Raw genomic sequence first — 230,686 nt, 5'->3', positions numbered from 1 at the left:
CCTGGCCTGCGACCTGATCTACGCCTCGGAGAACGCCACGTTCTGGGAGATCTTCGGGCGGATCGGGCTACCCCTCGAGGGTGGCGCCGCCTGGCTGCTGACCAGATCGTTGAGCTTGCCATTGGCGAAGGAGATGGCCTTGCTGGGCGAGCCCCTACCGGCTCGCCAGGCCGAAGCCTGGCGCCTGATCAACCGTTGCGTGCCGTCTGAGGAGCTGGAGGCCACCGTTGCTGAGGTCGCTTCGCGCCTGGCGACCCTCGGGCCGCCCGGGAGGGGGCCGGCCGCCGGCACCCCGGCACGGGATCTGAGCGGTCGGGTGGGCCACATCAAAGGCCAGCTGAACGCCGCGTGGGAGCAGACCATGTGGCAAACGTTTCGGGAGGAAGCCAGCCTGCTCAGCATGCCGGCCGGCGATCCCCCTCCGGGCTCCTGACCCAGCCGGCGCCCGCGCCTCTCCCCTCGGATCTGGCGGCCGCCTGTGGTCGGTCACGTCGCGTCTCCTCGTCACCGCCCCGACTTGACGCTTCCGTCAGCTAGAACGATAAGCTCCTGGCCATGCAGGGGGGCGGCTTGGATCCGAGATCGACAGCGGTGCTTTTCGTCGAGTGCCAAAACGGGCTTCTCGGCGCAGAGACGATCATGAAGACGATCGCGCAGGCGGCCCAACCCATCATCCCGGCTTTGGGGCGCCTCGCCGTAGGGGCCCGGGAGGCCGGGGCTCAGGTGGTCCACCTGACCTACGCACCTGTCGCCGGCAACCGATCCTCCAACCGTCGGCCGCCGCTGTTCGCCCGGCTGCTCGAGCGACAGGCGGCGTGGGGTCCCGGCCATCCGGCGACCCAGCCGATCCCGCAGATCGGTGTGGGGCCCGACGACCTGGTCTTGACCCGCCACACCGGCCTGTCCCCGACCTACGGGACCGAGACGTTCAAGCTGCTGCGCAACATCGGCATCCGCACCCTGGTGATGGCCGGTATCTCGGTCAACGTGGCGTTGCCCGTCGCCGCCACCGAGGCGGTCGACGAGGACTTCGATGTGATAATTCCGAGCGACGCCGTCGCCGGCTCGCCGCCCGAGCACGTCGTCTCGATGCTCCGCCACACTCTCCCGTTCATCGCCACCGTCGCGCCAGTCGACGACATCCTCGCCTGGTGGAAGGCCGGATCCGACGCCACTGCCAAGGCAGGGTCGTGAAGGTCGGTATCCTCGCCGCCAACACCGGGCGCTTCGCCGAGCCCGAGGCCGCGTCCGAGCTTGCCCAGGCGGCTGAGGTGGCCGGCATCGAGTCGCTCTGGACCGCGGAGCACGTCCTCTGGCCTACGGGCTACGCCTCGGCGTACCCCTACGCCGAGGGCGGCAAGATGCCCGGCGACGCCGACACGCGCTTACCGGACCCCTTCGTCTGGCTCACCTGGGTCGGCGCTCGGACCTCTACGATCCGGCTGGCTACCGGCATCACGATCGTGCCCCAGCGCCACCCTGGCGTCATGGCCAAGGAGGTCGCAACCCTTGACTTCCTCTCGGGCGGCCGAGTGCTGCTCGGGGTCGGCGTCGGCTGGCTCGAGGAGGAGTTCAAGGCGCTCGGGGTGCCGTTCGCTGACCGGGGCCGGCGGACCGACGACTACATCGCGGCCATGCGGGTCCTGTGGGCCGAGGACGACGCCTCCTACCACGGTCCCTTCGTCTCGTTCTCGGGGATGAGCTCCAACCCGAAGCCGCCGAGCCGGGCCGTCCCCATCATCGTCGGCGGGCACTCGCCCGCGTCTGCCAGGCGGGCGGGACGCATCGGTGACGGCTTCGTTCCTCTTGGCGGTGACATCCCGGAGCTGGTCAGGCTGATGCGCAAGACCGCTGCGGAGCATGGCCGCGACCCGATGACGCTCGAGGTCACCGCCAGCCACGAGGGGCTAAGACGGGGTGACCCTTCGGCCGCCATCGAGGATCTGGCCGCGTGGGGCGTGGACCGAATCTTGCTTCCGGCGCACCGGCTGGAGCGAGGCGACCTAGCTAAGCGCTGCGCGGAGTGGGTCGACCGCCTCGGCGATGTCCGGCCGGTGGGCGAGCGCGGATGACGACGGACCGGCCCGTCGCCTTGGTGACCGGCGCCGGCAGCGGCATCGGCCTGGCCACCGCCTTGGCTCTCAGCCGGCGCGGCTACCGGGTCGAAGCCACGGTCCGCAGTCTGGCCCGGGCCGACGATCTGCGGGCTGGGGCCCAGGCAGCCGGCGCAACCGATCTAGTCGTATCGGAGCTGGACATCACCAGTGACGAGTCGGTGGACCGCTGCGTCGGGCGGCTCGCTGCGGAGGGGATCGACCTGGTCGTCAACAGCGCCGGAGTGGGGTTCACAGGCTCGCTGGTCGAGTTGGAGCTCAGCCACCTCCAACGGTCCCTCGACGTCAACTTCATCGGCGTGGCCCGGCTCACCAAGGCAGTGCTCCCCGCCATGCGCGCCGCCGGGCACGGCCACATCATCGCTGTCTCCAGCATGGCCGGCGTGTTCGGACAGCCGTTCAACGATGCCTATTGCGCAGCGAAGTGCGCCCTGGAGGGGCTTTACGAGTCCCTGTGGCCCGTCGCTGCGACTTGGGGGGTCCGCCTCAGCCTCGTGGAGCCGGGGCCGGTCCAGGGCCGATTCGTCGAGAAGTCCGGAGGCCGTGCCGGGCGCGCCCCCGACGAGACGCTCCAACCACTCTGGGAGCAGTTCCAACGGGTCACCAGCGCCGGTTACTCGCGGGCGCAGAGCACCGAGGAGGTGGCGGACGTGATCGTCGATGTCGCCGCTCAGCCGTCACCGGTGCTGCGGTACCAGACCAGCAAAGCCTTGTCCCGCCTGATCGGCAAGAAGCTGTCCGACCTGACCGGCGAGACCATCACAGGAATGACCGCCGGCTGGCTGGCTCCGACCGCAGCCCCAGGGAGTGCGACATGAATCCCAACTCGCTCGAGGCGTCGGCGTTCGTGACCGCGGGGCTGCATCCTGTGCCCGTCGCCGTCACCACCATCGACGGGACCCGGACCAACGGGCTCATCACGCTTTCGGGCGGCCCGGCAAGCGTGGTGCCCGAGGCGCCCAGAGTCACAGTCAGCATCACCAAGTACAACTTCAGCCACGACATGGTGCTTCGCAGCGGCGTGTTCACCCTGCACGTGCTTGGTGGCGGCCCCGAACGGCTCGGGGCCTCCCTCGCCATCATCCGGGCCCTGGCGGGGCGCTCCGGGCGCGACGGTGACAAGTTGGGAGCACTGCGCACCCGGACGGGCGTTACCGGCGCGCCTGTCCTCCTCGATGCTTTGGGCTATGTCGAAGCACGCGTGACGGGGAGCCTCGACAACGACGAGAACACCATCTTCGTCGGTGACGTAGTCAGCGCCGAACGTCTCCACCGGGGCAGCAAGCTCCTAATAGGCGAGGCGTGGAGCGCGTTGGGCCGGAAGTGGACCGACGAGTACGAGGACAACCACGAGGCACAGATCAACCACTGCCGCGTCATGCGCGGCCTCGAAGCGACCGCGATCTCGACGGACTGAAGGGGGACACCGATGGGAAATGCTTCAAGAGACGAGATAGAGGGTGCGTTCCGGCACTACTTCATGACCGGACCTGTGTACGAAGACTGGATTGCGTGGTCGCAGCTGTTCACCGATGACGCGGTGTACTTCGATCACCACTACGGCCGGTTCCGCGGGCCGTCGGAGATCCAGATGTTCCTCGAGACCACCATGATGTACGGCCGCCACTGCTACACCGCCCTTGAGTGGTACAACATCGACGGCGACCGCATCGTCTGGAAGGGGATCAACCGAGCGGATCATCCCGACCCGGCCCAGCCTCCCTTCGAGTTCCCCTCACTGCAGATCATCCACTACGCCGGCGACGGGAAGTGGAGTTCGGAGGAAGACTGGTGGATCCTTGCGGAAATGACCCGCTACGCCAAGGGGTACTGGAAAGCGTGCCAGGCGATCGACCCTGACTTTCCTCAGCAGTTGTCCCGTCGACACTGGGGCGACGTCGAATGGGCCCGCCCGGAGGACGGCCACCAGGCTCGCCCTTCATGGTTCGGCCGAGAAGACGAGATACCGGTCATCCGCCGAATCGATGACATGACGTTCGGCGAGCGCGTCTGACCCTCCCTCTTAGCGGGGCGACGCTCAGAGTCGCTACCGCCGGGGGACGTCGACGCGCGAAACCTGGTGGCAGCTCCTCCGCCCTTGGATCCCTCCGGGAGGCTTGTAGCCGCGCCCGTCGAGCGCCCGGGCGATCAGCGTCATCGGGTGGACGGTGGGCACGCCGGCGCCGGCGAGGTGCATGGCGCAGCCCGGGTTGGCGCTGGCCACGACATCGGGCGTGGCCCGGGCGATGCTGGACACCTTGCGGTCCCTGATCCGCCCGGCGATGGCGGGCTGAAGCAGCGAGTAGGCGCCCCCTGCGCCGCAGCACAGCCCCTCGTCGTCCAGCTCGACCAGGTCGCGCACGTAAGGGGCGAGCACCGTACGGGTCGAGTGGTGGACCCGCTGCACGTGGCGCAGGTGGCACGGGTCTTGGACTGCGACGCGAAGCGCCAGCGGGTCGACGTCCGGCAGGCGGTCAAGGTGGCCGGCCAACCACTCGCCCACGTCGTGGACCCGAGCGGCGAAGCGGCGGGCCTCCTCGGTCCCGAGCAGGTTGCCGTAGTCCTTCATCGCCGCGCCGCACCCCGCGGAGTCGACCAGGATGGGAGCGTCGCCCGGAATGGCCGCGATCGCTTGGCTGGCCATGGCACGGGCCGGGTCTCCGAGGCCGGCGTGGACGTGCAGGGCGCCGCAGCACGGCACAGCGTCGCCGGTGGGGTGCACACCGAAGCCGGCCGCCTCGAGCACCTGCTGCGTGTCGCGGTGGACGTCTCGCTGCCACGCGTCCATCACGCAGCCGGTTACGAGATGGACGTCGTATCCCGACGTGCGCAGCGGTTGCGCTCGCAGCGGCAGGCGCGGCAGGCCGAGACGCGCCGGGACCAGTCCCACCCGCTGCGCCGCGGCCAACACCCGGCTGGCAGCCCGCAGCACCCGCGGTCGGCGCAGGACCGTGAACCCCGCCCGCTGCCACCGGGGGGTGACGATGCGGGCGTCGGCGAGCGACTCTCGGGTCAGCTCCATGAGAAGGCCGTAGTGGACCCCGCTCGGGCAGGCGGTCTCGCACCCGCGGCACTGCACGCACGACTCCCAGGCGGCGCGGACTTCGCCGGTCACCGGCGCGCCTCCGTCCTGCACGGCTCGCATGAGGGCGATCCGGCCGCGTGGGGACTGGCTCTCGTCGCCGCTCACCCGGAACGTCGGGCAGTGAGGCAGGCACAGCCCGCATTGGACACACCGGCTGAGCTCATCGGCGGGGATGTGCAGATCCATCAGATCCCGCCGCCGGGATGCCGTCCGGGGTTGAGTCGGCCGGTCGGGTCGAACTCGGCTTTCATGCGCTTCGCCAGCCGGCCAAGCCCGCCAGCCAGCGACCGGAGGGGTGGGGCCTCGGAGGCGAACACGGTGCCGACCCCGATCGACGCTACCCAGTCCCCGGCGATCCGGTCGGGCACGCCGCGCAGTTCACCGGGACGCAGCGACCAGCGGTGCGGGCCAACCTCGGGGGGTCCGCTGGCGGGCTCCCACGACCCGAGCGTCTCGAGGGCGCGGGCCTGCGCGCCGACGTCGTCGGCATGCCCTTCCAGCTGCACCCATGTCCGGACGCCGTCCCACAGGACGGCTCCTGGCTTGTGGAGCGACGCGGCCACGGCGAAGGGATCCGCGTCCGGCGACGACAGCCACTCGGACGCCGGCGGGATCGGGTTGGTGCGGAGGATGACCTCGCCGATCAGCCCCAGCGTGCCGAGGGAGCCGACGAAGAGTCGAGGCAGGTCGAAGCCGGAGACGTTCTTCACCGTCGGTCCGCCTCCGGTCACAACCCGCCCGTCCGCGGAGACGTAGCGGACCTGGAGCAGCGCGTCGCGCACCCGGCCCCGACCGAGGACCGACAGGTCGTCCTCGCCGACCGCCAGCGCCCCGCCGACGGTACCGCCCCGCTCTGGGAGGGCGCTGCGCTGCCCCTTCTCCGCGAGCGCCGAGTGCAGCTCTGCGACGGCTGTACCAGCGCGGACCCGTACGGTCATCTCCTCAGGACGGTGCTCGAGGACGCCCTCCGGGGCCCGCACGAGCCTCGCTCCGGGCTCGGGTGGACCGCCGGCGCTCCAACGGGTGCGGCACCCTTCGACCGCGACCGTCCCGACGGTGCCGACCTCGGCTGCGAAGTCGTCGAGCGCGGCCACTGCTCGGGCGGTCACCCCCACACCCCGGTGGGGACCGAACGAAGAGCTTGGATGTCCGCGCAGCTGTGCGAGCTTGGGATCACCTTGCCCGGGTTAGCGCGACACATCGGGTCGAACGCCCGGCGCAGCCGGTTCTGGTGATCCAGGTCGTCCGGCCCGAACATCAGGTGCATGTAGTCGCGCTTTTCGACGCCGATTCCGTGCTCGCCGGAGAGGACACCGCCGGCGTCGAGCGACGCCGCCACGATCTCGGCTCCCGCAGCGTGGACCCGCTCCAGCACGCCTGGCTCGAGCGGATCGAACAGGATCAGCGGGTGGAGGTTGCCGTCGCCGGCATGGAAGACGTTGACGATGGTCAGCTGGTGGGCTTCGCCGATCGCGTAGACCGACCGCAGCACCGAGGCCAGCGCAGAACGGGGAACGACGGTGTCGTGCAGGTAGTACGACGGGGCGATCTGGGCTACCGCGCCGAAAGCGGTCTTGCGTCCCTTCCAAAGCCGGGCCCGCTCCTCGTCGTCGGCCGCGACCCGCACACTGATAGCGCCGTTGGCCCGGCCGATCGCGGCGATCCGCTCGGCGTCGATGGCGGTACCGGCCTCCATGCCGTCGACCTCAGCCAGCAACACCGCGGCCGCGTCGGGATAGCCGGCGTGCACGAAGTTCTCCACGGCTCGGGTGATGAGCCGGTCCATCACCTCCATCGCGGCGGGCACGATCCCCGCCGCGATGACATCGCTGACCGTGGTGGCTGCTCCCTCGATCGAGTCGAACGCCAGGAGCAGGGTCCGCACCGCCGGCGGGTTGGGCGTGATGCGCACCGCGATCCTGGTGGCGATGCCTAGGGTCCCCTCGCCGCCGACGAACGCGCCGCGCAGGTCGTAGCCGCCGGGCTCGGGGTCGACGCCGCCGAGGGTCACCACGTCGCCGTCGGGTAGGACGACGTCGAGCGCGACGACGTGATGGCTGGTGACCCCGTAGGCCAGGCAGTGAGGTCCGCCGGAGTTGTTGGCCACGTTGCCCCCGATGGTGCACGCCTGCTGGCTGGAGGGGTCGGGTGCGAAGTGGAACCCGAGCGGCCGGAGGTGATTGGACAGGTCGAGGTTGACAACTCCGGGCTCCACCCACGCCACTCGGTCGTCGAGGTCGACCTCCAGGATCCGGTTCATCTTGGTGGTGGACACGACCACCGGCGCGCCGAGAGGGATGGCGCCGCCGGCCAGCCCGGTGCCGGCGCCGCGGGGTACGACGGCCCGGCCGTAAGCGAGGGAGATGCGCATGATCGCCTGCACTTCGGCGGTGGAGGTGGGAAAACAGATCGGTCCGGACAGGCCCCCTTTGAACACCGACGCGTCGCGGGCCAGCAACGACCGTTCGGCGCTGTCGTTGCGTACCCGGTCCGGGCTGAGCGCGCCGGCAAGCGCCGCGACCAGCGCGCCGTCGGGCCCGACCGGCGTACCCCCGGCGCGCCTCAATCGAAAGAGCGATCCCCGCCGGCCGACTGTCGCCATGATGAACGGACTCTACCTTTGAAGGGAGGCGGCAGATACGGCGCGTCGCCCCCCGTTCCTGACAAACTCACCCCGACCGCCCGCCTGGGGCGGGAGGAGCCCACCTATGACGACACCAGCTGATCCTGCCTGGATCCGTCCCCAACGCTCGTTGTCGGACGTTGCGCAGGAGCTGCCGGAGACCCTGGCCTACCGGCTGAAACGCCGGCTCCTCGGGGCTCCCCTCGTGAGCGACTCGCTGGGCGAGCAGCGCCTCGGCAAACCGACGGCGCTCGCAGTCCTCTCCTCCGACGTCATGTCGTCGGCCGCGTACGCCACCGAGTCCATCCTGCTCATCTTGATCCCGGCGGCCGGGTTGGGGGCCTTCGCTCTGGTCACGCCGGTCACCGCCGCGCTGCTGGTCGTGCTCGGCGTCGTGTGCCTCTGCTACCGACAAGTGGTGAGCGCCTATCCGGTGTCGGGCGGGTCCTACGTCGTCAGCCGCGAGAACTTCGGCAACCGCACTGCGCAGATCCCCGGCGCGGCGCTGCTTTGCAGCTACGTCCTCACCGTCGCTGTCTCCATCGCCGCCGGCGTGGCCGCGGTCAGCTCCGCGATCCCGGCCCTTCGCCCCTATCCAGTCGAGCTTTCGGTCCTGTTCGTGCTGCTCCTCGCGTACGGCAACCTCAGAGGGCTGAAGGAGGCCGGGCGGGTCTTTGCGGTGCCGACCTACTGGTTCCTCGCGAGCATGGCTGCTCTGGCTGTCACCGGCGTGGCGCGCGTCGCGGCGCACGGCGGGCTCCCGCACCAGCCGCCTGCCGCCGGGACGCTCCCCCTGCATCCGGGCGGCCCCGGCTTGCTGCTCGGTGCGGGGGCGTTCGTGTTCCTCAAGGGTTTCGCCAACGGCGGCTCGGCCATGACCGGCATGGAGGCCATCTCCAACGCGGTCCCGGTATTCCGCGACCCGCAGGTCAAAAACGCCCGGACCACTTTGGTGCTCATGGCCACCGTGCTCGGGTCGCTGTTCCTGACCGTGTCGATCTTCGCTGCGCTGTCGCATACCGTGCCGTTCCGCTCTGGGACGCCGACGGTCCTTTCCGAGTTGGGCCGCTCGGTGTTCGGGTCCGGCGCCTCCGGGTCGATCGGCTACTACTCGCTGCAGTTCTCGACCGCCCTGATCCTCATCCTCGGCGCCAACACCAGCTTCAACGGCTTCCCTCTGCTCGTCAGCTTCATCGCCGAGGACGCGTACCTGCCGCGGCCGCTGACCAAGCGAGGGCACCGCCTGGCGTACTCCAACGGCATCGGCGTGCTGACCCTGGTCTCGCTGCTGCTGCTCGTGGTCACTCGGGCCAGGGTCGCGAGCCTGATCCCGCTGTACGGGTGCACGGTGTTCGTGGGCTTCACCATGGCCGGCGCCGGGATGACCCGCTACCACATGACCCGCCCAGGCCCGCATCAAAAGCGCAACCTGGCGCTGAACGGGTTGGCGTTCGTGGCCAGCGCGGTGGTCACCGGGATCTTCGTCGTGACCGAGTTCAGCGCCGGCGCGTGGCTGGTCGTCGTGGTCATCCCGCTGCTCGTCCTCACCCTCTCCCGCACCCACCGCCGGTACCAGGGTGAGAAGGAAGTGCTGGCCAGTGGGGCCGCCGCCCGGGTGCAAGAACCGCGGCTGCGCAACCAGGCGGTGGTGGTCCTCGTGGACGGCTTGGACCTGGCCACGACCCGGGCGCTGCGCCTCGCTCGTTCGATCGGGCTCGACAGTGAAGTCCGCGTCGTGCATTTCATGGTCGATCAGGTACGCGCCGACGCGCTGCGGGAGGCGTGGGTGGCGTTCGGGGTGGAGAAGTTCCCGCTGCAGGTCATCGAGTGCCCCGACCGGCGCATCGCCCGCGCGGCCGGCGAGCTGGCGCGGGACCTGGCAGCGGACGGTGAGACGCAGGTGGTCTTCGTGTTGCCGCGGCGGGTCGACCACGGACTGGTCAACCGGGTGCTCCACGACCGCACCGCGGAGCGAATCGTCGACGCCTTGTCGCGCATCCACAACGTGAGCGCCACCGTCGTTCCTTTGGACGTTCAGGCCAGCCTCCGACGTCGGGCCTCGCAGCGCCCCGGGCGTCCGCCTCTGGCCGCTACGGGCGCGGCGGAGCCATCCGCGTCACCCCAGCCGACCGCTGCGCAGCCGGTGGCGCCTGGGCGCAGCGTCGCGGTCCGGCTCCCGGGTACCGTCCCCCTCGGCGAGGTCCGCCATCGGCAGCGGGTCTCGGTCGGGGGCAAAGTGCGCACCGTGCAGGTCCAGCCGTGGGCGGGGGTACCGACCTTCGAGTGCACCATCGTCGACGCCACCGGTGCGTTGACCATCGTCTTCCTAGGGCGGCGTTCGGTGGCGGGCATAAAGCCGGGCATGTACCTGCGGGCCGAGGGCACCGTCGGAGTGCACCGGGACCGCCTGGCGATGCTCAACCCGGTCTACGAGCTGGTCGGCGCCGAGGTGGCGCGCCGCTCGAGCGCGGGCTGAGCGGCTATTCGATGACCCGGAGCACCGGGCGGGCCTGCTCTTCGGGTGCCTCTGGCAGCACGGCGCTCTCCGGTGCCTGAGCGATGAGAGCGGCACCGATCTGATCGGTGAGGGTGAGCGCCACCATGAGAGGGCCCGGGCCGGCCCGCCGGACGTCGACGCCTTGGATCCCGAACCTCCCGATCACCGCGCCCATACCGCGCACCGGGAGGTTGAGATCGATGCGGCCGGAAGCGGGCGCCGCCCCGGCGCGCGGCCGGCCGGATCCGTCCACCGCGGCGAGGACCGCCTCGGGCGTGACCATCCAGGCGCCGGGCAACGGCGGGCCGGCCTGGTACTCGGCGCTGGCCGCGCCGAGCAGCGCGGCCAGTCCGGCGGCTGCAGCCCCGATCACCTCCACTAGCTCCGCGCCGGACGCGACCAGAGCCGCCAGGTCGCGGATGCGGGTCATGTCCTCTCTGCCGGCACCGGGTCTGTGCCGTTGCCGGGCGAGGCGCACCGCCAGGTCGCCGAGGGCCAGGCTGACGGCGACCAGCACCGCCAGGGTGATCACGTCCGGTTCCTTGGAGATCGCCAGGCGGTCGTAGGGGGAGGTGTCGAAGTAAGTGAAGCCGCCGCCGGCGCCGACGGCGGCGGCCGCCACGAGGAGTCGGCTGCCCCGGAGACCGCACAGCGCGGCGCAGAACACCAACAAGAGGGCAACGTCGACGTTGGGGAGGTGGCCGCGCAACGGGGTCCAGGCTGCGGCGACGGCGACAGGGCCGGCGAGGGCAGCCACGAACAACCATCTGCCGTGTCCGAGGACAGCTGACCGGAAGCGGCGCAGGGCCACGAGCCGAGTGTACTGGGCCGTTCCGGCGCCCGGGGCCGGGGTCCGCCCGCACGTCTCGCCTGGGGGCACACGGTACGGTGTGGGCCCTCCCCTCGAGAAGGACGCAGTCGTAGTGAGCCAGGCCACGAGCACGGAGTTGGCGTCGGCGTTGCAGCAGGCGGGCGTGGCGGAAGCCGACGCCAGCCTCCGGCGGCGGGTGGAGTACTCCTCGGACGCGTCCAACTATCGGGTAGTTCCGTCGGTGGTCGCGCTCCCCCGCCACACCGACGACGTCCTGGCCATCTTGGCCGTCGCCCGGGAGCACGAGGCACCGGTCACGGCCCGGGGGGGCGGAACGTCGATCGCCGGCAACGCGGTCGGGCCGGGGGTGGTCATCGACTTCTCCCGCCACCTCAACCGGGTGCGGTCAGTGGACCCGGACCGGCGCGAGGCGGTGGTCGAACCGGGGGCGATCCTCGACTCCATCAGCGCCGCGGCCGCCCCCTACGGCCTGCGCTTCGGGCCTGACCCTTCGACCCACGCTCGGGCGACGATCGGCGGGTCGCTCGGCAACAACGCCTGCGGTTCGCGGGCCCTGCGTTACGGCCGCTGCAGCGACAACGTGGTCGACCTCGACGTGGTGACCGGTACCGGCGAGCGTTTCGTGGCGTCGAGCCTCGCCGCGGCGCCGGCGCAGCTGCGGGCGGCTCTGGCGTCCTACGTCGAAGCCCACCGCGGCGTGATCGGCGAGGAGTTCGGGCGGTTCAGCCGCCAGGGGTCGGGTTACGGTCTCGAGCACCTCCTCGCCGACGATCCTTCGCACCTGGCCCGGTTCTTGGTCGGCACCGAAGGGACGTTGGCGACGACCCTCGGCGCCACCGTCCGCCTGACCCGCCAACCTGCGGTCGAGGCGTTGGTGGTGGTGGGCTACCCCGACCTCCCGTCCGCGGCCGAGGCGGTACCCGGGATCCTCCCCCATCGGCCGGTCGCCCTCGAGGCCGTCGACGCCAGCCTGGTCGAGGTCGTACGCCGGCGCGGTTCGGCCGGGTTGCCGGCGCTGCCGGCCGGCGGGTGCTGGCTGTTCGCGGCGGTCGGCGGCGACGACGAGGCCGCGGCGCGCGCCGCCGGCGCGGAGCTGGCCGCCGCTGCCGGCGGGATCGACACCACGATCGTCACCGGCGCGCTGGCCGCCGCCTTGTGGCGGGTCCGGGAGGACGGCGCCGGTCTGGCTGGGCGGACCTTGGACAACCGCCCGGCGTGGCCGGGCTGGGAGGACGCCGCCGTGCCCCCGGAACGGCTCCCGGGTTACCTGCGGGACTTCCGCCGGCTGATGGACGAGTACCGCCTGGACGGCCTGGTCTACGGGCACTTCGGTGACGGCTGCGTGCACATCAGGATCGATTTCCCCTTCACCCGCACGACGTCGGTGTACACCGATTTCGCCACCGACGCGGCCCGCTTGGTGGCCTCCTACGGGGGCTCCTTGTCGGGGGAGCACGGCGACGGCCGGACCCGCGGCGCTCTCCTCCCGCTGATGTACTCCCCCGCGGCGATCGAGGCGATGGCCGCGCTGAAGGCGGTCTTCGATCCCCGCCGGGCCCTCAACCCGGGGGTGCTGGTCGACCCGGCCCCCATCGACGCGGACCTGCGAGTGCCGTCGGCTCGGCCGCTGCGAGCCGGGCTCGGGTTCGCCTACCCCGACGACGACGGCGACTTGTCGACCGCGGTCCACCGTTGCGTCGGGGTCGGCAAGTGCCGCTCCGACCTGACCGGCGCTGGCGGCGTCATGTGCCCGTCCTACCTGGCCACCCGCGACGAGAAGGACTCGACCCGAGCCCGGGCCCGGGTCCTCCAGGAGCTGGCCAACGGGTCGCTGATCGACGGGTTCCGATCCGATGCCGTCGCCGAGTCTTTGGATCTGTGCCTGGCCTGCAAGGGGTGCTCCACGGACTGCCCCGCGGGGGTGGACATGGCGACCTACAAGGCCGAGGCCCTCTACCAGCGCTACAAGGGGAGGCCCCGGCCGCCCGCCCACTACACCCTCGGGTGGTTGCCGCAGTGGCTGCGGCTCGCGGCGAGGGCCCCCAAGGTGTGGAACGCGCTGACCGGCTCGCCCGCCCTGGCCCGGCTGGGCGCCCGCCTGGGCGGCATCGATCCCCGCCGGCCGCTGCCCCCCGTGGCCGCGGCCACGTTCCGTGACTGGTTCGCGAAGCACCCGGGCCGCCCGGGGGGAACGCCGATCGTGCTGTGGATCGACACGTTCACCGACCATTTCACGCCCCACACCGGGCAGGCCGCCGTGGCGGTCCTGGAGGACGCCGGGTACTCGGTGTCGGTCCCCGACGGGCGGCCCTGCTGCGGCCTCACGTGGGTGTCGACCGGGCAGCTGGACCGGGCCAGGAGGGAGCTGCGCTCCAGCCTGGACTCCCTGGAGGCGCCGTTGGCCGCCGGCACGCCGATCGTCGGCCTCGAGCCGTCCTGCACCGCCCTGCTCCGCCACGACGCCGCCCGGCTCCTGCCCGGTGACGCCCGCGCCGGGCAGGCCCGCACTGGGGTGCGCACCCTCGCCGAGCAGCTGGCTGCCACCGCAGGCTGGGTCCCTCCCCGCCTCGACGACGTGCACGGCGTGGCCCAGCCGCACTGCCATCAGCACGCGGTGATGGGCTGGAACGCCGACGCCGAGCTGCTCGCCGGCGCCGGCGCGTCGGTCACTGCGGTCGGCGGCTGCTGCGGTCTGGCCGGCAACTTCGGCGTGGAGCAGGGCCACTACGACGTTTCGGTGGCGGTGGCCGAGACGGCGCTGTTGCCCGCGGTCGACAAGGCCGGCCCGGACAGCGTGATCCTCGCCGACGGGTTCTCGTGCCGGACCCAGCTCGAGCACCTGGCCGACCGCCACGCCAAGCACCTAGCCGAGGTGCTCGCCGAGCACCTGCCCGCTTACCGCCCGTCGACTTGAACCTAGCCACACCTCCGACTTCACCCGACCTCCGAACTTCACCCGATCGCCGGGTGCACCCGCCAGGCGCCGGGCGGGACCGCTTTTCAGAAGCTGAACGCTCCCTCGTTGCCGCTGCGCCACTCGAGGAGCAGCATCGTGGCGTCGTCGTCGAGCTGACCTTGCTGGTGGTCGAGGAGGGCCCGGGTGACCCGGCGCATGGTCTCGGGGGCGGCCAGGCCGCTGGCCAGGTGGCGGAGGATCAGCTCGGTGAGCCGCTCGACGCCGAAGAACTCGCCGTCGGGTGAGCGGGCCTCGATGGCCCCGTCGGTGTAGAACACCACCCGGTCCCCCGGCTGCAAGTGCTCGGTGCCGATCCTCACGCCGACCTTCGGCGCCACCGTGCTAAGCCCGAACGGCAGCGTCGGGGCCACCACGAGCGGCTTCACGAAGCGCCCTTCCCTGAGCAGCAGCGGCTGGGGGTGACCGGCGCTCAGCCACTGCAGCTCACCGGTGGCCGTGTCGAGCTCAGCGAGGATGCCGGTCGCGAACCCGTCGATGCCGAACACGTCGTTGAGAGCGCCGTCGATGGCGATCGCGGTCTCACCCAACCGGCGGCCACCTCGCCGAGCGTTGCGGTAGGCGGTGACGGCCAGGACAGCCAGCTGCGCGGCCTGCATCCCGTGCCCCATGCCGTCGAAGACCGCGGCGTGCACCAGCCCGCGGTTGATCGCGTAGTCCACGGTGTCACCGGCCACCTCATAGGCCGGCTCGAGGCTGGCGGCGATGGTCACCTCGCGGCTGGCGAAGGTCAGCGGCGGCAGCAGCGACCATTGGATCTCCGCGGCCAAGCCCATCTCCGCGCTGCGCCGCAAAGTGACGGTGGTGTCGCTGTAGAGCGTCTTGGTCACCAGCAGCTCGGCGAAGAGGGAGGCGAGGCGGCGGAGCCGGACCATCAGCGCACCGTCACCGGCGCCCAGAGCGCCACGGTCATGGACCGTGGCAGCCATCACCCCGAGACGGTCGGTGCCGTCGAGAAGCGGGATCCAGACCCGGACCCCTTCTCCGGGGAGGTCCTGCAGGCGTACCTCGAGGCGCTGGAACACCCACCCGGCGAGGGTCGAGTCGACCGACAGGGGTGTGGCCTGCCCGTTGACGTCGCCGTCCACGAACGGCATGAGGGCGTTTTGCTGGAGGTCGGCCAGGAACGCCCGGCCGTCGGAGCAGCCCAGCGCGTCGACGTGACGCTCGAGCAGTCGGGGCAGCTCGTGGGCCGAGGCCAGGTGAGCGTCGTCGATCAGCCGGTCCACCAGAGCCTCCTCGAAGGGCAGCGCGGCCTCGCTCCGCCGGTGCTCGTGGTCAGGACTGGTCTCCACCGCTCTCCCGCTGCCGAACCCGACTCGTCACCGGGGCCCGTAGCCTACTGCAGGCTCCGACTTGCTAGGTTCCCGGACGTGTCCGACCCGAGCGACGCCGGCTCGGCCGCGGCGACAGGTGCGACTCCTCGCGCCATCGAGCATCACTACGACGTCGGCCGGGAGTTCTACCGCCTGTGGCTCGACACCGAGATGGTGTATTCCTGCGCCTTGTGGGACGAGCCTCTCACCGACGATCCCGTCGACGACGCCCTCGAATCAGCCCAACAAGCCAAGCTGGCCTGGCACGCGACCGCGGCGGACGCAGACGACGCCTCGAGGGTGCTCGATGTCGGCTGCGGATGGGGAGCCAACCTCCGCTACCTGACCGGCGCCCGCGGGGTCGCCCACGCCACCGGGTTGACCTTGAGCTCCGATCAGGCCGCGGCGGTCACACCCTCCGAGTCGATCGCGGTCCGACTCGAGGACTGGCGGGATCACCGGCCGTCGGAGCCCTACGACGCGATCATCTCGATCGGGGCATTCGAGCACTTCGCCCGCCAGGACCTCGACGACGCGGCCCGCCAGCAGGTCTACGCCCATTTCTTCGCCATGAGCGCAGGATGGCTGAAGCCCGGCGGAAGGTTGTCGCTGCAGTCCATCGCCTACGAGGACTTCGACCCGTCCTCCGGGCCGGTCTCGTCGTTTTTCACCGAGGACATCTTCCCGGAGTCGTCGCTGCCCCGCCTCGGTCAGATCATCACCGCCGCCGAGCCGTTTTTCCGCCTGGTCGCCTACCGCAGCGACGCGACGCACTACGAGCGCACGCTGCATGTGTGGCAACGCCGGCTGGAAGCCCACTCCGAAGCCGCCATCGCCTTGGTCGGCCGGTCCACCTACCGCCGGTACGTGCGCTACCTGCGGGTGTCGCGGGCCATGTTCGACCGACGCGTCTGCACCCTGTATAGGCTCGCGTTCGAGCGCCGACCCACTGCACCCAAGGCCGAGACCCCGCCGCCGGAGCACCCGTCAAAGGAGCCCTAGTGAGCACGTCGAGCCTGGACGAGGTCTTCGAGGCCACCGCCCGTACGCTGATGGAGCGTCATCTGTCCCGGGCCAAGGAGTGGTTCCCCCACCAGCTGGTGCCGTGGAGCGGCGGGCGGGACTTCGGCCCCGACGACCCCGGGGACGCCGCCAGGCCGTTGCCGGCCGGTGCCGCCAGCGCCTTGTGGGTGGGCTTGCTCACCGAGGACAACCTGCCGCACTACTTCCATGTCATCGCCACTGCGTTCGCGCCCGACTCGGCTATGGGCGAGTGGAGCCGCCGGTGGGCCGCCGAGGAGCAGCGCCACGCCACGGTCATCCGCGACTGGGTCTGTGTCACCCGCTCCCTGGACCTAGTCGCCCTGGAACGGGCCCGGATGCGCCAGCTGAGCACCGGGTTCCGTGCCGGCGCCCGCTCGACGACGATCACCGACGGCCTGGTCTACCTGACCCTCCAGGAGCTGGCGACGCGCATCGCCCACTGGAACACCGGTGAACTCCTAGAGGGCAGCGGCTTGGCGATCATGCGACGGGTGGCCGCCGACGAGAACCTCCATTTCCTGTTCTACCGGGAGATGGTGAGCGCAGCGTTGAGGGCCGACCCCGACGGCACCGTTCAAGCCATCGAACGCCAGGTCGCGGCGTTCGAGATGCCCGGCGCGGGAATCGACGGGTTCTCCCTGCACGCCGCGGCGATCGCCTCCGCCGGGGTCTACGACTTCAAGGTCCACTACGAGCAGGTGCTCCTCCCGGTGGTGCTCAACCACTGGGGAATCGAGACCATCTCCGGGCTCGGCGCCGAAGCGGAGCAGGCCCGCGGCCGGGTCGTGTCGCGCATCGCCCGGCTCAAGCGAGTCGCCGACCGCATCGAAGCCCAGAAGGTGCCCGCCCCCGGCTGATCAACCCGCCGGTCGCTCGTAGCCGGGGACGTCTGCCCCGCCGATGATCCTGGCCGCGAGATCGCGAACCTTCACGTTCTCGCGCTGCGAGGCGCGCCGGAGGATGTCGAACCCCGCCTGGCGGCCTACGCCCTGGCGGCACATCAGCACGCCGACCGCCACGCTGATGGTCTCCCTCGACTCCAGCGCCACTTTCAGGTTGGCCACCGCCCGCGCCCCTGACAGGGCGACCGCGGCGTGCGCCGCGAAGACCGATCCGACCTCGGCCGCCGGGCCGGCGGCGACGAACGCTGCGGGGCGGCGGGAGTACAAGTTGAGCGCGCCCATCGTGTCCCTGGCGGCGAACAGACGAAACGACATCATCGAGCGGACACCCGTCGCGGCCACCGCGGCCCGAGCGAAGTCGGGCCAGCGGGTGTCGAGCGACAGGTCAGGGCTGATCAGCACCGCGTGGTCACGGATGGCGTCGAGGCAGGGTCCCTGGCCGGTCGCGTACTGCAGCCGGTCGACCTCAGTGGAGACCCCGTCGGTGGCGCCGTGGGTGACGATCCGCTGCCGTCCCTCCACCAGCGAGATCCCGGCGTGGTCGCAGCCCGCGATGTGCTCGACGGCCAACGCGCACACCCGAGACAGGGTGGTCTCGACGTCGACTTCCGCCATCAGCAGCCGGGCGATGTCCGCGAACTCCGCGGCCATCGCCACTCCCGGGTCGGTGTCACCCTGATAGTCGCTCGCCCCTGGATGCTGCTCAGGCCCGGCCATGTGGCTGCCTCCATTGGGAGGCTACCGCCTCCCGGCGGCCCGCCCAGCCCCAATAGTCTTCCGGGTCGCCGTGCTCAGCTCCCTCCGCCCCCTGCACCACCGGTCGTTCGCTCTGGTGTGGAGCGCGGCGCTGGTGTCGAACATCGGCTCTTGGATGCAGACCGTAGCGGTCGGGATCTTGGTGACCGCCCGGACCGGCCAGGCCGGCTGGACCGGGTTGGTCGCGGCCGCCGCGTTCCTTCCGATCGGCCTGCTGTCACCGATCGGCGGCCTGATGGCCGACCGAATGGACCGTCGCCGCTGGCTTCTGGCGACCACGACCGGGGAGATGTGCTTCGCTGCCGCGCTTACCGTCGTCGGGACCGCCGCCCGCCCCGACCCGGCGGTGATCACCCTGCTGGTCTTCGGCGGAGGGGCGATGGCCGCGGTCGGGTTCCCGGCGTACCAGGCGATGCTGCCCGACCTGGTGCCCGCCGTCGAGCTGCGGGCGGCGATATCGCTGTCGTCGGCGCAGTTCAACCTGGGCCGGGTGATCGGACCCGCGCTGGCCGGCGCGACGATCGTGGCTGGCGGCTACTCGTGGGCGTTCGCGCTCAACGCCGTGTCGTTCGCAGCGGTGCTGGTGGCGCTGGCGCTGGTGAGGCTCCCCCCACCGCTTCTTACTGCCACCCCCGAGCCGCTGCTACGCCGCCTTGCGGAGGGCGCCAGGGCCACCGCCGCGGATCCTGGCTGCCGCCTAGCGGTGGCGCTCATCTCGGTTGTGGCCCTCACCGCGTCGCCGTTCATCGCCTTGGTGCCGGCGGTCGCCATCAAGGTGTTCCGCTCCGGCTCGTCGGGTACCACGGTGCTCATCACCGCGCAAGGCGTCGGCGCGGTCGTCGGGGCGCTGGCGCTCACGCCGCTGGTTCGCCGTTACGGACAGCGGCGGGTGCTCGTCGCCGACTTGACGGTGCTTTGCTTCGCGCTGGGCGGATACGCCGCCGCTCCCGACCTGGCCGTGGCCGCGGCCGCCATCTTGCTGGTCGGGGGCAGCTACATCGGCGTGCTGGCCGGGTGCAACACCATCATCCAGCTCCGGGCGGCGCCAGCCCTCCGGGGTCGGGTGCTCGGCATCTACATGATGGCGCTCGGGATCCTCTACCCGATCGGCAGCCTGGCGCAGGGCGCCCTCGCTGACGCGGTCGGGCTGAGAGCGGTCACCACGGCCGGCGCCTCCCTGCTGCTGGTCGTGGTGGCCCTAGCCGTCGCCCGGCGCAGCGCGGTTCTCGACGAAGAACACCAGCATCTCCCCACCGTTGGCTAGACATGGGTGTGTGGCGGCTCCCGGGTGGTTCCTAGAGCGAGCCGAGCGGGGCAACCCGGCCACGGTGCTCGGGCGGCGCCACCCGAATGACTCGGGATGGAGCGAAGGCAACCGGGTCACGCCTCTGGTCCACGGGGCCACGTACTTCGCGGTGCTCGCGGCCGCAGTGCAGGCCCAGCGCCGGGGCGACCTGCTGCTGTTCACCGACTGGCGAGGCGACCCAGACGAGTCGCTCGGCGCCGACGGCCTCGACGTGTCGAGCCTGCTGTGCCAGGCCGCCTCCCGGGGGGTGGTGGTGAGGGGGCTGGTGTGGCGCTCGCACATGGACCGGCTCCGCTTCTCAGACCGCGAGAACCGCCACCTCGGCGAGGAGATCGAGGCGGCCGGCGGAGTATGCCTGCTCGACATGCGGGTCCGCCCCGGAGGCTCCCATCACCAAAAGTTCGTGGTGCTGCGCCACCCCGACCGTCCGTCGCTCGACGTCGCGTTCGTCGGCGGGATCGACCTCTGCCACAGCCGGCGCGACACGAGCGACCACTCCGGCGACCCCCAGGCGCAGCCGATGGCCGCCGTCTACGGTCGCCGGCCGCCGTGGCACGACATCCAGCTCGAGGTCCGCGGCCCAGCGGTCGGTGACATCGAGGCCAGCTTCAGGGAACGGTGGGACGACCCGAGCCCGCTGTCGCGCAACCCGCTGCGCCTCCTCCACGACCGCCTCGACGGCTCCGACGGAGGCGACCGGCGGCTCCCGGCGCAGCTCCCCGACCCGGCTCCCGCCGGCGGCCTCGCCGTGCAGGTCCTGCGCACCTACCCGCGCCGGCGGCCCGGGTACCCCTTCGCCCCGAAAGGCGAGCACAGCGTCGCCCGCGGGGTCGCCAAGGCGGTGTCGCGAGCCCGGCAGCTGATCTATCTGGAGGACCAGTTCCTCTGGTCCGAAGAGGTGGCGTCAACGTTTTGCGACGCGCTCGTCGCCCGCCCCGACCTGCGGCTCGTCGCCGTCCTGCCGTTGCACCCCGACCAGGACGGAGCGCTTTCGCTGCCCCCCAACGCGGTCGGCCGCACGAGGGCGTTGCGGGCGCTGCGCGCCGCGGGCGGGGACCGGGTCGGGGTGTTCGGCGTCGAGAACCACGAGGGCACACCCGTGTACGTCCACGCCAAGGTCTGCGTCGTGGACGACACGTGGGCGAGCGTCGGTTCCGACAACATCAACCGCCGGTCCTGGACCTACGACAGCGAGATCTCCTGTGCGGTTACAGGCGACGGCCCCGACGGGCGGTCCTTCGCCCAAGGGCTGCGCCTGCAGCTCGCCCGGGAGCACCTCGACCGAGCGCCCGGAGAAGACCTCGACCTTCTCGACTCGATGTCGGCGTTCGCGGCGTTTAGCGACTCCGCCGCCGCCTTGGACCGCTGGCATCGCTCCGGGGCGCAGGGCCCTCGGCCGCCGGGCCGCTTGCGGGTGTTGCACCAAGCCGGCGGCGGCGAACAGCCCTTGTGGGCCCGGGCGCTGTACGCCGCGGTCTACGACCCCGACGGGCGGTCTTGGCGTCAGCGCCGCTCCAACCGCTTCTGAGGGGGCAGCCCCCTCCAGACGCGGGGCGCGTCAGCGCAGGGTGATGATGCGCTGCGTGAAGCGCAGGTCGCGGCCGGAGCCGGCCAGCGTGTCGTGGTAGCGGCCGACGGCGGCCACCTTCCAACCGTCGGGACCGCCGAGAAGCAGCCCCAGGTCGCAGACCGCGTGCAGGGTTCCCTCATGGGAGCCGTTGCTGACCACGACGTTGGTGACCTGGTGCAGCGTCGGTGTCGGCGTCGACGCCAGCCACGCCCGTATCGCCTCGGGGCCGGCGTGTCGCTCACCGCTGAAGATCACCTGTCCTTCTTCGGTGAAGAGTCCTACCGCGGCGTCGAGGTCCCGATCGTCGACGAGCTGCGAGTAGCGGGCCACCAACCGCCGGACCGCGAGGTCCGCGTCTACCGAGACGTCCTTCATCCGGGTGACACTAGCCACCATGCCGTCCCGGCGCGACCGAACGGACGGCCCGCTCAGCGCCGCACGATGACGACCGTCGCCGCACCTTCGTGCTTCAAGACGCTCTGCCCGACCGAGCGCAGCAGCAGGCCGGTGAAGCCGCCGAGCCCCCGGGAGCCGACCACGAGCATGTCGGCGTCCTTGCTCTGCTCGAGCAGCACCGCGGACGGGTGGCCCTGCACGGCCACGGTCTCGACCGGGACCGGGGCGTCGCCGTCGAGGGCGGTCTTCACGTCGCCCTGCAACGCCTGGAGGGCCAGGGCCCCCATCTCGTCGTTGGTACCAAACTCGCCGGGAGACCAGGCCCGCACGACCCGCACCGAACCGCCCCGCACGGCGGCCTCCTGCACGGCCCACTTCAGGGCGGCGACGGACCCATCCGACCCGTCGGACCCGACGACGATCACGTAGCGCTCGGTCATGTCAGCTCCTCGTGGAAGGCGTGGGACCACGCCCTCCACCACCGAGCCTGGCGCTCCGTCACCGCCGACGGTAGGGCCGAAGGTCCCGGCAGCAGCCGTCGGCTACTCGAAGGACCCGGCCCGACCCCACGCCTTCCACAGCGAGCCGATCTCGTGCGCCGCCTCGACGCCGCCCCCGAGGAAGGCAGCGCCCTTGCCGGAGCGTTCCGGGGCGTCGCCGCCGGCCTCGGGCCGGGCGTCGCCGCCGGCCTCGGGCCGGCCGTCGCCGTCCGCCTTGACCGCCTCGCTCCGCACGCCCGACTCTGTGATCTTCAGTGTCACTGCCGCCTCCGCCGCACCCACCTGATGGTGGAGGGTGACACGGAGAGGGGCCGGCTGCAAGCGAACCGGGCGGTTTTAGCAGCGCCGCTAGCGGCGCCGGCGGGAGGCCGCCAATGCCTCCTCCAACCACGAAACCCTCGCCGAAGCGAGGGTTTCACTGGAGCGGACGACGGGATTCGAACCCGCGACCCTCACCTTGGCAAGGTGATGCTCTACCAGCTGAGCCACGTCCGCAGTGGGGTGAGACAGTAGCACCGAGGCCTCCGAGCCGTCGAGCCGGGACCGGCCGGTTCAGCCCCCGCCGTTGACCACCACGCACAGCTGGTGGGGGTAGCGGACCCCGTTGTAGGCCAGCTGGACGCTGGTGGTCCCAAGCGGGCAGGCCGGCGAGCCGGGCGTTCCCGGCAGGACCTTGACCACCTTTACCAGCGCCCCGACGGCGCTGCAGGACACCGCCTTCGCGCTGTAGCGGGGCTCCCCTCCGACGGTCCCGTCTTGGACCAGGCACTTGCCGATCAGGGCGTGGGCCGCCTTGGTCTCCGCGGCGGCCTGGCCGCCGGAGCCGCGCAGCGCCTGCACCACGCCTATGACGATGACCAGGGCAAGCAGGACCAGCGGGATGATCCGATACGGGCTGCGCCACGGCGGCCGCTCGAGACGGACCGAGGGGGCCGGCCGGGACCGTTCCCACCCCGGCGGGCGGGGCGGCGCGTCGGCGCCCCGGGTGTAGCGGACCCAGCGCCCTTCCTCCGCGTGCCACCAGCGCAGCGCGCCGCTCGATGCCCGCTGCCAGCGCACGCCGCGGTGCACCACGTCGTTGCTCGACGGGCGGGCCGCGGCCGGGTCCGGCGATCCCGCCTCGGGTGACGGCGGGGTGATCACTTGAGCAGCCGGGACAGCCGGCGGTCGGCGAGGGGCTTGCCGCCGGTCTGGCACGTCGGGCAGTACTGGATGGACTTGGTGGCGAAGGCCACCTGGCGGACCGTGTCGCCACATACCGGGCACGCCTCGCCGGCGCGGCCGTGAACGGCCATCCCGCTTCGCTTCTCCCCCTTCAGCCCCTTCGCCGGCAGCCCCGCGGCGCGAGCCAGGGCGTCGGAAAGAACTCCCCTCAACGCTTCGAACAGGCGCTGGTTGTCCTCTGCGGTCAGCTTGCCGGCCGGCTTGAACGGCGACATCCGGGCTCGGTGCAGCGCCTCGTCGGAGTAGGCGTTGCCTACACCGGCGAGCACCGACTGATCGGTGAGGACCGACTTGAGGTTGCCGGAGCGCCCTGCGAGGGCGGTGGCCAAGGCCGCCTGGTCGAACCCGTCGCCGAGAGGGTCGGGACCGAGGCGGGCCACGCCCTCGACGACGGCCGGGTCGGGCACGACCCAGATCGCCAGGCGCTTCTCCGTCCCCTGCTCGGTGATATCGAACCCCGGCCCGGAGGACAACCCGACCCGCAACGCCAGCGGCCCCCGCCCGGGCTTGGCCCGGCCGGCGGGCACGGTGTCGCGCCACTGCACCCAGCCGCCCCGGGCCAGGTGGACGATCAGCCAGCGGGGCTCGGGCACGGCCTCGTCGCGCGTCGAGACGCACAGATACTTGCCTCGCCTGGTCACGCCGTCGATCGTCCGGCCCCGCAGCGACTCGAGCGGCGGGTCGAAGGTCTTCAGTGCAGAGAGGGCTCCCAGCTCGACCCGGGCGATCACCTGACCGCCGGCGCGCTCAGTGAGGAACCGGGCCAGCGCCTCGACCTCGGGCAGCTCCGGCACCGGTCAGGCCCTCCCGGTGTGACCGAACCCGCCGGCGCCTCGCACCGACGCGTCGAGGGCGTCGACCGCGACTAGATCGACGTGGGCGACGGCCTGGATCACCAGCTGCGCGATGCGGTCGCCTCGGGTGATCACGAACGGCTCAGCCGGGTCGGTGTTGAGCATGATCACCTGCAGCTCGTCTCGGTAGCCGGCGTCGATGAGCCCAGGGCTGTTGGCCAGGGTGACACCGTGGCGCAGGGCAATCCCGCTGCGGGGCAGGACCAAGCCGGCGTAGCCGACGGGGATCGCGACGCTGATCCCGGTCGGCACGAGAGCCCGGCCCCCTCCGGGGGCGACCACTGCGCCGACCCGGGCCCGCAGGTCCAATCCGGCGTCGCCGGGGCGGGCGTAGGCAGGGAGGGGCAGGCCCTCGTCGAGGCGGACGACCGGGAGCTCCAGCACGCCTGCAGGGTATCGGCGGCCGGGGCGCAGGTCCGGGAGGCGGGCACTAAGGTCGTCTGATGCTCGCGTGGATGGACCTGGAGATGACCGGCCTGCAGCCGGACCAGCACATCATCGTCGAGATCGCCACGCTGGTCACCGACGACGAGCTCAACGTCATCGCCGAGGGCCCCGACCTGGTCGTGGGGGCAACGGCCGAGCAGCTCGACGCGATGGACGACGTCGTGCGGGCGATGCACACCCGCAGCGGGCTGCTCGACGCCATCAAGGCGTCGGCCACGACGCTGGAAGAGGCCGGCGAGGCCACCCTCGAGTTCCTCCGGTCGCAGATCCCAGAGGCCGGCACCGTGCCGCTCTGCGGCAACAGCATCGGCACCGACCGCCGTTTCCTGGCCGCGCAGCTCCCGAAGGTAGAGGGGTACCTCCACTACCGCTCCGTGGACGTGTCGACGGTCAAGGAGCTGGCCCGCCGGTGGTACCCGGCCGCGGTCAGCGCCGCGCCGCGAAAGCGCGGTTCGCACCGGGCCATGGGCGACATCGTCGAGAGCATCGAGGAGCTTCGCTACTACCGAGGCGCCATCTTCGCCGCTCCTCCCTCTGCCTGAGCAGGCGGGCGCTTCGTTACTTCTCAGTTTCGTGAAGTACGAATACCCTTCCCATATGCGGGTGGGCGTGGCACGATGGGAAAGAAGGAACCCGGTGCAAACCGGACACTCAGGAGGTACCCGCATGAGCAGGACCACCGACGAACTCCCTGACGCTTTCGGTCACCGCAAGCGCAGCCGCCGCCAGGTGCGCCACGCCGCCCGGATGCAACTGCACCAGGTGGCGTTCGACGCCGAGGCGCTGGAGGACGCCGATCTGCGGTGCCCGACCGGTCGTCACGACCTCGGTCGCCACACCTCTCCTCCCCCCGCCAAGACGTCGAAGCCTGGGCGCCGGCCCGGGTTCAAGGTGTGGAAGACCCCGTTTTGGAAGCGGCGTAGGAGCCTGTGGGCCGAACGCAACAATGCGGAGCGCCGTTTGGCTTAAAGGGTTAGGCCTCCGGGACCGTCCTTTCGGGCGGTTCCGGAGCTGCCTGTTCGCCCTTGGATACCGGCGGAATCAAGGCAATAGCCACGAGGGAAGCCGGGGTATTTCCCCTCCGTAACTGCGGGCGAAGCCGCCGTATTCGCTGGTGTTGCCGGTGACGGTCCTGCCACGGGTGTCGTCGGCGTGTCGACCGCTGGCGCCGGCCGGGTCGTAGGCTCGGGGCATGCTCGAAGACAGCGTCCGGTCCCTCGCTAAGGGCAAGAATTTCGCGGCCCTCACCACGCTGCTGCCCAGCGGCCACCCGATGACCCAGGTGATGTGGGTCGACGCCAACGACGAGCACGTGCTGATCAACACCGAGGTCGGCCGGCAGAAGTTCGCCAACGTCAGGCGCGACCCGCGGGTCACGGTGACGGTGATCGATGCCGCCAACCCCTACCACTACGTCGAGGTCCGCGGCCGGGTGGTGGACTCCGTCACCGGGCCCGTCGCCCGGGAGCACATCGACGCGCTCAGCCAGAAGTACACCGGTGCCCCCTATGCCGTGCCGATCCAGACCGAGCGGGTCATCCTCCACATCGCCCCGGATCGGGTCCGGGCCAACGGCTGACCCGGCGCTCGCTCGCTCACTCGGCGGCGGGGCCGGCCGCCACCGGATGGATCTCCGAGGGATCCCAGTACGCCACCGCCGACGTGATCCGCCCGTCTTCGCCGACGGTGAAGATCTCGACGCCGTCGAACGCCACGCCGCCACCTGATCGAGGCCCGGCAACCAGGGTGTAGACCAGCGCCGCCTGGTCGCCGCACACGTGCAACGAGCGCTGCTCGATGCTGAAGCGTTCGGCCATGGCCGCCATGCCGTCCCAGAACGCGCCGATCGCTTGGCGACCGACCGCAGGCTCGGCGGGGACCGGGTCGATGAGTGTCGCGTCGTCGGCGAACAGCGACAGCCAGGCGTCACGGTCCCTGGCTTGGAAGTGGGTCAGGTAGCCGTCGACTGCGGCTGTGACCTGGTCGTGGGTGGCCATCGGGCAACTGTAGGAGGTCACGGAGTGACCCAGGCCATCACCGCCTTCACCTGAGGGTCCCGGCTGGCGGCCAGCTCGGAGAGCGGCCCCTGGCCCACGACCACGCCGTCGTCGATGAGCGCCGCGCTGTCGGCTCGCCACGCCACCGGGTCCGCGGTGCTCGCGGTGACCAGCACCCCCCGCAGCCACGACATCTGCCCGAGCAGCGACGACCAAAACCCCCAGATCACCGGGTCGAGCTCGCCGTCGACTACCAGCACCGGGCGGCGTCGGGCGACCGCTCGGGCCAGCGCCACCCGCCGGCGGGCTCCCACGCCCAGGTTGGCCACCGGCTCGGCTGCCCGTTCGGACAGGCCGACCAGGTCCAAGGCGTCGACCGCGTGGCTGCGCTGGCAGGGCGCCACGTGGCGGGGGGCGTAGACGTTGTCCCAGACGGTGTCGGACAAGAAGACCCCGTCGTTTTGGGGGACCAGCGACAGCACCTCCGGCACCCGGTCCTTGGTCAAGGCGGCACCGAAGGCGTGGCAGCGCTCGAAGCCGTCGCCGAGACCGACCAGGGACCGCACCCACTGGGTCTTGCCTTGGCCGGAGGCGCCCAGCAGGACCACCAGCTCACCGTCTCCGACGGTGAGGGCTCCCCGCTTGCGGTCGCGGACGTCGAGGGGATCCCCCGCCCGGTCCCCGCTCCCCCGGCGCAGCATCAGCCCGCGGCGACGGCGACGGCGGCGCCGAGCACCATCACGCCGGCCACCATGCACGCCGCCGCTCCCCGGCGAAGCACCGACACCCGGTGGGGTACCTGGTGGGTGGCGGTGGTGCGGGGCACCAGCCGATCGCCCTGCCTCCAGCCGTACCGGCCGATCAGCAGGGTGGCGACACCGAGAACCAGCAGAGCGATCACGCTGCCGATCCTCTCGGTCCCGGTCAGGCGCAGCAGCTGGCCCCGCCGGGCGTCGGCCGCTGACGCGGCTTGCAGCCCGGCGGTGACCACAGCGTTGGGGAGGGCGCCGGCCACGATTCCGCTAGCCGCCGGCGGGTGCGGTCCCGGCGCTGGTGCCGGTACCGGACGCGGAGCCGGTCGGGGTGGTACCCGAAGAGGTGGCGGTCCCGGCGGCGGGGCCCACCCCGGCGAGGGTCTCGCCGGTCAGGTTGGGGACCGGGATGGGCGGCGGGGCGTCCGGGTTGAGGGGCTTGTACTTGGCTGCGTACACGATGTGAGCGGACGCGATCTGCTTGCCCAGCCAGCTGTCCCACGCCTGAGCCTGGGCTTGGTCGGTCAGCACCGTCTTGATCGCGGTGGTCGTCGTCGCGTTGAGCGTCGCTGCCGCAGCCGGGTGGACGGCGGTGACGATCCCGACATCCCACGCCCCGGAGCTGTCGTGGACCGGCCCGAAGGGCACGTTGGGCGGTGCGGCGAAGGCCGCGTCGGCGAAAGCGGCTTGGAGGTCGTCTTTGGCGTAGAGACCGAGCTGACCGCCGTTGGCCTTCGTCGCGGTGTCCAGGGACTGGGAGGCGGCGAGCGCAGCGAAGGGTTTCCCGGCCTTCAGCTGGTCGACGATCGACTGGGCGGCGGCCTGGCTGGCGACCACGATATGGCTGATCTGGCGGGTCTCGGGCTCGGCCAGCTGCGCTCGGTGCTGGTTGAAGTAGGCCTGGATCTGGGCCGCGGTGACCGTCGGGCTGCCGATGATCTTGGCGAAGAGCTTCTGGTAGACGAGGTTGTGGCTGATCTCGGCCAGGACCTGGTCCTGGTTGAGGCCGGCGGAGGACAGCGCCGTGGCGAACTTCGTCTGGTCGCCGCCGTACTGGGTGCTGATCGCCTTGCTGAGGCTGTCTTGCGCGGTCTGGGCGGAGACGGTCACCCCCTGCTTGGGGGCCACCTGGTCGAGCAGCATGCTGACCGCTTCGGCCTGGGCCGCGCTGGTCAGGTAGGTGTGGTACTTCGCCTGGTCGGACGCCGCGGGCGGGGTGATCCCATAGAGGGTCTGGCGCACCGAGAGCTCCTTGTTGAAGTCCGCGACCGACACCGCCTTCCCGTTGACGGAGAAGGCGTCGCCGGCCGGGAGACCGCTGCCGGTCCCGGCGGTCGCCAGCACCACTCCCCCGGCGACAGCGGCGGCGGCCACCACCGCAGCTGCCGCCTTCGCCCGCCGGCCGCCCCAGGCCCGGGCCCGGGGTCCTCTCCGGTTTTCTCCGGCCCCGCCGTGGCCGGTTCCGGCGTCGTCGCCCTCGACGGTCGCCTCGGCGGTCACCGGGGCGGTGACGACCGCGTCGGCGCCGGCCACCTCGGCTTCTTTCTCCGACCCTGGCCGTTCCAGCACCGTGGTCGCCGTCCCGCCGTTGGCGGCGGACCCGCCCAGCGCGCTGCGCAGCTGGGCCCAGCCTCCCGGCGTTGCGGCCCTGACCTCGTCGACATCAGCCTGGTGCGGGGCGGGGCCGGAGCCGGTTCCGCTCAGCGCGTCTCGTAGACGGTCCCAGCCGGCGGGGACCGTCGCCGGTGCCGCCTCCTCTGCGGTCGCGGTGCCGAGGGCTCTCGCCAGCTGATCCCACGCACCGCGCGCTGCTCCGTTGGTCATACCAAGATCTCCTGTCTGGCCGGGATCGGCCTGTCGTTGCTCTCCCCGGACGGCACCTGCCGAGGCTGTCTCCACTGGTTGTCGACGCTGACCACGACCCACGCCGCGACCAGGGCCAGGCCGACCGATCCGGCCAGCACGATCCCGAACTGGCGGAGGATCGCCAGGTGGGACAGGCCGAGGACCGCGAAGCCCGACAGGGACGTCGCCCCCGCCCCGATCACCGCCGACCACGGGCGGGAGCGCCCGGCCCGCGACGCGGAGGCGGCCATGACGGTGAACTCCCCGCCGACCGCGGAGGTCAGCGATCCGAGCGACACGGTGAGAGGGGTCAGCGGTGTGTGGGTGAGGCGGAGGAGCGCGAAACCCCACCCGGCGGCCAGCACCGCGGCGAGGACCGCCAGCACCGCGGTGCGGCGCCGGCGAAGGAACACCACCAGGACGGCACCGAAAGCGGCGATGCCACCGGCGTTGGGCAAGAGACGGTCCCCCGAGAGCAGGTCGTAGCTGCGGGCACCGACCGCGGGCAGCCCGGTGATCGACACCGTCGCCCCCGCCGGGGCCGGAGGAAGGATGTGGCGGATCGAGGCGATCAGCGCGGACTCGCTGCCCAGGCTGCCCAGCTGCACGCCGAAGGCCATCACGGCCTGCTTGTGGTCGGTTCGGATCGCCGCGTCGGTCAGGTAGGCGGGGAGCACCTCGTCAGCCGCGGTGATCTGCGCGGGGGTCGGATGGTCGCCCAACCATGAAAGGAGCGTTGCTGGGGACACGATCGGGCGCAGCTGGTCGCCATGCGCCAGCAGCAGCCGGTCCTGGGCCTGCTGATACCACGACAGGAACGCCGGGGTCATGACATCGGCGCCGCGGACGTACACGTCCAGCTCGCCCGACGCGCCGAGCACCGACTGCGCGGCCAGTCCCTGCTCCAGCGCGGGCAGCCCCGCCGCCAAGCGTTCCGGGTCGCTGTTCAGTCCGAGGGTCCCGAGCGCGGCCCACCCGCCGAGCGCGACGACCGCCCCCAGGGCGCCGAGCGCGGCCCACGCCGGCCGGCGACGCGGTCGGCTCGGCGGGTCCTGACGCCCGGCGGAGCACCGGTCGCGCCGGTCCGTTTCCCGGGCCGGCAGCGGCGGGAGGCGGCGGGCGACGGCCACGCCGAGCACCGCGGAGAGGAGCAGGCCGGCGGCCAGGGCGATGCCGAGGTCGCGCACGTAGGGCAGCGGGTTGACCGCGAGGAGAGCCAGGCTGGCGGCGCTGGCGGTCGCGGTGGCCAGGATCAGCCGGGGTCGCCCCTGCCGGAGGGCGTATATCGGGTAGTCGGTGCCGACGCCGAGGATGATCGGCAAGAACGCCAGCAGGCCGAGCGACAGCGACGCCCCCAACCATCCGAACGCCGACATGGTGATCCCGGTGGCGACGAAGCCGATCCCGAGCGGCAGGAGCCGTTCCCACACCGGGCGACGGCGGCGCACCACGAGGAACCCGACGGCCACGACGGCCAGCGAGATCCCGGCCAGGATCGGCAGCTCGGTGGTGATCTCGGTTCCGAACGCCGCGACGATGACCGGTGTGCCGGTGACGACCGACGCGGAGATCGGCAGCTTGGCCGCCTTCACCGCAGCCTTCAGCTCCCGCACCAGCGCCTCGGTCCGGGCCTGGCTGAGCCCGGGCGACGGACGGACCAGGATCGACTCGTGGGTGGCGTCGGGCACCAACCACCGGAACGCCGGCTGGGCCTGCCCGTCAGCGCCGAGAAAGACGGTCTTGCCCAGAGCCGTGTTCTGGATCGACGGCAGGCCGATCCGGAGGCCTTTGGCGAGCAGCGCCCCGTAGCGGAGATCGAACTGCGCCACTGCGGCCTTCCCGGCGGCTTGCTGCGCGGCCGGCGGCTGGCCGGCGGCTTTGGCCGCCTGCTCGGCCTGGGCGATCAGGGCGTCGCGCTTGCCGGAGATGTCCACCAGCACGTTTTGCAGGCTGATGGTGATCTCGTTGAGGGTCGTGCCCGGCCCGTACACCACGGCGACGTCGGGCAGCGACGCCAGCTTGCTCTCCAGGGCGATCTCGTCGCGAAGCGGCGTGCCGGAGAGCAGCCCGACCGGCTGCTTCGAGGTCAAGAGCAGCGCGATCGGGTCGGCGCCGAAAGCGGTCTGCTCGGCGTTGAGGGTGCGCACCGTGCGGTCCCCGCCCGGCAGGAACGACGCGATGGTCGTGTCGAGACGGATCCGGCTCAGCCCGACGCCGGTGGTGCCGAGCACCGCCAGGACCGCCACGGTCACGGCCAGCGCCCGCAGGGTCAGCCGCCTCGGGTCGACTGCGGCGGCCACGCGCCGAGGCGACGGCCGGCGCAGGGCCGGGCGTCGCCTGCGGTTGGGCCGGGAGCGGCGGGTCACGCCTGTAGTTTCGGCTCGGCGGCCCCGGGCTCCTCCCCCCGACTCCCGCTGCGGGGACGGTGGCCCGCACGGCGCGTCCGGTGGCCCGGACGGGTCAGTACTTGAGGCGCTGGACCCGGGTGTAGTTGGGCGGCGCCGGCGCCGGCGACTGCCCGGTGCCGTTGCTGGTGCCCGGGAGGGGGTTGGCGTTGGCGCTGAGCCCGGGGGCCAGGGTCTGCTGGGCTGTCGGGGTCTGCAAGGTGTTGGCGTTAATCAGCGGCTCGGCCAGCGCGGCGGTCGGCTCCTTGCCGGGACCGCAGGTCCCGGGGCCGGTGTCGCAGTGCGCCACTGCCGCCCCGAAGTTGGAGGCGAAGGCGGCGATATCCCGGTTGTAGGGGGCGAGGTAGGCGACCATCGGGTCCAGGTCGGAGAGGGTGTAGGCCAGCGACGGGAGCAGCTGGTCGACCTGGGTGGCGGTGGTCTGCACCGGCCCGAGGGTTGCGGGAGCCTCGACCAGGGAACTGTTGAGCGTCGGCTGGAGGGCGTCGAGCTGGCTGGTCAGCGGCGGCAGGTTGACCAGGTCGTAGTTGAGGTCGCCGGCCGACGATTGCAGGTTGGTGGCGATGGGCTGGAGAGTCGTCGACAGCTGCGTCACGCTGCCGGCAGCGCCGTGGATCGACTGCATCAGCCCGGGGAGCGACTCGATGGTCGCGGCGACCGCGGCCTGCGCGTTGGCGGTGGTCTGGTTGACCTGCTGCGCGGAGGTGACCAGCTGCCCGATCTGGCCCTGGCCCTCGTCGAGCACGCCAACGAGCGTCGCGGTCTGTTTGACCAGCTGCTGCAGGTCGCTCGACTGGTTGGCCAGGATGTCGAACACGGTCTGGCCGTTGCGGCCGACGTCGCCCAGCGCACCGAAGATCTGGTTGAGGTTGTCGCCCTGGCTAGCCGTGGCCTGCTGCAGCTCGGTGATGAGCTGTCCGGTGGCCTGCCTGGTCGGGCCGTTGAAGGTGTTGAGGATGTCGTTGAGGGTGGTCTGGTTGCGCACCGACGCGAGGCCGACCGTGCTGTGGCTCGGCATCGCTGCGCCGTTGCCGTCGGTGATCTGGACGTAGGTCTCGTTGAGCAGGGTCTTCGGGCGGATCTGGACCGTCACCCCGTCGTGGAGGGGCACGTTCTTCGTCAGGTTCATGAGGACGTCGACGTGACCGGCGGCCCGGCTGACCGACAGGACCTTGCCGACGGGAACGCCGGCCATCTCGACGTCGCTGTCGCTGACCAGGTTTTGGACGTTTTGGAACTGGGCGGTCAGCTTGTAGCCCTTGCCGGTGACGCCGGGGATCGAGCCGCCGAACTTGACGTAGAGCACGCCGAAGATGGCGAGCATGCCGACCACGAACACCGCGACCACACCGGTGCGCAGGCCGTTGAGGGTGCGGGCGGAGTAGCGCATCAGCCGTTACCTCCGCAGGCGGCCGGGAGGTAGCTGCTGATCGGCAGCGGGGACTGCGGCAGGGCCTTGACCACCGAGCCGATCGTCGAGATCAGGCTGCTGCCGGAGGGCCCGAGCACCGAGCAGGCGCCGCCGAGGAAGTTGAGGGTCCCAGACCCCGAGCCGACCACGGCCCTGATGACCTGCTGGCGGCCGTTGGGGGTGTTGACCGTGAGGCTGCCGACGCTGGCGGTGTGGAAAAAGAACCCTTGCAGCCACGGGGCGTCGTAGCCGAGGTAGGCGGTGATCGGGTTGAGCAGGGGCGTGACGTGGGTGAGGTTGGCCAGGGCCGGGTTGGCGTCCACCAGCAAGGAGCGGGCCGAGTTGACCACCGGCGTGCCGGTCGTGATCACCGGTCCCAGCTCGTCCACGACCGGCTTGAGCTGGTTGAGGGTGGTGGTCAGCTTGTTCAGCGCTCCGGGCAAGACGCCGTCGGCCGCCCGCAGGTTGTCGAGGAACGGGTTCAGCTGCCCGCTCAAGGCCTGGACCTTGCCGAGCGAGGTGCCCAGAGCATCGGTGGTGCCCGGCAGGGCGGCCAGCGTCTTTTGCAGGTCGGTGTTGTTGGCCGACAGCGTGGTGAGGGTGGTCTGGGCGTGGGTGATCAGCGACGCCAGGCGGGCGTCGTTTCCGCCGATCGCCTGCGCGATCTGGTTCAGGGTGGTGACCAGCTGCTTGATCTCGCTTTGGCGGGTCGCCAGCGCTGCGGCGACGGGCTGCAGCGAGCTCAGGCCGTTGCTGGCCGAGGTGAGGTCCTTCGGGATCGACTGCGACGCGTTGTCCAAAGCGATGTTGGTCTCCGACAGCAAGATGCGCTGAGCGTTTTGTTGGTTGGGCCCGAGGTGCTGGAGGATCTGGTCGATCTCCACCGGCGACTGGGTCTGGGCGACTGGGATCGTCTGGCCGCTTTTGAGCAGCGGGGCGGCGGGCGTGCCTGGGTTGAGGGAGATGTACATCTCGTTGAGCGGGGTCTTGGCCTGCAGGAGAGCGGTGGCGTTGGCGTACACCTTGAGGCTCGAGTCGGTGATCTCCATGCCGACCTTGGCGTCGCCGCCTTTGGTGACCGACGCGTTGCCGATCTGGCCGACGTGCACCCCCGCCACCCGGACCTCTTGGTGCTGGCCGGGGGCGATGGCAGACGCGTCGCTGAACACCGCGTAGATGGTGCGCTCGTGCTGCCAGGGCAGGATCAGCTGCTCCTGGGAGATGATGAACACCGCGACCACCAAGCCGACGACGATGGCAGCGATGATCGTGAACAGGTTGCGCCCCAGCCCCGGCCGTGACCCCAGGTAGGTGCGTATGCCGCGCAGCCGGCCGCCTTTGCGTCGGCCCTCCCTGCGGTGGATGGATATCGTGCTCACGCGTCCACCCTCCTCGTCTGGGCGTCGGTTCCGCTCACTGGTTCGCCGTCGGTCACGGCGTCACCTGGTTGCCGGCGGTCGGGCAGGTCTCGGCGCCGCACCCAGTGCCGGTCTGGTAGGTGCCGTTGGTGCTGCTGCCAACGCCGTTGGTCGAGAATCCCGGGATGCCCTGGGGACCGATCCCGAGGATGACCTCCGGGCCGTGACCGGTGCCGTCGTAGAGGGACGTGACCGAGTCCAAACCGGCGAAGGTGTAGCCCATCTCCTGGTACAAGGTGGCCGGCTTCTGCAGCTCGACGTGCTGCATGGCGGTCAGCTGGGGCAAGAACGCGGGGATCGGCCGGCCGTTGGCGCTGGTGGCGGGCTGATGGTTCGGCCCGACGCCGTTTAGGTGGTCGAGCACCGGGCCCCGGATGTTGTTGACGATGGTGGTCGCGGAGCCCACCGTCGGCACCAGCTGCTGGAGCAGCGGAGTGGTGTCGGCGAGGAACGGGTTGAGCTGGGCCAGGACCGGGGCGGCGTCGACCAGGGTCGGCTGGGACTGGATCAGCAGCTGGGTCAGCTGCTGGGCCGCCGGCCGGGAGACCCCGGCGGTGATGTCCAGTTCGTTGAGGGTGCTGTCCAGCGCCACCAGCCCCAGCTGGGTGTTGTGCTCGTTGACCGGCAGGTTGGCGATGGTCTGCGCCAGCGCCGGGCTTTCCTGGCCGAGGGTGCTGGAGAACGTTCCCAGGCCGTCGACCACCGACTCGATCTGGCCCATCTGTGCGGTGAGGGTGGTGTCGGTCTTGGACAGGCCGGCGATCAGGTTGGTCAGGTCGCCGGGCTGTTCGCCTTGGAGGGCGTTTAGGACCTGCCCGGTCGGCACCAACGCGCCGGGGGCCTTGGCGAACACCGCGGCGGCTGACTGCGTCCCGCCGTTGCGCAGGCTGAGGTCGGTCTGGTTGACGAACTTCTTGATGCCCTGCTGCGCCGGGGGGGTGATCGAGTCCAAGATGTTGTCGAAGTAGACCGGCACCGTGCTGCGAGAGACGGGGATGGTGCCCTGCGGCGAGCCGCTCGAACCGCCCGGCGTCAGCTGCACGAACGTGTTGCCTCCGAGCAGCGTCGTGAGACGGATGGCGGCGGTCGGGGCGGTACCGAGCTTGGCGGCGTTGGATCCGTAGAGCTTCATGGTGACCAGCGCACCGCTCGGGTTGTGGGTGACGCCTGTGACGGTGCCGACGACCACGCCCGCGATCTTGACCTGGGTCAGGTACGGCTTGAGCAGGTACTGGCGGGGGAACTCGGCGCTTACCGTCCGGCCGCTTTTGATGTCGGTCAGGATCCGGTGCTTCTCGAACGCCGCGGTGAACCCCACGAGGACCACCAAGGCGAAGACGATCCCGATCCGGATCGGGTGCCGGCGCCTCGCGCTGGAGGGGCCGCTCTTGCGGCGGACGGCGGGGAGCTTCACGGGCATGCTCCGGTCTTGACGTCCTGGTAGGCCTGGCCGGGAGCCGGGTACGGGTCGCGGCACTGCGTGGCTGCGGAGAGGGCGGCTGGCGAGCCGGCCGCCCCGCCGAGCGCCTCACCCTGCTCGGTCAGGTCGATGCGCAGCCACTTGCCATCGGCGTTGCCCTGCGACAGCGCCGAGGACAGGTTGGAGAACAGCGAGAAGATGTCCACCGAGTACGGCGCCAGGTAGCTGAGCAGCGGCTGCGACTGGTTAATCAGCTGGGCGAGGAACGGCGCCACCGGTCGCTCGAGCTGCGCATTGGTGCCAGCCAGGTCGTTGAACGCCGGGGTGGCTTGCTGCGAGACGCCGGGGACCCGCTCGAGGGGCTGGACCCCGTCGCGTAGCAGTGACCGCAGTGCCGGCGTACCGGCGCCGGCCGCAGCCAGGCCTGGGCGAAGCGTGGTGAGCGCGTTCCCGGTGGCGGCCGCCGCCGAGGTCAGGGCCTGGAGGGCAGGGACCGCGGCGGTCAGCGCAGGGGCGGTACTGGAGAGCGTCTGGCGCAAAGCGGTGGTGTCATTGACGTTGACCGCCTGGAGGGTGGTGTCCATCTGCCCGAGGAGCGCCGCGAGCTGCTGGGTCCGCCCAGCGAAACGGGTCGAGAGGAGGTTGGTGGCGTCGATCAGCCCGGTCAGGTTGGTGGAGGGGTCGGCCAGCGTGGACATCGTCGTGCCCAGGTTGGGCAGGAGGGTGGGCGACGCGCCGATCAGGTCGTTGATGTTCTGTCCTTCACCGGCGACACCGGTGCCGAGGGTCTGGATGGCGGTGCTGAGCGACTGCGACACCTTCGGGTTGAGGATGCTGAGAACCGTGTCGATCTCGACGGGTTCGGTGGTCCGCCCGACGGGGATCCCGCCGGCGGGGGCCGGACCCGCCGACGGCGTCCCCGGGTTGATCTCGACGTATTCGGTCCCGAGCGGCGACACCGCCCCGATGCTGGCCGACGCGTTCTTGTAGATCTTGGTCCCGGGGTTCATCTGGGCGGTCACCACCGCTTGGCCGTTGCGGTAGGCGACCTTTGACACCTGCCCGACGCGTTCGGTGTTGATCCGGACGTCGGAGTGGATCACGACATTGGACGCCGTCTTGTAGTGGATCGTCACGTAGGAGTACGGGTAGAACGGCGGCCCGCTGATAGCGGTGTAGCCGATGTAGGCGGCGAGGACGAACACCGCGACGGCGATCGCCCCGACGAGCTTGGCGTTGATCGGCAGGGGCCTGCGGAACATCTACGAACCTCCCAGCAGGTAGCCGAACAGGTTGGACTCCTGGCCCGACGACAGCCCGGTAGCCGACTGGCTGTTGGCCGCGGTGGTCGGCGTTGTGGTGGTGGGCGAGGACTGCCCGCCGAGCAGGCCGCCGAGCAGGTTCCCCACACCCCTGGTGACCCCGTTCACGACGGAGGTGGCCGGGTTGGCGGCCGGCACGCCCGCCGCGGCCACGCTCGGGACCGACACGGTGGGGGTGGCGGGAGCGGTGGTGGCGGTGCCAGGGAGGGTGGCGAGGGTACCGAGGTTGAAGTCGCCGAAGAAGCGGAAGTAGTGCGACAGGCCGTCGTAGTTCTGGGTGGCCAGCGACCAGTTCTTCACGAAGGCGAAGAGGTTGTCGAGACCGGGGCAGTCGGTGGCGCTGCAGCCCCCGGTGATCCCCTGCTGCACCAGCGGGATCAAAGCCTGGGAGTCGCTCAGGCCCGACGCGGCCGACGTCTGGAGGGTGTTGACGACCGGGCCGGTTTGCTGCAACAGGCTCTGGGCGGCCGGCAGGACCGGCTGCAGGGAGGTGATCGCAGGAGCCGCGGCGGTGGCGAAGTTGTTGAGCTCGTCGCTGACCGCGGACAGGTTGTCGGTTAGCGGCCTGAGCGACTGGAGCGCGGGGGTGGCCTGATCGGAAAGGGTGCCCAGCTGGTCGAACGCCGTGGTCGTCGACCCGAGGAAAGCAGGTAGCACTTGGAGGTCCTTGCCGAGCGACGACGCTTGAGCGGCGGTGGCGTCCAGGGTGGTGTTGGCGGTCGACACCAGGTGGTCGAGGGTCTGACCCTGATGCGTCGCCAACGCCGCGGTGACCGGCGAGAGGTTGTCGAGCAGCGCGGTGAGGGTCTTGTTCTGCTGGTCCAGGAGGTTGGTCAAGGCGGTGGTGTTGTCGAGCGCCGGGCTGAGCGCTTTGAGGGCGTCGGCGGCGTTGCCGCCCTGGCCCGCCATTCCCTGCCCGAGCGAGGTCAGCAAGACGCCGAACGCCGTGGAGGTCGGGTCGTTGAGGGCGTCGAGGACGCTTTGGAAGTTGACGGCGTTGCTGGTGTGGGCGGTGGTGATGGTCGCACCGTTGGCCATCACCGGCGCCGACGGGCTGCCGGGGTGGAGGTCGACGTAGTTCTCGCCGAGGAGGCTGATGGGGCGCACGGTCGCAGTGGCGTCGGTGTGGATCGGCCAGAATCCGCTGTCGATGTGCAGCTTCAGGTAGGCGGTGTTCTTCTTCAACGTGATGCTCTGCACGGTCCCGGCGGTCACCCCGTCGATGTGGACGGTGTTGCCCTTGGTGATGGACTGCGCGTCCGCGAACTGGGCGACGATGGTGTGGCCCGACGAACCACCGAGGCTGCCGGTGGCGAACGCGGCGAGCAGGGCGATCACCGCGGCGAGAACGACGATGCTCAGCAGCTGGCCGCGGTTCTGGCGGGAGAGGACGCTCATTTGATCGGGTTCCCTGCAGCGTCGGTGGAGGTCGAGCAGGTGGTGCAGGGCTGGCCGGCGACGGTGCCGGGGAACGGCGGGCCGTTGGTGGCGGTGGCCGGCAGCGGGACGACTCCGAGGGCGGTGGTGGCCGGCGTGCTGTAGCCGTTCACCCCGGCGACCTCCCCGGCCAGCGCCGAAGCGCCGAGCACGCTGGTGAACGGCCCGAGGTGTCCGTTGCCGTCGTAGGACGCCAGCCAGCTACCCCAGTTGGCGAAGAACCCGGCCAGCTCGGGGGTGTAGGGTCGGGCGAAGTCCAACACGCTCGACGTGATCTGCGTGGTCTGACCGGTCGGGTAGCCGGCGCCGTTGAGGGGGATGTTGCCGTTGGCGTCGGCGACCGGCACCGTCAGCTGCTGGGGCGCGACCAGCGCCGAGGTCGCCTGGGTCAGGCCGGGCACCGTCGCGTTGGCGCTGTTGACCAGGCCGGGGGTGTCGGCTAGGAGGACGTTGAGGGACGCCAGCGTCGGCTGGAGCTGGGCCACGACCGGGGACAGCTGGTCGATCACCGGGCGCAGCTTGGACGCGAACGCCGGCAGCGTGGCTGCGCCGGGCGCCAGGTCGTTGAGGAGGGGGACGACCGCCGCGGTCGTGGCCGGAAGCTTGCCGAGGGTGGTGTCGGCTGCGGTCAGAGTGGAGGGCAGGCCTTGCAGCCCCGTCGTCAGGTTGGCGTCTTGCTGGGAGATGTTGCCCGTTGCGGTGGTGAGACCCGACACCGTGGAGACCAGCGAGTTCTGCCGGTTGACCAGGCGCTTGGACAGGTCGGCCATGCTGCTCACCAGCTGGCGGAGGGCCAGGCCGTTTTGGCCCACGGCGTCGAGGACCTGGGCCAGGGCCTGGACGCTCGGCGCCGCGGCCTGGACGGTCTGGTTGACGTTCGTGGTGTTGCCGAGGGTCTGGGCCAGCTGCGGGATTCCGTCGGCCAGGCGCTGGCGGGTCTGGGGGTCGAGGGCGCTGAGCACTTGGGCCAGCTCGACGCGGTCCTCGCCCCCGGGGAGGATCCCGCCGTTGGGGACGACCGGGTTGGACTTGGGCGCGGGGGCCAGCTCGACGTAGCGCTCGCCTAGCAGCGCCTTGTAGTCGATCTTGGCGGTGGTCCCGCTGTGCAGCGGCGTGTCGGCCGAGTCGAGGCTGACGGTGACCATCGCCTGCCCGTTGCTAACGCCGAGGTGGCTGACCTTGCCGACGCTGAAACCTTGGACCTGCACCAGGCTGCCGTTGTGGAGGTCGGTGGCCTCGGGGAAGACGATCGTGACGTGGTAGCCGCCGCCGCTCGCGGCCCGCCAGACGACGACGCCGGCGACGAGCGCGACGACGATGGCGATCGTCGCCGCGTAGCCGATGCCCCTCCTCGGGGCTGAGAGCGTCGCTGCCACCTTGACCTAGTCCATCCCCAGCGGGCCGGCCGAGTCGCCGGCGAGGAACTGCTTGACGAAGGGCTTCTCCGAGCGGAACGCCTCGTCGGCCTCCCCCCAGTGGACGACCTTGCCCTTCCACAGCAGGCCGATGTACTGCGCCACCTTGCGGGCGCTGCGGATGTCGTGGGTGACGATCAGGTAGGTCCCCCCGTACTTACCGTGGATGTCGAGGATCAAGTCGTTCAGCAGGCTGGTGCGGACCGGGTCCAAGCCGGAGTCCGGCTCGTCGAACATGACGATCTTGGGTTGCATGACCAGTGCGCGGGCGAAGCCGGCCCGCTTGCGCATACCGCCGGAGATCTCTCCGGGCATCTTGTAGATCGCGTTTTGCAGACCGACGTCTTTCATGTTGCTCATGACGATGCGGCGGATCTTGTCCTCAGGGAACTTCGTGTGCTGGCGCAGCGGGAACGCCACGTTGTCGTAGAGGTTCATCGAGCCGAACAGCGCGCCGTCTTGGAACAGAACTCCGAACGACTCCCGGATCTTGAACAGCTCGTCGTCGCTCATCGACAGCAGGCTGCGCCCGAAGACCCTGATGTCGCCCTTGTCCGGGTACATGAGGGCCAGGATGTGCTTGATGAGCACGCTCTTGCCGGTGCCCGACGGGCCGAGCACGGTGGTGATCGTGTCCTCGAGGAAGTCGATGGTCAAGCCATCCATGACCTTGTTGGAACCGAAGGCCTTGTAGCAGTCGTCGACTGCGATCGTGACGTTCTTGTCGCTCATGGGGATCGTTCCTCAGTTACCGATGGGTGAGCGCGGCGCCTGGCCCCAAAACAGCATCGTGCCGAGCATGCCGATCAGGTGGACCATCACCATGTTGGCGATCATGGATTTGGCGGTGTTCTTCCCGACCCCCACCGAACCGCCCCGGGCGGTGTAGCCGTAGTAGCAGCCGATGAGGACGATGACGGTGCTTTCTATGAAGACCTTTGTCAGGGAGAAGAACAGGTCGAGGGGGTTCTGGAACAGCCAGAAGATGAACAGGTAGCCGCCGGAGGAGACCGTGTGCAGCTGGACGACGGTGGAGAGGTATTCGGTGAGGAACATCACTCCGAGCCCGACGGCGTAGAGGAACGGCACCGCGATCCAGATGGCGGCCAGCCTGGTTGCCACTATGAAGCCCATGGGCCGGATGCCCATCACCTCGAGGACGTCGATCTCCTCTGAGATGCGCATCGAGCCGATCTCGGCCACCAGGCCGCAGCCGACCTTCGCGGAGAGGATGTAACCCCACATGTAGGGGGCGCACTCGCGTACCGCGCACCACGAGTCGAACACCCCGGAGTACAGCGGGGCGCCGATCTGCTTGAGGATGTAGCTCCCCTCGGTGCCGCACTCGAGGCCCATGACGCCTTCCATGAGCCAGATGATCAGGCCCGACCCGATGATGAGCAGGGCGGTCTGGCGGAAGACCTCGGTCGGGTACAGCCGCAGCTTGGGGATGGAGCGGATGGCGTCCGCGCTGAAGTGGAGGATCTCGCCGATCTGCTCGAAGAGACTCTTGACCTTGATGCCGACGGTGGCCCACCCGACCTGCGCCGAACCGTCCTCGCCGCCCTCGGGTAGCGGGATGTCCGGGAGGTCCCCCTCGTCGATCTCGACGTCGCGGCCCGGCTCGTAGGAGATCGACATCAGTGGAAGACCTGCGTGGAGGGAGCGAAGCCGAGGAGGGTGTTGGTGAAGACGTAGTTGATGGTCCAGATCAGCGCGAAGGAGATGACCACGGCGGAGTTGACCGCCTTTCCCACCCCCGACGGGCCGCCGGAGGCCCTCATGCCCTTGTAGCAGCAGACGACCCCGACCACCGCTCCGAACAGGAATGTCTTGGCGAAGCTGCCGATCAGGTCGGGCACGTTGGCCTGGGAGAAGAATTGGCTGGTGTAGCCGGCCGTGCTCGCGCCGAGCAGGATGACCGAGGCGATGTAGCCGCCGACGATGCCGACCAGCAGCGCCACGATGTCGAACAGACCGGTGATGATCGCGGTGGAGAGGATCCGGGGCAGGACCAGCTCCCGGATCGGGTCCACTCCGAGGACCTCCATGGCGTCGATCTCTTCTCGTATCCGCCGGGCGCCGATGTCCGCGGTGATGGCTGTGCCGACCACGCCGGCCACGATCATGGCGTCGATCCACGGCGCGAACTCCCGGATCCCGGTGGCCACGATGAACGAGCCCTCCCGCTCCGGGACGCCGAAGATGGTGAACACGTTGCCGCCTTGGAGGCCGGGGGCGCCGATGCCGAAGGCGGTGATGGAGATGATCATCGGCACCCAGCACAGCTTGAGTGCGGAGTAGATCTGCTCCTTGGTCTCATTCCAGTAGCCGGTGGGCCGGGTGATGGCGGACTTGATCACCGCCCCCGATAGCCAGGTCATCTCGCCGGCCTGGGTCAGGCCGCTGGTGAGGGACCGCCCAAGCGCGGCGAGGGGGTTGAATCGTTGGCGGGGCCCGCTGAGCCCGGCCAGCGCCAGGTCCTCGGCGAGCTCCTCGTCGTTGTAGCGGTCCTCGAAGCGGCTGGCGTCGACGGGAGCCCCGCCCCGCCCGGCGCCTCCGATCTCCTCGCCGTCGCTGGCGGCGAGGGCCACCGCCAGCGCCCCGGCGTGCTCCCGGGTCCCGGCCAGCTCGGCGGTGTCGTCGTCGCCTTCGCTCTCGAGCGCTTCGCGGCGGGACCCGTCGCCGGCCGCGGCGCGCTGCGAGCTGTCGCCGGCGAACGCGTCGAGCCCGGCCATCACCGCGTCGTGGATGGCCCGCTCCTGGGCGACGGGAGCAGCCCCCCGCCGGCCGGTGGAGCGCCTGGAGCGCCGGCTCAGTCGGGGCGCGGCCCGCTCCCCGTCGCGGCCGGGCCCGTCGAACATCCGAGCGAGAGCGGCGGACGCGCTGGCGTCGTCTTGCTTGCGGGTCCGGGGGCCGCCACCACTCGGGTCTTGGGGGGCGGTGCTCGGGTTGGAGTCGCGGCCCTCCCCGGGACCTTCCTCGCCGGGGCGGTCAGTTCCGGAGCGGTCGTCAGTCACCCACGCCTCCCCAGGCGCCACGGGGCTTCGTCCCCATTTGTGTGCCTCTCTCTCGCCCAGCCGAGATTGCCGGTCCCCATCCATTGCTCATGACTTGTCCACTATGCCCGCGGTCACACACCGGGTTACCGGCCGGTAGGGCCAGGTGTTGGCCCGTCCGGGCCAAGGTGTCGGGATGGGCGACGGCTGCCGTTTGGTGTAGGGACATTGGGCGCTTCCTTGGAGTGTCCGCACGTGGAGCGGACCGGCAGCCAGGAGATTCGGTGCCGGCAGGCGCGCCTCCTCCCTCGCGGGGCCATCAACCCCGGGTGCTACCGCCCCGAACGGGAGCGCTGCTCGTCGAGGCGGGCCCGCCCGACGATCGATCCGGCCAAGCCGCCTACCACCAACGCGAACGCCAAGGCGACGCCGGTGGCCAGCACCGAGATGGAGGCGGAGTGGACGATGAGGCGCAGCGGGATGGTCAGCGCGTAAGCCGAAGCGGCGGCCAGAGCGCCGTCTCTCGCCGCGAGGCGCACCGACGTCACCGGCGGCTGCACGGCCCGGTTGCCGGCGAGGGCGTAAGCGGCCGCGGCTACGACGTAGAGAATCAGGCCGTTGCCGAGACCGAGGAGTTGGAGGGTCACCAGCTCCCCCACTAGCAGGATCGAGAAACCCCACGACGCCCCTCGGACGATGCTGGGTGTCCCGCCGACGGGCGCGTCCCGCAGCCGGTCGGGACGAGTCCGCCGCTCCGGTCCGGACTGGCGGGACGAACCGGGCTGGCGGGACGAACCGGGCTGGCGGGACGAACCGGGCTGGCGGGACGAACCTGACTGGCGGGACGAACCTGACTGGGCTGGCCGCTTCGGTTCGGGGCGGCCCCCGGCGGAGGAGGTCGGCCCGCCAGAGCCTCCGGTGCGCGCCGGCGGCGGTACCCGACGGCGGGGGGGCTTTCGCTTGGGGGCCAACGGGTCAGCCGTCGAGGTCAGAGCCGCGTCGGGTGCGCAACGCGGACCGGGAACTGCGGCTGTCGGCCATCGGCTGGCCGTCGAGGAGACCCGACCGCCCGGCCAGCGCCGCCATCTCGATACGGGTCCGAACGCCCAGGTGGTCGCGCAGCTCGGCCACCATTCGCTTCGCGGTGCGCTCGGAGACGTAGAGGGCGTCGGCGATGCCGGATATCTCCAGCCCGTCCGCCACCAGCCGCCAGAGGGTCAGCTCTTCGTCGCTGAGCGCGGCGATGAGGTCGGCTCCGGGACGTCGGGCCCGGGCCAGCAGATGATCGACCATCGGGGCGGACAGCACCTGCCATCCCTGCAACACGGCCAGCAGCGGGGCCAGGAGCTGCTCGGGGCGGGCCGCCTTCGACAGGTAGGCCTCCGCTCCCGCCGAGAGCGCCTCGGCGGCCAGCTCGAAGTCCTCGGCTTTGGACAGGGTCAGGATCCGCACCCCCGGGAACTTCTCGCCGGCCCGGCGAATGAGATCGATGCCGCCCGGTGGCGGCAGGTCCAAATCAACCAGGATCAAGTCGGGGTCGCTATCGCCCAGCACCCTCAAGGCCTCGCCGACGGTGCTGGCGGTGCCGACCACCTCTATGCGACCGTCAGACGTCGGGCCGAGGACCATCTCGAGGCTCCGGGCGAACAGCGGCTGCCCGTCGGCGATCACCAGTCTGAGCACCGGGCGGCGCTCGCCGGTATCCGAGCTGCGATCCTGTTGGCCCCCGGCGAGACTCATGACCCAACGGTAGGCGCGCGGGCGGGTTGACCGCCGGTCGACACCGCCGCGACGGGGCGATCTCCGGCGCTCAGCTCCACCGGGGGCGCCACCGGCACCCCGATCGCTACGGTGCGAGGCGTGGCGGGGACGGTGAGCGCGGTGGCAGCAGACTGGTCCGGGGCGCGCACCGGCGAGCAGCGCGCCCTGTGGCTGGCCGAGTGGGATCCCGACCGCACTGCGGTCGTCGCGGTGAGCGGGCGCACCCGGGTCCAGGCCGGAGATCGGATACTCGACCTGGCGGCGGACGCGCCGGAGCTGGTCGCAGGCCTGGACTTCTCCTTCTCGCTGCCGGCGTGGTGGCTGGCTCGCAACGGCATCGCCACCGCCGCGGAGCTTTGGGCAGACAGCACTCGCCTCGAGCGGTGGCTGGCGGAATGCCGACCACCGTTTTGGGGCCGTCCGGGACGGTCCCGGCCGAGACCCCCGGCGGGCGACGAGTGGCGACTCACGGAGCGGGCCGCGCCGCTTCGGCCCGCCTCGACGTTCCAGATCGGTGGGGCCGGCGCGGTGGGCACCGCGTCCCTGCGGGGGATGGCGACCCTGGACCGCCTGCGCAGGGCCGGGATGTGCGTGTGGCCTTTCGAGCGCTGGGCGACCCCGGCAGTGGTCGAGGTCTGGCCTCGCCTGGGCATGGGCCGCACGGTGAAGTCGTCGCCGGCGGCCCGGGCCGCGGCGGTGGAGGCGATGGGCGAGCGGCTGGCGCCGGACGTCGCCGCTGCGGCGAGAGGCTCGGTCGACGCCTTCGACGCGGTGGTCGCGCTGCTCGACTTGGTGCGCCGCACCGACCAGGCGCGGCCGGCGACGACCGACCCAGTCGTGGCCCTCGAGGGCTGGATCGACGGCGTCGCGCTGGACGGGGGTGCGCTCAGCCCGTGGCGGCGGTGAGCGCCAGCTGCTCCTGGCCCGGGCGCAGCAGCCGGCGGGACCCGGCCACGCCATAGGACAGGTTCTCCATGAAGATCCAGCTGCGGCGGTGTATCGCCGTGGGCCCGTACGCCTGCAGGGCCATCTTGTGGCGGGGACAGGGGTAGCCCTTGTTGTACTCGAAGTCGTAGCCGGGATAGTGGGCGGCCTCGCCTCGCATCAGCCGGTCCCTGGTGACCTTGGCCAGGATCGAGGCGGCCGATATCGACAAGCAGGTGGCGTCGCCTTTGACGATGCGGCGGGTGCAGCCCATCCCCACGAAATCCCAATTGCCGTCCACCAGCACCTGATCGGGGCTGAGACCGAGCCCTTCCACCGCCCGGCGGGCGGCCAGCCGCTGGGCGTCGGCCATTCCGAGCCGGTCGCATTCCTCCTGGCTCGCAGCGCCGACCGCCCACGCCCGGCACCAAGAAGCGACCCGGTCGAAGAGCCGTTCGCGCTCAGCCTCGCTCAGCATCTTCGAGTCCCGCACGCCATAGACCCGCCGGTCGGGCGGCAATACCGCGGCGCCGACCATGAGCGGCCCGGCCCACGAGCCTCGCCCGACCTCGTCCACGCCGACCACCACCTCGTGGCCGGCGGCCCACAGGTCCCGCTCGACTCGTAAGGTCGGCGCGACGGCCCTCGCCGGGCGGGCGGACCGCAACGGGCGCCCGGCGCCGCGGGCAACGATGGCCATCCCCCGACGGTACCGGCCCGCCGCGTGGGCGCCGGCGCACCCGACTCTCTAGCGCAGCTCGACCCTCGGCGGACCGACATCGACGGCGCCGACTGCGGTGAACCCGTGTTCATCGACGAGCCGGCCGGCCATCTCGGGGACGACCGATGCCAGCAGCCCGCCGGAGGTCTGCGGGTCGTAGGCCAGAGCCTCGAGCGCCTCGTCGACGTGCGAGGTGACGTGGGCCTCCAGGTGAGCCCGGTTGCGGGGGTCGCCGCCGGTCCTGGTCCCAGCTTGGGCGGCTGCCAGTGCGCCGGCGTAGAGCGGCAACGCGGCGCCGTCGAAGCACAGCGTCACCGCGGAGCGCTCCGCCATCTCCCATCCGTGGCCGAGCAGACCGAACCCGGTGACGTCGGTGACCGCGTGCGGCGCGTCGGGGAGGGCGGCGAGGGCTTCGGCCGCCCCTCGGTTGAGGACCCGCATCCGGGCGATGGCGGAGCGCTTGTCGGCGTCGCTGCCGCCGGCGAGGACGATCCCGGTCCCGAGCGGCTTGGACAGCACCAGCGTGTCGCCGGGGCGGGCCCCGCTTTTGGCCCACACCCGTGCGGGGTGGACCACACCCTGCACGGCCAGACCGAAGATCGGCTCCTCGGAGCGGATGGTGTGGCCGCCGGCGACGGTGCCACCGGCCTCCGCGACGACCTCGGCGGCCGCGGCGAGGATGGCCGCGATGGCCTCGGTGGGCATCCGCTCTGGGAAGGCGGCCACGTTGAGGGCCAGCACCACCCGGCCGCCCATGGCAAACACGTCCGAGCAGGCGTTGGCCGCAGCGATGGCGCCGAAGTCGCCGGGGTCGTCGACGAGGGGGGGAAAGAAGTCGGTAGTGGAGACGAGCGCTACGTCATCGGTGAGCCGGTAGACCGCAGCATCATCGAAGGGCGCCAAACCGACCAGCAAAGAGGCAGCGCCGGTCCCGGCCAGCTCCCTGACCAGCGCGGCGAGGGGCGCCGCGCCCCACTTGGCGGCGCACCCGCCGCATGCCGTCCACTCCGTGAGTTTGATGCCGGTCGAAGTCATTGCCGCCTTTCCTACTGGGCCTGGGGAGCTCCGACGACGTAGCGCCCGAAGAGGGTCCCGTCGTCAGAGCCGAGCAGGTGGGTCCGCTGGAGCCTCACCACCGAGTCGAGGGGGTCGGTGCCGAGCAGCCCGCTGCGTCGCGGCCCGACCAGCACCGGCGAAATGGTCAAGCACAGCTCGTCGAGGAGACCCTGTCGGAGCAGGCGGCCCATGAGGGTCGGGCCGCCTTCGAACAAGATCCGGTGCAATCCCCGCCGGGCCAGCTCGCCGAGCACCGCCCGGTCGTCGATGGCGTCCTCGCCGCAGACCACGACCTCCGCCACCTCGGCGAGGGCGGCCCGGGCCGCGTCCGGCGCGCCCGACGACGTGAGCACCAGCACCGGGACCCCGGCCTCGCGGGACTGGCGGAACAGCTTGGCGTCGGGTGCCAGCTCGGCGCGGGTGGTAACCACCGCCACCGGGACCGCCGGACCCTGACCCCGCTCGGCCCGACCCGCCGCTCCTGTCGCGTCGACCCGGACGACGCCGTAGTCCTCGGCCCGCACCGTCCCCGAGCCGACCAGCACCACGTCGGCGCCGGCCCGCAGGCAGGCGAAGACCTTCCGGTCGTCGGGGCCGCCGAGGGTGCCGCTGCGGCCCTCGACCTCGATCGCGCCGTCGGAGCTGATCGCGAAGTTGGCCCGGACCCACACGCCGTCGGGCCAGCTGTACGCAGCGTCGAGGTCGAAACGGTCCAGTCCGCCGAGGGGTGCCGGCTCCACGCCGAGCGGACGGATCAACGGCTGCACCCGGCGCAGTCGGCGGTCAGGGCCAAGTTCACGGCCGGCACGCTACGAGAACTGCGCTCCTTCCGGCGCCGGCGGCGCGCTGAACAGCGCGTCTCCCCCGCTCCCCGAGGCTGACCACCCGGGGTCCAGGCCCGGCGCGGTCACGATCAGGTCGGCGGGGGCGCCGTCGACGGACCACAGCAGCGCCGGCCGTTCGCCGTGCCAGCGCAGCGCGTACGAGACGACGCCCGCTGCGCTCGGCATGCCGTGGACCTCCAGCGGCTGACCGAGCCAAGCGGCGGGCCAGCCCGGGAGCAGCGCCAGCTTTGCGGGCGCCCCCGCGGTGGGCGCCGTCTCGCGGACCAGCGAGTCGCGAACGACCGACCACAGGCGGGCCGTCACCACCGGGGAGTGGCCGACGGTCCCGTAACCACCGGGCTGCGCGGTGTCGACCAGCTCGGGCCAGGTGGCAGTCGGCGAGCCCGCCCTCACCACCGCAGCCACCCGCTCGTACCACTCCCGGCGCCCGGCCCGTCCGTCCGCGCCCGCCCACAGGAGCGTCCGGGCCGGATCGGCCACCTGGGCCGGCGACGCGGTGGGCGGCCGCGCCGCGTCCGGGACGGGGGCCAACAGCGGGCTTGGAGGCGCCGCGACGGCGGGCCCTAAGCCCAGCGCGGCGCTCAACATGCGGCTGTCGGTGGGGTCGTCACCGAGGCGGAACAGCGCGTCGGCCGCCCATCTTTCGGTCCTTGCGGCGGCCCGCGCCTCCCCAGCTCCCCGGAGGAGCGCGGACGCGCCGGCCAAGCCGGCCGCGGCCCAGCCGGCGTCGAGCGACGAGGCCGGCACCCCCCCTGCTAGCTGCGCCAACCCCTCGGCCAGTTCGGCTACTGCGGGCACCGGCGGCGCCGTGGCGCCGAGCGCCACTAGGCGACCCGCGGCCCAAAGCGCCGCGCCGGCGGCCGAGACGGCGGGACGGCCCCGACGGGCCCTCCCCGACTCGACCGCCGCCTCGACGAGGGCGCCTGCTGCGGTCGCGCCGAAGCCTGCGGTCGCGCCAGCAACGGCGACCTCGGACGCAGCGACGGGCTCCAACGTCGACCCGGCCGCCAGCAAGAGATGGGCCCGCAGAGCGTCGAGCACTGCGGTGACCCGGTCGGCAGGCAGCTCGAGGCGGACCTGGCGCTCCACTTGAGCACGCCACCCGCGGGTCGCGGCATCCACGTCCACCGGACGCGGCCGCGGCTCCTGCCCGCCGGGCTCCCCGCCGGCCGGCGCGACCCCGGATTGGCCGGTCGGAACGCCCCTCGAGAACGACACCAGCCGGCGACGGCCGGGACCCCCGGCGGGCGCGGCGAGCGCGGCGGGCGCGGCGAGCGCCACCCGGTAGGTCCATCGGGCTCGGTGAGCCAGGGGCACGATCGCCACCGCGGAGGCCCGGCCTGCGGGGCAGACCGCGACGCCGTCTGCCGCCAGCGGGGCGTCACCCGATACCACCGTCGTCATCGGGTCAGGGTCGCTCCCAGTGGAGAGCAGCGCCCGCCTGGGTGCCTCAGGCAGCTGGAGCACCGCTTCTCCGTCGACCACGACCGCCGCCCCGGAAAGCTCGACTCGCTGCGCCCATCCCGCGGCCAGCAGGGTGACGGGCCGAACCGCGACCGCCACCGCCACCGGCGCCGCGCTGTCGTTGTGCACCTCCACCAACGCCTCGGACCCGTCGGGGCCAGGCACGACCAGCACCCGCTGGTGGACGTCCCCGCCCGGTACCCGCACCGTCGTCTGCACGACCGGCGCGGCGGCGACCAGCGACTGGCGCACCGCGGCCTCCCGCGTCGGGATGTGCCAGCGGTCGTCAGCGCCGATCCACCAGTCGACGCCCCATGACCGCCCCGGCACCCAGAGGTAGCCACCGGGATCCACGGCAATGCGCTCCGAGCCGGACAGGTCGCCGGCCAAGGTCCACGTCACGGCGCTGTTGTTGCCCGACGCCACCTCGGCAGGGCGGTGCTCGACCCACCACGGTCCGCTCCAACCCTCGGGCCAACCGGGACCGGGGCTGGTGGGGACGGCGGAGGGTGACTGGACCCTGGGGGCTCGCACGGCGTGGCACCGTACCCGCCCGGCCGCAAACGCACCGCAACGGGACCGTCGCGGCCGTAGGATGCGGCCGTGGCCTCCTCCTCGCCGCAGCCCGAGGACAGTCGGGGCGCGGGCTGGCTGGGTCCGGCCGCGGTGCTCATCCCGGTGAAGTCCTTCGCCGAGGCAAAGGTCCGCCTGGCCCCCGCGCTCAGCCCGCAACGACGGGCCCGCTTGGCGCAGGAGATGGCCGAGGGGGTGGTTCGCTCGGCGCGGGGGCTTCCCGTGGCGGTGGTCTGCGATGACCGTCTGGTCGCGGACTGGGCCCGGGGCCTCGGGGCGCTGGTCGTGTGGGCGCCGGGACGAGGCCTCAACCGGGCCGTCCAAGACGGCGTCCGCTACCTGGCTGGCACCGGGGTCCGCTCGGTGATCGTCGCCGCCAGCGACCTCCCCCTCGCTGAGGACCTGGCCGGCCTGGCCGACGCCGACGGCATCACGTTGGTCCCCGATCGCCGGGGCGAGGGGACCAACGTGATTGTCGTTCCGACCGACGCGACGTTCGCCTTCTCCTACGGGCCGGGGAGCTTCGCCCGTCATTGCGCAGAGGCGGCAGCCAGCGGTCATCCCTGGCGAGTCATCCAAAACGCCGCGCTGGCCTGGGACGTCGACCTGCCTGCGGACCTGACCGTGGTGTGCAGGTAGCCCGCTAGACCCAGCTAGGTGCCTCGGCGGGTGCCGGCCACTGGGCCGGCACCCGCGGGACTCAACGCGAGCGGGTGGTGCGCGTTGGCGCCGACTTCTTCGCGGCCGACGCCGTCCTAGCCGACGCCTTCGACGCTCCCGCCTTGCCGGCCTTCGAGACCTTGGCGGCCTTCGCTGCCGGGGCGGCCGTCTTGGCTGTAGTGGCCTTCCCGGCGGTCGTGGCGGCCTTGGCCGGGCCGGTACGTCGAGCCGGAGCCTTGGCTGCCGCCGCCGTCCGTTTGGTCACCGTGGTCGATGCCGTGGCCCTCTTAGCCGGAGCCTTCGACGCGGTGGTCTTCTTCGCCGCGAGCTTCGACGCCCTAGCCGAGGACGGGGTGGCCCTCGAAGCGGTGACCCTGGACGCGGTGACCTTAGAAGCCGCAGCCTTGGCCGCGGTGGCCCTCTTAGCCGGCGCCTTCGACACCGCAGCCTTGGACACCGCAGCCTTAGACGCCGCGGCCCTCTTAGCCGGCGCCTTCGACACCGCAGCCTTAGACGCCGCGGCCTTAGACGCCGCAGCCTTAGACGCCGTGGCCCTCTTAGCCGGCGCCTTCGACACCGCAGCCTTAGACGCCGCGGCCTTAGACGCCGCGGCCTTAGACGCCGCGGCCTTAGACGCCGCGGCCTTAGACGCCGCGGCCTTAGACGCCGCGGCCCTCTTAGCCGGCGCCTTCGACACCGCAGCCTTAGACGCCGCGGCCTTAGACGCCGTGGCCCTCTTAGCCGGCGCCTTCGACAGCCCAGCCTTGGACGCCGGCGGTTTGGACGCCGCCTTGGACGCCGTGGCCTTGGCTGCTCGGGTCGAGGACGCAGTGACCTTCGCTGCCGTGGTCGCGGTCTTCCTCACCGAACCAGCCGTCCGGGCCCCGGTGGACTTCGCCGCTGCCGCGGTTCGCTTGGCTGGAGCGGCGGCCTTCTTGGCCGCCGCTCTCGCCGACCTGGTTGCGCTCGGAGCGCCAGTGGCACCGGCGCGGATTGCCGCCCCCCTAGCCCCGGCCCGCGAACGAGCGGCGCTGGTGGCGGTCTTGGCGGCATCGCGCCTCACCGATCCGGCGCGCCGAGACGCAGTGCGGGCCGACGACTCGACAGCCGACGCCAATTCCTCGGTGACCGATGCCATCTCTTCGGCGGCCTCCGCGACCACCTTGGTGGCCCGGCGGGCGGCGGTCTTCACGGCTGCGGCGGCGCTCTTTTTCAACGCTCCGCCGGTCGATTGCTTCTTGGCGGGGGGCACCGAGCTAGCGCTTCTTGGTGGTCTTGGTCGCTGCCTTCGCCGGAGCCTTCTTTGCGGGCGCTGCAGTCTTCTTGGCCGGAGTGGCCTTCTTGGTGGCTACGGCCTTGACGGCCGGAGCGGCCTTCTTGGCTGCGGCCTTCTTGGCCCCGCCTCGCGTGTTCAGCGTCGTCTTGTACGCGGCCGCCGGCTGGAAGCCCACGGACTTGGACGCGGCGATCTTCACCGGCGCGCCGGTCTGCGGGTTGCGTCCGGTGCGCGCGGCCCGGCTCTTCGGCGTGAAGATGCCGAAACCGAAGATCGACACCTTGTTGCCGGCCTTGGTCTCAGCGATCACCGAGTCCACGAACGCTGCGACTGCAGCCTCGGCTTGCTTCTTCTCGAGTCCAGTCGTCGCTACGACGCTTTCGATCAGCTCTGTGCGGTTCACCGCCACCTCCTGGGTGTGGTTGGGGAAGTTGCAAGCAATGAAAGAGGTTTTCGCGGCCCAGGTCAAGCACTTCCCTTGCAACCCAAGGGGTTTCGCGGCGTCTGAACGAAAAATGCCTTGCAAACACAGGGCTTTGCACCTGACGGCCTTCCGCGGCCGTCAGGTGCAAAAACGTCATGCAACCAGTGCGTGCTCCAGCACCTGGCCGATGTCGGAGGCCAGATGGAACGTCATGACCGCCCGGACGGCCTCGGGGACGTCCTCCAGATCGGGCTCGTTGCGGGCCGGCAGGATGACCTCGGTCAGGCCAGCTTGGTGGGCCGCGAGGACCTTCTGCTTGACCCCGCCGATGGGAAGCACCTTGCCCTGCAGCGTGATCTCGCCGGTCATGCCTACTTCCGATCGCACCGGCCGGCCCGACAGCAGGCTGACCAATGCGGTGGTCATCGTCACACCGGCGGAGGGGCCGTCTTTCGGCACCGCGCCAGCCGGCACGTGCAGATGCAGGCGCCGCTTCTCGAAGGCGCCGTCGCCGACACCGACATCCCCGGCGTGAGAACGCACGTAGGACAAGGCGATCTGCGCCGACTCTTGCATCACGTCACCGAGCTGCCCGGTGACGGTCAGACCCGCGTCTCCGCTCGAAGCGCTGGCCTCGACGAAGAGCACGTCCCCGCCGATCCCAGTAACGGCGAGGCCTGTCGCCACGCCAGGGACCGAGGTGCGTTCTGCTGCTTCGGGCACGAACCGACGCCGGCCCAGCCACGCGCCCACGTCGGCTTCATCGATGCGGAGCGGGGCCGCGTCCGGCTCCGAGACGATGCGGGCCGCGGCCTTCCGGAGCAACCGGCCGAGTTGGCGCTCCAGGGAGCGCACGCCGGCCTCCCTGGTGTAGCCCGACACCACCAGGCGCAGCGCCGCGTCGGTCACCACCACCTCGCCGTCGAGCAGGCCGGCGGCCGCGAGCTGGCGGCCGAGCAGGTGGTCCCGGCCGATCGCCACCTTCTCGTCCTCGGTGTAGCCGTCGAGGCGCACCACTTCCATCCGGTCCAGCAGCGGCAACGGGATCTGGTACACCACGTTCGCGGTAGCGAGGAACAGCACGTCCGAAAGGTCCAGGTCGACATCGAGGTAGTGGTCCCGGAAAGTGTGGTTCTGAGCCGGGTCGAGCACTTCCAACAACGCCGCCGACGGGTCGCCTCGATAGTCGCTGCCGAGCTTGTCGACTTCGTCGAGCAGGATGACGGGGTTCATGGTCCCGGCCTCCTTGATGGCGCGAACGATGCGCCCGGGCAACGCCCCGACATAGGTACGGCGGTGACCGCGGATCTCCGCTTCGTCGCGGACGCCGCCCAAGGCGACCCGCACGAAGGAGCGGTTCATCGATCGAGCGACCGACTCCCCTAGCGAGGTCTTGCCCACGCCGGGGGGACCGACGAGGGCCAGGATCATCCCGCCGGCTCGCCGCCCCCCTACTGACGCGGCCCCGTCGTCGTCGAGACCCCGCTCGGCGCGGAGCTTGCGGACGGCCAGATGTTCGACGATGCGCTCCTTCACCTCGTCCAGGCCGGTGTGGTCGGCGTCGAGGACGGCCCGGGCGCCGGCAACGTCGAGGAGGTCGTCGGAACGCTTCCCCCACGGCAGGTCGAGGATCGTGTCGAGCCAGGTGCGGATCCATCCCTGCTCCGGGCTCTGCTCGCCGGTGCGCTCCAGCTTGTCGATCTCCCTGCTGATGGCGCTGCGTACCGCGTCGCTGACCGACAGGGCCTCCAATCGGCTGCGGTAGTCGTCGCCGCCCTCCTCGTCGCCGTCCTGGCCGAGCTCCTTGCGGATTGCCGCCAGCTGCTGGCGCAGCAGGTACTCGCGTTGCGTGCGCTCCATGCCCTCGGCGACGTCGGTGCGGATCCGGTCTTTCAGCTCCAGCTCCGCCAGGGCCTCGCGGGCCCATCCGAGCACCAGGGTCACCCGCGCCGCGGGGTCGGTGGACTCGAGCAGCTCGACCTTTCGCTCCACCGACAGCTCTGGCCAGTAACCGGCCAGGTCGGCCAGCGCGCCGGGCTCGCTGGCGCCTCGCAAAACGTCGGTGAGCCGCACGCCGCGATGCTCGGCGATGGCCTCGAGGACGGCGCGCAGCTCCCGGGCCGCGGCCCGGGTGTCCTCTGACGCCTCGGGCTCCTCGACCCGCTCGACGTTGACCCACAGGGCAGGGCCGGCCGCTGCGGTGGCGGCGCCGACCGTCGCCCGGTAGCCGCCGGTGACCACAACGGCGGGGGTACCCCCCGGCAGCGCCCCCCTACGGGCAATGCTGGCGACGGTACCGATGCGGGCGTAGTGGCCGCCGGTCGCGTCGGGTCCTTCGCCCCGGCCCAGGCGGGGCACCAACAGCAGCTGGTCACCCGCCCCGGCGGCTGCGTCGACCGCGGCTCGCGCTTCGGGGGTCTCGAGGGCCAGGGTGATGGTCATCCCGGGCAGGACGACACCGGCGTCCAGCGGCAGCAGCGGGAAGGCGGAGGTGGTCAGTGATGCCATTGAGGTGCTCCTTACGGCAGAAGACTGCCTGTAATGAAGTAAGTGCAGGCAGGGTAACGTCGCTTGAGGGAAAGTTGTTCCATTCGTTGTCAGGTACGGTTCGGCAACGATGCGGGGATGGCCGAGCAGCGCGATCCGGAGCGGGTGCGGTTGGCGGAAGCCGACCGTCGGGAGCAGCCCTGGCGCCGGTGGGGTCCGTACCTCTCCGAGCGGGCGTGGGGCACGGTCCGGGAGGACTACTCCGCCGACGGGGACGCCTGGTCGTACCTCTCCTTCGACCAGGCCCCATCGCGGGCGTTTCGTTGGAGCGAGGACGGCATGGCCGGTATCTGCGACGACCAGCAGCTTCTGTGCATGGCCCTGTCCCTCTGGAACGGGCAGGACCCGATCCTCAAGGACCGACCCTTCGGGCTCACCGGCGAGGAGGGCAACCACGGGGAGGACGCGAAGGACTACTGGTGGTACCTGGACGCCACGCCGACGTCGTCGTGGCTGGAGTGGCGGTACCACTACCCCCAAGCCGCCTTCCCCTACGACGATCTCCGGGCCACCAACCGGGCCCGCAGCCGCAGCGATCCGGAGTACGAACTGCTCGACACCGGCGTGTTCGACGGGGACCGCTACTGGGCGGTGACGGTCAGGTGGGCCAAAGCCGGCCCGGAGGACCTGCTGTGGAGCATCGAGGTGCAAAACGCCGGTCCCGACCCGGCGACCATCGACGTGCTCCCGACGATCTGGTACCGGAACCGGTGGCGGTGGTCCCCCGACGTCCCCGAGCCGCGCCTCGCCCTGGCCGGCCCGACGACCATTCGCGCCGGCGGGACCCCCGTCGGTGACTTCGTGCTCGAAGGCGTCGAAGGCGGCGACGCCCTTTTCTGCGACAACGAGACCAACACCGCCAAGTTGTTTGGGACGCCAGGGCCGGCATACCCGAAGGACGGCATCGCCGACCACGTCATCGCCGGTGCGGCGACGGTCGACCCCGAGCACACCGGCACCAAAGCCGCGCTGCGCTACCGCGTCGAGGTCGAGGCGGGTGGGCGCCGGGAGATCCGCCTGCGGTTCCGGCACGCCGACGCCGCGGGACCGCCGGACCTCGACTGTGGCTTCGATGAGGTCATGGCCGCCCGTAGAGCCGACGCCGACGCCTTTTTCTCGTCCGTCAGCCCCCTCGACGCGTCGGAGGAGGAACGCCGGGTCTTGCGCCAAGCCAGCGCCGGCATGCTGTGGTCCAAGCAGTTCTTCCATTACGACGTCGAGCGGTGGCTCGACGGCGACCCCGGGCAGCCCCCGCCGCCGCCCCAACGTCGCAGCGGGCGCAACGCCGAGTGGAAGACCTTCAACGCGAGGGACGTCATCTCCATGCCCGACCCGTGGGAGTACCCGTGGTTCGCGGCGTGGGATCTGGCGTTCCACTGCATCGCGCTGGCCCACCTCGACCCCGAGTTCGCCAAGCGCCAGCTGATCCTGCTCGACCGCGAGTGGTACATGCACCCCAACGGCCAACTGCCCGCCTACGAGTGGAACTTCTCCGACGTCAACCCTCCGGTGCAGGCGTGGGCCGCCCTGCGGGTGTTCTCCATCGACGTAGCCACCCGACGCCGTTTCGACCCCGCGGCGGCGCCTGACTACGACTTCTTGGAGCGGATCTTCCACAAGTTGCTGCTCAACTTCACGTGGTGGGTCAACCGCAAGGACGCCTCCGGGTCCAACGTCTTCGAAGGCGGCTTCCTCGGGCTGGACAACATCGGGCTGTTCGACCGGTCCAAGCCGCTGCCCGTCGCCGGTCGCCTCGAGCAGTCCGACGGGACCGCCTGGATGGCGATGTACTGCCTGGACCTGCTCGGCATCGCGTTGATCCTGGCCCGCACCAACCCCGCGTACGAGGACGTGGCGTCGAAGTTCTTCGAGCACTTCACCTACATCGCGTCGGCGATGGAGGACCAGGGGCTGTGGGACAAAGACGACGGATTCTTCTACGACGTCATCGCGCTGGCCAGCGGCGAACGCATCCCGCTGCGGGTCCGTTCCATGGTCGGAGTCGTGCCCCTGTTCGCGGCCACCATCCTCGACGCGGACGTCGACACCGCGCTGCCGGCTTTCGCGGCCCGCGTCGAGTGGTTCTGCACCAACAAGCCGGCGTACGGCGACCATGTCGCCCACATGCACCAACCCGGTCACGCCGACCGGCGGCTGCTGTCGGTGGTCGACCAGGATCGGCTGGTTCGGGTCCTAGCCCACTGCCTCAACCCCGACGAGCTGCTGTCGGATCACGGGCTGCGCAGCCTGTCGCGCCGCCACAGCGACTATCCCTTCACCATCGACCTGGGCGGCACGACCGCCAGCATCGACTACGAGCCGGCCGAGTCGACCAACTACCTCTTCGGCGGCAACTCCAATTGGAGAGGGCCGGTCTGGATGCCGCTCAACTACCTGGCCATCGAGTCGTTGCGTACCTACGACCGGTACTTCGGACCGTCCTTCACCGTCGAGTACCCCACGGGGTCGGGCACCCGCGCCACCCTCGGGTGGATCGCCGACGACCTGGCCCGCCGGCTGGTCGGGCTGTGGCTGCCCGACGACCGGGGTCGCAGGCCCGCGTTCGGGGGCGTCGACAAGCTGCAGAACGACCCGGCCTGGAAGGACCTTCTCGTGTTCAACGAGTACTTCCACGGCGACAACGGCGCCGGGCTCGGCGCCTCTCACCAGACCGGCTGGACCGGTCTGGTCTTGGACCTCATCGCCGCTAGGCGGCTGCTGCCGTGACCGCCTGATGGCCGGCGCGCCGGCGGTGTGGACCGCGCCGATGTTGGCCACCGCCACCAAGACCCCCGCCGATCTTCCCGGGGACCCGGCGCAGTGGCAGGTCGAGCCCAAGCTCGACGGGCTGCGTTGCGTGGTCGTGCGCAACGGCGACGAGGTGTCGCTCTGGTCGCGCAACCAGCTGTCGTGGACCGGCCGCTTCCCCGCCATCGCCGGCGCCGTGGCCGGGCTGGCGGCCGACTCTTTCGTGCTCGACGGCGAGCTGGTGAGCTACGACGACGCCGGACGGACCAGCTTCGGCCTGCTGCAGTCGGGACGGTCAGGGCCGCCGGTACTCGTCGTGTTCGACGTCATGTCGCTGCTCGGGCGCGACGTCACCGGGCTGGTCATCGAGGAGCGTCGGCGTCTGCTGTCCATGATGGTGGGCACCGCTCCGACCGGGACCGGACCGGCGTCGCCCCCAGGGCCGTCGGCCGACCGGCGGCCGGTGCGCCTCATCGAGGTGCTCGAAGGGACGCCAACCGAGCTGCTCGCCCGGGCCTGCGCGTCGGGCTGGGAGGGCATCGTGGCCAAGCGGCGGGGCTCGCCCTACACCTCCGGGCGGTCACCGGCGTGGCGCAAGCTCAAGTGCAGTGCCAGCCAGGAGCTGGTCATCGGGGGCTGGACCCTCCCCACCGGCGCCCGGCACGGCCTGGGTGCGCTCATGGTCGGCTACTACGACGGGCCTCGGCTCGTGTACGCCGGCAAGGTCGGCACCGGCTTCAGCGAGCGGACGCTGCGGGAGCTGAGCGCCGCTCTCGAGGCGCGGGCGACGGACGATTGCCCCTTCACCCCCGCGCCGAAGGTGCGCGACGCCCGCTGGGCCCGCCCGGAACTGGTGGCCGCGGTGACCTTCACGGAGTGGACCGGCGACGGCCGGCTCCGCCACCCGTCGTTCCAGGGGCTGCGCAGCGACAAGGATCCCCGCCAGGTCGTCCGGGAGCTCCCAGCCCCCCCGGCGGGCGGCTAGGAGGCGATCAGCGCAGGGAGGCGATGTCCTGCACCGGCAGGCATGCCGGATCCGACAGGACCGGCTCCAACGCGACCTCTGCCGCGCCGAGGAGCACCGAGTGACGCCCGAGGGTCGGGGTCACCAGCGCCACGTCGAGGTGTGCGGGGGTGACCAGCCCGGTGCGCATCTGGGCGATCACCGACGGGCCGGCGTGCTCCATGACGTCGGCGAAGAGACCGCCGAGGACCACCATGTCCGGGTTGAAGCAGTTGATCAGGTTGGCCACGCCGATGCCCAACCACCTCGCGACGGTGTTGACCGCCCTGGTCGCGCTGGGCTCGCCGGCGACCACCGCCCGCAGCACCTCTTCCACCACGGCCCGCCCGCCCGGACGCCGCCCGGCCAGGGCGACCAGGGCGTCCTCGCCGACCTCGGTCTCCCAACATCCCCTCGACCCGCACCGGCACGGCGCTCCGTCGGGGTTGACCCGCATGTGCCCAACCTCGCCGCCGTAGCCGGCGGCCCCTTCGAGGAGCGCGCCGTCGACCACGATGCCGCCGCCGACACCGACCTCGGCGTGGAGGTACACCAGGTTGGCGACCCCCGCCCCGATGCCTCGGGCGTGCTCCGCTAGGGCGCCCAAGCCGGCGTCGTTGCGGCACGCGACCGGCACATCCAGCCCCATCCGGCTGCGCATCCGGGTGCGGAGCCGGGCGCCGAGAGGCACGTCACGCCACCCGAGGTTGGGGGCGAAGTGGACCAAACCGTCCTGGCGGCGGACGATGCCGGGCACCGCCACGCCCATCCCGGTCACCATCGTGCCGTGCGGGAGGGCCACCGCCAGCTTCTTGCAGCTGCGGGCGATGGTCGTGAGCACCCGGTCGAAGGACCGGTCCTCGTCGGTGGTGAGGGCGACGTGGTCCTCGGCGAGGATCTCCCCGCCGGGCGCCACGGTGGCGACGGTGACGGTGTCGACACCCAACACCACCGCCAGGACCGCGACGGTGTCGGTCCGGACCGTCACCAGGTAGGAGGGGCGCCCGGGCGTCCGCCGGGCCCGGTCGCTGCGCTCCGCCACCAGCCCCCTGGCCGACAACTCGTCGACCAGGGCGCCGATGGTGCTGCGGTTCAGACCGAGGGTCTGGGTCAGTTCGGCTCGGGAGGTCGGACCGCTGCGGTGGACGTGGCCGATCACCGCGGCCAGGTTGTGCCGGCGCACGACGTCTTGCGTGGCTCCCTTGGCGACGAGGGTCGACCGCCGGCGGGGCCGTTGGGTAGCCCCGTCGGGCGGACGTGCCGCCTCAGACAACCCCGGCGTTCGCCCGGCCTCGGCGGGCGACGGCGTCCACGGCGACCGCAGCGAGAAGGACGAGGGCGGTCACGACGTACTGGGTGCCGGAGCTCAGCCCGAGCAGGCCCATCCCGTTGTAGATCGCCGCAATGACCAAACCCCCGAGCAGCGCGTGCATCGCCTTGCCGCGACCACCAAAGAGGCTCGTGCCGCCGATGACCGCAGCGGCGATGCAGTACAGCACCGCGGTGCCGCCGTCGCTCGAGGTGGACACCGACTCCAGCCGGGAGGCGGCGACGATGCCCGCCACGCCGGCCATCAGGCCGGCGATGCCGAACACGGTGGTGCGGACCACGACCAGGTTGACCCCGGCGCGGCGGGCGGCTTCGGCGTTGCCGCCGACCGCGTACACGTAGCGGCCGAAGCGCAGCTTGGTCAGCACGAAGGTCCACAAGGCCAGGGCCCCGACGATGATCAGCGCCACCCAGGGGATGCCCCGGACCGCGATGGCCGCGCCGCGGTTGCGGTTGCAGATGATGGTCACCACGATCGCCGCCGCAGCCACCAGGCCGATCTTGAACAGCGTCAGCGACCGGGGCGGGACCGCCAGGCCGCTTCGGCGTCGGCGCTCGGCTCCGAAGAGGGTGACGCCGGCGAAGAGCAGGGAGCCGACGATCGCGACGATCCATCCCGCGGTCGGCGTGAGCTCGCCGCCGGCGAAGTCGTTGACGACATGGTTTTGGATCGGCACCGTGCCGCCGTTGCCGAGGATCAGCAGGGCCACGCCCTGCCACCCCAGGTAGCCCGCCAGCGTGACTATGAACGACGGGAGCCCGAGGATGGTGATGAACAGGCCCTGGACGATCCCAATAGCGGTGGTCACCCCGATGCATGCCAGGCAGGCGATCCACCAGCTGTGCGCATGGGGGCCCTTGAGCAGTTCGGCCATGATGATGCCGCCCAGATAGCCGACGAAACCTACCGAGAGGTCGATCTCGCCGAGCAGCAGGACGAAGATGATGCCTAGGGCCAAAAGCATGTACTCGGCGCCCTGCGGGATCAGGTTGGTCAGGTTCCTGGCGGTGAGGAAGTGGTGGTTCTGGCTCTGGAAGATGATGCTCAGGATGATCAGGCCGATGACGACCGGCAGCGAGCCGGTGTCACCGGAACGAACCCGGGTCCACCACCCCCGCGCGTAGTCGGCGAACGAGTCGACCGCGACCGGCGTGGCGGTGAGCGCCGCCAGGCGAGCGATCTCCGCCGGTTCGTCCTCAGCGCCTGGTGAAGTCTGGGTGGTCTGCTCCGTGTCGGCCATCAGGCGTCCTCCCGGCTTGCGGCACTGCTGGTGGGGGCCGGACCGTCCGCTGTCAAGCGATCGGAGCGGCCGGTGGTCATTAGCTCCACGACCGACTGGCTGTCGACGTCGCCTCGGGCGACATCGGCGACCATCTCTCCGAGGCGGAGCACCGCGATGCGGTCGGCCACTTCGAACACGTCGTTGAGGTTGTGCGAGACGATGAGGACCGCCAGGCCCCGCTCACCGAGACGCTTCACCAGGTCCAGGACCTGGCGGGTCTGGCTCACGCCGAGGGCGGCCGTCGGCTCGTCGAGGATCACGAGCTTGGAGTTCCACATGACGGCCTTGGCCACCGCCACGCTCTGGCGCTGCCCGCCGGATAGAGAGGCCACGGGCTGGCGGACCGACCGCACGGTCGTGACCTGCAGGCTGGCGAGGGTCTCCCCGGCGGACTTCTCCATGGAGTCCTCGTCGAGGAGCAGGCCCCGGCGGCGTTCCCGCCCGAGGAACATGTTTTGCACCACGTCGAGGTTGTCGGCCAGCGCCAGGTCCTGGTAGACGACCTCGATCCCGAGGGCCGCGGCGTCCTTCGGGTTGTGGACCGTCACATGACGGCCCTCCCAGAGCATCCGGCCGTCGTCGATCGTGTAGATCCCCGCGACCGCCTTGATCAGGGTCGACTTGCCGGCGCCGTTGTCGCCGACGAGCGCGGTGACCTGGCCGGAGCGCAGAGTGAGGTCCACTCCCCGGAGGACCTCCACCGCGCCGAAGCGTTTGCGTATGCCCTCCAGCTGAAGGAGGGGGGTCCCCGACGGTGCTCCGGCCGGTGCGGTGTCGGATGCGGTCTGCGTCACATGGTCTCCTTCACGGAAAGCGTGCCGAAGGGGCGGCGCCACCCGGCGCCGCCCCTTCACGGTTACGAGTTACTGACGCTCAGCCGCTGATGCCGGCGGCGGAGCACTGGGCGGTGTAGCCCGAGCAGAGGTCACTGGCCTTGACGAATTGGTCCTTGATGACCGTGTCGTTCATATTGGCGGTGGTGACCGACTCCGGGGTCAGCAGGACCGACGGGACCGGGGTGGCGGTCTGGATGTTCGTGGAACCGTTGACCAGCGTCGACGGCGGCTTCTGGCCGGCCCGCAGGTAGAGGGCCACCGCGGCCGCGGCCTGCGCCTCTTCGTAGATCGGCTTGTAGACCGTCATGCACTGGTAGCCCGCGAGGATGTTCTGCAGGCCCTGGAGGCTGGCGTCCTGCCCGGTGGTCGGGATCTTCTTCGGGCCGATGTTCTGCTGCTTCAAGGCGGCGATGACCGACTGGGCCAGGCCGTCATTGGCGGTCAGCACGGCGTTGATGTTCGGGTGAGCCGTGTACTGCTGCTGGAAGATCGTCAGCGCCTGCTGGTTGCTCCAGTCCGGCACCGCCTGCTCGCCGACCTTCTTGTAGGTCCCGGCGGCGTAGAGGGGGTTGAGCACCGAGTTGTAACCCTGGGCGAACTGCGTGGCGTTGTTGTCGGTCGGCGACCCGTCGAGCTCGAAGACCTGCGGGTTGCTGACACCCCACGACGTGATGCACGACTGGAGCCCCTGACCCTGCAGCTCACCCACCTTCACGTTGTTGAAGCTGATGTAGTAGGTCGCCGAACCGTTGAGGTTGACCCGGTCGTAGTCGATCACGGCGACGCCCTTGGCCTGGGCGGTGCGCTCGATGGCCGCGCCGGTTCCGGAGTCCAGGGAATCGAGGACCAAGACGGTGGCGCCGTTGGTGATCGCCTGCGTCGCCTGGGTGGTCTGGGTGGCGGCGCTGCCCTGCGCGTTCTGGATGCTGAACTGCGAGCTGCTCAGACCGGCGGCCTCGAAGGCCTTGGTCAGGTAGGGCTGGTCGAAGCTGACGTAGCGGGCCGACGACTGCGTGTCGGGGAGCAGCACGGCAACGTTGCCCTTGCCGGCGCTGGCCAGGCTCTTCAGCCCGTTCATGGCCGAGAAGTCGTTGCTGAAGGAGCTGATCGTGAGCGGGGCGGCCGCCGGGGCGGCGGTGGTCGCGCTCGACCCGGTCCCTGACGAAGCGGTCGTGTTGGTGGTGTTGCTCGAGCCGCTGCTGCCACACGCAGCGAGCAAGAGGCTCCCTGCGATGGCCGCTGCCATACCGGCGGAGCGCTTGGTTCCCATGGTTTCCCCTTTTGGTGATGACGTGTCGCGGGTTTCGGCACGCCGATGGCGTGGCCCGTGATGAGAGGCAACGACCACCGTCGGGCCGAGACACGACAGCCACCGGCGAGGAGCCGGTCGGATGAAGCGCCGCGGAGCGACAGTAGGACGATCCCCCTACTGACGGTTGCGTGACCCGGAGTTTCCGAGCCGATGAGGACTATATGTTGCCGCCAACAACTTTTCAAGGTTTTCGTTGGCAGCGTGTCATCCGCCCGTAACCGTCCGGACTTGCTGCCGTCGATAAGGCCCGGAACGCTCGAGGGCACAGAATCGCCCCCTTTCCGCACAATGACGGGGAAAGGGGGCCGTAGCGCTCCCCCCGAGAACCTGGTCTCGGCCGGCCCGGCGCAGAGGGCGTCGCGCCCGGTGTTTGTTGTTCGGCTCCGCGTTCGGGACGCAGCGGTCAGCCGCTCAGGGCTAACCCGCCAGGGCCGGGTGGCGGTCGGCCCATGGGACGGCCGCCTCCACCTGGCTGGCCACCCGGACCAGAAGATCCTCGCGGCCCGCGCCGGCCACCAGCTGGACGCCCATCGGCAGGCCCGCCGCGCTGGTATGGAGCGGCAGGGAGACGGCGGGCTGGCCGGTCATGTTCCATTGCGACGTGTACCGGGTGAGGGCCGCTACCCGCGAGCCGCCCATCTCCGGGTCGGTGAGCCAGCCCAGCTCCGGCGGGGGGCCGTTGAGCACCGGGGACAGCAACAGGTCGTAGCCCGACGCCCACCACCCGCCGACCCGGCGGCTCCAGGCATGAAGCCAGTTGATGGTGCCGACGTAGTCGGGTGCGCTGACCTTGCCTCCCATGTGGCGCAGTGCGGCGTTGGCCGGCTCCAGGTCGTCGTCGCTGATCCGCCGGCCGAGGACGGCCTCCCACGCCGCCAGGTCGGCGTTGACGCAGACCGCGAGGACGGTGAGGAAACGTCCCGGGTACTCGGCGTCGCCCAGGGCATGGGGCCATGCCGGCTCGACGTCGTGGCCCGCTTCGCCGAGGAGAGCGGCCGCGGCCGCCACCGCGGCGGCGGCCTCGGGGTCTCCCGCGGCCGGGTCGTCGGGAGGATGGTCGAGCACCCCGATGCGGAGGCGCCCGGGTGGCCGCCCGACCTCGGCCACGAGCGGGCCGGGCAGCGCAGGCGCAGCGTAGGGGTCGCCGATCTCCGGACCGGCCATCACGTCGAGGAGGAGCGCGGTGTCGCGCACGGTCCGACTGACCACCCCCTCCACCCCTCCGCCCATCCACGACTCTCCCCGGTCGGGGGCCTTCGACACCCGACCCCGGGCCGGTTTGAGCCCGACCAGCCCACAGTTGGACGCCGGGATACGGATCGATCCGCCGCCGTCGGTGGCGTGGGCCACGGGGGTCATCCCCGCCGCGACCGCGGCTGCCGAGCCTCCCGACGACCCGCCGGCGGAGTGGCTGAGAGACCACGGGTTGCGGGTCGGGCCGTGGGCGACGGGCTCTGTGGTGATGGTCGTCCCCATCTCGGGCGCGTTGGTGCGCCCGACCACCACGGCCCCAGCGGCCCGCAAGCGGGTCACGACCGCCGCGTCGTGGTCGGAGACCCAGCCGGCGGCAGCCAGCACCCGGAGCCCGTCGTGGCGGGGATCGCCCGCCGAAGGGGCGCCGAGGTCCTTGATCAGGACCGGCACCCCCCGGAGCGGGCCGTCAGGCAGCGGGCCGGCCGCTTCTGACACGGCCCGCTCGAAGCGGCGGTGGATCACCGCGTTGATCGTCGGGTCGAGCCGCTCGATCCGCTCGATCGCGGTCGCCACCAGCTCGGAGGGGCTCACGGTCCCGGCCCGAACCGACGCGGCCATCGCCGTCGCGTCGGCCCACTCCCCCGCGGGCCAGCTGTCCATTTCCTCCGACGCCACTAGTTGACCTTCCGGTCCCGGCCCTCCCAGTAGGGCGAGCGGAGCTTGAACTTCTGCAGCTTGCCGGTGGCGGTGCGGGGCAGCTCGTCGCGCACCTCCACCGACGTCGGGCACTTGTAGTGGGCTAGGAGGGAGCGGCAATGCTCGATGAGCTCCGCCTCGGTGGCGTGCTCGCCGGGGCGCAGCACGACGAGCGCCTTCACCGTCTCACCCCACTTGTCGTCGGGTACCCCGATCACCGCCACCTCGGCCACGGCCGGGTGCTGGTAGAGGCGGTCCTCGACCTCCACGGAGCTGACGTTCTCGCCGCCCGAGATGATCACGTCCTTCTTGCGGTCGGAGATCACGAGGTACTCACCCTCTTCGATGTGGCCCTCGTCGCCGGTGTGGAACCAGCCCTCCGCCAGCGCCTTGGCCGACTCGTCGGGCTGCTCCCAGTACCCGGCGAAGACGTGGTTGGCCCGGGCCAGGACCTCGCCGTCGCTGGCGGTGGCAATCTCCACGCCGAACGCGGGGGTCCCCGCCCTTACCAGGCGCGTCGACCGTTCGGTCGGGGTGAGGGCGTCCCACTCCTGGCGGGTCCGGTTGATGGTTAGCAGCGGGGCTGTCTCGGTGAGCCCGTAGATCTGGATGAACTCCCAGCCCAGCTCGGTCTCGACGCGCTCGATCGCCTTGGACGGCGGCGGGGCGCCGGCGACCACGATCCGCACCCGGTCCCTGCCCGGGATCGGCTGGCCGGCGGCCCTGCAGGCTGCGCCGGCGTCGAGCACTGCCGCGACCACCGCTGGTGCGCCGCAGAGCAGCGTCACGCCGTGGGCGTCGATGCGGCGGAGGATCTCCTCGCCGTCGATCTTGCGCACCACCACCTGCGCGACGCCCATGGCGGTGACCGCGTAGGGCATGCCCCAGCCGTTGCAGTGGAACATCGGCAGGGTGTGCATGAACACGTCCCGGTCGTTGACCGCCACGTGCCAACCGAACACCGACGCGTTGACCCAGCAGTTGCGGTGGGTGAGCTGGACGCCTTTGGGCCGCGCCGTCGTCCCGCTGGTGTAGTTGATGCTGGCGGTGGCGTCCTCGTCGGCGTCCCAGGGCGCGGGCTGCGCGCCGGGCGCGGCCGGAGCGAACAGGTCCCGGTCGTCGCCGGAGCCGTCGAGGACGATCGTGGTCTTGGCCTTGACCCCGGCCAGCTTGTCTGCCGACTCGGGGTCGACGAGCAGCACCGACGTTCCGGAGTGCTCGATGATGTAGCCGATCTCGTCGGCGTTGAGGCGGTAGTTGACCGGCACCAGCACCCTGCCCCACCCGCTCACCCCGAAGTAGGCGGTCTGGAACCGGGCCGCGTTGGGGCTGACGATCGCCACCCGCTCGCCGTGCCCGACGCCCATGGCGTCGAGGGCCAGGGCCATGCCCCGGGCCCGCGCGTCGAACTCGCCGTAGGTGATGCTCCCCCACGACCCGGGGGTGCCCGGCTCGTCGATCACCGCCGTGCGCTCCGCGTACACGGACGCACCCCGGCGGAGGAAGTCTCCGACCGTCATCGGCACCTTCATCGTGTGTTGCCTCCCACGTCTCCCCGACGAACGCCGCCGACGCTAGTGGTTGGCGGCCGTCGCGACCGGATAGCCGTAGAGATCCGCGGGTGTGGGAGGGGCGGGCTCCCGGCCGCGCCTCACCCGGTCGAGGCCGAACAGCCGCTTGGCCCAAACCAGGTACACCAAAACGGCCACGTTGAGGATCAGCGCGACGACCTTGATCGCGCTGATCCCCTTCAGCAGCTCAATGACCTCATAGGGGATGAACCCGACGGTCGCGACGACCGTCAGGTACTCGGCCCAGCGGCGCTCTCGCCACAGCCCGACCGCCTCGACCCCCTCGACGACGAAGTAGGCGACCGCGGCGATGATCACCACGGTGAGCGTGGAGCTGCGGAGGGCGAGGAGACGGTTGCCTTCCTTGATCACGTAGCTGCCTCCGAGGGCGTTGGTCCCGTTTGTGTTGGCGGTGAGCTGCGCCAGCACGTGTCGGACCCAGCTCTTCACCCCGGCCAGCTCGCTTCGCAGGAGAATGGCCAGGACGGCCACGACCAAGAAGAAGACCGAGTGGACGCCCCGCTCGATCGCGATGAGCCGCATGACCACCGCGGAGCGCAGCTCCTTGCCCCGTCGGGGCAGGTGGAGCTCCTCGGGGGCCGGCAGCGCGCCGGCGTGACCGGCCTCCGGCCGGGACACCGGCAGCCAGGCGTCGCAGCGGAGGCAGCGGGCCAGGCGCCAAGACCGTCCGGGTGGCCCGTCGACGTCCACACCGAGCACCAGGTCACGAACCTCGACATCCGCGGTGGTCGCAGCCGGGGTCTCGTGGCCGCGCCAGGCACAAACTGCCGTTTCCAGCTTCCGGTGCTCCCGTTGGCGTTCCATCGCTGCTGACCTACCCGGCCCGGCGGTGCAGGAAGCTGCATGAGATACGGCTCGAAAGGTGCACACGCTAGTCTGGCATGTCGTGCGCAGACGGCAGCTTCCCGACGGCGCCGGGCGGACCGGGGACGACGGCGTGGAGGGGCCGGCTCGACACTCGCGCCGGGTCCTGATCCTTTCGGCGAGCATGGGCGCCGGCCACGACGGGGCCGCCCGGGAACTGGCCGCTCGGCTGGAGGCCGCCGGCCACGACGCCGAGGTCCGCGACTTCCTCGACTCGGGACCTCTCCGGGTGGGCACCGCACTCAAAAGCGGCTACCAGTTCGAGCTGCGTCACGTCCCGTCCGCGTACGACGCCACCTACCGGTTCTGGCATCGAGTGCCGTGGCTGTGCCCGGTCGTGGCCTGGCTGGTGTGCGTCCTCACCAGGCGCCGGGTTCTTCGCTGGATCCGGGAACGACGAGCAGACGTGGTCGTGTCGACCTACCCGCTGGCGACCCTGTGCCTCGGCCGGCTGCGCCAGCTCGGGCGGCTGCAGCTGCCGGCGGTGAACTTCATCACCGACTTCGGGGTCCACCCGCTGTGGGTGCACCGGGGCATCGACCTCAACTTGGCGGTGCACGAAGGACCGGCGATGATGGCCCACCACCGCACCGGGCGTCCTGCGGTGGCCTGTGGGCCGGCCGTCGGTGACCGCTTCGACCCATCCCGGCCTGGTCGGCCGACCCGGGCCGAGGCCCGCTCGTGGCTGGGCCTCGGCGACGCCGACCGGGCGGTTCTGGTGGTCGCCGGCTCGTGGGGTGTTGGTGACATCGAGGACACCATCCGCGCGGTCGCCGGCGGCGGACGGTACGTGCCCGTCGTGGTGTGCGGGCGCGACGAGAAGCTCCAGCGTCGGGTCGCGGACCTGGCCTCGCGGTCAGGGTGGAAGGCCGTGGTCCTCGGCTGGACCGACCGCATGCCCGATCTCATGGCCGCCGTGGACGCCCTGGTCGAAAACGCCGGCGGCCTGACCTCCTTCGAGGCGATGCGGGCCGGGTTGCCGGTCGTCAGCTTCAACCCCATCGCCGGTCACGGCCGGGACAACACGGCGGCCATGGCCGCGGCCGGCGTCAGCATGCTGGCCGCCGATCCGGCCTCCCTCGCCGCCGCCTTGGAGCGGGTGACCGTCGCCGGCGCCGGGCGCGACGCCCAGATCGCCGCCGCCTCTGCGATGTTTCGCGCTGACGCTGCGGTGCTGGCTCTCGACGCCCCCGCCGTGGCGCCGCCCACCGCTCACGCAGCGGCGCGCTTGGTCACCCGGGTGGCGGTGGCCACAGCCGGGCTGGCGGCCATCGTCTGGACCGGCCTGACCGCCGGGGTGGGGGCGGCCGCCGCGGCCGGGGCAGGGGTCGCCCACCCGCAGGCCAGCGCCGGGCCGGTCGCCTACGTCGGGGTCCGTTTGAGCGCCGGCGAGCTGTTCGACCCGGCCATCGTGGGGACCGTGGCGCGCATGCATGCCTCGGTCGTGGTCGACCAGACCACCGCCCAGGCCGACCCGGCCGCGATCCGGACGCTGGTGGCGGACGGGGTGAGCGTGGCTGACGGCGGCGCCGGCGCCCGCTACGACGCCCAAGGGAACTTGGAGCGCCCGGCTCCTTGGAGCCGGGCGCACGGAGATGTGGCCGCCCGGACCGCCCTCCAGCAGCTGACCGGCCAGCCAGTGACGGTCTTCGCGCCGGGCCGGCGGATCACCGCCTTCGACCTCTACGACTGCCGGGGTGCCCATCTCTCGGTGGTCGTCCCCGACTCGGTGCTGCGCGCCGGCGACGTCGACCAGGCCGTCACGCCCCAGTCTTTCAAGGCCCGGGGCATCTACTACCTGAGCGGCCTGGACGCGACGCCAGCCGGGATGGCCTCCCTCTTGGCGCAGGTCAACGGCGCCTTGCAGCAGTCCGGGCTGCAAGCCGCTCCGCTCGCCGAGCTGCGATGACCCGGCGAGGCGCCGGTCCCCTAGCGGCGCTCGGCGGATCCGCGGTGCTGTTCCACGTGGCTCCCGCCGCGGTGGCGTGGCGCCGGATGCGATGCCGGGTGGTTCCGGCCCTGTCCGGGGTGGGCCGGCCAGGGCACGTGGCGTTGACCTTCGACGACGGGCCCGACCCCCGCTCCACGCCGGTGATCCTCGAGGCGCTGGCGAAGCTCGACTGGAAGGCCACGTTCTTCGTGCTCGGCAGCCAGGTCCGGCGAGCACCTGACCTGCTCGACGAGATCCTCGACCAGGGCCACGAGCTCGGGGTGCACGGCGACCACCACGTCAGTCATCTCCGTCGTCCGGCACCCTGGGCGGTCGCCGACGTCCGCCGGGCCCGTGACCTGGTCGAGGACCGCACCGGCCAGGCCATGCGATGGTTCCGCCCCCCGTATGGTGCGCTGGCGGCGTCGTCGGTGGTCGCAGGCCGCCGCAACGGGCTGCAGACCGTCTTGTGGTCGACTTGGGGTCGGGACTGGCGGGAGGAGGCGACGCCTGGCAGCGTGGTCGCGGACGTGACGAGGACGTGGCACGCCGGGCCCACCGTCTTGCTGCACGACTCGGACGTCACCTCCGCCGCCGGCTCGTGGCGGTCCGCGGTCGGTGCGCTACCCCTCCTCGCCGAGGCGTGGGAGCACTACGACGTGGGACCGCTTCGCGACCACGGCCTGCCGCTCAGGGGTCGCGCAGCTCTCGCTTGACCACTTTGCCGGTGGCGTTGCGAGGCAGCTCGTCGAGCACGGTTATGTCCCTCGGCACCTTGTAGCGAGCCAGCTGAGCCTGTACGTAGTGACGGAGGCCGTCTACGTCGATGGTCGCGCCTTCTGTGGGCACCACAAACGCGGCCAGCCGCTGGCCGAACTGGTCGTCGGGGACGCCGATGACCGAGGCGTCGGCCACGTCTGGATGGTCGGAGAGGAGGTCCTCGACCTCTCGCGGGAACACGTTCTCGCCTCCCGAGACGATCATGTCGTCGTCGCGGCCGTCGACGAAGAGCCGCTGGTGCTCGTCGAAGTGCCCGACGTCGCCGCTCGACATGAAGCCGTCGATGATGTCTTTGTTGCCGCCGCCGGTGTAGCCGTCGAAGAGCAACCCGCTGCGCACGAAGATCCGACCGGTCTCCCCCGCGGGCACCTCGCGCCCGTCACCGTCGAGGATGCGTACCTCGGTCCCGAGCGGCACCCGGCCGGCTGTTCCCGGCGCGGCCCGCAGGTCGGCGGGGGTGGCGATCGACGCCCAGCCGATCTCCGTCGACCCGTACAGGTTGTAGACGACGTCACCGAACGCGTCCATGAACCGGGTCGCGAGGTCGCCCGGAAGCGCCGACCCCGACAGCCCGACCACCCGCAGCGACGACGTGTCGTAGCGAGCCCGGGTCTCGGCCGGCAGGGCCATGATCCGCTGGATCATCACCGGGACCGCTACCAGCACCGTGGCGCGGTGCTCCGCCACGAGGCGCAAAGTGTCCTCCGGGTTGAACTTGCGGGGCATCACCAGGCGAGCCCCGAGGACCATGCCCATCGCGGCGTTGACCAGCCCCCACGAGTGGAACATGGGAGCGGCCAGCAGCGTGGTGTCACCGGTACGAAGCGGGATTCGAGACAGGAGGGACACCACCGGCTCGATCTCGCTGCCGAAGTTGCGCTGCGCCCCCTTCGGCGTGCCGGTCGTGCCAGACGTCAGGATTATCTGGCGGGACTGGCGGGTCGCCTTCTTCGGGGCCGGGCGGGGGCCGCCCGCCAGAATGTCGTCGAAGCTGACCCGGCCTCCGAGGCTGGTGCGGTCGTCGACCCACGACACGAACAGCGCCACGTCGGGCCCGAGCTCCTCGGCGAGGGTCAGGAACTCCTGGTCCAAGACCACCGCACGAGCCCCTTCGCGCCTCGCCACGTCCACGAGCTGGGGACCGGCGAAACCGGTGTTGAGGTAGACGGTGTCGGCCCCCAGCTTGCCGAGCGCCACCGTCGCGGCCAGGAAATTGCGGTGGTTGCGGCACAGCAGCGCCACCTCGTCGCCCTCGCCGATCCCGGCATCGGCGAGGGCCGCCGCGATGGTGCTGGTGCGCGACTCCATCTCGGCGAAGGTCGACGCTCCCCTCTCGTCGACGGCCGCGATGTGGTCGGGCCGCAGCGCCGCGCCCAGCGCGTACACCGCGCCGAGGCTGACGCCGTATCGGTGGATGGCCTCCCCGATCGCCGGTATCCGCCAAGGGGCGTACGGGCCGAGGAGCCCCGATCGGCCGACGACGCCGACGGAAGCCCCCAGTGTCTTGACGGTGCGCGCCGGGCGCCGGAGGGGTGACAGGACGGCGGTGACTGGGTTCGGCACGGGCAGCATGCTAACTACCCGGGTCGTGATCCGACCCCCCCGTTCCATTCGCGCCATCGTCGCCGCGGGCGTCGGGTTGGTGACCCTCGCCGCCGGGTGCGGCGGCGGTGGGGCGCCGTCATCAGCTCCGGTGGTCACCGTGGTGACCGCCAACTCGGCGCTCGCGCAGGTGGCGGCCGAGGTCGGCGGCTCGCACGCGACCGTCGTCGACGTGGTGCCCGCCGGCGCCAACCCTCGCACCGCCGCCCTCGACCCGGCCGCAGCCCGCCAGCTGAGGCAGGCGGCGGTGGTGGTGATGGTCGGCGGCGGGTACCAGCCGGCGCTCGAAGCGGCCGCGGCCGGCGCCGCGCATCTGGTGACCCTGGCCCCCACCTATGCGCCGGCGGCGGACGGTCCGTGGCTCGATCCTGAACTGATCGCCAAGTTGGCGCCGGCCCTGGCCGACGCGCTGAGCGCGGCGAACCCCGCGGCTCGAGCGACCTACGCCAACGGAGCGAACGACGTGGTGGCGGAGATGAGCTCCCTGTCGGCCGACTTCCAAAACAGCCTGTCGGATTGCACCCGCCGGGTGATCGTCACGCCCGACAGCGAGTGGTCGGCCATGAGTCGCCGCTACGGGATCACCGATCGGGCGGTCGGCGCCTCCGCCAGCCCGGATCCCGCGGCGGTGGCCGCGGCCGCCGCCGCGGTTCGGGCCGCGGGCGTCAAAACCGTCTTCTCGCAGCCCTGGGTGCCCGACGGGACCGTGACCGCGGCGGCGGCCGCCACCGACACGAAGGTGAAGGTGCTCGATACCCTCGACGGGGTGCCGGCGGGAGGATGGCCGAAGGGCGCCACCTACACCCGACTGATGGAGAACGATCTGAGCGTGATCACCGCGGCTCTGCAGTGCGCGTCGATGGGCACCAATTGATCCTGTCCGACGCGCTCGACACCGTCGCCGGCTGGCCGGTCGCCGCGGCGGTCGGGGTCCGAGACGCCGCCAGGGTGCTGGCGACGACCGGTCCCGACGGCCAGGCCTTCCGGTGGGCGTCGGTGACCAAGATGCTGACCGCCACGGCGGTGCTGGTGGCGGTCGAGGAGGGCATCGTCGACCTTGACGCGCCCGCCGGTCCGCCCGGCTCCACCCTGCGCCATCTCCTGGCCCACGCCTCCGGGCTGTCACGCGACTCCGACCGGGTGCAGGCGCCGCCGGCCACTCGCCGGGTGTACTCAAACCGCGGCATCGAGGTCGCCGCCGAGGCTCTCGAGGCCGCGGCGGGCATGACGTTCGGGGAGTACCTGCGGGCCGGGGTGCTCGAACCCCTCGGCATGTCGGCCACCGTGCTGGAAGGCTCGCCGGCGGCGGGGGCTTCGGGGCCGTTGCGGGACCTGCTCCGCTTCGGCGGGGAGCTGATGGCCCCGACCTTGCTGTCCCCCGCGACCCTGGCGGCCGCCACCTCGGTGGCCTTCCCTGACCTCGACGGGGTACTCCCCGGATTCGGGCACCAGTCGCCGAACGATTGGGGGCTGGGCTTCGAGATCCGATCCCACAAGTCGCCGCACTGGACCGGCGCCGCCAACAGCCCGTCGACGTTTGGCCACTTCGGTCTGTCAGGCGCGTTCTTGTGGGTGGACCCGGCGGCTGGCGTGGCGTGCGCGGGCGTCGCGGCGGAGGACTTCGGTCCGTGGGCGGCCGCGGCGTGGCCGGCCCTGGCCGACGCGGTCCTCTCCGCCTGTCCGCCTGCGTAGAACGCCCGGAGGCGGTCGCGGGTCAGCGTCCCCGGGCGATACATTCGTCTCAGTGCCCCCGGGCGATCCATTCGTCGAGGTGCGGCGCCTCGGCGCCGATGGTGGTGTCGTCACCGTGGCCGGTGTGGACGATCGTGGCTGGGGGGAGCACCAGCAGCCGGTCCCTGATTGACGCCACGATCGTCGGGAAGTCCGACCAGGAGCGTCCGGTGGCCCCCGGGCCGCCCTTGAACAGAGTGTCACCGGAGAACAGCAGCGCCTGGCCCGGCAGGTGCACGCACACCCCTCCGGGGGAGTGGCCTGGGGTGTGCAGCACGTGGAGGTGGTGCCCGGAGAACTCGATGGTCTGCCCGTCGGAGAGGGCCAGGTCCGGCGCCCGCCCGGGGTGCACGCTGCGCCACAGCGCCAGGTCGTCGGGGTGCAAGGCGACCGGGGCGTGCACCTTCGCCGCCAGACCCACCGCCGCGTTGATGTGGTCGTTGTGGCCGTGGGTGGCCAGGATCATCAGCACCCGCCGGCCGCCGACGGCCGCGGCGATGCGGTCCGCGTCATGAGCAGCGTCGATGACGACCACCCGGTCGTCGTCGCCGACGAGCCACACGTTGTTGTCGACGTCGAAGTCCTCCCCGTCGAGGGAGAACACCCCCGAGGTCACGACCCGCTCGACTCGCAGGCTCATCAGGCCCGGCCCATGACCACGACCGAGCGCAGCACGTCGCCGTGCTGCATCCGAGCGAAGGCGTCCTCCACCGCGTCGAGGGGGATGGTCTCGGTGACGAAGCCGTCGAGGTCCAAGCGGCCCGCCAGGTAGAGGTCGATGAGGACCGGGAAGTCCCTGGTGGGCAGGCAGTCGCCGTACCAGGACGACTTGAGGGCGCCGCCGCGACCGAACAACTCGATCATCGGCAGCTCGATTTGCATCTGCGGGTCGGGCACGCCCACCTGCACCAGGGTCCCGGCCAGGTCACGGGCGAAAAACGCCTGCCGGTAGGTGTCCGGGCGTCCGACGGCTTCGATGACGACGTCGGCCCCGAAGCCGTCGGTCAGGGCCTTGACGGCCTCGACGGCGTCGGTGATGCCGGCGTTGACGACGTCGGTGGCACCGAAGCGGCGGGCCCATTCCAGCTTCCGGTCGTCGAGGTCGACCGCGATGATCCGCCGGGCTCCGGCGATGGACGCTCCGGCGATGGCTGCGTCGCCAACCCCGCCGCAGCCGAACACCGCCACCGTGTCGCCTCTGCCCACTGAACCGGTGTTGACCGCGGCGCCGAAGCCGGCCATCACCCCGCAGCCGATCAGGCCGGCGGCCTCCGGGCGGGCTCTTCGGTCGACCTTCACCGCCTGCCCGGCGGCCACCAGGGTCTTCTCGGCGAAGGCCCCGATGCCGAGCGCGGCGCTCAGCGCGGTGCCGTCGGCCAGGGTCATCGGCTGCGTCGCGTTGGCGCTGTCGAAGCAGTACCACGGCCGTCCCCGCAGACACGACCGGCACGTCCCGCACGGCGCCCGCCACGCCAGGACCACGTAATCCCCGGCCGCGACGTTGGTGACGCCTTCGCCGACCGATTCGACGACGCCAGCGGCCTCGTGGCCGAGCAGGAACGGGAAGTCGTCGTTGATGGCGCCCTCCCGGTAGTGGAGGTCGGTGTGGCAGACACCGCAGGCCTGGACGGCCACCACCACCTCGCCGGGTCCCGGGTCGGGTACCACCACGGTCTCGACGGCGACCGGCTGCCCCTTGCCCCGGGCCACCACCCCACGTACCTGTTGGCTCACTGCGGCATCTCCTCGTCGAAGTAATCAGGCCCGGCCGGGCCACCTGCCGCTGCCACTGTACGGGCGCGCCGCGGGCGGGGGATGGCTCCCCCGCCCGCGGACGCCGACTGCCGTTCGAGCGGTCCTAGGCCGCCGACCCGTAGAAGGGGCTCCCGAAGCTGAACACGCCACCGTCCGCCGCGAAGTCGGTGAAGCCACCGTTGGCGAAGTCGGTGCCGGCGGCCACGATCGGGAAGTTCAGGTGGGTGGCGCCGAGCGACCCGATGAAGGGCGCCGCGCCCTCCTGGAACGTCCCGCCGTCGGAGGCGATCAACGTGTAGCCGGTGCCGGTGAGCAGCGGGCTGATCGCCACGATCGGCTTGTTGAGGTGGACGTTACCGGTCGACCCCCAGAACTTGGCGCCTCCAAAGTCGAACACGCCACCGTCGGAAGCCACCAGGTAGTAGCCACCCGAGGCGTAGTCGTAGGCCATACCGACGACCGGCTTGTTCAAGGCGACGTTGCCGGTGGAGCCGAGGAACGGCTCGCCGAAGGGGAACACCCCGCCGTCGGAAGCCACCAGCGTGTAGCCCTGGCTGTTGATGTCGGTGGAGATGCCGACGATCGGCTTGTTGAGGTGGACGTTGCCGGTCGAGCCGAGGAAGGGGGCGTTGAAGTTGAAGATGCCGCCGTCGGAGGCGACCAGCCAGTAGCCGCCGGTGTTGCGGTCCACTGCGATCCCGACGATCGGCTTGTTGAGGTGCACACCGGTCAGCGAGCCGTAGCACGCCGCTCCGCCGAAGGCCGCGACGTCGCCGGCGCGGTCGGTCTCGACGTACCCGGTTCCGTCAGGCAGGTCAGCGCCGGCCACCACTGCGCTCGCGGGCAGAGACGTGCTGCAGGTCCCCGCGGTGGGCGTGGCGGCCGCGACCGACGCCCCCGGGCCGGGTGTGTGGACCGCGCCGCCCGGCAACGTCTGGAACCAGAGGTAGACGTTGGTGTCGATGGACCCGCCGGGGTTGGCGGTGGGGCTGAACGGCTGTTCCTGGGCGACGGTCAGGTTCTTGGCGGTCTCGATGGTGTCGAGCTGAGCCTGGGACGTGACGGGGACCACCTCGACGTTCCACCACTCGGGCTGGTCGCCGTTTCGGGTCCGCACCACGTGGTCGTGGCTCGGCAGCGCCACGTTGGTGAGGCTGGACGCCGACGGCTTGCCGGGGAGGTAGGGGGCCAGCGCCGACAGGTCGACCGTCATCGGGTGATCGATGCAGGTGATCGCCGTCGGGCACTGCGAGTACTTGGGCGTGAAGCCGAGCGGGACGGGGATGTAGAGCGGGTCGATCTGGTCGCTGCCCGACGCCGACTGGACTCCCGGCGCGGAGTTGGCCGCCGTGGGCACGACGCCGTTGCCGCCGACCCCGGGCGGGATGGACCCCGCCGGTGACCCAGCCTCGCACCCGCTCGACGACCCGGCCCGCACACCCGACGACGGGGTGGGGCAGGAGTATTCCTCGCTGTAGAGCAGCTGCGTGTCTTGGCCGGTGCCAACACCCGGCGTGCCCGACACGTACCCGCGGGCGATGCCGATGTTGGAGCAGTTGGCCCCGCCGCCGGCGCAGTCGACCTTCAAGTTGTTGAACGTGGAGCCCGTCTCGCTCTGGTCGGCGGCGGCGGGCGCCGGCGCCGGTCCCGAACTGTTGCCGGGCGGGTAGTTGTCAGCGTTCAGGTTGGCCGGGTTGGTGGCGACCGAGGAGGGGACGGTGCCCGGGAGCACCTGGAAGAACAGGTACATGTTGGAGGGGATGTACCCGCCGGGGTTGCTGGAAGGGTCGAACGGCTGAAGCTGCGAGGCGCTCAGCTGCTTGCTGGTCTCGATGGTCGTCAGCGCGGCCTGCGACGTGACCGGCACGACCTTCACGTTCCACCACTCCGGGTTGCCGTTGTTGCGAGTCGTCACCACGTGATCGTGGGCGGGGACGAACGCGTTGGCGACCGAGCTGGGCGACGGGTTGTTGGGCAGGTACGCGGCGATGCGCGACAGGTCGACGGTGTTGGGGTGGTCGATGCAGGTCACCGTGGACGAGGCGGCCGGGCACTGCGTCGGGCTGCTCGGCGTGAAGCCCAGCGGCACGGGGATGTACAACGTGTCGCCGCTGGTGGTGTTGCCGAGGGATGTCCCGGTGCCTCCCGCCGAGGAGGCGCTCGGCTGGGCCGATGCGGGGGCGCCGACCTCGCAGCCGGAGGACGCCCCGGAGCTGACGTTGGCGTCGCAGTAGTAGTTCTCGCTGTAGACGATCTCGGTGCTGGTCCCGTTGAAGTCCGCGAAGGAGCTGCCGACGTGGCCGCAGGATGGATGGTCGTTGCCGCAGTTGTACTGGAGCGGATCGACGGTGGTGCCGTTGTTTCCGCTCGGTGCCGAGGTCGCCTGGTGGGCGATCACTCCCCTGGCCGGGGTCTGGGCCCCGGCGACGCCGCCCAACCCGAGCACCGCGAAGCCGAGCGCCGTGGCGCCGGCTAGGACGCTGGCGCCTAGCGACGACGACGTCCTCTTCCTACCTACGCGACTAGATAACACGTCTGTTCCCCCCTTGTCGCCGGCACGGGCCGGGCGTTGTCCGCTGCATCTGCGCTCCGCCAGGTGCGAACGCACCTAGCAACACCCTTTGCTTCGGAGCCGTCGCCCAAACCGGATGTAAGAACTTTGTGGAGGTTCCGAGGTGGGGAAATCAGTACGAGAGCGTGGCTCGCGCCGCGGCGAGGATGTCGTCCACCTGCGGGAGGATGGCCTTTTCGAGGCCGGGCTCGTAAGCGACGTGGGTGTCGGCGGCCGCGACCCGACGGACGGGTGCGTCCAGGTCGGAGAAGCAATGTTCGCCGGCCCAGGCGGCGACCTCGGCGCCGAAACCGGATGTCATCACGTCCTCGTGGACGACGACCAGCCGGGATGTGTCGGCCACCGCGTCGGCGACCATCTCCCGGTCCCACGGCGCGAGGGTCCGAAGGTCGATGACCCGGACCGAGACGCCGTCGTCGGCGAGCGCGGCTGCCGCCTGGCGGGACTTCTCGACTGTCGCCCCCCACGTCACGATGGCCAAGTCGTCTCCGTCGACCACCACCCTTCCCTTGCCGAGCGGGATCCGGTAGCCGGGCGACGGGAACGGGTCGCGTGTGTAGGGCTGGCGCAGTAGATGCTTGTGCTCGAGGAACAGCACCGGGTCCTCGCACGCGAATGCGGTCCGCAACAGCCCGGCCGCGTCGGCCGCTCGAGACGGCATCACGACAATGAGCCCTGGGACGTGGGTGAAGATCGACTCCCCGCTCTGCGAATGCCAGATAGCCCCGCCGGTGAGGTACCCGCCGATCGGGACCCGCAGCACCATCGGGCAGGTCCAAGCGCCGTTGGAGCGCCACCGCATGGTGGCCGCCTCGCTCTTGATCTGCTGCATGGCCGGCCAGATGTAATCGAAGAACTGCACCTCCGGGGCCGGCCGAAGACCCCGCACCGCCTGCCCGACCGCGCGCCCGACGATGTTGGCCTCCGCCAACGGTGTGTTGTAGCAGCGGGCCAGCCCGAAGCGCCGCTGCAGACCGTGGGTCGTGCCGAAGACGCCTCCCTTCCCCTCCACGTCAGCCAACACCACCTCGCGAGCGTCGGCGACGTCCTCCCCGAACACCCGGATCCGCTCGTCGGCCGCCATCCGTTCGGCGAGGGTCCTCTTGATCGCCTCGCCAAACGCGACCACCTCGCCTGTCTTGTCGTCTGCGTCCTCGTCCCCGGCGGGGATGACCGGGAGGGCTACCACGTTGTCGGTGACGGTGACCGGGTCGGGCCGGGGTGATGCCAGCGCCCGCCGGGCCGCCGCCATCACCTCCTCGCGCGCCGCGTCCCGCAACGCGCTCAGCTCCGACTCGCTGAGCACGCCCCCGCTCAGCAAAGCGGTCTCGAGGCGTGTGATCGGGTCGTTGGCTGCCTCTTCGGCGAGCTCGGCCGCGGAGCGGTACTTGCTCTGGGTGTCGGCTGCGGAGTGTGAGTAGGGGCGGGTCACCCGGGCGTGGATCAGCGCCGGGCCGACACCTGCCCGCACCGCAGCGACGATCTCTGGGGCTGCGGCGCGCACCGCGAAGTAGTCGGTGCCGTCGAGGGGGTGGACCTGGAGCCCGCGGAAGCCCCTGACCAGCTCGGAGACCGGTGCCGGCGACTGCTCGTCGGAGGGAACGGAGATGGCGTACCCGTTGTCGGCTACCACATAGAGCAGGGGGAGGTGGAGGGTGCACGCCGTGTTGAGGCTCTCCCAGAACTCGCCCTCCGAGGTGGCTCCCTCGCCGAGGGAGACGTAGGTGAGCTCGTCGCCGTGGGCCTCGCAGCCAGGCATACTTCGCCGGGAGATGTAGCGGCTGGCCTCCGCGCAGCCGACCGCGGGCAGGCACTGGCTGCCCGTCGGGCTGGACTGGCTCACCACGTGCAGCGGCCGGTGGCCCCAATGGCAGGGCATCTGCCGTCCGCCGGACGCCGGGTCGGCCGCGGAGCCGACCGCTTGGAGCAAGATCTCCTCCGGGGTCACCCCGAGGCCGAGGAGCAGCGCCCGGTCCCGGTAGTAGGGGAAGAACCAGTCGTACGCGGGGCGCAGATAGCGGGCCAGGCCGAGCAGCAGGCTCTCGTGCCCGGCCCCGGCGATCTGGAAGAAGACCCGGCTCTGCTTCTGCAGGGCGATCTCCCGGTCGTCGAGATAGCGGGAGGTCCACGCCAGGCGCAGGTCCTCCACCGCCTCGTGCACAGGGACTCCTCGGAACGTGCCGCCATCAGTGGCGGGCACCGGCTGCACAGACGACGCCATGCTTGAAGCGTAGGACCTTCCCGGGGGCCGTGGGATGTCTGCTGGACGTCCGACGCTCAGCTGACCGACACTCCATGTTCCTACGGTCCAGCTACCGTCCCCACGGCTTGAGCACCATGTCGATGGCGGCCAGCACGAAGGCCGCGTCACACACCGCAGCGGCGATCGCCAGCCTGGTGGCGGCCGCCTGCAGAGCAGGCACGTCAAGCGCGGGCCCCGGCTCGCTGGTGGGGGTGGCGGAGGCCCCGGCCGCTTGCGGCTCGGCGGCTCGCGGCGCTCCGCTGCGCAGGGCGACGCGCAGCGCCGACCTTGCCGGCCTGGCCATGCCCGCCGCAACGCCGACCGCGACGGCCCACAGCGTCAACGCGATGGCGATCCACGCCTGCCCCAGCCCGCCGCCGGCGGGGTCGGTGGCGACGGCCGCCACGCCGAGGACCGGCACCGCGAGCAACGCCCACTCGCCCATCGAGCGGGCTTGGAAGTAGCGGATCGACTCCTCCATCGCACCGGGACGCTCGATGTGGCGGGCCGTCGACGCGTACACCCCGGACAGGGCAATGGCACCGAAGCCGACCAGGGACGCGGCGACGTGCAAGACCACTAGAACGACGTAGGCCGTGTGGCGGCCGGAGGCGGCGGCGACGATCGGACGATATTGCCCTAAAGCCGCTTGATTCCTCCAGGCGCAGGGTAAAGACACGCCGGAGACCACCGGGGGGTGCGATGACACAGACTGGTTGGACGGCGGGCAGATCCGCCCGGGCGTTGGCCTCCTTGGCGCTGTGCGCGTCGGTGGTGACCGCGTGCGGTTCGGCCAGCGCCGCGGGCCGGCCGGTGGTGCTCAGCTACTACAACGAGCCTGACTCGTCGCCCGCCACCCAGGACGCGGCCAACGCGTGCTCGGCGGCCTCCCACGGTGCGTACCGCATCGTCTACAACAAGCTGCCGAGCGCCGCCGACCTGCAACGCCAGCAGCTGGTGCGCCGGCTCGCGGCCCACGACTCGAGCATCGACATCATGGGCCTGGACGTCACTTGGGAGGCGGAGTTCTCCGAAGCCGGCTGGATCCTTCCCTGGACCGGCTCGGAGGCCCAGCAGGTCGAGGCCGACACGCTCCCCGGCCCGCTGCAGACCGCGATGTGGAACGGAAAGCTGGTGGCGGTGCCCCAGAGCTCCAACACCGAGCTGCTCTGGTACCGGTCGGACCTGGTGCCCAACCCGCCGGCGACGTGGGGGCAGATGATCGCCGACGCGGTGCAACTGGCGAAAGAGGGAAAGCCCCACTACATCGAGATCCAAGGGGCCCAGTACGAGGGGCTCACCGTCTGGTTCAACTCGCTGGTCGCCAGCGCCGGCGGCAGCATCCTCAACGCCAACTCGACGGCTCCGTCGATGGGGGCGCCGGCGCTGAAAGCGATGCAGATCATGAGCCAACTGGCCCACTCCCCCGCCGCCGACCCGTCCCTCTCCGTGCAGCAGGAGGATCAGAACCGTTTGGCGATGGAGGGCGGCACGGCGGCGTTCGAGATCAACTATCCGTTCGTCTATCCGTCGATGAAGTCCGACAACCCGGCCCTTTTCAAGAACTTCAAGTGGACCACCTACCCGCAGGTATCCACCAGCTTGCCGCTGCACTCCACGCTGGGCGGCATCGACTTGACGGTGAGCTCGTACTCCAAGCACGCCGCCCTCGCCCGGCAGGCCGTCTTGTGCCTGCGCGACCCCGCCAACCAGCTCGAGGCGGCGGTCAAGGGCGGCCTGCCGCCGACGCTCACCTCCCTCTACCAGAACCCGGCCCCCGAGTTCGTCGCCATGTACCCGTTCTACAAGGACATCCTCCAGCAGTTGACCACCGCCGCGGTCCGGCCGAAGACCCCCGAGTACCAGGCGGTGTCGATCTACATCTCCCACACGTTGTCGCCTCCCGGCTCCATCTCGCCGGCCTCGAACCTCAGCTCGCTCACCGGGCAGATCCGTGACGCTCTCGACCAGAAGGGGCTGATCCCGTGACCACGACCGTCGACCGGCCGCCGGTGCCCCCCGCCCCCGAACTCGACAGGCGCGACAAGAAGCGGCTCTCGAAAGGCGCCCGGGCCGAGGAGCACCTCGGGTGGCTGCTGTGCCTCCCGGCGGTCATCGTGTTGCTGGCGGTGGCCGGGGCGCCGATGGCCTACGCCATCTACCTCTCCCTGGAACGTTACGACCTGCGTTTCCCCAACCTGCAGAAGTTCATCGGCCTCTCCAACTATGGGACCGTCCTCGGCAACCACTACTGGTGGAGGGCTTTCCTCATCACCGTGATCATCACGGTGGTCTCGGTAGCCATCGAGTTCGTGCTCGGCATGGTGTTCGCGTTGATCATGCACCGCACCCTGGTTGGCAAAGGGCTGGTCCGCACGCTCATCCTCATCCCCTACGGGCTGGTCACCGTGGTCGCGGCGTACGGCTGGCAGTACGCCTGGACGCCCGGCACCGGCTACCTGGCCAACGTGATCACCGGCACCGGTGCTCCCCTGACCCACACCGGGGAGTCGATCGCGGTGATCATCCTGGCGGAAGTGTGGAAGACCACGCCGTTCATGGCGCTGCTGCTGCTGGCGGGCCTGTCGCTGGTCTCCGAGGACCTCCTCAAAGCGGCCCGCATGGACGGCGCCTCCGCGTGGCAGCGCTTCTACAGCATCACGCTGCCGCTCATGAAACCGGCCATCCTCGTGGCGGTGCTGTTCCGCACCCTGGACGCCTTTCGGGTCTTCGACAACATCTACATCCTCACCAAAGGGCAGAACAACACCGGCTCGGTGTCGTTCCTCGCCTACGACAACCTCTTCACCGGTCTCAACCTGGGTCTCGGGTCGACGATCTCGGTGCTCATCTTCGTCACCGTGGCGATCATCGCATTCATCTTCGTCAAACTGTTCGGGGCCGCGGCCCCGGGATCGGACGACTAGGGCATGGCACGCGCAACCGGGACCCGGAGTCGCGACGGGAAACGCTATGCATGGGGCGGCGTCGATCTGGTCGTCGCCATCTGGGTCATCATCCCGCTGCTTTGGATCGTGTCCCTGTCGTTCAAGACGTCGGGCACCATCACCGGCAAAGGCTTCAACCTGATCCCCACTCACTGGACGCTCGGCAACTACCGGACGATCTTCAAGACCTCGGCGTTCCTCGACGCGCTGCGCAACTCGGTCGTGGTGGCCGTCATCGCGACCTTGGTCTCGGTGATCCTGGCCAGCTTCGCGGCCTACGCCATCTCCCGCCTCCGCTTCCGGGGAAAGAAGGTGCTGGTCGGGGCGTCGCTGCTCGTGGCCATGTTCCCCCAGATCTCGCTGGTCACGCCGCTTTTCAACGTGGAGCGCTCCGCCCATCTGTTCAACACCTGGTGGGGTCTGATCATCCCCTACATCGCCTTCTCCCTGCCGCTCGCCATCTACACGCTGTCGGCGTTCTTCCGGGAGATACCCCGCGACCTGGAGCGGGCCGCGCAGATCGACGGCGCCACCCCGACCCAGGCCTTCGTGAGGGTCATCGCTCCGCTCGCCATGCCCGGCATGGTCACGTCGTTCATCCTGGTGTTCCTGTTCTGCTGGAACGATTTCCTCTTCGCCATCTCCTTCACCGCCACGAGTTCTTCGCAGACCGTCCCCGCCGCCATCGCCTTCTTCACCGGCAACTCGTCGTTTGAGAACCCCATCGGCAACATCGCAGCCGCGGCGGTGATCATCACCATCCCCATCCTGTTCTTCGTGCTGTTCTTCCAGCGCCGCATCGTCGCCGGCCTCACCTCCGGCGCTGTGAAGGGCTGAGGAGACAGAAAGGACCCTCCATGGCCGCCATCACCCTCGACCACGTCACCAAGCAGTACGCCGACGGCGCGCTGGCCGTGCGTGACCTCAGCTTGCAGATCGAGGACGGCGAGTTCTGCATCCTCGTCGGGCCCTCCGGATGCGGGAAGTCCACGACTTTGAACATGATCGCCGGCCTCGAGGACATCACCTCCGGGGAGCTGATCATCGACGGGACCGTGGTCAACGACCGGGCGCCTAAGGATCGCGACATCGCGATGGTCTTCCAGAACTACGCCCTGTACCCGCACATGACCGTCCGGCAGAACATGGCGTTCGCGTTGAAGCTGGCCAAGACGCCAAAAGCCGAGATCGACAAGAAGGTCGAGGAGGCCGCCCGCATCCTCGACCTGACCCCGCACCTCGACCGCAAACCGGCCAACTTGTCAGGCGGTCAGCGCCAGCGGGTCGCGATGGGGCGGGCGATCGTCCGCAGCCCCAAGGCGTTCTTGATGGACGAGCCGCTGTCCAACCTCGACGCCAAGCTGAGGGTCCAGATGCGCACCGAGGTGTCGCGCCTCCAAAAGCGGTTGCATGTGACCACGGTCTATGTGACCCACGACCAGACCGAGGCGCTCACCCTCGGCGATCGGGTGGCGGTCATGCGCGGCGGCGTCCTGCAGCAGTACGGATCCCCCCAGCGGCTCTACGACCATCCCGACAACCTGTTCGTGGCCGGATTCATCGGCTCGCCGGCGATGAACTTCGTCGAGGCCGAACTGGCCGAAAGCACCGTCCGCTCCCCCTTCGGCGACATAGCCCTCTCGGACCGTCAGCGCCGCGCGGTGGAGTCGTCGGGCGCGGAACGGAAGGTGATCCTAGGCATCCGTCCCGAGAACTTCGAGGACGCGGCGCTCGTCGGCGAGCACGAGCGCGACCACGGGATGGTGTTCAACGCCGGGATCGACGTCATCGAGTCGCTCGGCTCGGACGTCTTCGCCCACTTCACCCTGGAGGGTGGCCGGGCCAGCTCATCGGAGCTCGACGAGCTCGCCGCCGACTCCGGCAGCGTCGACACCCTCGCCGGTGGACGCGAGGTCGTCGCCCGTCTCGACGCCACCTCACGGGTGAAGGAGGAGGAGCAGGCGTCCCTCTGGGTCGACACCTCCAAGATCCATCTCTTCGACCCTGACACCGGGCTGGCGCTGCTGGCGGTCACCGCCGAGGACACCTGAGGCGCCGGCCGCCCTGATCGACGCTCAGGTGAGCAGCTCGGCGCGTAGCTTGGCGATGACCTCGTCGTTCCAATCATGGGTGCGCATGAGCCGGTAGCGCTCGGCCGCGATGGTCAGGTAGGTCTCGACCTCGGTGCGGTCCTCGATGAGATCCGCGGCGCGCAGCATGCGCACGACCCGCCGATACTCGTCGTCGTACCAGCGCAGCGCCACCTCGGAGCGGCTGAGCAGCCGGCGCTCGGATTGCAGCAGCCGGAACCCCCACGCCTCGACCGTCTCCGCCAGCTCGCACCAGCTCCACGGGTCGTCGACCACCAGCGTCGCCTGGATCCCCGCCGGCAGCGGGACCCGCTCGCGAAACAGCCGCTCGTAGTCCTTCATGACCAGGTCGGCCCGCACCTGCATGTCGCCGGCCGGGACCCGAGTGCGGATCTCGGTCACGTCGGCCTCGATGGTCTTGGAGCCGAGGGCCCGGGCCACCGACACCCGGTGGTGCCCGTCGCGCACGAAGTACACGTCGCCGACCTGGTACAGCGAGATCGGCGGGATCGGCTCGCCCCGGCGTTGGGCGGCGGCGATCCGCTCCCAGCGCTCGCGGGAGCGTCCCGACGTCGGGCGCCACGTCCGGTCGAAGTCCCGGGGCCGGTCGACGCTGCCGACGACCGCGTCGAGGGCCACCACCCGGTGCCCGACGTGGTGCTCGCCGATCACGCCGAGCGCGGAGACCACCTCGTCGTAGGGCAGCACCACGCCGACGTCGTCGGGTTCGCGCCGCAGCCGCCGCCCCAGGTGGGCCAGCACCTGCCGGCGCCGCACCCGCTGGAAGTCGTCGCCGGCGTCGACCCCGGGGAACCCGGTGCTGCGGCGCACGGGTCAGCGCCCTTCCACCGGGGCCGGCCGGGTGGCGGGGTCGGCGGCGGGGACCTGAAGGATCCTGGAGCCGAAGACGTTGACCACCCGGGTCGCGCCGATCCAGTGGTCGCCGCCGCCGGGAGCCGGCGCCACGTGGCCGTGCAGCAGCAGCCGGGGCCGTAACGCCCTGGCCAGGTGGTGCAGCGCGTCGAAACCGACGTGGGGCGCGTCGTCCCCGTCGCCGAGCCCGCGGGGGGCGGCGTGAGCGAGCACCAAGTCGACCGGCTGCCGGCGCAGGTGACCCCATCGGGCCCGGCGCACCAGCCGGCGGCCGCGGCGGCGCTGCTGGGCCTGCGTGTACTGGTTGGGCCCGTCCCGGTAGCGCAAGCAGCCGCCGAGGCCGGCGATACGCAGCCCGCAGGACTCTACGACGCGCCCGTCGGCGTTGACCGCTCCCGCCGGCCACGGAGGGAAGGTGACGAACCCGGCCCTGACGACCAGCCCGGACCGGGTGGGCCGGTAGCCGGACACGTCCGGGTCGTGGTTTCCCGGGACGAAGACCACCGGGGCCCCGGTGGCCTCGCCGAGCCAGCCGAGCAGATCGAAGTCCACGTCGCCGCACCCAACGACCAGATCGGCGACCAGCGGCGGCCCGCCCCCGGTCCAAAGCCGGTCGGCAGCCTCGTCGGAGACGGCCAGGACCCTCACACCTGAACGCTACCCCCGAAGCTCAACTGCCGGTCGGGGCCTGCTCAGTCGCAGCTCGGCGCGCCCGTCGCTGGGGACCCCGGCAGGGCGTAGGTGGTGGTCGTGGTGGCCGGCACCGTGGTGCTGGTGGTGGTCGTGGTAGCGCCGGTACGGGCGGACCCGGCCGGGACGACACCGCTGTAGGACTGGCCGGTGATCAGGTCCAGGGAGGTGCCCAGACCGCTGACCTGCTCCAAGGTGGCGCCCCCGCCGATCCGGGCCTGAAGGGTCGCGGCGGCGGCCTGCTCGCCCGGGCTGTATTGGATGATCGTCGAGGGATGGTTGTAGGAGGAGGCGGTGCCGACGCTCAACACGTCGAAACCAGCGCTGCGCAGTGCACTGGCTGCCGCGCCGGCCTGCCCGCTCACCCCCGACCCGTTGTACACGTGCACGGCCACCGACGACGCCGCCACCGTGGTGGGGGGCAGCGTGGAGGTCGTGGTCGACCCGAGGACCGGCAGGGTGGAGGGAGGCGTCGTCGTCGGGGTCTCCCCGAAGCTGAGGAACTGCTGGATGACGGCCTTGTCCTGCTGGGTTTGGGGCATCAAGACGTCGTTGGGGCCCGGCAGCGTCTCAGGATAGGTAGGGAGGGTCACACCCTGGATCGAGGCCGGGTTGACCGAGCGGAAGGTCTGCGCCAAGTTGAGCATCGCGGTCACCGAAAAAGAGTCGTCGACGGTGAGGTTCTTGGTGATCCCGCCGATGATCGCGTTGAGGGTCAGCGGGTTTCCCAAACCGGTGCGCTCCGCTTTGCCCACCATCTTGCGGATGAACAGCTGCTGGCGCTGGATGCGAGCGAGGTCGCTCTCCCCCTCCTGATGCCAGGACCCGTCGAGGTAGTACTGGTACATCCGGCTGCGGACGAAGGCCAACGCCTCGTCGCCGACGAGGGAAACGCACCCGGCGGCGGGGATCTTGAAGTTGGTCTCCTCCGCGTCGCGCACCGGCGTCGGGAAGTACACGCTGACACCGCCGATGGCGTTGGAGATGTCCTTGAACGACTGGAAGTCGATGTCCACGTAGTGGTTTACGTCGATGCCGAGTTGGGACTGGATGGTGCTGATCAGCAGATCGGGGCTGACGCCCAGCGCGGCGTTGATCTTCTGGTGCCCGAGACCCGCTATCGGCAGCCACAGGTCGCGAGGGATCGACAGCATCTCGATCTGCTTGGTCGCCGGCACCAGCCGGACCAAGATGATCGTGTCCGAGCGGGCGCCGCTGACCTGCGTCGCGGACCCGTACTGGCCCGCCGACGCGGTGCCTTTAAGCGCGGCGCGGCTGTCGCTGCCGACGAGCAGGATCGTCTCCGGGGGCCCGGCCGACGACTTGGCCGTCGCCACCTTGGTGCTCTGGCTGTCGTGGCCCACGGCGGTCAGCGAGTGGATGTGCACCCGGCGGATCTCGTGCAGGCGCCATTCGGCGTACCCGAACGCGGACCCGGCCAGGACCAGGGAGGTGGCCACGACGATGTTGACGCCGAGCAGGACCTTGCGTCCGGTGGTGCGGGCCGGGGCCTTCTTCTTCGTGTGCCGAGCCCGGTATCGGCCGAAACGACCGGCACCCGGATCGTGCGGGTCGACGGGCTTATTCACCCCCGCACCATGTTGCTGTCACCAATGCCGTCTGCTCGCCACGATGCGCAGACGCTAGTCGGCTCCATTCCCGTGGAGATGGCACCCCGTCCCACTGCCAGATGGGTGGATCGGCGAGACTCGGCGGGTGCCCGCCGGACCGACCGCCCTCGCCGCTGCCCTGCTCGCCGTGGCCCTGGCCGCCGGCGGATGCGGCACCTCGACGGGGTCGGGGACCCCCGGCACGGCCACCACCGCGGCCGCCCCCACCACCGCGGCGGCCCCCACGACCAGCGAGGCACCCCCGACTACCAGCGCGGCGACGACCACGACGGTGTTCGCCCCGGTCGCTCCCCAGACCACTCCGGCCGCAGCGGCAGCAGCGCTGGTCTATGAGTGGGTTCAGGGCGACCGGGCCCGAGCCGGGACCGTCGCCGCCCCCTCCGCTGTCGCCGGCCTCTTCGCCGTCCCGTCGAAGGATCTGCAGTTCCGTGGCTGCAGTGACGGCAACCCGCCGGTCACCTGCACCTACGCTGACCGCTCCAGCGCGACCGGCGGTCTCTACGAGCTCAACGCCGTACCCGCGCCGAGCGGGGGATGGTATGTCGCTTCCGTCCAGATCGAGCAGTAGCGCGGTCCGGTCAGGCCGGGAGGCCCAAGTCCCCTCGCCGAGACCGCGGTGAGTCGCCCCGACGGAGCCGGGCGAGTGGCCGATGACCGCCCGGGTACGCCCCGCGGCGGGGGCTCGGCTGGCAAGATGGTGGGGCAATGCCGCTCCAGGGAACCTTCGATGTCCTCGATTTCTCCGAGGTCCTTCGCCTTCTCGCTCGCCAGCAGCTGACCGGCCGGCTCCACGTCAGGAGCCGATCGTTCGCGGCGAACCTCTTCCTCGAAGAGGGCTCGCTGGTGGGCGCCGACCAGTCGGAGCATCAGGCCGCAGCAGCCAGCGGTGATGTCCGCGGCCGGCTCGAGGAGATCTGCTTCGAGATGCTCGACGCGGAGCGGGGCGGCTTCGAGTTCCAGCCCGGCCGGCCCAGCTCGCTGCCCTCGACCACCAGGCTGCGGGTGGACACCGTCTTGTCCCGGGCCCGTAAGCGCCTGCAGGAGTGGCAGGAGCTCCAAGAGCTCATTCCATCGCTCGATCTCCAACCACACCTGGTCGATGACCTGTCTGCTTCCCAGGTCACCATCGACCAGGAGCGTTGGCGGATGCTGACCGTGGTCGACGGCCGCCGGAGCCTGCGGGCCATCAGCCGGACCCTGAACATGTCCGACTTCGACGTGTGCCGGGTCATGAAGTCTCTCCTCGAGGAGGGGATAGTAGAGCTTGACCCCAGGGCGATCGCCCTGGCCTCGGCGGCCAAGGACGCCATCGCGCCGCCGGTCGCGGCGATCGACTCACCGGCGGTCCACGAGGTGGTGCGCGTCACCACCGACGGCGGTGCCGAAGCCGGCCCGGCCGGGTCGCCGGAAGGGCGACCCAAGGGCGGTTCGCGCGCCAGGCCGACCCCGACGCCGTCCGTGAAGCCGGTAGCGCCGCCCTCGCCAGTCCCGGCCACCGCCGCCGGCGGCCCTGACGATCGGGTCGACCCGGAGGAAGACGGGCCCGGTCCGATCGACGCCGCGGACGGCAGCGGGTCGGGGGCGGTGACGACCGAGAGTGGTCCCGTCGCCGGCGCCGGAGTTCCCGCCGCCGGTGACCCTGCCGCCATCGACGTCGGCGTCGAGGCTGCTGGCGGTCCCGCCCGCGGCGGGGACGTCGGACCCGGCGGCGGTGACACCGACCGCAACGCTGACCCCGGCAAGGGCCGACGCCGACGGGTCGTGCGGATCCGCAGCCGCACGAGCCGCGACGGCGAGGGCTGAGCCCGCAGGCCGCCCGGTCAGCCGGCCGAGGCCGGCACCCCGAGCTCGGCCATGGCGGCGGTCCGAAGACCCCGGTAGTCGACCTTGCCGTTGGCGGCGCGCCCGATCGAGCCGACCGTGACCACGTGGCGGGGGCTTTTGTAATCCGCCAGCGTCTCGCGCACCCAAGCCACCAGCTCGTCGCCGGGCGGAGGCGGGGTGCCGTCGGCGGCCGGTCGCCACTCGACCATCGCCACCACCACCTCGTTGAACCGCGGGTCGGGGACTCCGACCACCACCGCGTCGGCCACCGCCGGGTGACGCTTGAGCGCCTCCTCGACCTCCTCCGGAAACACCTTTTCCCCGCCGGTGTTGATGCACACCGACCCTCGGCCCAAGAGCCGGACGGTGCCGTCGGCCTCGATCGTCGCCCAGTCGCCGGGGATGCTCCACCGCTCCCCGTCGATGATCCGGTAGGTCGCGGCGGTCTTGGCTTCGTCTTTGTAGTAGCCGATCGAGCCTCGGCCCCGTAGGGCCACCAGGCCCATCTCGCCGGACCCAGGTCGCACGTCGCTCCCGTCGGGGGCGACGACGCGGGTCTGCTCGCTCAGGCGGAACCCGGCGGTCGAGGGCGCGCCGTCGGTCGACGACCGCGAAGACGCCATACCGATCGCCTCCGACGATCCGAGCGTGTCGACCAGCATCAGCCCCGGGTGGTGGCGCAGTAAACCGGCCCTTACCTCGGCGGACCACATGACCCCTGAGCTGAGGACCAGCCACAGCGACGAAAGGTCCCAGCGGCCCGGGTCAGCGTCGAGCGCGTCGAGGAGGGGGCGGGCAAACGCGTCGCCCACGATGACCAGTTCGGTCACCCGCTCCCGCTCGATGGTGTCGAGCACCTCGGTCGGGGAGAACTTGTGCCCGGGCGGCATCGCCAGGGCGCCGCCCGACGCCAGCGCGGTTATGGCCGAGAACATGCCGGTGCCGTGCATGAGGGGCGGCCCGGGAAGCAAGCGGGGCGGGGTCCGCTTGGGGGGCGCGGCCAGCAGACCGGCGACGTCGTCGATCGTGCCGTCCTCGGGGTAGCGCAACGTCGCGGTCCGGTTGAGGATCGCCCACAGGTCGTCCTGGCGCCACATGACGCCCTTGGGCATGCCGGTGGTTCCCCCGGTGTAGATCAGGATCAGATCGTCGCCGCTGCGGCCCCACGGTCCCTGCACCTGGCGGGGTCCCCCGCCGGTGGCGAGCGCTTCGTAGGAGCGGGCCCACTCCGGCACGGCCGTCTCCGGGGCGGCGCCGTCGACGACCAGCCACAGCTTCACTCGCGGCAGCCGGGCCCGTACCTCCTCCACCCGGCCGACGAAGGCCCGGTCGAAGACCACGGCCTCGACATCGGCGTTGTCCCACAGGTAGACCAGCTCGTCGGCGGTGTAGCGGTAGTTGGTGTTGACCGGGACCATCCCGGCCTTCATCGCCGCGAAGAACGATTCGATGTACTCGGGGCAGTTGTAGAGGTACTGAGCCACCTTGGCTTGATGCCCGAGGCCGGCGTCGAGCAGCGCGGCTGCGATCCCGTCGGCGCGCCGGTCGAGTTCCGCCCATGTCAATCGGCGTGGCCCCTGCACCAGCGCCTCGGCGTCGGGACGGGTCCGGGCGACGGTCTCCCAGGTGTCCGCGTAGTTCCAGTCGGTCATGAGCCGGAGCCTACCGAGGGCGCCGCCAGGTCCTCCGCTCCGGCGTCACGCGACCTCTAGCGTTCGATGATCTGCCAGTGGGACGGCTCACCGATCTGCTCCCTGAGCACCCCCCTGACCTCCAGCGCCCGAAGGTGGGCCAGCGTCTCGCCGACCGCGGCCCGCCGCATGAACCCGGTGATCTGCTCCCACGGCCGCGACCAAGTGAAGCGCCCGGCGATGTCCCACGCGGTGTCGATCCCGTCGGCGATGGCACCCAGCGCCTCCTCGAAACGCTCCTCGTGGTGGGCTTTGAGCGCGGCGACCCGCGCCGGCAGGTCCCGGAACCGGTGCTCGTGGGCGGGAAGGACCTCGTCGGTCAGCAGCTCGTTGACCCGATCGAGAGACCGGAGGAACGCCCCGAGCGGGTCAGGCCCGGCTTGGGGGTGGTAGGAGATGTTCGGGGTGATACGGGGCAGCACGTGATCACCCGAGAGCAGCAAGCGGTGGCCGGGCTCGTAGAAGCACAAGTGCCCCGGCGAGTGGCCCGGCGTCCAAAGCGCCTGGAGGTCCCATCCCGGCACCTCGGGTTTGTCGCCGTCCTCGATCAGGCGGTCCGGGCGCCCCGGTGCGACCCGCGAGATCATCGGCACCGACGCGGCGGTGAGCCCTTCGATCTCGTCGGCGGGCGCTCCGTTGCGCCGCAGCATGGCGTTCACCGCCGCCATCAGGCCGGTCGTGTCCTCGTAGCGCTGCTCGAGGAGGGCCGCGTCGGCGGGGTGGAGGGCCACCCACGCACCCGACGCCTCCCGGACCCTCGGCGCGAGGCCGTAGTGATCAGGATGGATGTGGGTTACGAGGACCCCTTGGACATCGCCGATGTCGAACCCGGCGGCGGCCAGCCCCTGCACGAGGGTCTGCCAGGCGTCGTCGGTGTTCCACCCGGCATCGACGATGTAGGGACCCTTGGCGGACTCGAACGCGTAGACCAGCACGTAACGCAACGGGTTGTCCGGGATGGGAACCGGAATGCTCCATAGACCGGGACGGACCTCCTCCACCGGAGGGAGCGGCTGGGACTGGTCGGCCCGCCCGGACAACGACTGGCTGCTCGGCATCGTCCCAGCTTGCCAGCCCGGCGCTCGCAGGTGGCGACTACGTTCGACCGGATGGCTGGCGCTTGGACGAGACGGCTCCCGACGTGACGACCGGAATCGAGATCCGCCCGGTCCGGCACCTGCCTGGCCGGCGGGTCTTCGTGGCCGTGCCGTTCCGGATCCACGGGGGCGACCCGGGGTGGGTGCCGCCGTTGCGCCTCAGCGTCTACGACCGCATCTCGCCCCGCCATCCGGCGATGGCCCACCAGGAGGTGGCGCTGTGGGTGGCCTACCGTCACGGTCGGCCGGTGGGGCGCATCGCCGCGTGCATCGACCGGGCATTCGACGAGTACCAGGGCGTCAAGTGGGGGTGGGTCGGCTTCTACGACACCTTCGACGACCCCGAAGTCGCCGGCCGGCTCTTCGACACCGCCTGCGGGTGGGCCCGTGACCGCGGCGCCGAGACGTGCGTCGGCCCGGCGAACTTCACCACCAACGACGAGCTCGGCTTGATGGTCGAGGGCTTCGACGAGCCGCCGGCGATACTCACCCTCCAGAATCCTCGGTACTACGAGAAGCTGTGGACCGACGCCGGCTGGGAACCGGCGATGGACCTGTGGGGCTGGCACTTCGAAAAGGTCTCGACCGCCTTATCGGACCGGCAGCGCCGGACGCTGGAGCGGATCCGCGAGCGTTCCGGGGTCAAGGTCCGAAGCATCGACATGGACGACTTCGACAACGAGGTCGGCCGGTTCTTCGACGTGTACAACGCCGCGTGGCAGCACAACTGGGGGTTCGCCCCGATGCCCGAGCCCGAGGTCCGACACCTGGCCAAGCAGCTGAAGTCGATCATCAACCCCAACTGGGCCTTTGGCGCGGAGGCGCCCGACGGGACCGTCGTGGCGGTGTGCCTGGCCCTGCCCGACTTGAACCGGTTGATGCTCAACGTTCGAAGCGGCCGCCTGGCGCCCTTCGGCTGGGTGCCTCTGCTCAGAGGCCGCCGGCGGATGTCCCACGCCAGGGTCTGGGCCCTCGGGATCCGCCCAGAACACCAGAACCTGGCGCTGGGACCGCTTCTCTACCAGGAGATCGTCGATCGCCTGGCCGCCGACCCCCACATCCGCAGCGCGGAAGGGGGCTGGACGCTGGCCACCAACACCCGGATCAACGCTCAGCTGGAAGCGATGGGAGCGACAAGGTCCCGGGTGTGGAGGCTCTACCAGCGGAAGGTCTGACCCGGAGGTCCGGGGGGTGCGGGCCGGCCGCGGGAGGAGGGCCGGCCGCGCAGCGGGAACGGCAGGACCGGCCAAAACCGCGCCTGGCGCGGTTTGTGCTCTGGAGAGCACCAAATCGCGCCAGGGCGCGATTTGGAGCGCGATTTGGAGCGCGATTGGGGCGACTTACCGGAAGATCGTCCTCACTCGGCGCGACGCGCAAAGCGCGGCCGCGGCCCGTCGGGCCGGGCCGCTCCGCGGCGGGAGGCGCCCAGCGCCTCGGCGAGCACGGCCGCGGAGGTTCGCGTCGGTGCCCATCCGAGCAGCTCGCCGGCGCGTGCGCTGTCGAGGGCTAGCGGACCGCCGAGCAGCGCGGCCCGGTCAGCCCCGAAGGGCAGCAGTCGGGCCCTGCGGCCGGCCTCGGACGCGGCGAGCAACAGCCGGCGGGACACGGTGAGGACCCGACCTCCTGACACCGCGGCGATGTCGGACGCCGACAGCCAGTCAGTGGTTGCCGCGTTGAGCACCAGCCCCGAGCCACCAGCCAGCCCCACCCCGCCGCCACCCAACCCTGGCCCGCCGCCACCCAACCCTGGCCCGCCGCCACCCAACACCGCCCGGCCGGCGGCCAGCAGCGCCTCCACCGCGTCCTGCTCGTCGAGGAACTGCACCGCCTGCGCGACGCCCCTCACCGCCGGCACCGCCATGCGGTACCCGGCGACAGAACGAGCCACCGCGGCGTCGGCGTGCGGGCCGAGCACCGCCGCGAGGCGCACCACCACGGTGGGGGCGGCGTCCAAGCAGCGGGTCTCGGCGCCCAGCTTGTGCTGGGCGTAGGGCACCTCAGGGTTGGGCCGCGGCGGATCCTGTTCGCGAAGCGGCACAGGGTTGGCAGGCCACGCGCCGTAGACCGCGGCAGACGAGGCTAGGACGACCGCGCCGGGCCTGGCGGCGAGGACGTTGTCGGTGCCGCGGAGGTTGGCTTCGGCCATCTCAGCCGGAGCACCGGCGGACCAGAGCTGGAAGCCCAGGTGGAAGCAGATGTCGACGCGCTCGAGCGCCCGGCGGGCCTCGGGGGCCCGCAGATCCGCCCTGACGTGGGTGACCCGGCGCCGGTCGGCGCCGCCCGCGGCGGAGACCGCATCCGGGCCGCCACCGGAGAGAGGGTCACCGAGCGGCCCGGCGCCGAGGGGGCGGCGGGCGACGCTGACGACCGACTCCACCTCGGGCCACCCGAGGAGGCGTTGCAGGAGCAGCGACCCCAGGTGGCCGGTCCCGCCGGTGAGCCCGACTCTCACGTCCGGCACCGAGCGGTTCGGCCCGAGCGGTCCTGACGGCTCCGAGCGAGGATCAGCGGCCGGCCTTGACCGCGGCGAACGCGTCCAGCGCCCGGTCGATGTCCTCTTCGGTGTGGGTGGCCATCACCGAGGTGCGCAGCACCGAGCGGGGGACCGCCGGCGGGATGGCGCAGTTGGTGTACACGCCGTGCTCGAGCAGCGACTTCCAGAGCAGGCCGGCCTCCCACACCTCCTCCACGTGGACCGCGACGATCGCCGACTCCACCGGCGGGCCGACGTCGTAGCCGAGCTCGTCGAGGCCCCGCCGCAGCTGGCGGGCCCTCGCCGCCACCGACTCGCGGCGCCAGTCCTCGCGGCGGGCGATGCGCACCGCGGCGAGGGCCGCGGCGAGCGCCGCAGGAACGCCGGCTGCCGTGAACAGCAGCGGGCGGCAGGTGATCTTGAGGAAGTCGATGACCGCGGCCGGGCCGGCGATGAAGCCCCCGCAGCTGGCCAGCGACTTGGAGAAGGTCCCCATGAACAGGTCCGGCTTGACTCCGGTCGCGGCGGCCGTCCCGGCGCCGCCCGGGCCGACCACACCGAGGGAGTGGGCTTCGTCGACGAGCAGGCGGGCGCCGTACTCCCGGCACAAGGCTGCCACCTCCGGGATCGGCGCCCAGTCGCCTTCCATCGAGTAGATCCCGTCGATGGCGACCAGCAGCCCACCGGAGTCGGGCTGCTCCCGCCAGGACCGCAACGTCCGGCGCAGGCTATTGGGCCGGTTGTGCCGGAACGCCCGCAGCGCCCCCTCGGCGAAACGGGCGCCGTCTACCAGGCTGGCGTGAGCCGCCGAGTCGAGCACCGCGGCGTCCCCCGGCCCGACGAGCGCTGAGAGGAGACCCAGGTTGGCGGTGTAACCGGTGGTGAAGACCAGAGCCGCCTCGGCGCCGACCCAGTCGGCCAGTTCAGCTTCCAGCTCGCGATGCAGCGACAGGGTGCCGTTGAGCAGGCGGCTGCCGGTAACGCCGGTGCCGAACTTGCCGACCGCGTCGGTGGCGGCGCGCCGCACCCGCTCGTCGGTGGTCAGACCCAGGTAGTTGTTGGAGCCGAGCATGACCATCCGCCGCCCGTCGAGGGTGACCGACGGGCCTACTTCCCCGTCGAGCTCCCGGTAGAACGGCAGGAGGCCCTCCTGTTCGGCCCGGCGCCAGTCGTCGAGCCTCGGGTCGGCCACTTTGGCGAAAAGGTCCCCGTCGGCTTTGACCGGCTCGCCGAGGGCCAAGTCCTGCTCGCTCACCGACCAGCCCCGCCGCGCAGGGTCTCGAAGCGTCGCTCCCACGCCTCGTGGCGGTTGCGGGCATCAGAGATGTACGGCGAGCGGCCGATGGCGGCGATCAGCGCCCGGTTGATCTGCTGGGCCGGGGGCCGCAACGGCCGGAGGACGTCGACGAACAGGACGACGCGCACCCCGTCGGTGTCGTTCCACGCGTGGTGGTCGTAGCCGTCGTCGAAGAGCAGGCTGCGGCCTTCCTCCCAATGCGCCACCTCGCCACCGACGCTTATCCCGCACTTCTCGGCGGGGTCGGGGACCTGCAGGGCGAGGTGGTAGCGCAGCACGCCACGCCACGGTCCCCGGTGTTCGGGGATCCGCTTGTGAGGCGCCAGGATCGAGAAGAACGCGGTGGTCACGCCGGGGATGGCATCGATGAGCGCCGCGGTCTGCGGGCAACGAGCGCAGTTGGCGTCGGAACGGAACCCGTAGCCGAGGAAGAAGAACGTCTTCCAGCCATCGTCGTCGGTGATCGACGCCTGGTCGACGGAGATGTCCTGGAAGTTGGGGAGCTGGTCCCGGTAGCCGAGAACGTCGTCCAGCTCCGCTCGGATGGTCTTCCACTCGGCCTCCAACCCGGCGACCCAGCCGAACGTCGCCGGGTCCAGGAAGGGCGTCGTCGGGACCTCGGAGCTGCGCAGCACGACCCGCTCGAAGCCGTGAAGGGCCCGCGCCCCGACCTGATTTCCGAGCTCGAACGCCCGGTCGCGGAGGGTGGCGGCCATATCGAGTTAGAAGGGTACTGCCTCCGCCTTACTCTCCAGTGCTACCCCACTCTCCAGTGCTACCCCGTTCCGGGCCGGGTCAGCGTTCGACGACGAAGGCGGCGGCCAGGCCGGTCATCTCCAGCACCCGCTGAAGGGACGGCGTCGGCGCCCGCAAGCTCAGCTGGCGACCGGCGGCGTCGAAGCGCTTGAGCGCCCCGACGAGCACCCCCAGGCCGCTCGAGTCGATGAACCCGAGGCCGGACAGGTCGACGACCGCGTCGCTGCCCTCGTCCAGCTGCTCAGCGAGAACGGCCCGCAGGCGGGCCGCGCTGGCGGCGTCGAGGTCGCCGCTGATACGGCACACGACCCGCCCTGGTTCGGTCTCGACGGAAATACGCAACAGCTCCATCGAAGACCCCGCACTCTTCTTCACACAGGCGTCGTACCCGCCCGGAATGTCCGATAACCGGAATGGCCCGGCCGGCGGCGGTTCCGCCCCCTACGGTGGACGCCATGAGCGGGATGAAACCTCACCACATCGCCCGGCTGGCGTCCGCGGGGGCCGTGAGGCTGGCCCCCGACGGACGGCTGGCGGCGTTCACCATCACCTCGGTCGACCAGCGCGCCAACCGCTATCGCAGCCGGGTGTGGGTGGCCGACACCGCGGGCGGCAACCCGTGGCCAGTGTCGGCGGGAACCGAGCGCGACGAGCACCCCGTGTGGTCACCCGACGGACGCCAGCTGGCGTGGGTCACCAAGGTCGCGTCGGGAGATCGAATCGTGTCCACCATGGCGGTCGGGGCTCCGGGATCCGCCGGCCAGCCGGCCCGCTTCGACGACGAAGTCGAGGAGCTGGCCTGGTCACCTGACGGGCGCCGGCTGGCGGTCGTGGTGCGCGACCGCGACCGCGACCAGTACGGACCCGAGGGCGCTCCCCTGCCGCCCGATCGCATGCCGCCCCGGCGGATCACGACTCTCCTCTCCCGCCTCAACGGGGAGGGGTTCGTGTCCGACCGCCCGGCCCACGTGTACCTGGTCGACCTCGAGGTGCCCGGCGAGCCGGTGCTGGTCACCCCCGGGCCGTGGGAGGCGAGGAACGTCGCGTGGTCCCCGCAGGGCACGGCCTTGGCGTGGTCCTCGGGCCGCCACGACGGGTGGGACATGGACCTGTGCCGGGACCTGTGGACCGTGCGGGTAGACGGGCCGATCGGCGTGCCGGAGCGGGTGACGCCGACCGACGCCAGCTACTTCGCGCCGTCGTGGTCGCCCGACGGCACCCGCCTGGCGTTCCTCGTCGTGCCGACCCCGATGAACGAACCCCGCCACGGCCAGGTCGGCGTGCTCGTCGCCGCCGAGGGCGCCTCCAGCCTCCGGGTCCTGTCTTCCGACCTCGACCGCAACGCCGCCCCCCACGAAGGGCCCCGACCGCCGGCGTGGCTCGGCGACGATCTGGTCTTCAGCGCCGAGGATGCCGGCGCGCTGCGCTTGTGGAGCGTCCCGTCCGACGGTTCGGCACCACCGGCGCTGTGGCTCGGCGGCGACCGGCGGATCGTCTCGTGGGATGTGAGCGGCCCGGCGGCGCAGGACGCGATCGTGGCGTTCTCGGCCGGCGACGCGCTCCACCTGCCCGAATTCCACGTCGCGCCGCTGTCGCCGGGGGGCGCCGCCGCCGGCGGCCGACTGACCCCCGGCGCCGAACGCCGGGTGACAGAACTGACGGCGAGCTTGCGGGCGGAGGCGACGCTGGTCGAGCCGGAACGCTTTGTCGCCACCTCCGCTGACGGGACCGAGGTCGAGTGCTGGGCGATGGCTCCTCTCGACGCGGGTCCCGGCCGGCATCCCACCATCCTCAACATCCACGGCGGTCCTTTCACCCAGTACGGCCATGTCCTCTTCGACGAGTTCCAGCTGCAGGCCGCGCACGGCTACGGCGTCGTCTACTGCAACCCGCGGGGAAGCTCCGGTTACTCGGAGGCGTGGGGCCGAGCGGTGCGCTGGCCCGAGGCCGGAGACGACGCGGGGTCTGGGTGGGGCGGCGTGGACGCCGACGACGTCCTCGCGTGCGTCGAGGAGGCGGCCGACCGTTTCGAGTGGGTCGACGCCGACCGCCTCGGCATCCAGGGAGGCTCCTACGGGGGTTACCTGACGTCGTGGATCATCGGCCACGACGACCGGTTCACCGCGGCGGTGTCGGAGCGGGCGGTCAACAACCTCCTGACCATGGAATCGGACTCCGACATCGCCGGGTTCTTCGCCGCCTATGTCGGCCACGACCACCTTCAGCGGCCCGAGCTGTTCGCCCGCCACTCCCCGATCACCCACGTATCGGACATGACGACCCCGGTGCTGATCGTTCACTCCGAGAATGACCTGCGCTGCCCGATGTCCCAGGCGGAGGAGCTTTTCGTGGCGTTGAAGCTGCTCGGGCGCCATCCGGAGCTGGTCCGCTTCCCTGAGGAGACCCACGAGCTGTCGCGCTCTGGCAGCCCGGCACATCGCGTCATGCGAGCTGAGCTGATCCTGGAGTGGTTCGACCGGTACCTGCGCTGACGGGCCCAGAGGGCCGGGGACAAGCCGCGGTGACCGTCCGGGCGGGGCGACGGCGGGTCCGGCCCGAGCTGCTCGTCGCGACCGGAGCGGTCTCGGTGCAGTCCGGCGCGGCGGTGGCCACCCACCTCTTCGCCCGGGTCGGGCCGGCAGGCGCGGTCACGCTGCGGCTGGTCCTCGGCGCGGTGGTCCTCCTCGCCGCGGTCCGTCCGTCGCCGCGCTCCCGGCGCGGCCGCGACCTGGCGGCGGTGGCTCTCTTCGGGGTGGCGCTCGGGGCCATGAACCTGGCGTTTTACGAGTCGATCGCCCGCATACCGCTCGGGGTGGCGGTGACCGTGGAGTTCGTCGGTCCGCTGGCCGTCGCGGTGGCCGGGTCGCGCCGTTTGCGGGACCTGCTGTGGGCCGCGCTGGCCGGGGCCGGCGTGGCGTTGCTGGCGGCCTCCCCCGGCGGCCGCCTCGACCCGGTCGGCATCGTGCTGGCGTTGGTCGCCGGCGGGTGCTGGGCCGGTTACATCCTCCTCAGTCGGGAGGCGGGCCGGCGGATGGAGGGCGTCGACGGGCTGGCGTTGGCGATGGTCGTAGCCGCGGTGATCGTCGCGCCCGGCGGGTTGGTGGCCGGCGGCACCAGGCTGGTGCATCCTTCGACCCTCGGGCTGGGGCTGGCGGTGGCGGTGCTGTCGTCGGTCCTGCCGTACTCGCTGGAGCTGGTGGCGTTGCGGTCGGTGTCGCCCCGAGCGTTCGGCGTGCTGCTCAGCTTGGATCCTGCGGTCGCGGCACTGGCCGGGCTGGTCGTGCTCGGCCAGCATCTGGGCGGTCACGAGGTCGTTGCGGTGGTTCTGGTGATCTCGGCCAACGTCGGGTCGAGCATCGCGTCGGCGCGACGACCGGACGTGGCGCTCGACGCCTGACCCCGCCGACGCCAGCTACGGGCGGACGGGTGTCAGGCCTCGACCATGGCGTCGAGCAGGCGGTTGATGCGCTCCTCGCTGACCGGCCCGGCGGTGCCGAGGACTTGGGCGAAGAGGCTGACGCGCAGCTCCTCGAGCATCCACCGGACCCGGGCCAGGCCGCGCATGACCGCCGGGGACGCGGTCCCCTCGACGACCTGGTCGGCGAGACGCTCGTAGCGGGACTGGACCCGGGCGATGCGGGCCATGTGCTCGGTGTCGCGCCGGACGCCCGCCGGTAACCGCTCGAGGCGCCGGTACGCCGCCTCGAGGTAGCGCATCAGGTCCGCCAGGTGGGCACTCCCGGTCATCGCCACGAACCCGGGGCCGACGAGACGGTCGAGCTGGCGGCGAACGTCGGCCAGCGATGCCGCCAGGTCACCGGTGCGGTCCCGCCGCTCGAGGGCAGCGACCCGCTCCTCGACGCGCTCGGCTGCGGCCAGGACCCCGCCGGCGATGGTGGCCAGCGTGGCGACGCGGTCCTGCAGGCCAGCCCGGGCGTCGCCGGCGAGGACCTCGAAACCGGCCTCGTCGTACGCGGGGCCGCCGTGGCGGGTGAGGATGTCGTCGATGGCGGCGCTCGCGCAGTCGTCGAGCAGCTCCCCGACCGGGGTCTCCCACCGGGCGAGCGCCAGCTTGGTGTCGTTGGTAAGCCGACGCTGGAGATGACCGCTCGGCAGGGGCGCGGCGAGGCGCAGAAGGCGGGCGCTGCCCCGCCACATGCTCTGCGCCTGGGCGGCCGGCGTGTCGAGGACCGCCAAGCCGACCGCGTCGGCTTCGTCGACCAGCGCCGGGTACCCGACCACGCCATCGGCCTCGAGCCGCCGGGGTATCGTCCCGAAACTCCAGGTCACCTCGCCGTGCCGTTCGATTCCCGGCACCGCTGCCGCTACCGCCTCCCGGACCTCGTCTTCGAGCAGCCGGCGCAGCTCCCCGACGTCGTGACCCCGGGCCCGCACCGAACCGGAACCGTCGACCACCTCGAAGGTCATGCGTAGATGGGCGGGGAGCTGGTCGGGGTCCCACATGGAGGCCCGCACCCGCTCACCGGAGCGGCGGGAGAGCTGACGGGCGACGACTTCCAGCAGCGGCCCGTCGGCCGGCCCGCAGCGCCCGAGCACGTCGGCGGCGACCTCGGCGGCGGGGACGAAGTGGCGCCGCAGGGTCTTGGGCAGCGCCCGGACCAGCGCGGTGACCAGCTCCAAGCGCAAGCCGGGCACGTTCCAGTCGAAGCCGTCGGGTCGGAGTCGGTTGAGCGCCACGAGGGGGACCACGACCGCCACCCCGTCGCCGGGGCGGCCCGGGTCGAAGGTGTAGCGGAGCCGCAGGCGCAGGTCGTCTTGGTGCCACTCGTCGGGCCAGTCCCGCAGGTCGACGGGGCCTCCCGAGCGGTCGACCAGGACGCTCAGCGGGACGTCGAGCTGGTCCGGTTGGTCGCGGCTGGCCTTCTTCCACCACCGCAGGAAGCTGCGCCCGCTGACCACGTCCGCAGGGATACGCGAGTCCCACCACGCCAGGCGGGCGTCGTCGCCGGCCAGCAGATCCCGGCGCCGGACCCGCTCCTCGAGGACCTCCACCTCCTCCATCCGGCGGCGGGTGCGTGCGAGGAATTCCGGCGCGGCGGCCCACTCCTCTCGCGCCAGGGCGTGCTCGAGGAATAGCCGGCGGGATTCCACGGGGTCGATCCGGGAGTACCCGGTGCGGCGGCCGGCGACGACGGGCAGCCCGTAGAGGGTGACCCGCTCGTCGGTGACCGCCTCAGCCCGGTCGGGGTCCCACCACGGTTCGGTCCAGCTGCGCTTCACCAGGTGCGATCCGAGCCGCTCCGCCCACACCGGCTCGATGCGGGCGACGGTGCGGGCCCAGGTCCGGTCGGTCTCCACCAGCTCGGCCGCCATGGCCCACGCCGGCTGCTTGCGGGCCAGCACCGACCCGCGGCCGATCTGCCATCGGGTGGAGCGGGCGCCGAGGTAGTCACCCCGCTCGCGGTCGCGCATACCGATGCGCGAGAGGAGACCGGCGAGGACCGCCTGATGGACGTGATCAGGATGGGCCGCCTCGCGGTTGGGACGCACGCCTTGCGAGCGGTGGACCTGGCGGATCTGGCCGGCCAGGTCCTGCCATTCCCTCACCCGCAGCACGTTGAGGAAGTTCACCCGGCACCACCTGCGGAACTGGTTGCCTGACAGGACCGACTGTTGCTCGGCCAGGTGCTCCCAGAGCGAGACCATGCCGAGGAAGTCCGACTCGGGGACCGAGAAGCGGCGGTGGGCCTCCGCGGCCGCCTGCGCCTTGTCGGAAGGCCGTTCCCTCGGGTCTTGGATCGACAGGGCGGCAGCGATGATCGTCACCTCTCGGAGGCAGTCGAGGGCCTCGGCCTCGATGACCATCCGGCCGATGCGGGGGTCGAGGGGCAGCTGGGCCAGGCGCCGCCCGATCGGGCTCAGCCGCCGGCTCTGCGCCGGCAGCGGCTGCCTCGCGTCGAGCGGGGCGAACGCCCCAAGCTCGTCTAGCAGCGCCATCCCGTCGGCCACGCTGCGCCGGTCCGGCGCTTCGACGAAGGGGAACGCGGCGATGTCACCGAGGCCGATGGCGGTCATCTGCAAGATGACCGACGCCAGGTTGGTCCGCAAGATCTCCGGGTCGGTGAACTGCGGGCGCTCCGCGAAGTCCTCCTCGCTGTAGAGGCGAATGCACACTCCCGGCGCCACCCGCCCGCAGCGCCCCGAGCGCTGGTTGGCCGACGCCTGCGATACCGGCTCGATCGGCAGGCGCTGCACCTTGGTCCGGTGGTTGTAGCGCGAGATCCGAGCTGTGCCGGTATCCACCACGAACCGGACGCCGGGCACCGTGAGCGACGTCTCCGCCACGTTGGTGGCCAGCACCACTCGCCGGCCCCGGTGGGCCTTGAACACCTTGTGCTGCTCGGCGGCCGACAGCCTGGCGTAGAGCGGCAGGATCTCGATCTCGTCGCGGCTGCGCCCGGCTGTGGACTCTCGCAGGGCGTCGGCTGCGTCGCGGATGTCGCGCTCGCCGGCCAGGAACACCAGCACGTCGCCGGGTCCCTCCCCGGCCAGTTCGTCCACCGCGTCGCAGATCGCCTGCGACTGGTCACGGCCCCGGTCGGATTCGTCGTCGACGACTGGGCGGTAGCGGACCTCGACGGGGTAGGTGCGACCGCTGACCTCGACGACGGGGGCGTCGAAGTGGGCCGCGAAGCGGGCGGTGTCGATGGTGGCGGAGGTCACCACGACCTTCAGGTCGGGGCGTTGCGGCAGCAGCTGGGTGAGATAGCCGAGAAGGAAATCGATGTTGAGGGAGCGCTCGTGGGCCTCGTCGACGATGATCGTGTCGTAGGCGAGCAGCAGCCGGTCCCGCTGGATTTCGGCCAGGAGGATGCCGTCGGTCATGACCTTGATCAGGGTCGCGTCCGCGACCCGGTCGTCGAAGCGGACCGCATACCCGACAGGTCCGCCGAGGGTGACGTCGAGCTCGTCGGCCAGCCGCTCCGCGACGGTGCGGGCCGCGATGCGTCGCGGCTGGGTGTGTCCGATCATTCCTCTCACCCCGCGGCCGAGCTCGAGGCACATCTTCGGCAGCTGCGTCGTCTTGCCCGATCCGGTCTCGCCGGCGACGACCACGACCTGATGGTCCCGCAGCGCGGCGAGGATGTCGTCGCGCCGGCCGCTCACCGGGAGGTCCTCCGGGTAGGTGACGTCGGGCACCGCGGCGACGCGGGCGGCCATCCTGGCCTCGGCGGCGGCCACCGCGGCCTCCACGGATTCGAGGTCGCCGGCGTTGCGGGCGCGCGCCAGCCGGCGCGCCAGGCGGTGCCGGTCGCGGTCGGTCAGGCCGCCAAGGCGGACACGGAGGTGGTCTGCGGTCACGTTCACAGGCGGCGTCCAGTATCCCCGGAGGGGCGTGACTCGCGCGCCCGCAAAACCTGACAGCCATGAAGCTTCAACTAATCGGGTGCGGGGGTTACAGTGCCGTGGATGGCCGAACCGCGGTGGCTCGACGACGACGAGCAGCAGGCGTGGACGTCGCTGCTGGCGGCCACGACCCTGCTCGATGTAGCCCTCGACCGGCAGCTGCAGCACGACTCGGGCCTGTCCCATGCGGCCTACGGCATCCTGGCCCAGCTCTCCGAGGCCCAGGACCGGACGCTTCACATGCACCAGCTGGCGTTGGCGACCAACAGCTCGCAAAGTCGCCTGTCGCATGCGGCGGCCAGGCTGGAGGGGCTCGGGCTGATCAGCCGCTCCCCCTGCCCGCAGAGCCGCCGCGCCGTGCACGCCACCCTGACCGAGGCCGGCGTGGCGCTGGTGGAGCGGGCCGCTCCCGGTCACGTCGCGCTGGTCCGGCGGCTGGTGTTCGACCGCCTGGACCGTGACCAGGTCGGGCAGTTGGCGGCCATCGCGGGGGCGGTTGTCGATGCCCTGGCGGAGGACGGCCTCGAGATCGCCCTGGGTCGGCGCAGCGCCCACCCGGCCTGACGGCCACCTGGCCTGACCTCCACTGCCCAACGTCCGGTGCCCAACGTCGGGCGACCTCAGTCGCCTCGTACTCGCGACCTCAGGTCCCGCGCCCGGCGGCCGAAGGGTTGGGGCACCGACGACCCGAAAGGCAGGACCGGCGACATGGCGATGGACGGGCGCGGCGAGGCCACCGACGGCGGGGCCACCAACGGCGGAACGAGGAAGGGCGGCTCAGACCGCGAGGGCTGCGCCGCGGTGAGCGACCAGGCCGCAGCTGAGTGGTCCGTCGAGTTGCACTGGGCGGCACCGGATGTTGCCGAGCTTGCGCTCTTGCGCGCCGCAGGCATCGGACACGGGACCGACGCCGATCGCGCTGCTCGGCGGCTGCCGGAGATCGGGCAGCGCCGCGTGGTGAGCGTGCTGCCGGGCTGGCCGCCCAGCTCTCTGCCCTGAGCACCGGCGGCCGGCAGCGGCCCCTCGTCGCGTGCCGGTGGGCCGCAGAGGACCCGCCCGGACAAAGATGGCGGCGATGACCCCCGACCGTGTCCAGCCCGCCACCGGGCTGCTCCGACGAGGCCGCCGCCTCGAGTACGCCACTCTCGGCTGGAACGTCGTTGGGGTCGTCGTCGTTGCCGTCGCTGCCGTCCGGGCCGGCTCCATTGCGCTCGGGGCTTCGGGATCGACAGCCTGATCGAGATCGGCGCTTCCACCGTCGTGTTGTGGGAGCTCGCCGACGCCCACCGCGCCCGCCAGCGCCGGACCCTCAGGATGATCGGCGTTCCTCGCTCTCGCGCTGTACCTGGCTGTCCAGAGCTCGCTGCTGCTCGCCGCGGGCGATCACCCCGGGGTCAGCTACCTGGGGATCGGGTGGAGCGGCCTCACCGCGGTCGCCATGTCGGCGCTGGCCCGGGGCAAGGCCGCGACCGGCCGGGCGCTGGGCAACTCGTTGCTGCAGACCGAGGGCAAGGTCACCGCGCTCGGACGCAGTCCTGGCCGTCGCGGTGCTCACTGGGCTGGTCCTCAACGCCGCGGCCGGCTGGTGGTGGGCGGACCCCGCCGCCGCCTACGTGCTCGTGTACTACGGCGCACGCGAGGCCCGGCACGCGCTCCGCCAGCGAGCTCGCTCCCGGGGCTGGCCGTTGCCGGCCTGAGAGCCGGTGAGGACGTTCGCGTCCGCGAGCCGCAGTACGCCCATGAGTGCGCTTCGCGCTCCTCGCCGAGCCGGCTGGCGCCGTCAACCAGTTCGTGCCGGCGGGCGCCAAAGCTGATACACCCCGCTGCTATGCGGGGACCGTTACCGTCACCCGCCGGTTCTGGGCCCGGCCCGTCGGGTTGTCGCTGCCGTCGGGGTTGGTGTTGGGCGCCACCGGGTCGGCCTCGCCCATCCCGACCACGTCGTAGGAGAGATCCGGCCGGCTGACTTGCTGAGCGAGGAACTGCTCGACCGCGGCGGCCCGCTTCTGAGACAGCTGCTGGTTGTAGCTGGGATCGCCGATGGAGTCGGTGTAGCCGGTGACCACCACCTGACCGGCGGGGGCGGCCTGCACGGCAGTGACGACCTGGGTGAGGAGAGCCTCGGCTTGGGGACTGAGCGCCGCGGAGTCGAAGGCGAACAGGACGTCGCTGAACACCGTGACCGTGTGCGGCGCGCTCGTCTTCGGCGTTTCGTCCACGATCCGGGGCTGGTAGGCCACGATTCGGGGCTGGTAGGTGACGATTCGGGGCTGGTAGGTGACGATTCGGGGCTGATAGCCGACGACCCCCGGCGGCCGGCTCAGGCCCGTTTGCGGGAGGGCCGCGGCCCCCGCGAACACGGTCACCGCCAGCACCAGGGCCGCCCCGAGGAGCCGCCCACGCCCGTGCTCCACATTCATCCGCTAATGGGGACGTTGGGGATCGACCCATCCCCCGTCACCAGGGTGGCGCTCTTGGTGGACGAGGGAGGAGCGGCCACGACCGCGGCGAAAAACTGGCGGCCGCCGGCGCTCAGCGACACATTGTCGGCGCTGCCCAAGCAGTCGGTGAGCGTTCCGGACGCGCTGGTGTTGCAGAAGGTTTCGTAGTTCTTGAGGCTCGATGTGTCGAGGAGCCCTACGTTGTCGACGACGTTATTGACCCGGGCTGAGATAGGTGCGTTGGGATTGGCGGAGTTGAGGTCCAAGCCGTCGCCGAGACTGGTCTCGTCCGAAACGGAGACCGCGTGGTCGGTCGTGTTGTTAAGGGCGAACACGACGGTGACCGCCGACCCGCTGCGCTGCGCTTGCCACGCCTCCAGGTTCACCCCAGACGCGATGGTTCCGGTGGTGCCCAGCGGCCGGTCGGGAAGGCTGGCCTGTACCGTCTCGCCGTCCATCAGCGCCAGGCTGACCTGGCGGCCAGCCGCGGTCCCGGTCGTGGTGGGTGTTTGCTGGCGTCCCGCCTTGGGATGTCCGCCACCGCCACCGCATGCCGTCAGCGCCATCGCCGCGCATGCCAGCCCGGTGGCGATCCCCAACCATTGCTTCATCGCCAACGTTTCCTTCCTGGTGGACCGAAACCTGCACGCTGGTTACGAGACGTCCCCGCAATCTAATAACTCGCCACGCCACCGAGGTGGTCCTTGCCCCCGCTCGACCGTCTGACCCAATAGACACGGGCGAGCCTGGGGATTGAATCCTCGAAGAGCAGGTGCTTCGGGGTCGCCGAAGTCAACAGCAAGATCCACCCGGCCGGTTCTAGGTGCTCCCCAAACGGTGGATCGCCCAACGAGCCTGGTCCTGGCTCGTGAACAACTGTCGACTACAAATCGACTACGAACGCAATCCCCCTCGCCGGACGCTTCATATGGGGCGCCCGCACCGGGCTCCTCCTCCTCCGCCGACTCATCGCCCACACGTACGCCTGACACGCAGCCGAAACAACCGCGACAGCCCCGGGACAAGGGTGCGATCAAGGCGCATCAGGTGGAGGCGATGGGAACCGAACCCACATGGCACCGCTGGCGATACGGCCTCTGATCTGCGGTGTTCCTGGTAGCCCCAACGGGATTCGAACCCGTGTTCCCACCTTGAGAGGGTGATGTCCTAGGCCACTAGACGATGGGGCCGTGTAGCAGCCCGACGACATTACTGGATCGCCGCCGCGGCGTGCACGCAGGCGCCGGCCCGCTGCCGGTCAGCCGTCGCCTTGCAGGCGGTAGAGGGTCTCGCCGGCGTCGGGCACCACCAGCGTTGCGGGGTCGGCCGCCCACTCGTCGGGGTCGATGGAGTCGGGGTCCACATAGACCAGGCCGAGGGCCTCGGTCTCCTCCCGGCTGATGCCGGTGGCCAAGGCGACGGTGGTCCGGCAGCGCTCGCCTGCCACCGGATCCCAGGTCCCGCTGCCGCGCACGTGGGTGGAATGGGCCAGCACCCCCCACGGCAGGTCGCGGAAGCGGTCCCACTGGCCGGTGATGTAGTCCCGGCAGTGATAGCCGACCCGGGCGATGTCGGCTCCGTGGGTCTCGCTGACCCGCCGCACGTGGGGGGCGTAGAGGACCACGGTCCCGCCGTCGGCGAGGACCGGGTCGACCTTGTACACCCCTTTGGCCGCGGTCCATAACTCGTCGTAGCGCTCGGCGACCAGCGACAGGACCCGGGGGAACGGGGCCGCCACCCGCTCGATGTGGGTCCGGGCGGCTATCGCCGCGGCGTCGGCCCAGGCCACCTCCGGGTCGCCGACGCTCAGCGCGTGCAGCCCGTCTCCGCCCGCCTCGGTGACCGCGCAGATAGCGATGCGCCGGCCGGGGACCAGCGCCGCAGCCCGGTCGATCAGAGCCCGCACCGGCGTGGTGCCGGGCCGGCCGATGATCGCGCTGCTCGTGAGCAGAGCGCCGAGCCAGTGGGAGACGTCGATCATCTCGGGACCGGACACGCCGGGGAACAGGTACTTGTTGCCGCCCGAGAAGCCGACCACCTCGTGGGGCAGCACCGGCCCGAGCAGCACCACGACGTCCGCCTCGGCCACCCGCCGGTTGACTCGCACCGCCACCGCCGTGTCCAGGCGGCCCTCCGACACGGCGCGCACCTCGCGGGCGGGAAGCTCACCCAGCTCGACGAGGGCGGCGGGGTCCCACCACTCGTGGTTGTGCACGCTGACCCCGGCCGGTTGCGGGCCCACCAGGCGGCCCAACGCGTCCTCGGGCATGGCCGGGTGGGTGCCCAGGGCCACCACGACGCTGACCTCCGCCGGCCTCCCGCCCAGCCCGTGGTACAAGGCGGTCAGGAGAAGGGGCAGCGGGCAGTGGCGGGTGGCGTCGGGGACGACCACGCAAACCCGGGCACCGTCGAGCGCCTCTTTCTCCATCGTGGTTTTGAGGTGGTCGATGATCTCGTCCGCGCTCAGCAACGACCCCGAATCCCCGACCGTCCATGCCTGCACGCCACGATCGTACGGTCGCTGCTCCACAATGGAGCCGTGGCGACCCTGGAACTTCACCCCGATCGACTCCTTCCCGCAGAACCGGCGGTTCGCTCCGTCGCTCGCCGGCTGTACGCGGAGGTCGCTGCGCTGCCCGTCGTGAGCCCCCACGGCCACGTCGACCCGGTGCTGCTCGCCGAGGACCGGCCCTACCCGGACCCCGCAGCGCTGTTCATCTCCGGGGATCACTACGTGACCCGGTTGCTGCACGCGGCCGGCGCCGACTTGGCGGTGCTCGGCGTCGGGCAAAGCGGACCGGCCCCTGATCCCCGCGCCGCGTGGAGGATCTTCTGCGAGGGCTGGCACCTGTTGGCCGGGACCGCGACCAGGGCGTGGCTGGAGGCGGAGCTAGTCGAGCTGTTCGACGTCCACGAGCGGCCGGAGGCGGCCAACGCCGACCGCCTCTACGACCACATCGCCGGGCAGCTCGACGACGCCGCTCACCGGCCCCGGGCCCTCTATCACCGCATGGGCATCGAGGTGCTGGCCACCACCGACGACCCGGCGTCGGACCTGGCGGCCCACGCCGCGCTCGAGGCCGACCCGACGTGGACCGGGCGGATCGTGCCGACGTGGCGGCCCGACCGCTACGTCCGGGTGCGCCGCCGCGGCTGGACCGACGCTTTGGCGGAGCTTGGGACCGCGGCCGACGTCGACACCTCCACCTACGACGGGTACCTCGACGCGCTGCGCCGCCGCCGGGACCACTTCCGGGCGAAGGGGGCCACGGCCAGCGATCACGGGCACCTCGACCCGGGCAGCGCCCGCCTGGCCCCCGAGGACGCCGCCGCCATCTTCAAGCGGGCCTGCGCTGGCGACGCCAGCGAAGGCGACGCCACCGCCTTCCGTCGGCACATGGTCGGCGAGATGGCCCGCATGGCCCGCGACGACGGGCTGGTCATGGCGCTGCACACTGGCGTGGCCCGCGACCATCACCCGCCGAGCGCGGCCCGTTTCGGGCCCGACACCGGCCACGACATTCCCGTCGCCAACGAGTTCACCCGGCACCTCCAGCCGCTGCTCTCCGACGTCGGCGACGACGCTCGCTTCCGGCTGGTGCTCTTCACCGTCGACGAGTCGACGTTCTCGAGGGAGCTGGCGCCTCTCGCCGGGTTTTACCCGAGCGTGTATCTCGGCGCCCCGTGGTGGTTCCTGGACGCGCCCGACGCGCTGGCCCGGTTCCGGGCGGCGGTCACCGAGACCGCCGGCTTCTCCCGCAGCGCCGGCTTCGTCGACGACACCCGCGCGCTGTGCTCGGTGCGGGCCCGCCACGACGTCGCCCGGCGGGTCGACTGCGGTTACCTGGCCCGGCTGGTCGCCGAGCACCGGTTGGCCGAGGACGAGGCGGCCCGCATCGCGACGGACCTGGCCGGTGAGGCCGGCCGGCGGGTGTTCCGCCTTTGAGCGAGCCCCTCCGCCGCCGCGGGGAGGCGCCCCCCACTCGCATCGCCCACCTCGGCCTCGGGGCGTTCCACCGAGCTCACCAGGCGCCGTGGACCGCCGAGGTGTCCGACTGGGGCATCGCGGCGTTCACCGGCCGGCGCCCGGACCTGGCCCGGGCCCTGACCGCCCAGGGCGGCGTGTACTGCCTTCTGGTGCGCTCCGGCGACGGCGACCGGGTGGAGGTCATCGGCTCGATCTCCGAGGCGGTGGCTGCGGAGGAGGTGGGGAAATGGGTCGCGGTGGTCGCCGACGACGCCACCGCAGTGCTCACCTTGACCGTGACCGAGGCCGCCTACTGCCGCGACCAGTCCGGCAACCTGGACTGGTCTCGACCGGATGTGGCCGCTGACCTGGAGGCGCTTCGGGGCGGGCCCCGAAGCGGGGCGGCGCTGCTTACGGTGCCGGGTCGCCTGGTCGCTGGTCTCGACGCCCGCCGCCGGGCCGGTGGCGGCGGCTTGGCGGTGGTGCCCTGCGACAACCTCGACAACAACGGGGCGGCCACCCGGCGCGTCGTCGCCGACCTGGCCGGCGCGCTCGACGCCGATCTGGCGGGGTGGATCGCGGCGGAGGTGTCGTTCGTGTCGACGGTGGTGGATCGCATCACACCGGCCACCACCGACGAGGTGCGCGCCACCGTCGCCCGTCTCAGCGGTTTCGACGATCTGGCCCCGGTGGTCACCGAGCCGTGGCGGGAATGGATCCTGGCCGGCGCCTTCCCCGCCGGGCGCCCGCCGTGGGAGGACGCCGGTGCTCGTGTCGTCGAAGACGTCGGGGCGTGGGCGCAGCGCAAGCTGCGTCTGCTGAACGGCGGTCACTCGCTCCTCGCGTACTTCGGGTCGGCGCAGGGGCACTTCACGGTGGCCGACGCCGCCGCCGACGACGTCTGCCTGCGGTGGCTGCAGGCGTGGTGGGATGAGGCTGCGGTCACCCTCGACCGGGCGGTGCTGCCCGCCGCGCCCTACTGCGACGCCCTCCTGGCCCGCTTCGCCAACCGCCGCATCGCCCACCAGTTGGCGCAGATCGGGTTGGACGGGACCGAGAAGCTGGCGGTGCGGGTCGTGCCGGTGCTGCTCGAGCGGCGCCGGCGGGGCCTGGAGTCGCCGGCCGCGGCCCTCATACTCGGGTCGTGGCTGCACTGGCTGCGATCCCCGTCCGGCACCGACGACCCGTCGGCGCCGCTCGCTCAGGGCCCCCTGCGGCAGGCGGCGCGCGCGGTGGTGGGGCGCCTCGACGCGTCGCTCGGAGACGACCGCGACCTGGTGGAGGCGGTGGCGGCGGCCGCCGGCGGGCTGCCCGAGGGTCGCTGAGAGCCACGCCATCCGCGTCGCGGCCAGCCATATATCCTGAGCGCACCGTTCTCTCCGTATGGTCCCGGTTCGGCCCGGGCTCGGCCGGTGCGGGGCGAGATCGGGTTGGGGTTGGGCTGGGTTGGGTTTCGGGTCGGTTCGACGAGGAGAGCCATGGCGTACGAGAGCGTCCCCGCCGGGGTCGAGGCCGGCACCGGCGAAGAGAGCGCCCTGCTGCAGCTGACCTGCGTGGCTGCCGGTTCGGGCGCCCGGGCTGTCGTCACCGTCCCCGGCGACGCCCCGGCCCGCGAAGTGGCCTCGTCCCTCGGGGCCGCGGTCGGCGTTGCCGTCGTGGGAGACGTCCTGCTGGCGGACGGGACGCCGATCCCGCCTGACAGGAGCCTGGAGGCGGCCGGGATCGCGGTCGGCGCGACGGTGATCGTCGCCGGCATCGACGACGACGCGCCGGCGTCGCGAGGCGGTGTGCTCCGCTCGCAGCTGGCACCCGGCCTGCCCGCCGGGCGCCCCGGGCGGGCGGCGACGGGCGCCCGCCGCCTGCCGCCGGCAGCGGTCGCCGCGGTGGTGGGGGCAGCCGCCATCGGTTTCGGGGGCGGCGCCCTGGTATTCGACTCGGGCAGCTCCCCGGCTTCGCCCGGTCCCGACCCCGTCGCGCTTCGCGCCGCGAGCGCCTGGGTGTCCGCGGCCGGCTTCACGGGACGGCTCGCGGCGGGCGTGCGCACGTCGCTCGACCGCAGCGGTGCGCTGCCGGCAGGGACCGCGGTCAGGCCTGTCGGCTGGTGGAGCGCCGGCGACCGCCGGACGGTGGTCCTGGTAGTGACCGGGCCGGGCCTCGGCCCCTTCAGCCTGACCGCGGTGACCGTGCACGGGGCTCTGGCCTTCCCGCCCACCGCCGGCGGCCTCCCACCCGCCGGAGGCCTCGCCGTGCCGGCCCTTCCCGCTCGCCTCCAACCCGCGCCCGATGGCGGCTCGGCCACGCCGGCAGTCGAGGCCTGGGCGACGCAGCTGTTAGGGCCGCGGGGGACGCTCACCGGGCTGACCCAGCTTGGGACCACCGCAGCGCCGCAGGTCCTCGGGCAGGCCACGACCTCCAAAGGGTTCCGTGTCGAGCGGGTCGCCGTCCGGCTGCGCTCGGACGCCCCAGGAACGGCCGAGGCCGCCCGCCTGGCCGCCTCGGCCGCCGCGGCGACCAAGGCCAAGGCCGCGCTGGCGGGCGCGCAGAGCCAGGCCCAGGCGGCCCAAGCGGCGGTCGGGGCGGCCACCGCGAAGCTGAACGCCGACCAAGCCCTGGCGGCGGCGAACCCGCCGACGCCGCCGTCGGCCGCCGCGGCGGCGGCCCTCCCCGCCGACACCGCCGCCGTCGCGAACGCCCAGACCGCCTCGGCCGGTGCCGCGGCGGCGCTGCGAGCCGCCCAGCAGGCGGCCGCGGCCCCGGTGTCGGTCGAGGCGACCCCGGCCACCGCGGTCGCCACCTACGACCTGCTGCTCGCCGGCGGCGGGGTCGCCGGCTGGGCGCCGGCGGGATCGGAGGACTGAGATGGGTCTGGTCACCGTCACCGTCGCCGGAGAGCTGGGCGAGCTGACCGTCCGGGTGGACGCCGACAGCCCCATCGGCGCCCACCTGGGTTCGTGGGCCAAGCAGTGTTCCACTCTCGACGCCGGGGAGGCGGCGCTGGTCGACCTGGCCACCTCGGCGGTCATCGGGCCCGACGACACCCTCGCGTCCCACCGCATCGGTTACGGCAGCCGGCTCCGGTTGGTGGCCAGCCGCCAGCCGCTCACCGCCGCTCCGCCGCCCCGGGCGTCGGCCGATTCGACGCCGGCCACCCTCGCGCCCCCGCCGGTGCCCGTCACGGTGGAGGTGGATGCGTCGACGCCGCCGGTGACGGTGGAGGCGCAGGAGGCGGAGGCGCCCCCGACGGTCCCGCCGGCGCCGGGAACCACCGCCGCTGGGCTGGGGGCGCCGGCAGCGACCGCCGCTGGGCTGGGGGCGCCGGCCGCAACCGAGACAGCCGCTGAGCTGGAGGCGGCGCTAGGGACGGCACCGGCGGCCACGTCCCCGGCGCCGGCGCCACCGGCCTCGCGGGCGGCGTCGGCGGCGGGTGCGGCTGAGGCGGCGCGAGCAGCGTCCTCCAGCGACGGCCCCGGCTCGGCGTGGCCGGGCGCGCCGCGCCCGTCGGGCGGCCACGACCCCGCCTTTGCTGCGCCACCCGCCGCCGGCGGCCTACGACGGCGGATGCATGCCGCCCGGGCAGCGATGCGGCGCCCGGCCGCCCCCACCACCGAGGCCTTCGCCCTTCCCGAGAAGCAGACCGCGATACGCCGGTGGCGGACAGCCATGGAGGAGACGGACCGGATCCGCCAGCTGGAGTCGGTCGTCCGCACCGCGCCGCTGGCCCGCACGTCGGTGATCGCGGTGGTCTCACCCAAGGGCGGTGTCGGCAAGTCCACCATCACCGCGCTCATGGGCACCCTCCTCGCCGAGCTGCGCACCGACCCGGTCATCTGCGTCGACGCCAACCCGGACTTCGGGAACCTGGCGGACAAGCTGTCGCCGCCGAGCGCCAACCGCGGCGCGCGTACCGACGAGCTTCAGGCATACCTGGCGCAGCGAGGTCAGGTCACGCCGGCGGAGCTCAACCAGCACCTCGGTATCGGCCCCCACGGCGTGCGCTTCGTCGCCTCCCCCACCGGGGATCCCGACCGGATGATCGCCGCGGCCGATCTGGGCTTGTACCAAGATCTGATCAGGCGGCTCCAGGCCTATGCCGGGATCATCCTCCTCGACTGCGGTACCGGGTTCCTCGACCCGCCGGTGCGAGCCGCTCTCGGCGCCGCAACGGAGATCGTCCTAGTCACCGACAGCTCCGCGGACACCGCTCGGCTGGTGGTAGGGGCGGCCGGCTACCTCCCGCCGGCCACCCCGGTGTGGCTGGCCGCCAACAAGATGCCGAGGAGGGGCAGCCGGGTCGACCTCGACGCGGTACGCGCCGCCCTCGCCGTGCGCGACGTGGTCGTCATACCGGAGCGGCCGCTGGCAGAGAACGTGGTCGGACCGCAGTTCGACTGGGAGTCCGCTCCGCCGGTGTGGCGCGAGCCGGTACGCGAGCTGCTGGCGTCGCTGGCATCGGCGTGGCCCGATCTGGGAGCGGTCACCCCCGGCCGCTGACCAGCCGAGGCTGTTGTGTGAGACGCAACACAGGTGCCGATAATCGCAGGCCAAACGGGCTTTAGGCGGCGCTCCGAGCGGGGACAATTCTTGTCGTCCCCGCGAGCGCTTCGCCCACGATGGCGCCGCGACGGTTTGATCTAATTCGTCGGGCCAAGGCCTCGGCAACACTCGGAGGTTGCGGCGCAAATGCCACGGAGTTCGAGCATCAGAGGGAGCCCGCCGACGGTGAGCACTGCGGCCGCCGACCGGTCCGGTCGCACCGACCGGCACTGTTGCCCCGATGCCCTGTCCGCGTCGCAGCGACGGCTGGTCGAAGAGCACCTGGTCCTGGCCCGGTCCCTGGCCAGGCGCTTCGCGGAGCGAGGCGAGTCGTTGGGCGACCTGCAGCAGGTCGCGTACCTTGAGCTGAGCGAGGCCGCCCGCCGGTTCGACCCGGAGCAGGGCGTGGCGTTCTCCACCTACGCCACCGTCAGCGTCCTGGGGGCGCTGAAGCGCCACTTCCGGGACCACAGCTGGTCGATGCACGTGTCCCGGCGGACCCAGGAGCTGTACCTGGCGACCAAGCACGCCAACGCCGACCTCGAGCAACGCCTCGGCCGGCCGCCGACTGTCGCCGAGGTCGCCACGGCCCTCGGGTCGAGCGAAGAGAAGGTCCTCGAGGCCATGGAGGCCGGAAGGGAGATGCGCTCGGCTCCGCTACCCGGCACGGACGCCAGCGGCGACGACTCCCAAGGCGAGCCCGCCGACGACGACCCGGGCTTCGAGCGGACCGTGGAGCGCGAGACCCTACGGACGATCATGGCGGGCATGGACCCGAGAGACCGAGACGTGCTCACCCGGTATTTCCTGCTCGGGCAGACCCAACGCCAGATCGGCGACGGGGTGGGCGTCAGCCAGATGCAGGTGTCGCGGATCTTGGGCCGGGCCTTGGCCCGCCTCCGCCAGCTGGCCAACGGCTGAGCTCGCCGGCAGCCGGCGGAGGCGGCCGGCGTCACGCCGAGGGGTGGAGGAGCACCTTGGTCCAGCCGTCCTCTCGCTTGTCGAAGTGGTCGTAGCCGCTGGCCGCGTCCGACAGCGACAGCTCGTGGGACACGAGAAGCGACGGGTGGGCCCGCCCGGCGATGATCAGGTCCCGCAGCTGGCGGTTGTAGCGCTTCACCGGCGCCTGCCCGGTCCCCATGGACTGGCCCTTGGTGAAGAACGTGCCGTAGTCCCAGCCGATCCGGCCCTGCTTCGCCTGCTCGGTCGCCGCGCCGGGATCCTCGGGCATGTACACGCCGACCACGCCGATCCCGCCGGTGGAGCGCACCGACTTGACCAGGTTGTCGAGCACCAGCTCGGGGTGCTCCTGCCCGCTGTGGTCATGGGCCTGGTAGCCAACCGCCTCGACGCCCCGGTCCGCCGGGCCGCCGTTGAGGTCGGTGAGCTGCTCGACGGGGTCACCCTTCGAGAAATCGATCGGCTCCGCGCCGAACTTGGCGGCCAGCGACAGCCGGTCGCCTTGTTGGTCAACCACGAACACCCGCCGGGCGCCCTGGATGACGGCGCTGTGGGCGGCGAGCAGCCCGACGGGGCCGGCGCCGTAGACCACGACGCTGTCGCCTGGCTCGACGCCGGCGAGGACCGTGCCGTGCCAGCCCGTCGGGAAGATGTCCGACAGCATCGTGAAGTCGAGCTCGAACTGGTCGCCCTCGGGGAGCTCCAAGAGGTTGAAGTCGGCCACCGGGACCCGCAGGTACTCGGCCTGTCCGCCGTCGTAGGGGCCCATGTTGGCGTAGCCGTAGGCGGCGCCGTCCATTCCCTCGGTCGGGTTCATGGTCAGGCAGAACGACGTCCATCCCTGCTGGCAGTTACGGCACGACCCGCACGCGATGTTGAACGGCACCGACACCCGGTCGCCGACCTTCACCGTGCGTACACCTGCGCCGACCTCCTCGACGATGCCCATGTTCTCGTGGCCGAGGACCTTGCCCTCCTCCACCGACGTCCGCCCCTCGTACATGTGCAGGTCGGACCCGCAGATGTTGGTGGTCGTGATGCGCACAATGGCGTCGGTCGGCTCCTGGATCTTCGGGTCGGCGACCTCCTCGAGCGCGACCTTGAACGGTCCTCTGTAGACGACTGCCTTCATGATCTGGCCTCCTTGATGACCTGAGCCCTGCACCGCCGGGGCTGTCGCCTCCGGCACGATGCAGGGCTTCCCATCACGGTGGCCGCGAAACAGCGGCGCCGGACACAGGTCCGCTCAGGGATCAGGCGGTGAACTCGCTCGGGCGCTGCGGGCTGGCCTCGGCGAGGGCGGCGCGTACGCCGTCCGCGTCGGTCTGCGCCCCGTAGACCGGGGTGCCGGGCTGCTGGCGCCACGACTCGGCCAGGCTGCCGGCGTCGACGGGATCGAAGCCCAGCTCATCGATGAGGGCCATCACCTTGGCCTTGGCGGCCGGGTCGTCTCCGGCTACCGGGAGCGCCATGCGCCCCGGCGTCCCCGCCGGCTGGTGCTTCTCCAGGAGGTGCGCGGCGTAGATGCCGTTGAAGGCCTTGACGACCGGGCGGCCGAGGTGCTGCTCCACCCACTGGCTCTCGGTGAGACCCGCCTCGATGGCGTCGATGCGCCCGTCGCGCTGCTGGGGGTAGTAGTTGCCGGTGTCGACGATCGCCGCGTCGGGGCCGGCGCCGTCGAGGATGCCGGCGGGGAGGTCCGGGATCCGCTTCTCGGGGATGGTGACCACCACGATGTCAGCCCCCTGGGCGGCCTCGGTAGCCGGCACCGCCTTGGCGCCGGTCTCCGCTGCCAGGTCGGCGAGGGTCTCAGGCCCCCGGGAGTTGGCCACGCTGACGTCGTGGCCGAGGGCGGTCAGCCGCCGGGTCAGGTTGCCACCGATGTTGCCGGCGCCGATGATGCCGATCTTCATGTGTCTCTCCGATTTGTGGGGTGCCCGAGTGCCAACACCGCCCACCGCCCAGCATTCCGCGGGATCCACCGAGGCCCGCCCCGACATCGAAGTCCCCAGACGACCAAGCCCCGGGCCGCTGGCCCGGGGCTTAGTCGTTTCGCTGCTCGGGGGGGAGGACTCGAACCCCCAATGACAGGGCCAGAACCTGTTGTGTTGCCGATTACACCACCCCCGAAGGGCACGAGCACTCTAGCCGACGCGCTGCTCGATGCTCACCAGCCGGCGAAAACCGATGATCCGCCCGACCGCCACCTCGACGCTCTCCTTGGCGAAGTACGGGATGGTGGCGCTCCCCTTGATCGGCGAGGTGCGCGTCGGGGAGACATAAGGCTCGAGGCCGAGCTCCGAGGACATGAGCGAGATCCGCTCGTCGTGGAACGGATCCGATACCAGCAAGACGCTGCGATCGCCGCGCTGGCGAAGGATCGCCGCGGCCGACTCCAGCGACTCCCAGCTGTCGCGGCCCCCGACCTCCCCCAAGATCGACGCCTGCGGCACGCCGTGGGCCATCAGGTAGTTCGCGCCGGCGGTGGCCTCGGTGAAGGCGTCACCGGGGGCCTTGCCGCCGGTAACCACGATCGTCGTCGCCAGCCGGCGCCTCCACAGCCCGAGGGCGTGGTCGAGGCGGGCGGCCAGGTCGGGGGAAGGGACCCCGTTGTATTGGGCAGCGCCGAGCACGACGATGGCCGACGCCGGGCGAGCCTGGTCGCGACGGGATGCGTGCCACACCTGGAAGACGGTGACCGTCAGGTAGACGATCACCGCTGCCAGGAGCAGCAGGACAACCCGCAGCGCAACCCGGATCGGGGCGCCGACGAGCCCTAGCACCGCCGGGGACGCCCTGCGTCCGCCGACCGTGCTCGGCCCGAGCCGGCAGTCACGGCTCCAGCCGGGCCCGGGCGGAGCGGAGACGCGCCAGCGTGCGGTCTAGGCCGAGGACGGCGAGGGACTCGAACAGCGGCGGCCCGACCCGTCTTCCGCTGACAGCCAGCCGGATCGGGGCCTGGGCCTTGCCGAGCTGCGCGACGCCGGCCTCCTCCCCGACGGCCGCGGTGGCGTCCTTCAAGGCGTCGGCGGTCCACTCCACCTCGGGGTAGCGGGCGATGGCGCCGTCGAGGATGGCCGCCAGCGCCGGCTGCTTGGCTACCTCCTTGGCCCACTCCTTCTCGTCCATGTGCGGCTCCGGTAGGAACAAGAAGTCTGCCATGGCGACCGCCTCGCCGAGGGTCCGGGCCCGTTCTTGGACCTCGGCGCCGAGCGGCGCCCACCGGTCCCGCAGCCACCCCTGGGCCCGCTCGACGAACACCTCGACGGGGAGGGCCCGGAGGTACTCGGCGTTGACCGACTGCATCTTGCGCTCGTCGAAGGTGGCCGGAGCACGCTTGACGTCCTCCAGGCGGAACTCGGCGACCATCTGTTCCACGGTCAGGATCTCCCGGTCGTCGCCGGGAGCCCACCCGAGGAGGGCCAGGTAGTTGCGGACCGCCTCCGGCAGGTAGCCGGCGTCGCGGTAGTCCTCCACGGCCACCTTGTCCCTGCGCTTGGACAGCTTTTTGCCGGCGTCGTTGTTGATGAGCGGCAGATGGGCGAACACCGGGCGCGGGCCGTACCCGAGCGCCTCCCAGATGAGGAGGTAGCTGTGGGTGTTGTCCATGTGGTCACTGCCCCGCACGACGTGGCTGATGGCCATGTCGGCGTCGTCCACGACGTTGGCGAGGAGGAACAGGGGGTCACCGTTGGACTTGCGGATGGCCAGGTCCAACACGTTGACCATGGGTTTGGCCACCCTGCCGTACACCAAGTCGTCGTAGGCGCTCTCCCCCTCGTCGGGGGTGCGCAGACGGACCACCCGCCCGGAGGTCGCTTCCAGGCCCCGGTCCCGGCAGAACCCGTCGTAGCCAGGCGTCTTGTCGCCCCTGGCTTTGGCCCGGGCCTGCACGTCCTCGGGGGTGCAGTCGCAGGCGTAGGCCTTGCCGTCCGCCAGGAGCTTCTCGATCGCCGACGCGTACAGCCCGCCTCGCTGAGACTGGAAGTAGGGGCCTTCATCCCAGTCCAGTCCCAGCCAGCGCAGCGCAGCCTCAATGCCGGCGATGTGCTCGTCGCGGTTGCGGGCCCGGTCGGTGTCCTCGATGCGGAGCACGAACGTGCCGCCCTGCTGGCGGGCGTAGAGCCAGTTGAACAGCGCGGTGCGGGCCGTCCCGATGTGGAAGTACCCGGTCGGGGACGGGGCGATGCGGAGGCGGGGGGCGGTCACCGGCCCCACGCTAGTGACCGCCTAGCCCCGGCGGCCGCACATCAGCTGGCCAGGAGGTCGTGGGCGTCGCTGCCCACCAGCTGGCGGCGGAGCTTGCCCAGGGCGTCGCGTTCGATGCGCCGGACCCGCTCCGCGGAGAGCGCCAGCAGCTCGCCCACCTCGCCCTGGGTGCGGGGTTCGCCCCGGTCCAGGCCGTAGCGCAGCCACAGCACTCGGCGCTCGTCGTCGCCCAGGTGGGACAGGAACGACTCGACTTGGGCCGGCAGCAGCGACCCGGCGACCGCCTCGAAAGGCGACTCGGCGGAGTGGTTGACGACCAAGTCACCGAGGCTGGTGTCGCCGTCCTCGCCGACCGCCACGTCGAGGCTCATCGGGTCGGCGTCGTAGCGGAACAATTCGGCCAGCTGCGCTTCGGTGGTCTCGAGGGCCTCGGCCAGCTCGGCGAGGGTCGCGGGACGACCCTGCTTGGCTTCCAGCTCGCTTTGCATCCGCCGGGCCCGGCGGATCTCGTCGCCCACATGGGCGGGGACCCGCACGGTGTGCGCAGTGTTTTCGATCGCCCGGCCGATCGCCTGGCGGATCCACCACGTGGCGTAGGTCGAGAACTTGAAGCCCTTGCGCCAGTCGAACTTCTCCACCGCGTGGATGAGGCCGAGGTTGCCCTCTTGGATCAAGTCACCCATCGGCAGCCCGGACCACTGGTACTTGCGGGCGACGGAGACGACCAGCCGAAGGTTGGCGTTGATGAAGCGGGCCGACGCGGCCTCGGCGTCGCTGACCTGGCGGCGCAGGTCGCGCTTTTGCCGTGCGGTCAGCTTGTCGCCGCTGGCCAGCCGCTCCGCGGCCGCCTGCCCTTCCTGGATGATCTGCCCGAGCTCCATCTCGTCGGCTTTGGAGAGCAGCGGGAAGCTGCCCGCCTCGTCCAGGTAGAGACCGAGCAGGTCCGGGGCCGCCCCGGTGGCGGTCCGTGCCGCCCGTCGTGTGTCGTTGGAGTTCATCGCACTCGGGTCCAACCCGGCCCAGGCCGGTTTTATGCCGACATCGGTGTGATGTGACCAACGTCACCGCGACAAGGGAAGCGGGACGCGGTAACCGGGTACTGACACCACCACGATGGCGGCGGTTCGACCCTGAGCGGCGGCGGGCGGGTCCGCTCAGGACACCAGGTGGACCGCGGCGTCCTCCTCCAACACGGTGAAGGTGAAGCTCTCCTCGAAGTAGAGGGTCACCGTTTCGGCGTCGTGGTGGCTGTAGCCGATGGAGAGGTCCTGGCCGACCGACAGCACGAAGTCCCCGCCTCGCTGGCTGACCACCAGGGCGCCCTCGATGCCTGGAGCCCACACGATCGGCCCGCTGACGATACGGCTCAGGTGGTCGAAGAGGGTGCTGCCTCGCTCGGTGGCCTCGGCGACCGCCACCCAGGTCTGGTCTCCGAGCGCCAGCGCGTAAGGGCCGCCGATGCCGGCGAGGAGCAGCCGCTCTACGCCGGTGGCGACGGCCTTGGGGAACTGCGCCCAACCGTCGCCGTCGGAGGCGCTCCCGGCGTGGATCGCGTCGTGGGACAGGTTGCCGGTGATGCCGGTGATCCCGCCCGGCCCGTAGCCGTGGAACACCGCGCCGTTCTCGGCGAGGGCGATGGCCCGGGCCGCGTGCTCGAGCGCCGACAGGTCGACCGACGCGTTGCCCCGCTCGGCGGTGGCCAGCTCGGCTCGCGACAGGCTGAACGGCGCCCGGAACTCGACGAGCGGCTGCACCAGCCGGGTGACGGCGGTCACCTCGGCGGAGGGACCCGGAGCGGGGGCGGTGCGGCCCAGGTTGTAGGCGGAGTGGGTCCAGCCGTGGGGGCCTTCGAAGTCGACCAGGCGACGGGCCGCCAGGTAGGTGGTCAGACGGGTCTTGGCCTCGTCCTCTATCTGGGCCCATCCGGCCTCGCTGATCGGTGCCAGCTCTCGCAGCAGGTGGTTCACTGTGCCACCCCCCGAAGGCCGCCGAGGCCGAGCGAGCCGTCCGAGGAGGCCGCGGGGACCGCCCCGCCAGCAGCGGCGGCGCCTTCGACCTCGGTCACCGGGAGGGTGGTGAACAGGTAGGTCCGCAGCTGCTCGTCGAGGACGGGGTCGTGGCGGCGCAACCACTCCAGGGTCATCACCGCGTGCTCCTTCTCCTCGTCTCGGTTGTGGGCCAACACGGCCGCCAGCTCCGGGTCGGAGGTGGCGTCGACGCGCTGGTCGTACCAGTCGACGGCCTCGAGCTCCTCTTGCAGCGACACGATGGCCCGGTGCCGGTCGATGGTCGCCGCCTGGAGCAATTCGGCTGCCTCGTGCAGCCCTGCGCTTTGCGCCACTGGTGCTCGTGTCCTCCCTGCTGACCCCGGTCGAGCGACGGGGGTGGTGGATCGTCGAGTGGTTGTTCCCCGACGCGACGGCAGTGTATGCACGCGGCCGCGCCAACCTCGCCGGGAGGGGTAGGTTCCGGAGCGTGAAAGACGCCGAGATCGTGAGCCATATCGACGCTTTGGTCGACGAGGAGCACCGCCTCGAGCGGTCGCACGCCGACGTCGGCCTCTCCCCCGAGGAGCAAAAGCGCCTCCACCAAGTGGAGGTCCAGCTCGACCAGCTGTGGGACCTGCTGCGCCAGCGCCGGGCCCGCCGCCACGCCGGCCAGGACCCCGACGCGGCGACGCCGCGCTCGGAGGCGACGGTGGAGCACTTCCAGCAGTGAGCCGTCCGCCGCTGATGCGGCGGGCCGGGCAGCCGCGGTCGGGTTAAGGCAGCCGCTCCATCGGGCCTCGGCCCTCGGGCTGGGACACCCCTGAGCGCTCGACGATGTCGGGGATCGGCAGGCGGTGGTGTTCTCCCACCCCGACGGTCACCTCCTCTCCGTAGTGAAGCAGCGACAGGCTGTCGATCGGGTCGGTGCCCCCCGGGCGCACACCGTCGAGGCTCGAGCGGCGCTCGACGGCGTGGAGGCTGTAGGTGGCGGAGTGGTGGTTGACCTCGACGCGAAGCCGCCGGCCCCGCCACAGGAGCGAGAAGCCGAGGCTGCGCAGCGGGGCGGGGAGCCTGGGTTTGAAGCTGAGCCGACCGCCGTGGTCGCGCATGCCGCCGAAGCCGGCGACGGGGACCAGCCAGGCGCCGGCCAGCGACGCCATGTGCAGGCCGTCGCGGGTGTTGCGCTCCAGGTCGTCGACGTCCATGAGCGCCGCCTCGCGGGTGTAGCGGTAGGCGAGGTCCAAGTAGCCGGTTTCTGCGGCGACGATCCCCTGTGTGGTTGCCGACAGCGACGAGTCTCGGACCGTCAGCGGTTCGTAGTACGCGAAGTCGGCGGCCTTCTCCTCGTCGCTGAACTGGTCGCCGCAGAGGTGCAGGGCCAGGACCAAGTCGGCCTGCTTGACGACCCGCTTGCGGTATAGGTCGAAGTACGGGACGTGGAGGAGCAGCGGGTAGTCGTCGGCGGTCATCGACGCGAAGTCGAAGGCCGCGTGGTCGGTGAACCCCTCCGCCTGGGGATGGACCCCGAGACGGGCGTCGAAGGGGACGGCCATCTCCTCCGCCGCCCGCCGCCATGTGGTCACCTCGTCGGGGAGCACATCAGGGCGGACCCCGGGATGGCGGGCGACCACGTCGGCGGCGGCCAGCAGGTTCCGTCTGGCCATGAGGTTGGTGAAGACGTTGTTGTCGGCGACGGCGCTGTACTCGTCGGGACCGGTGACGCCGTCGATGCGAAAACCGTCGCCGGGGGCGAAGTAGCCGAGGGACACCCACAGCCGGGCGGTCTCCACGAGGATGTCCACCGCGTACTTGCGCTCCCAGTCGACGTCACCGGACGCCGCGACGTAGCGGGTCGCGGCGTCGGCGATGTCCGCCGCGATGTGGAACGCGGCGGTCCCCGCCGGCCAGTATGCCGAGCACTCCGCACCCCCGATGGTCCGCCACGGGAACGCCGCGCCTCGCAACCCCAGCTGCGCGGCGCGCTCGCGCGCCGCGGGGAGGATCCGGTGGCGCCACATCAGGGCGTCGCCGGCGGCCTCGGGCATCGTGTAGGTCAGCACCGGCAGCACGAAGGTCTCGGTGTCCCAGAACTTGTGACCGTCGTAGCCGGGCCCGGTGAGCCCCTTGGCTGGTATGCCCCGCCCTTCGCTGCGGGCCCCCGACTGCAAGACGTGGAACATGGAGAAGCGGACGGCCCGCTGCAGGTGGTCGTCGCCTTCGATGTCGACCGCGGCCAGATCCCAGTAGTCCTCGAGGAAGGCGGCCTGCTCCGCGAGCATGCCTTCCCATCCGGTGTGCTCCGCGGCGAGGAGCGCCGCGGAGACCTGGTCGCGCAGCGCCGGGATGCTGCGCCGGCGGGACCACCCGTAGGCGACCAGCTTGACGACCTTCAGGGTCTGGCCCGGCTCCAACGTGGTGATCCAGCTGGCCCGGGCGGTCTCTCCGAAGCTGTCGCTGCGGAACTCGGTTCCCTCCGGGCCCTCCCACAGGTGGTGGGCCATGGTCGCGACCCGCAGGGCGCTGGTGGCGGTCTCGGCGAGCATGAACAGCGTCGCGTTGGTGTGCTCGTTCTCGAGGACCCGCAGAGGGTTGCGCAGCACGGCGGCCACCCTCGGATCGTGGGTGGTGGAGGGGATCTCCTCGTTGGCGACCAGCTCCGACTGCACCACCACCCGAGCGGCGGCGTCGAGCACCTCGACCTCCCACTCGATGGCCAGCATCGCTCGCTGCACAAGCGAGACCAGCCTGGTGGAGCGGACCCGCACGCTGCGCCGGCCCGGCGAGGTCCACTCGGTGCTGCGCCCCAAGGTCCCGGCGCGGATGTCGAGGCGGCGTTGGTGGGAGGCGGTGTGGCCGTAGCGCAAGTCGAAGGGCTCGTCGTCGACGAGGAGCCGGATCGGTTTGGCGTCGATGACGTTGACGACGGTCTGGCCGGCCTCCGGGTAGCCGTAGCCGCCCTCGGCGTAGGGCAGCGGCCTGACCTCGTAGAAGGAGTTGAGGTAGGTGCCGGGAAGGGCGTGGGGCTCCCCCTCGTCGAGGTTCCCCCGCACGCCGATGTGGCCGTTGCAGGCGGCGAAGAGCGACTCGGTCTGGGCCAGGCGGGCGACGTCCAGGCCGTCCTCGCGAAGACCCCAGTCCTCCAGGGTGAGCGCGGTGTGGCCGTTCACCCGGAGCTGCTGCCGTCGAGGAGTTCGGCCAGGTCGCGTACCACGCGCGTCGCGCCGTGGGCCTCGAGCGCGTCGGCCTGCCCGACGCGGTCGACGCCGATCACCGCCGCGAAGTGCCCGGCGGCGCCGGCCTCCACGCCCGACAGGGCGTCCTCGAACACCGCGGCCGCGCCCGGCGCGACGCCGAGGATCTCCGCTGCCGCCAGGTACGTGTCGGGGGCCGGCTTGCCGGCCAGACCCCGCTCCCCGATCACCACGCCGTCGACTCGCACCTCGATCAGGTCGTCCAGGCCGGCGGACGCCAGGACCTCGCCGGCGTTGGCGCTGGCCGACACCACCGCCCGGCGCAGCCCGGCCCGGCGGGCGGCCTCCAAGTAGCGGATCGAGCCTTCGTAGGCGGCGACGCCGTCGGTGCGGATCTTGGCCACGACCAGCGCATTCTTGCGGTTGCCGAGCCCGCTTACGGTGATGGTGCCGGGAGGGTCGTCGGGCTGGCCTTCCGGGAGGGTGATGTGACGCGACGCCAGGAAGGAGCGGATCCCGTCGGCTCTGGTCTTGCCGTCGACGTAGCGGTCGTAGTCGTCGTGGTCGTCGAAGGGCACGAACGGCGTGCCGTCATCCTCGGCCCGGGCCCGCAGCAGCTCGTCGAAGGCCTGCTTCCACGCCGCGGCGTGGACGACGGCGGTCTGGGTCAGCACCCCGTCCATGTCGAACAGGCACGCGGTTACCTGATCGGGGAGGCCGAGCACGCTCAGAACGGTCCGCTCAGCTCGCCGAGGCTGTCGGTGAGGCGAAGGTTCTCCCGGTAGTCGACCGGGCAGGCGATGACCGACACCGTGTCCGCGCCCAGCGCGTCGCGAAGCGCCGGGCCCAGCTGGTCGGCCGACTCGACCCGGTAGCCGGTCGCCCCGAAGCTCTCGGCGTAGGCGACGAAGTCCGGGTTGGAGAAGCGGATCGACGTGGAGTGGCCGAGCTCCATGTCCATCTTCCACTCGATGAGCCCGTACGCGTCGTCGACCCAGATCAGGATCGTCATCGCCACCCCCTCGCGCATGGCGGTCTCGATCTCCTGGGAGTGCATGAGGAACGCCCCGTCGCCGACCGCGGCCAGCACCCGCCGGTCGGGGCAGGCCAGGCGGGCGGCGATGGCGCCTGGCAACGCGAACGACATGGTCGACAGCCCGTTGGAGAGCAGGCAGGTGTTCGCCTCGAACGTCGGGTACAGCCGGGCCATCCACATCTTCACCGCCCCGGTGTCGGCCAAGACGATGTCGCTTCGCTCCAGCGCGGCGCGGGTTTCCGCCACGATGCGCTGAGGTTTCAGCGGGAAGCTGTCATCGTTGGCGCCCCGGGCCAGTTCGTCGGCGAGCAGGCGGCGGATCTTGGCGTCGCCGGGTCGGAGCTGGAACCGGCGACGCACCGCGGCGCCGAGAGCGTCGAGCGTCGCGGCGATGTCGGCTTGGATCCCGACCTCGACCGCGTAGTGGCTGTCGACTTCGGCAGGGAAGCGGCTGATGTGGATGATCTGCTTGTCGGCGCGGGGGTTGATCCTGACCGGGTCGAACTCCTGCAGCTCGTAGCCGACGGTGATGATGACATCGGCGTGATCGAACCCGAAGTTGGCGTAGTCGTGGCGCATGAACCCGACGGCGCCGAGGGCGTGGGGATGGTCGTCGGGGAACACCCCCTTCCCGTGGAAGGTGGTGGCGACCGGCAGGCCGAGCAGCTCGGAGAACCGCAGCAAAGCGGGGCCGGCGCCCGAGCGCGCCGCGCCGTGACCGGCGAGCACCACCGGCCGTTCGGCCTGCTCGAGCAGCGCCGAGGCCCGGCGGATCTGCGAGGCGGACGGCTCGTCGGGGCGGGGGACGTTGAGGGGCAGAGGGTCGCGCCCGGCCACCGCGGGGAGCGCCTCGACGTCTTCGGGGACGGCCAGGTAGACCGCGCCGGGCCGCTCGGTGTGAGCCAGCTTGAACGCCTTGCGGACCATCTCCGGCACCGCGCCGGGGTTGGGGACCAGCGCCGCCCACTTGGTCACCGGCGCGAACATCGACACCAGGTCGACGCTTTGGTGGGACTCCTTGTAGATCCGGTTGAGGCCGACCTGAGCGGAGATGGCCACCATCGGAGTGCTGTTGGTCGTGGCGTCGGCCGCGCCGAGAAGGAGGTTGATGGCGCCGGGGCCGAGGGTCGCGGAGCACACGCCGGCGCTGCCGGTGAGCCGGCCGTGGATTTCGGCCATGAAAGACGCGGCCTGCTCGTGGCGGACCAGGACGTAGCGGATACCGGAGCGGGCGACCGCGTCGGTGAAGCGGATGTTCTCTTCACCCGGGATCCCGAACACGGTGGTCACCCCCTCGTGCTCGAGGCAGCGCACCAGCAGCTCGGCGACGGTCTCCCCCGCCGCGCTCGCCGGGTCGGTCGGCTCGGAGGGCACGGGCTGCTTCTACCCCCTTCGCGCCGACGGGCGCAGCGGCACTGTCGGGACCGGGTCCGGCGCTTCGAGACGGCTGGAGTCGGCAGCCCGGTCGTCGGGGGCCTTCTCGGCTCTCCGCTCCGCTTCGACCTGCCCCAGGTAGAACTCCACCTCCCGGGCTTGGAGAGCGTCGTCCCAGCCGAGGACCTCGCCCATGAGCGCAGCCGCCCGCCGGGCGGTGGACACCCCCCGGTCGCTGCCCTCGAAGCTGAGCCTGGTCCGGCGCATCAGCACGTCCTCGACGTGACGGGCCCCTTCGGCGGTCGCCGCGTAGACCACCTCCGCAGCCAGGTAGCCGGGGCCGCCGGGCAGGGCTTCGGCCAGCTCCGGCCGGTCCGCGATCAGGGCCAGCACCTCGCTGATCAGCGACCCGTACCGCCCGAGGAGGTGGTCGATGGTCGCGACCGGCAGGCTGGAGGCGGTCGCCAGCCGCTCTCGGGAGTTGACCATCGCCGCGTACCCCTCCGCGCCGAGCAGCGGGACCCGCTCGGTGCAGCTCTCCGGGACCGGGCGTCCCAGGCCGGCCGCGGCCGCATCGACGGCGTCGCGGGCCATCACCCGGTAGGTCGTGTACTTGCCGCCGGCGACCACGACCAGCCCCGGCACGGCCCGCGACACCATGTGCTCCCGGGAGATCTTGGTGGTCGGGGCGGCCTCGCCCGCTTCGCGCTGCTCGCCGGAGAGCAGCGGACGCAGACCGGCGTACACCCCCTCGATGTCCTCCCGGCTCAGGCCGGTGCGCAGCACCCGGTTGACTCGTTCCAGGAGGTAGTCGATGTCGGCGGCGCTGGCGGCCGGGTGGGCCAGGTCGAGGGCCCAGTCGGTGTCGGTGGTCCCGATCAGCCAGTGCGCCGCCCACGGGATCACGAACAAGACGCTCTTCTCGGTCCGCAGGATCAGCCCCGCCTCGCCGTCGATCCGGTCGCGGGGCACGACCAGGTGGACCCCTTTGGCAGCCCGGACGTGGATGTCGCTGCGCCCGTCGGCGAGGGCCTGCGTGTCGTCGGTCCACACCCCGGTCGCGTTGATCACCTGCCGGGCGCGCACGGTCAGCTCGGAGCCGGTTTCTAGGTCCCTGACCGCCGCGCCGACCACCACCCCGCCCTCTTTCACCATGTCCGTCAGCTGCGCCCGGTTGGCGACCGCCGCCCCGTAAGCCGCCGCGGTGCGCACGACGGTCATCGTGTGGCGGGCGTCGTCGACCTGCGCGTCCCAGTACTGCACCGCTCCCACCAACGCGTCGTCGCGCAGCGCCGGGAAGCGCCGCTGCGCTTCCCGACGGCTCAGGTGCTGGTGCCGGGGCAGCCCCCGACCCCATCCCGCTCCCGCTGACAGCGTGTCGTAGAGGACCAGGCCGGCGCCGACGTAGGGACGCTCCCAGTGGGCCCGGAGGGGGTAGATGAACGGCACCGGCGTCACCAGGTGAGGGGCGAGGCGCTGGAGCAGCAACCCCCGCTCGACTAGCGCCTCGCGCACCAAGCGGAAATCGAGCATCTCCAGGTAGCGCAGACCGCCGTGGATCAGCTTGCTGGACCGGCTCGAAGTCCCCGCCGCCCAGTCCCTGGCCTCGACCAGCCCGACGTTGAGCCCCCGGGTGGCCGCGTCTAGCGCGGCCCCGGCGCCGACCACCCCGCCGCCGACCACCAACACGTCGAGATGCTCGGCGGACATGCGCCGCAGGGCCTCGGCCCTCGATGCCGGTCCCAGCTCTCCGCGACCGATCGGAGCCGTCTTCACCAAACCCTGTTTACCCGATCCGTCGTTACTGTTCGGTACGGTCGTCAGCTGCCGGTCGCCCAGTCCCGGGCCCTCGCCACCGCCTGGCTCCACCGGGCGTAGCGCCCGTCGCGCTCATCCGCGCTCATCGCCGGCTCGTAGCGCGCCGCGGTGGTCCGCACCCCGGCCAGCTCCTCCAGGCTGCCCCACACGCCCGTCGTCAGGCCGGCTAGCAGCCCCGATCCGAGCGAGGTGCTCTCGGTCTGGGCCGGGACGTCGACGGGGATCCCGAGCACGTCCGCTTGGTGCTGCATCAAGAACCGGTTGGCGACCGCCCCGCCGTCGGCCCGCAGCTCGTCGATCCTGATCCCGGTGTCGGCCTGCATGGCGTCGAGGACGTCGCGGGTGGAAAAGGCGATGCTCTCAAGCACCGCCCGCACGATGTGCGCCTTGGAGGTGCCTCGGGTGATGCCGATGAGCATCCCCCGGGCGTAGGGGTCCCAGTACGGAGCGCCGAGCCCGGCGAGAGCCGGGACGAACCACACGTCGCCGGTGTCGGGCACGCTGCGGGCGATCGCCTCGGTCTCCGCCGCGGAGGTGATGATCCCCAGCTCGTCGCGCATCCACTGCACCGCCGATCCGGTCACGAAGATCGACCCTTCCAGGGCGTACTCCGCCGGCGCGCCCTCCAGCGTGGCGGCGACGGTAGAGAGCATCCGTTCCTGCTCCACGAACGGCTGGCCTCCGGCGTGCATCAAGACGAACGACCCGGTGCCGTAGGTGTTCTTCGTCTGACCGGGCGCGAAGCAGGCCTGCGCGAACAGGGCGGCCTGCTGGTCACCGAGGAGCGCGGCGACGGGAATCTCGCCGCCCAGCGCGGCGGGGACGGTCGTGCCGTGCACCGCGGCGCTCGGATGGACCTCCGGGAGGACCTGGCGGGGGATGCGCAGGTGGGCGAGCAGCTCGTCGTCCCACTCGAGGCGCCGCAGGTCGAAGAGCATGGTGCGGCTGGCGTTGGTGACGTCGGTGGCGTGGACCGAGCCGCCGGTGAGGCGGTACAGCAGCCAGGCGTCGACGGTCCCGAAGGCCACCTCGCCGGCCTCGGCCCGACGCCGCAACCCGTCGACGTTCTCGAGCAGCCACGCCAGCTTGGTCCCGGAGAAGTAGGCGTCGATGACCAGCCCGGTGCGCTCCCGGACCAGCCCCTCAAGGCCCTGGGCTCGCAGCTCGGCGCACATCGCCGCGGTGCGCCGGTCCTGCCAGACGATGGCCGGCGCCAGCGGCCGGCCCGTCGCGCGGTCCCAGACCACCGTCGTCTCGCGCTGGTTGGTGATCCCCAGCCCGGCCACGTCTCCTGCCCGCAGGCCGGCGTCGGCCAGCGCCGAGGTGGCGACCTCCATCGACACGTCGTAGAGGTCGTCGGGGTCGTGTTCCACCCACCCTGGCTGCGGGTAGTGCTGGGGGAACTCGGCGTAACCCCGGCCCACGATGCGGGCGTCACCGTCGAGCACCAACGCGGTGGAGCCGGTGGTCCCCTGGTCTATGGCAAGGAGGTGAGACGGCGGCATCTCGCCGAACATAGCCACCATGAGTGGTGGACGGGGTGCTTGCCGTTTGCGGTCGGTGGTCACCGGGGATAACCAAGAGGACGCTGTCGGGTGCCTCCTGCACCTGGCCGCTCGGAGCCCTGCCGCTGGGGTGCGGCTCCGCCGGTGATCCCAGTGTCTTTCTTTCGCTGCTCGATAGCCCATAGGACGCCGGCGTGTACCCCTTCCCTGCCGGGAAGGTCTGGCGAAGGTCTGGTCCGGTCGGTTGACGGGACGCCCGGGCCAACGGCGGGCACGGGCCGGGCGCTGCGCCATGAGCGCAGCGCCCGGCTCTTCCGCTACCGCCGCCCACCCCTACGCTGCTGCGTCCGCCGGCCGGTAGCCTCCCGGGTATGGGCGTCGCCGACACCATCGGGTTGGGACGGCTCTCCTCCGGGGGAGCTGACGCGTCGGTGTCTGGCTTGGACGCCCCCGGCCTTTACACCGAGGTTCAGGTGACCAGAGTGGCGCTTGACACCACCAGTTGGATCGATGTCGTGGAAGGGCTGGTGCCCGGCGCCGACCGGCTGCACCGGGAGCTGCTCGACGGCGTGCCCTGGCGGCAGGGCCGGGTGTGGCGCTACGAGCGCTGGATCGCCGAGCCCCGCCTCGGGGCGTTCCAGAAGGGCCCCGGCCGTCACCCGCAGCTCGCCGCGGTCGAGGAGTGGCTGGCGGGCCGCTACCGGGTCGGCTTCGACGGCGTCGCGCTGGCCCACTACCGCGACGAGCGCGACGGGGTCGGCTGGCACCGCGACCGGGAACTGCGCTGGCTCGACGACACCATCGTCGGGGTGCTCACCCTCGGCGCCCGCCGTCCGTGGCGGCTGCGTCCCCTCGCCGGCGGCCGCCGGGAAGCCGACGACCTCCGCGACGTCGTGGAGCTGCAGCCACGTTCTGGGGACCTCCTGGTCATGGGCGGTCGGTGCCAGGCGGACTGGCTGCACACCGTGCCCCAGCTGCGAAGCCGCTGTCCGAGCCGGGTGTCCGCGCAGTGGCGCTGGACGTCCCAGCGAGGCCAGCGCGACACCCAACCGGGGTTCTTCGCCCCCCGCCACTTCTCCCGCTAGCCGGTGGGCACCCCGGCGGTCCCGGACCCCGGTCCGACCCACGACGACCACCGCCTGGCCGCGGATCTCTGCCGCCGAGCCGGCGAGGCGCTCATGGTGCTGCGCGACGGCCCCCTCGAGGGCGCCGAGCTGGGCGACGCCGGGGACCGGGCCGCCCACGAGCTGCTCGCCGGGGCGCTCGCGGACGCCCGGCCCGACGACGGGGTCTTGTCGGAGGAAGGCGACCACGACACCGACCGCACCAGCCGGCGCCGGACCTGGATCGTCGACCCGCTCGACGGCACCCGGGAATTCAAGGAGCGGCCCCGCACCGACTGGGCGGTCCACGTCGCGCTGAGCGTCGACGGCACCGTGCGCGCCGGAGCGGTGGCCCTGCCGGCGCTCGGCAAAGTGCTCTCCACCGCGGAGCCGCCCCCTCCCCCGCCGGCGCCGGGGGCGGTGCCCCGCCTCGTGGTCAGCCGGTCGCGCCCGCCCGCGTTCAGCGCCCGGCTGAGCGAGCAACTCGGCGGCGAGCTGGTCCCGATGGGGTCGGCCGGGGCCAAGGCCATGGCCGTGGTGCTAGGCGACGCCGACGTGTACGCCCACGCCGGGGGGATGTACGAGTGGGACTCCGCTGCGCCCGTCGCGGTGGCGGCCGCCGCCGGGTTGCACGTCTCGCGCCTCGACGGGAGCCCGTTGGTCTACAACCAGCCCGACCCGTGGCTCCCCGACTTGCTCATCTGCGCCCCGCAGCTGGCCGAACGGGTGATCGAGCTGTGCCGGGAGCCCCTCAGGGACCGTCCCGCCCCTCGCCGGTAGCGCCGCCCGCGGCGTTGCCTTCCGCCCACCGGGCCGGCTCGGACATCAATGAAAACGTCGCTTCCCAATTCGCTACGATGACGAAGCCGGAAGGGAGGGACCGCCGGCTGGAAGGAAGACCAATGACCAACACCATGCAAGGCGCCTGGCTGCGCCGACGATGAACGATCCCGGACCCCACCCTGTCTCCCCTCCCCGCCCCGGGGCGCCCGGCTCCTGGGCCCGCCACCCCCTCCACGGCCCCCACGACCCGGCCGGGCCGCCGCCACTGCGGCGCACCGCCTCGATCCGCCGCTCCACCACCCACGACTCCCTCCGCCCCGACGGCCCCCTTGGGCCGGTAATGATGGCCGCCCGGGGTCGCGATCTGATCACCGGATCCGATGGGCGGACCAAGGTCCTCGCGACCGCCGGCGTGGATGCGGTGGTCGACTTTGCCGACGGCCGGCGCTTGGCGCGGCTAAGCGTGGATCCGCCCGCCGAGGGAGCCAGCCAATTGGTCGGTACCTCGGTGTCGTCAGGCTTCCGTCAGGCCGTCGAGGAGGCCATCCCGGGGGTCGCCAGTGACGACCCCCTACGGTGGCAACTGATCGACGACCTCCCAACCGCCACGCTGGTCGGCGGGTACGCGATCGGCGCCGCCGGCGTCCGCCCCCCACGCAGCGCCCTCTCCCCGTCCCTGCAGCACCCGGACCTCTGCGCGGGCTGGGCGGTCGGTGGCACGATCCTGAACGAGATGGGCGTCACCGGCTATCCGCCGGTGGTGACCGGTCCGCTGGCTCCGGATTTGCGCCGCGACGACGACCCTCTGGCCTGGCATGACGCGGTCGAGCCCCTTCCTCCTCACGGGATGCGCCGGCGTCGGCGCCTGGACCTGTGGCGCGACGGGGAGCGAATCGTGCTCGAGTGCTTCCTCCGCGACAGTCACTTTGGTACCGACGGGCACGAGACGGTCGTCCACGAATACACCGTCCGGGGAGCCCTCGACCCCGCGACCATGCGATTCACCGAGGCGGCGGCAGAGGTAGGTGCCCTGCCATGGGTCGAGTGCCCCGAGGCCGTCGCCAGCGCAGGCCGACTCGTCGGCGCACCCGCAGCCGGGCTCCGGGCATGGGTCCGCAACACCTTCGTCGGGCCCACCACCTGCACCCACCTGAACGACACACTCCGTTCCCTAGAGGCCGTCGACGGGCTGGCCTCCCACCTTCCCGCATGACCACCTCACCTCACACGAAAGGGCATCCCCCAATGGGACCTCTGGACGGGCTTCGAGTGATCGACCTCTCACCCAACCGGGTCGGGGCGCAGATCAGTCAGGTGTTCGCGGACTTCGGTGCCGACGTCATCCAGGTCGAACCGCCCGGCGGCTGCGTGATCCGCCAGCGAGCCGCGTACCCGTTTTGGAGCCGGGGGAAGCGCAGCATCGTCCTCGACGTCTTCCACGACGGCGACCGCGACGTGGTGGCGGCCATGGCGGAGCGGGCCGACATCTTGATCGAGACCTTCCAACCGGGCGTCCTCGACGGCAGGGGCCTCGGCTTCGAGGAGCTTTCCGCCCGCAACCCCCGCCTCATTTACACCTCGGTGACCGGCTTCGGGCGGCAGGGCCCATACGCCGATGCGCCGAGCTACGAGGGACTGGTGATGGCCAAGCTGGGCTTGTTCCACACTTTCCGGCGGATGACCAACCAGGCGTCACCGCCATTTGTGACCGTGCCATTCGCCTCCTTCGCTGCCAGCCAGATCGCCGTCCACGGCATCATCGCTGCCCTCTTGGAGCGCGAACGCAGCGGCGCCGGGCAGCGGGTCGAGACCAACTTGCTCCAGGCGTTCACGTCCCTCGACACCTGGGCGTGGTTCGAGCACTTCATCCAGGAACGCTGGCCGGACGCCTTCATCCGAACCAATCCCTACGACGAGCGAGGGATCCCAGCCAGCCCCCTCACCTTCATGCTTCTCGTCGGGCTAACCCGTGACGGCACGTGGCTGCAGTTCTCCGCCGTGGCTCCGCGGCTGTTCGCAGCCCTGATGAAGGCGCTCGGCCTGGCGTGGATGTTCACCGACGACGAATGGAAGAACCTCCCGACCTTCGGTGACGACGCCGAGAGGCGCCTCGAACTGTGGACCAGGATGCTCGCGGCAACCAATGACAAGCTCCTCGCCGAATGGCAGGCCGTCTTCGAAGAGGATCCCAACGTCTTCGCCGAGCAATACCGCAGCGGCGCAGCCATCCTCGATCACCCGCAGCTGGTCCACGACCAGATGGTCATGGACCTGGAGGACGCCGAACGAGGATCGGTGCACCAGCCCGGCCCCATCGTGAAGGCCGGTTCGTCCCCCGCCGTCATCGCCCGCAGCGCTCCCACCTTGGACCAGCACCGCGAGGAGATCCTCGCCGAGCTGGCCACCGCTCCGGCGCGAGTCGCCGCTGCGCCGCCATCGACCGCCACCACGGACCTTCCGCTTGCCGGCGTAACCATCCTCGAGTTCGCCACCCTCTTCGCAGCTCCCCACGGCACCACGATGCTGACCGACCTCGGCGCCCGAGTAATCAAGGTCGAGCCGCTCGAGGGAGACCGGATCCGCACGATCATCCCGTTCCCCGAGTCAGGGGGCGCGAAGGTGATGCAGGGCAAGGAGAGCATCTGCTTGGACCTGACCACACCCGAGGGCCAAGCGGTAGCCCTAGACATAGCCGCCCGCGTGGACGTCGTGATCCAGGGTTACCGCGCCGGGGCGATGGCGCGCATCGGCTTGGACTACCAGCCGATCAAGGCCGTGAACCCCGACGTCATCTACGTCAACGCGCCCGGGTACGGGGTCGACGGCCCCTACGGCAACAAGCCGGCGTACGCGCCCAGCATCGGTGCCGCCACCGGGCTCCCCCTGACCAACGTCGGCTCGAGCGTGCCCGAGCGGGCCGACTTGTCGATGCAGGAGATCCAAGACGGCGCCCGCCGCCTCTCAGCCGCCGCGGCCCTGGCCAACGCTCAAGCCGACGGCTTCGCCGCCCTTGGCGTCACCACCGCCATCCTCGTCGGGCTCCTGGCCCGCAGCCGCGGCGCCGGCGGGCAGGAACTGTTCAGCTCGATGCTCAACACCGGCGCCCATGCGATGTCCGCGCAGGCCGTCACCTACGGCGGCGCCCCCCACGAACCGGCGCCCGATCCCGAGATCCGTGGGCTCGGGGCCTTGTACCGGGTGTACGACGCGTCCGAGGGCTGGGTGTTTCTCGCCGCCCCGTCCCCCTCCGACTGGGACCGGCTGGTGAAGGGCCTGGCCGGCTACGTCGACCTGGCCGGAGATCCCCGCTTCGCCGACCCAGCCGGCCGCCACTCCAATAGCGCGGCCCTCATCGAAGTCCTCGCAGCGGTGTTCGCCCGCACGCCGGCGCAGACATGGGAGGACGAGCTGCTCTCCCAGGGCATCGGTTGCGTCGCCGTGCACACCGACTCGATCGAGACCATGCTCTTCGACGAGACCTTCGGCCGGGCGTCGGGCTACGTCGTGGACGTGGTGCACCCGACATTCGACAGCCACCCTCGCCTGGCGCCCTACCTCCGATTCTCCCGTTCCCGGACCCAGGCGATGCCCGGCGTCTTGGCCGGCCAGCACACCGACGCCATCCTGGAAGCCCTGGGCCGAAGCCCTGAGGAGATCGCTGACATGCGGTCCCGCAAGGTCATCGGATGAGACCCGGTTGCCCACTTGAAAACGTCACTTTCATATGTCCTCCGACTTGCTACGCTGGGACCGAGAGCCCACCACTGGGACGAGGGGACGTAGGCGTTGCGTATCGGGATCGTGTCGGACGTACACGGCAATGCCGCCGGCCTCGCGGCCGCGCTCGAGCGGATGGGCGCTGTCGACGAACTGCTCTGCGCCGGTGACATCGTCGAGGAGTTCCGCTTCTCCAACGACGCCGTGGAGATCCTCCGAGACCGCGGGGCGCGCTGCGTGCTCGGCAACCACGACCTCGGCCTCCTGTCCGCCCACGGCGCCCGGGCCCGCAGCGCCCCGGGAGTGCGGGCGGAGCTGGTCGAGTGGCTCGCTGACCAGCCTCGCACGGTGCGCATCGACGCCGACGGCAAGCGGCTTCTCATGACCCACGCCAGCCCGTGCCCGCCCCACACCCAATACGTCACCCGTCACTCCCCCGAGCTGGGCCGCATCGCGGCGATCGACGCTGACATAGTGGTGATCGGTCACACCCACGCGCAGCTCGTCGAGCGGGTCGGCCGGGTCCTGGTCGTCAACCCCGGCTCCGTGGGCCAGGCGAGGGACCCGGCCAACGGCAGGCGCCTGTCCTACGCCGTGGTGGACAGCGACAGCGAACGCGTGACGATCGACAACTACACCCTCGACGACCCGCTCGTCGAGCCGGCGCTCATAGCCGCCACCGGCGGCCGGAGAGGACACACACCCTGATGACCATCAAGGACAAGGCCGCCATCGTCGGCGTTGGGGCTACGCCGTACTACAAGCGAGGCCAGTCTTACCCCGAGTCGGAGTTCTCGATGGCGTGCAGCGCGATCCTCTCCGCTCTCGACGACGCGGGCCTCACCGCCGACGATCTCGACGGGTTCTCTATCTACTCCAACTCCTGCGACCCGGCGGCCATCGCCGCTGAGCTCGGCGTGCCCGAGGTCCGCTGGGCCACGACGCTCACCTCCGGCGGAGGCGGCTGTGCCGGCGCCCTCGGCGTCGCCGCCGCCGCTGTCGACGCCGGGATGGCCACCACCGTCGTGACCCTGATGACCCTGCAGCAGCTCAGCAAGCGGCTGGGTGGATCGGCGGTCGGCGGGATGCTGGCCTATGCGCTCATGTCCGAGAGTTCGAGTCCTTACGGAGGCGGAGGCATTCCCCCGTCAGCGGCCTTCACCGCGAACAACGGCCTCCTGTCCCCCGGCCACAGCTTCGCCCAGATCGCGTCACGCCACATGCACCTCTACGGCACCAAGCGCGAGCACTTCGCCGAAGTGTGCATCTCGCAACGGGAGAACGCGATCAAGCGGCCGACGGCCCTACGAACCGAGGCACTCACGCTTGACGACTACTTCAATGCCCGGATGATCTCCGACCCTCTGTGCCTCTTCGACTACACGATGGAGAGCGACGGCGCGGTAGCGGTGATCACCGTCGCCGCCGACCGGGCCAAGGACCTTCGCCAGCCCCCCGTCTACATCATGGGGTCGGCCCACGGCGGAAGTGGCCGGTGGGGGCCAGCGCTGTTCCGGTACTTCCAGACACCCGATGACGAGTTCACCTCCTCCGGGCATCGCCCGGTCGCCAGGCGGGTCTACGAGATGGCTGGCATCACCCCGTCGGACGTCGATGTGGCCCTCCTCTATGACCACTTCTCACCGATGGTCATCATGCAGCTGGAGGACTACGGGTTCTGCCCGATCGGCGAGGGCGGCCCGTTCGTCGCCGACGGCAACATCCGATACAAGACCGGGACGATCCCGGTCAACACCCATGGCGGCAACCTGTCCGAGGCGTACATCATCGGCATGACCCACGTACGCGAGGCGGTCGAACAGCTCCGCGGCACCGCCGTCAACCAGGTCGAGGGCGCCGAGATCGCGCTGGTCACCGGCGGCCCCGCGAGCCTGCCCGTGAGCGCCAGCATCCTGAGGAAGTAGGAGTCACCATGAGCACGTTCGGAACCCTGACCCGGGGCCAGTTCCCGAGCATCCTGACTGAGACCCACGCCAGTCCGATGACCCAGCCGTTCTGGGACGCAGCCAAAGAGGATCGCCTGGTCGCACCGAAGTGCGCCAGCTGCGGCACTTTCCGCCTTCCCCCATCCCCGTACTGCTTCGTCTGCCGGCAGCGCGACGTCGAGTGGGTCGAGTTGCCCGGCACCGGGGCGATCTACAGCTTCACCGTCGTCCGCCACCCGCTGCACCCCGACCTTGCCGACGCCTGCCCGTACGTGTCCGGTGTCGTCGAGCTCGACGGCACCCAGGGTGCCGGCGCCCGGATGCTGGTCAACATCATCGGCTGCGATCCCGACACGGTGAAGATCGGCGACCGGGTCGCCATCACCTGGGAGCACGTCAACGACGAGATGAGCACGCCTCGCTTCCGGCCGATCCCCGCCTGACCCCCTCTGACCTGACGCACCCCTATCCGAAAGGACCACCCCTATGAGCAAGATCTGGGCCAACTCCGGCGACTCCCACCTCGTCGAGCCAGACGACCTGTTCACCACCAGCCTCCCCGCCGACCTAGCGGCGCGCATGCCGCGTTCGGTGAAGGACGAGGACGGAAGCCACGAGACCCTCTACGTCGACGGCCAGGAGTTTCGCCGGCGCATGCCCAAGGCCGCCAACCTCACCGACGACGAAGGCCGGACCGTCTCCGAACGGGCTCCGGGCGCCAACGACAAGGCCCTCCGGCTGGTCGACTTGGACGGCGAAGGCATCTGGGCCGAGCTGGTGTACCCCTCGATCGGGGTGTGGATGTCCTCCATCACCGACCCCGACCTGCTCGCCGCCGGATGCCGGGCCATAAACGACTGGGCCATCGAGTACCAGCGGTTCTCGCCCCGCTACGTCTGCACCGCGACCATCCCGCTCCTCACCGCGGAGCACGCCGTTGCCGAGGTGACCAGGGCGGCCGAACTCGGTTTCCACGCCGGCTACTTCTCCGTCACGCCGGGACTGGGCGTGAGGGACTGGAACGACGACATGTGGGAGCCAGTCTGGGCTGCGATGGCCGACGCCGGGATGGTGGTGTCGTTCCACATCGGCACTGAAGCCCACGACGCGGCTTCCTTCCACGGTGGCTACTTCCGCGGACCTGGCGGGGCGCTGATCAACTACGTCGAGACCACCTACGGGGGCCAGCGGGCGGTTACCAAAATGATCGCCGCCGGCGTGTTCGACCGCCACCCCTCCCTCAAGGCGATCGTGTCGGAGGGCGGCGCCACCTGGGGACCGTTCATCGCCGACCGGCTCGACGAGGCATACCGCCAGCACGCGTCGGCGGTGCGACCCCCGCTGCCCAAGTTGCCGAGCGAGTACCTCTACGAAAACGTTTACGCCTCGTTCCAGCACGACCGCTCCGCGGTCAAGGCCATGACGTCCATGGGTTGGAACAACGTGTGCTGGGGAAGCGACTACCCCCACATCGAGGGAACCTTCGGCCACACCCAGAAGACCCTCCACGAGCTGTTCGACGACGTGGAGCCAGCTGCAGCGCGCCGCATCACCGTCGGCGCCTTCGCCGAGCTGTTCCCCCACGTCCCCCCGGCACCGGCAAACGAGGACTGAGCCCAGCCCCGAGGCGGCCGACAAGCACTTCCAGGAAGCCCGTACCGCAGAAGGGTCGTGGCGCTGACCAGCCGCTTTCCTGTGCGGGCCGTCCATCGACGAGCCCGTAGCGGAGCCATTCGTATTGGTGTAGGGGTGGCCGGTAGCCGGTAGCCGGCTACCGGCTGCCGGCAAGAAGTCGTCAGGGCGCCGGCGGCTGGCCTGCGCCAGGACCTCACGGGCCGGCTTCGAACGGAGCTTCCCGGCGTCGCGGTCTCGGCGTACCCTCTCGAACTCGTCGACATCACGTGGATCACGAAGATCTCGTCCGGCAAATCCGCGGTCACCATGGCGAGCTCCCTCCACGTCAAGCTAATGCGAGGCAGGTCCAGATCCAACCCAACAGGACGAGCCAAGGCTCCGCTCTCCAGTCCGCCCATGGACACGGGCGGTTCTTGACGCACCGAGCCACCTCTCCTCGACGGCCGCAGGACAGTCACCCGTGCCTGGGCTCGAACCCGGACCGTCAGCCGCGGATCCACTCCGGTAGGGACCGAGTGATACGGACGGCTCCAGCGACCGCAGCCACCGCAGCCAGCGCCATGACAGCGACAGTGACGACTAGTCGGACGCTTAGTGGTGTCGCCGAGCCACCGCTGAGGAATGCCGGGGCACGTTGCGCGACGAGGACCCACCACAGGGTGGTAGCAGCGAGAATGTCAACCACGGCGAGCGCCACACCGACGGCCATGCCCGCTTCGGCCGCGAGCAGGGACCGAGAAAAGGCGACGTTTCGGGCGGCGACGACGGCGAGCACAGCCCACAACGCCAACGTGACGACGACGAATGCCGCCCACACCCCAAACAGGATCCCGTAACCAGCTGAGCCACCGTTGCGTTGGTGAGGTGACAGACCGTGAGCCCATACCAGCAGCGGAACGGAAGTCACGGCAGTGAGGAGCGTGCTGCCTGCCGCCCGCATCACGTGGGCGCGGATGGCCGGCCAGCCACCCGAGCGTAGAAACCGCAGGAATGTCGGCAGGGTCAAGCCGGCTGCGGCGATCACGATCAACCCGGCAACTCCTGCTGCGGCCTGGATGAACGTGTAGGAGAGATCAGGGAGATGCCGGGAGCCCGCCCCATTGGATAGTGCGTCGTCAAAGTGTTCGGACAGCTTCGCGAAACTGGCGCCCGCAACGACCATCGCCGTCCAAGAGACGAGCACCATCAACACCCCCGCCCGGACCCGGTCAGCGGGAGGGACACTGTCGCCGCTGACGCCCGATCGCCGGACGCGTTCGCGGATGCCACCGGCCACGATCGACAAACGCGCAGTCAACGGTGGCTCGTCGGGACCGAAGCTATCCTGCATGAAGACGAGGAACTCCTCGCCGTAACGGTCTCGCCAAGCCCGGGGATACCAGCGCAGGAGCCGGCCAAGGTCAGCCTCGGCCGTCACGACAGCCCCGGTCGCAGAGCCGAGACCTGGCCCAAACGGACCGCGCCCACGTCGACCAAGCGGCGCATCTCCGCCAGGGCGTCAGCCAGCGCAGAGACGCCCGCCGCGGTGATCTGGTACGGGCGGCGACGGTCGTCGCTGGGCAACGGCTCGATCAGCCCGCGCTCTTCCAGGCGGGTGATCGCGCCGTAGAGAGCACCAGGCCCCAGAGCGACTCCGGAGAAAGCCTCGATGTCCTTTGCGAGGGCGTGGCCGTGCTTGGCCCCCTCCGCCAAGCTGGTCAAAATGAGCAGAGGAGGATCGTTCGAGCGCTGCAGGCGATCGGCTCCAGAAAGTCGTCTCATACGAAAAGTGTACTACGTACGACGTAGTAACGCAAGACGTAGCAACGCAAGACGTAGTAACTCAAGCCGCTATATCCCTTACGGTAGCTACCGGTAGATCGGCGACACCCGCGCCGGACGGCCACCCCAATGCACGAGGCAACGTGGCCGCGGGTTGGTGTCCCGTGACGTGGTGTAGCTCGACGGCGGCCGGCACTTCCCGCCGTGCTCATCCCGATCTCAGCTCGAGAAGTCCTGCCAGAGCCGTTGGGGGGTGGGGCCGGCATCCCGACCGAGCGCTGCTCTGTGACCGACTTCACGCATCGGCTTCAGCGACCCTAGTGATGTCAAGGAGATGATGTTCGCCCTCGTGCATCGTCTGGCGCACCAACCAGATCCCTGTTCTGGTCTCCCCAGGTAGTCGCCGCAGCCGGCGGTTCCATCCATCGGAGGGCATCCGTGCCACCTCGGCTAAAAAACCAGTAGCGTCGTAAACGATCTCGGCCATTACGGCCCCCACCTTCCTATGCGCATAGCCGAACCTAGCCGCACGGAGGTCGTTGAACATTGGTTCAACTGACGGAACCTCCTCCGTGCGAGTTCGATACAGGCGGACAGTGGCGCTGATCATCACATCGCGGATGTGACAGAGATACTCGATCGGCGACCACACCTCAGGCGAGGGGCGGACTCGCAGCGCGCCCTCCGGCACGCTCTCGAGAGCGTCGTCAAGCCGGCCGGGCAACCTCTCGATCGCGGCTATCGCGTCGGCAAGCGTCGTATCCGGGTAGCTGATGTCACATGTCTCGCAAAAGAAGTTTTCCGCTGCCAGCGGTCCCAGCCGTACGCCAGGTGACACGTTGCCGCCAGGAATGCCTCGGTCATTCCCACGTTCGTCACCGATCATGTCCTGGCAGAGCTGGACGCACTCGTTACAGATGTCCACCCCAGAAAGGGTCACCACCTGGAGCATCTGGTCCTGGCCCCGACCGCAGAAACTGCACCTGGCGTGCCTGGCAGCCGATGTGTGCATCGGCATCACCTCCCCCAAAGTCGAGCACATCACGACAGCTACCAGCAGCCGATTCCCTGACCGGACCCAAACGACCTACCAGGTGGGCCCTCCGGTCTACGCCACCTGCCTGACGACCGTCGTTAGATCGAGGGTATCTCACGTCGCTCTTGGCTACTCCCCTACCGGCAACGTCGATGGCGGGGCGGCCCTGGTCGGGGAACTGTCGGCCGACCCCTACGCCGATATCCGGGATCACCCGGGTACCCGTCCATACCGCCGGCATGGCAGCCAGCCAGAGCTACCTCGACGCCCTCGCCGCAGCCCCGCTCGAAGGCGAAGGCGCCCCTACGCTCCACGCCCTGTGCCGACCTCACAAAAACAATGGGCGTCACCACGTCCGATTCCACCCGCTTCCGACCCCCCGACCGGGCCCTGTTCAATGCCGTCCTGGCCGGAGAGCACACCATCGTCGGGTTCCGAAACCTCGACCTGGTCGCCCGCCTCTGCCGGCGCCCTCCACCGATAGAGCCCAAGGCCACCGCCGATGCTCTTCATGCAAGGCCGATGCAGAATCTCTTCTGGCATGGCTGTGGGCGAACGTGCGTGCGTTTATGCCACTCGTTCGTGGGGCAGGAGAAGTCCGATCGGCCCGCAGGAGGGCGTTACCAATGCGGGTGCGGTTTCGGCGGAATGAAATCCGTAGGCTCGTCGGATGACCCCCGATCGGGGCCGGCCGGAGGAGTCGCCGGGAGGCGAAAAGCCCTTACCGCAGAAGGCTTCTTGCGATCACGACCCGCTGGATCTGGTTGGTCCCCTCGTAGATCTGGGTGATCTTGGCGTCGCGCATGAACCGCTCCAGCGGGAAGCCTTTGGTGTAGCCGTACCCGCCGAGGAGCTGCACCCCGTCGGTGGTGACCGCCATGGCGGTGTCGCTTGCAAACGCCTTGGCCATGGCGCCGGCGGCGCTCAGCTCACCGTCGGGATCGCCCTCGTCGATGATGGCGTTGGCCCGGTAGGTGAGGGTCCGGGCCGCCTCGGTCTTCATGGCCATGTCGGCCAGCATGAACTGCAGCCCCTGGAATTCGGCGATGGGCTTGCCGAACGCCTCCCGCTGCTTCACGTAGGCGACGGCCTGGTCGATGGCGCCCTGCGCCAGGCCGACGGCCTGGGCGGCGATGGCGCAGCGGGTCCGGTCGAGGGTGTGCATGGCGATGCGGAATCCCTGCCCCTCCTCGCCGATGAGGTTGGCGGCGGGGACCCGCACACCGTCGAGGATCACCTCGGCGGTGGGGCTGCCCTTCATGCCCATCTTGTCCTCGAGGGCACCGAAACGCAGCCCCATGTCCCTCTCCACGATGAAGGCCGACACACCGCGGGCGCCCGCCGCCGGATCGGTCTTGGCGAACACCACGTAGATGTCGGAGATGGTGGCGCCGGAGATCCAGTACTTCGAGCCGGACAGGACGTAGCTGTCCCCGTCGCGCACAGCCCGGGCCTTCATCGCCGCGACGTCGCTGCCCGCGTCGGCCTCGGACAGGCAGTAGCTGCCTTGGGCCTCGCCGCTGGCGATGCGGGGCAGGTACTTGGCCTTGAGCTCCTCGGACGCCCAGTTGATGATCGGGGTCGTCGACAGACCGTTGAGGGCCATCATCAAGCTGGTCGAACCGCAGACCCGGGCCAGCTCCTCCACCATGATCGCCTGGGTCACGTGGTCGGCGCCGGAGCCGCCGTAGGCCTCGGGGATGCCGAGCGCCGGCAGCTCCATCTCGTTGAGGGCCTTGAAGTTGTCCCACGGGAACTCTCCCGTGGCATCGACGTGGGCTGCGTTGGGAGCGATCTTGTCTTCGGCGAGGTGGCGCACGGCAGTGCGGAACGCCTTCTGCTCCTCGGTGAGGGTCATCGGCTGCATGCCCCATTGTCGCGCTTTTGCGTCCGATACTCGGACGTCCGAGGAGAAAGTCACGACGGGCGCCTGTATAAGGTCGCGACCCGTGCTCGCCCTACTCTTCCCAGGTCAAGGCTCGCAGCGTCCCGGCATGGGCGCCCCCTGGCGGGACCACCCGTCGTGGGCGGTTGTCGACGCGGTCGCCGACGCCACCGGCCGGGATGTCGCCGCCCTGCTGCTCGACGCCGACGCGGAGACCTTGAAGGCGACCCGCAACGCCCAGCTGGCGGCGTTCACCCTGAGCGCGATGATCCTCGACGCGACACGCGCCGCCGGCGTGGACCTCTCCGCCACGGTGGCCGCGGCCGGTCACAGCCTGGGCGAGTACAGCGCCCTGGTGGCCGCCGGTGCCCTCACCCTGGCCGACGGGGCGACTCTGGTCGCGGCCCGCGGCGAGGCGATGCAGCACGCAGCCGACGTCGGCCCGGGGACGATGGCCGCGGTGCTCGGCCTGGAACCGGTCAAGGTGGCAGAGGCCTGCGAGGGGGTGAAAGGGGCGTGGGTGGCCAACGACAACGCGCCGGGCCAGGTCGTGGTGGCCGGCACCGAAGCCGGGGTGGCGGAGGCGTCCGAAGCGGCCAAGGCGCTCGGCGCCAAGCGGGTGATGCCTTTGAGCGTCGGCGGCGCGTTCCACTCCCCGCTCATGCAACCGGCCCAGGACATGCTGGACCGGGCGCTGGCCACGACGACCTTTTCCCCCACTTCGATTCCGGTCGTCGCCAACGTCGACGCGACGCCCCACACCTCCGGCTTCGCCGATCTGCTGTCGGCGCAGCTGGTGTCGCCGGTGCGGTGGCGGGAGTCGCTGCTGGCCCTCGCCGGGCTCGGCACCGAGCGCACCCTCGAGCTGGGGCCGGGCAGCGAGCTGTCGGGGATGGTCAAGCGCACCCTCGAGGGCGTCGAGCGGGCCAACGTGGCCACGCCCGACGACCTCGCCAAGCTCAGCTGACCAGCTCGTCGCGCAGCTGGCGCTTGAGGATCTTGCCGGCCGGGTTGCGGGGCAGCGGCTCGGTGAAAAACCAGATCTTCTTGGGGACCTTGAACGCCGCCAGGTGCTTGCGGACGTGGGCTTGGAGCTCCTCCTCGGAGACCTCCATGCCGGCGCGCAGCTGGACGACGGCGCCGACCTCCTCGCCGAGGATCTCGTCGGGGATGCCGATGACCGCGGCGTCCGACACCGCCGGGTGGTCGAACAAGATGCCCTCGATCTCCACGCAGTAGATGTTCTCGCCGCCCCGGATCAGCATGTCCTTGGCCCGGTCCACGATGTAGACGAACCCCTCGTCGTCGATGCGGGCCACATCGCCGGTGTGGACCCACCCGTCGGTGAAGGTCTGGGCGGTGGCCTCCGGCTTGTGCCAGTAGCCCTTCACGATGTTGGGGCCCTTGATCCAAAGCTCCCCGACCGCGTCGACGCCCAGGTCCTCGCCGAGCGGGTCTACGACTTTCACCTCGACCACCGGGACGGGCGGCCCGACGCTGTCGGGCTTGCGGACGTAGTCGTCGCCCTGGTTCATCGTCGACAGCGACGAGGTCTCGGTCATGCCGTAACCGTTGGAGCCCTGCCCGCCGGGGAACTGCGCCTTGATCCGCCGGACCAGGTCCGGGGGGGCGGGCGCCCCGCCGTAGGCCACGCTCTTCACGCTCGAGGTGTCCCGCTTGGAGAAGTCCGGGTGGTCGAGGATCTGCATGGCCATGGCCGGCACCCCGCCGAAGATGGTGATGCGCTCCCGTTCGATCAGCTCGAGGGCCTGGCCGGCGTCGAAGTGGTGGACCATGACCAGCTTGCCGCCGGCCAGGGTGTTGGCGACGAGGATCGAGTGGCATCCCGTGGCGTGGAACAGCGGCACCGTCAGCAGGTAGGCGTTCTGCGGGCCGTCGCTCGAGATCAGCTCGGTGCCAGACCGCAGAGCGGTGCGCGCCGCGACGTAGAACAGGCTGATGGCGTTGGTGCATATGTTGCGGTGGGTCCCAAGAGCCCCCTTGGGCCGCCCGGTGGTGCCCGACGTGTAGAAGATGGTCGCGTCGTCATCGGTGTCGAGGGTGACCTCGGGCAGGTCGATGGTGTCAGGAATCCCCGCGAGCAGCTCGGCGATGTCCACGTGGCCCTCGTCGACGCCGTTCTCGCTGCGGGCCACGATCACCGCTTCCACTCCCGGCAGCCGGGCCCACTCGGGGCGCAGCCTCTCCTCGCGCTGGCGGTCGACGAAGACCACCTTGGCCCCCGAGTCCTCCAGCCCGTACTGGAGCTCCTCGCCGGTCCACCACGCGTTGAGCGGGACCACGACCGCGCCGGCGGCCGCGGCCGCGTAGAACGCCATCGACCATTCCGGGAAGTTGCGCATCGCCACCGCCACCCGGTCGCCTTCGCGCACCCCGAAGCGGTCCCGCAGCTGGTGGGCCAGCTGGGCGACGGCGCGGAAGTGCTCCTCGAAGGTGTAGCGGTCGTCCTCGTAGACGATGAAGGTCTTGTCGCCGTGGCCCCGGCTCAGCTTCACCACGTCGCCCAGGGTCGGCGGGGTGTGCTTCCAGACCTTGACTGGCACGCCGCGGACCACCGCGTCGTCCATCTCGAACATCTGGCCTGCTGCGGTGAGCTGGCGATCGGCCTCGGCCAACGACATCGTCATGGCCCTATCTTTTCACCGTTAACCCCCGAGCGGGGCTAATCCGGCGCTAGCGGCGGTGCGAGCGGGCGCCGGCGCTTCGCTACGGGCGCCGGCGCGTCGCTACGGGCGGGTGAAGAGCTGGGCCCAGTCAGGACCGGCTGCCTGCTCGCGTACCTGGGCCGGCGTCAGCCGGAACGTGCCGGCCGCGACAGTGTCGACCACTCCGCGCTGGTGCCAGTAACCGTGCGACGACCCGCGGATCAGAGGCACCCGCCACGCCACCAGGTCGGCCGTCGGCTCCCCGAGGTACCCCCACAGGCTGTAGGCCCACTCGAAGTCGTAGATCACCGGGGCCCGGCCGAAACCCGCCGCCCGCTTGGCGCCGCTGGCGAACGCGGCGGCCACCGCGTCGTGGGCGTCCTCTCCTGGCTGCAGGGCCAGACGGTCCTCGAAGCGCTTCGCCAGCTTGAGGCCGTAGCCCAGATCCGGGCCGGTGGCCCCGAAGCGGGCGCCCTCGGGCTGGCGCAGCTCCGCCAGGTCGGCGGGCCGGTCCTGAGTCCACCGCTCCGGGGTGGAAAGGCTGTCGGAGGGCCGGACCCTGTCGGGCGACTGGAGCGGGACGTAGTCAGGCTGGGTCACAGTCGCTCAGTCTGGGCCGCTGGCAGGCACGCGAGCAAGATGGGCGGAGTGTCCGGCCCGGCCGGAACGGCTCCTACACTGTGGCCTTGGCGCAGGGAGAGGCAGATGTGCGAAGCGTGACGGACAAACGACCCCTGACCCACCTTCAGCGGCTGGAAGCCGAGAGCATCGCCATCATTCGCGAGGCGGCCGCCGAGGCGGAGCGACCGGTGATGTTGTACTCGGTCGGCAAGGACAGCGCGGTCATGCTGCACTTGGCGATGAAGGCCTTCTATCCCGCTCCGCCGCCGTTCCCGTTGCTGCACGTCGACACCACGTGGAAGTTCCAGGAGATGTACGAGTTTCGCGATCGGATAACCGCGGAGCTCGGCGTGGAGCTGATCGTGCACCAAAACCCCGAGTGCGTAGAGCTGGGGATCAACCCCTTCACCCACGGGTCCTCGGTGCACACCGACATGTGGAAGACCCAGGGCCTCAAGCAGGCGCTCGACAAGCACGGCTTCGACGTGGCCTTCGGTGGTGCCCGGCGCGACGAGGAGAAGTCCCGGGCCAAGGAGCGGGTGTTCTCCATCCGGTCCGCGAGCCACCAGTGGGACGCCAAGGCGCAGCGACCGGAGCTGTGGCGGCTCTACAACGTCCGCAAGAGCCGCGGCGAGAGCATCCGGGTGTTCCCGCTGTCGAACTGGACCGAGCTGGATGTCTGGCAGTACATCCACCAGCAGCAGATCCCCGTCGTGCCGCTGTACCTCGCCGCGGAGCGTCCAGTCGTCGAGCGCAACGGCACCCTGATCATGGTCGACGACGACCGGATGCCCCTGGAGCCCGGCGAGGTGCCGGTGATGAAAAAGGTCCGGTTCCGAACGCTTGGCTGCTACCCGCTCACCGGCGCCATCGAGAGCGACGCCGACGAGCTGACCCTGGTGATCCAGGAGATGCTGCTCACCACCACCTCCGAGCGTCAGGGGCGGGTCATCGATCACGACTCGGCGGCGTCGATGGAGAAGAAGAAGCAGGAGGGGTACTTCTAGTGTCGGGCGACTTACTGGCCACTGACATCGAGGCTTACCTCGACGCCCACGAGCAGAAGGACCTGCTGCGGTTCATCACCTGCGGCAGCGTCGACGACGGCAAGAGCACCTTGATCGGCCGCCTGCTCTACGAGTCGAAGCTGATCTTCGACGACCAGCTGGCCGCGTTGGAGGCCGACTCGAAGGTCAGCGGCACGCAGGGCGGCGACCTCGACCTGGCCCTCCTCGTCGACGGCCTGGCGGCCGAGCGCGAGCAGGGCATCACCATCGACGTCGCCTACCGGTTCTTCACCACCGACCGGCGCAAGTTCATCGTCGCCGACACGCCCGGCCACGAGCAGTACACCCGCAACATGGTGACCGGGGCCTCCACCGCCGACGTGGCGGTCATCTTGGTCGACGCCCGCAAGGGCTTGTTGACCCAGACCCGCCGCCACAGCTACCTGGTGTCGCTGCTCGGCATCAAGACCGTCGTCTTGGCCGTCAACAAGATGGACGCGGTGGGCTACGACCAGTCGGTGGCCGCGGCGATCGACGCCGACTACCGCCAGTTCGCTTCGGGCATCGGCCTCGACGACGTGACGGTCATCCCGATCTCAGCGCTGCGCGGCGACAACATCATCGAGACCGGCCCCAACCTGTCGTGGTACGACGGGCCGACGCTGCTCGAGTACCTGGAGACCGTCGAGCCGGTCGGCGCCGCCACCGGCGGCCCGATGCGGATGCCGGTGCAGTGGGTCACCCGACCCGACCCGAGCTTCCGGGGTTTCGCGGGCCAGCTCGTCGCTGGAAGCGTCGCCCCCGGCGACGCCGTCCGGGTGCTGCCGGGCGGCCAGACGTCGCTCGTCGAGCGGATCGTGACCGCCGACGGCGACCTGGACGTGGCGGTGGCCGGCCAGTCGGTGACCCTGACCCTGGCCGACGAAATCGACGTCAGCCGCGGCGACGTGCTCGCCGCGGCGGCCGAGCCGCCGGCGGTCGCCGACCAGTTCGAGACCTCGCTGGTGTGGATGAGCGACCAGCCGATGCTCCCCGGTCGGCCATACCTGCTCAAGATCGGCACCAGGACCGTCGGCGTGTCCATCGCCCAGCCGAAGTACAAGATCAACGTCAACACGATGGAGCACACCGCTGCTCGGACCCTCGAGCTCAACGAGATCGGCGTGTGCAACCTCAACCTCGATCGGGCCGTGCCGTTCGATCCCTACGAGGTCAACCGGGACATGGGCGGCTTCATCATCATCGACCGCCTGACCGACGTGACGCTAGCCGCGGGCATGATCCACTTCGCGCTCCGCCGGGCCGACAACGTCCACTGGCAGTCGGTGGAGGTGCACAAGGAGGCCCGCGCCGCGCAGGCCCACCAGAAGCCGTGCGTGGTGTGGTTCACCGGCCTGTCCGGGTCGGGCAAGTCGACCATCGCCAACCTGCTCGAGAAGCGCCTGTTCGCCGACGGTCGGCGCACCTACCTCCTCGACGGCGACAACGTCCGTCACGGGCTCAACAAGGATCTCGGCTTCACCGAAGCCGACCGGGTGGAGAACATCCGGCGTGTCGCCGAGGTGAGCAAGCTGATGGTGGACGCCGGGCTCATCGTGCTGGTCTCGTTCATCTCCCCGTTCCGCGCCGAGCGTCGCATGGCCCGGGCGCTGCTGGAGGAAGGCGAGTTCGTCGAGGTGTACGTCGACACGCCCCTCGAGGTGGCCGAGAGCCGCGACCCGAAGGGTCTCTACCGCAAGGCCCGCCGGGGGGAGCTGGTCAACTTTACGGGCATCGACTCTCCCTACGAGCCGCCCGAGGACCCCGAGATACGCGTCGACACCACCACCATGACGCCAGACGAGGCCGCCGATCGGGTGCTGAGGGTCCTGCGCGAGCGCGCCATACTGCCCTCCGCCGGCGGCTAGCGAGCGGCGGGGTCCAGCCGGCCGCGCCGTGACAGCCGGGGTCGCCCCGCGTGCGCCCCGCCTGGAGGCCGACGCCTATGAGGCGCTGTGGTTCAGCAAGCCGTAGACGATGGACTCCTCGAGGGCGGCCCACGACGCCTCGATGACGTTCTCCGACACCCCGATGGTCGTCCAGGTGCGCTCGCCGTCGGTGCTGTCGATGAGGACCCGGGTCACTGACCCGGTCCCCTTGGCGCTGTCGAGGACCCGGACCTTGAAGTCGGTCAGGTGGATCTGGCTCAAGACCGGGTACATCGGTCCGATCGCCTTGCGCAAGGCCGCGTCTAGGGCGTTCACCGGCCCGTTGCCCTCCGCGACGGCCAGGACGCGTTCGTCTCCGACGTGGACCTTTATGGTCGCCTCGGTGATCCACGTGCCGTCCTCGCGCAGGTCGGTCACCACCCGGTGGGACTCCAGGCGGAACAGCTCCTGCTTCCAGCCCGTCGCCCGTCGCATCAGCAGCTCCAGGGAGCCGTCGGCCACCTCGAAGTGGTAGCCCCGATGCTCCAGGTCTTTCAGCTGCTCGACCACCTCGCCCATCGCCGCGCCATCGAGGTCCAAGCCGAGCTCCTCGGCTTTGAGGGCGATGGTGGAACGGCCGGCCATCTCGCTGACCACGAAGCGGGTGCCGTTGCCGACCTCGTCGGGGTCCACGTGCTCGTAGGCCTGGCGGGACCGGACGATGGCGCTGGTGTGCAGCCCGGCCTTGTGCGCGAACGCCGACGTCCCGACGAAAGGCTGGTGAGGGTCGGGGCTGACGTTTACCAGCTCCGCGATGTGGTGGGCGACCCCGGTGAGGCGCCCCAGGCGCTCCCGGCCGATGGTCTCGACGCCCATCTTGAGGGTCAGGTCCGGTACCGCGGCGGACAGGTCGGCGTTGCCGGTCCGCTCGCCGTACCCGTTGACGCAGCCCTGCACCTGGGTCACGCCCTGGCGAACCGCGATGAGCGAGTTGGCCACCGCGCACCCCGAGTCGTTGTGGAAGTGGCAGCCGAGCCCGATACCGGTCGCGTCTCGGACCTCGCCGACCACCCGCTCCACCTCGAAGGGCAGGCTGCCCCCGTTGGTGTCGCAGAGGACCAGCACCTCGGCCCCGGCGGACTCCGCGGCACGGAGGACGTCGAGGGAGAAGGCCGGGTTGTCCCGGTAGCCGTCGAAGAAGTGCTCGGCGTCGAGGAACACCCGACGGCCCTCGGCTCGCAGGTAGGCGACGGAGTCGGCAACCATGTCGACCGCCTCGGTCAGGGTCGTGCGCAACGTCTCGGTGACGTGCCAGGCCGCTGACTTGGCCACCAGGCACACCGCCGGCGTGCGAGCCTCTAGGAGGTTGGCCAGGACCGGGTCGGTCTCGGCTTTACCGCCGGCTTTGCGGGTCGATCCGAACGCCACCAGCGTGGCGTGGTGCAGGTGCAGCTCCCCCGCCGCGGCCCGCCGGAAGAACTCCTCGTCTTTCGGGTTGGCGCCCGGCCAACCGCCCTCGATGAACTGCACGCCTAGATGGTCGAGCTGCTCGGCGACGCGCAGCTTGTCGTCGACGGTCAGCGACAAGCCTTCTTGCTGGGAGCCGTCGCGCAGCGTCGTGTCGTAGATGTCGACCCGCTCGGGCAGCTCGCGGGGTACCGAGTGGGCGTGGCTGTGGCTCTCAGACATGCTCGACCCAGTCCTTGTACTGGTCGACCTGCCCGCGGATGGTGGCCATGTACACCTCTTGGATCTTGCGGGTCATCGGCCCCGGGCGCCCGTCGCCGACGACGCGGTCGTCGACGGACTGGATCGGGACGACCTCCGCGGCGGTGCCGGTGAGGAACGCCTCCTCCGCCACGTAGAGGTCCGAGCGCAGAATGTTGCCGACCTCCACCTCGTAGCCGAGGTCCCGGGCGATGGTCGCCACCGAGTTCTGGGTGATGCCCTCCAACGCGCCGGCGGACAGCGGCGGGGTGATGATCTTGCCGTGGCGGACCACAAAGATGTTCTCACCGGTGCACTCGCTGACGTAGCCCTGCGGCGAGAGCAGGATCGCCTCGTCGTAGCCGGCCTTGATCGCCTCGATCTTGGCCATGGACGAGTTGATGTACATGCCGGTGCCCTTGGCGGCGGGCGGCATGGCGTTGGGGTCGTGGCGCTGCCAGGAGCTGATCTTCATGCGCACCCCGTTGGAGATGCCCTCCTCGCCGAGGTAGGCACCCCACGGCCACACCGCCACCGACACGTTGACCGGCGCCGGCAGCGGGTTGAGGCCCATCTCCCCGTACCCGAGGTACACCAGCGGCCGGATGTAGCACTCCTGGATGTTGTTGACCCGGACGGTGTCCTTGCAGGCGTCGATGAGCTCCTGGGGGGTGAACGGCACGTCGATCATGAAGATCTTGGCCGACTCGAACAGGCGCCGGATGTGGTCGGTCAACCTGAAGATCGCCGGCCCGGAGGCCGTCGAGTACGCCCGGATGCCTTCGAACACGCCGCAGCCGTAATGCAGCGTGTGGGTGAGGATGTGGATTCGAGCGTCGTCCCAGTCGACCAGCTCCCCGTCCATCCAGATCTTGTCGGTCTTGGTCAACGGCATGTGCGGTTACACCCTTTCTGCGGTGGCGAGCGACGCCAGGGCGTCACCCACCTCGGTGGTCGTACGGGACCGGTCAGCGGCGAGGCCGGCGACTGCCGACACCACCCGGCCGGCTGCCTCGGTCTCGCCGAGGAAGTCCAGCATCATGGCGGCGGAGGTGACCGCCGCGGTCGGATCGGCTTTGCCGGTGCCGACGATGTCAGGAGCCGATCCGTGGACCGGCTCGAACAGCGACGGACCGGTGCGGGCCGGGTTGAGGTTGGCGGAGGCGGCCCGGCCGACGCCGCCGGCGACCGCGCCGGCCAGGTCGGTCAGGATGTCGCCGAAGAGGTTGTCGGTGACGATCACGTCGTAGCGCTGCGGCGACTCGACGCAGTAGATGCAGGCGGCGTCGACGTGGTTGTAGGCGGTGGTGACGTCGGGGTAGTCGGCTGCCACCGCGTCGAAGGTGCGCTGCCACAGGTCGCCGGCGAAGGTCAACACGTTGGTCTTGTGCACCAGGGTCAGGTGGCGCCGGTCGCGTGACCGGGCCAGGTCGAACGCGAAGCGCACCGCTCGCTCCACCCCGAAGCGGGTGTTGACCGACCCCTGGGTGGCGATCTCCGCTGGGGTGCCCCGGCGCAGGAAGCCGCCCTCGCCGGCGTAGGTGCCTTCGGTGTTCTCCCGGACCACCGCGAAGTCGATCGGTACGCCGGCCCCGACGCTGGCGTCGGACACGAACGGACGCAGGTTGACGAACAGGTCCAGCTCGAAGCGCAGCTTGAGCAGCAGGCCCCGCTCCAGCACCCCGGGGGGGACTTCCGGGGTGCCGATGGCACCCAGCAGGATGGCGTCGAAGCCCCGCAGCTCGTCGAGCACCCGGTCGGAGAGCACCTCGCCCGTCGCCAGGTACCGCCGGCCGCCGAGGTCGTAGTCGACGGTCTCGAGCGACGCGCCGGCGGCCCGAGCCACCTTGAGCGCCTCCGCGGTGACTTCCGGGCCGATGCCGTCGCCGCCGATGACGGCGATCTTGTGGGTCTTCACTGGGTCCTCTCGGGTGGGGCTGCGGGCGGGTTTCGGGTGTGGGCGACGGGAGCAGGGACACAAAACGACCGCCCCTCGGGGGCGGTCGTCAAAGCACCAGCGGCGGCAGGGCCCTGGTGCTAATCGATAATTACGATGTCGATGCTCGACGTCACAGGCGTCCAGTCTCCCCCATCGTGACCTCGCCGTCAACCGCAGTAGCCTGGTCCTCCATGGCTGAGACGCACCTCACCCGCGACACGTTCGAGCGGCTGCGCGAGGAGTTGGATGACCTTCGCACGCGCGGCCGGGTAGACATCGCTCGCGCCATCGAGGCGGCGCGGGCGCTCGGCGACCTGTCCGAGAACGGCGACTACCAGGCCGCCAAGGACTCACAGGGCAAGATGGAAGCCAGGATCCGCCAGCTGGAGGCGACCCTCGAGGGTGCAGTCATCGTCGACGGGGCCACCGCCGGCGCGGCCGGTGACGTCACGACAGGGGCGGTGGTGTCGCTGCGCTACGTCGGGGACGACGACATCGAGCGGTACCTGATCGGGTCGATCGAGGAGCGCCGCGAAGGGGTTTCGGTCGTGTCGCCGGCATCACCGCTCGGGCAGGCCCTGATGGGACACCGCAAGGGCGACAAGGTGTCCTACGAGGCGCCGAGCGGTCCCCTCGAGGTGGAGATCGTCGAGGTCGGCGGCTGAGAACCCCCTCGGACCGGATCCCGCTGCGGGCCCGGTCGTGGTTGGGTGACGGCGTCGGCGGGGCCCTCGTCGCCGCTGACGGGACGGTCGACTGGTACTGCCCCGGCCCGCTCGACGGGCGGCCGGTGCTCTCCGCCTTGCTCGACGCCAACGGTGGGGCGCTGCGCGTCGGCCCGGTCCGTCCCGGCGGCGACCGCCACCGGCTGCCGCCGTCGAGCGCCGCCTACCGGCCGGGGACCATGGTCGCGGACTTGGACCTCGCGGCGGGCGGCCGGAGGGTGTCGATCACCGACCTGCTGCCGTGGTCAGGGCCCGGCGAGGGACCCCCGGGCCGGCTGATCCGGATCGTGACCGCCCTGGCCGGGCCCGTCGACGTCGAGGTGGATGTTGCGCCGGGCGGCGGGTACGGGCCGTCGCGCACCGCGGTCCCCTTCGGCGAGGGGCTGGTCGCCGACCGGGTGGTGATCCGCGCCGGCGAGCCGCTCCTGCCCACCGGGCGGGGCCGCAGCGAGCACGGGTGGGGCTGCGTGCGCCGGCTGGGCACCGGCGAGCGGATGGTGGTCACCGTCGACCGCCTCGACGAGGACCGCCACCCACCGCTCAGCGTCGACGCCGCCCTGCGCGCCCTCGAGGCGACGGAGACGGCGTGGCGCAGCTGGCTCGCTCCCCTGTCCTACAGCGGCCCATACCGCCCGGCGGTGGAGCGCGCCGTGCTCGCGCTGCGCTCCCTCAGCCCTTGGGACGGCGGTCCGCCGGCCGCTGCGGGCACGACGTCGCTGCCCCGGCGCGCCGGCGGCGAGCGCACCGCTGACGACCGCTACGTCCGCTGGCGCGACGCAGCTGCGGCGGCGTCGGTCATGGCTCGCGTCGGGCTCCTCGACGACGCGTCGGCGGCCGAGGAGTGGCTGCGCCGGGCGGCCGAGGGTACGCCGGTGCCGTGGCCGTCGATGCTGGCGGCGAGCACCGGCCACCCGCCTCCCCTGGAGGAGTTGGCGCTGGCCGGGTGGCGCGGCTCCCAACCGGTGGTCGTCGGCCGGAGCGATCCCCTCGACGCCGACCTCTACGGCAGCGTCGTCACCGCGATCAGCGCCAGCACGGTGCTCGGCGCCGACGCCGCGGTGTGGGCCGGCCACCCCGCCGACTTGAGGTCCGCAGCGCCCGGCGGTCGCCTGGCCGGCCCGCTCAGCGCGGCGTGGCCGGCGCTGGTCGGAGCCATCGACCATCTGGCCGACCACTGGAGCGACCCCGACGGCGGGGTGTGGGCGCTGGACGGCCCGCCGAGGAGCCTCACCGCCACCCGGGTCCAGGCCTGGGTGGCGCTGGAGCGCATGGCCCGCCTGGCCCGTGCCGCCAACCCCCTGGACCTCGACGCGGTCGGCTGGCAGCAGGAGGCCGCCGCCGTGCTGCGTGCCCTGGAGCGTGACTCTCTGGCCGCCGGTGGCGGGTTGAAGATGGACACCGGCCCGGCGCAGCATGCGGACGCCGCCCTGCTCCGGCTGGCCTGGTCCGGACCGTGGCCTCCCGAACATCCCCTCGTCGTGGCCACGGTGGATCGAGTCCTCGAACGCCTGAGCAGCGGGGCGGTGCTCCACCGATACCCCGCAGAGCTCGACGACGGCCGCGCCGGCGCCGACTCGCCGGACCTGGTCGCGTCGCTGTGGGCGGTGCGGGCACTGGCCACGCTCGGACGGTGGGAGGAGGCCCACGACCGCATGGAGAGGATCTGCGCGTTGGGCGGACCGCTCGGGCTGCTCTCCGAGGCGGTCGATCCCCTGTCGGGGGAGATGCTCGGCAACCGGCCTTCCGCCGGCGCCCACCTGGCGCTGCTCGAGGCCGCCTTGGCCCTCGAGGCCGGTCCTCGCTGACGCGCCGCTAGCGACCGGCGGGCTTGGGGTCGAAGGGGGGCGCGTACGGACCGAGGCGGTGACGCTCGATCCTCCACCGGGCCCACCGGTACGGGTGGCGCGCGCCGCGCCAGTCCCGACCGCTACCGGCTCCGAACCAGCGAGTCGGCAGCCCCAGCACGCGCGCCTCGACGGGATCCACCTTCCACTCGCGTCCTGGCTGGCTCGCCATCCTCGCTCCCTCGATCCCCTCAGGTCTTCCCGTTCAAGAAGGTAGTCCCGGCGGGACGCTCCGGAGCCGGGGTCAGTCGACCACCAGCTTGCTGGCTCCGCCGCTGATGTCGAGGTCGTAGCCCGGGGCGACGTCGGCGTCGGCGTCGGGCGTGACGTCACCCGCCCAACCCCGGTCCACCCGGATCCCGTCGACGCGGACGTCGTGGGCGCCGCCGCGCACGCGGATCCGTACCGGGACCCCGGCGGGCCGGGAGATCTGCACCCGGTTGGCGCCGCCGCCGATGTGAACCGGGGTCGGGGCGACCGGAGCGGGCAGGGCCAGCTCCACCCGGTTGGCGCCCCCACGGACGTTGATTCCCGTCACCGACAGGTCGGGTAGCTCGACTCGAAGCCGGTTCGCCCCGCCGGACAAGTCGACCTCCCAGGCGACGTCCCGGTGGACGTCGACCACCGCCGGGCCGCTCCCCGCCTGCCTGCCGCGCAGCTGGGTGAGGGCCACCAGCGCGACGCGCACCCGAACGCTGACGGGGCCTTCCACCCGCCGGGCCAGGTCAGCGCCCAGATCGCCGGCGCGCACCACGACGGTCCCCGAAGACCAGGCGGTGAGGCGGAGCACCGCGTTGGAGTGGGGCGGGGCAGGAGCCGGACCAGCGGTCTCGAGGGGTCGACGCAGCTGCTCGACCGCCGACGCGAAGGCGTCACCGGCCAGCTGCAGGACCCGCAGGGCCGCCACCGGTGCGGTGGTGTCGCCCGGCGCGGGCGCGGGCGGCGGCTCGGCCCCGTTGCGAATTCCCTGCAACGCCAGAGCCAGATCGGAGACCGCGCCCGACAGCGGGGTCATGGCCTGGCGCACCTGCGGCCAGCGCGGTTCCACCAGGCTGATCACCACCCGGCGGCGGTCGTCGGGGTCGCTGCGGCGTTCCACCAGCCCCACCCGGGCCAGCCGGTCGACCACCCCGGTGATCGCCCCGCTGGTCAGCCCGCTGCGGGTGGCCAGGCGCCCTGCGGTGGCCGGCCCCTCGAGCACCAACAGCAGGAGGCAGGAGAGGTCGGTGGCGGCCATCCCCATCCGCTCTGCGAGGGCGTGGAGCAGCAGGGTTCCCTCCAGGCCGAGGCGGGCCAGGGCGCTGCCCAGTGCTTCCTCGCCCGGGGCGGCGAGGTGCGGACCGCTCTTTGGCGATGACTCCGGTCGAGCCGTCTCGTCAGACCTTGACACACCGCTCCTTTTCACTTACCTTCACGTTATCTTAGCTCCTAAGTAATCATCGCCGAGGAAGGAAAATCGTTGTGTCCCCACCCACCATCACCGATACGGTCGCCGGTGTGACCAGCGCCGCTTGGAACGGGCCCGCAATCGTCGTCGAGGGCCTGACCAAGTCCTTCGGCGACGTGCACGCCCTTAGGGGCGTCGACTTCGAGGTGCCTCGTGGCACCGTGCTCGGCGTGCTCGGGCCCAACGGCGCGGGCAAGACCACCGCGGTCAGGGTGCTCACCACCTTGCTGCAACCCGACGGCGGCAAGGCTTTGGTCGAGGGACGCGACGTGGTCCACCAGCCCGACGCGGTACGGGCGATCATCGGCCTGGCCGGCCAGTCGGCGGCCATCCAGGAGGAGCTCACCGGCCGCGAGAACCTCGAGATCATCGGGCGTCTCTACCACCTGCCGAAGGCCGCCGCCCGGACCCGGGCCGCGGAGCTGCTGGAGCGCTTCAATCTGACCGACGCCGCCGACCGACCGGCCAAGACCTTCTCCGGTGGGATGCAGCGCCGCCTCGACCTAGCGTCGAGCCTGGTGGCCCGCCCGGCGGTGCTGTTCCTCGACGAGCCGACCACCGGGCTCGACCCCCGCAGCCGCATCGGGATGTGGGAGGTCATCCGGGACCTGGTGTCGACCGGCACGACCTTGCTGCTCACAACCCAGTACCTCGACGAGGCCGACGAGCTGGCCGACCAGATCATCGTCATCGACCACGGCCGGGTCATCGCCGGGGGCACCGCCGAGGAGCTGAAGGACATGGTGGGCGGCGACGTGGTCGAGTTCATCGTCCCCGACGACGATCGCCTCGACGACGCGGCCCAGGCTGTGGCCGGCCTGAGCGACGCCGCTCCCTCGGTGGACCGCGGGGCGGGCCAGATCGCGGTGCGCGTGGGCGGGAAGGGTTCGAGCGCGGTCATCCAGGCCGTGCGCCAGCTCGACGCCGCCGGCATCGTGACCGACGGGCTGACCCTGCGGCGGCCGTCGCTCGACGACGTGTTCCTCTCCCTGACCGGCCACAGCGCCGAGGACGGAGACGCCCTGCCCGCTAATCGCCACCCAAGGAGCACCGACCATGTCGCTTAGCACCACCGCCTCCGAGCGGCGCCCCTCCGCCGCCCACGAGCTGCTCGGCTACCACCCCCCGGGCGGCAACCAGCGCCTCCGCTGGGCGCTCGCCGACGCGTTGACGTTGACCCGCCGGGACATGCTGGTCTGGCTGAGAGTCCCTAGCTTCATCGTGTTCACGATCGTGCAGCCGGTCATGTTCGTCCTGCTGTTCCGCTACGTGTTCGGCGGGGCCATCAAGGTCGACGTCAAAGGCGGCTACGTCAACTTCCTCATGCCGGGGATCATCGGCCAGAGCGCGGCGTTCGCGTCCTTCGGCACGGCTATCGCTCTGGCCCGGGAGATGCAGAAGGGGATCATCGACCGGTTCCGCTCGATGCCCATGGCCCGCTCCGCGGTCCTCGTCGGCCGGCTGCTCGCCGACACGGTCCGGCTGACCGCAACGGTGGTGGTCCTCGCCGCGGTCGGCTACGCGGTCGGGTTCCGGTTCGAAAACGGGGTCCTGCCGGCCATCGCAATGCTGGCCCTCGGCGTCGCGCTCGGCGTCTCCATCTGCTGCGTGGCGGGGTGGATCGGCCTGCTGGTCCGTGACGAGGAGTCGGTCGGCTCGGTCGGGCTGATCTGGCTGTTCCCGTTGACGTTCGTGTCCTCGGCGTTCGTCCAGGTGCAGTCGATGCCCGGTTGGCTGCAGGCGTTCGCCAACAACCAACCGGTCACGATCGTGATGGACGAGATGCGGGCCCTGGCCCTCGGCGGCCCGCTGGTCACCCACGGGTGGGAGTCCGCGCTGTGGCTGGTTGGCATCACCGCGGTGTTCGGCTACCTGGCGGTCAAGGCGTACCGGCGCCCCTGACCCCAGCCCTTACGCCCAGGCGGCGAGCATCTCGATGAGGGTGCGGGTCCCCCACCCGGTGCCGCCCTTGGTGAGCAGCCCCTCGTCGCTGTCGGACCAACTCGGCGCCGCGATGTCGAGGTGGGCCCACGACCGCCCGTCGACGAACTCCTCGAGGAACAACGCGGCGATGATCGTCGACGCCTCCGCCGCGCCGGTGGTGACGTTTTTGATGTCCGCCACCTCGGAGTCGAGACGCTTGCGGTAGGCGGCGACGAGGGGCAGCCGCCACGCCGGCTCCCCCGCCGCGTCGCCGGCGGCGGTCACCTTCGCGGCCAAGGCGTCGTCGTTGGCCAGCACCGCGGCCACGCCGGAGCCGAGCGCCACCCGCTGCCCACCGGTGAGGGTGGCCACGTCGACGATCGCGTCGGGTTCCTCCTCGACCGCCAGGCTCAAGGCGTCGGCCAGCACCAGGCGCCCTTCCGCGTCGGTGTTTAGGACCTCGATGGTTGTGCCGTTGCGGGCGACGAGGACGTCGCCGGGGCGGATGGCGGTGCCGCTCGGCATGTTCTCCGTGGCCGACACCCATGCGGTCACCGCGACCGGCAGGGCGAGGTCGGCGGCGGCCAGCGTGGCGTTGATGACCGCCGCCGCGCCGCCCATGTCGCTCTTCATAGTCATCATTCCCGCGGCGGTCTTGAGCGACAGGCCGCCCGAGTCGAAGGTGATGCCCTTGCCGACCAGGGCGACGCGGGCCCGGGGTGACCTCGGGCGGTATTCCAGCTTGATCAACCGGGCCGGCTCGACGGCACCGGCCGCCACCCCGCCCAGACCGCCCAGCCCCTCGGCGGCGATTCGGCGCTCGTCCCAGACCTCGACGCGCAGGCCCCGTTCGCGGGCCAGCTCCTCGGTCAGGGCCCCGAGGCGGGTGGGGGTCAGGTCCCGCGCCGGGGTGTTGACCCAGTCCCGGGCTCGGGCGGTGGCCTCGGCCGCCACCGCGCCGCGCCGTACGTCGTCCGCCCGGGCGCCGACCACCGTCAGCTGCTCGACCGCCCGGGGTTGGACCCGGCGCCGGCCGTCCTCGAAGCGGTATGAGCCCAGCGCGAACCCCTCCACGACCGGCGCGGCCATCCCACCCGCGGCGGCCGGCAGCGTCGTGGCGACCTTCGCCGCCGCCCCGGCGTGGCGGGCCAGCGCCGCACCGGCCCGGCGCAGCACGTCGCCGTCGACCCGGTCGCCTTTCCCGACTCCGAGCGCCACCACCGTCGTGCCGTCGTCGGCCGGCACCGCCCGCGCCTGGCCGGGACGGCCCTCGAAGCCGCAGCGGCGAAGGAACGCCACGTCGAGTCGCGCGCCGGCGCCGACGGGCAGCGTCAAGTCGTCGAACACGGGGACGCCGAGGACCTCGGCGTCGGCGGGCACCTCGTCAGCGTCGACGAAGCGGATCGGGGCGGAGCGGTCGGTGGTCGTGGCGGGCCGGGAGGCAGTGTCGGTCATCGTTCCTCTACTGGGTCTGGGTGGGGTCGGGGGTGCGGGCCGGCTCCGCGCTGCGGGCCGGTTCTGGGCTGCGCGACCGCGCTGGCTCGGGGCCACGCCGCGGCGGGCTCAGGCGCCGGCGTCGCGGGCGCGGAGGGTCTCGCCGTGCTCCTGCCACCGGGCCATGGTCCACACCAGGTCCGACAGCCGGTTGAGGTAGGCGGGAGCCAGGCTGTCGGTCATCCCCACCGCCTGCAGGGACCGCTCGGCGCGGCGCACGACGGTACGGGCCAGGTCCAGTTGGGCCGAGACGGGGTCCTGGCCGGGGATGGAGAAGTCGGTCAGCGGCGGGAACTCGGGGGTCAGCTCGTCGATGAGCGCCTCGATGGCGGCCACCATCTCGGCGGTAACGAGGGACGCGCCCGGGGTCAGCTTGTGGCGGTTGGCCGGGGCGGTGGCGACCTCGGCCATGAGCGCGTAGAGGTCACGCTCGACGCCGACCAGCATGGCGTCGAGCCGGCCTGGCCCGGCCGCGGCGCGGGCCACTCCGAGGGCGGCTTGAGCCTCGTCGATGTCGCCGTTGGCCCCGATCACCGGCGACGTCTTCGGGACGCGTCCGCCGTAGAGGAGCCCGGTGGTGCCGTCGTCCCCCTTGCGCGTATAGATCTTCACACGAGCGAATCTACCGACGGTGGGCCTCAGCCGAGGTCCCGCACCGCGCCGGCCTCGACCTCGACGGTGCGGGTCAGCGAGACGGTCTCGAGCATCCAGCGGTCGTGGGTGACCAGCAGCACCGTGCCCTCGAACTGCTCGAGCGCCTCCTCCAGCTGTTCGATGGCCGGTAGGTCCAGGTGGTTGGTCGGCTCGTCGAGGACCAAGCAGTTGGCTCCCGCCACCATGAACGCGCCCAGCTGCGCCCGGGTCCGCTCCCCCGGCGACAGCTCCGCCGCCGGCCGGTGGACGTGAGCGGCGCCGAGACCGAGTTTGGCCAGCGTCGAGCGGGCCTCCTCGGCGAGCACCCCGGTCTCGTCCATGAACCCCTGGAGCAGTGTGGGCGCCGCGTTGAACCGGGCCCGGCCCTGGTCGAGACGGCCGAAGGTCACGCCGGGCCCGATCCAGCGGCGGCCGCCGTCGAGGGGGATCTCGCCGGTCAGGGCCCGCATCAGGGTGGACTTGCCCCCGCCGTTGGGTCCGACGACCGCGACCCGCTCCGCCCAGCCGATCTCCAGGTCGACCGGCCCCAGGCGGAACATCCCCCGATCCACCGTCGCCCCGTCGAGGCGAGCCACGACGTCGCCGCTGCGTCCGGAGCTGCGCAGATCGAGCTGCAGCTGCCACCCCTCCCACGGCTTGTCCAGCTGCCCGAGACGCTCGAGCGCACGCTCTGAGATCTTGACCTTCGACGCCTGCTTCTCGGTGCGGTTCACGGAGAAGCCCCGCTGCGCCTTGTCGTTGTCCTTCGGGGCCTTGACCGCCTTGCGGACCCCCCGCTCTGACCACGAGCGCTGGGTGCGGACCCGCTCGCGGAGCCGGTCCCGCTGGCCCTTCCATTCGTCGTAGGCAGCGCTGGCCTGGCTGCGCGCCAGCGCCCGCCGCTCGACGAACTCGCTCCACCCGCCGGCGAACTCGCTGCCCTGGTGGGTGTGCTCGCCGATCTCGAGCATCCTCGTCACCGACCGGTCGAGGAACGCTCGGTCGTGGGACACCGCCACCACCGCGCCGGGCACCGACTGCACGAAGCCCTCGAGGCGTTCCAGCCCGGCGAAATCCAAGTCGTTGGTCGGCTCGTCGAGGAGGAACACATCGAAGCGGGCCAGCAGCACCGCGGCCAGACCGGCCCGGGCCGCCTGGCCGCCCGAGAGGTCGGCGATGGCCACGCCCATCCGGTCGGCGGGCAGGCCGACATCGGCGCAGACCACCGCGGCGCGGGCCTCGAAGTCGTCGCCGCCGAGCGCCAGGTAGCGATCCAGCGCGGCGCTGTAGTCGTCGACCAGGCGGTGGTCGGCGGCCATCGCCGCGGTCAGCCGGTCGAGGTCGTCGCCGGCCTCCGCCACGCCGGTACGCCGGGCCAGGTATTCGCCCAGGGTCTCACCGGGCAGCCCGTCGGGCTCCTGGGTCAACAAGCCGACCGACAGCGCCGCCGGCGCCCGCTCGACGGTCCCGGCGTCGGGCACGACCAGGCCGGCCAGGACGCCGAGGAACGTCGACTTGCCGATCCCGTTGGGCCCGACGATCCCCACCCGGTCGCCGGGCCCCACCGCCAGCGATACCCGGTCGAGGACCACCTGGGTGCCCCGAGCGAGCGCGATGTCCTTGGCCGAGAGCACCGTGGCGACGCTAGCGGCGCAGCCCGCCCGCCCGGAGCCCCCCACGGCCGCCGGCGGCGGAACCGCTATTGTCTCGAAATCCGACCTGAAAGGTCGACCAGTTCGGAAGGGATCCACGTGACGGCTCTTCACGCCGCGGCGCTCGTCGCGGCCCACGCCGGAAGCCACCAGGCCCATCACAACCCGAGCAGCTGGCTGCTGGCCGCCGCCGGTCTCCTCGGCGGTTTCGCGGTCGGCATCACCGGCATGGGGGGCGGGGCGCTGATGACCCCGATCTTGGTCCTGCTGTTTGGGATCGACGTCAAGGTGGCGATCGCCAGCGACCTGGTCAACTCGCTGGTGATGAAGCCGGTGGGAGGAGGCGTGCACCTCCGGCGGGGCACGATCCACAAACCGCTCGTCGTCCGGCTGGTGGCCGGCTCGGTGCCGGCCGCGTTCGTCGGGGCCTACGCCATCAACCGGCTGAGCGGCACGGGGGTGCAGCAGGAGGTGAAGACCGTCCTCGGCTGGGCGCTCGTCGTCGCCTGCGCCAGCCTGGTCGCCAAGTCCTACCTGAGCGCCCGCCGGCGGCGCTCCGGCGACGCCTCGCGCTCCGCGGCGGTCTCCTACGAGGTCAAGACCGCCCCGACCGTGCTGGTCGGGGTGGCCGGCGGCTTCATCGTGGGGATGACCTCCGTGGGTTCGGGGTCCCTCATGATCGTGCTGTTGATGCTGCTCTACCCGCAGCTCACCTCGAAGTCGCTAGTGGGCACCGACTTGGTCCAAGCCGTCCCGCTCGTCGCGTCCGCCGCCCTCGGCCAGCTCGCTTTCGGCCACATCAGCTTCGCCATCGCCGGGGCTCTGCTGGCCGGAAGCGTACCGGGGGTGTACGCGGGCGCCCGGGTGTCGGCCAAGGCCCCCGACGCTGTGGTCAGGCCGGTCCTGGTGGTGGTCCTGGCCGCGTCGGCCCTGTCGCTGCTGTTCGACACCGACACCCACGGGCTGGCGTGGACCGTCGGGATCGGGGTCGTGATCGGCGTGGCGTTGTGGGGCGCGGCGGACGCGACGCTGCGCGCCCCCGCCGAGTGGAGCGCAGCGGGTGCCTCCCGGCTGCGGTGGGTGAGCGTGATGGCGATCGGGGCGCCATTCGGGGTCGGCCTGGCGGCGGCGGTGGTGTACTTCGCCGTGGTGCGCCCGGCCCTCACCGCGGCGTCGAGCGCGGGAGGGTCAGCGGCGCTCGTGGGGGTCGGCGACGGGGACCGGCTCGCGCCGCGGTGACCATCGCAGTCGGCGGAAGGCGTCCCGCCGGCGCCGCCTGTCAGGGGCGGTGGCCGGCTCCCGGCCGGCGGAGGGTGGCGGCCCCAGCGGCCCGGCCGGCGACGCCGCCGGCCCCGACGCCGCCTCGGGCGGGGCCAGGTAGGGGGACGCGCCGCCGGCCGCCTTCAGCCGGGAGCGGGCCCGGCCGTCCTCGGTGGAGCGGACCGGGTGGAGGGCGTCGATGGCCGAGTTGATCTCCGCGCCGAGAAGCACCGCGAGGGCGGTGAAGTAGAAAAACAGCAGGCCGGCGATCGGCGCGGACAGCGAGCCGTAAGCGGAGCGCTGGCGGAAGCTCGAGGTCAGGTAGGCCCGAACCGCGAAGCTGAAGAACACCCACAGCACCATGGCGACGGTGGCCCCCGGCAACCCCCGCCGCCAGGCCACCCGCACCGGCAGGCACGCCTTGTAGAGCATCGACAGCACCGCGACGGAGCCCACCGCGATGACCGGCCAGTACATGATCTGCACGGTGAGGCGGACCTCGTCGTGGACGTTGCCCGGGAACATCTGGGTGATCAGGTCGGGGCCGAGCGCCAGCGCAGGCAGCAGCACGATCCCCGCGACCAACGCGCAAAGGTAGAGCCAGAGGGCGACCAGGCGGCTGCGCACGGCGCCGCGCAACCCTCGCATCCCGTACGCCACGGTGATGGTGTTGACGTAGTCGCTCATCGCCGTGGATCCGGACCAAAGCGAGATCACGAACCCGATCGAGACCACCTCGAGGTGGCCGCGGGCCAAGACCTCGTTGAGGATCGGCGCGACGTCGCTGCTGACGGTGGCCGGAGTGAGCACGTCACCCGCGGCCCGCAGCACGTCTTGGTGCACCCTGCTGACGGTGGTCGCCCCGATCACCCCCCTCAGGTAGCCGAGCGCACCGAAGATGGCGAGGAGCATCGACGGCAGGGACACCAGGGCCCAAAACCCGGCCTCCGCCGCCAGCCCGAGGATCCGATCCTCGAAGGTCTTGTGCCAGATGAGGGCCACCACCCGCCACGCGAAGCGGCGGGACAGACGCCCGGGTCCAGGCGCGCCCGTCGGGGAGCCGGCCGTGGGCGCCCAGGGACGGGCCACACCGGTTCCGTCCCCCTCGTCGGCCTCGGACTGCCTGCCGGCTTCGCTCATCGCCTTTCTTGCCACTCGGTTCGGGCTCCTCGCGACGCCGCGGTCGCAGCCTCCTCCATCATGCCCCACCGGCTCCCCGACCAGGCCGGACCGCTCCGCTCCCGGCAGGGAACGGTCCCGGATCGGAGGCCACACAGGGACCAGCCAGTAGCCTGTCGGGATGGGTCGTTCGTATCTGGAAGCCGTCCGCGAGCGTGTGGTCGTGTTCGACGGCGCGACCGGCACGAACCTGCAGCTGCGCCAGCTAGGGCCCGACGACTTCGGGGGCCCGGCGTTCGAGGGCTGCAACGAGATCCTCGTCTCGACCCGGCCCGACGTGGTGGCGGACTTGCACCGGTCGTTCTTCGAGGTGGGCTGCGACGTGGTCGAGACCGACAGCTTCGGGTCGCTGCCGTGGGTGCTCGCCGAGTACGGCATCGCGGAGCGGGCCGAGGAGTTGTCCCGCCGGGCGGCGCGCATCGCCCGGGAGGTGGCAGACAGCTACGGGCCCGACCGTTTCGTCGCCGGCTCGCTCGGGCCGGGCACCAAGATCGCGTCGCTCGGCCAGATCACCTTCGCCGAGCAGCGCGACGGCTACCAGGTCGCAGCCAAGGGGCTGCTCGACGGTGGCGTCGACTTGTTCATCATCGAGACCGTCCAGGACCTGCTCCAGGCGAAGGCCGCGATCATCGCGTGCCGGCGGGCCATGGCCGAAGCCGGCCGCCGGGTCCCTATCCAGGTGCAAGTCACGATCGAGACGACCGGACGGATGCTCATGGGCACCGAGATCGGTGCAGCGCTCACCACCCTCGACGCCCTGCGCCCCGACGTGGTCGGCCTGAACTGCGCGACCGGGCCGGCGGAGATGAGCGAGCATTTGCGCTACCTCGCCGCTCACGCCCGGATGCCCATCTCCGTTCTGCCCAACGCCGGCCTCCCGTCGGTCGTCGACGGGAAGATGCACTACGACCTGACGCCGGCCCAGCTCGCCGAGCACCACTCCCGGTTCGTGAGGGAGTTCGGCATCTCCGTCGTCGGCGGGTGCTGCGGCACGACCCCCGACCACCTCCGGGCGGTGGTCGACGCGGTCGCGGGCCTGCAGCCCGCCACCCGCCATCCCGACTGGGAGCCCGGGTGCGCTTCGATCTACAGCCACGTCCCCTACGACCAGGCCCCGTCGGTGCTCGTCGTCGGCGAACGGACCAACGCCAACGGGTCCAAGAAGTTCCGCGAGGCCATGCTCGCCGACGACTGGGACACGTGCGTGGCGATGGCCCGCGACGCGGTCAAAGGCGGGGCCCACGTCCTCGACGTGTGCGTCGACTACACCGGCGAGGACGGCGTCTCGGACATATCCGAGGTCGTCAGCCGTTTCGCCACCCAAGCGACCCTGCCGATCATGCTCGACTCGACCGAGCCGCAGGTGATCGAGGCCGGCCTCGAGCGCATCGCCGGCAAGCCGATCCTCAACTCCGTCAACCTCGAAGACGGCGACGCGCCCGGCACCCGCCTGGACCGGTTCTTGACCCTGGCGGCGGAGCACGGCGCCGCGGTGGTGTGCACCTGCATCGACGAGACCGGCCAGGCCCGCACGCCGGAGCACAAGCTGGCCGCCGCCAAAGCGATCCACGACCTGGCCGTCAACCGTTACGGGCTGGCGCCCGAGGACCTCATCTTCGACCCGCTGGCCCTCACCCTCGGGACGGGGATGGAGGAGAGCAGGGGCGACGGGATGGCCACGCTGGAGGGCATCCGCCGCATCAAAGCCGAGCTGCCCGGCGTGCGCACCATCCTCGGCCTGTCGAACATCAGCTTCGGCTTGGCCCCCGCCGCCCGTCACGCCCTCAACTCCGTGTACCTCCACGAGTGCCAGCAGGCCGGGCTGGACGCGGCCATCGTCCACGCGGCGCGCATCGTGCCGCTGTCGAAGCTGGATCCCAGGGCGGTGGAGGTCTGCCTGGATGTGATCTACGACCGTCGGGACGCGGCGAAGGGCTACGACCCGTTGTCGGAGTTGCTGCGGATGTTCGAAGGGGTCTCGTCCGCGACGCTGGTGACCGAGGACCGCAGCGGCTGGAGCGTCGAGCGCCGCTTGGAGCAGCGCATCATCGACGGGGAGCGCGACGGCCTCGACGCCGACCTGGCCGAGGCCCTCGACGGGGGCTGGAAAGCCCTCGACGTAATCAACGGGCCGCTCCTCGGCGGCATGAAGGTCGTCGGCGAGCTGTTCGGCTCCGGGCAGATGCAGCTGCCGTTCGTGCTGCAGTCGGCCGAGACCATGAAGTCGGCGGTGGCGTGGCTCGAGCCGCACATGGACAAGGCCGACGCCGGCGGCAAGGGCCGCATCGTGCTGGCCACCGTCAAGGGCGACGTCCATGACATCGGCAAGAACCTGGTCGACATCATCTTCACCAACAACGGCTACGAGGTGCACAACCTCGGAATCAAGGTGGCGCTCCCCGACATGATCGCAACGGCCAAGCGGGTCGGCGCCGACGCCATCGGCATGTCCGGCCTGCTCGTGAAGTCGACGTTGATCATGCGAGAGAACCTCCTGGAGATGAACGAGCAGTCCCTATCGGACCTGCCGGTGATCCTCGGCGGCGCCGCGCTCACCCGCACCTACGTGGAGCGGGACCTCCGCAGCGAGTACAAGGGCCGATTGTTCTACGGCAAGGACGCCTTCGAGGGACTCCACACGATGGACAAGCTGATGGAGTTGAAAAAGAGCGGGGTGGAGGACCCGGACTTCGGCCGGGCTCTCGGCGGGCGCGAAGGAGCCCGCAGCCGGGCGGCCGCGGCGCAAGAGGCAGCGACGGCCGGCGCCGCCGCGGCGGCGACCAGCTCCCGGCGCTCCCCCACCGTCGCGACCGACAACGAGGTCCCGGTCCCGCCGTTCCTCGGAACCCGGGTCGAAAAGGGCATCCCCCTCGACGACATCGCGGCGTACATCAACGAGACGGCCCTCTTCCGCAACCAGTGGGGCTACCGGCCGGACAAGTCGAAGGGCGAGAAGGACCCCGAGTTCAAAGAACGGATCCGCGCCGAGCTGCGAGCGCAGCTGGCGGCCGCCCGGGCCAGCGGGGTGCTGCAGCCGGCAGTGGCCTACGGTTACTTCCCGGTCAACAGCGACGGCAACGATCTCATCGTCTGGTCCGACGACACCCGCCGGGTCGAGCGCACCCGGATCACCTTCCCCCGCCAAGCCGCCGAGCCGTGGCTTTCGATCGCCGACTTCTTCAGGCCTGCGGACTCCGGTGACCTGGACTTCGCGGCGATGCACGTGGTGACCATGGGCAACGCGGTCTCGGAAGAGACAGCGCGGCTTTTCGCCGCCAACCGCTACCAGGACTACTTGTACCTCCACGGCCTCGGCGTCGAGATGACCGAGGCCCTCGCCGAGTACTGGCACCATCGGATCCGCGAGGAGTGGGGCTTCGTCGGGGAGGACGGGCCGTCCATCGCCGGCCTGTTCCGCCAGCAGTACCGAGGCGGCCGTTACTCGTGGGGCTACGAGGCGTGCCCGGACCTGGAGGACAACGCGGTGTGCGCGGAGCTGGTCGGCGCTGAACGCCTCGGCGTGGAGGTCAGCGAGGAGTCCTCCTGGCAGTTCCACCCCGAGCAGACGACCGCGGCGATCATCTGCCACCACCCGCAGGCCAAGTACTTCGTGGTCCGCCAGACCACACCAGTTGATCCTGGTTGACCAGGCCGTCTGGCCGTGGCGGGGCCGGCGTTGGGCGCACCTGGTCAGCGACGAGTCCTACGACGAACTCCACCTGTTCGCGGCCCGGCTGTGGATCCCCCGCCGGGCGTTCCAGGGTGACCACTACGACATCCCGAGCGAGCTGCGCCAAGTCGCCATCGGCCTAGGCGCCGCCGCGGTGGACAGCCGGGAGCTGGTGGTCAGGCTGAAGGCGGCCGGCCTGCGCCGTACCCCGCCGCGGCCTGCGGCTAGGCGGGCAGCCGGCGGGCGCCGGCCGTGACCGCCCACGGCGGCTCTAGCCGTCGACGACGGTCAGGGCGTGGGAGGCGGTGTTGAGCGGGCGTGGCCCCGCGTCCGCGGCGACGACGATGTCCTCGATGCGGGCGCCGAAGCGGCCATCGAGGTAGATGCCGGGCTCCACCGAGAAGGCGTGGCCGGGGACCAGCCCGGTGGTGTTGCCGGCGACGATGTAGGGGTCCTCGTGCTCCTCCAGGCCGATCCCGTGCCCGGTCCGGTGGATGAACGCGTCCCCGTAGCCGCCCTCTGCGATGGGGCCGCGGGCGGCGGCGTCGACCGCTTCGCAGGTCACGCCGGTCTGCGCGGCGCGCACCGCGGCCGCCTGCGCCGCCTCCAGCACCCCGTACAACTCGACGAAGTCCGCTTCGGGGGTTGTTGCGGTCCACACGGTGCGGGTGATGTCGGAGCAGTAGCCGTCCATCGTCCCGCCGAAGTCACAGACCACCGCTTCGCCGGGCTCGATGCGCCGCGACCCCGGCTCGTGGTGGGGACTGGCGGAGTTGGGGCCACTGCCGACGATGGCGAAGTTGACCTTCTGGTGGCCCTCGGCGACCAGACGACGGCCCAGGTCGTCCGACACTTCCTTCTCGCTGCGCCCGACGAGGCGGATCTCGCCGCCGAGGAGCGCGGCCGCGACCCGGTCGGCGGCGGCGGACGCCGCCGCCAGGGCCTCGATCTCGGCGGGGTCCTTCACGGCGCGCAGCGGGCCGGTGACCGCGGAGGCCACCGACCACACGGTGCCGGGAAGGGCCCGCTGCAGGCCCAGCACGAACGTCGCCCACGCCCGGTCCGACACTGCGAGCGACCGGCGGGCGCCGACCAGCTCGGCCACCAACGCCACGGGGTCCTGGCCCTCGGCGAACGGGGCGATCGCGAAGACGTCGGGGTCGGGCTCCACCCTGGGCGCCTCCAGGCGGGGCACGACCAGGGTGGCCGGGGCGTCCGCGGGGACCACCAGCATGGTGAGCCGCTCGAGGGGCATCGCCTCGTAGCCCGACAGCCACGGCAGGTCGGCTCCGAGGGACAGCAAGAGGGCGTCTACCCCCAGCTCCGACATCGCGGCGCGCACCCGCTCCAAGCGGCGGGCCCGGACGCTCACCGGAACGACCCGGAAGCCACGCCCGGGTCGGTCGCGACCGGTCCCGCGGCGTGGCGGGCGGAGTCGGCGGCCTGGCGGGCGTGGTAGCTGGAGCGGGTCAGCGGCGACGCCTCGACGTGGGGGATCCCCATCGCTTCGCCCGCGACGCGCAGCCGGTCGAACTCCTCGGGCGTCCACCACCGGGCTACGGGGAGGTGGTGGGACGTCGGGCGCAGGTACTGGCCGACGGTGACGATGTCGACACCGACACCGTGCAGGTCGGCGAGAGCGGAGAGGACCTCGTCGAAGGTCTCGCCCATCCCTACGATCAGGCCGGACTTGGTGGTGAGCCCGGCCGCCTTGGCCCGGGCCAGCACGCCGAGGCTGCGGGTGTAGGAAGCGGAGGGCCGCACCGCCCGCTGCAGGCGGGCGACGGTCTCCAGGTTGTGGTTGAGCACCTCGGGGCGGGCGGCGAAGATGGTCTGCAGCGACGCTTCGTGACCCCGGCAGTCGGAGATCAAGACCTCGACCGCGGTACCCGGCGACGTGGCGTGGATGGCCTCGATGGTGGCGGCGAAGCCGGACGCGCCGTCGTCGGCCAGGTCGTCGCGCGCCACGGTGGTCACCACCGCGTGGGCCAGCCCCATGCGGGCCACCGCCTCGGCGACCCTGGCCGGCTCGTCGGGGTCGACCGCTTGGGGTTTGCGGGTGTCGACCAGACAGAACCCGCACGCCCTGGTGCAGCGGTCACCGTTGATCATGAACGTGCCGGTGCCGTCGGCCCAGCACTCGTAGATGTTCGGGCAGCCGGCCTCCTCACAGACGGTGACGAGGTTCAACTCCTTCACGGTCCGCTTGAGCGCCCGGTACTCGGCGCCCATCTTGGCCTTGACGCGCAGCCACTCGGGCTTGCGCTCCTCGATCGCCAACCCCGACGACGGGTCGACCCCGGCCTGCGCCAAACGTCCGAGCAGGCGTACCGGCTCGCCGCGGTCCTGGCGGCCGCCGGCGGAGGCCGGGACCGGCGCACCAGGCCCCTCGCCGCGGGTGAACGCAGCCAGATCGGAGTCCGCCACTCGCCACGCGGTGTCCTGCCGGTCGAGACCGGCGTAACCCCACCCGCTGACCGCCCGGGCGACCACCGCGTCGACGACCTCGCGCGTCGACACCGCCACCCCTTCGGCCGCCATCGAGGTGACCGGCTTGTCCGCGATCCCGCACGGGACGATGTGCCCGAAGTACGACATGTCCGGGTCCACGTTGAGGGCGAAGCCGTGCATCGACCGGCCCTTCGACACCCGAACTCCGATCGCCGCGATCTTGCGGGGCGTCGGTCCGTCGACGCCGACCCACACTCCCGGGTAGCCGTCCAGGCGGGCGGCCCCCGGCAGTCCCAGGTCGGCTAGGGCGTCGATGACCAGCTGCTCGATGCCGTGCACGTAGCACGGCGTGGAGTTGGGCCCCGGCGCGACGTCGAGGATCGGGTAGCCGACCAGCTGGCCCGGGCCGTGGTAGGTCACGTCCCCGCCCCGGTCGGCGCGGACCAGCTCGGCTCCCACCGACGCCGGGTCGACGAGGACGTGCTCGGCCTTCGCCCGCACCCCCATGGTGTAGGTGTGGGGATGCTCGAGCAGCAGCAACCAGTCGCCGTCGCCGTGCTCCCACAGGCCCCGCTGCAGGGCATGGGCGTCGCGGTAGGCGACCCGCCCCCCCAGCCACCGGGCCCGCAGGAGACGCGGCGACGGGCTCACAGCTCCGCGGCCCAGTCCCTGGTCTCCAAGATGGTGCGGATCCGAGCGACGAACGCCGCGGCGTATGCACCATCGAAGGCCCGGTGGTCCCATGACATGGCCAGCACGCCGATCGGATGGATGGCGATGCTGTCGGTGCCGTCGGGCAGCTCCACCACGACGGGCTTCTTGCGGACGCCGTCGGTGGAGATGATGGCCACCTGAGGCTGGTTGATCACCGGGACGGTGATGAAGGTCCCGAAGGGCCCGGCGTTGGTCAGGGTGATCGTCCCGCCGCTGATGTCGTCCATCGTCAGCCGCTTGCCCCTGGCCTTGCCGGCCAGCGAGGAGATGTCCCGGGCCAGCGCCCGCAGCCGCTTGCCGTCGGCCTGGTGGATTACCGGGACCAACAGGCCCTCGAAGTCCAGGTCCACCGCGACGCCGAGGTTGATGTCGTGGTGCACGATCAGCTCGTCGTCACCCACGGAGGAGTTGACGTTGGGGAACTCGCCGAGCGCGTCGACCACCGCCCGGGAGATGAACGGAAGATAGGTGAGCCCGAACCCCTCGGATTCCTTGAACCTTCCCTTCTCCGCGCTGCGGACCGCTTCGACAGCGGAGAAGTCCACCTCGACCGCGACCATGGTGTGGGCGGAGGTGGCTTTGGACCGCACCATGTGCTCGGCGGTGCGCCGGCGGATGTTGGTGAAAGGGATCACCGTGTCGCGCTCGGTCGCCCGCGGCGCGGGGAGCGCGGCGGCGGCCGGGGCGGCCGGCGCGGCGGCGGGCGCCGCAGCCGGGACGGCGCGCCGCTCTGCGGGGGCGGCCGGTGCCGGAGCGCTGGCGCCGTTACCCGCGGAGCGCTTGTCGATCAGGTCCAGGACGTCGTTGCGGGTGATCCGCCCGCCGGCTCCGGTGCCCGCGATCTGCGAGGCGTCGAGGTCGTGCTCCGCGATGAGGCGACGGACCACCGGCGAGAGCACCTTTCCACCGCCGTCACCGGGGCGCGCCGGGGGTCGGTCGTCGCCGGGGCGGGTCGACGACCCGTTGCGCTGCTCGCCGGGGCCGGTTTGGGGCAGCCGGGCGGCGGGCGCCTGCTCGAGCTCGGGGGCCGGGGCCTGGGGGCCGGACTCGACGTCGCCGCCGGGCTCGCCCGCCGCCGCGTCGGGAACCTGCCGGGGCTCGGGGGCGGGTACCTCGGCTGCCGGCGCTTCCGCGGCGGGTGCCTCGGCGGCGGGTGCCTCGGCGGCGGCCGCCGCGCCCGGCGCGGCGGCTCCGTCGGAGATCACCGCCAGGCGGGTTCCGACGTCGACGGTCTCGCCCTCCTGGACGAGGATCTCCGACACGACGCCGGCGGCCGGCGACGGCACCTCGGAGTCGACCTTGTCGGTTGATACTTCGAAGAGCACCTCGTCTTCGGCGACCGTCTCGCCGACCTGCTTGAGCCACCGGGTGATGGTGCCCTCGGTAACCGTCTCGCCGAGCTGCGGCATCGTGATGTCAGCCAACGTGAAGACCTCTTCCAGTCAGGGCGAGGACCGTCTCGCCGAATGCCTCCGACAGCGTCGGGTGAGGCTGGATGTAGTGACCGACCTCTTCGGGCGTCGCCTCCCAGTTGACGGCCAGGTATCCCTGACCCAACTGCTCGGTGACCCAGGGGCCGACCATATGCACGCCGAGTATCCGCCCGGCCTTGCCGTCGGGCAGCTTCTCGCAGATGACCTTGACGATCCCGTCGGGCTCCCCGACGATCAGCGCCCGACCGTTCCCGCCGTAGGGGTCCTTCTTGGTCACGACGTCGTAACCGGCCTCTTTGGCGGCGTCCTCTGACAGGCCCGCGAAGGCCACCTCGGGATGGCAGTAAATGCACCACGGCACCTTGCCGTAGTCCACCGGGACGACGTCGTCGCCGAGGATCTGGTCGATGATCAATACGCCCTCGGCGAACCCGACGTGGGCCAGCGCGGGGGTGGCGACCAGGTCGCCGGCGGCGTAGACGCCGGGCTCACCGGTCTGCATGTACTCGTCGACCTCGACGAACCCGCGGGCGTCGACCTTCACCCCGGTCCCCTCGAGGCCGAGGTGGTCGGCGAGCGGGCGGCGCCCGACGGAGACAACGACCGCGTCGACCTTGAGCTCCTCGCCTTCCCCGAAGCTGACGGTGGTGGAGCTGCCGTCGGCGGCGGGCGTGTGGCCCGACACTTTCACCCCGGTGCGCACGCCGATCCCGCGCTTTTTGAACGAGCGGAGCACGACGTCGGTGACGTCCTTGTCGCACCCCGGGAGGATCTTCGGGAGGGCCTCGAGGATGGTGACCTGCGCGCCCAGGTCGGCGAGCATCGATGCGAACTCGCAGCCGATGGCCCCGCCGCCGATCACCGCAGCGGAACCGGGAAGCGACTCCAGGGCCAGGATCTCGTCGGAGGTCATCACCACCTTGCCGTCGACCTCGAAGCCGGGGATGGTCCGCGGCACCGACCCCGCGGCCAGGATCACGTGCGTGCCCCGGATCTTCGTGGTCGCGCCGGCGCCGTCGTCGATGGTCACGACATGGTCGGGGCCGAGGGAACCGACGCCAGCGAAGGTCGTGACCTTGCGCTTCTTCATCAGGCCTTGGAGGCCCTTCCAGAGCTGATCGACGATCTTCTGTTTGCGGGCCTGACTCTGAGCGAAGTCGACGACCGGCGGCTCGGTGCTGATCCCGAACTCCTTGGCACCGACCACGGTCCGGAAGACCGATGCGGTCTCCAGGAACTCCTTCGCCGGGATGCATCCGCGGTGAAGGCAGGTCCCCCCCACCTTTTCCATCTCGACCACCGCGATGTTGAGCCCGGCCAGGCCGCCGTGCAGGGCGGCGGCGTAGCCAGCCGGACCCCCCCCGATCACGACCACATCGAACTCTTGGTGCTCTGACTGCTGTACCTCGGCCGTGGGGACCACCTCCTCGTCGGCGGTCAGCGTATCCACTTGGAGGAGTTCATCCGCCCGTCACAATCCCGGGACCCGGGAGGCCTAGGGTCCCTCGCCGTCCAGCCAGTTGAAACCTGGGTTACACACTCTCACTAGGATGTAACGCGTGTCACACACCCTGCCCCGCCGACCGCTCGCCTTGGCCGCGGTCGCCACACTGTCCCTCGGCCTGCTGTCGGCGTGCGGAAGCTCGTCGCACAGCACCTCCCCGCCCAGTGCGGGCAGCGCCACGACCGGCGCCGGCTCGGGCGGCAAGAGCGGGGGCACCCTCACCGTGGCGATGGGCACCGCTCCCGACTCGCTCGACCCGCAGTACGGCTACACCACCCAGGCCGTCGAGGCCGACGCGATCACCTACACGCCGCTGCTGACCTACACCCACGCCAACGGCACGGCCGGCAGCACGATCATCCCGGGACTGGCCCAGGCCCTGCCGACGGTGTCCTCCGACGGGTTGACCTACACGATGAACCTCCGGCCCAACCTGACCTTCTCCGACGGCACGCCGGTCAAGGCGTCGGACTTCGCCTACTCGATCGAGCGGATGATCAAGCTCAACTGGGGCGGTGACTCCTTCATCACCAACTACGTGAAGGGCGCCTCGGACTACGCCGCCGGCAAGGCCACGAGCATCAGCGGGATCACCACCGACGACTCGACGGGCAAGATCACCATCACCCTCACCCAGCCTTACGGTGCGTTCGAAAACGTGCTGGCGTTCCCCGCGGCGGCGCTGGTGCCGAGCGGCACGGCGATGAAGGCCCTCTCCGCTGCGCCCCCCATCGGCGACGGTCCCTACGTGATCAGCCACGTGGTGCCCAACGTGTCGTTCACCCTGACCCGCAACCCGCACTGGGCGGCGCAGAACATTCCGGGCATCCCCGACGGTCACGTCGACTCCATCCAAGTCAGCATCCAGAGCAACAACCAGACCGAGGCTCAGCAGGTCCTGTCCAACCAGACCGACATCTTCGACCCGGGCGACACGCTGCCGCCGGCGCTGCTCGCGCAGATCAAGTCCCAGGCCGCCAACCGGTTCAAGGAGGTGTCCATCCCGCAGAGCTTCTACATCTTCTTCGGGACCACCACCGCTCCGTTCAACAACCCCGTCGCCCGCCAAGCCGTGGACCTCGCCTTTGACCGCACCGCCACCCAGCGACTGTCGTCTGGGTTCATGGTGCCGGGGTGCTACTTCCTCCCCCCGGGCATCATCGGGCACCCGACCAGCCAGTGCCCCGCCGGGGACCCGGCCCAGCCGCCGAGCGCGGCCAACGTGGCCAAGGCCAAGCAGATGATCCAGCAGGCCGGCCTGGCCGGGACGCCGGTCACGGTGTGGAGCGAGACTCGCAGCCCCCGCCAGGAGTACATGACCTACTACGCGCAGCTCCTCAACCAGATCGGGTTCAAGGCCACCTTGAAGGTGATCCAAGACGCCGTGTACTTCCAGACGATCGGCAACGAGGCCCTGCACCCCCAGACCGGGTTCGCCGACTGGGACGAGGACTTCCCCAACCCGTCGGACTTCTACCTGCTGCTCGACGCTCGCTCGATCCAGGCTCAGAACAACGAGAACTACGGCGACGTCAACGACCCGCACATCCAGTCCGAGCTGACCAAGCTCGACGCTGTTCCAGCCGCCCAGCTGTCGTCGGTGGCCAGTGAGTGGCAGGCGCTCGACGAGTACGTGACCAAGCAGGCGTACTTCCTCACCTTCGGTTACCAGCAGGTGCCGATCTTCGCCTCCACCAACGTCGACTTCTCCTCGATCGACTTCAGCGGGAACGACTACATGGACTGGTCCTCCATCTCGCTCAAGTAAGTGGCCATCGAGACCTCCCATCCGCCGCTCCTCGCCCCGATCGGGGGCGAGGAGGCGGCGCCGGCCGGCATCGGGCCCTACCGGCTGGCACTACGACGCCTCCGGCGCAACAAGACGGCGATCGCCTTCGGCGCCCTTTTCCTGATCGTGGTGATCCTGTGCCTGCTGGCACCGGTCTACGCCAACGACATCGCCCACACCGGTCCCAACACCAACCACATCACCGAGGTGATCAAGGTCGGGGGCAAGAGCAGGGACGTGGTGTCGCCTGACGGCATCCCGACCGGGCCGACGTGGGGCTCGAAGTTCTTCTTCGGGGCCGATCCGAGCGGGCGCGACGTCGCCGTCCGGCTCCTCTACGGGGGTCGCAACTCGCTGGAGATCGGCATCTTGGCGACGATCATCACCATCGTCTTGGCCACCGCCGCCGGTGTGGTCGCCGGCTACTTCCGGGGTTGGGCCGACGGGCTGATCTCCCGGACCCTCGACCTGATCTGGGCGTACCCGGCGGTGCTGCTCGGCGTCGCCCTGGGCGTCAACCTGGCGTTGGGCGGCATCAGCGTCGGGCCGTTACACATCAAGGGCAACTCCAACTGGATACCGGCTCTGGTGATCGGCGTGGTGTACGTGCCCTACATCGCCCGCCCGATCCGCGGTCAGGTCCTCGGGCTGCGAGAACGGGAGTACATCGACGCGGCCCGCACCCTCGGTGCCGGCCACCTACGGATCATGGCCAGCGAGATCCTCCCCAACCTGTCGTCGACGCTGGTGGTGTTCGTGGCTTTGCAGATGGCCCAGTCGATCGTCCTAGAAGCGTCGCTGTCCTTCCTCGGCGCGGGCGTCCAGCCCCCGAACCCGTCGTGGGGGACGATGATCTCCGAGGGCGTGTCGCTCATCACCGCCGCGCCCCACCTGGTGCTGGTGCCGGGCATCATGCTCATCGTGGCGGTGCTCTCGGTCAACGTGTTCGGGGAGGGCCTGCGCGCCGCCCTGGACCCGCGGGCCACGATCCGGGCCAACCGGACATGATCCGCTTCGTCGTCCGGCGCGCCGCGTCGGCCCTGGGCGTGCTGGTCGCGGTCAGCATCTTGACGTTCCTCATCTTCGCGGCGATCCCGAACGGCAACCCGGCCCTGCGCCTGGCCGGCCGGACGGCCAGCCCGCAGGACATCGCCGCGGTGACCAAGGCCTACGGCTTCAACAAGCCGATCTACGTGCAGTACGCCAAGACGATGCAGCAGGTGTTCACCGGACAGATCCAGTCCTACACCCAGCACGTCACCGTGATGAGCCAGATCAAGCGGGGCCTGCCCGCCACCGTGTCCCTGGCCATCGGAGCGACCGTGCTGTGGCTGGTGGTGGCCATCATCTTGGGCTTGGCCGCGGCGCTCAGGGCCGGATCGGCGACCGACACCTCGATCACCGTGCTCGGCTTCGCCGGCATATCGGCGCCGTCGTTCGTGGTCGGGGCGATCCTGCTGTACCTGTTCGCGTTCAAGACCCACCTGTTCCCGAACGGGGGCTACGTCGGCATCACCTCGGGGGTGGGGACGTGGTTCCACCACATGGTGCTGCCTTGGATCTCGCTCGCGGTGCTCTACATCGGCATCTACTCCCAGGTGCTGCGCTCCACCGTGGTCGAGACCTTGAGCGAGGACTTCGTGCGGACCGCCCGGGCCAAGGGCCTGTCGCGGCGGCGGATCCTGACCGGCCACGTGCTGCGCACGTCGCTGATACCGCTGGTCTCGCTGTGGGGCCTGGACTTCGCCGGCGTGGTCGGCGGCGGCGCCATCTTGGTCGAGACGGTGTTCAACCTCCACGGCGTGGGCCAGTACGTCCAGCAGTCGGTGAGCGCCCTCGACGTGCCGCCGATCCTCGTCACCGTGCTCTTCGGGGCGATCTTCGTCGTGCTGCTCTCCGCGCTGGTCGATGTGATCTACGCGGCCCTCGACCCCCGAATCCGGCTGGCGGCCTGATGGCCCTCCTCGACATCGACCACCTGCGGGTCTCGTTCCGGACCGAGGGCGGCACCGTCCAGGCCGTCGACGACGTCAGCTTCTCCCTGGAGCCGGGAGAGATCCTCGGCATCGTCGGCGAGTCAGGCTCCGGCAAGTCGGTGACGGCCATGACGATCATGGGCCTGACCCGCTCACCCAACGCCTCGTTCGCCGGTCGCATCACCCTGACCGGCCCCGACGGGGCCACCACCGACCTCCTCGCGGCGAGCAACCACCAACTGGAGAGCATCCGCGGGGCGCGGGTGGCGATGATCTTCCAGGACCCGATGACCGCCCTCAACCCGGTGCATCGGGTCGGGGACCAGATCGCCGAGCAGATCCGGGCCCATGAGCCGGTCGGCAAGCGGGCTGCTACCGCAAGGGCCGTCGACCTGCTGCGCCGGGTCGGCATCCCCCGCCCCGACGAGCGGGCCCGCTCGTTCCCCCACGAGTTCTCGGGCGGGATGCGCCAGCGGGTGATGATCGCCATGACCCTGTCGTGCTCTCCGCAGGTGCTCATCGCCGACGAGCCGACCACGGCGCTCGACGTGACCATCCAGGCCCAGATCCTCGCCGAGATCGAGGACCTGCGGGCGGAGACCGGCGTCGGCGTGTTGCTCATCACCCACGATCTCGGGGTGATCGCGGAGGTCGCCGACCGGGTGGCGGTCATGTACGCGGGGCGCGTCGTCGAGCAGGGAGACCTGCGAACGATGTTCACCGATCCGCTGCACCCCTACACGTGGGGGCTGCTCGGGTCGGTACCCCGCATCGACAAGGACCGACCGGGGCGGTTGCCGACCATCCCCGGCGCCCCTCCCTCCCTTCAGAACACCCCGAAGGGATGCCACTTCGCGCCCCGCTGCCCGCACCGCTTCGAGCGCTGCGGGGAGGTGCCGCCGCTCGAAGCCGCCGACGCGACCGCCCCCGGGCACCTCGACCGGTGCTGGCTGGCGCTCGACACCAAACGCAAGGTACGCATAGTCAACGGCACGATCGGACTCCCCGCCGCTTCCCCCGCCGGGGCCGACACGGCAGGTGTGAGGTGACCGCCACCGAGACCGGGGGCGAGGCGCCGGCACCGGCCGCCACCGCCCCGCTACTCGAGATCGACCACCTGCAGGTGCTGTTCCCGGTTCGGGCCGGCATGCTCGGGCGGACCAGGGCGCACGTCCACGCCGTCGACGACGTCACGATCAACCTGACCGAGGGCGAGACGCTGGGCCTGGTCGGCGAGTCGGGGTGCGGGAAGACGACGCTGGCGCGCACCGTGCTGCGCCTCACCAAGCCGACCGGCGGCCACCTGCGCTTTCGCGGCAACGACATCACCGCGCTCGGCCAACGAGACCTGCGGCCGTTCCGTGCCGAGGTCCAGATGGTGTTCCAGGACCCGCAGGCGTCCCTCAACCCCCGCAAGCGGGTCGGGCAGATCATCAGCGCCGGCCTGGCGCTGCGAGGCATGCCCGAGAAGGACCGCCCAGCGCGCGTCCGGGAGCTTCTGGCCCAAGTCGGGCTCAGCCCCGAGCACGTCAATCGCTTTCCCCACGAGTTCTCGGGAGGGCAGCGTCAGCGGGTCGGTGTGGCCCGGGCCCTGGCCGCCGAACCCCGCCTCATAGTCTTGGACGAGCCGGTGTCGGCTCTCGACGTGTCGATCCAGGCCCAGGTGGTCAACCTCCTCGACGACCTGCAGGACCGCCTGGGCCTGTCGTACATCTTCGTGGCCCACGACTTGAGCGTCGTGCGCCACGTCTCGGACCGCATCGCAGTGATGTACCTCGGCAAGATCGTGGAGGTGTCTCCGGCCGAGGCTCTCTACAGCCGGCCCATCCACCCCTACACCGAGGCGCTCCTCGACTCGGTCCCGATCCCCGACGCGGAGCGGGCCCGGCGGGCCCGAAAGCCGGTGCAGGGCGACCCGCCGAGCGCCACGGCTCCCCCTCCTGGGTGCCGTTTCGCTGGGCGCTGCCCTCACGCCACCGACGTGTGCAGGCGCGTCGAGCCTCCGCTGGTCGCTTACCCCGGCGGCCACCTGGCGGCGTGTCACCATCCTCGCAACGTGAGCGCCGAGGACCTCGCCGCGGCGGTCATCTCCCCTAGCAGCCCGGCGTCGAGCGGAGACTCGCTACCCGGCTCCGAGGCCGCTCTATAGTCGGTCCATGGCGACCGACACCGGCAACATCACCGGCAACATCACCAGCGACCGGGAGACCGAAGACGAGGCCCTCGTCGAGGAGGAACTGCTGGTGGAGGAGATCTCCATCGACGGCATGTGCGGGGTGTACTGATCCCCCCCGGGACCGCCGCGGGCGAGGTCCGAGGCGACCTGCGCTACCGCATGGACCCGCAGGTGGCGCTGCGCCCCGAGCGTTTCGGTGCCCTGGCCTACCACTACGGCAACCGCCGCTTGAACTTCCTGCGCTCCCCGCTGCTGGCGACAGTCGTCGAGACCCTCGACGAGTACCCGTCGCTGCAAGCCTCACTCGATGCTCTGGTGCCCGCCGCCCAGCACGACACATACCGCCGCGCCCTCTCGGCGCTGGCCACCTCGCAGTTCATCCAGCCGTCCCCAGAGGAGGACCGTGGCCAACGCACTGACGACTGAGCTCAAGCTCGGGCTCGACGCCCCGATCTGCCTGACCTGGGAGCTGACCTACGGCTGCAACCTGGCGTGCATCCACTGCCTCTCGTCGTCGGGACGGCGCGACCCCAACGAGCTGAGCACCGCCGAGGTGATGGCGGTCGTCGACGAGCTGCACGAGATGAAGGTGTTCTACGTGAACATCGGAGGCGGCGAACCGACGATCAGAGCCGACTTCTACGACGTGGTCGACTACTGCATCGAGCGCGGCGTTGGCGTCAAGTTCTCGACCAACGGGTCCACGATCACCCCGGCGCGCGCCGCCCGGCTGGCCGCCACCGACTACCTCGACATCCAGATCTCCCTCGACGGGGCCGACGCCGCCACCAACGACGCGGTCCGCGGTGACGGCTCTTACGCCACCGCCCGCCGGGCGATGGACCACCTGGCCGCCGCGGACTTCGGGCCGTTCAAGATCAGCGTCGTGGTGACCCGGGAGAACGCCGCGCAGCTCGACGAGTTCGAGGCGCTGGCCGCCAGCTACGGCGCCCAGCTGCGCCTGACCCGCCTGCGCCCCTCCGGGCGCGGCGCCGACACCTGGGACCGGCTGCACCCGACCAACGACCAGCAGGTGGCGCTCTACCACTGGTTGCTGGACCGGCCCGGGGTGCTGACCGGGGACTCGTTCTTCCATCTCTCGGCGCTCGGCCAGCCCTTGGAGGGGCTCAACCTGTGCGGAGCAGGGCGGGTCGTGTGCCTCATCGACCCGGTCGGCGACGTCTACGCCTGCCCGTTCGTGCTTCACGACACGTTCAAGGCCGGCTCGGTGCGCAACCCCGGCGGGTTCGCCCAGGTGTGGCGCAACTCGTCGCTGTTCACGTCGCTGCGGGAACCGACCTCGGCCGGCGCCTGCGCGTCGTGCGGGTCCTACGACGCGTGCCAGGGCGGGTGCATGGCAGCCAAGTTCTTCACCGGGCTGCCGCTGGACGGGCCCGACCCCGAGTGCGTGAAGGGTCACGGCGAAGCCGCCCTCGCCGGCGTCGCGGCCGGGGCCGCCCCCTCGCCCGGCCCGGGTCACAGCGCCCCGGTCCGGCTCCTGTCGCGGCGCCGGTAGCGGCGATGGAGGGCGGCGAGTCCCACCGGTGGTGACCTCTGGTACCGGTCGCGACGCCATGGTCCTCGCCGAGCGGGCGTGGCCCGACGCCGGAGACGGGATCCTCGTTGTCCCCCTCGGCGCCTGCGAACAGCACGGAGCTCACCTCCCGTTCGGGACCGACACGATGGTGGCCGGCGCTCTGGCCGGTCGGGTGGCCGCCGCCCGCGGGGACGCGGTGGTCGCGCCCGCCCTCCCCTATGGCGCCAGCGGCGAGCACGCCGGCTTCGCCGGGACGCTGTCGATCGGCGTCGACGCCCTGCGCACGGTGATCGTCGAACTGGTGCGCTCCGCCGACGCGTTCGCCGGCGTGGTGCTGGTCTCGGCTCACGGCGGTAACAGCCTGGCGGTAAACGACGCGGTGTCCCTGCTGGAGAGCGAAGGCCGGCGGGTCCTGGCGTGGTCACCGTCGGCGGCGAGCGCCGCCGAGGCTGCCGGCCGGCCCGCCGACGCCCACGCCGGGTTCGTCGAGACGTCGGTCGTCTTGGCCCTCGACGCCGGCCTGGTCCGCGCCGGGCGGGCCGCGGCCGGTGACACCCGTCCGCTGTCTGCCATCCTCCCGGCTCTGCGGGACGGTGGCGTCGGGGCGGTGGCACCCAACGGCGTGCTCGGGGATCCGGCCGGGGCGACCGCGGAGGCGGGGGTCAAGATCCTCGATGCGTGGACCACCGACCTGCTCGCGGCGCTCGAAAGCTGGTCGCCCCGTCCGCCGGCCGGGCCCTCGCCGGGCGGGAGCGTCGCGGTGGCGGGCGGCGCCGGGTGACCCCGTCGCTGGCCGCTCCGGTCGCGGTGATCACCGGCGCGGCGCGGGGGATGGGCGCGGCCACGGCTCGCCGCCTGGCCGCCAGCGGATGGCGGCTGGTCCTCGTCGACGCGTGCGCGGACGACCCGGCGCTCGCCTACCACCTGGCCCGCCCCGAGGACCTCGCCTCGGTAGTCGGGGACTGTGGCGGCCCCGACACCGCAGTCGGAGTGACCGCTGACGTGCGCGACCAGGCCGGGATGGACGCCGCGGTGGCGACCGCGGTCGAGCGTTTCGGAGGTCTCGACGCCGCGGTGGCCGTCGCCGGGGCCATCACGGGGGGACCCGACGCCTGGGACGTGAGCGACGAGGCGTGGCAGGCCATGATCGGCATAAACCTCGAGGGGCCGTGGCGCCTGGCTCGCGCCGCGGTCCCGGCGCTGCTGGCCAGGCCGGCGCCGCGACGGGGCCGATTCGTGGCGGTGGCGTCCACCGGTGGCCTGGTGGGATTGCCCCGCCTGAGCGCCTACTGCGCGGCCAAAGCCGGTGTCATCGGCCTGGTCCGGGCGCTGGCCGCCGAGCTCGGACCCCACGGCGTGACGGCCAACGCCATCGCCCCCGGATCGACCGCAACCGCGATGCTCGACGCCAGCGCCGCGGTGTACGGCCTGCCCGACACGACCGAGTTCGCCACCCACCACATGCTGCCCCGCCTCCTCGACCCCGACGAGCCGGCCGCCCTCCTGGCGTGGCTGTGTTCCGAGGACAGCGGCGCTGTCACCGGCGCGGTGCTACCCGTCGACGCCGGCATGAGCGCCCGCTGATCGGCGCCGGCACTAGATTGCTCCGTCGGTGAACGGCCGGACGGCCGGCCAACTGGAGGATCGTTTGTCTGTGCGCCACCGTCGGGTCCAGCGGCCAGTCGCCGGCGCCCACCGGTCGGTGGGGAGGTGAGCCGCAGGGTCGTCGTCACCGGCGGTGCCGGCTTCCTCGGGTCCCACCTCTGCGAAGCCCTGCTGCGCGCCGGTGACACGGTCGTGGCGGTCGACAACCTCTGCACCGGGCTGCCGTCCAACCTGGACGGCTTTTCGGACAACCCCCGCTTCCAGTTCGTCGAGGCGGACGTGAGCGAAGGGATCCCCCTCAGCGGACCGGTCGACGTGGTCGCCCACCTGGCGTGCCCCGCGTCGCCGCCCGAGTACCTGCGCCTTGCGCTGGAGACTCTCGCGGTCGGCAGCCGCGGGACCCAGGCCGCGGTGGACCTGGCCATGGAGCACGGCGCCCGCCTGGTGTTCGCGTCGACCAGCGAGGTGTACGGAGACCCGACGGTCCACCCGCAGCCCGAGAGCTACTGGGGCAACGTCAACCCGGTCGGGCCGCGCAGCGTCTATGACGAGTCGAAGCGGTTCTCTGAAGCCCTGCTCGTGGCTCACGCCCGCTATCGCGACGCGAACGTGGGGATAGTGCGGATCTTCAACACCTACGGACCCCGGCTGCGCCCCCAGGACGGGCGGGTGGTGTCCAACTTCATCGCCCAGGCCCTTTCGGGTGAGCCGCTAACCATCTACGGGAGCGGGTCGCAGACCCGGTCGTTTTGCTACGTGGACGATCTCATCGCCGGCCTGCTCGCCATGATCAACAGCCAAGAGCGGGGGCCGATCAACATCGGCAACTCCGCCGAGATGACCGTCGCCCAACTGGCCGACCTGGTCCTCGAGCTGACCGGGTCCGGGTCGAAGGTGGTCTACGAGGACATGCCCGTCGACGATCCGCTGGTCCGCCAACCCGACATCACCCTGGCCTCGACGCTGCTCGGGTGGCGCCCCGTCGTCGACCTGCGCGACGGTCTGCTCCGGACCATCGAGTGGCACAAGGCCCTGGCCGAAGGCGCCGGCGGCGGCCGGCGCCCCGCCGGAAACTGACCCGCTCGGCCCGCGCCGGGCCCGCCGCGGGCCCTCCGACGTCCCCGCGCGCCGGCGCGGCGGCCGAGGCGTCCCCGCCTGGGCGGGGCGGGTCCTCGTGGCCGGCGGGGTGGGGCATCGTCTTGGCCCGAGCGACGCGGCGGACCACCCCGACGACGCTGATCGGCGGCGCCCCGATGCGGGTGCTGCGCATCACCGACGCCGGCGCCGCCGCGCTCGACCGGTGGCTGGCGGGGGCCCCGGTGCCCACCGGCGACGCCCACGCGGTGCTGGCCAGGCGGTTGACCGACAGCGGCATCGCCGTCCCGGTCGTGCCGGGCCGGCCGGTAGGCCACGACGCCGGAGTCTCGGTCGTGATCCCCGTCCACGACCGGCCGGACGGCCTGGCGGCCACCCTGAGGGCGCTCGCTCCCCTCGCTAGGGCCGGTGTCGAGATCGTGGTGGCCGACGACGGGTCGGGCGACCCCGAAGCGGTCGCCGCGGCGGTCGCCGGTTGCGCTGCGCCGGTCACGCTGGTCCGCCGGCCGGTGCGAGGGGGCCCGGCCGCAGCCCGCAACACCGGGTGGCGAGCAGCCAGCGGCTCCACGATCGCGTTCTTGGATGCCGACTGCATCCCGGCCCCCGGCTGGCTGGAGGCCTTGGCAGGGCACCTCGCCGACGAGTCGGTCGCGGCGGTGGCACCGCGAGTGACCGCGCTGCCTCCCCCGCCGGGCGGCAAACGCCGGGCGGGCGCCGGCCCGGCGGGTGCCGGCCGGGCGGGTGCGGGCTGGGCGGGTGCGGGCCCGCTCGGTCAGCGGGCGGCGGCTTGGCTCACCCGTTATGAGCAGGTCCGCTCCCCTCTCGACCTCGGCCCGGATCCTGGCCCGGTGCGCCCCGACGGGAAAGTCACCTACCTCCCGAGCGCGGCCCTGGTCGTGCGGCGCAGCGCCCTCGAAGCGGTAGCGGGCTTCGACGAGACCATGCCCGTCGGCGAGGACGTCGACCTGGTCTGGAGGCTGGTCGCCGGCGGTTGGAGGGTCCGCTACGAGCCGGGGGCCCGAGTCGGGCACCCGGCCCGCCCGTCACTGGAGGCTGCGCTGCGCCAAAGGCACGCCTACGGACGTTCCGCGGCCCCCCTGGCGGCCCGCCACCGGTCGTCGGTCGCTCCCTTATCGCTGCCCTGGCCCGCAGCTATGGCGTGGACCGCGACCGTCGCCGTCCCGCCCGCCGCGGGCGGGGCGGTGGTCGCCGGCGCCGTCGCCGCCGGCGCGCTCGGTTGGAGCACTCGGCGTGTCCGTCACCGCACCGGGCTGCCGCTATCCGCGGCCGCACGGATCGCGCTCGGCGGCCACCTGGCCGGCGGCCGGGCTTTCGCGGAGGCGGCGCGGCGGACCTGGTGGCCGCCGGCGGTGCTGGCGTGCCTCGTCGCGCCGCGCCGTTCCGGCCGCCTCGTCGCCCTGGTCGTGGCGCCGCTCCTCGCCGAGTGGCAGCGGGCCGGGCGGCCTCTGGGGCTCGTGCGGTGGGTGGTGTTCCGCCTGGCCGATGACGCGGCCTACGGGTCGGGGGTGTGGGCCGGCTGTGTTCGGGCCCGCAGCGCCAGGGCGCTGCTACCCCGCCTCGGCGCCTGACTGGGAATCGGCCGCTCGGGCTGATCGCACCAGGGCGAAGCGCAGCGAAGCCCCGGGACGCAGCTGCGCGGCCAAGTGCATGTCGGCGCCGACCACCACGCCCAGTACCGGGTATCCGCCAGTCACCGGGTGGTCGGCGAGGAACAGCACCGGCTCCCCCGAGGGCGGAACCTGCAAGGCGCCGGCGATCAACCCCTCCGGAGGCAGCTCCCCCGGCCGCGAGCGCGCCAGCACCGCCCCCGAAAGGCGCAGCCCGACCCGGTTGCTCTCCGACCCTACGGTCCAGGTCGTCGCGGCCAGCACCGCCAGCGCGTCGGGCCCGAACCAGTCGTCGCGGGGACCCGGTAGCACCCGCAGCAGCGGCTGGGGATGCGGCCGTCGTATGGGAGCCACATCAAGTCCGCTGCGGCGCCCCCCGTCCGGGCCGAGGGCCAGCGACTGCCCAGCCGCCAGGCGCGGCGGGCCGATACCGCTCAGCAGATCGGTGGCGCGGCTGGCGAGGACCGGTGGGACGTCGAGGCCGCCGGCGACGGCCAGGTAGGCCCGAGCCCCTTCGCGGGCCCAGCCGACCTCGATCCGGCTTCCCCCGTTCACCTCGAGGGGGGCGTTGGTCGCCGCGGGCCGGCCGTCGACGCTGAGTGACACCTCCGCACCGGTGACCGCGACCGCCCGGCTGGCGCCGGGAGGCAGATCGAGGCGTAGCCGCGGACCTCCGATGGTCGCCTCGAGCAGCGCCGCCCCGTCATCGTTGCCGACCAGACGGTTGGCCAGGCGGGCGGCGGGCCCGTCGAGCCAGCCCGACGGCGGTACACCCTGGTGGCCGAGCCCGGGGCGGCCCGGGTCCTGCACGGTGGTGAGCACTCCCGGGTCTAGGACGTGTAGGGCGCCGGCGGCGGGAGGCTCCTCCGGCGAGCTCGACCTGGTGGCGGTGGCCGCCGGCCGCCGGGAGCGTTCGGCCGCGACGAAGCGGACGTGGGTCCCCGGCGAGAGCAGCGCCGGCGGCTGGCGCCGGATGTCCCACACCGCGACGTCGGTCCGCCCGAGCAGCTGCCATCCCCCCGGGCTCGGCGCCGGGTAGACCGCGCTGTAACGGTCGGCTACGGCCACCGAACCGGCGGGCACCGCCGGGCGCGGCGAACGGCGTCTAGGCACCCACAGGCGTTCGGGCAGCCCGCTCAGGTAGGCGAACCCGGGAGCGAACCCGCAAAACGCCGCCTGGTAGACGGCACCTTGATGGGCGGCGACGACTTCGGCGACCGTCAGCCCGCAGTGGCGGGCGACCTCGTCGAGGTCTGCACCGTCGTAGACCACCGGGATCTCGACCGTTTCCTCTTCGCCCGGATCGGAAGGTGACGGTGGCTGGCGGTCCGGGATGCCTGCGATCACCGAGAGCAGAGCGGCGATCTCCTCGCCGCCGGCGACGACGACGAGAACGGTGGCCGCGCCGGGCACGACGTCCTGCAACCCGCGGACGGGTGGCAACGCCCGGCCGGGCAGGGGGCGAACCGCCGCCTCTCGCACCGCGGCCGCGAGCGCGACGGGCGGCCACCCCGGGGCCTCCAGCAGCACCGCTCCCTCCCCGACGGGGCGGATGGAGATCCCGGCTTCCGCCAGACTCCCGTCACCGCCGGGGCGGTCCTCGGTTCCCTGGTCGGGCCCGCTCACGCCGCTGCGAACGCCCGGACCGTCACCCCGGCTGACTCCAGCGCCCGTCGCGCGGCGCGGGCGGACGCCACCGCGGACGGCGTGTCGCCGTGCGCGCACAGCGACACCACCGACAGGGCCACCACCTCGCCGGTGCTGGCTGTAACCTCGCCGTCGACGGCGATGCGCACCGCGCGAGCCGCGATCGCGGCGCTGTCGTCGATGACCGCGCCCGGCCGCGACCGGTGGAGGAGCCCGCCGCCCGGCTCATAACCCCGGTCCAGGTACCCCTCGGCGAAGGCCGGGACGCCGGCACTGGCGGCCGCGCTGAGCAGAGCGCTGCCGGGAAGGGCGAGCACCCCGACGCCGTCCCCGAAAGCAGCCACCGCCTCGACCACGGCGGCCGCGGCGTCGGGCTGAGCGCACGCCCGGTGGTACAGGGCCCCGTGCGGTTTCACGTACGACACCCGGCCTCCGGCGGCGCGAGCGAAACCGGCCAGGGCTCCGAGTTGGTACAACACGTCGTCGCGCAACGCGCCCGGCTCGACATCCAGGTCCCTGCGCCCGAAGCCGACCAGGTCCCGGTACGACACGTGCGCGCCGATCGCGACGCCGACGGCAACGGCCCGCTCGCACACCCGGGCCATGATCGAAGGGTCGCCGGCGTGGAAGCCGCACGCCACGTTGGCGCTGGTGATCACCTCCAGCAGCCCGTCGTCGTCTCCCATCGTCCACGGCCCGAACCCCTCGCCGAGGTCGGCGTTGAGGTCGACGGAGAGGCTCACCGGAGCGGGGTCACCGGCGGTCATGGCCGCGGGCGCCGGTCACTGCTCGGGCGGCCGGGCGTAGGCGACCAGCTCGGGGGCCAGACCGACATAGCCTGCCGGGGTCAGCGCGAGGAGCCTGGCTTCGGCCTCGGCGGGCAGGGCCAGCTCCTTGACGAATTCCTGTACGTCCTTGGGGCCGACGGTGGTGCCGCGGGTCAGAGCCTTCAGCCGCTCGTAGGGCTCGTCGTAGCCGTAGCGGCGCATCACCGTCTGGATCGCCTCGGCCAGCACCTCCCACTGGCCGTCGAGGTCGGCGGCCATCACCTCGGCGGAGGGGGCGACGCGTGCCAAGCCGCGCCGCGCCGCCCGCAACGCCAGGCCGGAGTGACCGATGGCCACGCCGAGGTTGCGGATGGCGGAGGAATCCGACAGGTCCCGCTGCATGCGGGAGATCATCAGCTTGCTCGCCAGGTGCTCGGCGAGGGCGGAGGACACCCCGGCGTTGGCCTCGGCGTTCTCGAAGTCGATCGGGTTGACCTTGTGCGGCATGGTCGAGGACCCGACCTCGCCGGCGACGGTCTGCTGGCGCAGGTAGGCGCGGCTGATGTACTCCCACATGTCGCGGCAGAAGTCGATGAGGATGGTGTTGGTGCGCACGACCGCGTGCAGGACCTCGCCGAGGGCGTCGTGGGATTCGATCTGGGTGGTCAGCGGGTTCCACTGCAGGCCGAACCCTTCGACGAACTGCCGGGACACCTCGATCCACGGCACCTCCGGGTAGGCGACCTGATGGGCGCCGTAGGTCCCGACCGCACCGTTGAACTTCGCGCTGAGCGGGATGGCCCGCACCCCTGCGAGCTGCCGCCGCCACCGGCTCACGAAGACGGCCAGTTCCTTGCCGAGGGTGGTCGGCGTGGCGGTTTGCCCGTGGGTGTGGCTGGGCATCGGCAGCGCAGCGTGGGCCTCCGCCAGACCCCAAACCTCGCCGACCAGCCCGTCGGCCAGCGGCAGCCAACCGGAGCGCAGGCCGTCGCGCAACATGAGCGTGTAGGCCAGGTTGTTGATGTCCTCGGATGTGCACGCGAAGTGCACGAACTCCGCCCCCGGCCCGAAGCCGACGGCCGCCAGCTTGTCCTTCAGGTGGTACTCCACGGCCTTGACGTCGTGGTTGGTGCGCCGCTCGATGGCTTTGATGGCATCGACGTCGGCGGCGCCGAAATCACGGACCCAGCCGCGCATCGTCGCGGCCGTCGCCTCGTCGACCGGCGCCAACTCCCCGATCTCCGGTCGCTGCGACAAGGCGAGGAGCCACTCCACCTCGACCGCGAAGCGCTGGCGCAGCAGCGCGTCCTCGGAGAAGGCATCGGCGAAATCGGTCAGCTGCGAGGCGTAGCGGCCGTCGAGGGGGGAAAGTGCTGCCATCCCCGCGAGCGTACCGGTGCCCCGCTCCGGCCACCGGCGTCTGGTCGACGGCCTGGCGGGGTAGGGGCTACCCGTGGGCCTCTTCAAGCATCAGCGCGCCGAGGCCGGTGCCGGTGCTGCACCGGTGACCTCCCTGGATCAACTGCCGCCTCCGCCGGCCACTGCGTGGCAAGCCGCGGCGCCGGCTGACATCGAGCCCGGCTCGCCTCAGGCGGCGGCTGATCCGGTGACCTCGCCTCCGCCTGAGGCCCCCCAGACCGATCCCGGGCCTTCACAGAACCCGCCTCTCGTGGTACCCAAGACTCGGACCAGCGCCGCCTACGTGGGTGTGTCGGTCGGGTTGGTGGTCTTGGTGCTGGTGATCATCTTCATCGCCCAGAACCTGCGCGACGCCACGGTCCACTTCCTCGGCGCCAGCTTCAAAATGCCGATCGGACTCCTGGTGCTGGCTTCGGCGGTCGCCGGGGGGATCATCGTCCTCCTGGTTAGCGCAGCCCGCGTCGCCCAGCTGCGACTGATGGCCCACCGCCACCAGGCCGGCCGGCCCACCCGCTGATCACCGGCCCAGCTTCGCCCTGACCACATCGGCGGCGGCGGCCACGCCGGTGCGGGGCTCGAACCGGGCCGCGGCGCGCACCAAACGGTCGTCGTCCTCGGCCGTCAGGTCCAAGTCCGCGGCCGCTACGTTGCCCTCCAACTGCGCGACGCTGCTGGCCCCGGGGATCACCACCACGTTGGGCCGGCGCAGCAGCCACGCCAGCGCGACCTGCGACGGGGTGGCGCCGTATCCGGCGGCGACCGACGACAGCGTGGCGCGCAGGTCCTCTGCCCTGCGCATGTTCTCCGGTGTGAAGAGCGGTTTGAACGACCGGACCCCGCCCGGGCGGCTGGTGGCGGACCACCGACCGGAGAACGCACCTTGGGCCAACGGGCTGTAGGCGATGATCAACCGGTCGTTGGCCTGAGCCCACGGCAGCAGCTCCGCCTCCGGCCCTCGGGTGACCAAGTTGTACTCCACCTGGTTGGAGAGGATCGGCCCCCCGAAGGCGGCCTCCGCCGAACGCCACCCGGCAGGGCTGTGGTTGCTTACCCCCACATGGGCGACCAAACCGGCTCGCTTCAAGTCGGCGAGGGCTCCGAACATCGGACCCGACGGCGCCAGCGGGTTGGGCCAGTGGACCTGGTAAAGGTCCACGGAATCAGTTCCCAGCCGGCGCAGACTGGCCTGGGCGTGGCGCCGGACGGCAGCGGGGTGCGGGAAGAACGGTGCGTACTTGGTGGCGAGGAACACCTCGTCGCGGCGGCCGGCCAGCGCCCGCCCGAGGATCGTCTCCGAACGGCCCCGCCCGTAGATCTCCGCGGTGTCGAACAGCGTCACGCCGAGATCGAGCGCCCGCTCGACGATGCGGGCGGCCTCGCCGCCGGCGTAAGCGGCCCCGTAGCCCCACTCGCGGGAGCCGAACTGCCACGTCCCGAGCCCGACCGCTGACACCGCGGCACCCCCCGCGTTCACGATTCGCACCCACCGGACCCTAACCGCCGGAGCGAAAGACTGGACGGGCGGCGCCGCCCCGGCCACGATGGCTCGATGGGTCGGCCGGGAAAGCTCTTCGACCAGGACGACGAGCCCGAGATCCCAGCGGCCCGTCGACCGCGGCGGGGGGGCTTCTTCGACCAGGATCTCGAGGGCGAGCCGGGCCCCGAGACCGGCTCCAGGGCATCCGACCCGCTGCCGGCGTGGCCGGAGCCGGCCTCACCGGACCCGACCGGCCAGCCGATCCTTCGCATCACCAGCAGCCCGGTGGTGCGCCCCTCGCCGTTCGAGCCCGAACGGCCGTCGCGCCCCAACCGACCCGACGTCGCGCCGCCAGTCCGGCTCGAGCCGCCCGAGCGGGTCGAGCCGCCAGTCCGGGTCGGTCCGCCCGCCACCGGCCTTCCCCGCCGCGCCGACCGTCCGGTGCCCCCAGCGCCGGCGCGCCAGCCGCCGGCGCCGGCGCGCCAGCCGCCGGCGCCCCCCAGGCGGTCCGCCGCGGCAGAACCGGCACCCCCCACGCCGGGACCCGCCAGTCCGGCACCCCCCAGGCCGACGCCTCGTCCGACGCCTCGTCCGACGCCTCAGCCGGCAGCACCGGCCGCTCGCCAGCCGGCAGCACCGGCCTCTCGCCAGCCGCAAAGCCGGGAACCGTCACGTTCCCTGGCGTCGAGCAGCGCGCTGATGGCCGGAGGCACGCTGCTGTCGCGCATCACCGGGTTCGCCCGCGTGCTGCTCGTCGCCACCGTCCTCGGCACCAGCGGCCTGGGTGACGCCTACAACCTGGCCAACTCGGTCCCCAACATCGTCTACGACCTGCTCCTCGGCGGCATCCTGTCCGCCACCCTGGTCCCGGTTTTCGTCGCGGAGCTCGGCCGGCGCGACACGCGCGAGGGTGCCCGGGCCCTGAGCGCCATAGTCACCGCCATCGGCGTGGCGTTGGTCGCGATCAGCGCCCTCCTGTACTTCCTGGCCCCGTGGATCCTGCGCTTCTACCTGCTGCTCAACCACCAGACCGGCAAGGCCGACGAGCAGGCGGTCGGCGCCAGCCTCCTGCGCCTGTTCGCCCCGCAGGTGCTCCTCCTCGGCGCGATCGTGGTGAGCACCGCGCTGCTCAACGCCCGCCGGCGCTTCGCCGCCGCGGCCTTCTCCCCCGTCGTCAACAACCTGATCGCCATCGCGGCCCTCATCGCCACTCGGGTCACCGCGACCGACCTGCGGGTGGGGCCGTTCCGCCACGAGCACGGACCGCTTCTCGTGCTGGGGCTCGGTACCACCCTCGGCTACCTGGTCCAGCTCCTCGTGCAATGGCCGGCCATGCGCCGCGCCGGCATCCGGCTCCGCCCGGTGTGGGATCCCCGTCACCCGGCCGTGCGCCGTGTCGCCGGGCTGTCGGCGTGGCTGATCGGCACGGTCATCGCCAACCAGATCGCGTTCAACATCATCCTGGTGTACGCCGCCAAGCAGCCCGGCGACGTCACCGTCTACACGACCGCCTACCAGTTCTTCCAACTGCCCTACGCCCTCTTCACGGTCTCGGTCGCCTCGACGCTCACCCCCGACCTGGCCGAGCGCTGGACCAGACGCGACCAGTTGGGGTTCCAGCGCCGGATCATCCGCGGCCTGCGCGTCACCCTCGGGATCCTCGTACCCGCGGCCGCCGGCTACACGATCATCGCCGGGCCCCTCATCGACCTCGGGGTACTCTACGGGCACGTAACCGCGGCCAAAGCCCACGAGATCGGCTCCAGCCTGGCTCTCTTCGCCATTGGGCTGCCCGGGTTCTCGGCGTTCGCGCTGCTCATGCGGGCCTACCAGGCGATGCAAGACGCCAGGGCGATGTTCTCGATGTACGTCGTCGAGAACGCGCTGACCCTGGTGGCCGCCGTCGCGCTGTACCCGTCGATGGGGGTCAAAGGTCTGGCGCTCGCGTTCATCGCCCCGTACACCGTCGTGGCGATCGTCGCTGCCAGCCACCTCCGCCGGCGCATCGGCAGCTTGGGAGGCTCGCTCACCGTCCGGGCGCTCGGGCGCATCGTGCTCGCCGGCGCCGCGATGGTCGGCGCGCTGCTCGGCGTGGGGACCGTGCTGCCGACCGGCGGAGCCCACTCGGCGCTCGCCATCCGCCTCATCGCTGACCTGGTCGTCGGCACGGCGGTCTACGTGGGAGCCGCCCGGGTGCTCGGCATCGAGGAGATCGAACCGGTCCTCGGCCTGCTGCGCCGCCGGGGTCGCTGAACACCACAACCCGGCTGGGGCCAGGGGACTGCGATGATTGCCGGATGAGGACAGGCAACATGTACGGGCCCGACGCCACCTTCCTCGGCATCCCCGCAGCCGACCCCGACGAGCCGGCCTCCTTTTCCCGATCTGTTGCAGTAATCCTGGGCGCCCCCTTCGACGGCGGCACGTCGCACCGTCCCGGTTGCCGCTTCGGGCCGCAGGCGATCCGGCTGACCGACTACCTGCCCCACGACGGCAGCCGCCCGCACCTGGCGCTCGACGTCGACCCTCTCCTGGAGCTGGCCGTCACCGACCTCGGCGACATCGAGATGCCCTCAGGCGAGATCGAGCGGTCCCTGTCGCTGCTCGAGGCGGCCGTCACCCGCATAGCCGCGACCGGCACGATCCCCGTCGTGCTCGGCGGCGACCACAGCATCACCTGGCCCGACGCGACCGGCGTCGCCCACCAGGTCGGCTGGGGACGGCTCTCGCTCATCCACTTCGACGCTCACGCCGACACCGGCGACGTCCAGTTCGGCTCCCTCTACGGTCACGGCACGCCGATGCGGCGCCTCATCGACTCGGGCGCGGTGCGCGGCGACCGGTTCTTGCAGATCGGGTTGCGGGGATACTGGCCGGAGCCCGAGACCCTGGCGTGGATGGCCGAACAGGGCATGCGCAGCTTCGAGATGACCGAGGTGGTCGACCGTGGGCTTCCGTCGGTACTCGACGAGGCATTCGAGATCGCGCTCGACGACTGCGACGCGGTGTTCCTGTCGGTCGACGTCGACGTCGTCGACCCCGGCGCCGCGCCCGGCACCGGGACGCCCGAGCCGGGCGGGCTGAGCGGCCGCCAGCTGCTCGACGCGGTCCGGCGGATCTGCATGGAGCTGCCCGTAGCCGGCATGGACGTAGTCGAGGTCTCGCCCCCCTACGACCACGCCGAGGTCACCGCCTACCTGGCCAACCGGGTCGTGCTCGAAGCGCTGTCGGGAATGGCATGGCGGGCCCGCTCTCAACGGGGGGAGACGGTCCGCCAGCCCGGAGACCCCCTGCTGCGGGGCCGGCGGACGGTCTGAGGGCCGGCGGGCGGGAGCCGGGCCGGAGCCGAGCCGGCGGGCGGGCCGGGAGCCGGGCCGGCGGCTCAGCGGGCGGCGCCGGCGGGTCGGCGGCCGACGGCGGACCTGCTCGCTCAAAGCGCGCCTGGCGCGGTTTTGTACTGATAGACACCCAAACCGCGCCACGACGGGGTTGGAGGACCCTTCTTCCAACGTTTTTCATATATTTTGAGCCCATGACTGCCATCCCCGGCGAGTTGCGGGCGCTCGCCGAACGGCAGTACGGGCTGGCCAGCGTCAGCCAGGCACTCGGGTGGCTCGACCGCGCCGCTATACGCCAGCTGCGAGCGCAGGGCGTCGTCAGCGCCTACCGGCGCAACGTCATCCGCTTCGCCGGCAGTTCCAGCTCATGGCGCCAGCAAGCGATGGGCGCCTGCCTGGCGTACGGGCCGCCGGTTGCGGTCTCCCATCTGGCGGCCGCGCGCCTGTTCGGGTGGGACGTCGCCGGCCGGCCGCCGGTCAGCGTCGTCCTCCCCCACCAGCGAAGCGGCCGGCGGGGGGATCTACACGCCATCCGCGCTGCCCTACCCCACGGTGATGTGGTCGAACGCTTCGTCATACCGGTGACCAGCCCGGTTCGCACGCTCGTTGATCTGGCGGTGCGCCTGCCCACCCGAAGCCTTGAAGACCTCTACGACCATCTGATGCGCACGGCGGGGTTGCAGGCCGCGGACGTGGCGGCTCGCCTTCCGGGGCGGGCGCGCCTGGATGGCCATTCCCTATACCCCCTCTGGCGGATGACCGAGCTGCGCCTCGAGCGTCAGGCCGGCGGTGAGAGCGTCTGGGAGGACCGCGTGGCCGGTTGGCTGACCGATGCCGGGCTGCCGGCGCCGGCCCGCCAGCACCGGGTGGTCCTTCGTGGCGCCGTCTACCGGCTCGACCTGGCGTACCCAGACCAGAAGGTGGGCGTCGAGTTCGACGGTTGGGAGTGGCACCGGAGCCGGAAGCGTTTCGACGACGACCGGGCCCGCCTGGCCGAGCTCACCCTCGCCGGTTGGCTCGTCGTGCAGGTGACCTCGGCCCATGACCGGGCGGAGACGGTAGGGCGGGTGGAGCGCGCCCTGCGCCAGCGGGGAGGACCCACCCCCCGCAGCGGTTGAGCCGGCGACCCGGAGCCGACGGACCCGGACATCGTCCGACGTCATGGCCCGGCGGCCGCTCGCTCGGCCATGCTGGGGCGATGACCAGGCAGCCCACGACCGTGTACACCGACGGCGCCTGCTCGGGGAACCCGGGCCCCGGTGGGTGGGCGTGGGCCGTGCCCGGCGGCGCCTGGGCCAACGGGGCCGCGGCGCACACCACCAACCAGCGCATGGAGGTCCAGGCGGTGCTCGAGGCGGTCACCACGCTGGACGGGCCGGTGGACGTCGTGTCGGACTCCACTTACGTGGTCAACTGCTTTCGCGACCGGTGGTGGGAAGGGTGGCTGCGAAGAGGGTGGACCAACTCCCAGAAGAAGCCGGTCGCCAATCGGGACCTGTGGGAACCGCTGATCGACGCGTACCGGGCCGACCCCCAACGGCTGCAGTTCCGCTGGGTGAAAGGCCACTCCGGCGACCCGATGAACGATGTCGTCGACCGCCTGGCCGTCGCCGCCGCAACCGCGCAGGTCGGCGGTCGCGGCGACACCCCGCCGACCGTGCTCGGACCCGCGGACTTCCCTGTCAGGCGCCAGCCAGCCGCCAGGCTGAGCCAGCCAGCCGCCGCCGGCAGCCCAGCTGCCGGTGCCGCGGCCGGGCCGAGCCAGCCCGCCGCGACCGAACCGCCGGCTGGTCACCGGATCGTCGTCACCGGGCTCAAACCGCCGGCCCTCGGCGGCTACGACGACCCGCCGGCGGCGAAGGTGGCGCGGGCCCGGCTCGCGGAGATCGTGGCGGCCAAGGCCGAGTTGCACCCGGACCTGGTGGTGATGACCGGCATGGGGCTGGGGGCCGAGCAGCTAGGGGCCGAGGCCGCCGCGGACGCAGGCGTCCCGTTCATCGCCGTGCTGCCATTCCCAGAACAGCAACGGATGTGGTCGGGGGAGGTCCAGCGGCGCTTCGCAAGCCTCCTCGAGCGGGCTGCCGGCGTCACCGTGCTCGAAGGCCGAGCGCCCGAGAACCGCCAGCGGGCGGGCGGCGCGCTGGCGCGACGGGACGCTTGGTTGGCGCGCCACGCCGACGAGGCGATCGTCGTGTGGGACGGGACCGACGCCGCGGTCGGGCGGGCGCTGCGCTCTCTCCAGGACCACCTGGGAGAGGAGAACGTCTGGGTCCTCGAGGTCCGGCCACAAGACTGACCGGGGAGCGGGCCTCGGTCAAAAGAGGCGAACCCCCTGGGCCTGGGAAGCTCACAATCCGGACAGACCGGGCCTGGAGAGAGCTACTTGCCGGTAACAAGTTTGAGCGGCGCGACGATGGTGGGGTGATCTTCGACGGCTTCTCCCACCAGCTCCCGGACATCGACCCCCAGGAGACGGCGGAGTGGTTGGACTCGTTCGATGCGGTGCTCGACGAGCACGGCAAGGTCCGAGCCCGGTACCTGCTCATGAAGCTCCTGGAGCGGGCGACCGCCAGCCAGGTGGGCTTCCCCGCCACCGTGTCGACGCCCTACGCCAACACCATCCCATCGGACCAGGAACCGTGGTTCCCCGGCGACGAGGACATCGAGCGGCGCATCCGGGCCTTCATCCGCTGGAATGCCGCGATCATGGTGGTGCGGGCCAACCACCGGGCTGAGGGGATCGGCGGTCACCTGGCGACCTACGCGTCGTCCGCGAGCCTCTACGAGGTCGGCTTCAACCACTTCTTCCGGGGCAAGGCCGACGGGCAGGCCGGAGACCAGGTCTTCTTCCAGGGTCACGCCGCCCCCGGGATCTACGCCCGAGCCTTCCTCGAGGGCCGGCTCACGACCGAGCAGCTGGACTTCTTCCGCCAGGAGCTCGGCGGCCGGGCCGTGAGCGGGGACGGGACGCCCGGACCCGGAGGGCTGTCGAGCTACCCGCATCCCCGGCTCATGCCGGAATTCTGGGAGTTCCCGACGGTGTCGATGGGTCTCGGGCCGCTCAACGGCATCTACCAGGCCCGGTTCAACCGTTACCTGCACAACCGGCGCATCGCCGACACCTCGAGGAGCCGGGTGTGGTGCTTCCTCGGTGACGGCGAGTGCGACGAGCCCGAGACCCTCGGGGCCCTGTCCATCGCCGCGCGCGAGCAGCTGGACAACCTGATCTTCATCGTCAACTGCAACCTGCAACGTCTCGACGGGCCGGTGCGCGGCAACGGAAAGGTCATCCAAGAGCTGGAGGCGGTCTTCCGGGGCGCCGGGTGGAACGTCATCAAGGTCATCTGGGGCTCCAAGTGGGACGAGCTTTTGGCCCGCGACGTGGACGGTGTGCTGCTCAACAAGATGAACACCACCGTCGACGGCGAGTTCCAGAAGCTGGCCACCGAGGACGGCGCCTACATCCGCGAGCACTTCTTCGGTCCCGACCCTCGCCTGCGGCGGCTGGTCGAGCACCTGAGCGACGACGAGCTGCGCAACCTTCCTCGAGGCGGCCACGACTACCGCAAGCTCTACGCCGCCTACAAGGCCGCCACCGAGACGACCGGGCAGCCGACCGCCATCCTGGCCAAGACCATCAAGGGGTGGACGCTCGGACCGGAGATCGAGGCTCGCAACTCCACCCACCAGATCAAGAAGATGAACCCGACGCAGCTGCGGTTGCTGCGCGACCGGTTGCACCTCAACGACGAGATCCCCGACTCGGTGCTGGAAGCCGGGGAGCCGCCGTTCTTCTGCCCGGCCGAGGACTCCATCGAATACCAGTACATGATCGAGCGGCGGGCGGCTCGGGGCGGCAGCCTCCCACAGAGGGTCGTGCGGGCCAAGCCGCTCGCCGCCCCCGACGACAAGGTGTTCGCCGAGTTCGACAGCGGCTCGGGCACCCGCCACGTGTCGACGACCATGGCCTTCGCGGTTCTCATGCGCGGTCTGCTTCGGGACAAGGCGATCGGCCAGCGGGTGGTCCCGATCATCCCCGACGAAGCCCGCACCTTCGGCATGGACGGCCTGTTCAAAGAGGTCAAGATCTACGCCCCGCTCGGCCAGCTCTACGACCCGGTCGACTCGAAGCTGATGCTGTCGTACGCGGAGGCCAAGGACGGGCAGATCCTGGAGGAGGGCATCTCCGAAGCGGGGGCCATGGCCGACTTCACCGCGGCCGCCACGGCGTACGCCACGTGGGGCCAGCCGATGATCCCCTTCTTCATCTTCTACTCCATGTTCGGTTTCCAGCGCGTCGGTGACCTCATCTGGGCGTGCGGGGACATGCGGGGCCGGGGGTTCCTCCTCGGGGGCACCGCGGGGCGCACGACGCTGCTGGGCGAGGGCCTCCAGCACGATGACGGCCATTCGCTGGTGCTGGCCTCGACCGTGCCCAACCTCCAGGCATACGACCCGGCGTTCGCGTACGAGACGGCGACCATCGTCAAAGACGGCATCCGGCGTATGTACGGTCCCGAGCCGGAGGACGTCTTCTACTACTTGACGCTCTACAACGAGAACTACGCCATGCCGGCCAAGCCGGGCGACGACCACGCGGCCATCGACGAGGGCATCCTGCGCGGCGCCTACCGGTTCGCACCGGCTCCGGAGGGGCCCAGGCGCCGAGCGACGATCCTGTTCTCCGGCAGCGCCTCGCAAGCGGCGCTGGCCGCCCAGCAGATGCTGGCCGCCGACCACGACGTGGCCGCCGAGCTGTGGTCGGTGACCAGCTACAAAGCGCTGCGCGAGGACGCCCTGGCGGTCGAACGCTGGAACCGTCTCCACCCCAGCCTGCAGGCGCGCACGCCCTACGTCACCGAGGCTCTCAGCGACACTCAGGGCCCTGTGGTCGCGGTCACCGACTTCATGAAGTCGGTGCCGGACCAGATCGCCCGGTGGGTCCCGGCCCACTTCACGCCGCTCGGCACCGACGGCTACGGCATGTCAGACACCCGGGAGGCGCTGCGTCGTCACTTCGAGACCGACGCCGCCCACGTGGTGGTCGCGGTGATCGACGGCCTCCGGGCCGCCGGTGACAGCAAGCCCGAAGAGGTAGAAGACGCCATCCGCCGCTACGGCATCGACCCGGAATCACCGGATCCGGCGAAGGTCTGACCCCGGCTCATGCCCGCCGTCACGCTCCGCCTCTCGGGTGACCCAGACGCCGACGCGCTGCTGTCCGAGGACCCTCTGGCCCTGCTGATCGGCATGGTCCTCGATCAGCAGATCCCCCTCGAGAAGGCTTTCTCGTCGCCGCGCGACCTGAAGGACCGTCTGGGCGGCACCCTCGACGCGGCCGCCATCGCCGACATGGACCCCGACGCCCTGACCGCGGTCTTCTGCGAGCGGCCTGCCCTGCACCGCTTCCCGGCGGCCAACGCCAAACGGGTGCAGGAGCTGTGCCGGATCGTCGCGGCCGACTACGGCGGCGACGCGGCGAACGTGTGGGCGACGGCGTCGAGCGGTGACGAGCTCTACGCCCGCATCAAGGCCCTTCCCGGGTTCGGCGAGCAGAAGGCCCGTATCTTCGTCGGCCTGCTCGGCAAACAGCTGGGTGTCCGGCCGCCCGGTTGGCAGGGCGCAGCCGGCAAGTTCGGTCAGCCCGGCACCTACCTGTCGGTGGCAGACATCACAAGCGCCGAGTCGCTGGGCCGGGTGCGGGCCTACAAGCAACAGACGAAGGCCGCGGCCAAGGCGGCCGCGGCCGGCGCTAGCGCGCCCTCAGCAGCCCGGCGCTAGCGCGCCCTCAGCAGCCCGGCGCTAGCGCGCCCTCAGCAGCCCGGCGCGAGCGCGCCCTCAGCAGCCCGGCGCGAGCGCGCCCTCAGCAGCCCGGCGCGAGCGCAAGCTCAGCAGACCGGCGCGAGCGCAAGCTCAGCGGCCAAGACCAGCGCGCCGGGCCGGGGAACCGGCCTCCCCCGGGCGGATCGCGTTCAGGACTGGCGGTCGAGCCAACCGATCAGCAGCGCTATGGCCCTGGGGTCGTGGCGCAGCCGGTGCCCGGCCCCGTGAAGGACCCGCAACTCGACCTCCCCGTCCGCGGCGTCGGCCAACGCCCGGGCGTCGAGGAGGGGCACCACCTCGTCGTTCGCGCCGTGCACGAGGAGGATGGGCCGAGGCGGGATCTTGCCGATGAGCCCGAGAGGGCGGACCTCGCGCAGCTCCCGGGCCCACGCGTCGAGGTCCGCGGGGAAGTTCCGGTCCCGGATCACCCCGACGGCTCGGGCTTGGGCGACGAACCTGCGGGCGTCCACGGCGCGGTCGCCGAAGTCGGCGGGGGCGGACAGGGCGGCGACGCCGCGCACCTTCTCGTTCTCGCCGGCCGCGCAGATGGCCAGCGCCCCGCCGGCAGCGAAGCCGCACAACCACACCCCGTCCACCTCGCCGGTGGCCAGCAGAGTGGCGGTGGCCGCCTCCAGGTCGGCCAGCCAACCGCCCAGGGAGAAGTTGCCCTGCGAGCCGCCGGTCCCCCGGAAGCTGAACGTCAAGACGACCCATCCGGCGTCGGCGGCGAGTCGGTCGGCGAGCTGGTCGTACCCGCGGCCTGCCCCCTGGGTGGGGGACGGCACGACGGGGAACCCGTGGCAGAGGACCAGGCCGTGACGCTTGCCCGCCGCGGAGGACGGAGCGGGCCGGGCCAGGTGGGCGGCCAGCTCCAGACCCTGCGACTGGATGGTCAGCGGGGTGCCCGCGTTCGGCGACGGCGGCTCGGTCGCTACGGGCATAGCGCACTCATCACGGGCATAGCGCGCTCATCTGCCGGCGACCGGACGACCGCGACCCAACCGGCGCGGTGTGCAGGGCGGGACGTGACGGGGCGATGGGGGGCCTCAACCGCTTTGCTCAGGCATCGGCAGCGACACAACCGTGGGGTCGGTACCCCCGGTTGCGAGCCTCGGCGAGGAGGTCGGGACCGAAGGTGGCGAACTGCTCGGAGGCGAGCAGGTCGTCGATCGCGCACGCCTCCGAGGTGTGGTCCAGGTCGTGGACTCGCTGGGTGCGCTTGTCTCCCAGCCAACGGTTGTTCTCGAAGAGGGTCGGACGGGTCATCACCACAAATCTTCCACACCCTACGGTCGGCGTCGTGGCAACCGACTCGAGCGAACGAACCGGCGAGCCGCGGCGCGACGCGAGCGGAGGGGCCGCCGAGGCGGCCCCTCCGTCACATCACTGGATTGGCGAGGAGCGCCGTTTGGTGTGCCGGGTGGGACCATCTCCCGGCCTTCGCTCCCCTGGTAACTGGCGTGGATTCACCAGGTGGTCCAGCGACCGCGCTAGCGGCCAGCCACCTCCGAGGTCCCAGAAAGCTTGTCACTACTCAGCTGGACCACCTCCTTTCTTCGGTGGTCGCGATGGTAGCGAGGCGCAGGACCAAACTGCACGTGTTTTTCGAGTCGGGCCGATGAACGCATAGCGTCGCTCCATGGCCATCTACGCGCTCGGCGACCGCACCCCGACCATCCACCCCGACGCCTACGTGCATCCCGACGCGGTGGTCATCGGGTCGGTCGTGATCGGTGCCCGGAGCAGCGTGTGGCCCTCGGCCGTCGTTCGAGGTGACTACGGCACGATCACCATCGGCGAGGCGACGTCGGTCCAGGACGGGGCGGTCATCCACGCCACCGCCGAGCTGGCGACGGAGATCGGTTCGTGGGTGGTGATCGGCCACCTGGCGCACATCGAGGGTGCGGTCGTCGAGGACCGGTCCCTCATCGGGGTCGGAAGCGCGGTGCTGCACCGGGCTCGCATCGGTGAGGGCGCGACGGTCGGCGCCGGCGCGGTGGTCACCAACGACATGAACGTGCCGCCGCGGGCGCTGGCCGTCGGTGTGCCCGCCACGATCAAGCCGGATCGCTCGCACGCCGAGGTGATCGTGGCGTCCGCGCAGGTGTACGTGGACAACACCGCCCGCTACGCGAAGCAGCTCCGCCGCCTCGACTAGGAGGCGGCGGAGCTGCGTGCGACAGCAGGGCGGGGCTGAGCAGGAAGGTCGGGGAAAGGAAGCTGGACGCTCCCCCACCCGATCTCCGAATCAGATGCCGATGCGCTGGGCGAGTAGCTCGCGGTGGTAGGTGGGGTCACCGAAGAGCAGCTCGCTGCTCTTCGCCCGCTTGAAGTACAGGTGGGCCGGATGCTCCCAGGTGAACCCGATGCCGCCGTGGATCTGGATGTTCTCGGCGGTGGCGTGGAAGTACGCCTCGGAGCAGTACGACTTGGCCAGGCTGGCCACCACCGGCAGCTCGTCGTTGTCCTCGGCCGCCGCCCACCCGGCGTAGTACGCCGCGGACTTGGCCGACTCGACTTCGAGGAGCATGTCGGCGCACTTGTGCTTGATGGCCTGGAAGGAACCGATCGGACGGCCGAACTGCACCCGGACCTTGGCGTACTCGACGGCCATGTCGAGCACCTTCTGGGCCCCGCCGACCTGCTCTGCGGCCAGGGCCACCGCGGCCAGGTCCAGCATCTTGGAGATCGCCGCCCAGCCGGCGCCGTCGGTCCCGACGAGCCGGCCCGGGGTGGAGTCGAAGGTCAGCTTGGCCTGCTTGCGGGTCTGGTCCATCGTCGAAAGCGGCGTGGCGGTGAACCCGCTGGCGCCCTTGTCGACGGCGAACACCGACACGCCGGCCGCGGTGCGGGCCGCGACGAGGACCACGTCGGCGGTGTGGCCGTCGAGCACGTAGAGCTTCTCGCCGGTCAGCGTCCACTCCGAGCCGGATCCGGTCGCTTGGAGGGTGACGCCCTCCTCGTCCCAGCGGCCCGACGCCTCCGCTAGCGCCACGGTGGCGATCGTGGTGCCCGCCGCGATCCCGGGCAGCAGATCCTTCTTGGCGGCGTCATCCCCCGACGCCAGGAGCAGGTTGGCGGCCAGGGCCACGCTGGCGAAGTAAGGGGCGCACAGCAGCGCCCGGCCCATCTCCTCGAGCACGACGATCAGCTCCACGTAGGAGTACCCCGACCCGCCGTACTCCTCGGGGATGGCCAGCCCCTGCAGACCGAGCTGCTCGCCCATCTGCTTCCACACCGCCGGGTCGTATCCCTCGGTGGTCTCCATCAGCCGCCGGACCTCGGTCTCGGGCGACTTGTCCTCGAGGAAGCGGCGAACCGCCTTGCGCAGTTCTTCCTGCTCGTCACTGAAAGCGAAGTTCACGGTCTGGGTTCCCCTCGGAAAGCGTGTGGCCAGAATTCGACACAGTGTTTCTAGTACGTAGGCTCGACGCGTGCACTACGAGGACTCCACCGCCGAGATCCACAAGCTGGTCGTCGGACCCTTCGACAACAACGTGTTCGTCCTGCGCTGCAAGCAGACCGGGGAGGCCGTCCTGCTCGACGCGGCCAACGAGCACGACAAGCTGCTCGAGCTTTGCCGCTCCCTCGGCGTGCGCAAGGTGCTCGAAACCCACGGCCACTGGGACCACATCCAAGCCGTCCCCCAGATCCGCGACGCCGGCTACGAGGTGGGTGTCACCGCCGCCGACGCCGCCATGCTCCCCGCCTACGACTTCGTGCTCGAGGACGAGTCGGTCATCCAGGTCGGCCGCTTGAGGCTGCGGACCATCGTCACCCCGGGCCACACCCCCGGGTCGATCTGCTTCAAGTTGGAAGGGGCGCCGGTGCTCTTCAGCGGCGACACCCTCTTCCCGGGCGGCCCGGGGAACACCAAGTCCGACCTCGGCGACTTCCCGGCGATCATCCGCTCGATCGAGGACCGCCTGTTCGCTCCGCTCGACGGCGACACCGTCGTCATGCCCGGCCACGGGCTGGACACCACCATCGGCGCCGAGCGCCCCCACCTCCAGGAGTGGGTCGACCGGGGCTGGTAGCCGCGCTGACCCTCCGCCCGGACCTACGGTCCGGGCATGCTGATCTCGACGATGAACGACCTGCCCGGCTACGAAGTGACCGAGGTGCTCGGGGAGGTGTTCGGCCTCACCGTGCGCAGCCGCAACGTCGGTTCGCAGCTCGGAGCGTCGTTCAAGTCCCTGGCCGGAGGGGAGCTGAAGGGGATGACGAAGAACCTCATCGCCAGCCGCCAGGAAGTGACGCAGCGGATGGTCGACGAGGCGCTGGCCAAAGGCGCCGACGCCATCTTGGCCATGCGCTTCGACACGTCGGAGATGGGCGGCAACTGGACCGAGATCTGCGCCTACGGCACCGCGGTCCGGGTCCGGCGCCTCTAGCGGTACCCGTTGGGGTTGGACCGCTGCCAGCGCCAAGTGTCGGCGCAGGCGTCGGCCAGGCTGCGTTGCGCCTTCCAGCCGAGGACCTCGGTGGCCACCGACACGTCCGCGTAGCAGGCGGCGACGTCGCCGGGCCGGCGAGGAGCGATCCGGTACGGGACCGGGACGCCGGCGACCTCGGAGAAGGTCCGGATCACCTCGAGCACCGAGGCGCCGGTGCCGGTGCCCAGGTTGACGACCAGGGGGGTGCCCGGCGCCGGCGGGCGGTCCAGCGCGGCGACATGACCGAGGGCCAAGTCGACGACGTGGATGTAGTCGCGCACCCCCGTGCCGTCGGGGGTGTCGTAGTCGTCACCGAAGATCGCCACCTCCCGCCGGCGGCCCACCGCCACCTGGGCGACGAAGGGCAGGAGGTTGTTCGGTGTGCCGGTGGGGTCTTCGCCGATCCGTCCGGAGGGGTGGGCGCCGACCGGGTTGAAGTAGCGCAGGAGCGACACCTGCCACCCGGTCCCGGACGCGGCGACGTCGCGGAGGAGGCCCTCGATGACCGCCTTGGTCCGGCCGTACGGGTTGGCCGGCTGCACGACGGCGTCCTCGGGGATCGGAACGCAGACCGGATCTCCATACACCGTCGCGGAGGAGCTGAACACGATGCGCCGGACCCCGGCGTCGTGCATTGCGGCGAGAAGGACGACGGCCGAGCCGACGTTCACGTCGTAGTAGCGGACCGGTTCGACCACCGACTCGCCGACGGCCTTGAGCCCCGCAAAGTGGATCACCGCCTCCACCGGGTGCCCGCTGGAAGCCGCCCGGGCGAACATCTCGTCGAGGCCCCGGCGGTCGCGCACGTCGAGGCGGTGGAAGGCGACTGGCTGGCCGGTCAGCTCCCCCACCCGCCGCAGGGACTCCTCCGACGAGTTGGACAGGTCATCGACGACGGTGACCCGGTGGCCGGCGCCGATCAAGGTCACCACGGTGTGGGAGCCGATGTAGCCGGCCCCGCCGGTGACGAGCACGTGCATCCCAGCAGTGTGGCCGTTACGAGCCGGTGAGCGGGTGGCGGGGGGCGTCGACCAGCTCCAGGTCGGCCGGCAGCCCCTCGACCTCCACGTGGTCGCCTTCCACGGTGACCGACACCCGAGCGCCGGCCAGCGGGATGCGCCCGACGTGGAGCCGGCCGATCTGTTCGGGCAGCGCCGGGTGCAGCCACACCTTCCCTCGCGGCACCCACGGGTCGAGACGCAGCAGTGTGCGCAGCATGAGCAACGGCGACGCGGCCGCCCACGCCTGCGGGGAGCACGACGTCGGGTAGGGCACCACGATCGGCAGCTCCAGGCGGTCGAGCCCGCTGAACAGCTCCGGGAGGCGCCCCTGCTGGGCCACGGCCGCGTCGAGCATGGCCATGATGATCCGCTGCGCCTCCCTGACGTGGCCGTAGCGCATGAGTCCGGCGGCGATGATGGCGTTGTCGTGAGGCCACACCGACCCGCAGTGGTAGCTGATCGGGTTGTAGCCGGTCATCGACGCGGCGAGGGTCCGGACCCCCCACCCCGAGAACATGTCGGGCGACAGGAGCCGCCGGGCGACGGCGTCGGCTTTGTCCGCGTCGAGGATCCCGGTCCACAGGCAGTGGCCCATGTTGGAGGTCATGGCATCGACGGGTCGCTTGTCCCGGTCGAGGCCCATCGCCAGCCACCCCTTGTCCTCCAGCCAGAAGTCACGGTTGAAGGCCGCCTTCAGCGACGCGGCCTTGCCCCGCAGGCGCGACGAGAGAGCCGCGTCACCCTGCTCGGCGGCGAAGAACGCCCGGGCCAGGTACGCGCCGTACACGTAACCCTGCACCTCGGCCAGGGCGATCGGCGTCTCCGCGACGGTCCCGTCGGCGAAGCGGACGCCGTCGGCGGAGTCCTTCCAACCCTGGTTTCGCAGCCCTCGGTCGGAGGTCCGCTGGTACTCGACGTAGCCGTCCCCGTCGCGGTCGCCGTGCTGCTCGATCCACTCGATCGCCCGGTCGGCGTGGGGCAGCAGCTCGTCGACGGCCTCCCGGGCCAGGCCCCACCGGCGCAACTCCCCGAGGAGCATGACGAACAGCGGGGTGGCGTCGGCGGTGCCGTAGTAGATGGTGCCGCCGCCGAGGGACAGGGAGGAGGCCTCCCCGAAGCGCATCTCGTGGAGGATCCGGCCGGGCTCCTCCTCGTTGTGCGGGTTGAGGTCCCGCCCCTGGAACCGGGCCAGGGTCTGCAGCGTCCCGAGGGCCAGTTCGGGGTCGACCAGGAGGGCCATCCACGCCGTGAGCAGCGAGTCGCGCCCGAAGAGGGTCATGAACCACGGGGCGCCGGCAGCCACCACCGTGCGCTCCGGGTAGTCCGGATCGAAGATCCGGAGGGCGCCCAGGTCCTCGGCGCTTTTGGCCACCACGGCCCGGAGTCCCTCGTTGTCGGTGTCGACGACCGGCACGCTGCGACGCCACTGGGCCATCCGTTCGGCCGGCTTGGCCCGGCCGATGGGCTGGCCGCACACCCACCGGGGCTCGACCTCCTCGTCGTCGATGGCGCACACGAACTGCTGGCAGAGGGTCCAGTCGGCCTTGGAAGGGATGATCACCTCCCAGCGCAGCTCGTCGCCGTCGAACTTCGCCGGGCGCGACACCGACACCCGCATCGACCTGGTGTGGCTGCCGTGGCGGTGGCGGAACACCAGCGACTGGTCCTCCTGGGCCCCGGGCCGCCCCGCCCCGGCGACCACGCGGGCCTCTTTCACCTCGAAGAGGTCGGCGAAGTCCGCCCCGTAGGCGATCCGCACCGAGCAGTACGCGGGCTCCTCGCTGAAGTTGCGGACGAGGAGGTCCTCCCGTACGCCGCGCCCGACGTAGCGGTGGCGGACCACCATGAGGTTGGAATCGGCCCGCCCCGGCCGGGGCCGGGTCCGGGCAACGAAGGTGGCGGCGTAAGGCTCCGGGGAGTCGGTGGCCAGGGCCTCCGGCCGCTCGCCGTTGACCTCGAGGGTCCAGCGGGACAGGAAGCGGCTGTCGCGGAAGAAGAAACCTTCAGGCGACTCGGGGGTCAGGTCGCCGTTTTGGGCGCAGATGAGAAACGCCGACCCCTCGACCAGGGTGACCCGCTCGGTCGCGGCGCCGACCGGGGCGCTCTCCTGCGAACTCCACGGGTCCGCCATCAATCGGACACTAATAGCCCGGCGGGCCGCCGTTGGACGCCCACCTTTTCCCCTACGGCCGTAGTGGTAATACACTGTTGGGGTGGCGACACCCCCCCTCTTCGAGATCCAAGACCTCCACGTGGAGGTCGAAGGCACCGAGATACTTCGAGGCGTCGACCTGGTCCTCGGGGCCGGAGAGGTCCACGCGCTGATGGGCCCCAACGGTTCGGGCAAGTCGACCTTGGCCTCGACGCTTCTGGGCAGCCCCTCCTACCAGGTGACCAAGGGCCGGATCCTGTTCAAGGGGGAGGACATCACCGACTGGTCGACGGAGGTGCGGGGCAAGGCGGGGATCTTCCTGGCCTTCCAGTACCCCGAGGAGATCCCCGGCGTCCCGGTGGTCCAGTTCCTCCGTCAGGCCCTGTCGGCCCGCAAGGGCATCGACCTGTCAGTGCTCGAGCTGCGGCTGTCGATCATGGAGTGGATGGGCAAGCTCGGCATGGACCCGTCCTTCGGGGACCGGTTCCTCAACGAGGGGTTCTCCGGCGGCGAGAAGAAGCGCAACGAGATCCTCCAGATGGCGATCCTCGAGCCGGAGCTGGCGATCCTGGACGAGACCGACTCCGGGTTGGACATCGACGCCCTCGACGTGGTGGCCAAGGGCGTCGAGGCGGTCCGCACCAGCCGTCCCGACCTCGGCGTGCTGATCGTCACCCACTACCAGCGCATCCTCGAGCGGCTGTCCCCAGACAGGGTTCACCTGCTCGTCGACGGGCGCATCCGCACCAGCGGAGGCCCGGAGCTGGCCCGGCAGCTCGAGCAGGAAGGCTACGAAGCATGGCGATAGACGCACCTGCGACCCCCATCGACGTCGCCTCGATCAAGAAGGACTTCCCGATCCTCGCGGTCGAGGTCCACGGCAAGCGGCTGGTCTACTTGGACTCCGCGGCGTCCTCGCAGAAGCCCACCGCGGTCCTCGACGCCATGGACCGCTACTACGAGACCACCCACGCCAACGTCCACCGCGGCGTGTACACCATCGCCGAGGAAGCGACCCGCCTCTACGAGGACGCCCGCAAAGCGATGGCCAGGTTTATCGGTGCCGGGTCCCCTTCGGAGGTGGTGTTCACGAAGAACGTGACCGAGGCCATCAACCTGGTGGCCCGGTCGTGGGGCGGAGCGAACCTGCACGCCGGCGACGTGGTGGTTCTGACCGAGATGGAGCACCACGCCAACCTGGTGCCGTGGCTGCAGCTGAAGGCCGAGCGAGGCATCGAGCTTCGCTACCTGCCGGTCGGCGAGGACGGCTTGTTGGACTTGAGCGACCTCGACCGCACGCTGGCGGGGGCCAAGCTGGTGGCCTTCACCGCCATGTCCAACGTCCTCGGCACCCTCACCCCGGTACGGCGCATCGCCGACGCGGCCCACGCCGCCGGCGCCTTGGTACTCGTCGACGGCGCCCAGTACACGCCGGCGACAGCCACCGACGTGTCCGAGCTTGGTGTGGACTTCTACGGCGTGACCGGCCACAAGATGCTCGGCCCGACGGGCATCGGCGTGTTGTGGGCCCGGGCCGAGCTGCTCGACGCCATGCCGCCGTTCCTCGGGGGCGGCGAAATGATCCGCGACGTCCGCCTGGACGGTTTCACCACCAATGACGTGCCGTGGAAGTTCGAGGCGGGGACCCCTCCGATCGCCGAGGCCGTCGGTCTCGAGGCGGCGGTCCGGTACCTCGAGACGCTCGGCATGGACGCGGTGCGGGCCCACGAGCGGCACCTCACCGCCTACGCCATCGACACCCTCACCGCCCGCTACGGCGACGATCTGAGGGTGCACGGGCCGCTCGACGCCGACCAGCGCGGCGGGGTGCTTTCGTTCGCCTACAAAGACATCCATCCCCACGATCTCTCGCAGGTGCTCGACGAGTCGGCGGTGTGCGTACGCGCCGGCCACCATTGCGCCAAGCCGCTGATGCGTCGCCTCGGCGTGGGCGCCACCGCCCGGGCGTCGTTTTCGATCTACAACGACGAGGCGGACGTCGACGTGCTCGCCGACGCGCTCGCCGATGCCGACAGACTGTTCGGCTGACCGCCCGCTTTCCCAGACCTCTGCTGCCCACCACCTGTAGTCAAGGAGCCCCGTGCCCGGCCTCGAAGATCTCTACCGGGAGATCATCCTCGATCACTATCGCAACCCCCGCAACCGCGGCGAGTTGCCCGTCCCGCCGGCTCACGCCGAGACCGGGTTCAACCCGCTGTGCGGCGACGAGATCACCGTCTACGTGCAAGTCGACGGGGACACAGTCACCGACCTGCGCCTCACCGGGCAGGGCTGCTCGATCAGCCAGTCGTCGGCCTCGATGATGTCGACCGCGGTCAAAGGGCGCTCGCTCGAGGAGGCCCGCGCCGTGATCCGCACGTTCAAGGCGATGATGTCGGTCCACGAGGCCCGGCTCGACGGCGACGACGGCGGACCGGTCGAACCCGAGGTAGCCCTCGGCGACTTGGAGGCCCTCCAAGGGGTGGTCAAGTTCCCGGTGCGGATCAAGTGCGCCACCCTGTCGTGGAACACCCTCACCCAGGCCCTCGACAGCATCGCGGCTCCGGCCAGCTAGCCCGACCTACCCGCGACGGCGGGCCGCCGGCCCTTCGTCGCGTACCGCCTCGACCGCCGCGAACGCGTCCCTCAGCCGGGCGATCCACTCCTTCTCGTTGTCGCCGACCAGGCGCACGCACCAGGCCAGCGCCTCGCTGCGGCTGCGGGCCACGCCAGCGTCGATGAGCGTGTCGAGCACCCGCCTCTCGGGCATGCGCAGCCTGGTCATCACCGGGACCGACGACATGGTGAAGGTGGCCGCCATCTCGCCGGCGCACGCCCCCCAAGACACCTTGCGCCCGAAGCGGGCCTCCGCGTCCGCCGCCAGCGCCATGCGCTCGTCGCGGGTCTGGGCCCGGAACCATTCGATGCGGGCCTGGTCCCCAGGCCCGAAGCTGCCTCCTCCCGGCGAGCCGGGCGGCGGGTCAGGGAGGTGGACGATGACCAGGATCTCGTCGTTGTCGACCTCGACGGTGGGCGGACCGCCCCGCCACTCGGCTGGCAGCACGGCGGCGAACCACGCGGCCGGGTCGCTCCCATCAGCCTGGGTCCCGTCGGGATCAGGCTCGCCGGGTCGGCCGGCTCCGGTTGTGCGCACCGCCCCATGGTGGCCCAACCGGAACCCCGAGCTGCGCCATTCCCGCGTCGGGGCCGGCGGTCAGCTGTAGAAGCCGCTGCACCCCTGGGCCGCGCCGACCCGGCTCAGGCCGGCCAGATCGCCGGGCTGGTAGGAGGAGTAGCCCTGATCGACCGGGTTCATGACGTCGGCACCGGCGAAGTGACCGAGGCCGACCGCGTGGCCCAGCTCGTGGAGCAGCACCGGGATCTCGCCCGACATCCCGAGCCCGCTCGACAGCGACGAGAGGATCTGCACCTTGGCGCCGGTGATCTGGGGGGCGAAGCGGGAATCGAGGATGTAGTAGTAGGTCGTCAGCCCGACCGCGTCGGAGCCGCTCAGGCTGGGGGCCCAGCTGATCGTCACCTTGGCGCTGCTCGGCACGGCGGAGAGCGACGAGTAGGCGCCCTCGTCGACGAAAGACAGGCCGGTGGCGGCCGACACCTGGCTCACCGCGTCGGTGACGTCGGCCAGCCAGTTGGCCGGCGCGCCGGGGGTCACCACCGCGAAGGGGACCGCTTCGCAGGAGTTCCACCGAGCGGGCTGGCCGCTGCTGTTGGTGACCTCGAAGGTGTAGTGGCTGGAGGTGGCCGCCGACGGGGCGGGGGCGCCCGGCGCCCCGGCGATCTGCGGTGCGTTCCCGAAGGACAGCACGCCGCCGTTGGAGAGGATCACCCAGTAGCCGCCGCCGTCGTTGGCGGCGACCAGGCCCACGACCTGGGCCCCGTTGGTCATGCCGACCGCGGACCCGTGGAAGGCGGCGTCACCGAAGGTGAACACCCCGCCGTCGGCCGCCACCAGCCAGTAGCCGTGGCCGGTCGACGTAGGCGCCATCCCGACGACGGGCTGGTTGAGGCGGACGTTGCCGGTCGAGCCGTAGAACCCGGCCTGCCCGAACGGGAAGATCCCCCCGTCGGAGGCGACCAGCCAGTAGCCGCTGCCTGAGCTGGTCGAGGCCATGCCCACCACCGGCTTGTTGAGACGGATGTTGCCGGTCGACCCGTAGAACGGGGCTCCGCCGAAGGTGAATACGCCGCCGTCGCCGGCCGCGAAGTAGTAGCCGGGCTGGATGCCCGGCGTCGTCATCTGCAGCGCCGGGGCGTTGAGGTGGATGTTGCCGGTGGACCCGTCGAAGGGGGCGTCGCCGAAGTTGAACACCCCGCCGTCGCGTCCGAGCAGCCAATAGCCGGCGCCGTCCGGCGAGGCGCTGATGCCCACCATCGGGGCGTTGAGCGCGTGGCCGGCCATGTCCCCGTACCACTTGGCGGTCCCGAGCGCGCTGACCGACCCGTCGGCCCACACCACCCAAAAGCCGCGCCCGTCGGGGGTCGGCGCGGCGGCCACCGCGACGTGACCCCACACGTTGGCTTCGGCGGCGTGGGCCGGGCCGGGGCGGCGGGCACCGACCGGCGGCACCTCCGAGTTGGTCAGGTGGACGGCAGGCGCCGCGGGACGGGTCGCGGTGGTGGGCGCCGCGGCGAGACCGGCTCCGGTCTGGGCGACGGGAACGGCGACGCCGGCCGCTGCCAGCAAAGCCGACGCGGCGAGGCCGACACGGCACGACCGGGACGGGGTACGACGGGGGATGGATCGCAACGGGGGGCTCCTTGGCTTCGAGCGAAGCTCCGGGGACATCCCTTGTGTCGGGGTGATCGAGGGGGCACCTTGAGCGGGCGGGGGCGAAGCGGGCTGGGCGTCGCGCCGCGCTTCCCCTTTCCGCGTGTAGCGGCGCGCTTTGCTCGCACCCGCCCCGCGTGACTAGTCACCCCTGGGGCGCCGGGCGCGCCGCCGGCGAGGAGGACGACCTGGTGACGGTGGCAATAGGGTCTCGGCGATGCCCTCCACCCTCGCCGTCTGGACTCCCCGCCCGTGAGCGCACCGACGGTCGTCGTCGGAGCGTCCCTCGCCGGCCTGCGAGCCGTTGAGGCGCTCCGCCTGGACGGCGACGACACGGAGATCGTCGTAGTCGGAGCGGAGGCCCACATGCCCTACGACCGGCCGCCGCTTTCCAAGAAGGTGCTGACCGACGGCGACCGGGACCCCGCCGAGCTGACCCGCCTGGAGGTGGCCGCAGATCTCGGCGTCGAGTGGCGTCTCGCCACCGCGGCCACCGGGCTGGACCTCGACGGTCACCGGGTCACGCTGGCCGGCGGCGAGCAGCTGGAATGGGGTCGGCTGGTCATCGCCACCGGCGCCCACGCCCGCCGGCTCCCGGCGCTCGGCGACCTGTCTCGGGTCCATGTCGTGCGCACCCTCGACGACGCCGTGGCGCTGCGCGCCGACCTGCGGGCCGGCCCGACGTCAGTGGCCATCATCGGCGCCGGGTTCATCGGCCTGGAGGTGGCGTCGAGCTGCCGGGACCTCGGGGTAGACGTCACGGTCATCGAGGCCCTTCCGGTCCCCCTGGAGCGGGCCGTCGGCGCGGCCATGGGGGCTCGCATCGCCGCCCGCCACCGCCAGTGCGGCATCAAGGTGGAGACCGGGATCGGCGTCGACTCGCTGGAGGGCGTCGACGGCGTCGAGGCGGTGCGCCTCGCCGACGGGCGGCTCGTGGCCGCCGACGTGGTCGTCGTCGGTGTCGGGGTCAGCCCGAACGTGGGCTGGCTGGAGGGGTCAGGCGTCGACCTGGCCAACGGGGTGAGATGCGACAGCCGCCTGCGGGTCCTCGCCGGCGGCCGGCCGCTACCCGACGTCGTCGCCGCAGGCGACGTGGCGTGCTGGGACCAGCCCGGGCAGCTGTTGCCGGTGCGCGTCGAGCACTGGACCAACGCCGTCGAGCAGGGCGACGCCGCCGCCAAGACACTGCTGCGCGGCGACGAGGCGGCGCCGTTCGCACCGGTGCCCTACTTCTGGTCCGACCAGCTCGGCGTCAAGCTCCAGATGGTGGGGCGGGCGGCGCCCGGCGACGACGTCGCGATGCTCGACGACGACGGGACCGGCACCAAATGGCTCGTCGCGTTCGGTCGCGACGGGCGCGTCGTGGCCGCTCTCGGCGCCGGCCGCCCGGCCAAGGTCATGAAGCTCCGCCGGGCGATCGACGCCGGCGATCCCTTCCCGCCCGAGGTGTGATCCGCCCCGGGGCGGCTGCTATTGGGCCGGCACCTTCCAGCCCATCGACTCGGCGATGTCCTTGCAGGTCGGGCAGAGCGGGTACTTCTTGGGGTCGCGGCCGGGAACCCAGATCTTGCCGCACAGCGCCTTGACGGCCGTGCCGTTGATCATCCCCTCGACCACCGAGTTGCCCGCCGACACGAACTCACCCTCCGTGGTGGTCACGCCCTCGAGCACGATGTGGGCCATCCGCTCGTGGTCGCCCTCCAGGGCGGGGTCGGACTGAACCGGTGCGAGGCCGATATCCGTCATGCCCCCAAGCGTATCCCGCGCCCGCCCGCCGCCCGAAGGGCAGCTGGAGGCGCGGGGCCGCTTCTTCACCGGTTCTCAGCTGCACCCAAGGGAGCCTTCAGCCAGCCGCGCTGGACTGGCCTTCACCAGCCACCAGTGAAAGGCGGAAACGCCATGCTCGCCACCACCTCACCCGGCACGTTCCAGATCGACGTCGACTGCTCCGGCGACGGATGGACCCTCGGTGTTCGCGGCGCCCTGGACCTCTCCACCGGCCGCGAACTGATCAGCCTGGGGATGATCCTCGGCGAGGGCCAACCCGGGATCGTCACGGTGGATCTCTCCGGTTTGGACTTCGTTGACACCGCCGGCCTGCACGCAGTCGCCATCACCTGCGGTCTGGTCCGGGCCGCCGGCGGCTCGCCTGTGGTCGCCGGCACGTCGTGCCCGCCGGTCACCCGGCTCCTCGACGCGCTGCAAGGATCCGGCCTCACCGTCGAGCTGGCCGCGCTGAGGGCACCGGTGGCGCTGGCCAGCTGAGCTGCCTGGATACCAGCGGCCGTTGGTACAGTCAGACCTGGCACCGCAGTGGTGCCGCAGGGTGCCCACCCGGGCTGCCCGCCGACGGCGGCCTCCCCTGCATCCACCCCCTTGTCCGCCGCTTCCGCCGGCGGCTCCTCACCTGGAGGCACCATGCCCGAGGCTGTCATCGTCGCAACCGCCCGTAGCCCGATCGGTCGGGCGTTCAAGGGTTCGCTGACCAGCCTGCGGCCCGACGACATGGCGGCGCAGATGGTCACCGCTGCGCTGGCCAAGGTCCCGTCGCTGGATCCCGCGCTGATCGAGGACCTGCTGCTCGGAAACGCCCAGCCCGCCGGCGAGGCCGGCTACAACATGGCCCGGGTCGTCGCCATCCTCGCCGGACTCCCACACGTCCCGGGAGCGACGGTCAACCGTTACTGCTCTTCGTCGCTGCAGACCATCCGCATGGCGGCCCACGCCATCAAAGCCGGCGAGGGCGACGTGTTCATCGCGGCTGGCGTGGAGGCGGTCAGCCGCTTCAGCCAGGGCATGTCCGACGGCATGCCCAACACCGAGAACCCCCGCTTTGCGGAGGCGGTGGAGCGCTCCGCTACCCGCTCGCTCGGCGGTGCCGCCCCCTGGTCGGAGTCGCCTGGCCTCCCCGACATCTACATCGCCATGGGCCAGACCGCCGAGAACGTCCGGGAGCTGGAGAAGGTCAGCCGCGAGGAGATGGACCGCTTCGCGGCCCTGTCGCAACAGCGGGCCGTCGAATCGCAGGAGAACGGGTTCTTCGAGCGGGAGATCAGTCCCCTGACCCTCGCCGACGGCACCACCGTCAGCCGCGACGACGGGCCGAGGCCGGGCACGACAGTCGAGGGGCTGGCCAACTTGAAGCCGGTGTTCCGCCCCGACGGCGAGATCACCGCCGGCAACAGCTGCCCGCTCAACGACGGTGCCGCCGCCGTGGTCGTCATGAGCGACACCAAGGCCCGCCAGCTGGGCATCCGCCCGCTGGCGCGCATCGTGTCGTCGGGGGTCACCGCCCTCAACCCAGAGATCATGGGGCTGGGCCCGGTGGAGGCGTGCCGGCAGGCCCTGGCCCGCGCTGGGATGACCATCGACGACGTGGACCTGGTGGAGATCAACGAGGCGTTCGCCGCCCAGGTCGTCCCCTCCGCCGCCCAGCTCGGTATCAGCTGGGACAAGCTCAACGTCCACGGCGGGGCCATCGCCCTCGGCCACCCCTTCGGGATGACCGGCGCCCGGATCATGACGACCTTGATCAACGGCTTGGAGGACGGTGACAAGACCATCGGGCTCGAGTCGATGTGCGTCGGAGGAGGCCAGGGCATGGCGATGGTCGTCGAACGGCTGTCCTGACTCGCTAGGCGGCCGAACCTCCCACCGGTTTGGTCGTTTTGTCGTTTTGAGCGCGCAGATCCCCGGCCGCCGGCCGGGGATCTTCGCGTTTTGCCTGCTCATTGGGCGTGTAGTCGTCCTTCGGGTGGGTACATCTCCAGTAGGGCGCATGCGCTCTTGCCGTCGAATCGGACCACTTTGCACCCCGGTTTCGGGGCCTTGATAGCGGGCATCCTTGACCTCGGGCGGCCCCGTTGCCTAACGTCACCTCCCGTTGTGACTACGTGCACGTGGAATTTCCGTCGACACGCGGTACGGATCCTGGTAGCGGCCAGCACTGTCGCCGCCGGGGCTGGCTACAGCGTCGGGGCCAACGCCTCGGCCGACCAGCTCTCCAGCCTGCGAGCCCAAGCCCAGACTCTTGCCGCCCGGATCCAGACTCTGGGGCAGCAGGAAGGGGCCCTCGGCGAGCAGTACGACGCCGCCACCCTCGCCGCCCAGACCGCGAACGCGAAGGTGGCCTCGGCCACCACCGCCCTCGCCGCCGCCGACGCCGCCACCGCTAAGGCTCGGGGTGCGCTGAGCGCGGAGGCGCTCGATGCCTACACCGGCGGGGGAACCACCAGGGCCCTCCAGGGCGCCTCGACCCTCGGGACCGCGACCGCCAGCCTGCTCGGTGCCGAGTACGTCGACAGCCTGGCCGCCTCGCAGCGCGACGCCCTCGACCAGTACCGGCTGGCCGCGGTGCAGGACAAGACGGCCAAGGCCACCCTGCAGCAGGCGCTGGTCGCGGCCCAGGCGCAGGTTGCCCAGGTCAGCAAGGCCCGCCAGGACGTCGCCGCCACCCAGAGCCAGCTGCAGGGCGCATACCAGCAAGACCAGGGTCAGATCGCCACGTTGGTCGCGCAGATCCAGGCCCAGCAGGCCGCAGCGGCGGCCGCCGCGGCCCAGGCGGCCGCCCAGCAGCGAGCTGCGCAGCAAGCCCAGCAGCTCGCCGCCCAGCAGGCGGCGGCCAGCGCCGCGGCCCGAGCATCGACCCAGGCCGCTCCTGCGGTCAGCCGGGGCGGGACCACCAGCGGAGGCCGCGGCCCCGCCGCCCCGTCCAACCCGGCTCCGCCTCCCGGAGCCGGGGCGTCGGGCGCGGTGTCCGCCGCCTTGACCCGTCTCGGCGACCCCTACGTGTGGGGTGCGTCCGGTCCGAGCACCTTCGACTGCTCCGGCCTGGTGATGTGGGCCTACGAGCAGGTGGGCATCTCGCTGCCCCACTACAGCGGCGCGCAGTTCGCTGACGGCATCCACATCTCGATGTCCCAGCTGCAGCCCGGGGACTTGGTGTTCCCCTCCGATCCCGGAGAGCACGTCGCCATGTACATCGGGGGCGGCAACATCGTCGAGGCGCCCTACACCGGCGCGACCGTCCACGTGGTCCCGCTGAGCTCCTGGTTCGTCCAGGCCGTCCGCATCGGCTGACCCGGCCCCGCCGGCCGCTACGGTGATGCGGTCCGGGGTCGACTAGTGAGGGTGTAGACGTGCGGGTCGAGCGCTGTTTCGGTTTTGTGGACCTTTGTGGGTTCACTGCGTTCACCGAACGCCACGGCGACGAGCACACCGTCGTCGTGTTGGCCAACTTCCGCACCCGCCTGCGAGAGATAGCCGCCCGGCGGGGGGTGCGCCTGGCCAAGTGGCTGGGTGACGGCGCCATGCTGTCCTCCGCCGACGTAGAAGCCACCGTTGCGATGGTGCTCGAAGTGGCATCAGGGGCCGACTCCGAGGCGGTGCCGCTGCAGATCCGGGGTGGTCTGGCTCACGGCGCGGTGATCATGTTCGAGGGTGACGACTACATCGGTCGGGCCACCAACGTCGCTTCGCGGCTGTGTGACGTCGCCGCTCCGGGGCAGGTCCTTGGCACCCGGGAGGTCGCCAGCCTGGCCCCGAGGTGGGTCGCGGCCAGCGAGCCGATCCCCTACCCGGTGCAGGGTTTCGACCGGCCGCTCGAGGCGTGCCGGCTGGAGGTCGGGATCGCCGCGGTCACCGTCACCGACCCGCAGTGCGGGCTGCGCCTACCAGAGGTCACCGGGTTGGCGACCCGGTTCGGCAGCGACGGCAGCGTCCACCGCTTCTGCTCCACCGCGTGCGCCTTGGCGTGGGAGCAAGGCGAGATCCGCCGCGTCGGCGCCTGACCAGCCAGCCGCCGGGCTGCCGGCGCCGATCAGCCCGTCGACCCGGATGGTGCTGCGCCCGGCGGCGGCAGCGGTCAGGATGGTGACGTGCCCCAGACATGCCCGCACGGCTACCCCGCCGATCGCTGCTTGATCTGCCAGGCCCTCGCTCCGGGCCGGGCCGGGATCACCTCCCCGAAAGGGACCGCCACCGCGCCCGGCGCCGCCCCCGGGACGCCGATCACGCCCGGACCCCACCCTTCGGTCGGCGCTGGCCGCCCGGCCGACTCTCCACGCCGGTCGCCGAGGCGGGTCGGCTTCACCCCCTCGGTCCTGCTCTTGGTGCTCGGCGTGCTCGCCGTGCTGGGCGTGGTGTGGGCGGTCGCCGGGCTGGTGTTCGCTGTCCTGCGCGTCGTAGAGCTGGTGGCGGCGATCGCCGTCTCCGGCTACGCCGGCTACCGGATCGGCGTGGCCCGGGGCCGGCGGGAGCGGTGAGCGGGTCGGTCACCACCGACGAGCGGCTCGGCCTGAGACCGCTGACGGCCCGGTCGGTGCTGCTGTCGGTTCTTCTCGGCACCCACCCGCCCGAGCTCCCGGTGCGGGCGCTGGTCCGAGCCGGTGCCCTGTTCGGGATCCCCGACGGCACCATCCGGGTGGCCCTGTCGCGAATGGCCGCGGACGGCGACGTCGAAGCCGGCGGCGGGCGCTACCGGCTGGCCGGGCGACTCCTAGAGCGCCAACGCCGCCAAGACGAGGGCCGGGCCGCCGCCATCCTCGACTGGGACGGCAGCTGGGAGCTGATCCTCGCCGGTCCCCGGCTTCGAGGCGCCGACGCCAAGGCCAACGCAAGCGCGCTGACGGGTCCGCTCCGAATGGCCGAGTGGCGCGACGGCGTCTGGGGGCGCCCGGCCAACCTGGGCCGCCGGCTGCCCGACGTCGCCCAGGCCGGCGCCCGCATCGCCCGGACCGGGCCCCTCGACGATCCCGCCGGCCTGGCCGGCCAGCTGTGGGACCTCGATGCTTGGGCCGCCCGGGCCCTGGAGCTGACGGCGGCCATGGACGACCGGCCGGGCCCGGCGCTGCACTTCACCATCTCCGCGGCGGTCGTCGCCCACCTTCGCGACGACCCGCTCCTGCCCTTCGAGCTGCTCCCCCGCCAATGGCCCGGAGCGACCCTCCGCCGTCGCTACACCACCTTCGAGGCCGACCTCACCGCGCTGCTGCGCCGGGAGCTGTAGCCAGCCCCTGCTCCGCGGGACGCGACGACAGCGCCCGCCACAGCGCCAGGTAGCTGCGGTACTCGATGGCCGGAGTGATCCACCCGGCCGCGACCAACTCGTCGTGGAACGCCGGCAGGTTCCGCCACGGCACCCCGGCGTCCACGTGGTGAGCGAGGTGCCAGCCGGTGTGGTACGGCACCATGAAAAACCGGGCCAGCGGCCGCTGGCGCACGACGTGGGTGGTCTGCCGGCGGTCGGAGGAACGGATCATCCCCCCGTGCTCGGCCAGCGCCCGCAGGCGGTTGTTGACCCGCCACAGGGTCATCCAAGGCGCCAGCCACAGCACCGGGTACAGCCACCACACCCCGAACGCCAGGCCTCCGCCGGCGGTGAGCACCGCGGCGATGACCGCCTGGGTCGCCACGATCTCCCCCGCCGGCCGGCGCGACCCCGGCTTGGTCAGCGCCTTCAGCAGCGGCTTCAGGTTCTTCCATCCGGAGATCCCGACCAGATCGCGGGTCAGCTTGCGGCGCAACGACGCTGAGGTGACCGGGTAGCCGCGGTACAGCCCCAGGTCCGGTTCCTCCGGTCCCATCTCGTCGCGGTGGTGGGCCATGTGCGAGCGCCGGTAGATGTCGATGGGCACCAGCCCGGGGTACGCCAAGGCCCATTTCCCCACCCTGTCGTTCACCGACCGGCGGCCGAACAGCAACCGGTGGGCCGCCTCGTGGCCGAGGATGTTGAGAAGCGCGAAGCCGCGGCCCATGAGGACGAACGCCAGCACGAACGCCCACCACCGGTCGACCCAGGCCGCGACCGCGATCACCCCGAAGGTCTGCGCCCACGCGCCGGCGACGGTGAGCGCGTTGCGGCGGCCGTCGACACGCCGCAGCCCCTCGCGGATGTCGGGGCGGAGCTTGCCCGACGCCGACACCCGATCGGTCGGCAGCGAGTCGGGCAGGCGGTCGGGGCCCGGGACCATCGTCAGCATCACCGTCATGTTACACCGCCAACATCCAGTGGGCCCGCAATGTAATACGCATAGGTAAGGAAAATGGCCGGTGCGCAGGTAGCCTCTGCGGGCCGATGTCCCCTCCCCCAAACCAGCCCGCCGCCCCCGACGAGGTAGTCGCGGACCGCCACCGGCGCAACGTGATCCTGGCCTGTTGCAGCCTCAGCCTGTTCATCGTCAGCCTCGACGCCACGGTGGTCAACGTCGGATTGCCCGCCATACAGCGGGACCTGCACGCCAGCGTGGCCGGCCTGCAGTGGACCATCGACGCCTACACCCTGGTCATCGCCTCGCTGCTGCTGCTCTCGGGCTCTCTCGGAGACCGGTTCGGCCGGCGAAAGTTGTTCCAGATCGGTCTGGTGATCTTCGGGATCGGGTCGCTGGCCTGCTCGCTGGCCCCCAACCTGGGCTCGCTCATCGCGTTCCGGATGCTCCAGGCGGTGGGAGGCTCGATGCTCAATCCCAACAGCCTGTCGATCATCACCAGCGTTTTCACCGAACCGAAGGAGCGGGCCCGGGCCATCGGCGTCTGGGGCGGGATCTTCGGCATCAGCGCGGCGTCGGGCCCGATCATCGGCGGCCTGCTCATCGACACCATCGGCTGGCGGGCGCTGTTTTGGATCAACATCCCCGTCGTCGTCGTAGCGTCCTACCTGGCGGCGCGCACAGTGCCTGAGTCCCGCGCCGCTAAGCCCCGCCGGCTCGACCCCCCTGGGCAGCTCATCACCATCGCCCTCCTGTCGTCGCTGACCTTCGCGATCATCGAGGGACCGGACCACGGATGGACCTCGCCGCTCATCGCCGGGTTGTTCGCGGTGGCCGCGGTGTCAATGATCGCCCTGGTGACCGTGGAGCGCCGGCGACTGGAACCGCTGCTCGAGGTCCGCTTCTTCCGCTCGCCTCCGTTCTCGGGTGCCGCGACGATCGCGACGCTGGCGTTCCTGATCCTGGCCGGCTTCCTCTTCCTCAACACCCTCTACCTGCAGGAGGTGAGAGGCGACTCCGCTCTCATGGCTGGCGTGTCGACCCTGCCCGCCACCATCGTCATCGCGGTCGTCGCTCCCCTCAGCGGGCGGATGGTCGCGGCGCGAGGCAGCCGCGTGCCCCTGACCGGCGCCGGCGTGCTGCTGGCCGGGGGTGCGCTGGTGCTCGCCGCCGACCGGGCCACATCCCCGTACCTGCTCCTAGCCGTCGGCTACCTGTTGCTCGGCTTGGGTTTCGGCCTGGTCAACCCTCCGATCACCAACACGGCCGTGGCCGGCATGCCCCAGTCCCAGTCCGGCGTGGCCGCCGCGGTGGCCAGCACCAGCCGCCAGACCGGGAACGTGTTGGGTGTCGCACTGGTCGGGTCGCTCGTCACCACTCGCTTCCACCGGCTGCTGGCGCCGCGGCTGGCTCCGTTCCACCTACCCGCCGCCACCCACGCCGCCCTGCTCCATTCCGGGATCGGCGCGACCGGGCTGCACCTGCCGGGCGGCGCCGGCGGGGCGCTGGCTGCGGCGGTCGACTCGGCGTTCACCGTCGCCAGCCACGCCGGCTGGTACCTCGCCGCGGGCTGCGGGATCGCCATCTCCCTCGTCGCCGCGGTCACCACGGGACCCAAGGCCCGGGCGGCCGCGGCGAGAGTGATGCGCGAGGCGTGACCCCCGCCCGTCAGTAACGGAACTGACCGACGAGCTGCTGCAGCTCGCCGGCGACCCGGGCCAGCTGGTCGGCAGCCACCTGGGACTGGGTGGTGCCCTCCGCGGTCTGGTTGGTGGCCGACGCCACGTCGGTCATGCTGCGGGCGATCTCCGAGGTCCGGTTGGCAGCCTCGCTGACGTTGCGGCCGATCTCGTTCGCGGTGGCGGTCTGCTCCTCGACGGCCGCGGCGATGGTGTTCTGCGACTCGTTGATCTTGTCGATTACCGCGTTGATCCGGCCGATGGCCGCCACCACCTCGCTGGCCGAGCCCTGGATGGCGTCGATCCGGCTGGTGATCTGGGCGGTGGCGTCGGCGGTCTGCTTGGCCAGCTCCTTGACCTCGTTGGCGACGACACCGAAGCTCTTGCCGGCGTCACCGGCCCGAGCGGACTCGATCGTGGCGTTGAGGGCCAGCAGGTTCGTCTGGTCTGCGATGGAGGCGATGAGCTGCGCGACCTCACCGATCTCAACCGACGCCCGGGCCAGCTGGCCCACCGACTCGTTGGTCCGAGCTGCCTCATCGGCCGCGCCGGCGGCGACCGCGGCGGCGTCGCCGTCGCTCTTGGCGATCTCGGCGATGCTGGCCGACATCTCCTCGGTGGCCGCGGCCACGCCTTCCACGCTGGCTGACATCTGCTCGGCGGCGGCCGACACCGTCGACGACTGAGCGGAGGTCTCCTCGGCGTTGCTGGCGATGAGGGCGGACACCGACGAGAGCTGGTCGGAGGAGGCAGCCAGGCTGGTGGCCTCCTCGTCGATGGAGCGCAACGCGGTGGCCAGCTTGTCAGCCAGACGGTCCACCGATGCGCTCTGAGCTTCCCCTCGGATCGTGGAGGGTTCCGTTATGCTGCTTCCATATTAGCGTATAGGCGTTCGAAGTCAATAGGCGATTGCCTTCCTGCGGAACTGTGACGCCGGCGAGAGTTGTAAAAGTCGACCACCCACGACACTATTGTTGTTTGTGCTTCTGCTCTCGTCGCGAAATGGTGACGGGATTGGACTTCGTGTTCCAATGTCGAGAAAAACGATTCAGCGGCGGCATTATCAAAACACGAGCCGACCCGGCCCATCGACTGGACGATCCCGAGTCGACGGCACAAGGCGGTGAAATCGTTCGCCGTGTAGGTCGAGCCTCGGTCGGTGTGGAAAATCACGCCCGTGACCGTCCCACCCCTGATGGCGGCGGCCATCCGGATGGCGTCAGCGGCGAGCTCGGCGTCAGGATGGACCCCGGTGGCGTAGCCAAGCAGCCTCCGCGAGAACAGATCGATCACTGTTGCCAGGTACAGCTTGCCCTCGTCGGTGGCGATCTCGGTCATGTCGCCCACCCACCGCACATCGGGCGCGACCGCGCTGAAGTCTCTCTTCAACAAGTCAGGGAACGGCCGTTTGGTCTTGTCGGGGCGGGTCAGGTTCTTGCGGCGCTTCTTCGATCGAGCGACCAGCCCTTGGCGCGCCATCGACTCCGCGACGGTGTTCACGCTCACCTTCCACCCTTCTGCGATCAGATCATCGAACACACGCGGCGACCCGTAGGAGTCCCCCGACGCCCGGAACGAGACAGCCACCGCAGCATCAAGCAGCACACGACGCTCCTGGCGGGAACTCGGCGGCCGGTCCCGCCACTTGTAGAACCACGCCTCCGACACGTCGAGAGCCCGGCAGGTGACGGCGTGGGGAACCCCGTGGCTGGTCCTTTGGTCAGCGATGAAGTCCGTCACGGTCACCTCGTCGCTTCCTTCACCCAAAGGACCACGGATCGCTTGAGGACATCACGCTCCATCCGCAGCTCGGCGACTTCCGATCGCAGCCGGGCCAACTCGGCGCGTTCATCGCCGGTCAAGCCCTCCGACTCGCCGCGCTCCACCCGGTCCCTGGCCACCCAGTTCCCCAAGGTGCCCTCGTTTACACCGAGGTCTCGGGCGACCTGCGCGATCGGCTTCTTGGTCTCCCGGACGATCCGGACCGCACCGGCCCTGAACTCCGCATCGAACTTCCTTCGTCTCTCTGGCATGAGCTCTCCTCATAGAGCATGCCTCTACGACTCCAGGGGAGGCTCACTCATCTGGCCGATCTCGTCCTTGCTGTCGACCCCGATCCGGCCGGTGAAGTCACCGTCGCCGACCGCGTCGAGCACCGTTACTGCCTTGCGGAGCGGCCTGGTGATCCCGAGGGTGGTCAGAACGATCAGGGCGGCCGCGAGCACCACCCCGCCGACGAGAAGCCCGATGGCCATCGTCCGGGTGCTGTTCGAGATCGATTGGACGTGGGCGGCGGTTCCCTTCGCCTCGGCGTTCTCGCTGGCGACCGCGGCGTCGAGGTCAGCGCCGACCTTGGCTCCGTAGGGGGCCGCTGCGACCATGGCGGCGTAGGCGCCCGCCCCGTTCCCCTTGGCCACCGAAGCCAGCATGATGTCCTTCTGGTTGCGCCACGCCGCCAGGTTGTTGGCCGCGTCGGTCATCGCCGCCCGCTTGGATGCGTCGGTGCTGCTCACGGGGTCCAGCGTGCTGCGGTACTCGTTGAAGGGCTGGTCGACCGACTGGTCGGCTTGCTGCAGCGTGGCGATCGCCGCGGCGGTGTCCTTGTGCTCGTCGGCGGCCACCACCACCTTCACGAAGTCCATCCGGGCCTCCAGCATGGAGGAGCGCGCCAGGTGCAGGTTGTTCGGGTGGACGATCCCGTTGGTGTTGATCGACTGCGCCTGCCCGCTCACGGTACCCAGCGCGCTGATGGTGTAGATGCCCACCCCGAGCAGCACGGCGCATAGCACCGCACCGAGAGCGGCGAGGCGGACGCCGATGCGCAGATCGGCCACTCTCGCCAGGCCCCGTCGGCGACCGCCGCTCTGGGCGTGGAACCCGGCGTTGGGATCGGTTGCGGTTACTGCGGTCATCGTGATCCTCTGTGAGTAGCCGCGACCGGGACGGGACGCGTCGGGTGCCAATAGATCTCTTGTCGCTCGCTGTCTTCGGCAGCACGGCGGCGCACCGTAGGGACGAAAGACCCTTCCTCCGCTCCCGGCCCGCCACGAGCGGGGTTCGGCTCACGCCCGCTTCGCGTTCTGCGCGTTGAGCACCGATGGCCGCACGCGGTCCATTCGCCTGCTGGGCTATGTCTGCGACACCTCCCCCTGCGAGGTGACAATCGGCGCGATTCGCCCTTGCCTCGACGACCGTCGGGCGCGAAACTCCTCAAGAAGCTATGAGACGCACATTCTGGCTGGCCGGGATCCTCATCCTCACCGCGTCCGCGGCTTCAGCCTGCGGCGGCGGCACCCACCACAGCACCGACCCCACCACCACTCTCCTGCCGACCACCACCAGCACCACCCCCCCCCACCCCCCCCACCCTCCCCCCAGCGACCACCACCACCGTCCCCGACCCGGTCAACATCCCTCCCACCATCGACGTGGCCTACGTGAACGCCGTGCTCGCACAGCTCAACCACGTCTACGGAGACGTCTCACGTCAGGACCTGGCCGCCATGTCCCTCCCGAAGACATCGGCCGCGATGCTGAGGGCGATCTTCAACGACCCCTTGTTCACCCAGGAGCTGTCGGTCGCAACCAACGGATTACTCGGAGACCTCAGCAACGTGCGCAGACCGCCCGGGGACCGGGTAACTCGGGTGGTACGCCTGCTGAGCGCAAGTCCCACCTGCATTTTTGCGCAAACAAGTACCGACTACTCGAAGGTGCTTGTGAAAGAGGGGCAACCTGTCGGCGCGGAATACTACGAACTGACGCCGAAGGCTCCCGGCAATGACCCGCAACACCTCAACCCGACTCCCTGGGCTATTCAGGCAAATGAAGCCTTCTCCACACCGCCGCCAACTGTGCCCCCGAACCCGTGCGCCGGCTGATCGCTGCGGCTTGGACCATCACCGCAGTCTTCCTGCTCGGCCCCTCGCCGACAGCCTCCGGTGCCGAGCCCCAGGGTGGAAGCTGTCTCAGCGGGATGTACGGAACGATCGAGTGTGGGGGCACGGTAACGGCTGCCGTGCCGGGAGCGGTGGCGGAACCAGCAACTCCTGCGACTGCTCATCCAGTTGCGCCGGCCACGACCATCCCGCCCGCGAACATCATCTACACCCCCAACGTCGCCCCCGGCCCCACCGGCCAACTCTGCGTCACCTTCACCCAAACCACCGGCCCCAACCTCGTCAACACCATCGGCAACGAAAACGACCAACTATCCCTAAAACTCCTACAAACCTACGGACCCTGCCCCACCACACCCATCCCCCCCGCCCTCGCCACCAACCCCGCAGTACTCGCCACACAATTCTGGCAAACCATCCCCCTCCCCACCCCCAAACCAACCCTCCCCCCCGGCTACGCCATCACCGGCAAACCCGCCTACCTC

The 230,686-nt window shown here is 71.2% G+C and carries 202 protein-coding genes, 3 tRNA genes and 1 pseudogene (1 of these 206 cut by a window edge); 95 read left to right on the top strand and 111 right to left on the bottom strand.

Features of this window, described 5'->3' with window-relative positions; all coding sequences use genetic code 11:
- The 6 genes from K6U06_RS08685 to K6U06_RS08660 all read left to right on the top strand — a co-directional run.
- Nucleotides 1-433 carry the 3' portion of an enoyl-CoA hydratase/isomerase family protein gene (locus K6U06_RS08685; protein ID WP_262321527.1) on the top strand. The gene continues 428 nt to the left of window position 1, outside the view, so only the last 433 of its 861 coding nucleotides appear in the window; the start codon falls outside the window, past its left edge; the stop codon is at nt 431-433.
- A 122-nt stretch (nt 434-555) separates the two neighbouring features.
- A complete protein-coding gene (locus K6U06_RS08680; RefSeq protein ID WP_262321526.1) occupies nt 556-1,194 on the top strand; it encodes a cysteine hydrolase in 639 nt (212 codons plus the stop codon).
- Nucleotides 1,191-2,072 (top strand): LLM class F420-dependent oxidoreductase, encoded by an 882-nt coding sequence (locus K6U06_RS08675; protein ID WP_262321525.1) that lies wholly within the window; start codon nt 1,191-1,193, stop codon nt 2,070-2,072. The genes K6U06_RS08680 and K6U06_RS08675 overlap by 4 nt, the downstream gene beginning before the upstream one ends.
- Nucleotides 2,069-2,932, top strand: a complete 864-nt coding sequence (locus K6U06_RS08670) for an SDR family NAD(P)-dependent oxidoreductase (RefSeq protein ID WP_262321524.1) — start codon at nt 2,069-2,071, stop codon at nt 2,930-2,932. The genes K6U06_RS08675 and K6U06_RS08670 overlap by 4 nt, the downstream gene beginning before the upstream one ends.
- Nucleotides 2,929-3,531 carry a flavin reductase family protein gene (locus tag K6U06_RS08665; protein WP_262321523.1) on the top strand — a complete coding sequence of 201 codons (603 nt, stop codon included), beginning with the start codon at nt 2,929-2,931 and terminating at the stop codon, nt 3,529-3,531. The genes K6U06_RS08670 and K6U06_RS08665 overlap by 4 nt, the downstream gene beginning before the upstream one ends.
- A gap of 63 nt (nt 3,532-3,594) precedes the next feature.
- Entirely contained in the window at nt 3,595-4,128 is a 534-nt protein-coding gene (locus K6U06_RS08660; RefSeq protein ID WP_262321522.1) for a hypothetical protein, read from the top strand.
- Between the two features lie 33 nt (nt 4,129-4,161).
- On the opposite strand, the gene K6U06_RS08655 is transcribed toward K6U06_RS08660, so the two are convergent.
- Genes K6U06_RS08655 through K6U06_RS08645 form a run of 3 tightly spaced genes read right to left on the bottom strand, consistent with a single transcriptional unit; the run spans nt 4,162 to nt 7,801 of the window.
- Nucleotides 4,162-5,385, bottom strand: a complete 1,224-nt coding sequence (locus K6U06_RS08655; RefSeq protein ID WP_262321521.1) for a (Fe-S)-binding protein — start codon at nt 5,383-5,385, stop codon at nt 4,162-4,164.
- The gene (locus K6U06_RS08650; protein ID WP_262321520.1) at nt 5,385-6,308 is read right to left on the bottom strand and encodes an FAD-binding protein; all 924 of its coding nucleotides are present in this window, start codon (nt 6,306-6,308) and stop codon (nt 5,385-5,387) included. The genes K6U06_RS08655 and K6U06_RS08650 overlap by 1 nt, the downstream gene beginning before the upstream one ends.
- On the bottom strand, nt 6,305-7,801 hold the full coding sequence (locus tag K6U06_RS08645) for an FAD-binding oxidoreductase (protein ID WP_262321519.1): 1,497 nt from the start codon (nt 7,799-7,801) through the stop codon (nt 6,305-6,307). The genes K6U06_RS08650 and K6U06_RS08645 overlap by 4 nt, the downstream gene beginning before the upstream one ends.
- Before the next feature lie 106 nt (nt 7,802-7,907).
- Between K6U06_RS08645 and K6U06_RS08640 the strand changes: the two genes are divergently transcribed.
- Entirely contained in the window at nt 7,908-10,298 is a 2,391-nt protein-coding gene (locus K6U06_RS08640; protein ID WP_262321518.1) for an APC family permease, read from the top strand.
- 4 nt (nt 10,299-10,302) lie between these two features.
- Here K6U06_RS08640 and K6U06_RS08635 read toward each other — a convergent pair whose 3' ends face one another.
- A complete protein-coding gene (locus K6U06_RS08635) occupies nt 10,303-11,130 on the bottom strand; it encodes a DUF4118 domain-containing protein (protein ID WP_262321517.1) in 828 nt (275 codons plus the stop codon).
- Nucleotides 11,131-11,242: 112 nt separating this feature from the next.
- Between K6U06_RS08635 and K6U06_RS08630 the strand changes: the two genes are divergently transcribed.
- A complete protein-coding gene (locus tag K6U06_RS08630) occupies nt 11,243-14,065 on the top strand; it encodes an FAD-binding and (Fe-S)-binding domain-containing protein (RefSeq protein WP_262321516.1) in 2,823 nt (940 codons plus the stop codon).
- 86 nt (nt 14,066-14,151) lie between these two features.
- Here K6U06_RS08630 and K6U06_RS08625 read toward each other — a convergent pair whose 3' ends face one another.
- Nucleotides 14,152-15,420, bottom strand: coding sequence for a PP2C family protein-serine/threonine phosphatase (locus tag K6U06_RS08625; RefSeq protein ID WP_262321515.1), 1,269 nt, complete (start codon nt 15,418-15,420; stop codon nt 14,152-14,154).
- A 78-nt stretch (nt 15,421-15,498) separates the two neighbouring features.
- Between K6U06_RS08625 and K6U06_RS08620 the strand changes: the two genes are divergently transcribed.
- A complete protein-coding gene (locus K6U06_RS08620) occupies nt 15,499-16,443 on the top strand; it encodes an SAM-dependent methyltransferase (protein ID WP_262321514.1) in 945 nt (314 codons plus the stop codon).
- The gene (locus K6U06_RS08615; RefSeq protein ID WP_262321513.1) at nt 16,443-17,342 is read left to right on the top strand and encodes an acyl-ACP desaturase; all 900 of its coding nucleotides are present in this window, start codon (nt 16,443-16,445) and stop codon (nt 17,340-17,342) included. The genes K6U06_RS08620 and K6U06_RS08615 overlap by 1 nt, the downstream gene beginning before the upstream one ends.
- Here K6U06_RS08615 and K6U06_RS08610 read toward each other — a convergent pair whose 3' ends face one another.
- Nucleotides 17,343-18,104 (bottom strand): GAF and ANTAR domain-containing protein, encoded by a 762-nt coding sequence (locus K6U06_RS08610; RefSeq protein WP_262321512.1) that lies wholly within the window; start codon nt 18,102-18,104, stop codon nt 17,343-17,345.
- Nucleotides 18,105-18,174: 70 nt separating this feature from the next.
- On the opposite strand from K6U06_RS08610, the gene K6U06_RS08605 reads away from it, so the two are divergent.
- Together K6U06_RS08605 and K6U06_RS08600 are read left to right on the top strand one after the other, a co-directional pair.
- Nucleotides 18,175-19,407 (top strand): MFS transporter, encoded by a 1,233-nt coding sequence (locus K6U06_RS08605; protein WP_262321511.1) that lies wholly within the window; start codon nt 18,175-18,177, stop codon nt 19,405-19,407.
- A gap of 10 nt (nt 19,408-19,417) precedes the next feature.
- Nucleotides 19,418-20,977, top strand: coding sequence for a phospholipase D family protein (locus tag K6U06_RS08600; RefSeq protein ID WP_262321510.1), 1,560 nt, complete (start codon nt 19,418-19,420; stop codon nt 20,975-20,977).
- A 30-nt stretch (nt 20,978-21,007) separates the two neighbouring features.
- Here the strand turns inward: K6U06_RS08600 and K6U06_RS08595 are convergent, their stop codons facing one another.
- From K6U06_RS08595 to dut, 7 genes are all read right to left on the bottom strand, one after another.
- Nucleotides 21,008-21,394 (bottom strand): nuclear transport factor 2 family protein, encoded by a 387-nt coding sequence (locus tag K6U06_RS08595; RefSeq protein WP_262321509.1) that lies wholly within the window; start codon nt 21,392-21,394, stop codon nt 21,008-21,010.
- A 53-nt stretch (nt 21,395-21,447) separates the two neighbouring features.
- Nucleotides 21,448-21,855, bottom strand: coding sequence for a universal stress protein (locus K6U06_RS08590; protein ID WP_262321508.1), 408 nt, complete (start codon nt 21,853-21,855; stop codon nt 21,448-21,450).
- A gap of 102 nt (nt 21,856-21,957) precedes the next feature.
- A complete protein-coding gene (locus K6U06_RS08585) occupies nt 21,958-22,176 on the bottom strand; it encodes a hypothetical protein (RefSeq protein ID WP_262321507.1) in 219 nt (72 codons plus the stop codon).
- A 158-nt stretch (nt 22,177-22,334) separates the two neighbouring features.
- Nucleotides 22,335-22,410: transfer RNA gene (locus K6U06_RS08580), tRNA-Gly, on the bottom strand.
- Between the two features lie 57 nt (nt 22,411-22,467).
- Nucleotides 22,468-23,058: a hypothetical protein gene (locus K6U06_RS08575; RefSeq protein WP_262321506.1), complete on the bottom strand. Its 591-nt coding sequence runs from the start codon at nt 23,056-23,058 to the stop codon at nt 22,468-22,470.
- The gene (locus K6U06_RS08570; protein ID WP_262321505.1) at nt 23,055-23,933 is read right to left on the bottom strand and encodes an Fpg/Nei family DNA glycosylase; all 879 of its coding nucleotides are present in this window, start codon (nt 23,931-23,933) and stop codon (nt 23,055-23,057) included. Before K6U06_RS08570 ends, K6U06_RS08575 begins: the two co-directional genes overlap by 4 nt.
- 3 nt (nt 23,934-23,936) lie before the next feature.
- A complete protein-coding gene (dut, locus tag K6U06_RS08565; protein WP_262321504.1) occupies nt 23,937-24,377 on the bottom strand; it encodes a dUTP diphosphatase in 441 nt (146 codons plus the stop codon).
- Nucleotides 24,378-24,436: 59 nt separating this feature from the next.
- Between dut and orn the strand changes: the two genes are divergently transcribed.
- From orn to K6U06_RS08550, 3 genes are all read left to right on the top strand, one after another.
- Entirely contained in the window at nt 24,437-24,982 is a 546-nt protein-coding gene (gene orn / locus K6U06_RS08560) for an oligoribonuclease (RefSeq protein ID WP_262321503.1), read from the top strand.
- A gap of 124 nt (nt 24,983-25,106) precedes the next feature.
- The gene (locus K6U06_RS08555) at nt 25,107-25,409 is read left to right on the top strand and encodes a hypothetical protein (protein WP_262321502.1); all 303 of its coding nucleotides are present in this window, start codon (nt 25,107-25,109) and stop codon (nt 25,407-25,409) included.
- Between the two features lie 223 nt (nt 25,410-25,632).
- The gene (locus K6U06_RS08550; RefSeq protein WP_262321501.1) at nt 25,633-26,019 is read left to right on the top strand and encodes a PPOX class F420-dependent oxidoreductase; all 387 of its coding nucleotides are present in this window, start codon (nt 25,633-25,635) and stop codon (nt 26,017-26,019) included.
- Nucleotides 26,020-26,035: 16 nt separating this feature from the next.
- Here K6U06_RS08550 and K6U06_RS08545 read toward each other — a convergent pair whose 3' ends face one another.
- From K6U06_RS08545 to K6U06_RS08470, 16 genes are all read right to left on the bottom strand, one after another.
- Complete coding sequence (locus K6U06_RS08545; RefSeq protein WP_262321500.1) at nt 26,036-26,437, bottom strand: nuclear transport factor 2 family protein; 402 nt, start codon at nt 26,435-26,437, stop codon at nt 26,036-26,038.
- A 17-nt stretch (nt 26,438-26,454) separates the two neighbouring features.
- Complete coding sequence (locus K6U06_RS08540; RefSeq protein WP_262321499.1) at nt 26,455-27,138, bottom strand: ATP-binding cassette domain-containing protein; 684 nt, start codon at nt 27,136-27,138, stop codon at nt 26,455-26,457.
- Entirely contained in the window at nt 27,138-27,452 is a 315-nt protein-coding gene (locus tag K6U06_RS08535; RefSeq protein ID WP_262321498.1) for a hypothetical protein, read from the bottom strand. Before K6U06_RS08535 ends, K6U06_RS08540 begins: the two co-directional genes overlap by 1 nt.
- A 7-nt stretch (nt 27,453-27,459) precedes the next feature.
- The gene (locus tag K6U06_RS08530; RefSeq protein ID WP_262321497.1) at nt 27,460-29,013 is read right to left on the bottom strand and encodes a peptidyl-prolyl cis-trans isomerase; all 1,554 of its coding nucleotides are present in this window, start codon (nt 29,011-29,013) and stop codon (nt 27,460-27,462) included.
- A complete protein-coding gene (locus K6U06_RS08525) occupies nt 29,010-31,334 on the bottom strand; it encodes a hypothetical protein (RefSeq protein WP_262321496.1) in 2,325 nt (774 codons plus the stop codon). The genes K6U06_RS08530 and K6U06_RS08525 overlap by 4 nt, the downstream gene beginning before the upstream one ends.
- A 160-nt stretch (nt 31,335-31,494) precedes the next feature.
- The gene (locus K6U06_RS08520; RefSeq protein ID WP_262321495.1) at nt 31,495-32,829 is read right to left on the bottom strand and encodes an MlaD family protein; all 1,335 of its coding nucleotides are present in this window, start codon (nt 32,827-32,829) and stop codon (nt 31,495-31,497) included.
- Nucleotides 32,829-34,229 carry an MlaD family protein gene (locus tag K6U06_RS08515; RefSeq protein WP_262321494.1) on the bottom strand — a complete coding sequence of 467 codons (1,401 nt, stop codon included), beginning with the start codon at nt 34,227-34,229 and terminating at the stop codon, nt 32,829-32,831. The genes K6U06_RS08520 and K6U06_RS08515 overlap by 1 nt, the downstream gene beginning before the upstream one ends.
- A gap of 52 nt (nt 34,230-34,281) precedes the next feature.
- On the bottom strand, nt 34,282-35,682 hold the full coding sequence (locus tag K6U06_RS08510) for an MlaD family protein (protein ID WP_262321493.1): 1,401 nt from the start codon (nt 35,680-35,682) through the stop codon (nt 34,282-34,284).
- Nucleotides 35,679-36,950 (bottom strand): MlaD family protein, encoded by a 1,272-nt coding sequence (locus K6U06_RS08505; protein WP_262321492.1) that lies wholly within the window; start codon nt 36,948-36,950, stop codon nt 35,679-35,681. Before K6U06_RS08505 ends, K6U06_RS08510 begins: the two co-directional genes overlap by 4 nt.
- Nucleotides 36,951-38,408, bottom strand: coding sequence for an MlaD family protein (locus K6U06_RS08500; protein ID WP_262321491.1), 1,458 nt, complete (start codon nt 38,406-38,408; stop codon nt 36,951-36,953). It lies immediately after the preceding gene.
- Nucleotides 38,405-39,823: an MlaD family protein gene (locus K6U06_RS08495; protein ID WP_262321490.1), complete on the bottom strand. Its 1,419-nt coding sequence runs from the start codon at nt 39,821-39,823 to the stop codon at nt 38,405-38,407. The genes K6U06_RS08500 and K6U06_RS08495 overlap by 4 nt, the downstream gene beginning before the upstream one ends.
- A gap of 6 nt (nt 39,824-39,829) precedes the next feature.
- Nucleotides 39,830-40,594: an ABC transporter ATP-binding protein gene (locus K6U06_RS08490; protein WP_262321489.1), complete on the bottom strand. Its 765-nt coding sequence runs from the start codon at nt 40,592-40,594 to the stop codon at nt 39,830-39,832.
- Between the two features lie 12 nt (nt 40,595-40,606).
- Nucleotides 40,607-41,503 carry an ABC transporter permease gene (locus K6U06_RS08485; RefSeq protein WP_262321488.1) on the bottom strand — a complete coding sequence of 299 codons (897 nt, stop codon included), beginning with the start codon at nt 41,501-41,503 and terminating at the stop codon, nt 40,607-40,609.
- Nucleotides 41,503-42,882: an MlaE family ABC transporter permease gene (locus K6U06_RS08480; protein ID WP_262321487.1), complete on the bottom strand. Its 1,380-nt coding sequence runs from the start codon at nt 42,880-42,882 to the stop codon at nt 41,503-41,505. The genes K6U06_RS08485 and K6U06_RS08480 overlap by 1 nt, the downstream gene beginning before the upstream one ends.
- A gap of 311 nt (nt 42,883-43,193) precedes the next feature.
- Entirely contained in the window at nt 43,194-43,508 is a 315-nt protein-coding gene (locus K6U06_RS08475; protein ID WP_262321486.1) for a hypothetical protein, read from the bottom strand.
- Between the two features lie 328 nt (nt 43,509-43,836).
- The gene (locus K6U06_RS08470) at nt 43,837-44,601 is read right to left on the bottom strand and encodes a response regulator transcription factor (protein ID WP_262321485.1); all 765 of its coding nucleotides are present in this window, start codon (nt 44,599-44,601) and stop codon (nt 43,837-43,839) included.
- Nucleotides 44,602-44,721: 120 nt separating this feature from the next.
- Between K6U06_RS08470 and K6U06_RS08465 the strand changes: the two genes are divergently transcribed.
- The gene (locus tag K6U06_RS08465; protein ID WP_262321484.1) at nt 44,722-45,528 is read left to right on the top strand and encodes a hypothetical protein; all 807 of its coding nucleotides are present in this window, start codon (nt 44,722-44,724) and stop codon (nt 45,526-45,528) included.
- Here K6U06_RS08465 and K6U06_RS08460 read toward each other — a convergent pair.
- From K6U06_RS08460 to K6U06_RS08445, 4 genes are read right to left on the bottom strand one after another with little or no spacing between them, the layout of a single operon-like run.
- On the bottom strand, nt 45,509-46,246 hold the full coding sequence (locus tag K6U06_RS08460) for a ribonuclease HII (protein WP_262321483.1): 738 nt from the start codon (nt 46,244-46,246) through the stop codon (nt 45,509-45,511). The genes K6U06_RS08465 and K6U06_RS08460 overlap by 20 nt on opposite strands.
- A 48-nt stretch (nt 46,247-46,294) precedes the next feature.
- On the bottom strand, nt 46,295-47,302 hold the full coding sequence (gene selD, locus K6U06_RS08455) for a selenide, water dikinase SelD (RefSeq protein ID WP_262321482.1): 1,008 nt from the start codon (nt 47,300-47,302) through the stop codon (nt 46,295-46,297).
- 11 nt (nt 47,303-47,313) lie between these two features.
- A complete protein-coding gene (locus tag K6U06_RS08450; RefSeq protein ID WP_262321481.1) occupies nt 47,314-48,090 on the bottom strand; it encodes a dihydrofolate reductase family protein in 777 nt (258 codons plus the stop codon).
- A gap of 42 nt (nt 48,091-48,132) precedes the next feature.
- Nucleotides 48,133-50,166: a hypothetical protein gene (locus tag K6U06_RS08445; protein ID WP_262321480.1), complete on the bottom strand. Its 2,034-nt coding sequence runs from the start codon at nt 50,164-50,166 to the stop codon at nt 48,133-48,135.
- Between the two features lie 69 nt (nt 50,167-50,235).
- Between K6U06_RS08445 and cofC the strand changes: the two genes are divergently transcribed.
- On the top strand, nt 50,236-50,844 hold the full coding sequence (gene cofC / locus K6U06_RS08440) for a 2-phospho-L-lactate guanylyltransferase (protein WP_262321479.1): 609 nt from the start codon (nt 50,236-50,238) through the stop codon (nt 50,842-50,844).
- Between the two features lie 61 nt (nt 50,845-50,905).
- On the opposite strand, the gene K6U06_RS08435 is transcribed toward cofC, so the two are convergent.
- From K6U06_RS08435 to lon, 3 genes are all read right to left on the bottom strand, one after another.
- The gene (locus K6U06_RS08435; RefSeq protein ID WP_262321478.1) at nt 50,906-52,117 is read right to left on the bottom strand and encodes a hypothetical protein; all 1,212 of its coding nucleotides are present in this window, start codon (nt 52,115-52,117) and stop codon (nt 50,906-50,908) included.
- Between the two features lie 4 nt (nt 52,118-52,121).
- Nucleotides 52,122-52,610: an HU family DNA-binding protein gene (locus K6U06_RS08430; RefSeq protein WP_410051007.1), complete on the bottom strand. Its 489-nt coding sequence runs from the start codon at nt 52,608-52,610 to the stop codon at nt 52,122-52,124.
- A gap of 108 nt (nt 52,611-52,718) precedes the next feature.
- Complete coding sequence (gene lon / locus K6U06_RS08425) at nt 52,719-55,073, bottom strand: endopeptidase La (RefSeq protein WP_262321477.1); 2,355 nt, start codon at nt 55,071-55,073, stop codon at nt 52,719-52,721.
- A gap of 117 nt (nt 55,074-55,190) precedes the next feature.
- Between lon and K6U06_RS08420 the strand changes: the two genes are divergently transcribed.
- Both K6U06_RS08420 and ligD read left to right on the top strand, forming a co-directional pair.
- On the top strand, nt 55,191-57,839 hold the full coding sequence (locus K6U06_RS08420; RefSeq protein WP_262321476.1) for an MGH1-like glycoside hydrolase domain-containing protein: 2,649 nt from the start codon (nt 55,191-55,193) through the stop codon (nt 57,837-57,839).
- A 7-nt stretch (nt 57,840-57,846) separates the two neighbouring features.
- Nucleotides 57,847-58,845 (top strand): non-homologous end-joining DNA ligase, encoded by a 999-nt coding sequence (ligD, locus tag K6U06_RS08415; RefSeq protein ID WP_262321475.1) that lies wholly within the window; start codon nt 57,847-57,849, stop codon nt 58,843-58,845.
- A gap of 7 nt (nt 58,846-58,852) precedes the next feature.
- On the opposite strand, the gene K6U06_RS08410 is transcribed toward ligD, so the two are convergent.
- The 7 genes from K6U06_RS08410 to K6U06_RS08380 all read right to left on the bottom strand — a co-directional run bounded on the left by K6U06_RS08410 (nt 58,853) and on the right by K6U06_RS08380 (nt 67,909).
- A complete protein-coding gene (locus K6U06_RS08410) occupies nt 58,853-60,046 on the bottom strand; it encodes an ROK family transcriptional regulator (RefSeq protein ID WP_262321474.1) in 1,194 nt (397 codons plus the stop codon).
- Between the two features lie 82 nt (nt 60,047-60,128).
- Nucleotides 60,129-61,433 (bottom strand): sugar ABC transporter permease, encoded by a 1,305-nt coding sequence (locus tag K6U06_RS08405; RefSeq protein ID WP_262321473.1) that lies wholly within the window; start codon nt 61,431-61,433, stop codon nt 60,129-60,131.
- Entirely contained in the window at nt 61,433-62,269 is an 837-nt protein-coding gene (locus tag K6U06_RS08400; RefSeq protein ID WP_262321472.1) for an ATP-binding cassette domain-containing protein, read from the bottom strand. The genes K6U06_RS08405 and K6U06_RS08400 overlap by 1 nt, the downstream gene beginning before the upstream one ends.
- Nucleotides 62,270-62,348: 79 nt before the next feature.
- A complete protein-coding gene (locus K6U06_RS08395) occupies nt 62,349-63,581 on the bottom strand; it encodes a sugar ABC transporter substrate-binding protein (protein ID WP_262321471.1) in 1,233 nt (410 codons plus the stop codon).
- A gap of 459 nt (nt 63,582-64,040) precedes the next feature.
- The gene (locus K6U06_RS08390; protein WP_262321470.1) at nt 64,041-65,477 is read right to left on the bottom strand and encodes an amidase; all 1,437 of its coding nucleotides are present in this window, start codon (nt 65,475-65,477) and stop codon (nt 64,041-64,043) included.
- A gap of 14 nt (nt 65,478-65,491) precedes the next feature.
- Nucleotides 65,492-67,045, bottom strand: coding sequence for an AMP-binding protein (locus tag K6U06_RS08385; protein WP_262321469.1), 1,554 nt, complete (start codon nt 67,043-67,045; stop codon nt 65,492-65,494).
- 42 nt (nt 67,046-67,087) lie between these two features.
- Nucleotides 67,088-67,909 carry a DUF2127 domain-containing protein gene (locus tag K6U06_RS08380; protein WP_262321468.1) on the bottom strand — a complete coding sequence of 274 codons (822 nt, stop codon included), beginning with the start codon at nt 67,907-67,909 and terminating at the stop codon, nt 67,088-67,090.
- A gap of 82 nt (nt 67,910-67,991) precedes the next feature.
- On the opposite strand from K6U06_RS08380, the gene K6U06_RS08375 reads away from it, so the two are divergent.
- Both K6U06_RS08375 and K6U06_RS08370 read left to right on the top strand, forming a co-directional pair.
- Entirely contained in the window at nt 67,992-69,878 is a 1,887-nt protein-coding gene (locus K6U06_RS08375) for an MGDG synthase family glycosyltransferase (RefSeq protein ID WP_262321467.1), read from the top strand.
- Nucleotides 69,875-70,615, top strand: coding sequence for a polysaccharide deacetylase family protein (locus K6U06_RS08370; protein ID WP_262321466.1), 741 nt, complete (start codon nt 69,875-69,877; stop codon nt 70,613-70,615). The genes K6U06_RS08375 and K6U06_RS08370 overlap by 4 nt, the downstream gene beginning before the upstream one ends.
- Here the strand turns inward: K6U06_RS08370 and K6U06_RS08365 are convergent.
- The gene (locus K6U06_RS08365) at nt 70,590-72,242 is read right to left on the bottom strand and encodes an AMP-binding protein (RefSeq protein ID WP_262321465.1); all 1,653 of its coding nucleotides are present in this window, start codon (nt 72,240-72,242) and stop codon (nt 70,590-70,592) included. The genes K6U06_RS08370 and K6U06_RS08365 overlap by 26 nt on opposite strands.
- 25 nt (nt 72,243-72,267) lie before the next feature.
- On the opposite strand from K6U06_RS08365, the gene K6U06_RS08360 reads away from it, so the two are divergent.
- Together K6U06_RS08360 and K6U06_RS08355 are read left to right on the top strand one after the other, a co-directional pair.
- Nucleotides 72,268-73,155 (top strand): metal ABC transporter substrate-binding protein, encoded by an 888-nt coding sequence (locus tag K6U06_RS08360; protein WP_262321464.1) that lies wholly within the window; start codon nt 72,268-72,270, stop codon nt 73,153-73,155.
- Entirely contained in the window at nt 73,155-73,973 is an 819-nt protein-coding gene (locus K6U06_RS08355) for a serine hydrolase domain-containing protein (RefSeq protein ID WP_410051010.1), read from the top strand. Before K6U06_RS08360 ends, K6U06_RS08355 begins: the two co-directional genes overlap by 1 nt.
- Before the next feature lie 49 nt (nt 73,974-74,022).
- On the opposite strand, the gene K6U06_RS08350 is transcribed toward K6U06_RS08355, so the two are convergent.
- From K6U06_RS08350 to K6U06_RS08330, 5 genes are all read right to left on the bottom strand, one after another.
- A complete protein-coding gene (locus K6U06_RS08350) occupies nt 74,023-74,652 on the bottom strand; it encodes an MBL fold metallo-hydrolase (RefSeq protein WP_262321462.1) in 630 nt (209 codons plus the stop codon).
- Entirely contained in the window at nt 74,652-75,746 is a 1,095-nt protein-coding gene (locus K6U06_RS08345; protein WP_262321461.1) for an S-(hydroxymethyl)mycothiol dehydrogenase, read from the bottom strand. The genes K6U06_RS08350 and K6U06_RS08345 overlap by 1 nt, the downstream gene beginning before the upstream one ends.
- 124 nt (nt 75,747-75,870) lie before the next feature.
- Nucleotides 75,871-78,300 (bottom strand): hypothetical protein, encoded by a 2,430-nt coding sequence (locus K6U06_RS08340; protein WP_262321460.1) that lies wholly within the window; start codon nt 78,298-78,300, stop codon nt 75,871-75,873.
- A gap of 151 nt (nt 78,301-78,451) precedes the next feature.
- On the bottom strand, nt 78,452-80,560 hold the full coding sequence (locus tag K6U06_RS08335; RefSeq protein WP_262321459.1) for a dehydrogenase E1 component subunit alpha/beta: 2,109 nt from the start codon (nt 80,558-80,560) through the stop codon (nt 78,452-78,454).
- A 91-nt stretch (nt 80,561-80,651) separates the two neighbouring features.
- Nucleotides 80,652-81,161, bottom strand: a complete 510-nt coding sequence (locus K6U06_RS08330) for a hypothetical protein (protein WP_262321458.1) — start codon at nt 81,159-81,161, stop codon at nt 80,652-80,654.
- Between the two features lie 122 nt (nt 81,162-81,283).
- Here K6U06_RS08330 and K6U06_RS08325 point away from each other — a divergent pair, with 122 nt between their 5' ends.
- The 4 genes from K6U06_RS08325 to K6U06_RS08310 are packed head-to-tail and all read left to right on the top strand — an operon-like array spanning nt 81,284 to nt 85,580.
- Nucleotides 81,284-82,570, top strand: a complete 1,287-nt coding sequence (locus tag K6U06_RS08325) for an ABC transporter substrate-binding protein (protein ID WP_262321457.1) — start codon at nt 81,284-81,286, stop codon at nt 82,568-82,570.
- Nucleotides 82,567-83,508 (top strand): sugar ABC transporter permease, encoded by a 942-nt coding sequence (locus K6U06_RS08320; protein ID WP_316044701.1) that lies wholly within the window; start codon nt 82,567-82,569, stop codon nt 83,506-83,508. The genes K6U06_RS08325 and K6U06_RS08320 overlap by 4 nt, the downstream gene beginning before the upstream one ends.
- A 3-nt stretch (nt 83,509-83,511) precedes the next feature.
- Nucleotides 83,512-84,366, top strand: coding sequence for a carbohydrate ABC transporter permease (locus tag K6U06_RS08315; protein WP_262321456.1), 855 nt, complete (start codon nt 83,512-83,514; stop codon nt 84,364-84,366).
- Nucleotides 84,367-84,386: 20 nt separating this feature from the next.
- On the top strand, nt 84,387-85,580 hold the full coding sequence (locus K6U06_RS08310; protein WP_262321455.1) for an ABC transporter ATP-binding protein: 1,194 nt from the start codon (nt 84,387-84,389) through the stop codon (nt 85,578-85,580).
- Nucleotides 85,581-85,604: 24 nt separating this feature from the next.
- Here the strand turns inward: K6U06_RS08310 and K6U06_RS08305 are convergent, their stop codons facing one another.
- From K6U06_RS08305 to K6U06_RS08295, 3 genes are read right to left on the bottom strand one after another with little or no spacing between them, the layout of a single operon-like run.
- Entirely contained in the window at nt 85,605-86,450 is an 846-nt protein-coding gene (locus tag K6U06_RS08305) for a hypothetical protein (RefSeq protein ID WP_262321454.1), read from the bottom strand.
- A 3-nt stretch (nt 86,451-86,453) separates the two neighbouring features.
- Nucleotides 86,454-87,140, bottom strand: a complete 687-nt coding sequence (locus K6U06_RS08300; protein ID WP_262321453.1) for a metallophosphoesterase — start codon at nt 87,138-87,140, stop codon at nt 86,454-86,456.
- 44 nt (nt 87,141-87,184) lie between these two features.
- Nucleotides 87,185-88,771 carry an LCP family protein gene (locus K6U06_RS08295; RefSeq protein WP_262321452.1) on the bottom strand — a complete coding sequence of 529 codons (1,587 nt, stop codon included), beginning with the start codon at nt 88,769-88,771 and terminating at the stop codon, nt 87,185-87,187.
- A gap of 127 nt (nt 88,772-88,898) precedes the next feature.
- Between K6U06_RS08295 and K6U06_RS08290 the strand changes: the two genes are divergently transcribed.
- Nucleotides 88,899-89,381 (top strand): hypothetical protein, encoded by a 483-nt coding sequence (locus tag K6U06_RS08290; protein WP_262321451.1) that lies wholly within the window; start codon nt 88,899-88,901, stop codon nt 89,379-89,381.
- A 137-nt stretch (nt 89,382-89,518) separates the two neighbouring features.
- Nucleotides 89,519-90,616 carry a DUF4388 domain-containing protein gene (locus K6U06_RS08285; RefSeq protein WP_262321450.1) on the top strand — a complete coding sequence of 366 codons (1,098 nt, stop codon included), beginning with the start codon at nt 89,519-89,521 and terminating at the stop codon, nt 90,614-90,616.
- 17 nt (nt 90,617-90,633) lie between these two features.
- On the opposite strand, the gene K6U06_RS08280 is transcribed toward K6U06_RS08285, so the two are convergent.
- Both K6U06_RS08280 and K6U06_RS08275 read right to left on the bottom strand, forming a co-directional pair.
- Nucleotides 90,634-92,289, bottom strand: coding sequence for an AMP-binding protein (locus K6U06_RS08280; protein WP_262321449.1), 1,656 nt, complete (start codon nt 92,287-92,289; stop codon nt 90,634-90,636).
- Nucleotides 92,290-92,345: 56 nt separating this feature from the next.
- Nucleotides 92,346-93,386, bottom strand: coding sequence for an MBL fold metallo-hydrolase (locus tag K6U06_RS08275; protein ID WP_262321448.1), 1,041 nt, complete (start codon nt 93,384-93,386; stop codon nt 92,346-92,348).
- Nucleotides 93,387-93,469: 83 nt separating this feature from the next.
- Here K6U06_RS08275 and K6U06_RS08270 point away from each other — a divergent pair, with 83 nt between their 5' ends.
- Nucleotides 93,470-94,600: a hypothetical protein gene (locus tag K6U06_RS08270; RefSeq protein ID WP_262321447.1), complete on the top strand. Its 1,131-nt coding sequence runs from the start codon at nt 93,470-93,472 to the stop codon at nt 94,598-94,600.
- A 182-nt stretch (nt 94,601-94,782) separates the two neighbouring features.
- On the opposite strand, the gene K6U06_RS08265 is transcribed toward K6U06_RS08270, so the two are convergent.
- The 4 genes from K6U06_RS08265 to K6U06_RS08250 form a co-directional block, all read right to left on the bottom strand.
- The gene (locus tag K6U06_RS08265; RefSeq protein WP_262321446.1) at nt 94,783-95,877 is read right to left on the bottom strand and encodes an NAD-dependent epimerase/dehydratase family protein; all 1,095 of its coding nucleotides are present in this window, start codon (nt 95,875-95,877) and stop codon (nt 94,783-94,785) included.
- A 52-nt stretch (nt 95,878-95,929) separates the two neighbouring features.
- Nucleotides 95,930-97,153 carry an aminotransferase class I/II-fold pyridoxal phosphate-dependent enzyme gene (locus K6U06_RS08260; protein WP_262321445.1) on the bottom strand — a complete coding sequence of 408 codons (1,224 nt, stop codon included), beginning with the start codon at nt 97,151-97,153 and terminating at the stop codon, nt 95,930-95,932.
- On the bottom strand, nt 97,150-97,911 hold the full coding sequence (locus K6U06_RS08255) for an aspartyl/asparaginyl beta-hydroxylase domain-containing protein (RefSeq protein WP_262321444.1): 762 nt from the start codon (nt 97,909-97,911) through the stop codon (nt 97,150-97,152). The genes K6U06_RS08260 and K6U06_RS08255 overlap by 4 nt, the downstream gene beginning before the upstream one ends.
- 79 nt (nt 97,912-97,990) lie before the next feature.
- Complete coding sequence (locus K6U06_RS08250) at nt 97,991-98,326, bottom strand: STAS domain-containing protein (RefSeq protein ID WP_262321443.1); 336 nt, start codon at nt 98,324-98,326, stop codon at nt 97,991-97,993.
- Nucleotides 98,327-98,406: 80 nt separating this feature from the next.
- On the opposite strand from K6U06_RS08250, the gene K6U06_RS08245 reads away from it, so the two are divergent.
- Together K6U06_RS08245 and K6U06_RS08240 are read left to right on the top strand one after the other, a co-directional pair.
- Nucleotides 98,407-100,443: an alpha/beta hydrolase family protein gene (locus tag K6U06_RS08245; protein WP_262321442.1), complete on the top strand. Its 2,037-nt coding sequence runs from the start codon at nt 98,407-98,409 to the stop codon at nt 100,441-100,443.
- 29 nt (nt 100,444-100,472) lie between these two features.
- On the top strand, nt 100,473-101,348 hold the full coding sequence (locus tag K6U06_RS08240) for an EamA family transporter (RefSeq protein WP_262321441.1): 876 nt from the start codon (nt 100,473-100,475) through the stop codon (nt 101,346-101,348).
- A gap of 32 nt (nt 101,349-101,380) precedes the next feature.
- Here the strand turns inward: K6U06_RS08240 and hrpA are convergent, their stop codons facing one another.
- The gene (hrpA, locus tag K6U06_RS08235; RefSeq protein ID WP_262321440.1) at nt 101,381-105,274 is read right to left on the bottom strand and encodes an ATP-dependent RNA helicase HrpA; all 3,894 of its coding nucleotides are present in this window, start codon (nt 105,272-105,274) and stop codon (nt 101,381-101,383) included.
- 108 nt (nt 105,275-105,382) lie between these two features.
- On the opposite strand from hrpA, the gene K6U06_RS08230 reads away from it, so the two are divergent.
- The 4 genes from K6U06_RS08230 to K6U06_RS08215 all read left to right on the top strand — a co-directional run bounded on the left by K6U06_RS08230 (nt 105,383) and on the right by K6U06_RS08215 (nt 107,016).
- Entirely contained in the window at nt 105,383-105,883 is a 501-nt protein-coding gene (locus K6U06_RS08230; RefSeq protein ID WP_262321439.1) for a MarR family winged helix-turn-helix transcriptional regulator, read from the top strand.
- A 144-nt stretch (nt 105,884-106,027) separates the two neighbouring features.
- Entirely contained in the window at nt 106,028-106,318 is a 291-nt protein-coding gene (locus K6U06_RS08225; RefSeq protein ID WP_262321438.1) for a hypothetical protein, read from the top strand.
- Nucleotides 106,319-106,394: 76 nt separating this feature from the next.
- Nucleotides 106,395-106,556, top strand: coding sequence for a hypothetical protein (locus K6U06_RS08220; RefSeq protein ID WP_262321437.1), 162 nt, complete (start codon nt 106,395-106,397; stop codon nt 106,554-106,556).
- A gap of 310 nt (nt 106,557-106,866) precedes the next feature.
- Nucleotides 106,867-107,016, top strand: coding sequence for a hypothetical protein (locus K6U06_RS08215; protein ID WP_262321436.1), 150 nt, complete (start codon nt 106,867-106,869; stop codon nt 107,014-107,016).
- Between the two features lie 129 nt (nt 107,017-107,145).
- On the opposite strand, the gene K6U06_RS08210 is transcribed toward K6U06_RS08215, so the two are convergent.
- The 4 genes from K6U06_RS08210 to K6U06_RS08195 all read right to left on the bottom strand — a co-directional run bounded on the left by K6U06_RS08210 (nt 107,146) and on the right by K6U06_RS08195 (nt 110,263).
- Entirely contained in the window at nt 107,146-107,733 is a 588-nt protein-coding gene (locus tag K6U06_RS08210) for an OmpA family protein (RefSeq protein ID WP_262321435.1), read from the bottom strand.
- A gap of 2 nt (nt 107,734-107,735) precedes the next feature.
- Nucleotides 107,736-108,371 (bottom strand): hypothetical protein, encoded by a 636-nt coding sequence (locus K6U06_RS08205; protein ID WP_262321434.1) that lies wholly within the window; start codon nt 108,369-108,371, stop codon nt 107,736-107,738.
- 503 nt (nt 108,372-108,874) lie between these two features.
- A tRNA-Glu gene (locus K6U06_RS08200) sits at nt 108,875-108,950 on the bottom strand.
- A gap of 68 nt (nt 108,951-109,018) precedes the next feature.
- Nucleotides 109,019-110,263: a lactate racemase domain-containing protein gene (locus K6U06_RS08195; protein WP_262321433.1), complete on the bottom strand. Its 1,245-nt coding sequence runs from the start codon at nt 110,261-110,263 to the stop codon at nt 109,019-109,021.
- 36 nt (nt 110,264-110,299) lie between these two features.
- Here K6U06_RS08195 and uxaC point away from each other — a divergent pair, with 36 nt between their 5' ends.
- From uxaC to K6U06_RS08170, 5 genes are all read left to right on the top strand, one after another.
- The gene (gene uxaC / locus K6U06_RS08190) at nt 110,300-111,706 is read left to right on the top strand and encodes a glucuronate isomerase (protein WP_262321432.1); all 1,407 of its coding nucleotides are present in this window, start codon (nt 110,300-110,302) and stop codon (nt 111,704-111,706) included.
- Nucleotides 111,703-113,052 carry a mannitol dehydrogenase family protein gene (locus K6U06_RS08185; RefSeq protein ID WP_262321431.1) on the top strand — a complete coding sequence of 450 codons (1,350 nt, stop codon included), beginning with the start codon at nt 111,703-111,705 and terminating at the stop codon, nt 113,050-113,052. Before uxaC ends, K6U06_RS08185 begins: the two co-directional genes overlap by 4 nt.
- A 153-nt stretch (nt 113,053-113,205) precedes the next feature.
- Complete coding sequence (locus K6U06_RS08180; protein ID WP_262321430.1) at nt 113,206-114,585, top strand: hypothetical protein; 1,380 nt, start codon at nt 113,206-113,208, stop codon at nt 114,583-114,585.
- Between the two features lies 1 nt (nt 114,586).
- Nucleotides 114,587-116,218 carry a MinD/ParA family protein gene (locus K6U06_RS08175; RefSeq protein ID WP_262321429.1) on the top strand — a complete coding sequence of 544 codons (1,632 nt, stop codon included), beginning with the start codon at nt 114,587-114,589 and terminating at the stop codon, nt 116,216-116,218.
- Between the two features lie 228 nt (nt 116,219-116,446).
- Complete coding sequence (locus K6U06_RS08170; protein WP_262321428.1) at nt 116,447-117,181, top strand: sigma-70 family RNA polymerase sigma factor; 735 nt, start codon at nt 116,447-116,449, stop codon at nt 117,179-117,181.
- Between the two features lie 31 nt (nt 117,182-117,212).
- Here the strand turns inward: K6U06_RS08170 and K6U06_RS08165 are convergent, their stop codons facing one another.
- From K6U06_RS08165 to K6U06_RS08130, 8 genes are all read right to left on the bottom strand, one after another.
- Nucleotides 117,213-118,352 (bottom strand): glutathione-independent formaldehyde dehydrogenase, encoded by a 1,140-nt coding sequence (locus tag K6U06_RS08165; RefSeq protein ID WP_262321427.1) that lies wholly within the window; start codon nt 118,350-118,352, stop codon nt 117,213-117,215.
- Nucleotides 118,353-118,473: 121 nt separating this feature from the next.
- Nucleotides 118,474-119,220, bottom strand: coding sequence for an NADPH-dependent F420 reductase (locus K6U06_RS08160; RefSeq protein WP_262321426.1), 747 nt, complete (start codon nt 119,218-119,220; stop codon nt 118,474-118,476).
- Between the two features lie 58 nt (nt 119,221-119,278).
- Nucleotides 119,279-119,350 (bottom strand) — tRNA-Gln (locus K6U06_RS08155).
- Between the two features lie 14 nt (nt 119,351-119,364).
- Nucleotides 119,365-120,003: a YdcF family protein gene (locus tag K6U06_RS08150; protein ID WP_262321425.1), complete on the bottom strand. Its 639-nt coding sequence runs from the start codon at nt 120,001-120,003 to the stop codon at nt 119,365-119,367.
- A 49-nt stretch (nt 120,004-120,052) separates the two neighbouring features.
- Nucleotides 120,053-121,429 carry a glutamate--tRNA ligase gene (gene gltX, locus K6U06_RS08145; protein WP_262321424.1) on the bottom strand — a complete coding sequence of 459 codons (1,377 nt, stop codon included), beginning with the start codon at nt 121,427-121,429 and terminating at the stop codon, nt 120,053-120,055.
- A 41-nt stretch (nt 121,430-121,470) separates the two neighbouring features.
- Nucleotides 121,471-122,427 (bottom strand): RNA polymerase sigma factor RpoD/SigA, encoded by a 957-nt coding sequence (locus K6U06_RS08140; RefSeq protein ID WP_262321423.1) that lies wholly within the window; start codon nt 122,425-122,427, stop codon nt 121,471-121,473.
- 156 nt (nt 122,428-122,583) lie between these two features.
- Nucleotides 122,584-123,396: a family 1 encapsulin nanocompartment shell protein gene (locus tag K6U06_RS08135; protein ID WP_262321422.1), complete on the bottom strand. Its 813-nt coding sequence runs from the start codon at nt 123,394-123,396 to the stop codon at nt 122,584-122,586.
- Entirely contained in the window at nt 123,393-123,770 is a 378-nt protein-coding gene (locus K6U06_RS08130; protein ID WP_262321421.1) for a ferritin-like domain-containing protein, read from the bottom strand. Before K6U06_RS08130 ends, K6U06_RS08135 begins: the two co-directional genes overlap by 4 nt.
- Nucleotides 123,771-123,904: 134 nt before the next feature.
- Here K6U06_RS08130 and K6U06_RS08125 point away from each other — a divergent pair, with 134 nt between their 5' ends.
- Nucleotides 123,905-124,147, top strand: coding sequence for a DUF2630 family protein (locus tag K6U06_RS08125; RefSeq protein ID WP_262321420.1), 243 nt, complete (start codon nt 123,905-123,907; stop codon nt 124,145-124,147).
- A 43-nt stretch (nt 124,148-124,190) separates the two neighbouring features.
- Here K6U06_RS08125 and K6U06_RS08120 read toward each other — a convergent pair whose 3' ends face one another.
- The 5 genes from K6U06_RS08120 to glpK form a co-directional block, all read right to left on the bottom strand.
- The gene (locus K6U06_RS08120) at nt 124,191-126,584 is read right to left on the bottom strand and encodes a glycoside hydrolase family 65 protein (RefSeq protein ID WP_262321419.1); all 2,394 of its coding nucleotides are present in this window, start codon (nt 126,582-126,584) and stop codon (nt 124,191-124,193) included.
- On the bottom strand, nt 126,581-127,333 hold the full coding sequence (locus tag K6U06_RS08115) for a beta-phosphoglucomutase family hydrolase (protein WP_262321418.1): 753 nt from the start codon (nt 127,331-127,333) through the stop codon (nt 126,581-126,583). The genes K6U06_RS08120 and K6U06_RS08115 overlap by 4 nt, the downstream gene beginning before the upstream one ends.
- 2 nt (nt 127,334-127,335) lie before the next feature.
- Nucleotides 127,336-129,018: an acetolactate synthase large subunit gene (locus K6U06_RS08110; protein WP_262321417.1), complete on the bottom strand. Its 1,683-nt coding sequence runs from the start codon at nt 129,016-129,018 to the stop codon at nt 127,336-127,338.
- Nucleotides 129,019-129,027: 9 nt separating this feature from the next.
- Nucleotides 129,028-130,728, bottom strand: a complete 1,701-nt coding sequence (locus tag K6U06_RS08105) for a glycerol-3-phosphate dehydrogenase/oxidase (RefSeq protein ID WP_410051009.1) — start codon at nt 130,726-130,728, stop codon at nt 129,028-129,030.
- 110 nt (nt 130,729-130,838) lie between these two features.
- Nucleotides 130,839-132,341 carry a glycerol kinase GlpK gene (glpK, locus tag K6U06_RS08100; RefSeq protein WP_262321415.1) on the bottom strand — a complete coding sequence of 501 codons (1,503 nt, stop codon included), beginning with the start codon at nt 132,339-132,341 and terminating at the stop codon, nt 130,839-130,841.
- Nucleotides 132,342-132,712: 371 nt separating this feature from the next.
- On the opposite strand from glpK, the gene K6U06_RS08095 reads away from it, so the two are divergent.
- From K6U06_RS08095 to K6U06_RS08060, 8 genes are all read left to right on the top strand, one after another.
- Nucleotides 132,713-133,426: an alpha-ketoglutarate-dependent dioxygenase AlkB gene (locus K6U06_RS08095; protein ID WP_262321414.1), complete on the top strand. Its 714-nt coding sequence runs from the start codon at nt 132,713-132,715 to the stop codon at nt 133,424-133,426.
- A gap of 93 nt (nt 133,427-133,519) precedes the next feature.
- Nucleotides 133,520-134,224: a 3'(2'),5'-bisphosphate nucleotidase CysQ gene (locus tag K6U06_RS08090; protein ID WP_410051008.1), complete on the top strand. Its 705-nt coding sequence runs from the start codon at nt 133,520-133,522 to the stop codon at nt 134,222-134,224.
- Nucleotides 134,225-134,384: 160 nt separating this feature from the next.
- A complete protein-coding gene (locus K6U06_RS08085; RefSeq protein WP_262321412.1) occupies nt 134,385-135,440 on the top strand; it encodes a DUF2889 domain-containing protein in 1,056 nt (351 codons plus the stop codon).
- Nucleotides 135,335-137,917: a CoA transferase gene (locus K6U06_RS08080; RefSeq protein ID WP_316044700.1), complete on the top strand. Its 2,583-nt coding sequence runs from the start codon at nt 135,335-135,337 to the stop codon at nt 137,915-137,917. Before K6U06_RS08085 ends, K6U06_RS08080 begins: the two co-directional genes overlap by 106 nt.
- Nucleotides 137,918-138,013: 96 nt before the next feature.
- Complete coding sequence (locus K6U06_RS08075; RefSeq protein ID WP_262321410.1) at nt 138,014-138,652, top strand: metallophosphoesterase family protein; 639 nt, start codon at nt 138,014-138,016, stop codon at nt 138,650-138,652.
- The gene (locus K6U06_RS08070; protein WP_262321409.1) at nt 138,652-139,869 is read left to right on the top strand and encodes a thiolase C-terminal domain-containing protein; all 1,218 of its coding nucleotides are present in this window, start codon (nt 138,652-138,654) and stop codon (nt 139,867-139,869) included. The genes K6U06_RS08075 and K6U06_RS08070 overlap by 1 nt, the downstream gene beginning before the upstream one ends.
- Before the next feature lie 8 nt (nt 139,870-139,877).
- Nucleotides 139,878-140,333, top strand: a complete 456-nt coding sequence (locus tag K6U06_RS08065; protein ID WP_262321408.1) for a Zn-ribbon domain-containing OB-fold protein — start codon at nt 139,878-139,880, stop codon at nt 140,331-140,333.
- 43 nt (nt 140,334-140,376) lie between these two features.
- Nucleotides 140,377-141,504, top strand: coding sequence for an amidohydrolase family protein (locus tag K6U06_RS08060; protein WP_262321407.1), 1,128 nt, complete (start codon nt 140,377-140,379; stop codon nt 141,502-141,504).
- A 505-nt stretch (nt 141,505-142,009) separates the two neighbouring features.
- Here K6U06_RS08060 and K6U06_RS08055 read toward each other — a convergent pair.
- From K6U06_RS08055 to K6U06_RS08040, 4 genes are all read right to left on the bottom strand, one after another.
- Nucleotides 142,010-142,717: a hypothetical protein gene (locus K6U06_RS08055; RefSeq protein WP_262321406.1), complete on the bottom strand. Its 708-nt coding sequence runs from the start codon at nt 142,715-142,717 to the stop codon at nt 142,010-142,012.
- A 221-nt stretch (nt 142,718-142,938) separates the two neighbouring features.
- Nucleotides 142,939-143,286 carry a PadR family transcriptional regulator gene (locus tag K6U06_RS08050; protein WP_262321405.1) on the bottom strand — a complete coding sequence of 116 codons (348 nt, stop codon included), beginning with the start codon at nt 143,284-143,286 and terminating at the stop codon, nt 142,939-142,941.
- A 295-nt stretch (nt 143,287-143,581) separates the two neighbouring features.
- Nucleotides 143,582-144,298 (bottom strand): DinB family protein, encoded by a 717-nt coding sequence (locus K6U06_RS08045; protein ID WP_262321404.1) that lies wholly within the window; start codon nt 144,296-144,298, stop codon nt 143,582-143,584.
- A 745-nt stretch (nt 144,299-145,043) separates the two neighbouring features.
- Nucleotides 145,044-146,180, bottom strand: a complete 1,137-nt coding sequence (locus K6U06_RS08040; protein ID WP_262321403.1) for an acyl-CoA dehydrogenase family protein — start codon at nt 146,178-146,180, stop codon at nt 145,044-145,046.
- 7 nt (nt 146,181-146,187) lie between these two features.
- On the opposite strand from K6U06_RS08040, the gene K6U06_RS08035 reads away from it, so the two are divergent.
- Entirely contained in the window at nt 146,188-147,174 is a 987-nt protein-coding gene (locus tag K6U06_RS08035) for an ACP S-malonyltransferase (protein ID WP_262321402.1), read from the top strand.
- On the opposite strand, the gene K6U06_RS08030 is transcribed toward K6U06_RS08035, so the two are convergent.
- Both K6U06_RS08030 and K6U06_RS08025 read right to left on the bottom strand, forming a co-directional pair.
- On the bottom strand, nt 147,167-148,855 hold the full coding sequence (locus K6U06_RS08030; protein WP_262321401.1) for a class I adenylate-forming enzyme family protein: 1,689 nt from the start codon (nt 148,853-148,855) through the stop codon (nt 147,167-147,169). The genes K6U06_RS08035 and K6U06_RS08030 overlap by 8 nt on opposite strands.
- A 99-nt stretch (nt 148,856-148,954) precedes the next feature.
- Nucleotides 148,955-149,473, bottom strand: coding sequence for a hypothetical protein (locus K6U06_RS08025; protein WP_262321400.1), 519 nt, complete (start codon nt 149,471-149,473; stop codon nt 148,955-148,957).
- Nucleotides 149,474-149,589: 116 nt separating this feature from the next.
- Between K6U06_RS08025 and cysD the strand changes: the two genes are divergently transcribed.
- Together cysD and cysN are read left to right on the top strand one after the other, a co-directional pair.
- On the top strand, nt 149,590-150,501 hold the full coding sequence (cysD, locus tag K6U06_RS08020) for a sulfate adenylyltransferase subunit CysD (protein WP_262321399.1): 912 nt from the start codon (nt 149,590-149,592) through the stop codon (nt 150,499-150,501).
- Complete coding sequence (gene cysN / locus K6U06_RS08015; protein WP_262321398.1) at nt 150,501-152,408, top strand: sulfate adenylyltransferase subunit CysN; 1,908 nt, start codon at nt 150,501-150,503, stop codon at nt 152,406-152,408. Before cysD ends, cysN begins: the two co-directional genes overlap by 1 nt.
- A gap of 75 nt (nt 152,409-152,483) precedes the next feature.
- Here the strand turns inward: cysN and cimA are convergent, their stop codons facing one another.
- The 3 genes from cimA to K6U06_RS08000 are packed head-to-tail and all read right to left on the bottom strand — an operon-like array spanning nt 152,484 to nt 156,033.
- Nucleotides 152,484-154,097, bottom strand: coding sequence for a citramalate synthase (gene cimA, locus K6U06_RS08010; protein ID WP_262321397.1), 1,614 nt, complete (start codon nt 154,095-154,097; stop codon nt 152,484-152,486).
- Complete coding sequence (locus K6U06_RS08005; RefSeq protein ID WP_262321396.1) at nt 154,090-155,010, bottom strand: branched-chain amino acid transaminase; 921 nt, start codon at nt 155,008-155,010, stop codon at nt 154,090-154,092. The genes cimA and K6U06_RS08005 overlap by 8 nt, the downstream gene beginning before the upstream one ends.
- 6 nt (nt 155,011-155,016) lie before the next feature.
- The gene (locus tag K6U06_RS08000; RefSeq protein ID WP_262321395.1) at nt 155,017-156,033 is read right to left on the bottom strand and encodes a 3-isopropylmalate dehydrogenase; all 1,017 of its coding nucleotides are present in this window, start codon (nt 156,031-156,033) and stop codon (nt 155,017-155,019) included.
- Between the two features lie 212 nt (nt 156,034-156,245).
- Here K6U06_RS08000 and K6U06_RS07995 point away from each other — a divergent pair, with 212 nt between their 5' ends.
- The gene (locus tag K6U06_RS07995; protein WP_262321394.1) at nt 156,246-156,719 is read left to right on the top strand and encodes a GreA/GreB family elongation factor; all 474 of its coding nucleotides are present in this window, start codon (nt 156,246-156,248) and stop codon (nt 156,717-156,719) included.
- A 41-nt stretch (nt 156,720-156,760) separates the two neighbouring features.
- Entirely contained in the window at nt 156,761-158,584 is a 1,824-nt protein-coding gene (locus K6U06_RS07990) for a glycoside hydrolase family 15 protein (RefSeq protein ID WP_262321393.1), read from the top strand.
- Nucleotides 158,585-158,867: 283 nt separating this feature from the next.
- Here the strand turns inward: K6U06_RS07990 and K6U06_RS24515 are convergent, their stop codons facing one another.
- Complete coding sequence (locus K6U06_RS24515; protein WP_316044699.1) at nt 158,868-160,013, bottom strand: MarR family transcriptional regulator; 1,146 nt, start codon at nt 160,011-160,013, stop codon at nt 158,868-158,870.
- Nucleotides 160,014-160,120: 107 nt separating this feature from the next.
- Here K6U06_RS24515 and K6U06_RS07975 point away from each other — a divergent pair, with 107 nt between their 5' ends.
- Together K6U06_RS07975 and K6U06_RS07970 are read left to right on the top strand one after the other, a co-directional pair.
- Nucleotides 160,121-161,137, top strand: a complete 1,017-nt coding sequence (locus tag K6U06_RS07975; protein WP_262321391.1) for an ATP-binding cassette domain-containing protein — start codon at nt 160,121-160,123, stop codon at nt 161,135-161,137.
- Nucleotides 161,127-161,972, top strand: a complete 846-nt coding sequence (locus K6U06_RS07970; RefSeq protein WP_262321390.1) for an ABC transporter permease — start codon at nt 161,127-161,129, stop codon at nt 161,970-161,972. The genes K6U06_RS07975 and K6U06_RS07970 overlap by 11 nt, the downstream gene beginning before the upstream one ends.
- A 9-nt stretch (nt 161,973-161,981) precedes the next feature.
- On the opposite strand, the gene K6U06_RS07965 is transcribed toward K6U06_RS07970, so the two are convergent.
- From K6U06_RS07965 to K6U06_RS07955, 3 genes are all read right to left on the bottom strand, one after another.
- Nucleotides 161,982-163,448, bottom strand: coding sequence for a leucyl aminopeptidase (locus K6U06_RS07965; RefSeq protein WP_262321389.1), 1,467 nt, complete (start codon nt 163,446-163,448; stop codon nt 161,982-161,984).
- A gap of 108 nt (nt 163,449-163,556) precedes the next feature.
- The gene (locus K6U06_RS07960) at nt 163,557-164,099 is read right to left on the bottom strand and encodes a cob(I)yrinic acid a,c-diamide adenosyltransferase (protein WP_262321388.1); all 543 of its coding nucleotides are present in this window, start codon (nt 164,097-164,099) and stop codon (nt 163,557-163,559) included.
- Nucleotides 164,100-164,125: 26 nt separating this feature from the next.
- Nucleotides 164,126-165,754 carry an ABC-F family ATP-binding cassette domain-containing protein gene (locus K6U06_RS07955; protein WP_262321387.1) on the bottom strand — a complete coding sequence of 543 codons (1,629 nt, stop codon included), beginning with the start codon at nt 165,752-165,754 and terminating at the stop codon, nt 164,126-164,128.
- A 117-nt stretch (nt 165,755-165,871) separates the two neighbouring features.
- Here K6U06_RS07955 and K6U06_RS07950 point away from each other — a divergent pair, with 117 nt between their 5' ends.
- Nucleotides 165,872-167,011 carry a sulfite exporter TauE/SafE family protein gene (locus tag K6U06_RS07950; protein ID WP_262321386.1) on the top strand — a complete coding sequence of 380 codons (1,140 nt, stop codon included), beginning with the start codon at nt 165,872-165,874 and terminating at the stop codon, nt 167,009-167,011.
- On the opposite strand, the gene K6U06_RS07945 is transcribed toward K6U06_RS07950, so the two are convergent.
- Entirely contained in the window at nt 166,961-168,187 is a 1,227-nt protein-coding gene (locus tag K6U06_RS07945; RefSeq protein ID WP_262321385.1) for a YihY/virulence factor BrkB family protein, read from the bottom strand. The genes K6U06_RS07950 and K6U06_RS07945 overlap by 51 nt on opposite strands.
- Before the next feature lie 145 nt (nt 168,188-168,332).
- Between K6U06_RS07945 and metH the strand changes: the two genes are divergently transcribed.
- Both metH and K6U06_RS07935 read left to right on the top strand, forming a co-directional pair.
- The gene (metH, locus tag K6U06_RS07940) at nt 168,333-171,857 is read left to right on the top strand and encodes a methionine synthase (protein WP_262321384.1); all 3,525 of its coding nucleotides are present in this window, start codon (nt 168,333-168,335) and stop codon (nt 171,855-171,857) included.
- A complete protein-coding gene (locus tag K6U06_RS07935; protein WP_262321383.1) occupies nt 171,844-172,137 on the top strand; it encodes a DUF4031 domain-containing protein in 294 nt (97 codons plus the stop codon). Before metH ends, K6U06_RS07935 begins: the two co-directional genes overlap by 14 nt.
- Nucleotides 172,138-172,152: 15 nt before the next feature.
- Here the strand turns inward: K6U06_RS07935 and K6U06_RS07930 are convergent, their stop codons facing one another.
- The 4 genes from K6U06_RS07930 to lpdA are packed head-to-tail and all read right to left on the bottom strand — an operon-like array spanning nt 172,153 to nt 177,929.
- Nucleotides 172,153-173,253: a M24 family metallopeptidase gene (locus K6U06_RS07930; protein ID WP_262321382.1), complete on the bottom strand. Its 1,101-nt coding sequence runs from the start codon at nt 173,251-173,253 to the stop codon at nt 172,153-172,155.
- Nucleotides 173,250-174,983 (bottom strand): lipoyl synthase, encoded by a 1,734-nt coding sequence (gene lipA, locus K6U06_RS07925; RefSeq protein ID WP_262321381.1) that lies wholly within the window; start codon nt 174,981-174,983, stop codon nt 173,250-173,252. Before lipA ends, K6U06_RS07930 begins: the two co-directional genes overlap by 4 nt.
- Nucleotides 174,980-176,470, bottom strand: a complete 1,491-nt coding sequence (locus K6U06_RS07920; RefSeq protein WP_262321380.1) for a dihydrolipoamide acetyltransferase family protein — start codon at nt 176,468-176,470, stop codon at nt 174,980-174,982. Before K6U06_RS07920 ends, lipA begins: the two co-directional genes overlap by 4 nt.
- The gene (gene lpdA / locus K6U06_RS07915) at nt 176,463-177,929 is read right to left on the bottom strand and encodes a dihydrolipoyl dehydrogenase (RefSeq protein ID WP_262321379.1); all 1,467 of its coding nucleotides are present in this window, start codon (nt 177,927-177,929) and stop codon (nt 176,463-176,465) included. Before lpdA ends, K6U06_RS07920 begins: the two co-directional genes overlap by 8 nt.
- 109 nt (nt 177,930-178,038) lie before the next feature.
- On the opposite strand from lpdA, the gene K6U06_RS07910 reads away from it, so the two are divergent.
- The 12 genes from K6U06_RS07910 to K6U06_RS07855 all read left to right on the top strand — a co-directional run bounded on the left by K6U06_RS07910 (nt 178,039) and on the right by K6U06_RS07855 (nt 189,750).
- On the top strand, nt 178,039-179,751 hold the full coding sequence (locus K6U06_RS07910; protein WP_262321378.1) for an ABC transporter substrate-binding protein: 1,713 nt from the start codon (nt 178,039-178,041) through the stop codon (nt 179,749-179,751).
- Nucleotides 179,752-180,780, top strand: coding sequence for an ABC transporter permease (locus K6U06_RS07905; RefSeq protein WP_262321377.1), 1,029 nt, complete (start codon nt 179,752-179,754; stop codon nt 180,778-180,780).
- Nucleotides 180,777-181,727 carry an ABC transporter permease gene (locus tag K6U06_RS07900; protein WP_262321376.1) on the top strand — a complete coding sequence of 317 codons (951 nt, stop codon included), beginning with the start codon at nt 180,777-180,779 and terminating at the stop codon, nt 181,725-181,727. The genes K6U06_RS07905 and K6U06_RS07900 overlap by 4 nt, the downstream gene beginning before the upstream one ends.
- Complete coding sequence (locus K6U06_RS07895; protein WP_316044698.1) at nt 181,727-182,797, top strand: ABC transporter ATP-binding protein; 1,071 nt, start codon at nt 181,727-181,729, stop codon at nt 182,795-182,797. Before K6U06_RS07900 ends, K6U06_RS07895 begins: the two co-directional genes overlap by 1 nt.
- Nucleotides 182,794-183,897, top strand: coding sequence for an ABC transporter ATP-binding protein (locus K6U06_RS07890; RefSeq protein ID WP_262321375.1), 1,104 nt, complete (start codon nt 182,794-182,796; stop codon nt 183,895-183,897). The genes K6U06_RS07895 and K6U06_RS07890 overlap by 4 nt, the downstream gene beginning before the upstream one ends.
- Nucleotides 183,898-183,904: 7 nt before the next feature.
- On the top strand, nt 183,905-184,033 hold the full coding sequence (gene mftA, locus K6U06_RS07885) for a mycofactocin precursor MftA (RefSeq protein ID WP_262321374.1): 129 nt from the start codon (nt 183,905-183,907) through the stop codon (nt 184,031-184,033).
- A complete protein-coding gene (mftB, locus tag K6U06_RS07880; RefSeq protein WP_262321373.1) occupies nt 184,018-184,350 on the top strand; it encodes a mycofactocin biosynthesis chaperone MftB in 333 nt (110 codons plus the stop codon). Before mftA ends, mftB begins: the two co-directional genes overlap by 16 nt.
- Entirely contained in the window at nt 184,328-185,440 is a 1,113-nt protein-coding gene (gene mftC, locus K6U06_RS07875; protein WP_262321372.1) for a mycofactocin radical SAM maturase, read from the top strand. Before mftB ends, mftC begins: the two co-directional genes overlap by 23 nt.
- 28 nt (nt 185,441-185,468) lie before the next feature.
- On the top strand, nt 185,469-186,242 hold the full coding sequence (gene mftE, locus K6U06_RS07870; protein WP_262321371.1) for a mycofactocin biosynthesis peptidyl-dipeptidase MftE: 774 nt from the start codon (nt 185,469-185,471) through the stop codon (nt 186,240-186,242).
- Nucleotides 186,239-187,045, top strand: a complete 807-nt coding sequence (locus K6U06_RS07865) for a mycofactocin-coupled SDR family oxidoreductase (protein WP_262321370.1) — start codon at nt 186,239-186,241, stop codon at nt 187,043-187,045. Before mftE ends, K6U06_RS07865 begins: the two co-directional genes overlap by 4 nt.
- 126 nt (nt 187,046-187,171) lie before the next feature.
- A complete protein-coding gene (locus K6U06_RS07860; protein WP_262321369.1) occupies nt 187,172-188,143 on the top strand; it encodes a UDP-glucuronic acid decarboxylase family protein in 972 nt (323 codons plus the stop codon).
- A 122-nt stretch (nt 188,144-188,265) separates the two neighbouring features.
- A complete protein-coding gene (locus K6U06_RS07855; RefSeq protein WP_262321368.1) occupies nt 188,266-189,750 on the top strand; it encodes a glycosyltransferase in 1,485 nt (494 codons plus the stop codon).
- On the opposite strand, the gene K6U06_RS07850 is transcribed toward K6U06_RS07855, so the two are convergent.
- The 3 genes from K6U06_RS07850 to purB are packed head-to-tail and all read right to left on the bottom strand — an operon-like array spanning nt 189,730 to nt 193,583.
- The gene (locus tag K6U06_RS07850; protein WP_262321367.1) at nt 189,730-191,415 is read right to left on the bottom strand and encodes an urea amidolyase family protein; all 1,686 of its coding nucleotides are present in this window, start codon (nt 191,413-191,415) and stop codon (nt 189,730-189,732) included. The genes K6U06_RS07855 and K6U06_RS07850 overlap by 21 nt on opposite strands.
- A complete protein-coding gene (locus K6U06_RS07845; RefSeq protein ID WP_410051006.1) occupies nt 191,412-192,203 on the bottom strand; it encodes a LamB/YcsF family protein in 792 nt (263 codons plus the stop codon). Before K6U06_RS07845 ends, K6U06_RS07850 begins: the two co-directional genes overlap by 4 nt.
- A 15-nt stretch (nt 192,204-192,218) precedes the next feature.
- On the bottom strand, nt 192,219-193,583 hold the full coding sequence (gene purB / locus K6U06_RS07840) for an adenylosuccinate lyase (protein ID WP_262321365.1): 1,365 nt from the start codon (nt 193,581-193,583) through the stop codon (nt 192,219-192,221).
- Nucleotides 193,584-193,656: 73 nt separating this feature from the next.
- Between purB and K6U06_RS07835 the strand changes: the two genes are divergently transcribed.
- Nucleotides 193,657-194,139, top strand: coding sequence for a lipopolysaccharide assembly LapA domain-containing protein (locus K6U06_RS07835; protein WP_262321364.1), 483 nt, complete (start codon nt 193,657-193,659; stop codon nt 194,137-194,139).
- Here K6U06_RS07835 and K6U06_RS07830 read toward each other — a convergent pair whose 3' ends face one another.
- Nucleotides 194,140-195,105 carry an aldo/keto reductase gene (locus K6U06_RS07830; protein WP_262321363.1) on the bottom strand — a complete coding sequence of 322 codons (966 nt, stop codon included), beginning with the start codon at nt 195,103-195,105 and terminating at the stop codon, nt 194,140-194,142.
- A 693-nt stretch (nt 195,106-195,798) separates the two neighbouring features.
- Between K6U06_RS07830 and murJ the strand changes: the two genes are divergently transcribed.
- The 6 genes from murJ to K6U06_RS07800 all read left to right on the top strand — a co-directional run bounded on the left by murJ (nt 195,799) and on the right by K6U06_RS07800 (nt 204,218).
- A complete protein-coding gene (gene murJ / locus K6U06_RS07825) occupies nt 195,799-197,352 on the top strand; it encodes a murein biosynthesis integral membrane protein MurJ (protein WP_410051005.1) in 1,554 nt (517 codons plus the stop codon).
- Between the two features lie 44 nt (nt 197,353-197,396).
- Nucleotides 197,397-198,416 (top strand): agmatinase, encoded by a 1,020-nt coding sequence (speB, locus tag K6U06_RS07820; protein WP_262321361.1) that lies wholly within the window; start codon nt 197,397-197,399, stop codon nt 198,414-198,416.
- 215 nt (nt 198,417-198,631) lie between these two features.
- Nucleotides 198,632-199,555, top strand: a complete 924-nt coding sequence (locus K6U06_RS07815) for a hypothetical protein (RefSeq protein WP_262321360.1) — start codon at nt 198,632-198,634, stop codon at nt 199,553-199,555.
- A gap of 80 nt (nt 199,556-199,635) precedes the next feature.
- Nucleotides 199,636-200,733, top strand: a complete 1,098-nt coding sequence (locus tag K6U06_RS07810; RefSeq protein ID WP_262321359.1) for an RNase H family protein — start codon at nt 199,636-199,638, stop codon at nt 200,731-200,733.
- 125 nt (nt 200,734-200,858) lie between these two features.
- Nucleotides 200,859-203,594 carry a pyruvate dehydrogenase (acetyl-transferring), homodimeric type gene (gene aceE, locus K6U06_RS07805; protein ID WP_262321358.1) on the top strand — a complete coding sequence of 912 codons (2,736 nt, stop codon included), beginning with the start codon at nt 200,859-200,861 and terminating at the stop codon, nt 203,592-203,594.
- A 9-nt stretch (nt 203,595-203,603) separates the two neighbouring features.
- Nucleotides 203,604-204,218 (top strand): HhH-GPD-type base excision DNA repair protein, encoded by a 615-nt coding sequence (locus tag K6U06_RS07800; protein WP_262321357.1) that lies wholly within the window; start codon nt 203,604-203,606, stop codon nt 204,216-204,218.
- A 191-nt stretch (nt 204,219-204,409) separates the two neighbouring features.
- Here K6U06_RS07800 and K6U06_RS07795 read toward each other — a convergent pair whose 3' ends face one another.
- Complete coding sequence (locus K6U06_RS07795; RefSeq protein WP_262321356.1) at nt 204,410-205,201, bottom strand: alpha/beta hydrolase family protein; 792 nt, start codon at nt 205,199-205,201, stop codon at nt 204,410-204,412.
- Nucleotides 205,202-205,319: 118 nt separating this feature from the next.
- Nucleotides 205,320-205,526, bottom strand: a complete 207-nt coding sequence (locus K6U06_RS07790; RefSeq protein WP_262321355.1) for a hypothetical protein — start codon at nt 205,524-205,526, stop codon at nt 205,320-205,322.
- 373 nt (nt 205,527-205,899) lie between these two features.
- Between K6U06_RS07790 and K6U06_RS07785 the strand changes: the two genes are divergently transcribed.
- On the top strand, nt 205,900-206,418 hold the full coding sequence (locus K6U06_RS07785; protein WP_262321354.1) for a gamma carbonic anhydrase family protein: 519 nt from the start codon (nt 205,900-205,902) through the stop codon (nt 206,416-206,418).
- Nucleotides 206,419-206,508: 90 nt separating this feature from the next.
- On the opposite strand, the gene K6U06_RS07780 is transcribed toward K6U06_RS07785, so the two are convergent.
- On the bottom strand, nt 206,509-207,624 hold the full coding sequence (locus K6U06_RS07780; RefSeq protein WP_262321353.1) for an acyl-CoA dehydrogenase family protein: 1,116 nt from the start codon (nt 207,622-207,624) through the stop codon (nt 206,509-206,511).
- Between the two features lie 70 nt (nt 207,625-207,694).
- Between K6U06_RS07780 and K6U06_RS07775 the strand changes: the two genes are divergently transcribed.
- Nucleotides 207,695-208,297: an MBL fold metallo-hydrolase gene (locus K6U06_RS07775; protein WP_262321352.1), complete on the top strand. Its 603-nt coding sequence runs from the start codon at nt 207,695-207,697 to the stop codon at nt 208,295-208,297.
- 36 nt (nt 208,298-208,333) lie between these two features.
- Nucleotides 208,334-208,654, top strand: coding sequence for a YbjQ family protein (locus tag K6U06_RS07770; RefSeq protein ID WP_262321351.1), 321 nt, complete (start codon nt 208,334-208,336; stop codon nt 208,652-208,654).
- Here the strand turns inward: K6U06_RS07770 and galE are convergent.
- Together galE and K6U06_RS07760 are read right to left on the bottom strand one after the other, a co-directional pair.
- Complete coding sequence (gene galE / locus K6U06_RS07765; RefSeq protein WP_262321350.1) at nt 208,651-209,676, bottom strand: UDP-glucose 4-epimerase GalE; 1,026 nt, start codon at nt 209,674-209,676, stop codon at nt 208,651-208,653. The two genes, K6U06_RS07770 and galE, sit on opposite strands and share 4 nt — an antisense overlap.
- A gap of 16 nt (nt 209,677-209,692) precedes the next feature.
- Nucleotides 209,693-211,828: a glycogen debranching N-terminal domain-containing protein gene (locus tag K6U06_RS07760; protein WP_262321349.1), complete on the bottom strand. Its 2,136-nt coding sequence runs from the start codon at nt 211,826-211,828 to the stop codon at nt 209,693-209,695.
- An 82-nt stretch (nt 211,829-211,910) separates the two neighbouring features.
- Between K6U06_RS07760 and sufC the strand changes: the two genes are divergently transcribed.
- The 3 genes from sufC to sufU are packed head-to-tail and all read left to right on the top strand — an operon-like array spanning nt 211,911 to nt 214,424.
- Entirely contained in the window at nt 211,911-212,657 is a 747-nt protein-coding gene (sufC, locus tag K6U06_RS07755; protein WP_262321348.1) for a Fe-S cluster assembly ATPase SufC, read from the top strand.
- The gene (locus K6U06_RS07750; RefSeq protein ID WP_262321347.1) at nt 212,648-213,898 is read left to right on the top strand and encodes a SufS family cysteine desulfurase; all 1,251 of its coding nucleotides are present in this window, start codon (nt 212,648-212,650) and stop codon (nt 213,896-213,898) included. Before sufC ends, K6U06_RS07750 begins: the two co-directional genes overlap by 10 nt.
- A gap of 52 nt (nt 213,899-213,950) precedes the next feature.
- Nucleotides 213,951-214,424, top strand: a complete 474-nt coding sequence (gene sufU / locus K6U06_RS07745; RefSeq protein WP_262321346.1) for a Fe-S cluster assembly sulfur transfer protein SufU — start codon at nt 213,951-213,953, stop codon at nt 214,422-214,424.
- 6 nt (nt 214,425-214,430) lie between these two features.
- Here sufU and K6U06_RS07740 read toward each other — a convergent pair whose 3' ends face one another.
- Nucleotides 214,431-215,003 carry a hypothetical protein gene (locus tag K6U06_RS07740; RefSeq protein WP_262321345.1) on the bottom strand — a complete coding sequence of 191 codons (573 nt, stop codon included), beginning with the start codon at nt 215,001-215,003 and terminating at the stop codon, nt 214,431-214,433.
- A 60-nt stretch (nt 215,004-215,063) separates the two neighbouring features.
- Nucleotides 215,064-216,617: a hypothetical protein gene (locus K6U06_RS07735; RefSeq protein ID WP_262321344.1), complete on the bottom strand. Its 1,554-nt coding sequence runs from the start codon at nt 216,615-216,617 to the stop codon at nt 215,064-215,066.
- Between the two features lie 273 nt (nt 216,618-216,890).
- On the opposite strand from K6U06_RS07735, the gene K6U06_RS07730 reads away from it, so the two are divergent.
- Complete coding sequence (locus K6U06_RS07730) at nt 216,891-218,090, top strand: NAD(P)/FAD-dependent oxidoreductase (protein ID WP_262321343.1); 1,200 nt, start codon at nt 216,891-216,893, stop codon at nt 218,088-218,090.
- An 18-nt stretch (nt 218,091-218,108) separates the two neighbouring features.
- Here K6U06_RS07730 and K6U06_RS07725 read toward each other — a convergent pair whose 3' ends face one another.
- Nucleotides 218,109-218,384: a DUF3039 domain-containing protein gene (locus K6U06_RS07725; protein WP_262321342.1), complete on the bottom strand. Its 276-nt coding sequence runs from the start codon at nt 218,382-218,384 to the stop codon at nt 218,109-218,111.
- 153 nt (nt 218,385-218,537) lie between these two features.
- On the opposite strand from K6U06_RS07725, the gene K6U06_RS07720 reads away from it, so the two are divergent.
- The 6 genes from K6U06_RS07720 (at nt 218,538) to K6U06_RS07695 (ending at nt 223,644) form a co-directional block, all read left to right on the top strand.
- Nucleotides 218,538-218,903, top strand: coding sequence for an STAS domain-containing protein (locus K6U06_RS07720; RefSeq protein WP_262321341.1), 366 nt, complete (start codon nt 218,538-218,540; stop codon nt 218,901-218,903).
- Between the two features lie 153 nt (nt 218,904-219,056).
- A complete protein-coding gene (locus K6U06_RS07715; protein ID WP_262321340.1) occupies nt 219,057-220,268 on the top strand; it encodes an acetyl-CoA C-acetyltransferase in 1,212 nt (403 codons plus the stop codon).
- Nucleotides 220,269-220,523: 255 nt separating this feature from the next.
- Nucleotides 220,524-221,717, top strand: a complete 1,194-nt coding sequence (locus K6U06_RS07710; RefSeq protein ID WP_262321339.1) for a C40 family peptidase — start codon at nt 220,524-220,526, stop codon at nt 221,715-221,717.
- Nucleotides 221,718-221,776: 59 nt separating this feature from the next.
- Entirely contained in the window at nt 221,777-222,427 is a 651-nt protein-coding gene (locus K6U06_RS07705; RefSeq protein ID WP_262321338.1) for an adenylate/guanylate cyclase domain-containing protein, read from the top strand.
- 87 nt (nt 222,428-222,514) lie between these two features.
- Nucleotides 222,515-222,901, top strand: a complete 387-nt coding sequence (locus K6U06_RS07700; RefSeq protein WP_262321337.1) for a hypothetical protein — start codon at nt 222,515-222,517, stop codon at nt 222,899-222,901.
- Nucleotides 222,898-223,644 carry a hypothetical protein gene (locus tag K6U06_RS07695; RefSeq protein WP_262321336.1) on the top strand — a complete coding sequence of 249 codons (747 nt, stop codon included), beginning with the start codon at nt 222,898-222,900 and terminating at the stop codon, nt 223,642-223,644. The genes K6U06_RS07700 and K6U06_RS07695 overlap by 4 nt, the downstream gene beginning before the upstream one ends.
- Here the strand turns inward: K6U06_RS07695 and K6U06_RS07690 are convergent.
- A complete protein-coding gene (locus K6U06_RS07690; RefSeq protein ID WP_262321335.1) occupies nt 223,616-224,617 on the bottom strand; it encodes a fatty acid desaturase family protein in 1,002 nt (333 codons plus the stop codon). The genes K6U06_RS07695 and K6U06_RS07690 overlap by 29 nt on opposite strands.
- 95 nt (nt 224,618-224,712) lie before the next feature.
- On the opposite strand from K6U06_RS07690, the gene K6U06_RS07685 reads away from it, so the two are divergent.
- Complete coding sequence (locus tag K6U06_RS07685; protein ID WP_262321334.1) at nt 224,713-226,281, top strand: MFS transporter; 1,569 nt, start codon at nt 224,713-224,715, stop codon at nt 226,279-226,281.
- Between the two features lie 10 nt (nt 226,282-226,291).
- Here K6U06_RS07685 and K6U06_RS07680 read toward each other — a convergent pair whose 3' ends face one another.
- The 4 genes from K6U06_RS07680 to K6U06_RS07665 are packed head-to-tail and all read right to left on the bottom strand — an operon-like array spanning nt 226,292 to nt 229,214.
- Complete coding sequence (locus K6U06_RS07680; protein ID WP_262321333.1) at nt 226,292-227,122, bottom strand: methyl-accepting chemotaxis protein; 831 nt, start codon at nt 227,120-227,122, stop codon at nt 226,292-226,294.
- A 41-nt stretch (nt 227,123-227,163) separates the two neighbouring features.
- A complete protein-coding gene (locus tag K6U06_RS07675; protein ID WP_262321332.1) occupies nt 227,164-228,048 on the bottom strand; it encodes an IS3 family transposase in 885 nt (294 codons plus the stop codon).
- Nucleotides 228,045-228,335 (bottom strand): transposase, encoded by a 291-nt coding sequence (locus K6U06_RS07670; RefSeq protein ID WP_262321331.1) that lies wholly within the window; start codon nt 228,333-228,335, stop codon nt 228,045-228,047. The genes K6U06_RS07675 and K6U06_RS07670 overlap by 4 nt, the downstream gene beginning before the upstream one ends.
- Nucleotides 228,336-228,359: 24 nt before the next feature.
- Nucleotides 228,360-229,214 carry an MCP four helix bundle domain-containing protein gene (locus K6U06_RS07665; protein ID WP_262321330.1) on the bottom strand — a complete coding sequence of 285 codons (855 nt, stop codon included), beginning with the start codon at nt 229,212-229,214 and terminating at the stop codon, nt 228,360-228,362.
- 516 nt (nt 229,215-229,730) lie between these two features.
- On the opposite strand from K6U06_RS07665, the gene K6U06_RS07660 reads away from it, so the two are divergent.
- Together K6U06_RS07660 and K6U06_RS07655 are read left to right on the top strand one after the other, a co-directional pair.
- Complete coding sequence (locus K6U06_RS07660) at nt 229,731-230,183, top strand: hypothetical protein (RefSeq protein ID WP_262321329.1); 453 nt, start codon at nt 229,731-229,733, stop codon at nt 230,181-230,183.
- Nucleotides 230,184-230,332: 149 nt separating this feature from the next.
- Nucleotides 230,333-230,686, top strand: a pseudogene (locus K6U06_RS07655) (hypothetical protein); the annotation flags it as partial.

Origin of the sequence: Acidiferrimicrobium sp. IK (assembly GCF_025499425.1) — a bacterium.
In the GTDB taxonomy this organism is placed as follows: domain Bacteria; phylum Actinomycetota; class Acidimicrobiia; order Acidimicrobiales; family Palsa-688; genus Acidiferrimicrobium.
The sequence above is the reverse complement of the archived record's forward strand: the minus strand, read 5'-3'. Positions and strand labels throughout refer to the sequence as shown.

Bases quoted from the DNA above. Each gene is read 5' to 3' on its own strand.
- K6U06_RS08680 (WP_262321526.1), top strand. From the start codon at position 556: ATGCAGGGGGGCGGCTTGGATCCGAGATCGACAGCGGTGCTTTTCGTC.
- K6U06_RS08670 (WP_262321524.1), top strand. From the start codon at position 2,069: ATGACGACGGACCGGCCCGTCGCCTTGGTGACCGGCGCCGGCAGCGGC.
- K6U06_RS08665 (WP_262321523.1), top strand. From the start codon at position 2,929: ATGAATCCCAACTCGCTCGAGGCGTCGGCGTTCGTGACCGCGGGGCTG.
- K6U06_RS08660 (WP_262321522.1), top strand. From the start codon at position 3,595: ATGACCGGACCTGTGTACGAAGACTGGATTGCGTGGTCGCAGCTGTTC.
- K6U06_RS08655 (WP_262321521.1), bottom strand. From the start codon at position 5,385: ATGGATCTGCACATCCCCGCCGATGAGCTCAGCCGGTGTGTCCAATGC.
- K6U06_RS08645 (WP_262321519.1), bottom strand. From the start codon at position 7,801: ATGGCGACAGTCGGCCGGCGGGGATCGCTCTTTCGATTGAGGCGCGCC.
- K6U06_RS08640 (WP_262321518.1), top strand. From the start codon at position 7,908: ATGACGACACCAGCTGATCCTGCCTGGATCCGTCCCCAACGCTCGTTG.
- K6U06_RS08610 (WP_262321512.1), bottom strand. From the start codon at position 18,104: ATGGCCGGGCCTGAGCAGCATCCAGGGGCGAGCGACTATCAGGGTGAC.
- K6U06_RS08595 (WP_262321509.1), bottom strand. From the start codon at position 21,394: ATGAAGGACGTCTCGGTAGACGCGGACCTCGCGGTCCGGCGGTTGGTG.
- K6U06_RS08590 (WP_262321508.1), bottom strand. From the start codon at position 21,855: ATGACCGAGCGCTACGTGATCGTCGTCGGGTCCGACGGGTCGGATGGG.
- orn (WP_262321503.1), top strand. From the start codon at position 24,437: ATGCTCGCGTGGATGGACCTGGAGATGACCGGCCTGCAGCCGGACCAG.
- K6U06_RS08555 (WP_262321502.1), top strand. From the start codon at position 25,107: ATGAGCAGGACCACCGACGAACTCCCTGACGCTTTCGGTCACCGCAAG.
- K6U06_RS08550 (WP_262321501.1), top strand. From the start codon at position 25,633: ATGCTCGAAGACAGCGTCCGGTCCCTCGCTAAGGGCAAGAATTTCGCG.
- K6U06_RS08545 (WP_262321500.1), bottom strand. From the start codon at position 26,437: ATGGCCACCCACGACCAGGTCACAGCCGCAGTCGACGGCTACCTGACC.
- K6U06_RS08540 (WP_262321499.1), bottom strand. From the start codon at position 27,138: ATGCTGCGCCGGGGGAGCGGGGACCGGGCGGGGGATCCCCTCGACGTC.
- K6U06_RS08530 (WP_262321497.1), bottom strand. From the start codon at position 29,013: ATGACCAACGGAGCAGCGCGCGGTGCGTGGGATCAGCTGGCGAGAGCC.
- K6U06_RS08520 (WP_262321495.1), bottom strand. From the start codon at position 32,829: ATGCGCTACTCCGCCCGCACCCTCAACGGCCTGCGCACCGGTGTGGTC.
- K6U06_RS08505 (WP_262321492.1), bottom strand. From the start codon at position 36,950: ATGTTCCGCAGGCCCCTGCCGATCAACGCCAAGCTCGTCGGGGCGATC.
- K6U06_RS08500 (WP_262321491.1), bottom strand. From the start codon at position 38,408: ATGAGCGTCCTCTCCCGCCAGAACCGCGGCCAGCTGCTGAGCATCGTC.
- K6U06_RS08490 (WP_262321489.1), bottom strand. From the start codon at position 40,594: ATGAGCGACAAGAACGTCACGATCGCAGTCGACGACTGCTACAAGGCC.
- K6U06_RS08485 (WP_262321488.1), bottom strand. From the start codon at position 41,503: ATGTCGATCTCCTACGAGCCGGGCCGCGACGTCGAGATCGACGAGGGG.
- K6U06_RS08470 (WP_262321485.1), bottom strand. From the start codon at position 44,601: ATGAGTCTCGCCGGGGGCCAACAGGATCGCAGCTCGGATACCGGCGAG.
- K6U06_RS08460 (WP_262321483.1), bottom strand. From the start codon at position 46,246: ATGGCCATCGTTGCCCGCGGCGCCGGGCGCCCGTTGCGGTCCGCCCGC.
- selD (WP_262321482.1), bottom strand. From the start codon at position 47,302: ATGACTTCGACCGGCATCAAACTCACGGAGTGGACGGCATGCGGCGGG.
- lon (WP_262321477.1), bottom strand. From the start codon at position 55,073: ATGGCATCACTGACCACCTCCGCCTTCCCGCTGCTGCCGCTGGACGCC.
- K6U06_RS08420 (WP_262321476.1), top strand. From the start codon at position 55,191: ATGGCCGAGCAGCGCGATCCGGAGCGGGTGCGGTTGGCGGAAGCCGAC.
- ligD (WP_262321475.1), top strand. From the start codon at position 57,847: ATGGCCGGCGCGCCGGCGGTGTGGACCGCGCCGATGTTGGCCACCGCC.
- K6U06_RS08405 (WP_262321473.1), bottom strand. From the start codon at position 61,433: ATGGCCGACACGGAGCAGACCACCCAGACTTCACCAGGCGCTGAGGAC.
- K6U06_RS08395 (WP_262321471.1), bottom strand. From the start codon at position 63,581: ATGGGAACCAAGCGCTCCGCCGGTATGGCAGCGGCCATCGCAGGGAGC.
- K6U06_RS08390 (WP_262321470.1), bottom strand. From the start codon at position 65,477: ATGGACAGCTGGCCCGCGGGGGAGTGGGCCGACGCGACGGCGATGGCC.
- K6U06_RS08385 (WP_262321469.1), bottom strand. From the start codon at position 67,045: ATGAAGGTGCCGATGACGGTCGGAGACTTCCTCCGCCGGGGTGCGTCC.
- K6U06_RS08380 (WP_262321468.1), bottom strand. From the start codon at position 67,909: ATGGAACGCCAACGGGAGCACCGGAAGCTGGAAACGGCAGTTTGTGCC.
- K6U06_RS08370 (WP_262321466.1), top strand. From the start codon at position 69,875: ATGACCCGGCGAGGCGCCGGTCCCCTAGCGGCGCTCGGCGGATCCGCG.
- K6U06_RS08350 (WP_262321462.1), bottom strand. From the start codon at position 74,652: ATGAGCCTGCGAGTCGAGCGGGTCGTGACCTCGGGGGTGTTCTCCCTC.
- K6U06_RS08335 (WP_262321459.1), bottom strand. From the start codon at position 80,560: ATGGCGTCGTCTGTGCAGCCGGTGCCCGCCACTGATGGCGGCACGTTC.
- K6U06_RS08325 (WP_262321457.1), top strand. From the start codon at position 81,284: ATGACACAGACTGGTTGGACGGCGGGCAGATCCGCCCGGGCGTTGGCC.
- K6U06_RS08315 (WP_262321456.1), top strand. From the start codon at position 83,512: ATGGCACGCGCAACCGGGACCCGGAGTCGCGACGGGAAACGCTATGCA.
- K6U06_RS08310 (WP_262321455.1), top strand. From the start codon at position 84,387: ATGGCCGCCATCACCCTCGACCACGTCACCAAGCAGTACGCCGACGGC.
- K6U06_RS08285 (WP_262321450.1), top strand. From the start codon at position 89,519: ATGCCGCTCCAGGGAACCTTCGATGTCCTCGATTTCTCCGAGGTCCTT.
- K6U06_RS08280 (WP_262321449.1), bottom strand. From the start codon at position 92,289: ATGACCGACTGGAACTACGCGGACACCTGGGAGACCGTCGCCCGGACC.
- K6U06_RS08275 (WP_262321448.1), bottom strand. From the start codon at position 93,386: ATGCCGAGCAGCCAGTCGTTGTCCGGGCGGGCCGACCAGTCCCAGCCG.
- K6U06_RS08255 (WP_262321444.1), bottom strand. From the start codon at position 97,911: ATGGCCGCCACCCTCCGCGACCGGGCGTTCGAGCTCGGAAATCAGGTC.
- K6U06_RS08245 (WP_262321442.1), top strand. From the start codon at position 98,407: ATGAGCGGGATGAAACCTCACCACATCGCCCGGCTGGCGTCCGCGGGG.
- K6U06_RS08230 (WP_262321439.1), top strand. From the start codon at position 105,383: ATGGCCGAACCGCGGTGGCTCGACGACGACGAGCAGCAGGCGTGGACG.
- K6U06_RS08225 (WP_262321438.1), top strand. From the start codon at position 106,028: ATGGCGATGGACGGGCGCGGCGAGGCCACCGACGGCGGGGCCACCAAC.
- K6U06_RS08220 (WP_262321437.1), top strand. From the start codon at position 106,395: ATGACCCCCGACCGTGTCCAGCCCGCCACCGGGCTGCTCCGACGAGGC.
- K6U06_RS08205 (WP_262321434.1), bottom strand. From the start codon at position 108,371: ATGAAGCAATGGTTGGGGATCGCCACCGGGCTGGCATGCGCGGCGATG.
- K6U06_RS08180 (WP_262321430.1), top strand. From the start codon at position 113,206: ATGGCGTACGAGAGCGTCCCCGCCGGGGTCGAGGCCGGCACCGGCGAA.
- K6U06_RS08175 (WP_262321429.1), top strand. From the start codon at position 114,587: ATGGGTCTGGTCACCGTCACCGTCGCCGGAGAGCTGGGCGAGCTGACC.
- K6U06_RS08165 (WP_262321427.1), bottom strand. From the start codon at position 118,352: ATGAAGGCAGTCGTCTACAGAGGACCGTTCAAGGTCGCGCTCGAGGAG.
- K6U06_RS08160 (WP_262321426.1), bottom strand. From the start codon at position 119,220: ATGTCGGGGCGGGCCTCGGTGGATCCCGCGGAATGCTGGGCGGTGGGC.
- K6U06_RS08140 (WP_262321423.1), bottom strand. From the start codon at position 122,427: ATGAACTCCAACGACACACGACGGGCGGCACGGACCGCCACCGGGGCG.
- K6U06_RS08105 (WP_410051009.1), bottom strand. From the start codon at position 130,728: ATGTCCGCCGAGCATCTCGACGTGTTGGTGGTCGGCGGCGGGGTGGTC.
- glpK (WP_262321415.1), bottom strand. From the start codon at position 132,341: ATGCCGCCGTCTCACCTCCTTGCCATAGACCAGGGGACCACCGGCTCC.
- K6U06_RS08095 (WP_262321414.1), top strand. From the start codon at position 132,713: ATGGGCGTCGCCGACACCATCGGGTTGGGACGGCTCTCCTCCGGGGGA.
- K6U06_RS08090 (WP_410051008.1), top strand. From the start codon at position 133,520: ATGGTGCTGCGCGACGGCCCCCTCGAGGGCGCCGAGCTGGGCGACGCC.
- K6U06_RS08085 (WP_262321412.1), top strand. From the start codon at position 134,385: ATGAACGATCCCGGACCCCACCCTGTCTCCCCTCCCCGCCCCGGGGCG.
- K6U06_RS08080 (WP_316044700.1), top strand. From the start codon at position 135,335: ATGGGTCCGCAACACCTTCGTCGGGCCCACCACCTGCACCCACCTGAA.
- K6U06_RS08070 (WP_262321409.1), top strand. From the start codon at position 138,652: ATGACCATCAAGGACAAGGCCGCCATCGTCGGCGTTGGGGCTACGCCG.
- K6U06_RS08065 (WP_262321408.1), top strand. From the start codon at position 139,878: ATGAGCACGTTCGGAACCCTGACCCGGGGCCAGTTCCCGAGCATCCTG.
- K6U06_RS08060 (WP_262321407.1), top strand. From the start codon at position 140,377: ATGAGCAAGATCTGGGCCAACTCCGGCGACTCCCACCTCGTCGAGCCA.
- K6U06_RS08050 (WP_262321405.1), bottom strand. From the start codon at position 143,286: ATGAGACGACTTTCTGGAGCCGATCGCCTGCAGCGCTCGAACGATCCT.
- K6U06_RS08045 (WP_262321404.1), bottom strand. From the start codon at position 144,298: ATGCACACATCGGCTGCCAGGCACGCCAGGTGCAGTTTCTGCGGTCGG.
- K6U06_RS08040 (WP_262321403.1), bottom strand. From the start codon at position 146,180: ATGACCCTCACCGAGGAGCAGAAGGCGTTCCGCACTGCCGTGCGCCAC.
- K6U06_RS08035 (WP_262321402.1), top strand. From the start codon at position 146,188: ATGCCCCATTGTCGCGCTTTTGCGTCCGATACTCGGACGTCCGAGGAG.
- K6U06_RS08030 (WP_262321401.1), bottom strand. From the start codon at position 148,855: ATGACGATGTCGTTGGCCGAGGCCGATCGCCAGCTCACCGCAGCAGGC.
- cimA (WP_262321397.1), bottom strand. From the start codon at position 154,097: ATGTCTGAGAGCCACAGCCACGCCCACTCGGTACCCCGCGAGCTGCCC.
- K6U06_RS08005 (WP_262321396.1), bottom strand. From the start codon at position 155,010: ATGCCGTTGACCAAGACCGACAAGATCTGGATGGACGGGGAGCTGGTC.
- K6U06_RS07995 (WP_262321394.1), top strand. From the start codon at position 156,246: ATGGCTGAGACGCACCTCACCCGCGACACGTTCGAGCGGCTGCGCGAG.
- K6U06_RS07970 (WP_262321390.1), top strand. From the start codon at position 161,127: ATGTCGCTTAGCACCACCGCCTCCGAGCGGCGCCCCTCCGCCGCCCAC.
- K6U06_RS07965 (WP_262321389.1), bottom strand. From the start codon at position 163,448: ATGACCGACACTGCCTCCCGGCCCGCCACGACCACCGACCGCTCCGCC.
- metH (WP_262321384.1), top strand. From the start codon at position 168,333: ATGGGTCGTTCGTATCTGGAAGCCGTCCGCGAGCGTGTGGTCGTGTTC.
- K6U06_RS07900 (WP_262321376.1), top strand. From the start codon at position 180,777: ATGATCCGCTTCGTCGTCCGGCGCGCCGCGTCGGCCCTGGGCGTGCTG.
- K6U06_RS07895 (WP_316044698.1), top strand. From the start codon at position 181,727: ATGGCCCTCCTCGACATCGACCACCTGCGGGTCTCGTTCCGGACCGAG.
- mftA (WP_262321374.1), top strand. From the start codon at position 183,905: ATGGCGACCGACACCGGCAACATCACCGGCAACATCACCAGCGACCGG.
- K6U06_RS07845 (WP_410051006.1), bottom strand. From the start codon at position 192,203: ATGACCGCCGGTGACCCCGCTCCGGTGAGCCTCTCCGTCGACCTCAAC.
- purB (WP_262321365.1), bottom strand. From the start codon at position 193,583: ATGGCAGCACTTTCCCCCCTCGACGGCCGCTACGCCTCGCAGCTGACC.
- murJ (WP_410051005.1), top strand. From the start codon at position 195,799: ATGGCCGGAGGCACGCTGCTGTCGCGCATCACCGGGTTCGCCCGCGTG.
- speB (WP_262321361.1), top strand. From the start codon at position 197,397: ATGAGGACAGGCAACATGTACGGGCCCGACGCCACCTTCCTCGGCATC.
- K6U06_RS07815 (WP_262321360.1), top strand. From the start codon at position 198,632: ATGACTGCCATCCCCGGCGAGTTGCGGGCGCTCGCCGAACGGCAGTAC.
- K6U06_RS07810 (WP_262321359.1), top strand. From the start codon at position 199,636: ATGACCAGGCAGCCCACGACCGTGTACACCGACGGCGCCTGCTCGGGG.
- K6U06_RS07800 (WP_262321357.1), top strand. From the start codon at position 203,604: ATGCCCGCCGTCACGCTCCGCCTCTCGGGTGACCCAGACGCCGACGCG.
- K6U06_RS07795 (WP_262321356.1), bottom strand. From the start codon at position 205,201: ATGCCCGTAGCGACCGAGCCGCCGTCGCCGAACGCGGGCACCCCGCTG.
- K6U06_RS07790 (WP_262321355.1), bottom strand. From the start codon at position 205,526: ATGACCCGTCCGACCCTCTTCGAGAACAACCGTTGGCTGGGAGACAAG.
- K6U06_RS07785 (WP_262321354.1), top strand. From the start codon at position 205,900: ATGGCCATCTACGCGCTCGGCGACCGCACCCCGACCATCCACCCCGAC.
- K6U06_RS07770 (WP_262321351.1), top strand. From the start codon at position 208,334: ATGCTGATCTCGACGATGAACGACCTGCCCGGCTACGAAGTGACCGAG.
- galE (WP_262321350.1), bottom strand. From the start codon at position 209,676: ATGCACGTGCTCGTCACCGGCGGGGCCGGCTACATCGGCTCCCACACC.
- K6U06_RS07760 (WP_262321349.1), bottom strand. From the start codon at position 211,828: ATGGCGGACCCGTGGAGTTCGCAGGAGAGCGCCCCGGTCGGCGCCGCG.
- K6U06_RS07750 (WP_262321347.1), top strand. From the start codon at position 212,648: ATGGCGATAGACGCACCTGCGACCCCCATCGACGTCGCCTCGATCAAG.
- K6U06_RS07725 (WP_262321342.1), bottom strand. From the start codon at position 218,384: ATGACGGATATCGGCCTCGCACCGGTTCAGTCCGACCCCGCCCTGGAG.
- K6U06_RS07720 (WP_262321341.1), top strand. From the start codon at position 218,538: ATGCTCGCCACCACCTCACCCGGCACGTTCCAGATCGACGTCGACTGC.
- K6U06_RS07715 (WP_262321340.1), top strand. From the start codon at position 219,057: ATGCCCGAGGCTGTCATCGTCGCAACCGCCCGTAGCCCGATCGGTCGG.
- K6U06_RS07690 (WP_262321335.1), bottom strand. From the start codon at position 224,617: ATGCTGACGATGGTCCCGGGCCCCGACCGCCTGCCCGACTCGCTGCCG.
- K6U06_RS07685 (WP_262321334.1), top strand. From the start codon at position 224,713: ATGTCCCCTCCCCCAAACCAGCCCGCCGCCCCCGACGAGGTAGTCGCG.
- K6U06_RS07670 (WP_262321331.1), bottom strand. From the start codon at position 228,335: ATGCCAGAGAGACGAAGGAAGTTCGATGCGGAGTTCAGGGCCGGTGCG.
- K6U06_RS07665 (WP_262321330.1), bottom strand. From the start codon at position 229,214: ATGACCGCAGTAACCGCAACCGATCCCAACGCCGGGTTCCACGCCCAG.